This is a genomic window from Cronobacter sp. JZ38 (assembly GCF_008932145.1).
Classification (GTDB): domain Bacteria; phylum Pseudomonadota; class Gammaproteobacteria; order Enterobacterales; family Enterobacteriaceae; genus Cronobacter; species Cronobacter muytjensii.
This window is the reverse complement of the sequence record NZ_CP017662.1, coordinates 1,379,428-1,607,382: the sequence shown is the minus strand read 5'-3', so window position 1 is coordinate 1,607,382 and position 227,955 is coordinate 1,379,428. Positions and strand designations below refer to the sequence as shown.

Genomic DNA, 227,955 nt, shown 5'->3' with positions numbered 1-227,955 from the left:
ACGGTGCCAGCGAGCGATATCATTCACCAGCGCCAGCCCAAGCCCGGCGCCGGGATGCATGCCAGCGTTATCGAGACGGCGAAACGGCGTCAACGCCTGATCGCGCTGGGTCGCGTCGATACCGGGCCCGCTGTCTTCCACTTCAAGCATCGCCTCACCTGCCGCGACGCGCACGCGTACCGTCACCACGCCGTCCGCTGGCGTATATTTCAGCGCGTTATCGAGCAGATTGGCGCACAGCTCCGCCAGCAACAGCGGCTCCGCCAGCACATATACCGGCCCCTCTTCGCCTTCGTACCCCAGATCTACCGGTTTGCTGCGCGCCTGCGGCAGACGCGAGAAGCAGCTTTCACGCGCGGTCGCCACCAGATCGACTTCGCAGTGCGCGCGCGTCTCGCCCGGCTCTGGGCGGCGCAGCGTCGCCAGTTGCAACAGGCGTTCGGTCAGGTCAACGGTCTGATCGAGCGTCGCGCTCATGGCCTGTAAGCTCTCCCGCCACTGGGCCGGATCATCGCTTGCCAGCGCTACCGCGGCCTGGGTTTTCAGCACGGCAAGCGGCGTTTTTAACTGATGAGAGGCATCAGCGCTGAAGCGCTCCTGACGCGCAATCAGCGCGCGCAGACGGCTGATATAACGGTTAAAGGCGATAATCAGCAGCCGCGTTTCCGACCACGGCAGCAGATCCGGCAGTGGGGTCAGCTCGCCGGGCGAGCGTCTGACCATCAGGCGCGACAGCTTGCGCATCGGCTTTAATACCCGGCGCAGCAGCAGGCCAGCAAGCAACAGCGTCAACAGCACCAGTCCGCCCTGAGAGAGCGCGGATGAGATAAGCAACTGGCGCGCCAGCAGGTGACGCGACTGCAACGTCTCGGCGACGTAAATCTCCGCCATGCCGTTGATGCCGCCCTCGTTAACCGGCTGTAACAGCCGCGCCACGCGAAGTCGCTGACCCTGATAGGTGGCGTGATAAAACCACGCCAGCGCCGGGTAGAGATCGGTGCGCGCCACGCCGCGCGGCATCGCCGGGAGATCGTCATAGCCGGAGATAACCCGCCCGTGGGTGTCCTGCACTTTGTAATAGAGGCGGTCGTTCATGTTGCGCTCGACGCTGTCGAGCACCACCCAGGGCACATCCGCCTGCAGTTCGCCGTGATGCACATTCAGCCGCTCGGCCACGATACGCGCCGAGGCTAACAGCGTGCGATCATACGCCTGGGTCGCGGCGTTCAGCGCGCTGACATAACTGTTTAACGCGGAAAACGCCCACAGCAACAGAAGCGGCAGGCCGAGAAACAGCAGCAGCTTGCCGAGCAGCGATTCAGGGCGCAACCAGCTCATCGCTGCACTCCAGCACATAGCCCAGCCCGCGCAGCGTGGTGATTTGTACGTTGCTCGCCAGCAGCTTTTTGCGCAGCCGGTGAATATAAATCTCAATACTCTCAGGGCTGACGTCGTCGCTCAGGCTGAACACCTGTTCGAAGAGTTGCTGGCGCGACACCGGACGACGGCGACGGAACATCAGCACCGTCAGCAGCGCATGCTCGCGCGGCGTCAGCGCCAGCGGCTTGCCCTGTAATTCAAAATAGCCCGCGTCGTGGAATATCAGCTCGCCTAAGCGCTGCGCCTCCTGCACCTGCCCTTCGCTGCGTCGCACCAGCGCGCGCAACCGCGCCTCCAGTTCGCTCAGCTCAAAGGGCTTCGGCAAATAGTCGTCCGCGCCTTCGTTAAGCCCTTTTACCCGGTCGGCCACGCTTGCGTGGGCGGTGAGCAGCAGTACCGGCACCGCCTGGCCGCGACGGCGCAGGCGGGCCAGCACCTCCAGCCCGCTCAGACGCGGCATTTCGATATCCAGCACCGCCACGGCGTAATTTTCATTTTGCAGCAGATGGTCCGCCGCCAGCCCGTCGCCAACGCAATCCACGGCAAAGCCGGTATTCGTCAGCGCTTTCTCCAGCCAGTGAGCCAGCTCACGGTTATCTTCGGCAAGTAAGAGACGCATGTCACATCCAGTAAAGTTTCTGTCGCGATGAAAGGAAACTGAAAGGCTTTAGTTTTAACAATCATGCAACCGACACGCTACAAAGCAGTTCACATAATCAGAAACATCACGGCAGTCATGCATGAGGATGAAAATGAAAACATCGCTTCTCTCTACCCTGTTAGCAACGTCTCTGGCTTTCACCTTTGCCCCTGCGCACGCCGCAGAAGCCCCGTCGCGCCCGGAATGTATCGCGCCCGCGAAGCCCGGCGGCGGGTTTGATTTAACCTGCAAACTCATTCAGGTGAGCCTGCAGGAGACCGGCGCGCTGGAAAAACCGATGCGCGTGACATACATGCCCGGCGGCGTCGGTGCGGTAGCTTATAACGCTATCGTCGCCCAGCGCCCCGGTGAGCCGGGCACGGTGGTGGCCTTCTCCGGCGGCTCGCTGCTGAACCTTTCGCAGGGCAAATTTGGCCGTTACAACGTTGACGACGTGCGCTGGCTCGCAAGCGTCGGCACCGACTACGGGATGATTGCGGTGCGCGCCGACTCGCCCTGGAAAACGCTCGGCGACCTGATGAAAGCGCTGGAGAAAGATCCCAACAGCGTCGTGTTTGGCGCGGGCGCGTCCATCGGCAGCCAGGACTGGATGAAAACCGCGCTGCTGGCCCAGAAGGCAGGCGTGGATCCGCACAAAATGCGCTACGTGGCGTTTGAAGGCGGCGGCGAGCCGGTGACCGCGCTGATGGGGCACCACGTACAGGCGGTGTCGGGCGATCTGAGCGAAATGGTGCCCTACCTTACCGGCAATAAACTGCGCGTGCTGGCGGTCTTCGCCAATGAACGTCTGCCGGGTCAGCTCGCCCAGGTGCCGACGGCCAAAGAGCAAGGCTATGACCTGGTGTGGCCCATTATTCGCGGTTTCTACGTCGGCCCGAAAGTGAGCGACGCTGATTATCAGTGGTGGGTGCAGGCCTTCGAAAAACTCCAGCAAACTGAAGAATTCAAAAAGCAGCGCGACCTGCGCGGCCTGTTTGAGTTCAACATGACGGGCAAAGCGCTGGATGAATATGTGAAAAACCAGGTCAACGACTATCGCGAAAAAGCCAAAGCCTTTGGCCTTGCGAAATAGCGAAGGAGGCTGTGATGAGCGATCGCATTTTTGCCGGGATCTGGCTGCTGCTTTGCGTAGGTGGGCTGTTTGTCGCCTGGCAGATCCACAGCGAGTACGCCTATGAACCGGTCGGGCCGCGCCCGTTTCCGGTGGGCATTATCGCCCTGATGCTGCTCTGTTCGGCGCTGCTGCTGTTGCGCCGCCCCGATGTGGTGGAGTGGCCGCATAACGCGGTGCTGCAGCGGCTGGTGGTGATGGTGATTATTCTGCTGCTCTACGCCTGGGGCTTCGAATGGCTGGGTTTTCCGCTCGCAACCGCGCTGCTGACGGCGGTGATAGGCATGCTGTTCGGCGCACGGCTTCCGGCGGCACTGGCCTCCGGCGTGGTGATGGGCGGCGCGCTCTGGTTCGCTTTTGACAGGCTGCTTGACGTGACGCTGCCTCTCGGGGCCTGGCTTAATTAACGGGGGCTTTTATGGATACCTGGCTTTATCTTTCACAGGGCTTCGCCGTCGCGCTGACGCCCACCAATCTGCTGATCGCGCTTATCGGCTGCTTTGTCGGTACCATTGTCGGGCTGCTGCCGGGCCTCGGGCCGATTAACGGCGTCGCTATTTTGCTGCCGCTGGCTTTCGCCATTCATCTGCCGGCGGAGTCGGCGCTGATCCTGCTCGCGACCGTTTACATCGGCTGTGAATATGGCGGGCGTATCTCGTCGATTCTGCTCAACGTGCCAGGGGACGCCGCCGCGATCATGACCGCGCTGGATGGTTATCCGATGGCGCAGCAGGGACGCGGCGGCGTGGCGCTGTCAATCTCCGCGGTCAGCTCGTTTGTGGGCTCCTTCATCGCGATTTTCGGCATTATTCTGTTCGCGCCGGTGCTGGCCGAGTGGTCGCTGGCGTTCGGCCCGGCGGAATATTTCGCGCTGATGGTGTTCGCTATCGCCTGTCTCGGCAGCATGATGGCGCAAAACCCGCTGAAATCGTTCCTGGCGGCGCTGATTGGTCTCGGTCTTGCGACGGTGGGCGTTGACGCCAATACCGGCGTCTACCGCTTCACCTTTGACAGCGTGCATCTCTCGGACGGCGTGCAGTTTATCGTGGTGGTGATTGGCCTGTTCTCGGTGTCCGAGATCCTGCTGATGCTGGAGAGCACCAGCAGCGGCCAGACGCTGGTACGTAAAACCGGGCGTATGCTGTTTAACGCCAAAGAGGCCGCCGCCTGTACCGGCGCGACGCTGCGCTCGTCCGTGATCGGCTTTTTTGTCGGCATTCTGCCCGGCGCAGGCGCGACGATCGCGAGCGCCATCACTTATATGACCGAGAAAAAACTCGGCGATAAAGGCGGTTCATTTGGTAAGGGCGATATTCGCGGCGTGGCGGCGCCGGAGGCGGCGAACAACGCCTCGGCCTGCGGCTCGTTTATCCCGATGCTGACGCTGGGCGTGCCGGGCTCCGGCACCACGGCGGTGATGATGGGCGCGCTGACGCTCTATAACATCACGCCGGGGCCGGCGATGTTTACCGAACAGCCGGATATCGTCTGGGGGCTTATCGCCGCGCTGCTTATCGCAAACGTCATGCTGCTTATCATGAACATCCCGCTGATCGGCCTGTTCACCCGCATGCTGACGATTCCGCTGTGGTTCCTGGTGCCCGCCATTGCGGCGGTCTCGGCGGTAGGCGTGTACGCGGTGCACAGCACCACCTTTGATCTGCTGCTGATGGTGGCCCTCGGCGTGCTGGGCTATATTCTGCGCAAAATGCACTTCCCGATGTCGCCGCTCATTCTGGGCTTCGTGCTGGGCGAGATGCTGGAGCAGAACCTGCGACGCGCGCTCTCGATAAGCAACGGCGAGCTGGGGATCCTCTGGCAGAGCGGCGTGACTAAAACCCTGCTGATGATGGCGATACTGGTGATTGCCGTCCCGCCGGTCGTGAAGCGACTGCGCAGACGCCAGCTAAAAACGCAGACCGATCTTCCCTCCTGATGTAATACCTCGCGGGCGGCAACCTACCGCCGCCCGCGATGGCAGAAATTGTATTTTTGCCGCATCTGCCTGATAGTTATCGTTTTCACTTTCTGGTTACCGTTATGACCGCCGCATCATCCCGTTCGGGGTTAATCGTCGCAGCGCTGGCGCTGCTCCTCACCCTTGTTTACACCGGTATCAGCGCAGGCGACAAACTCACCTGGCTGATGGAAGTGACGCCGGTCATTATCATCGTTCCGCTTTTGCTGGCGACGCACGCGCGCTATCCGTTAACTCCGCTGCTTTATGTGCTGATTTTCTTCCATGCCATCATTTTGATGGTCGGCGGTATGTACACCTACGCGAAAGTGCCTGTCGGTTTTGACGTTCAGGCGTGGCTGGATTTGAGCCGCAACCCGTACGACAAGCTGGGGCATTTTTTTCAGGGGCTGGTGCCAGCGCTTGCGGCGCGGGAAATTTTGCTGCGCGGCGGCTACGTTCATGGGCGTAAAATGCTCGCCTTCGTGGTCTGCTGTATTGCGCTGGCGATTAGCGCGGTTTACGAGTTAATCGAATGGTGGTCGGCGCTGGCGCTGGGACAAGGCGCGGATGACTTTCTCGGCACCCAGGGCGACCCCTGGGATACCCAGTCGGATATGTTTTGCGCCCTGCTCGGCGCGCTGACCACGGTTTTCGCGCTGGGCCGCTGGCATACGAAGCAGTTACTGAACGTCCAGCGTACCTGAGTCAGTAACGGCCTGCTGGTTTACCCAGTCACGTAGCGCCCGGCGGGAAATTTTAATGCCGCCGGTTTTCAGCGTCTCAGGCAGCCGCAGCCAGCGCACCGGCTGCTGAAATCGCGCCAGTTTATCGGCGCACCAGCCTGCCAGCATGGACGGGTCGCACGCTTCGCCACACTCCACGACCGCCACCGGGCGCTGGCCATACTCCGCATCATCCTGCGGCACAATAAAAACTTGCTCAACCGACGGATGCGCGCTGATAACCCGCTCCACTTCCTCCGGCTGAATACCTTCTGCGCCGCAAAAAAAGAGATTGTCCTTTCTTCCAAGCAGAGTCAGCCTGCCGTCGTCGATGCGACCGCAATCGCGGGTGGCGAACCACCCCTGGTCATTGGTCAGCGGGATTATTTCTCCGTCGCGCCAGTAGCCTGCGGCCATGCTGTCCGCGCGCAGCCAGACTTCACCCTCGACTATTTGCAGCTCGCGCCCCGGCAGAGGCCGCCCGACAGCCGCGAGGCCATCCGCCTCTTTGGCGCATACCGTGGAGGCAAACTCGGTCAGTCCGTAGCCGCACCAGCAGCGGATACCGCGCTGGCGGGCCTGTTCGGTGAGTTCAACCGGGATCGCCGCGCCGCCCAGCAGCACCGCCCTGAGCGACACGTCAACACCACTATTGAGCAGACGCCAGAGCTGGGTCGGCACCAGGGAGGCATGCGTGCAGCCGCGTAAGGCCTGATCCAGCGGCTGCTTGTCGCGTACCGTCAGGCTTGCACCAGCAGAGAGCCAGCGCCAGAGAATGCCCTGGCCGGAAACGTGAAACAGCGGCAGCGAGAGCAGCCAGTCGTCCTGCGGGGCAAAAGGGATCGTCGCGAGTACCCCTTCCGCGCTGGCAAGATGCGCGCGAAAAGTATGCACTGCCGCTTTCGGCAGCCCCGTCGACCCCGAGGTCAGCGTCATGGACGCGAGACGGCGGTCGTGCCAGGGCGCCGCGTGTTCGCCCTGTCCTGGCTGCAACGACAGAGGGTTAAGCCGCACCGGCAGCTCGCCGCCGTTCAGCACCAGCGCATGGCGCAGGCTCAGCGTGGGCAGCAGTTCAGCCAGCAAAGGCGCAGGCAGTTGCGGATTCAGCGGCAGGACGCGCGCGCCGCACTGCAAGAGAGCAAGCCACGCCAGCAAAGCGTCGGGCTGATTATTAGCGCGCAGCAGCACGCCGTCGCCTTCGCGAACGCCCTGGGCGTGAAGCCCCGCAGCCTGCGCATCGATACGCGCGCAGAGTTCACGCCAGCTTAGCCGCCACGCGTTCAGGCGCAGCGCCTGCGCGTCCGCTCTCCGCTGCCGCCAGTGCCGCCAGGGCCAGTCGCTAAAGGTCACAGCAGCGGCTCCAGCGCATCCACGGACAGGCACGGCAGCGTGCTGTCAGGCCAACGGCGAACCAGCTGGGCGCGCATGAGGCTTAGCGTGTCCAGACCAGGGATCGTCCTGGGCGTCAGCCAGGCGGCTATTCGCGCCAGCTGCGTCAGGCCGAAGCTTGACTCAATGGATGAACTGATGACCGCCGTCAGGCCCAGCGCGTGAGCCTGCGCCACCTGCTGTTGTACTTTTTGCAGGCTGCCGGTCAACGTCGGCTTAATCACTACGGCGCGCAGACCCGGCCCGGCGGCGAACGTAAAATCCGCCTCGCGCAGGCTCTCGTCCCAGGCGATGGCAATCCCGGTTTCGGCGGCAAAAGCGCGCGAGTCGGCGCGGGTTTTGCACGGCTCTTCGATGAATTCGATGCGCGAGCGATACGCCGGATTAACGTATCTGGCGAACTGGCGCGCCTTCAGCGGCGTCCAGGCGCGGTTGGCATCCAGCCGCAGGCGCAAATCCGGGATGCCCTCCAGAAGCAGATTCACTACCATGCCGTCGCGTACGGCTTCATACAGCCCCACTTTCACCTTGGCAACCTTATCGCCGCGCAGCCCGGCGAAAAGTTCATCAGGATCGCCGGTGCACAATGGCGCGACGTGATAGTTCGCCGCCTGCGGCAGCGCGCTGTCAAGCTCCGCCTGCGCGCAGCTCAACCCGAACGCGACGCTGGCAATATCCGGCGGCGGCGGCGCGTTACCGCGTTCCCACGCCACAAGCCAGTCGCACGTAGCGGACTGCGCGGTATCCAGCGTCTCTTCGCTGAACCCCGGCAGCGGCGCTATCTCGCCCCACCCTTCGCGCCCGTCGTCTGACAGGCGCACCAGCAGGCCATCGCGGGTCTTAAGCCGCCGCTCGCGCAGTACCACGCCCGCATCCATCGGCAGCTGATAACGGTAAAGCTGTGCCGCGCGCATTATGGATTACGCTTGAATTTGCTGAAGTCCGGCTGGCGCTTCTGGTTGAACGCGTTGCGCCCTTCCTGGCCCTCTTCGGTCATGTAGAAAAGCATCGTGGCGTTGCCCGCGAGTTCCTGCAACCCGGCCTGACCGTCGCAGTCGGCGTTGAGCGCCGCTTTGAGGCAGCGCAGCGCCATCGGGCTGTTTTGCAGCATTTCACGACACCAGCGCACCGTTTCACGCTCCAGCTCCGCCAGCGGCACGACGGTATTAACCAGCCCCATATCGAGCGCCTGTTGAGCGTCATACTGGCGGCACAGGAACCAGATTTCGCGGGCCTTTTTCTGTCCGACAATGCGCGCCATATAGGACGCGCCCCAGCCGCCATCAAAAGAGCCGACTTTCGGGCCGGTCTGGCCGAACATGGCATTTTCTGCCGCGATAGTGAGATCGCACATCATATGCAGCACATGGCCGCCGCCTATCGCGTAGCCCGCCACCATCGCCACCACCGGTTTCGGGCAGGTGCGGATCTGACGCTGGAAGTCGAGCACATTGAGATGATGCACGCCGGAGTCGTCCTGATAGCCGCCATAGTCGCCGCGTACTTTCTGATCTCCCCCTGCGCAGAAGGCTTTTTCGCCTTCGCCGGTGAGGATAATGACGCCGATGTTGTCGTCGTAGCGCGCGTCGGCCAGCGCCTGGATCATCTCTTTCACCGTCAGCGGGCGAAACGCGTTGCGCACCTGCGGGCGGTTAATCGTGATTTTCGCGATGCCGTCGGTGGATTTCTGGTAGCGAATATCGGTATAGCCTTCTGAGCAGTCGAGCCATTCGACGGGGGCGTAAAGCATCGCTTCATCAGGATAAATCATGGGGGTTCTCCGTAGGGGTTCGCAAAATCGCGTTGAGGCTGCGGGCCGTTGCTTGCGGGTTTTCCCGGTGCGCATTGTGGCCTGCGCCAGTAATCAGATGCAGTGGGATCTGGAGCGTGGCGGCGAGCGCGCGAAACTTCGCGTCACGCTCGCCGCACAGGTAATGAAACGGCACGCGCAGCGCTTGCAGCGGTTCATGCAGCGGCGGCTGGCGGCCCGTTGACGTAGCCTCAAGCATGGCGGCAAGCGCGGCAGGGTTGTTGCGGGCGCGCAGCGCAATCAGCGCCTGACGCTGCGCGCCCGTGAGCGTGGCGAAAACCGGCTGGCGATACCAGGCATCCAGGACGGTGGCGAGCGGTTCAGTACGCAACCGCTGTGCCCAGCGCTGGTCGGCAAGCCAACGCGCCTCGCGTTCGTGCGCGTTGCATAATCCCGGATGCCCGCCTTCCACCACCAGCCCTTGCAGGCCGCGCGTCTCCCCCTGCGTGGCGTGAAACATCGCTATCCTCCCGCCAAGGGAATAACCCACCAGCCAGTAATTAAGTATGTTGTAACTATTGAGCGTCGCGGTCAGTAATTCGCTGACATGCGCGAAGCCTGACGCCAGACAGCGCGCCGAGCCGCCGTGGCCGGGCAGATCGATAAACAGATGATCGTACTGCGCGCACGCCTCTGCCACCTGCTGCCATTCACGCTGGTCGCCGAGAAAACCGTGCAGCCAGACTACCGCGCCGTGCGAGGCCGCATGCGCAGGCTGAAAGCGCGCCGCCAGGCACATCAGGCGCATACCTGTTGAATAAGCCGCTGAAAAACCTGTGCGCCCGCAGTGTCGGGTACGCGCAGTTCAATGACGGTCGCAACCGGCGAACCCCAGGCGCGCGTCATCGCCTCCTGCAGCGCCGCCAGGCTGTCGGGCGCCTCATAATGGAGCGAAAACAGGGCGGCTGCGGGCGCGAAACTGACGTTTTGCGGCATGCAGTAATACTTTTCCCGCTCGCGGGCCGGCGTCGGGAGCATCGAGAAAATCTGCCCGCCGTTGTTGTTAACGACCATCAACACAAAAGGCGCGGGCGCGTCGCGCAGAAGCGCCAGGGCATTGATGTCATAAAGCGTGGAGAGATCGCCCAGCACCGCAAGCGTTGACCGCCCGGTGGCGCGCTGTACGCCCGCGGCGGTAGAGATAAGCCCGTCAATGCCGCTCGCCCCGCGATTGCCATACACCGGATACCCGGCGGGCAACTGCGCCAGCGCGTCGACCAGCCGCACCGTCAGGCTGTTGCCGAGAAACAACTGGCCGTCATCCGCCAGCAGTTCCGGCAGCCTGTGCGCCACCTGCGCTTCGCCCCATTCGGTGAGTTCGCGCGCCACAATACGCTGTGTTCGCATAGCCAGCCTTTCAAGCGGCTCCGCCCACGGCACGGATGACGTTGTCGGGTGCTGTTCAAGCCAGGCGGGAATATCCGCCACCAGCCGACGCCCGCAGTGGTGCGCCGGATCGAGCCGCCCCGGCAGCGGGTCGACAATCCAGTACTCCTGCGGGCGACATTCGCTCTGCCATTGCAGAACGCGCTTGCCGGTAAGGCTGCCGCCGAACTGCACGACAAACTGTGCCTGCGCCAGCACGCCGACGGCATCCGGATGCGCGAGCCAGAGATCGGCGCATGGCAGCGGCTGCCCGGTTTGCGACAGCACATCGCCTATCAGCGGCCAGCCGAGGCGTTGCGCCCATTGCGCTACCGCTGCGCCTTCCTGCGCGTTGAGTCTGCCTGCCAGCACCACGCCGCGCTGTTCGCGCCAGAACGCCCAGTCCGGCTGTACGCTGGCTGCCCGTGCATCTTCGAGGCGCAGCCACGGCGTGGCCCTTTGCCACCATTCGCCGGGCGCCTGTTGCCATTCAAGCCCGGTATCATCCAGCTCGCCGTACAGCGGCTCCGCGAACGGACAATTGATATGCAGCGCGCCCGCCTTCAGTGCGCCCATCTTTTCATCGATAGCGCTGATAAGCCAGGCGGCGGGAATGGCCGGCGTGGGGCGGGGTAAATCAAGGGCGGCGGCAGGATGCGAGGCGAAAATCGCATGCTGGCGAATGGCTTGGTTCGCGCCGCAGTCAATCAGCTCAGGCGGTCGGTCGGCTGTGATCGCCACCAGCTTTTCGCCGGTCAGCCCGGCTTCTATCACCGCCGGGTAGAGATTCGCCACCGCCGTACCGGACGTGACAATCACCGCCACCGGCTCGCCGCTCGCTTTGGCAAGCCCCAGCGCCAGATGACCCAGGCCGCGTTCATCGAAATGCGTATGCAAGGTAAACGCCGGGTTCTGCGCCGCGGCAAGCGTGAGAGGCGTGGAGCGCGAACCGGGCGCAATGCACAGATGGCGCACGCCGTGGCGGCTAAGCGCTTCGAGGAGCACTGCGGCCCAGCGGCGGTTGAAGGTGCTTGTCGACATAAGCTTGTCCGGTATCAATTTAGCCGGATTATTATAAAGCGCTGTCGAAATCGAATTTTGATATGAGTCGGGATTGTGGTGCGGTTCAGCCTGTTAAGAGCATGAGCAGGCCCGCCGCTTTGTTCTCAATTTCCTGCCATTCCGGCCCCGCCTGCGAGCCTGCCACCAGCCCGGCGCCCGCGTAAATCCGTATCGTCTCGTCCTGAATCCATGCCGAACGCAGACTGACGCAAAATTCTGTTTTTTCAAGCGAAAGATACCCGGCGGAGCCTGCATACCACTGGCGATTGAAAGGTTCACGGGCGGCGATAAAGCGCTGCGCCGCCTCGCGCGGCAGCCCGGCCACCGCAGCGGTGGGTTGCAACTGGCGCAGACACGCGGTGTCATCAGGCGCGTGGAGCTGCGCGCGAATAACGCGCCTGAGATGTTGAACCCGGCGCAGCCGCACCACCTGCGGCGCCTCGGTATGAATATCATCCGCGATGGGCTTCAGACGCCCGCAGATATCGTCCACCACCAGCGCGTTTTCGCGTTGATTTTTATCATCCGCCAGGAGCCATGCGGCGCGCGCCTGCGCCTGCGCGTCATCCGCGTGATTTTCCACGGTGCCCGCCAGCGCTTCGGTGTCGAGGGTACGCCCTTGCCGCCGCCACAACCGCTCCGGCGTAGAGCCGAGAAACGCTTCGCGCGCGCTGAACGCCAGATAAAAGTGGTAGCAATCGCGGTTAACGCGGCGGCTCGCGGCCATCAGCGCCGCGGCGTCCACCGGCGCGGTAAAACGCAGATCGGTGGCGCGGGCCAGCACCACTTTCGCGAATTCTCCGCGCCCGATGGCCTGTAGCGCCTGCTCCACTATCTGCGCCCACTGGGCCGCATCGGGCGTGTCGCACCGGCTGACGCGACGCGGCTCGCGCCGGGTTAGCGCCACCGCCGGTTGTAGCGGCGCCATTCTGTCTGTTAACCCCCCAGCCTCGCCATCGCGGCAATGCGTGGCGATAAGCCAGCCGCGATCGCCTTCGCGACGCAGCTCAAGGCGCGGGATAAAAAGAGATCCGCGCTGCGGATCAAAGGCGTTTAGCCCCCATGCGCGCAAGTCCGGTTTATCGGCGTGCTGGCGTAAAAAGGTGTCGGCATTCTGAAGCGTGGTGAAGGTGCGCGCCGCACCGAGCGCCGCGGCTTCCTCGTGACCATCGCGCGAGCGCCAGTAGAACTGTGGATACGTGTTTTGCGCGCGCAGCCAGAAGAGAAAATCGACTTCGGCAGGAGAAAATTCAACAGCGTATCGGTAGAAATCAGGGGCACCCGGCACATGCGCCAGCGCCTCTTGCGCCAGCGCCAGCGCGGCGGCGAACGTCCTCACAGGTTCCATTCCTTTTGCGTAAAAACCATGCATTCTACGAGGTTTTAGCGGCAAAAAAAATGGCGCACCCGAAAGGATGCGCCTGCGTGCGTTCGACGGAATTAGCGGCGGGCTAACAGCAGGCCCAGCACCAGCCCTGCGGCTGCGCCAATTCCTACACCCTGCCACGGTTTTTCATGCACATAGTCATCGGCACGATAAACCGCCTGTTTGGCGCGGAAGTAGTAGTTGTCAGACGCAGAGCTGACGCGGTTTTTCACGTCATGCAGCGCCTGCTCGGCGCGCGCTTTCAGTTCAACATATTTTTGATCCGCCGGGTCGCCGGAGGAGCGCAGGATCTCTTCCAGCGTGTCGCTCAGCAGGGTCAGGTCATCGTCTACACGTGTTTCATAAGGTTGTGAAGATAAAGGCATAACTGGTCTCCGTGTTAACAAGTTACCGGTTTGCTAACTATAGACACACTCACGCTTTTTTGCCTGGAAGCGGTTCGCGTCGCATTCCGATGTGCGGGATGCCGTCTTCATCGTAGATGTCTGTCGCAGGTGTAAAGCCAAACTGCGCGTAAAACGCCTGGAGATGCGCCTGCGCGCTCAGGTATAGCGGGCTCTGCGGCCAGTTACGCTCGCAGCTCTCTACGGCGCGTTTCATCAGTTCAACGCCCAGTTTTTCGCCCCGCGCCTGCTCTGAAACGATGACCCGGCCTATTGCCACCGGGGCGTCAGGGTCGTTACTTTTCAGAATCCTCGCATAAGCGATCAGCTGATTATCACGCCAGGCAAGCAGATGACGGTTGTCGCCCACCAGATCTTCGCCATCCACATCCAGATAGGGACAGGTTTGTTCAACCACGAAAACTTCACAGCGTAGCTTCAGCAGCGCGTATAACGTCGGGACATCCAGCTCGGTGTGATGCTTATCCTGCCAGTCGATCATAATGGGCTCCAGAATGTGCGGCGATCCTCGTTATACTAAAAGCTTTCACTAAATCGTGCAGAGTAATTTCCTCATGGAACTGACATTTTTAGGCACCAGCGCCGGGTTGCCCTCTACCACTCGCAACGTAACGGCCATTGTGCTGAATCCGCAAAATAATCAGTCCGGGCTGTGGCTTTTTGACTGCGGCGAGGCCACCCAGCACCAGATGCTGCGCGCCAGCGCCAGCCCTGGCAAGATTGAAAAGATTTTTATCACGCATCTGCACGGCGACCATATCTTCGGGCTGCCGGGCCTGCTGTGTAGCCGCTCAATGGCAGGCTGTGAGACGCCGCTTGAGGTTTACGGCCCGAAAGGCATCGACGAGTTTATCGATACCACGCTGCGCCTGAGCGGCTCCTGGACCAGCTACCCGCTGCATGTGCATGAAATCACCGCAGGCGTTGTGCTTGATGACGCGTCGTTCACCGTTACCGCGTTTGCGCTGACACACCCGGTGGAGTGTTACGGCTACCGGATTGCGGAGCGCGACAGGCCCGGCGCGCTGGACGCCGCGCGCCTCAAAGCGGCCGGCGTTACGCCGGGGCCGCTGTTTCAGCAACTCAAACGCGGCGAGACGGTGACGCTCGCAGACGGACGCATGCTGTGCGGCGCGGATTATCTGAGCGCGCCGCGCCCCGGCAAAAAAATAGCGATTTTCGGCGATACCGGCCCGACACCGCAGGCGGACGCGCTCGCCCGCGATGTGGATCTGATGGTGCATGAAACCACGCTTGAGGCGGCGATGGCCGAGAAAGCCAACGGGCGCGGGCACTCGACCACGCAGCAGGCGGCAATGCTTGCCAGAGACGCCGGAGCGAAGCGTCTGGTGATGACCCATTTCAGCTCCCGGTACGATGCGGCGGACTGCCAGCGGCTGCTGGCAGAGTGCCAGGCTATTTTTCCGGCGAGCGAACTGGCGGAAGACTTCCTGACCATTGCAGTTTAGCGCCCATAAAAAAACCGCCGATAACCGGCGGTTTTTGTTAGCTCAGGCGTCACGCTTACATCAGCGGTTTCGCCATCTGCACCAGCGTAATCAGCGGTTGCGGCCAGACACCCAGCACCAGTACGAGCAGTGCGGAGATAAGCACTACGACGCCGCCTGCGCTGTAGGCCCAGTTCGACGGCACATCACGGTTAAGCTGCTGCGGTGCGTTGAGGTACAGGCTTACCGCTACGCGCAGGTAGTAGTAGAGACCAATCGCAGAGCCTACGACCACGGCGCCGGTCAGCCACCACAGGTCTGACTGCACACCGACTGCCAGCACGTAGAATTTACCGATAAAGCCGAGCGTCATCGGAATACCCGCGAGCGACAGCATCATCACGGTCATGACCGCTGACAGGATCGGACGGTGCCAGAACAGGCCGCGATAGGAGTAGAGCGAATCCGCGTCCGGGCCGCGATACGGGCTGGACATCAGGCTTACCACGCCAAACGCGCCGAGGCTGCTGAACAGATAGCCCGCCAGGTAAACCCCTACGGTTTCCATCGACATTCCGCCGCTTTGAACCCCATCGCCACTCTTCATCGCAATCAGCGCCACCAGCAGGTAACCGAGATGCGAGATAGAGGAGTAACCGAGCAGACGCTTAATGTTGGTCTGCGTCAGCGCCATCAGGTTACCGAAGATGATGGAAGCGAAAGCCAGCACGCCTAATACCACGCGTACCGCCTCGCTCTCGCCCACCGGGGCATAGAGGAACAGACGCATCACCACACCGAAGATAGCGATTTTGCTCGCGGTGGCGAGAAAAGTGGAAACCGGCGCAGGCGCGCCCTGGTAAACATCCGGCGTCCAGAGATGGAACGGCACCAGCGAGAGCTTAAAGCCGAGACCGACAATCATCAGGCCCAGACCCGCCAGCAGCAGCGGTTCGTGCAGCATGTTATCCGCGAGGCTCTTACCGAGCGCCACGAACGACAGGCTACCGGACTGCGCATAAACCAACGCCATACCGAACAGCAGGAATGACGAGGCGGCGGCAGACAGGATGGTGTATTTGATAGCAGCTTCCAGAGAACGCTTCTGGCGGAAGGCGTAGCCCACCAGGCCAAACAGCGGCAGCGAAATCAGCTCAATACCCAGGAACAGCGAGGCCAGATGGTTAGCGTTCGCCAGCAGAATGCCACCCAGCGCGGCGATGAGCACCAGCAGGTAGAACTCTTCCTTGTTGTCGTTGTAACCCTGCAGCCATGGATAGGCGAAGGTGCAGGTTGCGAGGCTCGCCAGCAGTACCAGCCCGGTATAGAGCATGGCGTAACCATCCACACGTATCAGCGGCGTGACATCCATCGCGCCCGCCTGACCGACGAACCACAGCGACAGCAGCGCGGCGTTAAGCCCGACGACTGACAGCGTGGCATTCAGGAAGTGGTTACGTCGCCACGCAATGGAGAGCATCACAACTACCACCGTCAATCCGACGATCAGCAGCGGTAGCAGCGCGATCAATTGTTGAGTAGTTATTGTCATGGCGAATTACGGCCTTGTAGTTGAAACAGAATCGGTAAACCACTGCTGAATATTGCTCATCGCCGAATGGGATGTATCCAGAATTGGCTGGGGATAGAAGCCCAGCAGTACCAGAAGCACCACCAGCAGCAGGATCATAAACAGCTCGCGCAGCGACAGGCCGCGGATCTCCTGACGCGCCGCGTCGCTCTTCGGCTGCCCGAAATACGCGCGATGCAGCATCGCCAGCGAGTAAACGGAAGCGAACACCAGGCCAAAGGTCGAGATGACGGTAATAACCGGGACCACCTGGAAGCTGCCGAACAGGATCATGAATTCGCCAACAAAGTTACCGGTGCCCGGCATACCGAGCGTCGCCACCGCAAAGAACATCGACAGCGCAGGAAGCCATTTGATTTTGCTCCACAGGCCGCCCATCTGGCGCATATCGCGGGTATGCAGACGCTCATAAAGCTGACCGCACAGAATAAACAGACCCGCCGCGGAAAGGCCGTGAGCGATCATCTGGATAACCGCGCCCTGATACGCAAGCTGGCTACCGGTGTAGATAGCGATCAGCACAAAGCCCATGTGGGAAACAGAGGTGTATGCGATAAGACGCTTGATGTCGTACTGGGTAAAAGCCATCCATGCGCCGTAGAAAATGCCGATGACACCAAGCCACATGGCGATTGGCGCGAACTCAGCGGAGGCGTTCGGGAACAGCGGCAGCGCAAAGCGCAGCAGACCGTAGGCAGCGGTTTTCAGCAGGATGCCTGCCAGGTCGACAGAGCCTGCGGTCGGCGCCTGCGAGTGCGCGTCCGGCAGCCAGCCGTGCAGTGGCACCACCGGCATTTTCACCGCGAACGCGATGAAGAAGCCGAGCATCAGCAGATATTCCACACCGTGAGACATCGGCGTTTTCAGCAGCTGTTCGTAGTTAAACGTCCACTCGCCGGTCGCGTTGTAGTGCACGAACACCAGCGCCAGAATGGCAATCAGCATCACCAGACCGCTCGCCTGGGTATAGATGAAGAACTTGGTGGCCGCCGTGATACGCGTTTTACCGTCCGATGCCTTATGGCCCCACAGGGCAATCAGGAAGTACATCGGCACCAGCATCATTTCCCAGAAGAAGAAGAACAGGAACATGTCGATGGCAAGGAATACGCCGATAACGCCGCCCAGGATCCACATCAGGTTGAGGTGGAAGAAGCCCTGATATTTTTCAATTTCATTCCACGAGCAGAGCACCGCCAGCACGCCAAGCAGGCCGGTCAGTACCACCATCAGCAGCGACAGGCCGTCGATGGCTAAGTGGATGGTGATGCCAAAGCGCGGGATCCAGTCGTGAATGTACTGGTCCTGCCACTTCGGAAACTCACCGGATTGCGTCAGTGAGTAGCCGCCCTGCAACCAGAGTTGCAGACCGAGCGCCAGCGTCAGCCCCATGGTAATCAGCGCAATCCAGCGCGGCACCTTAACGCCGAAGCGTTCGGTCTGCCAGCACAGGAAGCCGCCGATAAAGGGAATCAGTATTAGCCAGGGTAGTAACATGGCGATATTTGTTCCTTGTTTAAGTCCCGGAGGGACCGATTTTCAACGAATTCGACTACATCCACGTTTGAGTGCGGTTTGCGGTGTCGGGTGGCGCTAACGCTTACCCGACCTGCCGTCTCCCAGGCCCGGTAAGCGCAACGCCACCGGGCAATACCGTCATCTCAAATCAACGCAACACCATCAACAACACCAGCACAACCACCGCACCGATGCTCATTGAGGCCACATACCAGCGCAGATAGCCGTTCTCGCTTAGCAACAGACCACGGCCTGCGTAGCGGGAAAGAATGGCCGGAATGTTCATCAGCGCGTTAAGCGGATCGCGTTGCAGCAGCCAGGCAATACCCAGGAACGGCTTGACGAATACTTTGTCATACAGCCAGTCGAAGCCCCAGGCGTGATACCACCAGGTGCCGAAGAAACGGCCCGGCGCGCTTTTGGCAATGCTACTGACCAGCGTACGCTTGCCAAGCCACAGCCAGGCGGCGATCAGAATGCCCGCGATAGCGACCACACCGGAGGTAATTTCCAGCGTCAGAACGCGACCGTGCTCAAGCTCGGTGGTGTCTGGCAGTACGCCCTGCAACGGAGGCACAATCATCGCGCCAACGAAGGTGGACAGTCCCAGCAGCACAATCAGCGGCAGGTGGTGGGTAATTCCCTTCCCTGCGTGAGCGTGAATTTGTTCTTTACCGTGGAATACGATGAAAATCATACGGAAGGTATACAGGGAGGTCATGAACGCACCGACCAGACCCGCCACCATCAGATTGATATGTCCATTCGCCATGGCACCCGCCAGGATTTCGTCCTTACTGAAGAAGCCCGCGGTGATAAGCGGCAGTGCCGCCAGCGCCGCGCCGCCTACCAGGAAGCAGACATACACCAGCGGGATGGACTTACGCAGGCCGCCCATCTTGAAGATGTTCTGCTCGTGGTGGCACGCCAGAATGACGGAGCCGGACGAGAGGAACAGCAGCGCTTTAAAGAACGCGTGGGTCATCAGGTGGAAAATCGCCGCGTCCCACGCCTGAACGCCAAGCGCCAGGAACATGTAGCCAATCTGGCTCATGGTGGAGTAAGCGAGTACGCGTTTGATGTCGGTCTGCACCAGAGCGGCGAAGCCCGCCAGCACCAGCGTGACAGCACCGACGATGCCGACCAGATGCAGCACGTCCGGCGTCAGGAGGAACAGGCCGTGGGTACGCGCGATCAGGTAGACGCCCGCAGTCACCATGGTTGCCGCGTGGATCAGCGCGGAAACCGGGGTCGGGCCTGCCATTGCATCCGCAAGCCAGGTCTGGAGCGGAAGCTGAGCGGATTTACCGACCGCGCCGCCGAGCAGCATCAGCGTCGCCCAGCGCAGCATTTCGTTGCCGTTTGCAAAGTGCTGCGGAGCCAGCTCTACCATTTCGCGGAAGTTAAGGGTGCCCAGCTCGTTGTAGAGAATAAACAGCGCGAACGCGAGGAAGACGTCACCCACACGGGTTACGACAAACGCTTTCATCGCCGCGGCGCCATTCTTCGGATCGGTGTAGTAGAAACCGATCAGCAGATAGGAGCACAGGCCCACGCCTTCCCAGCCGAGGTACATCAACAGAAGGTTATCGGAGAGCACCAGCACGACCATGCTCGCGATAAACAGGTTGGTGTACGCGAAGAAGCGGGAGTAGCCCTCTTCGCCGCGCATATACCAGGACGCGAACATGTGGATCAGGAAACCTACACCCGTGACCACAGAGAGCATGGTCAGCGAAAGGCCATCCAGCACCAGGTTGACGCCGATGTTGAAATCGCCGACGGACATCCAGGTCCACAGCGGCAGCGAGAACGCCTGCTTGCCGTTATTAAAGAAATCAATGCCAGCGTAAGCGGTGACCAGCGCCGCCAGCCCTACTGAACCCACCCCGACCGTCGCGGCGAGGTTTTCCGACCAACGTCCGCGAGAGAAGGCGAGCAGTACGTAGCCAATCAATGGCAAAATAATGGTTAATGCGAGCAGGTTCATCCACGCATCTCACTTACTGAATCGATATTCAGGTTCTGGCGACGACGATGGAGTTGCAGCAACAGCGCGAGACCAATACTCGCTTCCGCCGCAGCTAAGCTAATCGCCAGGATATACATTATCTGGCCGTCGGTCTGGCCCCAGTAGCTGCCCGCGACCACGAAGGCGAGCGCGGCGGCGTTAATCATGATTTCCAGCCCAATCAGCATAAACAGCAGATTGCGGCGGATAACCAGACCGGTCAGGCCCAGGACGAACAGAATCGCCGCCAGGATCAGTCCATGTTGTAACGGGATCATGCGCGCTCCTCCGTTTTTCTTTTCGACGCGTCCGACGGAGCCCCGCCGCGCACGCTCACCACATCGCCCGCTTTCTCTTCACGGCCAAGATGGAAGGCGACGACCAGGCCCGCCAGCAGCAGCATAGACGCGAGTTCAACCGCCAGAACATACGTTTTGAACAGGTCGGTACCAACGGCTTTCGCGCTAATCGGGTTGCCTTCGATGCCCTGATCGTTAATGCCCAGAATGGCGTAGACAATCACCACCAGCAGAACCGCCGAGAGAATGCCAGGGCCAATCCAGATCTGCGGTTTGAGCCATTCGCGCTCCTGACGCACCACGGAATCCCCGAGATTGAGCATCATGACCACGAACACGAAGAGCACCATAATGGCGCCTGCGTAGACGATGATTTCCAGCGCACCGGCGAAATACGCGCCCAGCGAGAAAAAAACGCCCGCGATCGCCAGCAGCGAAATAATCAGGTACAGCAGCGCGTGTACCGGATTACTGTGGGTGATCACCCGGGCGGTGGTCAGGACCGCCACAAGGGCGCAGATATAAAAAGCGAATTCCATTCCTGACTCCTTAAGGTAACAGGCCTTTGACGTCGATAGGTTTGGCTTCGTTTTCCGCCTCGCCCTTATCTTTGCCGTCGATTGCCATACCCGCCATCCGGTAGAAGTTATATTCCGGGTATTTACCCGGACCGGAGATCAGCAGGTCCTCTTTTTCATACACCAGATCCTGGCGCTTAAACTCGCCCAGCTCGAAATCCGGCGTCAGCTGGATTGCGGTTGTCGGACAGGCCTCTTCACACATCCCGCAGAAAATGCAGCGCGAGAAGTTAATGCGGAAGAATTCCGGATACCAGCGGCCGTCTTTGGTCTCTGCTTTTTGCAGAGAGATACAGCCCACCGGACAGGCAACCGCGCACAGGTTACAGGCCACGCAGCGTTCCTGGCCGTCCGGATCGCGCGTCAGCACAATACGGCCACGGTAGCGCGGCGGCAGATAAACCGGCTCTTCCGGATACATGCGCGTTTCGCGTTTGGAAAACGCGTGCAGGCCAATCATCCAGATACTGCGTAGTTGGGTGCCGAAACCAACCACTAATTCTTTCAATGTCATGGTTTTCCCACCCCTTATGCTGCTGTCTGCCAGAGAATGACAGCCGCGGTTACCAGCAAATTGATAAGCGTCAGCGGCAGGCACACTTTCCAGCCGAAGGACATTACCTGGTCATAACGAGGACGCGGTAATGCAGCGCGAATCAAAATAAACATCATCATGAAGAACGCGGTTTTCAGCGCGAACCAGATGAAAGGCGGTAACCAGGGACCTTGCCAGCCGCCGAAAAACAGCGTCACGATCAGCGCGGAAACCGTCACAATCCCGATATATTCCCCCACGAAGAACAGACCGAACTTCATGCCGGAATATTCGATGTGGTAACCGTCAGCCAGCTCCTGCTCGGCTTCCGGCTGGTCAAACGGGTGACGGTGACACACCGCAACGCCCGCGATAGCGAAAGTCACAAAGCCGAAGAACTGCGGAATAACGTTCCAGATATCCGCCTGGTTGTTGACGATATCGGTCATGTTAAAGGAGCCCGCCTGCGCGACGACACCCATCAGGGAGAGCCCGAGGAACACTTCATAGCTCAGCGTCTGCGCGGAGGCGCGCATGGCACCCAGCAGAGAGTATTTATTGTTGCTCGACCAGCCCGCAAACAGCACCGCATACACGCCAAGCCCGGCCATCATAAGGAAGAACAGGATCCCGATGTTGAGATCTGCCACCACCCAGGTGGGGCTCACCGGTACGATGGCGAAGGCCAGCAGCAGCGAGGTGAACGCAATCATCGGCGCCAGCGTAAAGATGACGCGGTCAGAGAAGCGCGGAACCCAGTCTTCTTTGAAGAACATCTTGATCATGTCCGCGACCAGCTGGAGCGAACCGCCCCAGCCAACACGGTTTGGTCCGTAGCGGTTCTGGAAAAGGCCGAGCAGACGACGCTCGCCAAAACTCATGAACGCGCCGCAGCTCACGACCACCAGCAGAATGACCACCGCTTTAAGGATGCTGAGCAGGATCTCGATAACATCCGGTGTCAACCAACTCATTGCGCAGCCTCCTGCAGATTTTCAAGACGAGCGCCAGCCATGACAGGCGCGATGCCCGGCATACCCATCGGCAGACCGACCTGCCCCTCCGTCAGCCCTTCAGACAGTTGCAGCGGCAGCGTGATGGTCTGACCCTCATAGTTGAAGGAGACCTTCGCGCCCGCGTTAACGCCGAGCTTCGCGGCATCTGCCGGATTCAGGCGGATATACGGCTGCGGCATGCGGCTCTGGAAGACCGGCGAACGCTGCGACATTTCATCGCTGCCGAACAGGTGATAATAAGGCGCGATACGCCACTGGCCATCCTGCGGCGCGAAACGCTGCGGTACGGTCGTGAAGTAGTCGATAGCGCCCTCGCCCGCCTCGATGAGGCGCACGCCCGGATCGCCATGACGCAGATGACCGCCCACTTCGTCCTGGAATTTGTTCCAGGCCTGCGGGGAGTTCCAGCCCGGCGCCCAGGCGAACGGCACCTGCGAACGCGGTGCATCCGGATGGTTGTTCCCTTCCATCGAGAAGGAGAACATGGTGTCTTTATCCTGCGGCTGACGCGGTTCATGCACGCTGATGTTGGCGCGCATCGCGGTGCGACCACTGTAACGATGCGGTTCGCGCGCCAGTTTCTGTCCGCGGATGCGGAACGTTGCGTCCGGCGCTGCGTCTTTAATACCCGCCAGCTGCGGCAGCTTCTCAATACAGGCGTCAATCACATGATCGAGTTGCGTCCAGTCCGGATGACGCTCCTGGAGCGTACTGTGCAGCGAATGCAGCCAGCGCCAGCTTTCCAGCATGGTCACGGTGTTGTCGTAATAGGACGGATCGTAAACCTGGAAGAAACGCTGCGCGCGGCCTTCATTGTTAATGACCGTACCGTCGCTTTCGGCGAAGCTCGCGGTGGAAAGCACCAGATGCGCGTGATCCATAATCGCGGTGCGCTGATGATCAATGACCATGACCAGCGGCGCTTTGGCGAGCGCGGCGTCCACACGTGCGGCAGAGGCGTGACGATGCAGATCGTTTTCCAGCACGATAACCGCATCGGCGCTGCCGGTTTCCAGCTCATTCAGCGCGTCGTCAAGCGAACCGCCGCCAATCATGCCGAGACCGACGCTGTTCACTGCGCGGGCGATCATCGTGATGCCGACATCGGCACCGCGGCCTTTCAGCGCTTTCGCGACGTTCGCAGCCGCCTGAATCATCTCGACGCTACCGGCGTTGGTACCGGAGATAATCAGCGGTTTTTTGGCGCCAGCCAGCGCCTGAACAATCACGTCGACTTTATTTTGCAGGTCACGATCCAGTCCTTCGACCGCAGGCGAGGCCGCGTCCAGCGCGTTGGCGATGGCGAAGCCCAGGCGCGCCTGATCTTCAACCGGCGCGCGATAAGTCCACGCGGCGATATCGTCCAGACGTGTGCTGTCGACGTTGGTCACGAACAACGGATGTTTGGCGCGCTGGCCGATGTTCAGGATGGCCGCGATCTGCCAGTCAGCCACTTTTTGGGCCGCCGCCATTTCGCGCGCTTTGCCTTTCACCGCCTGACGCACCGCCAGCGCGACGCGCGCGCCGGTCTGGGTGATGTCTTCGCCAAGTACCAGCACGGCGTCGTAAGATTCAATCTCACGCAGCGCTGGCGTACGAATGCCGCTTTCACGCAGCACTTTAAGCATTAACTGCAGACGTTCCTGTTCGCCCGCCGCGATGCCGGTATAGAAGTTTTCAGCGCCGACCAGTTCGCGCAGCGCGAAGTTACTCTCAACGCTCGCGCGCGGAGAGCCAATGCCGATGACTTTCTTCGACTGACGCAGAATATCCGCCGCGCCCTGCATCGCCTGCTCGGCGTTCAGGGTGATAAGGTCATCGCCACGGCGCTGTACCGGACAACGCGGACGGTCTTTCAGGTTGACGTAGCCATAACCGAAACGACCGCGATCGCACAGGAAGTAGTGGTTAACGGTACCGTTATAACGGTTCTCGATACGACGCAGTTCGCCGTAGCGCTCGCCGGGGCTGGTGTTGCAGCCCAGTGAACACTGCTGGCAGATGCTCGGCGCGAACTGCATATCCCATTTACGGTTGTAGCGCTCGGAGTGCGTTTTATCAGTGAACACGCCGGTCGGGCAGATCTCCACCAGGTTGCCGGAGAATTCGCTCTCAAGCGTACCGTCTTCCGGACGTCCGAAATAGACGTTGTCATGCGCGCCGTAAACGCCGAGATCGGTGCCGTCAGCATAATCTTTGTAGTAACGCACGCAGCGGTAGCAGGCGATGCAGCGGTTCATCTCATGATTGATGAACGGCCCCAGATCCTGATTACGGTGAGTACGCTTGGTGAAACGATAGCGACGGAAGCTATGACCGGTCATTACGGTCATATCCTGCAGGTGGCAGTTACCGCCCTCTTCGCAGACCGGGCAGTCATGCGGGTGGTTGGTCATCAGCCACTCTACAACGCTTTCGCGGAACTGCTTCGCTTCATCGTCGTCAATAGAGATAAAGGTGCCATCGGATGCCGGCGTCATGCAGGACATCACCAGGCGACCACGGGTATCTTCCGCGTTCTGATATTGCTTCACCGCGCACTGGCGGCAGGCGCCGACGCTTCCCAGCGCCGGATGCCAGCAAAAATAAGGAATATCGAGGCCGAGCGACAGACATGCCTGCAGCAGGTTATCCGCGCCGTCTACCTCATATTCTTTGCCGTCTACATGAATCGTAGCCATAGTCAGCATGCTTCCAGTTGGCCTGGCGCGAGCCAGGCGTTAATCAAAATGCTTTTACCAGCGCGTCTTGAGCAGGTTCGGCTGAATACCATTAATGGCACGGGTGTTGCCGGGAGTCTGCTTAATGCCCGCTTCGAATTCGTCACGGAAATATTTAATCGCGCTCTGAAGTGGCTCTACGGCACCTGGCGCATGGGCGCAGAACGTTTTACCCGGGCCCAGGAATCGGCAGAGCTGCTCCAGGGTTTCGATATCCCCCGGTTGCCCTTCGCCGCGCTCCAGCGCACGCAGGATTTTTACGCTCCACGGCAGGCCGTCACGGCATGGCGTACACCAGCCGCAAGACTCACGCGCGAAGAATTCTTCCAGGTTGCGGACCAGCGACACCATGTTGATTTCATGATCAACAGCCATCGCAAGCGCAGTGCCGAGACGGCTGCCTGCTTTACCAATGCTGGCGAATTCCATCGGCAGATCGAGATGCGCGTCAGTCAGGAAGTCTGTCCCAGCGCCGCCCGGCTGCCAGGCTTTGAATTTCAGGCCGTCACGCATGCCGCCTGCGTACTCTTCGAGAATTTCACGCGCGGTGGTGCCGAATGGCAGCTCCCAGACGCCAGGATTTTTCACGCGTCCGGAGAAGCCCATCAGCTTCGTGCCTTTATCTTCGCTGGTCGACAGCCCCTGATACCACTCAACGCCATTGGCGAGAATGGCCGGCACGTTGCACAGGGTTTCCACGTTGTTCACGCAGGTTGGTTTACCCCATACGCCGCTTGAGGCCGGGAACGGCGGCTTGGAACGCGGGTTGGCGCGACGGCCTTCCAGCGAGTTGATAAGCGCCGTCTCTTCGCCGCAGATATAGCGGCCCGCACCGGTGTGCACGAAGAGTTCAAAATCGAACCCCGAACCAAGAATGTTTTTTCCGAGCAAACCCGCTTCGGTCGCTTCCGCGATAGCACGACGCAGACGCTCAGCTGCTTCAATGTATTCGCCGCGCAGGAAGATATAGCCACGGTACGCTTTCAGCGCGAACGCGGAGATCAGCATGCCTTCCACCAGCAGGTGCGGCAGCTGTTCCATCAACATGCGGTCTTTATAGGTGCCCGGCTCCATTTCATCGGCATTACACAGCAGGTAACGGATGTTCATGGATTCGTCTTTCGGCATCAGGCTCCACTTAAGGCCAGTGGAGAAACCTGCGCCGCCGCGCCCTTTGAGACCTGCGTCTTTCACTGCATTGACGATTTCATCCGGCGCCATGCCGGTGAGCGCCTTGCGCGCGCCTTCGTAGCCGTTTTTGCTGCGGTATTCTTCGAGCCACACCGGCTGCTTGTCGTCGCGCATGCGCCAGGTCAGCGGATGCGTTTCGGCAGTACGAATAATCTGTTTCATTTGTACTGCTCCAGAAGCTCAGGGATCCCTTCCGGCGTCAGATAACTGTGAGTATCCTCATCAATCATCATGGTCGGCCCTTTGTCGCAATTGCCAAGGCAGCAGGTCGGCAGCAGGGTGAAGCGTCCGTCAAACGTGGTCTGGCCCGGTTTGATGCTCAGATGTTTTTCAATCGCGGACTGGATCCCCTGATAGCCGGTGATATGGCATACCACGCTGTCGCAGTAGCGAATCACGTGACGGCCTACCGGCTGGCGGAAGATCTGGCTGTAAAAGGTCGCGACCCCTTCGACATCGCTCGCCGGGATACCGAGGACTTCCGCTATCGCATAAATAGCGCCGTCCGGCACCCAGCCACGCTGTTTCTGGACGATTTTCAGCGCTTCAATGGACGCCGCACGCGGGTCTTCATAGTGGTGCTTCTCGTGCTCAATCGCCTCACGCTCTGCCGCACTCAGCTCAAAAGCCTCGTTCTGTGGTTGTTGATTCTCGTGCATAGTTAGCGATCCACATCAGACATTACAAAATCGATACTACCCAGATAGACAATCAGGTCGGAAACCAGGCTGCCGCGGATCACCGAAGGAATCTGCTGAAGATGCGGGAAACTCGGCGTACGGATACGGGTACGGTAGCTCATGGTGCTGCCGTCGCTGGTCAGGTAGTAACTGTTAATCCCCTTGGTTGCCTCAATCATCTGCAGGGATTCGTTGGCCGGCATAACCGGGCCCCAGGAAACCTGCAGGAAGTGGGTAATCAGGGTTTCGATATGTTGCAGCGTGCGCTCTTTCGGCGGCGGCGTGGTGAGCGGGTGATCCGCCTTGAACGGGCCTTCCGGCATGTTTTTCAGACACTGCTCAAGAATACGCAGCGACTGGCGCACTTCTTCGACTTTCAGCATCACGCGGGTGTAGCAGTCGCTGACGCCGCCGCCGACTGGCACCTCGAACTCGAAGTTCTGGTAGCCGGAATACGGGCGCGCTTTACGCACGTCGAAATCGATACCGGTGGCGCGAAGGCCGGCGCCGGTGGTTCCCCATGCCAGCGCTTCTTTGGCGTCATAAGCCGCCACACCCTGAGAACGGCCTTTCAGGATAGTGTTTTTCAGCGCTGCTTTAACGTAAGAGTCGAGACGCTTTGGCATCCACTCAAGGAACTCTTTCAGCAGGCGATCCCAGCCGCGCGGCAGGTCGTGCGCGACGCCGCCAATACGGAACCAGGCCGGGTGCATACGGAAGCCGGTAATCGCTTCCACCAGATCGTAGATTTTCTGACGATCGGTAAAGGCGAAGAAGACCGGCGTCATGGCGCCGACGTCCTGAATAAAGGTAGAAATATAGAGCAGATGGCTGTTGATGCGGAACAGCTCAGAGAGCATGACGCGAATCACTTCCACGCGCTCCGGCACCTGAATCCCCGCCAGTTTTTCTACGGCCAGTACGTATGGCATTTCGTTCACGCAGCCGCCCAGGTATTCGACGCGGTCGGTATACGGAATGTAGCTGTGCCAGGACTGACGCTCGCCCATTTTCTCTGCACCACGGTGGTGGTAACCGATATCCGGCACACAGTCGACGATCTCTTCGCCGTCCAGTTGCAGGATGATACGGAACGCACCGTGCGCCGAAGGGTGGTTCGGGCCGAGGTTCAGGAACATGAAATCTTCAGTGTCGTTGCCGCGCTTCATGCCCCACTCTTCGGGCTTGAAGGTCAGCGCTTCCATTTCCAGCTCTTCTTTCTGCTTAGTGAGCGTAAACGGATCGAATTCGGTCGCGCGCGCCGGGTAGTCTTTACGCAGCGGGTGCCCTTCCCAGGTCGGCGGCATCATGATGCGGCGCAGGTTCGGGTGGCCGGTAAAGGTAATACCAAACATTTCCCAGGTTTCACGCTCATACCAGTTGGCGTTCGGGAAAAGGCGGGTAAAGCTCGGCACGTGGAGATCGTTTTCCGTGAGCGCCACTTTCAGCATGATGTCGCGGTTGCGATCGATGGAAAGCAGGTGGTAGAAAACGGAAAAATCCGCAGCCGGTAAACCGTTGCGGTGGGTGCGAAGGCGCTCATCCATGCCATGCAGGTCATACAGCATGACGTAGGGTTTAGGCAGCTTTCGTAAAAATTCGCCAACTTCCAGTAATTGTTCACGCTTGACCCAGACTACCGGCATACCGGTACGGGTGGCCTGAACAGTAAAGGCATCCGGCCCAAAACGGTTACGCAATTCGCCAATAACCGGGTCGTCGAGGTGATCCCTGGTTTGCCACACAGGCAAAATGGCGTCTTGCGCAGTTAAATCGGTCATATTGTTCACCATTGCCAATGGTCTGTGATGACTGTCGGACGGCGGCTTCTCGCTGTCGTTTATTGGTATACGTGAGAAGCGACCCCCCGCAGGCGCAAATTAAATTTCGTCCGGTGTACGCAGGTTGGTGACTGCGATACGTTCGCCGCGTTTACGCTCACGCTCTGACTGCATGTTGGCGCGATAAACGCCCTGATCGCCAACCACCCATGACAGCGGACGGCGCTCTTTGCCAATCGACTCCTGCAGCAGCATCAACGCCTGCATGTACGCTTCAGGGCGCGGCGGGCAGCCCGGGATGTAAACATCCACGGGCAGGAATTTATCCACACCCTGCACGACGGAATAAATATCGTACATACCGCCGGAGTTCGCACACGCGCCCATGGAAATGACCCATTTTGGCTCCAGCATCTGATCATACAAACGCTGGATAACCGGTGCCATTTTGGTAAACGGCGTACCGGCGACCACCATGAAATCGGCCTGACGCGGGGAAGCACGGAGTACTTCCGCGCCAAAACGCGCAACGTCATGGACGGCGGTGAACGACGTCACCATTTCCACGTAGCAGCAGGAAAGGCCAAAGTTATAAGGCCAAAGGGAGTTTTTACGCCCCCAGTTCACCATGTCATGCAGGGCATGTTCGAGCTTGCCCATGTAGACGCTGCGGTGTACATGCTGTTCCAGAGGATCAGTCACAATCTCCTGTTTTTGCAGGGGGTAACGGTCATTCTCACCGTCGGGATCTATGCGGGTGAGCGTATAGTCCATCTTATTGCCTCGCTGTTACTGCGTATGACGATTAGTGAGACTGCCAGCTTCTTCGGTGTTCACACGCTCGCGACGGGAACGCGAAGGCGTCCACTCCAGCGCGCCGATGCGCACCAGATAAACCAGACCAGCCAGTAGCACTAAAATGAAAATTGCGGCCTCGATAAAGCCGAGCCAGCCGACTTCACGGACTGATGTTGACCAGGCGAAGAGATAGAGGGCTTCGACGTCGAAGATGACGAAAAACATCGCTACCAGGTAGAACTTCGCGGAAAGTCGTAAGCGGGCGGTGCCAACCGAGTCGATCCCCGATTCGAACGGGGTGTTTTTGTACCTGGCGCGGGCGCGACCGCCGAGGAACCAGGCGCCGACCAGCATCAGACAACACAGGCCAATGGCAACAATAAGAAAGATACCGAACGCCCAGTGATGAGCGATAACTTCAGTGGATGTTGACATACTCATTGCTTACTCATCAAAAGTGGCGCTAAAGCCTCTGCTCTTGCTGGCAGATGAACGCCACATCGATTCAAGGGGAGGAACAATCAACCGTACAATAACTGCCGGAATTATTACTTAGGCAGCAAATTGATGGGGTTTTTTACTCCTTTCTATAACCTTTTGTCAACTTTAACAAAAGAAACCTAACATTAGTTTACATCTCCCCAAGCCCATTAACATTTGATGCTTTTAGCGTCCTGTGAGCCGCGTATCAGACCACGGAGCCCGGCGGGTGAATCGTGTCCGTTAACAGTGAGGGGACATAAACACCCCTTATTTTGGCAGGAAATCTCAACTATTCCTCCCCCTCGTCGGGAGTATTTTCTTGATCTGCGACACGCTTTTGTTAATTGACCAGAAAAAACAGCAACAAAATTGCTCACTTTTTAACATCAAAAGTGAAATTTTCTGCTGGTGAAAAGCGTATGGAATGGCTTGAAAGAGGGTGAAAAAGCGGTGAAATACAGTTTCAATTTTAGTTAATTACAGGCACTTAGCCTACAGAAATGTATAAAAAAAGCCTCTGATAACCTTACGATCATCAGAGGCTTTATTAACATCAATGAAACATTTGCAGCAAATATTATTCCAGATCGCCCTGCACCAGCAGCGTATCATCACCGCCTTCAAGCGTCGCAGTATAGCGCCACGGTTGATAGTGGCTCTCCATGGCCTGGAAGATAATCTCCGCCATGTCGTTCTTGCTGCTGGTGTTGCGACACAACATGTACTGCGTTTCCGGCAGCGCAGGCAGGCCGTCTGAAGTGCCCAGTACGCGCAGTTCCGGGCTCATCATCTCCACCGGGCGCGCGGTAATGCCAAGCCCCGCTTTCACGGCGGCGCGCACCGCAGGCAATGTGGATGCGACGTAAGAGATACGCCACGGCACATTTGCCGCGTTGAGCTGCTCGATAATCACGTCACGATACGGGCTCGGCTCATCCAGAACCACCAGCGGCACCGCTTCATTTTTATGCAGCGTATAATCCGCCGCGCAATACCACAGCGTAGGCGACGTGCGTAGCACCAGTGAATCCAGATTCTCTGGCTGATGCGTGGTGACGACCAGGTCTATCTCCTGCTGATTGAGCATTTCAATAATGTACGGATTGCGTTTAACACGCACATCAATCGCCAGTTTCGGATAGACCGAGCTGATACGATTGAGAAGATACGGCAGGATGGTATCCGCCGATTCGTCAGAAGCGCCAATGGTCAGGACGCCCTGCAGGTTGCTATACATTAGCGAAGTGCATGCTTCATCGTTGAAGCGCAAAATTTTTCGTGCGTAACCCAGCAACTGGATGCCATGTTCGGTTAACAGCTTATTACGCCCATGACGGGCAAACAGCTCTTTACCGACCAGCTGCTCCAGGCGCTGCATCTGCTGGCTGACGGCCGATTGCGTACGGCATACCGCTGCTGCCGCGGCGGCAAACGTATTCAGATCGGCGACTGCGACAAACGTTCTCAGCAGATCGAGGTCGAGGTTTAAGATCGGACGATTTGCGTTAATCATATTGTTATCACTTTCAGGTAACCGCACGCGGCGGATACCGTCTGTTGCTATGTGTAAAGGAAAGAAAGCAATTCCTTTTGAAGCATGCTTCCGGGCTAACACAACCCGCGTCGGAAGACCGCCATGCGCTTTTCTAATTCAAACCCCTGGTTATTAAAACAGTAAAAGGGCGTTTTTTTCTGCTGCCGCTGTGCCTTAACGTCAAATATTTTGCACATTGACCCCATGATTTGAATTAAAAATCTGGCTACGTTGGCTAAGGCGAAAAGTAACGGCTCTGCGACCTTAACATACTCTGACAAAAGAAAAAGAAGAGTATATAACTATGCCTGACTTGTGTCCTGAATGACTATAGAAACAACCACTTGCCGGGGAGGCGCTTTCCGGCCTGGCTGCGCTGGCGAAACGTCTTGCGCCAGGAGGCTTATAATATCGTAAATCTGTTCTTTTTTTAAGACTCAATACGATTTTACTTATACATGCCTGGGGGATTCTAAATTTTCGTAACTCTATTACAGACATCGGCAAAACCAATAATTAATATTATTTAATAATTCATTATTTCTCGCGCTGTTCATATAACAAGCTCGTTACAAGCTACGTTATCAACCCCGCATTTTTATCATCAGCAGTGTAGATAAAGCGTCTCTATTTTGGCGAGCAAAATTGATAGCGGCTGAATTAATTAACTGGCTAAGATTGCGCATTCGCGCCTGTGGTGACATCAACCATAGCCAAAACTTATACCAGCACAAAAAACACACCTCACTTCATTTTACAATATTTTATAAAAACCAAAGTCATTTATAAGAAACATAACACCAGAGACCGGGAAAGGCAGGGTTACCACTCTCTTACCCACGAGGCTTTAAAAGCGCGGACGGGAGGAGTAAATTGTCCGCCATCGGCTTCCATGGCAGGAAGCGCAAAACAAGTAAGGTTCTGACGTTATGTCGCCCATAGAAAAATCCAGCAAGCTCGACAATGTCTGTTACGACATCCGCGGCCCGGTGCTTAAAGAGGCCAAACGCATTGAAGAAGAAGGCCAAAAAGTTCTTAAGCTGAATATCGGCAATCCGGCCCCGTTTGGTTTTGACGCCCCCGATGAAATTCTGGTGGACGTTATCCGTAACCTGCCTACCGCGCAGGGCTATTGTGACTCCAAAGGGCTTTACACGGCACGTAAAGCTATCATGCAGCACTACCAGGCGCGCGACATGCGCGACGTCACGGTAGAAGATATCTATATCGGCAACGGCGTCTCGGAGCTTATCGTGCAGGCGATGCAGGCGCTGCTGAACACGGGCGACGAAATGCTGGTTCCTGCGCCCGACTACCCGCTCTGGACGGCAGCGGTGTCCCTCTCCGGCGGCAAAGCGGTGCATTATCTGTGCGACGAGTCCTCCGACTGGTTCCCGGATCTTGACGATATCCGCGCCAAAATCACTCCGCGCACCCGCGGGATTGTTATCATTAATCCGAACAACCCGACCGGCGCGGTCTATTCAAAAGAACTGCTGCTGGATATCGTTGAGATTGCGCGCCAGCATAATCTGATAATCTTTGCCGACGAAATTTACGACAAGATCCTCTATGACGACGCCGAGCATCACTCGATCGCGGCGCTGGCACCCGATCTTCTTACCGTCACGTTCAATGGCCTTTCCAAAACTTACCGCGTCGCGGGTTTCCGTCAGGGCTGGATGGTGTTGAACGGGCCGAAAAAACACGCGAAAGGCTATATCGAAGGGCTGGAGATGCTCGCCTCAATGCGTCTGTGCGCTAATGTGCCGGCGCAGCACGCCATTCAGACAGCGCTCGGCGGCTACCAGAGCATTAGCGAGTTTATCGTGCCCGGCGGTCGGCTCTATGAGCAGCGCAACCGCGCCTGGGAACTGATTAACGAGATCCCGGGCGTGAGCTGTGTAAAACCGCGCGGCGCCCTCTATATGTTCCCGAAAATTGACGCAAAGCGATTTAACATTCACGACGATCAGAAAATGGTGCTGGATTTCCTGCTCCAGGAAAAAGTGCTGCTGGTTCAGGGCACCGCCTTTAACTGGCCGTGGCCGGATCACGTTCGTATCGTGACTCTGCCACGTATTGATGAGCTCGATCTCGCCATTAACAAGCTGGGCCGCTTTCTTTCCGGCTATCATCAGTAATCCTTGCGGGGGGAGATTTGCATCTTCCCCCCTCTCCCCTCACAATGGTTTTTTGTCGCAGTCACAGACAAGGGATCTTTATGAGTCAGAGTCATTTTTTTGCCTACCTTTCCCGCCTGAAGTTAATTAATCGCTGGCCATTAATGCGCAATGTGCGCACTGAAAATGTCTCTGAACATAGTCTGCAGGTGGCGATGGTCGCTCATGCGCTTGCCGCGATCAAAAACCGTAAATTTCAGGGCAAAGTTAATCCAGAGCGTATTGCGCTGCTGGCGATGTACCACGATGCCAGCGAAGTGTTAACGGGCGATCTGCCGACACCAGTGAAATATTTCAATTCCCAGATAGCCCATGAATATAAAGCTATCGAGAAAATCGCCCAGCAGAAGCTGATTGAAATGGTGCCGGAAGAGTTACAGGACATCTTCGCGCCGCTGCTTGATGAGCACCACTATACCGAGGATGAGAAGTCGCTGGTTAAGCAGGCGGACGCCCTGTGCGCGTACCTGAAATGCCTGGAGGAACTTTCGGCGGGCAACAATGAATTTCTGCTCGCCAAAAGCCGCCTTGAGAAAACGCTGGCGCAGCGGCACAGCGCAGAGATGGATTATTTCATGCAGGTGTTTGTCCCAAGCTTTCATCTGTCATTAGATGAAATCAGTCAGGACTCCCCGCTCTGACGCGTCAGAACGGGAAGAGTACCGGAATTAAGAGCACGCAGACCACCATCACGATAAGCGTAAACGGCACGCCGGTTTTGACAAAATCGCTGAAGCGGTAATTCCCCGGCCCAAGCACCAGAGTGTTTACGGGCGACGACACTGGCGTCATAAACGCGGCCGATGCCGCCATCGCTACGCCCATCGCGAAGGGATACGGCGACACGCCCATCGTATTGGCGGCGGCCAGCGCGATGGGCGCCATCAGCACCGCCGTCGCGGTATTGGAAATGAACAGACCGATCGCGGCGCACATCACAAACAGACAGCCCAGCATCACATAGGGGCCATAACCGCCGCTGACGCGCATCAGCCCGTCAACGATAAGCGCAACCCCACCGGTTTTCTGTAATGCCTGCGCAAAGGGCATCATACCGACGATAAGAATAATGCTCGGCCAGTGGATCGCTTTCCAGGCACTGTCCGGGTTGATACAGCGAAATTTTCCCATCAGCAGACAGGCGATAATCGCGGCGACCGGGTTTGGGATCTCGTCGGTCAGCATCATCGCCACCATCAGCGCGAGGCAGAAAATCGCGTGCGGCGCCTGGCTGTGGGCGGGCGACGCGTCGCTCTCCTCTACCGGCAGATTCAGCACCACTACGTCGCGGCACTTCTGCCCGAGCTGGCTGATAAGCTTCCAGGGCCCTACCACCAGCAGCAGATCGCCAAGCTGTAATGGCTCGTTCACCACCGCCCCTGGCAGCGCTTTGCCCTCGCGTTTGATGCCGACGACATTGAGCCCGTAGCGGCTGCGAAAATGTATTTCGCGCACCGTTTTCCCCACCATCTCGCCTTCCGGCGTCAGCGACAGCTCCGCCATGCCCACATCTAACGCCTGATCGGAAAAATAGTCGCCGCGCAGGATCATCGGCTCCAGCTGCTGCTCGCTGCAAAACTGGCGCAAATCCATATCCGAGGCGGACATGTCTATCAGCAGGACATCCCGCGCGCGAAACTCCGTCACGCCGTTAACATCCACAATCACGCGGCGAAAGCGGCGCCAGCGTTCAACGCCAATCACGTTGGCGCCGTAATGCTCGCGCAGTTGTAAATCATCCAGCCGGTGGCCGATAAGGGGCGAGCCGGGGCGGATCGCCAGACGGCGCGCGCGGCCGGTAAGGTGATAATCGCGGATAAAATCACGAAACGTGCGACGGCTCCAGGCCTGCGGTTTGTCGCGGCCCTCGCCTGAGCCCAGCATAAAGCGCACCAGCAGCATATAGACAATGCCCAGCGCCAGAATGGCGAGCCCCACGGGCGTCACGCTGAAAAAGCCAAACCCGGCGTGCCCTTCGCGCAGCAGCTCGCTGTTGACGACCAGATTGGGCGGCGTCGCCACCAGCGTCATCATGCCGCTGATAAGTCCGGCGAAGCTTAACGGCATCATCAGGCGCGACGGCGCGATTTTCATCCGCGCGCAGACGCTTATCACGACGGGAATAAATATCGCCACCACGCCGGTGGAACTCATAAACGCGCCAAGACCGGCGACCGTTAACATTAACAGCACCAGCATCCGGGTTTCGCTGCTGCCCGCCATCTGCACCAGCCAGGCGCCCATCCTGGTGGCCACCCCGGTGCGCACCAGACCGTCGCCGATAACGAACAGCGCGGCGATAAGAATCACGTTCGGATCGCTGAAGCCCGCAAAGGCTTCATTAATGGTCAATGTGCCGCTCAGGATAAACGCGACAATGACCAAAAGCGCTACGGCATCCATGCGGATTTTCCCCGTGGCGAACAGCAACACCGCCGCGCCAAGCAGGGTCAACACCCAGATTAATTCACCATTCACAACGTATCCTTTTGTTGTTATCACGGCTTCGCCAATGAAAACGGCGGGAAACCCGCCGTATCAGAAAGGTGGCGCCGTCGCGCCAGAAACGGGGGCGTCGTTACGGCTTTTGCGTTACGCGCACCCAGCCGTCAGCGCCTTTTTCCAGCGCCAGTTCGTTAAGGGTTTTGGCGACCAGCGCCGCCTCGTCAAGACGCGGCGTGTTGGCAGGCGGGTTAGCGGCAATCACCGGACAGCCCGCCGCCAGGCCTGAAAGAATACCTGCCGGGGCATCTTCCACAACCGCACATTCATGAGGCGCCAGGCCCAGCAATTCAGCGCCGAGCAGATAGGCGTCCGGCTCCGGTTTGCCGCGCTTTACGCGCTCTGCGGTAACAAACACTTCTGGCTCCGGCAGGCCCGTTGCGCTCCGACGCGCAGAGGCGACCGGCATGGAGCCGGAGGTGACAATGGCCCAGGGAATGCGGGCGTCGTTCAGGTAATTAAGGAGCGCGAGCGCGCCCGGCAGCGCGACGATGCCCTCGGTATCGCTGGCCTCAATCTGCTCCAGGCGGCGAAACTCTGCCATGATCTCGTCTTCGCTGTGCCCGTCCATAAAATGGCGCAGCGAGGTGATCGCCTGTTTGCCATGAATAAAGCCCAGCACCTCGTCGTGCGCGATGCCGAAGCGATCCGCCCAGTGGCACCAGGCGCGCTCTACCGCAGGCAGAGAGTCCACCAGCGTACCGTCCAGATCGAACAAAAACCCTTTACATTCCACAGCCTTCTCCCGTCAGGCGTTAATAATCTGCATAATTTCGTTGGCGCACAGGTGGTACTGGCGCGGGCAGGCCTGCCACACTTTCAGCATCCGCAGGTATTTTTCCCACATTGGGGTTTGCGCGTTGAAGCCGTGCGTGCCGGCGTCGAAATGGGTATAGCGCCCTTCCGTGTTAACCAGGAACCGCACGTAGCCGAGGAAACGCGCTTCGGTAGCGGCATCAAAGCCCAGAAACGTCACGCGACGTTCATCAATCGTGTGGTTGTCTTTCATGTTGGCTCTGGAGACCTGGAGGGCGTGATACATCTCCATGATGTCGATAACGGTGCGGCAGGTCTCTTCGCTCAGCTCGCCGAAATCGCGGTCGAGTTCGCGCATCTGTAAACCGTAGCCGCGCTCGATGATGGTTTGCAGGCGGCGGTAGCGCTCGCCATTGTCCGGATCGAGCAGGGTCATCATTTTGTACTGGTTGGAGAGAATAAGACGCTGGGCATGGGTCATTTCCATGGTGTGCTCCTGTTACAGGCGAAGCCCGATCAAAGTGGGATACTGCTCCCTACTCTGCCTTCTTTTGCCCATACGTCTTTTGATCAATTACAAGTCATCAAGAAAAGTTTTATCAAGTTGCTTAAACGCACGTTTCAGGGTGTCAGCCAGCGCCTGGTAATCGGGCTTGCCTTCAACGGGTGCCAGCGCCTGCCCCGCCTCCTGTAATTTGGTGCGCACTTCATAAAACCAGCTCAACGTGCCTGGCGGCAGCGGCGTGACGGAGCGCTTGCCAAGCCACCACAGGCCCTGCATCGGCATACTCAGCGCGAACAGCGCAGTGGCGACGGCGGGCCCAAGCTGGCCGCCGAGCGCAATTTGCCAGCACAGGGTAAACACGGCGACGGGCGGCATCACACGGATAGCGAAGCGCGTGGCGCGGATCACCCGGTTTTCGACAAAGACCGGAGCCAGGCGCTTATCAATCGGCCAGGTCTTCGCATAGTGTTGCCCACGACGAAACAGGCTAAAAAAGCTCACGGGGCGATTTTCAGGTGTCGACATGGCCTTACCTCAACTTCATTAATAAAAAATAAAATTTTTCTGCAAGATAACAACTCTCTATGACAACGTTCAAAATATTTTGTCAATGCCAGCTGCAATCAGTTATCCTGTGCCCGCCTGCGATGGCGTAGAAGGCAAAGCCCGCGCTGTCAAATCTTTAAGGCCGTCATTCGCGCCGGAAATTTGCGCAGAATGGCGTAAACTCTGTTTATTTCTTCGTCACAGCAGAATCTCCCTTCGCTATGACGTTAATCATAAATGTCGGCGTCATCTTACGCTACGCTGAGAGACTCACTGACGTTTTTTTAGCCACGTATCACTAATAGGTACTTCCATGTCGAGTAAGTTAGTACTGGTTCTCAACTGCGGTAGCTCCTCACTGAAATTTGCCATCATCGATGCTCTCAACGGTGACGAGTACCTGTCCGGTCTGGCCGAATGTTTCCATCTTCCTGAAGCGCGTATCAAATGGAAAATGGACGGCGGCAAACAAGAAGCGGCGCTTGGCGCCGGTGCGGCTCACAGCGAAGCGCTGAACTTCATCGTTAATACTATTCTGGCACAAAAACCGGAGCTGTCTGCCCAACTGACCGCGATTGGTCATCGTATCGTGCATGGTGGCGAGAAGTATACCAGTTCCGTAGTCATTGATGAGTCTGTTATTCAGGGCATCAAAGATTCTGCCTCTTTTGCGCCGCTGCATAACCCGGCCCACCTGATCGGTATCGCTGAAGCGCTGAAATCCTTCCCGAACCTGGCAGATAAAAACGTGGCCGTGTTCGACACCGCGTTCCACCAGACCATGCCGGAAGAGTCTTACCTCTACGCCCTGCCGTACAAACTGTATAAAGAACACGGCATTCGTCGCTACGGCGCGCACGGCACCAGCCACTTCTATGTGACGCAGGAAGCCGCAAAAATGCTGAACAAGCCGGTGGACGAAGTGAACATCATCACGTGCCACCTGGGCAACGGCGGTTCTGTTTCCGCAATCCGCAACGGTAAATGCGTTGACACCTCTATGGGTCTCACCCCGCTGGAAGGTCTGGTAATGGGCACCCGCTCCGGCGACATCGACCCCGCCATCGTCTTCCACCTGCACGATGCTCTGGGCATGAGCGTTGATGACATCAACAAGCTGCTGACCAAAGAATCGGGCCTGCTGGGTCTGACTGAAGTCACCAGCGACTGCCGTTATGTTGAAGACAACTACGCAACCAAAGAAGACGCGAAGCGTGCAATGGACGTGTACTGCCATCGTCTGGCCAAATACATCGGCTCCTACACCGCGCTGATGGAAGGTCGTCTGGATGCGGTCGTCTTTACGGGCGGCATCGGCGAGAACGCCGCGATGGTTCGCGAACTCTCCCTCGGCAAGCTGGGCGTGCTGGGCTTCGAGGTTGACCACGAGCGCAACCTGGCCGCGCGTTTCGGCAAATCCGGCTTCATCAACAAAGAAGGCACCACCCTCGCGATGGTCATTCCGACCAACGAAGAACTGGTTATCGCGCAGGACGCCTGCCGCCTGACCGCCTGATCCCTCATCGCCAGCCTGCGCTGGCGGTGTTGTTTTATGTGGTGCCAGCCGCGCGGCTGGCTGCAACAAAAAGAGGATAAACCGTGTCCCGTATTATTATGCTTATTCCAACCGGAACCAGCGTCGGCCTGACCAGCGTCAGCCTCGGCGTGATCCGCGCTATGGAACGTAAAGGCGTTCGTCTGAGCGTCTTCAAACCTATCGCCCAACCGCGCGCCGGCGGCGATACTCCGGATCAGACTACGACTATCGTACGTGCCAACACCAACCTGCCGGCGGCCGAGCCGCTGCGCATGAGCCACGTCGAGTCACTGCTCTCCAGCAACCAGAAAGACGTGCTGATGGAAGAGATCATTGCTCGCTTCCATGAAAACACTAAAGACGCCGAAGTGGTGCTGGTGGAAGGCCTGGTGCCGACCCGCAAGCATCAGTTCGCCCAGTCGCTGAACTATGAAATCGCCAAGACTCTGAACGCGGAAATCGTGTTTGTAATGTCTCAGGGCACCGACACGCCGGAGCAGCTGAAAGAGCGTATCGAGCTGACCCGCAGCAGCTTCGGCGGTAGCAAAAACGCCAATATCACTGGCGTTATCGTCAACAAGCTGAACGCGCCGGTTGATGAACAGGGCCGTACGCGCCCGGATCTCTCCGAGATTTTCGACGACTCCACCAAAGCGAAAGTCGTCAACATCGACGCGCAGCATCTGCAAACTGTCAGCCCGCTCCCGGTGCTGGGCGCGGTGCCGTGGAGCTTTGATCTGATTGCCACCCGCGCTATCGATATGGCTCGCCACCTGAACGCGACCATCGTTAACGAAGGCGATATCAAAACCCGCCGCGTGAAGTCTGTCACCTTCTGCGCGCGCAGCATTCCGCACATGCTGGAACACTTCCGTCCGGGCTCCCTGCTGGTGACCTCCGCGGATCGTCCGGATGTGCTGGTCGCCGCCTGCCTCGCCGCCATGAACGGTGTGGAGATCGGCGCTATCCTGCTGACTGGCGGTTATGAAATGGACGAGCGCATCAACAAGCTGTGCGAGCGCGCTTTCGCCACCGGCCTGCCGGTATTTATGGTCAACACCAACACCTGGCAGACCTCGCTCAGCCTGCAGAGCTTCAACCTTGAAGTGCCGGCAGACGACCACGAGCGTATCGAAAAAGTGCAGGAATATGTGGCAAGTCACGTCAGCGCAGAGTGGATCGACTCACTGACCGCCACTTCCGAGCGCAGCCGTCGTCTCTCCCCGCCGGCGTTCCGCTACCAGCTGACCGAGCTTGCGCGCAAAGCAGGCAAACGCGTCGTGTTGCCGGAAGGCGACGAGCCGCGTACCGTCAAAGCGGCAGCAATCTGCGCCGAGCGCGGCATCGCGACCTGCGTACTGCTGGGCAACCCGGATGAGATTGCACGCGTTGCGGCAGCCCAGGGCGTAGAGCTGGGCGCAGGCATTGAAATCGTCGACCCGGAAGTGGTGCGTGAGAGCTACGTAGCGCGTCTGGTTGAGCTGCGTAAAAACAAAGGCATGACCGAAGCGGTCGCCCGCGAGCAGCTGGAAGACAACGTGGTGCTCGGCACGCTGATGCTGGAGCAGGACGAAGTCGACGGTCTGGTTTCCGGCGCGGTTCACACCACCGCCAACACCATTCGTCCGCCGCTGCAAATCATCAAAACCGCGCCGAACAGCTCGCTGGTGTCCTCCGTGTTCTTCATGCTGCTGCCTGAACAGGTTTACGTTTACGGCGACTGCGCGATCAACCCGGATCCGACCGCTGAACAGCTGGCCGAAATCGCGATTCAGTCCGCCGATTCCGCAGCCGCTTTCGGTATTGAGCCGCGCGTAGCGATGCTCTCCTACTCTACCGGCAACTCCGGTGCGGGCAGCGACGTGGAAAAAGTACGTGAAGCGACCAAACTGGCGCAGGAAAAACGCCCGGATCTGGTGATCGACGGCCCGCTGCAGTACGACGCTGCGGTCATGGCTGACGTCGCGAAATCCAAAGCGCCGAACTCCCCGGTTGCTGGCCGCGCCACCGTGTTCATCTTCCCGGATCTGAACACCGGCAACACCACGTACAAAGCGGTACAGCGCTCTGCCGACCTGATCTCCATCGGGCCGATGCTGCAGGGTATGCGCAAACCGGTTAACGACCTGTCCCGTGGCGCGCTGGTTGACGATATCGTCTACACCATCGCCCTGACCGCGATTCAGGCGACCCAGCAGTAATTCACCGCTGATAAGCAAAAGGCCGCGCGATGCGGCCTTTTTTATGGTTTAAACGCCCCGCTTCTTAGTGCTCCAGCGAAAACCAGCGCCGCCACACAAAGCGAATCACGTAATACTCCACCGTGCCGAGCAGTAAAAACCAGATGCAGAAAATAATGGTATAAAGCTGGTTAAGATCCACCAGATGAAATCTCGTCATCAGGCTCTGGGCCAGGGTCAGCGTAAGTCTCGGGGCCGGCAGCAGCAGGCAGGAGAGAAACGCCAGCAGCAGGATGCCGCCAGCGGTGATTAGCGTTTCAAGAGGATGCTTCATGAGAGGCTTTCGGTCTGTTCAAAAGCGCATTGTCGGGGAATTTCTTGCGCTATGCAAACCGCGGCTCAGCAATGGTTTACTGGCGTCCCGCCCTGTTTGCGCCAGGTGCCCGGCGACATCTGAAACTTACGGGTAAAAAGCCGGGTAAAGGTTTGCTGCGAGTCGAAACCGTATTTCATGGAAATATCCAGTACGCGGTCGTTGGTGGCACGCAAGTCCTGCGCCGCCAGCCGCAGCTTTTTCTCGCGAATATAGCGCCCGATACTCTCCCCTTTATGGTGATGGAACAGCCGTTGCAGATGCCATTTGGAATAGCCCGCGTGACGCGCGATATCGTCTATGCGCAATGGCTTGTGAAGGTTGTCATCAATCCAGTCAGTCAGCGTTTCAATAACCTGAGCGGGAAGTTCCATAGAATCCCTCCAGTCGTGGTGATAGCAATGATATTTCAGGCGTTCGCCTGCCCTGAAGCCCGGTTCGCGTAAGCGCCCCGCTCATTTTCCCGGCGCAAGAGACCGGCATGCGGCGCAGTGAAAAACTGGCCGGCGAAACTTGATAATGAGTGAGTAAACACTCATTATAGGAATGCGCGTTGATTCGTCAACCCCGTTTTTGCCGTGTGATCCGGGGCCTTGCAGCGGATCGGCGAGTCGTGATTCAATCTGCCCTTTTGACAGGAGAGAAAAGCCCGTGGCGCGTCCCCGCAGTGAAGATAAAAAAATGGCGATTCTGGAAGCCGCCACCGACGCTATCGCCGAGGCCGGCCTTGGCGCGTCCACCGCGCTAATAGCCCGCAAGGCAGGCGTGGCTGAAGGCACACTGTTTCGCTATTTCGCCTCGAAGGACGAACTGTACAACGCGCTCTATGTGCACCTGAAACAGGACTTCTGTCGTTCGATGATAGGCAAGCTGGATATCAATGGCGATCACAAAGAAAACACCCGTCACGTCTGGAACAGCTTTATCGACTGGGGCCTGACCAGGCCTGCGGCCAATCTGGCGGTGCGCAAGCTGGAAGTCAGCAGCCGCATTACCGAGGAGAGCGAAAAACGCGTGACGGATATCTACCCGGAGTTGCACGAACTCTGTGAGAAGTGTATTTCGCCGGTATTTCGCTCACCAGAGTTCCGCGCCTTCGGCGATGAGATCTTCTTCGCGCTGGCGCAGACGACGATGGATTTCGCCACACGCGAACCGGCGCGTTCCGCTGAATTTAAAGCTGTAGGGTTTGATACATTATGGCGGGCGCTTTGCGACAGCGGCTGCTGCGCCTGAAAAGCTGAATGAACCAGGCCGCCCCGCGCACGTGACTGAACGTCGCGGGGCTACGCCGTTAGCTGAGCGTGGTGTTTTTCTCTTCCTGCTCTCTCTCTTTGCTGCTCTCCTGGCCTGCGTTACGGCTCAGCCACAGCGACAGCGCTTTTAACGTATCCGGAGTGAACTCATCGCAGCGCGCGGTGATCTCCTCAGGCTCCATCCAGCACACTTCGCTGATTTCGCTCTCCTGTAGCGCGAATGGACCGTGAGAGACGCAGCTGAACAGCCCGCCCCAGACGCGGCAGTGTTCATCCTCGAAATAAAACTGGCCGTGCTCGGCGAAAGGTACGCCCGCGATGCCAAGTTCCTCCTCCGCCTCGCGACGCGCGCTCTCCAGCAGCGCTTCGCCCGCCTGCACCACGCCGCCTGCGGTGGCGTCGAGCATACCCGGCATAAAGTCTTTGATATCGGTACGGCGCTGCACCAGAATTTTGCCCATGCCATCATGCACCACGATGTAGGTCGCGCGATGACGCAGGCGCTCGGCGCGCATCTGCGCACGACTGGACTGCGCAATCACTTCATTGTCTTCGCTGACAATGTCCACCCACTCCATGCCTGCCAAATGATTTTGCTCCACCATCAGGAAACCTTCTTCAATAAGCGCTCTTACGGCGCGTTCTGGTTGTTCGGTAAATTAAGGGGAAATCGTTGTCTGTGCAATAACCTGCGAGGTCTCGAGGGTTATTACGCTCAGCGTGTCGCCGCCAAGGAACCCATAGCTCGCCGGATAGCCGCCTTTTGGCATGCTGACGGAGCCGGGATTAAAGTGAATGTGCTCGCCTTTGCGCGCCGCGACGGGAATATGCGTATGACCATAGACCAGCACGTCGCCTGCGGCCAGCGGCGGTAGATTTTCCGGGCTGTAAAGATGACCGTGCGTCAAAAAGAGCCGCTGTTTCGCCAGCAAGACCTGCTGCCAGGGGGCGGTTATCGGGAATTCCAGCAGCATCTGATCGACTTCGCTGTCGCAGTTGCCGCGCACCGCGATAATGCGGTCAGCCACCATATTGAGCCGTTTCGCCACTTCGCCAGGGTTATAGCCCTCTGGCAGCGGGTTGCGCGGCCCGTGATTTAAGAAATCACCCAGCAAAACCAGCCAGCGGGCGTCGCTGTCCGCAAAGCGCGCCAGCAGAAGCTCTGTGGCGGGCAGCGAGCCGTGAATATCCGAAGCGAACATCAGCTTCATTACTCACCTTCCGAATGAAAATTGTGGTGCACGCATGATAACGGATCGCGCAAGGCTTATCAGCCCGAACGCCTGGCAGAAAGTGCGATATAACGCTGCACCGAGGCGCGCTGCCACTGGAACGTCGCATACTCCGCCAGCGTCTCCGGCACCGGGTCGCCATGCATCACCAGGCGGTTAATCATAAGAGCCAGATCGGTATCCGCAAGCGACCATTCACCAAACAGATTTTGCTGTCCGTGCGTCAGCAGCGCCTGCGCGCAGTCGATAAGCTTATCCGCCGCCGCCTGACCATCAGCGCTCAGCGGCGCATAGCGAGCCCCGCCGAAAATCACATCGGTCGGACGTTCGGCCCTGAGCGCGCCCAGATCGCTTCGCAGCCACGCCTGCACCTGGCGGGCGCGGGCGCGTTTTTCGATGTCATGCGGATAGAGCCGCTCCCAGACCGGCGGCGCGAAACGCTCTTCCAGATACTCCGTAATCGCTGAGGATTCGCTTAGCACGACATCGTCAATCACCAGCACCGGTACCCGGCGCGTTAAGGCGAACCCCTGCCAGTCTGCCTGATGGTGTTCGCCGCGTGATAAATCACGGGTTTGCAACTGAAACTGTAACCCTTTTTCCTGCAACGCCACCCAGACGGACATGACGTAAGGGCTAAAAAACTGGGCATCTGACCAAAGCGTAATAGCGGGCTGGGACATCGTCATTCTCATCTCTGATGGAGGATAGCTAAAACTATACCGAAATCCCTTTTCTGTCATGCTGCCGAAAATCGGGGCTCGCCGCATTCTGTAGCAAACCGCCTATACTTTGAGCACGCCGCCCCCCTCATAAAGGACGCTGTCATGCTGGATCTCTACTACGCCCCGACGCCTAACGGCCATAAAGTCACGCTGTTTCTTGAAGAGGCCGGACTGGAGTATCGCCTCCACCGCGTTGACATCAGCAAGGGCGAGCAGTTTAAGCCAGAGTTTCTCGCCATCGCCCCGAACAATAAAATCCCGGCCATTATTGACCATGCCCCCGTCGACGGGGGCGCGCCGCTGAGCCTGTTTGAGTCGGGCGCGATTCTGCTCTACCTCGCGGAAAAGAGCGGCAAGCTCCTGAGCGGCGAACTGCGCGAGCGTCAGATTACATTGCAGTGGCTCTTCTGGCAGGTTGCCGGTTTCGGGCCGATGCTCGGCCAGAATCATCACTTCAACCACTTTGCGCCGCAGGCGGTGCCGTACGCTATTGAGCGCTATCAGGTGGAAACCCAGCGCCTCTACGGCGTACTCAATAAGCGTCTGGAAAAATGTCCGTGGCTGGGTGGCGAGCGCTACAGCATCGCGGATATCGCCACCTATCCCTGGGTGGTCTCCCATGAGCGCCAGCGCATCGATCTTGATAACTTCCCGGCGGTCAGTAACTGGTATGAGCGCATCAAAAACCGTCCGGCGACCGAACGCGCTTATCAGCTTGCCAGCACGCTCTGAGCTGATGCGCTGCTACCCTGCGCATGGGAAATAAGCGCTTCTCTTTACAGGAAAAATAAAGTAAGGATGCGCCCAGCGTCCCGGGCGTTCGCCGCCGGGTCGCCTATGCTGAAGGAGAAACCGACAAACTTCACGCGCTGCGCTTGCCGGTTCGGTAGTCATCCCCTTAAGCTGGCGGCGCTCAACGCACGCAGGAGGCACTTATGCAAATACTGGTAACCGGCGGCACCGGTCTGATTGGCCGCACGTTAACGTCGCGCCTGCTGGCGCTGGGCCATCATGTCACGGTCGTCACCCGCAATCCGGACCACGCCCGCGCGCGCCTCGACGCTGGCGTGGTGCTTGCACCGGGGCTGGATATCTTCAGCAACCTTGACGCTTTCGACGCGGTCATCAACCTGGCGGGCGAGCCCATCGCCGACAAACGCTGGACGGCAACGCAGAAAGAGCGTCTGTGCCAGAGCCGCTGGCAGATAACCCAACAGCTGGTGGCGCTGATGGCGGCGGGCAGTAAACCGCCCGCGGTGTTTCTTTCCGGCTCCGCCGTGGGTTATTACGGCGATCTCGGCGAGGTGGTGGTGAACGAAGATGAGCCGCCGCACAGCGAATTTACCCATAAACTGTGCGCCCGCTGGGAGCAGATAGCCGAAGGCGCGCAAAGCGAGCGCACGCGCGTGTGCCTGCTGCGTACCGGCGCGGTGCTGGCGCCCGATGGCGGCATGATGGGCAAACTGCTGCCGCTGTTTCGCTTCGGGCTGGGCGGGCCTGTAGGCAATGGCCGCCAGTATCTCGCCTGGATCCATATTGACGACATGGTGAATGCCATTATCTGGCTGCTGGATAACGACCTGCGCGGGCCGTTTAATATGGTGTCGCCCTACCCGGCGCGCAACGAGCGTTTCGCCCACACGCTGGGCCACGCGCTGCGGCGTCCGGCTTTTATGCGCGCGCCCGCGACCGCCGTGCGTCTGCTGATGGGCGAATCCGCCGTGCTGGTGCTGGGAGGCCAGCGCGCGCTACCCAAACGCCTTGAAGAATCTGGCTTCGGCTTTCGCTGGTTCGATTTAGAAGAGGCGTTAAAGGACATCGTCAGCCGGGCGCGTTAAGCGCCTTTTGCGGGCAGGCAGGCTGCCCGCAGAACGTTTCATCACGCCGCGCCACTCCCCACTGGCATTTCCCTTTCTGGTCAAGTTATAATCAATATCACGAATATCATTTATATCACGAGGGCGCTATGGTTTCCCGTACACGCCACGCCAGGCTAAAAGAGTACCCGCCGGAGGTCAGCGTCGAGTTTGTCGATGTCGGGCATCTGGTGACATCCCTTCAGGAATCACCCGCGCCGTGGGGGCGCATTCAGCTTTCCGATATTCCGGGCGAAGACGCCGGGCGCTATCTGATGCTGAAATTGCCGGACGAGGTTGACGAAGAGACGCTGGATAATGATATCCGGCTGGCTATCGTCAGCGCCGTCACGGCGGTGTCGCAGATGAAGCGCGCCGGTCAGGGCGCGGCTGAGATAGCGCCGCTACAGGCCCGTAACCGCGAGCGGCTCGACGCATTGCGACAGACCGTGCTTGAAGAAGGCCGCTGGCTCTCCGCAGGCGAAGTCAGCATGGCCGCGGGCGCCGCGCTGAAGAACCCGAGCGCGACGGCGAACCGCTGGAAGCAGGCGGGCAAAGTTTTCGCCCTGCCAGTGAACGGCAAAGACCGCTACCCCGCCTGGGCGTTTGATGAAGGCGGCCAGCCGCTGCCGTCGCTAAAACCTATTCTGGCGCGGTTTCGTGAGAAGACGCCCTGGGCCATCGCGCTCTGGTTCCACTCGCCCAACGCCTGGCTTGGAGGCGACAAGCCCAAAGACCGGCTGAAGACCGATCCGCAGGCGGTGCTGGACGCCGCCGACGTGGAGGCGAAGGGTCCGGTGCATGGTTGATATCACGGAAGAACGCCTGCCTGCGCCGCCTGCCGATATGCAGGTGCCGCGCGTCACGGTATGGCCCGCAGGGAAGCGGATAATTCGCGTCCACAGTGACCAGTTCGCGGGCGATGCCTTTAACCCTGGCATTGGCAATGCGCGCTTCAGCCCGCTGCGACGCGCCGACGGCAGCGCTATTCCCACGCTCTATGGCGGCGTGGGGGCGGAGGTCGCGATTATGGAGTCGCTGTTTCACGACGTGCCGACGGGCTCACTTGGCGTCAGCTTCGATCTCCGCAAGGCTGCGGGGCTCTGCATCAGCACGTTAACGCCGGGCGGCACGCTTTCTCTGGTAAGCCTTACCCCGACGCTTCTGCGCCGCTGGGGCGTTACCCAGGCGGCGCTTACTGCCAGTTCGCCGCTGCACTACCCGCAGACCCGCCAGTGGGCTGCCGCTATCTATTACGCGAATCCGCATCTGCATGGCATCAGCTGGCCGTCGCGCCAGCACGGCGGCAAAGCGCTGATGCTGTTTGGCGATCGCCTCTCCGCTGTGCCGCTCACACTCAATGAGAGCTTGCCGCTGCTGGAGGGCGCTCTGATTGAGATTTACCGGCTGGCGGATGAGATGGGGCTGGTGTTAACAGAGGCGTGAGCGTAAACCGGCCTCCCTGCCGGTGTGTGAAGGACTGTCGCGGTTACTTCAGCGATCCTTTCAGAAACTGTTGCAGGCGCGGGCTTTGCGGATTGTTGAAGAGCGCGTCCGGCGGCCCTTCTTCTTCGATTTTGCCCTGATGCAGGAAAATCACGTGTGACGAGACGTGACGGGCAAATTCCATTTCGTGCGTCACCACCACCATCGTTTTGCCCTCTTCCGCGAGCTTTTGCATGATGCGCAGCACTTCGCCCACCAGCTCCGGGTCGAGCGCGGAGGTTGGCTCGTCAAACAGCAGCACATCCGGCTCCATCGCCAGCGCGCGGGCAATGGACACACGCTGCTGCTGGCCGCCGGAGAGATGCACCGGATATTTCCCCTGCGCGCGCTCATCGATGCCGACTTTGGCGAGGTATTTCACCGCCCGTTCACGCGCATCCTGTTTGCTTAAGCCGAGCACCTGAACCGGCGCTTCCATGACGTTTTCCAGGACCGTCATATGGCTCCACAGGTTGAAATGCTGGAACACCATCGTCAGGCGCGTGCGCAACAGGCGCAGCTGGTTTTTATCCGCCACCTTGAGCTGGCCGTCTTTGTCGCGCACCAGCGTGATGTTCTGGTTATTCACCACGATAGTGCCTTCGCTCGGCTTTTCCAGAAAGTTAATGCAGCGCAGGAAAGTGCTTTTACCGGAGCCGGAGGAGCCGATAATGCTAATAACATCCCCGGCGTTCGCCTTCAGCGAGACGCCCTTGAGCACTTCATGTTCGCCGTAGCGCTTGTGCAGATCGGTAACGTTTAATTTATTTTCAGACATGCGTAGCCACTCAGTGCGTTGAAGCCGGTTTCAGGTGCCGTAGCCAGCGTTTTTCCGCCTTGCGGAACAGGCTTATGAGCACGTAAGAGATAATCAGGTAGAGCACCGCCGCGATGCCGAACGCCGTAAACGGCTGATAGGTGGCGGAGTTGATGTCGCGGGCGATTTTCAGCAGATCGGGCACGGTGGCGGTAAACGCCAGCGCCGTGGAGTGCAGCATCAGGATCACTTCGTTGCTGTATGCAGGCAGCGCGATACGCAGCGCCGACGGCAGAATAATGCAGCGATACATTTTAAAGCGCGAAAAGCCGTACGCGCGCGCCGCCTCAATCTCGCCATGCGGCACCGCGCGAATGGCGCCCGCGAAAATCTCGGTGGTGTAGGCGCAGGTGTTGAGCGTCAGCGCCAGCACGGTGCAGTTCAGCCCGCTGCGGAAAAACTCATTCAGCAGTTGTGTGCCTTTCACCACTTCCAGCGTGTACATGCCGGAGTAAAACACCAGCAGCTGCACGTAAAGCGGCGTGCCGCGAAACACGTACGTAAAGAGCCAGATGGGGAACCAGACCACTTTATTTTCCGACACGCGGCCAATCGCCAGGAACAGCGCCAGCACGCCGCCCATCACCACCGAGGCGATAAGCAGCCAGAGCGTAATCGCCACGCCCGTAAAGCGATAGCCGTCGGTCCAGAGCAGGGATTTCCAGTACTCCTGAATAATCTCAATCACAGGTCAGCCCTCTTCACACCGACGGAATAGCGGCGCTCAAGCAGCAACAGAACGCCGTTAGAGAGCGTGGTAAACCCCAGATAAATCAGCCCGCAGACGATCGCGAAGTAAAACGGCTGCCAGGTGCTTTTGCCGGCAAGCTGCGTCGCCTTGACCACATCTTCCAGCCCCAGCAGCGACACCAGCGCGGTGGCTTTTAAAATCACCTGCCAGTTATTGCCGATGCCCGGCAACGCGAAGCGCATCATTGACGGGAACAGAATACGGCGGAAGGTTTGCGCGCCGGTAAAGCCAAACGCGGTCGCCGCCTCGATATGGCCTCGCGGCACGGCGAGAAACGCCCCACGGAAGGTTTCAGTAAAATAAGCGCCATAGATAAAACCGAGCGTGATAATGCCTGCGACCATCGGGTCGATATCAAACTGGCTGAACCCCAGCGCGTCGGTCACGCTGTTGAGCGCGATCTGCAGGCCGTAGAAAATCAGCAGCATCAGCACCAGATCGGGCACGCCTCGAATCAGCGTGGTGTACGCTTCGAAAATCAGCGCCAGCGGACGGTGGCGTGAGAGCTTTGCCCCTGCGCCGACCAGACCAATCGCCACCGAGAGGACAACAGCGCTGAGCGCCAGCTCAAGGGTGACGAGCGCCCCCTGGAGTATTACCTGTGAAAACCCATACAGCATGGTGCCTTATCCTGTACTCAGCGTGCGCACGACCGACCGGCGCCCCGCAGGGCGCCGCGCTGACCCGTGCGGGTTAGCCGCCGTAAACGTTGAAATCAAAATACTTTTTGGCGAGTTTTTCGTAGGTGCCGTCGGCGCGCATCTCTGCAAACGCCTTGTTCAGCGCCAGGCGCAGCTCGTTATCATCTTTGCGGATGCCCATGCCGGTGCCGACGCCAAAGAGTTTTTCATCTTTAATCGACGGGCCGCCAAACTGGTAACCCTTGCCCACCGGCTGTTTCAGGAAGCCTTCGCTGGCGGCCACTTCATCCTGAAACGCGGCGTCGATGCGCCCGGCGGTCAGGTCAGAGTAAATATTGTCCTGTCCCTGGTAGGAGACAATCTCGACGCCCTTCGGCGCCCAGTGGACGTTGCCGTACGTTTCCTGCGTCGTACCCTGCAACACGCCTACGCGTTTGCCTTTTAACGCCTCAAGCGTCGGCTGGATAGCCGAGCCTTTAGCGACCACCAGGCGGGAGTCGGCAGCGTAGAGTTTGTCGGTGAACGCTATCTCCTGCTGGCGCTTTTCGGTAATCGACAGCGAGGACATGATCGCATCGATTTTCTTCGCTTTGAGAGACGGGATCAGCGCGTCGAGCGGCTGTTCAACGAAGGAACATTGCGTCTGGATGCGTTTGCACAGCTCTTTGGCCAGATCGATATCAAAACCGACCAGTTCGCCCTGCGCGTTTTTCGATTCAAAGGGCGCGTAGGTCGGATCGGTGCCGATACGTAAATGCTGCGGAATTGCTGCGAAAGCGCCAGAAATGCTGGAGAGAGCCAGCCCCAGAGAAAATGCTAACAGCCGTTTTTTCATAACTATCCTCATCAGACGCGCATAATAAAGTGTCAGGCGGAAAAACTGCACCTATCGTGCCATTACTGCCGCCTCGTAATCAAAACTTTATGCGTGCTGAGATAGATTTATTTTCATTATTCGTGCGTAGAAATGCGTCTTTGCCCTTTTATGGTGCATAAGTTGCACCATTTTGCGTCACGTCCGCTGACCGCGCACCACAATGGCCGCCAGCGGACGAACGCCTGACGGGCAATCAGTCGCCGTAAACGTTAAAGTCGAAATATTTCTTCGCCATCTTGTCGTAAGTGCCGTCTTTGCGGATCTCGTTGAAGGCTTTATCAAACGCGGCTTTCAGCTCGGCGTCATCTTTGCGCAGGCCCACGCCCGTGCCGTCGCCAAAATAATTTTTATCTTTAACTGACGGCCCCGCGAACGCGTACTCTTTGCCGGCAGGCTGTTTCAGAAACCCTTCACTTGCGGCCACTTCATCCTGCAAGGCGGCGTCAAGACGGCCCGCCGCCAGATCGGAGTAGATCAGATCCTGGTTCTGGTACGCCACCACATCCACGCCCTTCGCACGCCACTTCTCATTAGCGTAGGCTTCCTGCGTGGAGCCTTGCAGCACGCCCACATGTTTGCCTTTCAGCGAGTCGATGGTCGGCTGAATGGTCGCGCCTTTGGCGGCGATCAGGCGGGAATCCGCCGCGTAGAGTTTCTCGGAAAACGCAATTTCTTTCTGGCGCTTATCGGTGATAGAGAGCGAAGAGATAATCGCGTCGATTTTTTTCGCTTTCAGCGATGGGATCAGCGAGTCGAAATCGCTGCCGACCCAGGTGCATTTCACCTGCATGCGTTTACACATCTCGTTGCCGAGATCGATATCAAACCCGACAAACTCGCCTTTAGCGTCTTTTGAGGAGAACGGCGCGTAGGTGGCGTCAGTGCCAATGCGAACGGTCTGGGGAAGCGCGGCGAATACGCTGGCGCTGGTGGAAAGGCCAAGCAGCAAGGAGAACGCGAGCACCTTCTTCTTCATACATTACCCTCAAGTTTTCTGATTTTATTATCTGTTGCGTTGTGTGTTGCAATCAGGCTTTGCACTTCCCATGCCAGTTTTAGGCGCTGCCGGAACCGGCATGAATTGTTAAAAAATGGTTGCAATCAGGTTGTGTGAATGAAAGATAGCACTCCGCGCAGCAGACGCTGAGCGTGAAATCGTAAAAGGCGGGATTAAATGTCGAGGATATGATCGCGCTTGCAGAATTGCCCCATAATGAAGCGCAGCGCTCCGCTTTGCCTCATCGTGGCGCGCGTTACGCGCCAGGCCAGCGGGTAAAGAGATCGGCGGGCAGCGTGATATCAAGCTGATCGAGCGCGCGATTGACCGTCTGGTTAATCACCTCATCCAGCGTCTGCGGGCGATGATAAAACGCGGGCATCGGCGGCATGATCACAGCACCCAGCTCCGCCGCCTGGGTCATCAGGCGTAAGTGACCGAGATGCAGCGGCGTTTCGCGCACGCACAGCACCAGCCTGCGGCGCTCTTTCAGCACGACATCCGCCGCGCGCGTCAGCAGGCCGTCGGTATAGCTGTTCACAATGCCAGAAAGCGTTTTGATGGAGCACGGCAGGATAATCATCCCGTCGGTTTTGAACGAGCCGGAAGAGACGCTGGCGGCGATATCGCGCGCGTCGTGGTTCACATCGGCCAGCGCCTGAACATCGCGTACGGTCATGTCCGTCTCCAGCGCCAGCGTCTGACGCGCGGCCTGGCTCATGATGAGGTGGGTTTCCACCTCCGGCACCGTCTGCAGCGTTTGCAACAGCCGAATGCCATAAATCGCGCCGCTGGCGCCGGAAATGCCGACAATGATTTTTTTCATGGAGTTATCTGGACAAGAAGCACTGAGCGAGACTTTGCCGCAAGACGCGGCGAGATGCAAACGGGGATTTCGCCCCTCCCGGTACGGAAGGGGCGACGGCACGCGGGAAGAGTTAGCCTTCGTTATGCATCTCTAAATTTTCGACTTCGTTCTGACGCATCACCGCTTTGGCGTCGTCGTTACGCAGGGATTCGAGATATTCCAGATACTGGTGGTCGACATCTTTAGTGACGTAAACGCCGTTAAAGACCGAGCACTCGAACTGTTGAATATCCGGGTTTTCCGCGCGCACCGCTTCGATGAGATCGTCGAGATCCTGGAAAATTAAACCGTCGGCGCCGATGATCTGGCGGATCTCATCCACTTCGCGCCCGTGAGCGATAAGCTCGTTGGCGCTCGGCATATCGATGCCGTAGACGTTCGGGAAGCGAATTTCCGGCGCGGCGGAGGCCAGATAGACCTTCTTCGCCCCTGCTTCGCGAGCCATCTCGATAATCTGCTCGGACGTGGTGCCGCGCACGATAGAGTCATCCACCAGCAGCACGTTTTTATCGCGGAACTCAGCGCGGTTGGCGTTAAGCTTGCGGCGCACCGACTTACGGCGCAGGTGCTGGCCTGGCATGATAAAGGTACGGCCGACGTAGCGGTTCTTCACAAAGCCCTGACGGTAGGGTTTGTTAAGAATACGCGCGATTTCCAGCGCGATATCGCAGGAGGTTTCCGGAATCGGGATCACTACATCGATATCCAGATCTTCCCATTCGCGCGCGATTTTCTCGCCGAGCTTTTTGCCCATCTCAACGCGGGCGCTGTAGACAGAAATCTTGTCGATAAAGGAATCCGGGCGCGCGAAGTAGACATATTCGAACAGACACGGGTTGCTGACCGGGTTATCCGCGCACTGGCGGGTAAACAGCTGGCCTTTCTCGCTGATGTAAACCGCTTCGCCCGGCGCCACGTCGCGCAGGAATTCAAAGCCCAAAGTATCGAGCGCCACGCTCTCGGACGCCACCATGTACTCGGCGCGGCCGTTGCCGGCGTCACGTTTGCCAAGCACCAGCGGGCGGATACCGTTAGGGTCGCGAAACGCCACCATACCGTGCCCGATAATCATCGCCACACAGGCGTAGGCACCACGGATCAGGCGATTCATCGCCGCGATGGCCGCGAAAATGTTGTCCGCTTCCAGCGGGTAGTGGCGGAAGTTATCGAGCTCGCTCGCGAAGATGTTGAGCAGGATTTCAGAATCTGAGGTGGTATTGATATGACGGCGCTTCTCTTCAAAGAGCATTTTGCGCAGTTCATGGGCGTTCGTCAGGTTGCCGTTGTGGGCAAGCGTAATGCCGTAGGGCGAGTTAACATAGAACGGCTGGGCTTCAGAGGCGCTGGAGCTGCCCGCCGTCGGGTAGCGCACGTGACCAATTCCCATGTTGCCCTGCAAACGCTGCATGTGGCGGGCTTCGAACACATCATTCACCAGGCCGTTCGCTTTACGCAGACGGAAGCAATTATTCGCATCGATGGTGATGATGCCTGCGGCATCCTGCCCGCGGTGCTGAAGCACCGTTAACGCGTCATAAATCGACTGGTTTACCGGCATAACACCGGCGATCCCGACAATACCGCACATGTTGTCTTTTCCTCAATTCAAAGACCGCCCCCGGCACGATTACCGGGGCAGGAAACTTGACGAGCTTTGCAGATAGTCAAAGAACCATCTGATGATGAAACTGAACTGCGGGATAAGCTGCGACTTTTGCCAGTCCTCGCTTTTGGACAGGCCCGTGAAGGTATCAAGAAAGAACAGAATGGCGGCGACAATCAGCACGCCTCGCAAGGCGCCGAAACAGATCCCCAACACCCTGTCTGTACCCGACAGGCCGGTTTTCTCCACCAGCGCGCCAATCACATAGTTGACTATCGCACCGACGATAAGCGTCGCGATAAACAGCACCGCGATAGCAATCCCATTACGTACCAGTTCATCTTCAAAGCCGGTGAACCAGACTGCCAGGTAAGTGTAGTAATGACTGGCGACAAAGAAAGCGCAGCCCCAGGTGACAAGCGACAGCGCCTCTCTCACGAACCCGCGGATCAGGCTGACCAGGCACGAGAAACCCACTACTGCAATGATGGCGTAATCTATCCAGACCATGAATGTGTCCCACGATAAAACGCCCTGACATCCGGTTCGGGGCGCATTCTAACAGAAAAAGAAAACGTTTGCGTAGGGATTTCCTTTCCACGCGTTAATAAAAAATGGCGTTGAAAAAATCTTCAACGCCATCCGTCCGTTATGCCTGCAACCAGCCAAATTGCGCCGGTTGCGGGCCGTCTCTGGCGCGATGCGGTTTCTGGCGGCGCCTGTCAGTCAGGCGCCGGACCGCTTAATTCACGCTGTAATTCATTATCACGCCGTTCAACCCTGACAGGCTGTTCAGCTCGCCAAGCGACGATTTAAGCTTATCTTTCGAGGCTTCCGGCCCCACCAGAATACGGGTGATTTTCCCCTGTACCGGCGTGGAGGGCGACGTATACGCCCGGTAGCCCGCCGAGCGCAGCTTCCCGACGATCTCATTGACTTTGTCGGCGTTTTTCAGCGCGCCGAGCTGTACCACATACGCTTTGCCCGCAGGCGGCGTTTGCGGTTTTTCCGGCGGCGTGGGTTTCGCAGGCGCAGGCGCTTCGGCCTCGCTCACCATCGCCAGCTGCTCGTCGGTTTTATCGCGCTGCGGTTTGTTCTGCGGCTTGTCCGTAGCGCGCGTTCTGGCAGGCTCCGTTGTTTTCGGTTTCGCAGGCGTCACCGGCACTTCATCAAGCTCCGCGCCGGTATCGGCAGGCAGCCGCGTGGTGTCTATCGATGACGTCGCCGCGTTACCCGCCCTCACCTCTTCCGCCGCGCCTTCCGGCGGCTGAGACGGCAGCGCCTGCGTCGCGGCAGGCAGCATATCCGGCTCGTCGCGATCGCCAGGCTTCGGCACCAGCGGGATCGCGGCGAACTCATCCTGATAATGTTTTTTCTGGCCGTCCAGCAGCCCTGGCAGCACGATAACCCCCAGCGCCACCAGCACAATCGTGCCGACTAATCGGTTCTGAAACTTACTCGCCACCTCGTCTCCCCGCGTCCATCTCTTCCATTACCTGCGCGACGGTATGAAACGACCCGCACACCAGTACCGTATCGGCGGGCTGCGCGTCGGCCAGCGCCGCATGCCAGGCCTGCGCCACGCTGGTAAAGACCGCGCTTGCCTGCAGATGCTCCGCAAGCTCTTCAGCGCGGGCGCCGCGCGGCCCGTCCAGAGGGGCACAATACCAGCTATCCACGACCCTCTCCAGACAGGCGAGCGTGCCGGCGATATCTTTATCGTGCAACATGCCGATGACGCCCAGCACGCGCCCGGCCGATGGCGACTGCGCCAGCCGCTGCGCCAGATACCCTGCCGCGTGCGGGTTATGCGCCACATCGAGAATCACGCGCGGGGCGTCGCTCACTATCTGGAAACGCCCGGGCAGCGTGGCGCGGGCGATACCGTCGCGGATCGCCTGCTCGCTCACCTCAAGGCCGCTCGCGCGCAGCGCGGCAAGCGCCGTGGCGGCGTTAGGCTGCGGCACCTGGGGCAGCGGAAGGTCATTCAGTTCGCCGTGCTCGTCGCTAAAATTCCAGCCAGTGCCGGTGACCGCATAGCGCCAGGCGTCGTTAACGCGCAGCAGCCGCGCGCCTTTCTCCTGCGCGACCTGCGCGATGGTCTGCGGCATATCGGTCTCGCCCACCACCGCCGGTTTACCCTGACGGAAGATCCCGGCTTTCTCACGCCCGATGCTTTCGCGATCTGGCCCCAGCCAGTCGGTATGATCGAGCGCGATGCTGGTGACAACCGCCACATCGCAGTCCACCAGGTTGGTGGCGTCAAGGCGCCCGCCGAGGCCCACTTCAAGAATAACGACATCCAGTTGCGCCTGCTTAAACAGCCACAGCGCGGAAAGCGTGCCGTATTCGAAATAGGTCAGCGACGTCTCGCCGCGCGCGGCCTCGATCTCTGCGAACGCGGCGGTGTGCTGGCTTTCGGCAAGCTCCTCGCCCTGCACGCGCACGCGTTCGGTGTAGCGCACGAGGTGCGGCGAGCTATAGACGCCCACCCGGTAGCCTGCGGCAATCAGCACCGCTTCGAGCGTCCGGCATGTGGTGCCTTTACCGTTGGTGCCTGCGACGGTAAACACAAAGGGCGCGGGCTTCGCGACGTCCAGCGCCGCCGCCACGCGCGATACGCGCAGAAGGCCCATGTCGATGGTCTTGCCGTGCAGGTTTTCCAGATAAGAAAGCCACGTGGCCAGAGGCGACGTGGCTTGGGGAAGATGTTGCTTTTCCATGATACCCGTATCCTGGTTACGGTTCATAAACAAGAAGGGCAGCGCCTGGTGGCCCTGCCCTTCATGACTATCAGGCCTCTTGATCCTGTTCCGGGACCGGCGGCACGACGACCGCTTCACGCGGCGCGTCCGGGCTCGGAGCCGGGAGGTTCATCAGCTTCGCCAGAATGCTGGCGAGCTTGAGACGCAGCTCCGGACGACGCACGATCATATCGATAGCGCCTTTTTCAATCAGGAATTCGCTGCGCTGGAAGCCAGCCGGCAGTTTTTCACGCACGGTCTGCTCGATAACGCGCGGGCCGGCGAAGCCGATCAGCGCTTTCGGCTCAGCGATGTTGAGATCGCCAAGCATAGCGAAGCTTGCAGAAACGCCGCCCATGGTCGGGTCGGTCAGCACGGAGATGTACGGCAGACCGCGCTCCTGCATTTTCGCCAGCGCCGCAGAGGTTTTCGCCATCTGCATCAGCGACATCAGCGCTTCCTGCATACGCGCGCCACCGGAGGCGGAGAAGCAGATCAACGGACAATTGTCTTCAAGCGCCTGCTCGACCGCACGTACGAAGCGCGCGCCGACCACGGAGCCCATAGAGCCGCCCATAAAGGCGAATTCAAACGCCGCCGCAACGACCGGCATCCCGTGCAGGGTGCCTTTCATCACTACCAGCGCGTCTTTTTCGCCGGTTTCTTTCTGGGCGCTCGCCAGACGATCCTTGTACTTTTTGGAATCTCTGAACTTCAGCACATCTTTCGGCTCAAGCTCACTGCCCAGTTCCACCAGCGAGCCTTCGTCTAACAGGCTGTGCAGACGGTCGCGGGCCGCCATACGCATGTGGTGATCGCACTTCGGGCAAACCTCAAGGTTACGCTCCAGTTCGGCGCGGTAGAGTACCTGTCCGCAGCTGTCGCACTTGGTCCACACCCCTTCCGGGATGTTCGCTCGGCGAGTGGGAGTAATATTGCTTTTATTGAGAATTCGTTCAATCCAGCTCATTGATAACCTTTCTGCCTGAACCTGGTCGATGCCAGTTTTTCTGTGGGGGCGCATAATGCCATTATTGCCTTCCACAGACCATAAATGGTGCTCATTAAACCATAACGGCCCGCGACTTTGGATAAAAAAGTGGTCGAACCGCCAGAGGGCTTATTTTGCCTGGCGCGCCGCGGCGCGTTTGTGACGCACCACTTCAAAAATGCCCGGCAATACTGAGACGATAATAATCAAAACGATAAACAGCTTCAGATTGTCCTGAATGAACGGCATCGCCCCGAAGAAGTAGCCCGCGTAGGTAAACAGCAGGACCCACAACAGCGCGCCAATGACGTTAAACAGAGCAAAATGGCGGTAAGACATATGCCCCATCCCGGCGACGAACGGCGCGAAGGTGCGTACTATCGGCACGAAACGGGCGAGAATAATCGTTTTGCCGCCGTGGCGTTCATAAAACGCATGCGTTTTATCAAGATAGCTCTGCCGGAAGATTTTGGAATCCGGATTGCTGAAAAGTTTTGCGCCAAACAGCCGCCCGATGGTGTAGTTCACCGCATCGCCAAGGATAGCGGCAATGACCATCAGCGTGACCATCAGGTGCACGTTAAGATCGTTAGACGGCAGCGCGGAGAGCGCACCGGCCACGAACAACAGCGAATCGCCCGGCAAAAACGGCGTCACCACCAGACCCGTTTCGCAAAACAGGATCAGGAACAGAATCGCGTAAACCCAGATGCCGTACTGTGCCACCAGCTCCGCCAGATGCACGTCAATATGTAAAATAAAATCAATCAGAAAGCGAATAATGTCCATACAGGTTCATCTTCCCCGACTGCATTCAGTCAGCTAAAAAAAGTGGGCCCATCGGCGGCTTCGGGAGGTCAAACTGCGCCGGATAATCCACCGACACCAGATAAAGCCCTTCCGCTTTCGCCGTCGCTGCCGCAAGCGTTCTGTCCTTAGCCGCCAGCAGTTCTGCCATCCAGCTCTCCGGCTGGTTACCGCAGCCAATTTCCATCAGGCTGCCAACGATATTGCGCACCATATGGTGTACAAACGCGTTTGCCTTGATATCCACCACAATATAAGCCCCGAAGCGCTCAACGTTGATATGCATCAGGTTGCGCCACGGGGTGCGGGACTGGCACTGCACCGCGCGAAACGAGGTAAAGTCGTTTTCGCCGATCAGGCACTGCGCCGCCCGGTGCATTCGCTGTGCGTCCAGCGGCAGGTGGTAATGTGTGACTCCCTGCGAGAGCACCGCCGGCCGCAGACGATGATTATAGATAACGTAGCGGTAACGGCGGGCCGTGGCGCTGAACCGGGCATGGAATTCCGCGGGCACATCTTTGACCCAGCGCACCGCGATGTCACCAGGTAAATTCGCATTTACGCCGAGCGTCCATGCCGCGTCCTTGCGGATAGCCGTGGTTTCGAAATGCACGACCTGGCCGGTAGCGTGCACGCCTGCGTCGGTACGACCGGCGCAGAAAACGTTAATCGGCTCATTAGCGACCTGCGAGAGCGCTTTTTCAAGCTTCTCCTGGACGCTGCGTACTTCCTGCTGACGCTGCCAGCCATAATATTTGCTGCCGTCATACTCAATGCCGAGCGCGATTTTGACTGTCGGCTTTTCCAGACTCTCCGACATCAGTAGAGATACTCCTGCAGCAGCTTCTCAGCGGTTTTCACCGCCATCAGCGCGCCGCCGAAGCGCACGTTGTCGGCGACCGACCAGAACTGGATTTGCTCCGGCATGCCGTAGTCGTTACGCACGCAGCCAATGGAAAGATGCACGCTGCCGGAGGCATCGCCCACCTGCGTCGGATAATCGTTCTCTTCGGACAGCGCGATATCCGGATCGCGCTCCAGCGCGTCACGCGCCTCTTCCGCTGCAAGCGGGCGCAGCGCTTCGAAATTCACCATCTGCGCATGGCCGTAGAAAACCGGCGCCTGCACGCTGGTGACCGAAATCATCAGGCCTTCATCCTGGAGGATTTTGCGCGCTTCATCTACCAGACGACGGTCCTGACGCACGCTGCCTTCACGGTCCGGGAGCAATGGCAGCATGTTGAACGCTAACTGACGGCCAAAATGGTCGTCTTCATCAACCGGCATGCCGTTCAGCAGGCGCGCGCTCTGCCCTGCCAGCGCATCTACCGCCGTTTTGCCTTGTGCGGACACGGACAATAAATTTGTCACCTGAATGCGAGACAAGCCGCCAGCTTCCATCAGCGGGCGCAGCGCCGTCAGCAGCTGGCTGGTGAGACTGTCAGCCACCGCCACGACATTGCGGTTGCGGTAATCGGCAAGCACATACGGGTTTACATCCGGCACCACCAGCGGCACGTCCGGCTCCAGTGCGAACAGACCGCTGGAGTCGATAACCAGACAGCCGGCGTTGGTGGCGTCGTCTGTGTAGCGCGCGCTGGCCTCCTGGCCTGCGACGAAAAAGGCGAGCTGCGCCTGCGTCCAGTCAAACGCATCGGCATCCTGCACCTGCACGCTTTTGCCCGCGAAACGCAGCGTTTCGCCCGCGCTTTCGCTGCGCGCCAGCGCATAAAGTTCACCCACCGGGAACTGACGCTCGGCGAGTTGCTCAAGCAGGGCTTCTCCCACGGCGCCCGTCGCGCCCAGTATGGCGATATTCCAGCCTTCAGACATGGTGGTATTTACTCCAGAAAATAAAAATGCATCCCCCGCCCGGCGGGCGGGGAATAAGAGAACCTGTGATTAACGGATCGGATGATGGGTCGCGTTAAAACCCAGCTTTTGCAGCAGCTCGGCGGCGGCGGCGTCATCGCACTGCACGTACAGTGACGACCATTCGCGGCGCTCCTGATAATTTTTGCGCAGCTTGTCGAACTCACCCGGCACGCCCGCCACGCGTCGGAGCGGGGCGTCATCGCGGCGCACATCATACACCAGATGCACCAGCCGTTTCAGCGTGGCCTGATCGAGCGGCCCCTGAAACGTTACGCGGCCAAATTCTGGCGGCGGCAATAGCGTAGAGAGCGCGACCTGTTGCGGCTGGCCGAGGAACTGGCTGTAGGCCTCAAATACCTGCGTGGTGCCGCGCGCTTTGCCTTCCAGCGTATAGCCCGCGATGTGCGCGGTGCCGATATCCACGCGTTTTAACAGTTCCGTGTTGAGTTCCGGCTCTGGCTCCCAGACGTCCAGCACCACGCTCAGCGCCTGGCCCGCTTCAAGACGCGCCAGCAGCGCGGCGTTATCCACGACCGGGCCGCGGCAGGCGTTTATCAGAATAGCGCCGGGCTTGAGCCGCGCGATCAGCGCCTCGTCGGCAAGGTGCAGGGTTTTGTACGGGCCGTCTTTAAACAGCGGCGTGTGGAACGTCAGGATATCCGCCTCGCGCACCAGTTCATCCAGCGAGCGGAAATCGCCGCCCTCGCCACGATCGGCGCGCGGCGGATCGCACAGCAGCGTGCGCACGCCCAGCGCCTCAAGGCGAGCCTGTAACCGGGAGCCGACGTTGCCCACGCCGACGATCCCGACGGTGCGGTCAGTGAGCGCAAAACCGTCGCGCTCGGCGAGCATCAGCAGCGCGGAGAACACGTACTCCACCACGGCGATGGCGTTGCAGCCAGGGGCGGCGGAGAACGCGACGCCCGCCGCGCGTAAATCGTCTTCATTAACGTGGTCGGTGCCCGCCGTAGCGGTGCCGACAAACCTGACGTTTTTGCCTTCCAGCAGCGCGCGATTGACCGGCGTAACCGAGCGCACCATCAGCGCGTCGGCATCGTCCAGTTCCGCCTGCGGGATCGGGCGGCCCGGCACGGCTTTCACCTCGCCCAGACGGCTGAACAGCTCGCGTGCGTAAGGCATATTTTCATCAACGAGGATTTTCACGTTTCTCTACCTGTTTATGTGCGGGAGATAGCCGTTAAGTGTGCCATAATCTCGCCGCCAGGCATACTTAACAGCGTGGTTAGTTTCGCGGCACCGTCCGGTCAGGTTAAGGATTATTGATGATGCAACCCATTCATGGCGCCACGCCCCGCCCGGCGGGCGAGCCTCCCACCTCGCCCCACTCTGCGGGCGAGCAGCCGCTTTCCACCCAGCAGCGTACCGTGCTGGAGCGGCTTATTACCCGGCTGGTGGCGCTAACCCAGCAGCAAAGCGCCGAAGTCTGGGCCGGCATGAAGCACGATCTGGGCTTAAAAAGTGACGCGCCGCTGCTCTCGCGCCATTTCCCTGCCGCTGAGCAGAATCTCAATCAGCGGCTTGGCCAGGCGCAGCAGACCCACACTCAGCGTCAGGTGCTCTCGCAACTGACCGAGCTGTTAAGCGTGGGCAATAACCGCCAGGCGGTGAGCGACTATATTCGCCAGCAGTTCGGCCATACCGCGCTGAACCAGCTCTCCGGCGAGCAGTTAAAAAGCGTGCTGACGCTGCTGCAAAACGCGCAGCTCAATATTCCGCAGCCGCAGCAGCGCCCGGCCACCGACCGCCCGCTGCTGCCTGCGGAGCATAATACGCTTAACCAGCAGGTGACGAAGCTTGCCGCCGCGACCGGCGAATCGCCAAAGCTTATCTGGCAGTCGATGCTGGAACTCTCCGGCGTGAAAACCGGCGAGCTTATTCCGGCGAAGCATTTCGCGGCGCTCTCCACCTGGCTTGCCGCGCGCCAGACCCTTGCCGATCAACCCGCGCCGACGCTGCATACTATTCAGGCCGCGTTGCGCCAGCCGCTCGAATCGCGCGAATGGCAGGAGCTCAGCGACTACGCGCAGCAGCGCTTCCAGGCGACGCCACAAACGGTGCTGACCACAGCCCAGGTGCAGGATCTGCTGAATCAGGTGTTCGTGCGCCGTGCGGAGCGCTCGCCGGAAACGCTGGAAGTGCGTCATATCCAGCCGATTTACAACCCGCTGATCGCGTTTTTCACCCAGCCGGTGAAGACCATTTCCGCCCGCCCCGGCCTTGCGATGTTTCTGCTGGTGCTGGTTATCCTTCTGCTCTGGCTGGTTATCTGACAGACAGCAAAAAGGCGTCTTTCGACGCCTTTTCTTTTGACTCCCCGACACGTATCAGAAGCTTAACGACACGCCCGCAAACACGCTGCGGTTGCTGTCGCGTCCATCGCTGGTCTCCTGCTCGCCCGTGAGGTTGAGATTCAGCGCCGGGTTAACCTGCCAGCCCAGCGATACCGCGCTGGTCAGCGTTTTCGCAGGCGCCGTCACGCCGCTCAGCGGTACCGGCTGGTTCACGCCGGTAAAGCTCGCCTGATAATTCCCTTCGTCCTGGCTTAACGCGCGTTGCAGATGCGTCTGGAAACTCAGGTTGAGGCTGCCGCGCGCTTTCAGGTCGATATCATAACTCGCCCGCAGCCCTGCGCCCGCCTGCCAGCGCGTGGTGGTCTGGTTGTCGGCGCGCAGGCCAAAGCCGGAGCCGCTCTTCTCGGTGAAGGCGTCCTGCTTCAGCGTGATGTATTGCGTGTCGATAAACGGCGTCACCTGCAAGCCCTCCCTGCTGAAGCGATAGCCGGTTTCGCTGCCAAGCGACATCCAGCTGCCGCTCTGGCGGCTGCTGACGCGCTCGGTGCTACTGCCAAGCCACAGCATGCGATGCTGGCGACCGTCGTAGTAGCCGGAGGCCAGACGACCGGTCAGGTAGTAACTGCCGAAGATTTTACCGCCGTACAGCGCGGCTTCGCTCAGAGTGCCGGTATTACGCTCGCCGCCGCTGCTCAGGGCGCTGAACGTTTCGGTGCGCGACAGCGAAGTGCCGATGAACGTATGTTCGTCGATAAACCGATCCTGACCCGTCACCCACCCTTTCATTGAGTAGCTCACCGGCGAAAAGCCGGTGCGGCCGAGGCTGCCGTTCCACGAGAGCGTATCGCTCCAGCTTCGACTTTGCGGCGCGTCCAGCAGAGCGTCGATGCGCTTCGCGCTGCTACGCTGATTAACGTTGATCGCCTGCCAGGTGAGCGCCGCTGTCGCCGCCGGCAACTGACCGGAGAGGCTTTCCAGCGCCGCGCGAGCGGACTGGTTATTCGAGACGCGTTGCAGACTGCCCGCCGCCGAGGCAAACGAACTCGCACGCACCGTCACACCGCTCGCCACTTGTTTATCGAGCTGCGTGAACGCCTGCTCCAGACGCGCAGCGCCGGAGAGCGTGGCCGCCGAGGTGGTGGCGACTTTGGTCTGCGTCACCTGCAATCGTTTAATATTGAGCCACACCTGTTTGGTGCTGTAGCCCAGCGAGCCTGTCAGGAACACGCCTGCCGACTGCGTAAAACGGCTGAACTTACCGGATACCGCGCCTGCGTTAACGACTGGCTGGCGCGTCTGCGTCACGTAGCCTGCCGGCACGCCCAGCAGATGCAGGTTGCCCGCAAGCGCCGCCCGCCCGGTCACATCCAGCGTCGAGCCGAGCATAAACGCCAGGGTGCCGGTGGTGCGCTGCGTGTAGGCGCGCATAAACCGCGTTTTGCCGTCGCGCAGCAGCACATAGCCGCTGTTATCGACGTTCCCTTTCACGGTGCGCACATCAAGCGTTCCCGCGCGACCGATGGTAACGGCGGAGGCCAGACTCTTCGCCGACGACAGACTGCCGCCCAGCACCTGCGTGGTGCCGGTGTAGCTGGCGTCCTGGGTCAGTACCAGCTTGCCGGTGCCGCTTTTGATAAGCCCGCCGCTGCCGCTGATGGCATTGCTCCAGGTGGAGGTGTAGCTGTTAAACGCGACGCTTACGGTGCCCCAGTTAAACTTCGCCGGGCCGTTGATCGCCTTCCCGGCGTTCAGCATGCCGTAGCCGAAAACGGCGTCCACGCCTGGCGCGCCGATGTCAGTCGCAGTCCCAAGCACCGTCTGGCGTACCAGGTCATTGGTGAAATAAGGGTATTTCTGCCAGACCATCGCCGCCACGCCGGAAACCTGCGGCGCGGCGAACGATGTGCCGCTGACCATACGCAGAACGGCTTTGCCGGTGCTGTCGGTGCTCTGGATATAGACGCTGCCTGGCGCCGCCAGACAGTTATTTTTCATAACGCCGCAGCGGTTGGCATAGCTTGCGATATAACCCGGGTTAAAGGTATCCGTCGCGGTGACGACCAGCCAGCCTTTATCCAGCCCCGCTTTGGGCGCAAGCGACGGCAGTTTCGCCACGCCCACCGGGTTCGCTGCGCCGTTGTTGCCGCTCGCAAAAACGATAAGCCCGTTGTAAGACGAGACATACGGCTTCCAGGCGTTCACGTAATAGTTCGTGGTCGCGGTGCTGGCCGGGTTCCAGTCCGCAATGCCCCAGGAGTTATTGATAATTTTCGCGCCCGCGCGCGCCAGATCGTAGTTAATCTGACCGAAGTTAAGGCTCTGGCGGGTATTGGCGACGTCAGGAATGATACGCGCGCTGATAAGCGTCGCGCCCGGCGCGGTGCCGCCGCTAAACAGGCTGGTGGCGCGCCCGGCAAGCGTCTGGGCGACCATCGTGCCGTGGCCGCGTACATCGCCAACGCTCAGGTTGTTCGTTTTCGGATCGACATAGTTCAGCGACCCCTTAACCGCCCCTGCAACGCCGGATGCGTCGTAAGAATGCCGGTATCCGCTACGCCGACTTTCACGCCCGCGCCGTTGACGCCGGCCGCACGCGCGGTCGCCGCGCTGGTAATAAACAGCGGACGGTTCCAGTTGGTGCGCGTCACGACATTTGTCGCCGCAACAGAGGGCGCATCCGTGAATGGCTCATCCGCATCCGGTTTTTCGCTGGCGAAAGCGGCGCCTGAGCATGACAAAATAACGAGTGGGATCACTCTCCCTTTGGTTAATAAAATCCCTTTACCCAGAGATGACTCGATGGGCATGGTTGGTTTCCCCGGCTGGCAACGCCTTGTGAAAGGCAAAAAAACGTTTCCCTGAATTCCGCAAACGGGTTTCGGATTTCTTTTCTGCGGCGTCCTTCATTCTTATCTTTTTGAAAAGATTAGGAATGGCAGTATCAGCTTTGAATTTCCGGTACGAATGTCTGTCTCAATAAAGATGTCGTCGCCCGGATATATTCTGATATATCGGCAAAAATGGACTTAACTTTAACCAAATGGATAGTAAAGATGGTTTTATAAAAATAAGTTATATTTTTCAGCAGGTTGTTTTTAAGGTAAATTTATTTTTATTGACTTAAGTAAAATCAAATAAATTAAGAGATGGTTTAAGCATTGCTAAAATAACGTTTGCGGAAACAGCGCGGCATACCGCACCAATACCAGACTTTATTTATAAACAATAGCTTAGGTTTAAAAGAAACGCGCGAAAGTTGAAATGCGGCAGGGAGAATATCTTCTTACGAGGTGCAAATAAGGAAGCAGAAAAACGAAGGCGGGAGAATAAACATAAAAAAAGGAGCCTTGCGGCTCCATTTCTTTTAAAGAGACGTTATGCCTGATATTTACGCATAACCAGCGTGGCGTTAGTACCGCCGAAACCGAAGCTGTTAGACATCACAGTCGTCAGCTCACGTTCGACAGGCGCGGTGATGATATTCATACCGTTCGCCTGCTCGTCCAGCTCTTCAATATTGATGCTCGGCGCGATAAAGCCGTGTTCCAGCATCAGCAGCGAGTAGATAGCTTCCTGCACGCCTGCCGCACCCAGCGAGTGGCCAGTCATCGCTTTAGTCGCGGAGATAGCCGGCGTGTTGTCGCCGAACACTTCACGGATAGCGCCAAGCTCTTTCACGTCGCCCACCGGGGTGGAAGTGCCGTGGGAGTTCAGGTAATCAATGGGAGTATCCACGCCGTGCATCGCCATCTTCATGCAGCGCACCGCGCCTTCGCCAGACGGTGCGACCATGTCAGCGCCATCGGAGGTTGCACCGTAGCCGACGATTTCCGCATAGATGTGCGCGCCGCGAGCCAGCGCGTGCTCAAGCTCTTCCACCACAACCATACCGCCGCCGCCTGCGATAACGAAGCCGTCGCGGCTCGCGTCATAGGTACGGGAGGCTTTTTCTGGCGTCTCGTTATATTTGGTGGAGAGCGCGCCCATCGCATCGAACTCACACGCCATTTCCCAGCCCAGCTCTTCGCCGCCGCCCGCAAACACGATGTCCTGTTTGCCAAGCTGGATCTGCTCAACCGCGTTGCCGATGCAGTGCGCGGAAGTGGCGCAGGCGGAGCTGATGGAGTAGTTAACGCCGTGGATTTTAAACGGGGTGGCGAGGCATGCGGAAACCGCAGACGCCATCGCTTTGGTGACGACGTACGGGCCGACCGCTTTCAGGCCGCGCGGGCTGCGCATCGCGTCAGCGCCAAAAACCTGTGCTTTGGACGAACCGCCGGAGCCGGCAACAATACCGACGCGCGGGTTGTTCTGATACACCTCGTCGTTCAGGCCGGCATCTTTAATCGCTTCCTGCATGGAGAGGTAAGCATAAACAGAGGCATCGTTCATGAAACGCACCACTTTACGGTCGATAAGACCGGTGGTGTCCAGCTTCACGTTGCCCCAGACGTGGCTACGCATACCCGCGTCGAGAAATTCTTGAGAGAAAGTGATCCCCGAGCGTCCTTCACGCAGGGATGCCAGGACTTCCTGCTGGTTATTACCGATGCTGGAAACGATGCCCAGGCCAGTAATTACTGCACGTTTCATTCAATACCTCTTCGAGTACGCTAAGTAAGTGTCGTGTCGCAAGATAGCGTACAGTTGTACGCCGAACAAGTCCGATCAGCCAGATTGGCAAGAAATTTGCGATGTCCGACCGGGCTCGCTAAGATCGTGCGACTGCCTGTCATTCGAGCAATTTACGTGAAACCTATCGCCATACAGCCCGCCAGCCTGACGTTTAATAATGAGGGTACACCTGTTTCCCGAGATTTTGATGACGTTTATTTTTCCAATGACGACGGTCTGGAAGAGACCCGCTATGTCTTTCTGAACGGCAATCAGCTCCCGGAACGTTTTATGACACACCCGCGTGACAGCTTTATTGTCGCCGAGAGCGGCTTTGGCACCGGACTCAATTTCCTGACGCTCTGGCAGGCGTTTGCGGCGTTTCGCGCGGCGCATCCGGACGCTGCGCTACAGCGCCTGCATTTCATCAGTTTTGAGAAATTTCCGCTGACGCTCGCTGATTTACAAAGCGCGCACGCTCAATGGCCGGAGCTCGCCCCGTGGGCGGAGCCGCTACAGGCCCAGTGGCCGCTGGCGCTGCCGGGCTGTCAGCGGCTGGTGCTGGATGGCGGACGCGTCACGCTTGATTTATGGCTTGGCGATATTAACGAACTGGTCGATACGCTCGATGACTCCCATAACCGTCAGGTGGACGCCTGGTTCCTGGATGGCTTCGCGCCGTCGAAAAACCCGGATATGTGGACGCCCGGCCTGTTTGCCGCGATGGCGCGCCTCGCCCGTCCCGGCGGTACGCTCGCCACTTTTACCTCTGCGGGTTTTGTGCGCCGCGGGCTGATTGAAGCCGGTTTTCAGGTAGTGAAGCGCAAAGGGTTCGGGCGCAAGCGGGAAATGCTGGTTGGCATGCTTAGTCATGATGCCGCGCCCCCTGCCCGCGCGCCCTGGTATGCGCGCCGCCCGGCGAGCGGGGATAAAGACGCGGCGATTGTCGGCGGCGGTATCGCAAGCGCCCTGCTGGCCCTCGCGTTGCAGACGCGCGGCTGGCAGGTGACGCTCTACTGTCAGGACGACGCGCCCGCAAAGGGGGCCTCCGGCAACCGCCAGGGCGCGCTCTATCCTTTATTAAGCCATCACGACGCCGCGCTGGCCGTCTTTTTCCCGGCGGCGTTTACCTTTGCGCGCAGGCTGTACGACGCGTTGCCGGTGGATTTTGATAAAGACTGGTGCGGCGTGACGCAACTGGGCTGGGATGAAAAGAGCCAGACGAAAATCAGCCAGATGCTCGAACCCGGCCTGCCAGAAGCGCTGGCGCGCGCCGTTGACCGCGACGAAGTCGCCGCGCGCTGCGGCGTGGAGACCGGCTGCGGCGGCATTGAATACCCGCAGGGCGGCTGGCTCTGCCCGGCGCAGCTCACCGCCGGCGTGCTGGCGCTCGCGCAGGCGCGCGGCCTGCGGGTGCATTACGGGCATAACGCGAGCGCGCTGCGCCAGGAAAACGGCGGCTGGCGGCTCACTTTCGCCCACGGCGCGCAGGCGCGTCACGCCACGCTCGCGCTGGCAAGCGGTCATCAGCTCAGCGCGTTTTCGCAAACCGAAAAATTGCCGGTCTACTCCGTCGGCGGCCAGGTGAGCCATATCCCGACCACGCCGGGCCTCGGCGCGCTGCGCCAGGTATTGTGCTACGACGGCTACCTGACGCCGCAAAACCCGGCTCACGGCATGCATTGCATCGGCGCGAGTTATCACCGCGGCGTGAGCGAGATGCGCTATCAGGAGGAAGACCAGCAGCACAACCGCCAGCGGCTTCTCGACTGCCTGCCGCAGGCGCAGTGGGCGCATGAAGTGGACGTGAGCGCAGGTGATGCGCGTTGCGCAGTGCGCTGCGCAACGCGCGACCACTTGCCAATGGTCGGCAACGCGCCCGACTATGCCGCCACGCTCAGCGTATACGCCGACCTCTCCCGGCACGCTGACGCGCCAGACGCCGTCCCCCTCGCCCCGGCACTGGAAAATCTGTTTGTGCTCGGCGCGCTCGGCTCGCGTGGGCTGTGCAGCGCGCCGCTGGCGGCGGAAATTTTAGCCTCGCAAATGAGCGGCGAACCGCTGCCGCTGGATGGCGCGACGCTTGCGGCGCTCAACCCTAACCGGCTGTGGATACGTAAACTGCTGAAAGGCCGCGCCGCTGGCTAAACGCGCTGCGTACGCTTATGGCTGCGCTCCGCCATTCGGTGGAAACAGGGCGTGAAACCGCCGAAGCGCTCCGCGCATAGCGAACAGCAGTCAGCCGCGCTAATCAAAGCTACAGCCAGCACAGAGCAGCAGCGCGACATTGAGCAGATAAGTCTGGCGATTGCGGAGCTTGTAAAGTGGCGCAGAGCAACGCGTCGATGACGCAGACGGGGCCGGTGGATGTGATGTCGGAACAGGTCACCCGGCTGAACGCGGGTGTATCACCCGCAGGCGCAGGCGCCATAAGTTTACAGCCTGCGCGCCGTCACGACGCGCAGGCCATCAGGCTCAGTTGAGCTTCGCCTGCTGGAACAGATTGTCCCACATTCCCAGCACCAGCGCCTGATCGCGCGGCGAGAGTTCGCCCGCGTGGATGGCGGTTTCCAGGCTGTTTGTTACCTTCGTATACACGGCCTGCGGCGAGTGATCGTCGCCGTGCTCCAGCGCCGCGACGGCAAGGGTCAGGTGTCCGCGCAGATAGCCGCTGGCGAACAGTTCGTCATCGCTCGCGTGCTCTACCATCTCATCAATCAGCGCCAGAATACGTGCTTCAAATTCGGCAATCATCGTTTTTCCTCTGTTAATAACATGGCGATTAGCACAAGTCTTCCGGCCATGGGAACTGTTGCGCCGCAAGCGGCGGCGTCTGGTAATAATCCTGTAACGCGGCAATAAAGCGCGCCGGACGCTCGGGAATACCGTCTTTCAGATACTGCATTACCTGCGCATGCACACGGCGCTGAAACGCGATGCGATCCGGGTCGACGTCGCCGTTGAGGTTGTCGCAGCTGACGTTAAACGGAAAGCCCGCCGCCACGCAGAACAGCCACTCCAGCGCCTGGGGTTTGACTTCCACATCCTCGAACTTGCTCTGCGTCTGTGCATCGCGGCCGTCCGGGCAGTACCAATAGCCAAAGTCCACCAGCTCGCGCCGCGCTTTACCAGCGATGCACCAGTGCGAAATCTCGTGCAGGGCGCTGGCGTAAAAACCGTGGGCGAAGACCACGCGGTGGTACGGCGCCTCGTCATCGGCAGGAAGATAGATCGGTTCGTCATCGCCTTTAATCAGACGGGTATTAAAATCGCCGGCGAAGCAGCCGTCGAAAAGCGTTATTAATTCCTGATAGTGGTGTTCACGCATTACGCCATCCCCAGCCAGCGGAGGATCTCCTGACCGTGGCTGTCAAATAACAATTTGGCGCTCATGACCGCCGAGACGATAACAATCATCGGGCGGATCAGGCGCTGTCCTTTACTTAATACCAGGCGCGAGCCCAGGCGCGCGCCGAGAAACTGCCCGGCCAGCATTACGAAACCGGTGCCCCAGATAACCTTGCCGCCGATGATAAACAGCAGCAGCCCGCCGACGTTGGAGGTGGCGTTGAGCACCTTGGCGTGGGCGGTGGATTTGGCAAGGTTAAAGCCCGCGAGCGTGACGAACGCCAGCGCGTAAAACGAGCCCGCGCCGGGGCCGAAAAAACCGTCATAAAAGCCGACGCAGCCGCCTGCCACCAGCGCAAACGGCAGACCGTAGAGCCTGCGCTGGCGATCCTCTTCGCCAAGACGCGGCATCAGCAGGAAATAGAGCCCGATGGCGATCACCAGCACCGGCAGGATCTGGCGCAGAATATCGGACTGCACATGCTGCACCAGCAGCGCGCCGCTGGTGGACCCAATAAACGTCATCAGAATATTGAGTTTCTGGTCGCGAAGGCTGACCACGCCGCGACGGATAAAATAGAGCGAGGCGGAGAGCGAACCGCCGCATGCCTGGAGTTTATTGGTCGCCAGCGCCTGGGCGGGCGACATGCCTGCCGCCAGTAGCGCCGGCACCGTTAAAAGCCCGCCGCCGCCCGCCAGGGCGTCAATAAACCCCGCGAGCATCGCGACAAAAAAGAGCGCTGTCAGCAACAGCGGCGAAACCATAAACCAGTCCATCACGGCCATCCTTAGTTGTTAAAGCGCGTGTTCGTCCAGCAACGCCTGGCATGACGGCGGCGGTGGCGGCGGCGTTTTCTTCTCTGCCTTGCCGCTGCCCGGCGCCGCAGGTTTAAACCAGCTTTGCAGCTCTTCGCCGCAGCCGTCGCCCGGCGGCGGCGGCTCCTGCTCCACGCACTCCAGGCTGTCCGGCGGACAGCGCAGGCGCACATGCATATGGGCGCGATGGTGGAACCACGGGCGCACTTTACGCAGCCAGTCGCGATCCGGCCCGGCGTCCAGGCAGAGCTGCTGCTTGATAGCCGGGTTCACGAAAATACGCGTGACCTGATCATCGAGCGCGGCAAGCTTAATCAACCCGCCAATTTCCGGCTTCCAGAGCGACGGCACGACCGATTTCCCGTCGCGCGACACTAAATCGAGCGCCTGCGGGCGACGCAGTTGCGCCGCGCTCCAGCGCTGTTTCGGCAGTTGCAGGAAGATATCGACATCAAGGCCCGTCTGATGGCTGGCATGACCGCCGTTAAAACGACCGCCCGCCGGCATGCCCATATCGCCTATCAGCACCGTGCCGAGTTGCAACTCGTTCACCTGGTTACTGAGACGCTCAATAAAGCGCACCAGATCCGGGTGGCCAAAGTAGCGGCGCTGGTCAGTGCGCATTATCTGGTAATGCTCCGACTCCATCGGCAGCGGCTGGGCGCCGATGATGCAGCCATTGGAAAATGTGCCGATCGACTGAGCCGCGCCCGGGATCGGCTGGGTGATTTTCTGCCACGGCGTGGCGGCGCTTGCCGCGCTGCAAGCGAGCAGCGCCAGCAAGGCTAAGCAGAGTTTTTTCATGAGATTACCAGCGAGGAAGCGTAGTGGTAACGTCCGCGTTCTGACCGCGGTGGCGCAGCAGATGATCCATCAGCACGATCGCCAGCATCGCTTCGGCGATCGGCACCGCGCGGATACCGACGCACGGATCGTGGCGGCCACGAGTGATCATCTCGACTTCATCGCCCGCACGGTTAACGGTACGCCCCGGCACCGTGATGCTGGAGGTCGGCTTCAGCGCGATATTGGCGACGATCTGCTGGCCGCTGCTGATGCCGCCGAGAATACCGCCCGCATGGTTGCTCTGAAATCCGTCTTTAGTGATTTCGTCGCGGTTTTCGCTGCCTTTGAGCGCGATAACGCCAAAACCTTCACCGATCTCAACGCCTTTGACGGCATTAATGCTCATCAGCGCATGGGCGATATCGGCATCCAGCCTGTCGAACACCGGTTCGCCGAGGCCCGGCGGCACATTATCGGCGACAACCGTTACTTTCGCGCCAATAGAGTCGCCCTCTTTTTTCAGCGCGCGCATCAGCTCGTCGAGCGCGTCAAGTTTGTCCACGTCCGGCGAGAAGAACGGGTTCTGCTCCACCTGCGCCCAGTCTTTGATTTCCAGTGGAATATCGCCCATCTGGGTCAGGCAGGCGCGGATGACGATACCGAATTTCTGCGCCAGGTATTTTTTGGCGATCGCGCCTGCGGCGACGCGCATGGCGGTTTCGCGGGCGGAAGAGCGTCCGCCGCCGCGATAGTCGCGAACGCCATATTTCTGCTCGTAGGTGTAATCGGCGTGTCCCGGACGAAACACATCTTTAATAGCGCCGTAATCCTGGGAGCGCTGATCGGTGTTTTCAATCAGCAGGCCGATGCTGGTGCCGGTGGTCACGCCCTCAAATACGCCGGAGAGAATTTTCACCTGGTCCGGCTCGCGGCGCTGCGTGGTGTAACGGGAGGTGCCTGGGCGGCGGCGGTCAAGATCGTGCTGGAGGTCGGCTTCGCTTAACGCGATGCCCGGCGGTACGCCGTCAATAATGCAGCCGAGCGCCAGACCATGGGACTCGCCGAAAGTGGTGACGCGAAAGAGTTGTCCAAGAGTGTTGCCTGCCATCACGGCTCCGTTATCGTGTCGTTGTGGTGTTTTGCGTTATTCAGCGGGCCTGCGCCCGCCTGTTTTAATCTTTGTAGATGCTGAAGTGTTCGCGTGCGCTGATGAGCTGCGCTTTGGTCAGCATAAAGACGCCGTCGCCGCCGTTGTCGAATTCAAGCCAGGTGAACGGCACGTCCGGGTACTGCTCCATCAGATGTACCATGCTGTTACCGACTTCACAAATCAGAATACCGTTGTCGGTCAGGTAGTCCGGCGAGCAGGCGAGAATGCGGCGCGCGAGCTTCAGCCCGTCGCTGCCAGCCGCAAGGCCGAGTTCCGGCTCGTGGCGATATTCGTTCGGCAGGTCGGACATATCCTCTTCATCCACATACGGCGGATTGGTGACGATAATGTCGTACTGCACTTTCGGCAGGTCACGGAACAGATCGGAGCGGATCGGCGTGACGTGATGGATAAGCCCGTGCTCTTCGATATTGTGCTCGGTAACGGCCAGCGCGTCGCCGGAGATATCTACCGCGTCGACTTCCGCATTCGGGAAGGCGTACGCGCAGGCAATGGCGATACAGCCGCTGCCGGTACACATATCAAGGATATGCTGCGGTTCGTGGTCGATAAGCCCTGCGAAACGGTTATTAATAAGCTCGCCGATGGGCGAGCGCGGCACCAGCACGCGTTCGTCGACGTAAAATTCGTGACCGCAGAACCAGGCTTTATTGGTGAGATACGCCACCGGAATACGCTCGTTGACGCGGCGGATCACCCGTTCGACGATACGATGACGCTCGCTGGAGGTCAGACGCGCGGTGCGCATATCTTCCGGAATATCCAGCGGCAGGTAGAGCGACGGCAGCACCAGTTGCACCGCTTCATCCCAGGGGTTGTCCGTGCCGTGACCATACCAGATGCCCGCCGCGCTGAAACGGCTCACCGCCCAACGCAACATATCCTGAATGGTATGCAGTTCACTGACTGCCTCATCGACGAAAATTTTATCCACACTGCCCTCCGCATGACGCTCCGCGTTAAATTCGGCGGCTAGTTTGCCATGAAGGCGGCGATAAATCAGCAACCGGCGCGTCATCCCTGAAAAATGGCTTTTGTTTGGCGACGCGCCAATCTCGGGTAAACTGCCTGCGCAACGATAAAGAAGAGAAGAAGATGAAAAAGAAGCCATCGCTGAGTGAGGAAGAAAAGTCGCTGTTTCGCGCGCTGATGAGCGGAACGCGCGAGCTGAAACAGGACACCATCGTCCATCGCCCGGCGCGTAAAAAGCTGAGCGAGGTGCCGCCTAAGCGCCTGTTGCAGGAGCAGGTGGACGCCAGCCACTACTTTTCCGATGAGTTCCAGCCGCTTCTGAACAGCGACGGACCGATGCGCTACGTCCGCCCCGGCGTGGATCATTTCGAGCTGAAAAAACTGCGCCGCGGCGACTATTCGCCCGAGCTGTTTCTCGATCTCCACGGCTTAACCCAGATGCAGGCCAAGCAGGAACTGGGGGCGCTCATCGCCGCCTGTCGCCGCGAGCATGTCTTCTGCGCCTGCGTGATGCACGGCCACGGTAAACATATTCTGAAACAGCAGACGCCGCTGTGGCTGGCGCAGCATCCACATGTGATGGCCTTCCATCAGGCGCCGAAAGAGTATGGCGGCGACGCCGCGCTGCTGGTGCTGATTGAAGTTGAAGAGTGGCAGCCGCCCCAGTTGCCTTAAGCGCAGGCGCATTGCTCGCGTAAAAATGAAGACCACAGAAACAGAAAGAGCCGCATTAGCGGCTCTTTTTCTTCTTACGGCTCTGTGGCAGGCGTTAAATCGCTTTCGCCATTTTGAGATTGCAGGGGCTCATCTGCCAGTTAAAAACGCCCTTGTCGTTATCGCCTTCAACCGTCACGCAGGCGATAGCGGAGGTCGAAAACATCGGCGGCGTTTCGCCAGGGCAAAGCTCCGCGACCAGATAACCGACCAGCGGCAGGTGAGAGATAACCATTACCGCGCGAACGCCGTCACGGGCCAGAACGTGGAGGTAGTCGCTCACCAGGCCGACATCCCCGCAAGGCGTAAGCTCCGGCAGGACTTCGGTTTTGACAGGCAGGCTCATGGCCTCTTTCACGACGTCCAGTGTCTGTTCGGCTCGCAGGAATGGGCTCACCAGAACACGTTCGATATCCACCTTTTGACCTTTTAACCAGGTCGCCATTTGACGGGATTCATCACAACCGCACGCGGTCAGAGGACGAACCGAATCACTGGCGGCATCGAGTGCTGCGTCGCCGTGACGCATGATAAAAACTTGCATATTGCACCGCTTTTGTTGACCAGAAGCGCCAGCGCAACCCCGAAAAAGCAACGCGCTTTTTACGGGTATCGACTGGCGGTCGGGCATTGTGCCTGATCCGTACTTCGAATGAAACGCTGTTTTTTACCCTATTGACGTAAGTATAGTCAATCACTGTTTACAAATTAGCCAGCGCTACGTTTTCGAAGCCAGGAACTACGCTTTATCAGACCACGATGTCGGCCTGCGGGTTCCCCTCAGGCCAGAAAGTTTGCGCGGTCTGCGCCATGCGCAACAGCCTGTCGCACGGGGTAAAACGGTCTCCATAACGGGTGGAGAGACGGGTAAGCGTCGCTACCACCTGCGCTGCGCCGAGCGTGTCCATATAACGGAACGGGCCGCCCAGAAACGGCGGGAAACCGATGCCGAAAACGGCGCCGATATCGCCGTCACGCGCTGAACGCACCACACCTTCATCCAGACACCGCACCGCCTCGTTCAGCATCATCATGACGCACCGCTCGGCAATCTCATCGCCGCTCAGTTTACCGCCCGGTTTAACGCCAATAAGCCCGTAAACCGCAGGGTCAACCTGTTTTTTGCTTTTACGCCCTTTTGCCGGATAAAGATAGAAACCGCGGCCATTTTTTCTGCCTTTGCGATCGTCGTTCAACATTGCTGCAACGGCTTCACCAGGCGCGCTGAAACGTGGCCCGTAAGCGCGCTCCAGCACTGGCATAATTTTGGTGCCGACATCAATCCCTACTTCATCCAGCAGCTGGATCGGGCCGACCGGAAAACCTTTCTTCACCAGCGCGTCGTCGATTTTCTCAATGCTCTCCCCTTCCATCAGGCAGCGCATCGCCTCATTAATGTAAGGCGCCAGGATGCGGTTGACGTAAAACCCGGCGCAGTCAGCCACCACGATCGGCGTTTTGCCCTGCTTTTTCGCAAGCTGCACGGTCGTGGCAATGGTTTCCGGGCTGGTGCCGGCATGGGGAATCACTTCCACCAGCGGCATTTTGTCGACCGGGCTGAAATAATGCAGACCGATGATTTGTGCCGGGCGGGCGGCCCCTGCCGCGATATCGCCGATTGGCAGCGACGAGGTATTAGAAGCGAAAATCGTGTGCGGCGCGGTGTTCGCCTCGATCTCCGCCACCATGTTCTGCTTCAGGGTTAACTCTTCGAAAACGGCTTCCACAACGATATCGCGCTGGTGGAACCCGCGATAATCGGTTCCGCCAGAGATCAGCGCCATCTGAGCGTCGCGCTCGCCGGCGCGCAGGTGACGGCGGCGCACTTTTTTCTCCAGCAGATCCCAGCTGTATTTCAGCGCGTGATTGATGCCCTTTTCGCTGATGTCTTTAATACGCACCGGCAAACGGGCTTTGGTAGCGGTCACATACGCAATCCCGCCGCCCATCAGCCCGCCGCCCAGCACGCCGACCGAATGCAGCGCACGCGGCGCCACGCCGCTGCCGGTCTCTTTTTTAAGCTCAGTGGTGGCGAAAAAGAGGCCGCGCAGCGCCGCTGATTCCGGCGTCATCGCCAGTTCGCCAAAGGCGCGGGCTTCGGCCTGATAGCCGCTGGCGCTCCCCTGTTCAAGCCCGGTGCGCACCACATCGATAATGCGCTGCGCCGCCGGGTAGTTGCCCTGGGTTTTCTGATGCGTTTTCTGGCTGACCATACGAAACAGCAGCGCGCGGCCAAGCGGGCCTGCGAGCACGCGCTCGCGTACCGGCAAACGACGCGGCGCAGGGCGACTCTTTTTCGCCAGCGCCGCGGCGGCCTCCAGCAAAATGGTTTGCGGCACCACATCATCCACCAGCCCGGCTTTCAGCGCCTGACGCGGACGCAGTTGCTTGCCGGCCAGGATCATCTCAAGCGCGGCGCTGACGCCCACAAGGCGCGGCAGCCGCTGCGTGCCGCCGGAGCCCGGCAGCAGCCCTAACTGCACTTCCGGCAGCCCAAGCAGGGTTTTCGGGTCGTCGGTACAAATGCGGCTGTGGCAGGCGAGCGCCAGCTCAAGCCCGCCGCCGAGGCATGCGCCGTGAATAGCCGCGACCACATGCACCGGCAGCGCGCGGATCTCCGCCATGATCTGCTGGCCCTGACTCGCCAGCGCCTCGGCCTCCTGCGCGCTTTGGCAGTCGGCTATCATGTTGATATCCGCGCCCGCGATAAAGTTATCGGGCTTGGCGGAGATAAACACCACGCCCGCAAGATCGCGGTTTTCACGTAGCTGTTTTACGATGGCGCGCACGTCGCGGGCGAATGCCGCCTTGAGCGTGTTCATTTTTTCGCCCGGCACATCGATAGTGACTACCGCCACGTTGTCCGGGCGGATCTGTAAAGTAAATGCGGATGTCGATTCCATTATTCGGCCTCCAGTACCATTGCCGCGCCGAGTCCGCCTGCCGCGCAGGCGGTCACCAGCCCGAAACCGCCGCCGCGGCGACGCAGTTCATTGAGCGTCTGGGTTATCATCCGCGCGCCGGTGGCGGCGAACGGGTGCCCGTAAGCGATAGAGCCGCCGAGCACGTTAAATTTGCTGTCATCCACCTCGCCGGTCGCCTGGCTGCGGCCCAGCACTTCACGCGCGAAGCGGTCGCTTGCCAGCAGTTTGAGGTTGGTGAGCGTCTGCGAGGCGAACGCTTCATGCATGTCGAACAGCGTCAGATCGGCCATTGAAAGCCCGGCGCGCTCCAGCGCCAGCGGCGTCGACCAGGCCGGGCCCAGCAGCATATCCTGCCAGACGTCAATGGCGGTAAAGGCGTAACTGCGCAGGTAGCCGAGCGGCGTAAGACCCAGCTCGCGGGCGCGAGATTCGGTCATCAGAATCACCGCCGCCGCGCCGTCAGTGAGTGGCGTGCTGTTGGCGGCCGTCACGGTGCCGTGCTTACGGTCAAACGCCGGGCGCAATTTAGCGTAATCGGCAAGCGACGACGTTTTGCGGATATTGTTATCTTCACTGAGCGGCTCGCGGTACGGCGGCGTGTAGGCCGTCATGACTTCATCACGCAGCTTGCCTTCGGCCCACGCCTGCGCCGCCAGCTGGTGTGAGCGGTGCGCCAGCGCGTCCTGCTGTTCGCGCGTGATGCCGTGCGTTTTCGCCATCTGCTCGGCGGTGTCGCCCATGCGCAGCCCGGTGGAGTATTCCGCTACAGCAGGCGGCACCGGCAGCAGGTCGCGCAGCCGCAGGCGCGAAAAGAGCTTCAGGCGCTGCCCGGCGGTGCGGGCTTTATTGGCATCCACCAGCGTGCGCGCGAGTTTTTTGCTCACGCCGATGGGCAACACGGAAGAGGAGTCGGCGCCGCCAGCGATCCCGGCGCGAATGGTGCCCGCCATCAGGCTTTCGGCAACATTCGCCACCGCCTGGAAGCTGGTGGCGCAGGCGCGGCTGACGCTGTAGGCGTCGGTGCGCACGCTCATGCCAGTGCCAAGCACGATTTCACGCGCGATGTTAGGTGCCTCCGGCATTTGTACCACCTGGCCGAACACCAGTTGTTCAATGACTTCAGGCGGAATTTCGCTGCGGGCCAGCAGTTCGCCGACCACCATTTTACCGAGATCGACCGCCGGAACGCCGTGGTACGCCGTCGCCTGACGGGCGAAAGGGGTGCGCAACCCACTGACAATGGCAATACGATCCCCATGCCGGGTGACCAGCGGTAGTGCCTGACTCATAACTTTCCCCTGTAAAAGGCTAACTATGTATTAAGTGGTCTGACCTGATAACAGTTTTAACCATAATTTTACATTCAGCCAATCACATAAAGGAAAAAGTGCGAAGCAAAACACGAATTACGTAACAAGAAATATGCCCCGGCGGCACCGGGGCGTGAGAGGCAGGATTAACGCAGACTTAACTGGAAAATAACGGTTTCTGCCTGGCAGGCGAAAACAAAATCGATATCAAGGCGTACGCCGTCGGCCTCTTGCGTAAAGCGCGGGTTGATTTGGCACGGTTCGGACTCGACTTCACGCGCTCTGGCCGTTAATGCCGCGAGGGTTTCTTCGGCCTCGGCGCGGCTCGTAAAGACGCGGCTGTAGGACGCGACGCAGTCGGTATTATCAATAATGGTGCCGACATCAATACAGCAGCAAACCGGGGTTTCATCAGCACTGCATTTGGACATAGTGATTTCCTCTGTATTTCCTGAAAAGGGATATGCCTATTTTACGCCCGCCCCGCCCCCTCTCTACCTGTTCTTCCGGATTGCGTCCATAAGTGACCGAAATCACACTTAAAAATGATCTAACGCAATAATCACCAGATTTACGAATACTCTCATCGCAGAATTTTGCTAAACGGATCGCGTTTCTAAGATCACAATTGAAAAAACTTATAAACATACTTGCAACATATCTGCTGGTCGGACCTATACTCTCGCCACTGGTCTGATTTCCCTGCCGTACCTCAGACCCTACACTTCGCGCTCCTGTTACGTCACGTAACATTATTTAAATAAAAATAAATGGATGAGGTTATGGTCATGAGCCAGAAAACCCTGTTTACCAAATCTGCTTTGGCAGTCGCAGTGGCAATCGTCTCTTCTCAGGCCTGGTCTGCAGGTTTCCAGTTAAACGAATTCTCTTCCTCTGGTCTGGGCCGCGCCTACTCCGGGGAAGGCGCTATTGCGGATGACGCGGGCAACGTCAGCCGTAACCCGGCGCTGATTACCATGTTTGACCGTCCGACCTTCTCCGGCGGGGCGATTTTCGTCGACCCGGATGTGAATGTGTCTGGCCGCTCCCTTACTGGCCGCAGCCTGGACGCGGATAACATCGCGCCGACCGCCTGGGTGCCGAACCTGCACTTTGTGGCGCCGATTAACGAGCAGTTTGGCTGGGGCGCATCCGTAACCTCTAACTATGGCCTCGCGACCGAATATAACGACAGTTATGCGGCAGGCTCTGTGGGCGGTAAAACTGACCTCGAAACGCTGAACCTGAACCTGAGCGGCGCGTATCGTCTCGATAATCACTGGAGCTTCGGCCTGGGCTTCGACGCCGTCTATGCGCGCGCGAAGATTGAACGTAACGCGGGCGATCTTGGTCAACTGGTTGCCGGACAACTGAGTCAGAGACCTGAATTTACCCGTCCTGACCTGCAGGGCGCCACACTGCGTCAGATTGCGGGTTACGCTAACTCGCTGAGCAGCGATACCCAGATTGCACACCTGAAAGGCGACGAATGGGGCTTTGGCTGGAACGCAGGTATTCTGTATGAACTGGACAAAGATAACCGCTACTCACTGACCTACCGCTCTGAAGTAAAAATCGACTTTGACGGCGACTATAAAAGCAGTCTGAATCCGGCATTTAACGCCTTCCTGGCAAGCCAGCAACTCCCGCTCGGCACAGGCGGCCGCACCACGGGCGGCTCTCTGACCCTGAATCTGCCTGAAATGTGGGAAATCTCCGGTTATAACCGCGTTGCGCCGCAGTGGGCCGTGCACTATAGCCTGACCTACACCAGCTGGAGCCAGTTCCAGGAGCTGAAAGCCACCAACAGCAACGGCGACACCCTGTTCAAGAAAGAAGAGAAGTTTAAAGACGCGTACCGCATCGCGCTCGGCACCACCTATTATATGGACGACAACTGGACCTTCCGTACCGGTATCGCCTTTGATGACAGCCCGGTGCCCGCGCAGCAACGCTCCATCTCTATTCCGGACCAGGACCGTCTCTGGCTGAGCGCCGGTACGACCTACGCCTTCAATGAAGACGCCTCTGTGGATGCCGGCGTGTCTTATATGCACGGTCAGCACGTGGAATTCACCGAAGGCCCGTATACTTTCAAATCTGAAGGTAAAGCCTGGCTGTACGGTGTGAACTTCAACTATAAGTTCTGATAACCCTGTATATTGAAAAGGCGGGCTGCGGCTCGCCTTTTTTATTGTCGGTTTTAATGCCGCGATATTGCCGGTTTTAATGCCACGATAAATAAAGAAGGCGAGCCTGAATGCCCGCCTTCTTTATTTATTTGCCTTCAGGATTAACGCATCCGGCTATTTATTCCGAATCGATATCTTTCAGGTCACCCTCGATCGCCTGCGCGTTGGGGTTTTCATTTGGCTTGAGCTTGCCGCCATTGGCGATGAAATCGTGGCGCTGGAAATACGCCTCACGCACCATGATGTAAGGATCGGACGACTGGCGTAGCAGCCCGTCGGAATCCAGCAGTTGCGCACGGGTTTCCACACCTTCCACCGCCCATTTGCCGAGCGACAGCGGCCAGGTCAGCCAGGACAGCACCGGATAAGTGGTATCTGCCATATCGCCAACATCTTCACGCAGCGTGAAGCTGCCGTAGAACGGCAGTTGCAGATACGGGCCGTAACCCACGCCGTAACTGCCAAGCGTGCTGCCGAAACGGTGCGGCTCTTCGCGCTGCAATTTCGGGTTCGCCATCCCGGCCACATCGATAAAACCGCCCATCCCCAGCAGGGTATTCAGGAAGAAACGGGTGAAATGCACCATCCCCTGGTAGGGGTCGCCCTGCAGGAATTTATTGAGCATGGAGGCGGGTTCTTCAAGGTTGCTGGTGAAATTGCCCAGCCCGTTGCGCGCCGGTTGCGGCACATAGTCGCGCCAGGCGACAGCCACCGGGCGCAGCACATAAGGGTCCACCACTTCAAAGTTGAAGGTATACATGGTGCGGTTGAACCCTTCGAAGGGGTCGGAGCGCCCTTGCTGCGGGTCTGACGAGCTGGCGCAGCCCACCAGAAGCGTGGCCGCCAGCGCAAGCCCGGTAAGGCGAAAGTTCATAGCAGTCTCCCTGTAAATGATAACTAACCCGCTCCTGATGGCGAAGGCGCAACCAGGACGTCCACCGGCGAAGCCGGGTTGAGCGAGGTGAAGCGGCGCTCTCCTGTCCAGTCTCCGGGCTGCACAGCGGCGTTGCCGTCCCGGGAAATATGTACCTTCACGATGCCTTGCGACACCTGCCCAAGCCCCCGTTCCGGCAGCATGGCGTCAGCGTCATCCAGAGTTATTGTCAGCGGAAAATGGCCCAGCGGCAATTTTTTTACCACCACCGGCACGTTTGATACGCCATCCGTCACGCTGATAAAGAGTATCCCTTTATTCGGCAAGGCTTTTTTTGTTGCGGGTGAGAGCGTGATTTTAACAGCCAGTTTCGCATTGTCCATGCCGCTGTCCACCCGCGCCTGCTGAATGCCGCGCGCGACTGCCGCCCGACGCGGATCGCCCGTTGGCAGTTGTAAAAGCAGCGCCTGCCAGTACGCGATTGCCTCCGGATAGCGCTGCTGGCGAAATGCGCTTAAGGCCAGCAGCTCAGGCGCGCGCAGATTGCCGGGCGCCTGCGCCGCAACCTCTTTGAGCATCTGCTCGCCCGTCGCGTTATCCTCCGGCTGCGTTGAGCGCACCAGCACTTCAGCATAGTCGAGCCGCGCCTTTATGCTTTGCGAATCGAGCTGCCAGGCGCGTTTAAACGCGTCTGTCGCCGTATCGGCGTTATTCAGCACCATGCCGATACGCCCGAGCATCGCCCAGCCCGCGCGGTTGTGCGGCTCGTCCTGTAAACGCGTACGCAGCCCAAGCCCGAGGCGCGTCAGTTCGTCAACGCTCAGCGGCGCGGCGTGCGGGTCCATCACGCGCGCCACCAGCACGGGCGTCTCACGCGTCGCGGCCTGCCACTCGCCGACCGCCTTCAGGCTGTTGGTAGCGAGGAAAAGCCCGACGCTGACCGCGGCTACCAGCAGCGCGCCCGTCAGCAGCGTGCCGCGGCCGACGGCGGCGGGCGCCTGCGCGGGCCGCGCCGGGATATCCGCCAGCAGGCTGCGCTGCAGCTCAAGCGCCAGCGCCTGACGCGCTTCGGGCGGTTCGTCGTCAAGTTCGCGCAGACGTGAATGGTAAAGCGTCTGGTTGAGCGCGTCGCGGTCGGCAGCGCGCTGGTCGCGCCACGGCCAGAACACCAGCGCCGCGACGCTCAGCAGCAGGACGACGATGAGCAAGATTATCGCGGTCACGGACGTTTTCCTCTTTCATCGAGCAACGCGCGCAGCCGCTGCCGTTCGTCGTCATCAAGCGGCGCCGGTTCGCGCTGTTTACGTCGCGCACGGCTGATAATGACGCCCACTCCGCCTGCCGCAAACAGCGCGGGCAGCAGCCAGAGAATCAGCGTGCCAGGCGTCACGGGCGGCTCATAGGTGACGAAATTGCCGTAGCGCGCCACCATATACGCCACAATCTGCTCGCGGCTCTGCCCCTGCTGCATGAGCTCATAGACCTTCTGACGCATATCGGCGGCAATCATCGAGCCGGAATCGGCGATGCTGTTATTCTGGCATTTCGGGCAGCGCAGCTCGCTTATCAGCTCGCGGAACTGCTGCTCCTGCGCCTCGCTCTGAAAAGGATAAACGTCGCTGGCCGCCAGCGCCTGACACGCCAGCAGCAGGCCGGCAAGCAGAGTCAAAAAGGGTTTCACGATCCGCCCTCCCGGTTCAGCGCGTCCCACCGCGGCGCTATCTCCTCGCGCCAGACCTTATCGTTCAGTTCGCCCGCGTGGCGATAGCGGATAACGCCGCGCGCATCAATAACAAACGTCTCCGGCGCGCCATAAACGCCGAGATCCAGCCCCAGCATGCCGCTGCCGTCAAACAGGCTCAGCGCGTAAGGATTGCCAAGGTGATTGAGCCACGCCACGGCTTTAGCGCGATCGTCTTTATAATTGAGCCCCACCACCCGCACGCCACCGGCGGCGAGCCCGTTGAGAAACTGATGTTCAGCGCGGCAGGTCGGGCACCAGGTGGCCCAGACATTCAGCAGCAGCGGCTTGCCGTTTAAGAGCGCCGCGCGATCGTACGTGACGTTCGGATCGTCCAGCGCCGCGAGCCGGAAGGCGGGCAGCGGTTTGCCGATCAGCGCAGACTCCAGCTGCGACGGGTCATCGCCTGCGGCGTTGCGCGTCAGTTGCCAGAACAGCGCCGCCGCCAGCAGCAGAAACAGCGCCAGCGGGATCAGTAACAGACGGCGTTTCATGCGGCCTCCTGCCATTTTTTCAGGCGATAGCGTGGGTCGAGCATACACAGCAGCCCGCCAAGCGCCATCAGCAGCCCGCCGTACCAGACCCAGCGGACAAACGGTTTGTAATAGAGCCGTACCGCCCAGCTGCCGTCGCCGAGGGGTTCACCGAGCGCCGCGTAGAGATCGCGCGTCAGCCCGCCGTCAATGGCGGCTTCGGTCATTACCATCCGGTTGCTGTTATAGGCGCGCTTTTCGGCACGTAGCGTCGTCTCGGGTTTGCCGTCGCGCAGCACATCGATAATGCCCACTGTGCCGCGCCAGTTTGGCCCCTGCGCGTCGCGCACCTCGCGAAAAACAAACCGGTAGTGGTGAATTTCAACATGGTCGCCCGCCGTCATGCGCACGTCGCGCTCCACGCTGTAGTTCTGGCTGAAGGCGATGCCGATAGCAGTGACCGCCAACCCCACATGCCCGAGCGTCATACCCCAGTGGCTGCGGCCAAGTTTCAGCACTCCGCGCCAGAGGCTATGCCGGTGCGTGGCGCGCTCGTGCAGCTCCATCAGCGTTAATACCAGCACCCAGGCCGCCATCATTACCCCGGCCACCGCCATCCCTTTGACGCTGTCCTGTAACAGCCACGGCAGCAGCAGCGAGGCCGCCAGCGTCACCGCCAGCGCCGCCAGCAGGCGACGGCGAAGTTTCTGCGGCTCGTCGCGACGCCAGCGCACCAGCGGCCCGACGCCGAGCAGCAGCGCGAACGGCGCCATCAGCGCGCTAAAAAGCAGGTTAAAAAACGGCGCGCCGACGGAGACCGACCCCCGCCCAAGCGCTTTATGCACCAGCGGCAGCAGCGTGCCGAGAAGCACTACCAGCATGGCGGTAATCAACAGGATATTGTTGCCGAGCAGGAAGCTTTCGCGTGACCAGAGCGCATTGCCGATCCGCGCCCGGACGCTGCCGCCTTTAATGGCATAAAGCAGCAGCGAACCGCCGATGACGACAACCAGCAGCGCCAGAATAAACATGCCGCGCGCCGGGTCGGAGGCGAACGCGTGTACCGACACCAGCACGCCGGATCGCACCAGAAACGTGCCGAGCAGACAGAGCGAAAACGCGGTAATGGCAAGCAGCACGGTCCAGGCGCGGAAGCTGCCGCGCTTTTCGGTCACCGCCAGCGAATGCATCAGCGCAGTGCCCGCGAGCCATGGCATCAGCGACGCGTTTTCGACAGGGTCCCAGAACCACCAGCCGCCCCAGCCCAGCTCGTAATAGGCCCAGGCGGAGCCGAGCACGATACCGACAGTCAGAAACGCCCATGCCGCCTGCGTCCAGGGCCGCGACCAGCGCGCCCAGGCGGTATCGAGCCGCCCACTGAGCAGCGATGCCACAGCAAAGGCAAACGCGACCGAAAACCCGACATATCCCATATAAAGCAGCGGCGGATGGAAAATCAGCCCGATATCCTGGAGCAGCGGGTTAAGATCGCGCCCTTCAATCGGGTAATCCGGCAGCGTGCGGGCAAACGGATTTGAGGTCAGCAGAATAAACAGCAGAAAACCGACGTTAATACCGCCCATCACCGAGAGCACGCGCGCAATCGCCTCCTGCGGCATGTTGCGGCTAAAGAGCGCCACTGCAAACGTCCAGCCGCCCATCAGCAGTACCCACAACAGCAAAGAACCCTCATGCGCGCCCCAGGTCGCGGCCACGCGATACCAGACCGGCAGCTCGCTGTTGGAATTACTCGCCACATAGAGCACCGTGAAATCATTGACCACAAAGGCGTGAACCAGGATGAGAAACGCGCCGAGCAGGCAGGCAAAAAGCGCGCAGGCGAGCGGTCGGGCCAGCGCCATCAGCCGCGGCGCCTGACGTATCGCGCCCCACTGCGGCCAGAGCGTGAGCAGCAACGCCAGCCCCGCGGCGAGACAGAGCAGAAAGTTACCGATTTCCGGCATCATGGGCGAGTATCCTTATACGCCTGCGGCGAACGCGAGTGATTCGTCTCCATCGCCGCTTTCACCTCCGGCGGCGTGTAGTTTTCGTCGTGCTTCGCCAGCACTTCGCGGGCGTGAATGCGCCGGTCGTCGCCAAGCACGCCCTGCGCCACCACCCCCTGCCCCTCACGGAACAGATCGGGCAGAATGCCGTCGTAATCGACATCCACCACGCCGCGCGCGTCATAGAGCCGGAAGCTCACCTTCAGGCTGTGGCTGTCGCGCTTCACGCTGCCTGGCATCACCATACCGCCGACGCGCAGCCGCTGCCCCGGCTCGGGCTTCGCCTGCGTTTCACCTTTGCCGTAGAGGATTTCGCCCGGCGTGTAGAAGAGATCGATATTGGCGCGCAGCGCGTAGAGCACCAGCGCGAGCGTCAGTCCCAGGCCCGCCAGTACGGCGAGCGCCAGCCAGAGCCGGGTTTTACGGCGCGGCGTCATGGCGGCGTCTCCATATCCGCCTGCGCGTGCTGGCGTCTGCGCTCACGCGCCTCCCGTTTTGCTATCTCCCGGCGCAACGCGCGGCGCGCAAGGAGGGTATGCGCCACCAGCAGCGCCAGCGGCAAAATGGTCATCGCCACCGCCAGCCAGACGTAAAAGGCGTAGCCGCCCATCAGAAAAAATGCGGTTAACGCGGCGGACATGAGGGGCTCCCGGATCGATTCAACACGGCGGCGACCCACGGACGGCGGCGCTCCTGGAACAGCACCAGATTGCCGAGACGCATCAGCGTGAGAGTAATAAAGAGGCACAGAAAACCGGCGATATTCCAGCGCAGCGGCGCGCGCATGCTCGGGTCGATGCTCTGCTGCATATTGGTGGAGCCCTGATGCAGCGTGTTCCACCACTCCACCGAATAGTGAATGATGGGCAGGTTTACCACCCCCACCAGCACCAGCACGCCTGCGGCGCGTCCCGCCAGACGGCGATCATCGAACGCGTGCCAGAGCGCGATCACGCCTGCGTACAGAAACAGCAACACCAGTTCGGAGGTGAGCCGCGCGTCCCAAATCCACCAGGTGCCCCACATCGGTTTGCCCCAGGCCGAGCCGGTGACCAGCGCGATAAAGGTATAGACCGCGCCCACCGGCGCCATCGCCATCACGGCAAGATCGGCGGCTTTATGCTGCCACACCAACCCGATAAACGCCGCCACCGCCATCGACGCGTAAATGCCCATCGACCCCATCGCCGCCGGCACATGCAGATACATGATGCGGTAGCTGTCGCCCTGCTGATAATCAGGCGGCGCGAAGACAAATCCCCAGACGCAGCCGGTCGCAAGCGTCACGGCGCTCAGCCACGCGAAGCCGGGCGTCAGCCGTCGGCAAAGCCCGTAGAGCCGTTCAGGCCGGGTCCAGGGATGTAAGAATTTCCACATGTTGTCGCTCACAAAACGTTAACGCCCGCGCAGGCGGGCTTACTGAGTCGATATTCGTAGCGCCGCCGCGGTCGCGAACGGCGTCAGCGTGACGCTTCCCGTCAAAAACGCGCCGGACAGCGCGAAAAACCCGCCCACCGGCAGCCGCATCACGGCGGCGTCCACCGCGGCGGTAGAGAAAATCAGCAGCGGCACCGCCAGCGGCAGAATAATCAGGCTCAGTAGCATCCCGCCGCGGCGCAGCCCGACCGTCAGCGCCGCGCCGAGCGCGCCAAGTAAGCTTAGCGTCGGCGTGCCAAGAAGCAGCGTCAGCATCAGCGTCAGCGCCGCATGGCCGTTGAGCCCGAGCAGCAGCGCCGCCAGCGGCGACAGCGCCACCAGCGGCAGCCCGGTAACCACCCAGTGCGCGGTCACTTTCGCGAGAACCACCTGCGGCAGCGGTATCGGCAGCAGCATCAGTTGCTCAAGCGCGCCGTCGCGCCAGTCGTCGCGAAACAGCCGGTCCATCGCCATCAGCGCGGCGAGCAGCGCGGCCACCCACACCACGCCCGGCGCAATGCGCGCAAGCAGTTGCGGCTCAGGGCCGATGCCGAGCGCGAACAGCACAATCACGACCAGAAAAAACCACAGCGGGTTAAGCAGTTCGGCGACGTGACGCGCGGCCAGGCGCAGCTCGCGCCGGATAATACGCCCCATCATGCCGCGCGCTCCGCCGTCAGGCTCAGCGTGCGCAGCGGGCAATGTAACGCGCGCAGCGGCTGATGGGTGGTGAGGATTATCGCGCCGCCGCGCGCGGCGTGTTGTTCAAGACAGCGCGTAAAGGCTTCAACCCCTGCGGCATCAAGCGCCGTCAGCGGTTCATCAAGCACCCAGAGCGTCGCGTCGCTAAGCCACAGGCGCGCCAGCGCGACCCGGCGCTGCTGGCCTGCGGAGAGCTGCCCGACCGGCAAATCCTCATACCCGCCAAGCCCGATGGCCGCCAGCGCCTGCCAGCGCGCGTCGCGCGGCGCGGCGGGGTGATAAAACGCGAGATTTTCATCGGCGGTCAGCGCCGCGTTGATGCCCGGCAAGTGGCCGAGCCACAGGAGATCGCGGTGAAAGGCCTTACGATTGTGTGCAAGCGGCTCACCGCGCCAGTACACCTCGCCCTGCTCAGGACGCGCCAGCCCTGTCAGCAGCCGCAGAAGCGACGTCTTCCCCGCCCCGTTCGCCCCGACAAGGTGCACCACCTCGCCTGACGTCACGCGAAACGACAGCGCGCGAAACAGCAGGCGCTCGTCACGCAGGCAGGCAAGATTGCGGGCTTCTAACATGGGCAGCTCCTTTCAGGCGAGTCGGGAATAGTAACACAGGGGGATGACGCGGCCACCTTACGCGCCGCGCAGGCGGCGAAACCCTGTGCAATAGCGCGCGAATTCGTCACCATGCAGGCCGAATTGTCTGTTTTTGCGGATAACCGCCGCCGACGCGCTACGCTTAACGCAGCCCCCTATATCTGACAGGAGCCCCATATGGACAAGATTGGCGAGGAAAAGATCGACGCCTCGGATGAACTGGAAGTCGAGAGCGAAGAGAAAAAAAGCGGTAAAGAGATAGAAGTGGATGAAGAAGCCCTGCCGTCGCGCGCGATGGCCATTCATGAGCATATCCGTCAGGATGGCGAAAAAGAGATGGAGCGCGACGCGATGGCACTGTTCTGGTCGGCTATCGCCGCCGGGCTGTCGATGGGCGCCTCGCTGCTTGCGAAAGGGATTTTCCATGTGCATCTGGAAGGCATTCCGGGCGGCTTTTTGCTGGAAAACCTCGGCTATACCTTCGGCTTTATTATCGTCATCATGGCGCGCCAGCAGCTCTTTACCGAAAACACCGTGACCGCGGTCTTACCGGTGATGCATAACCCTACCGCCACTAACGTGATGCTGCTGTTGCGCCTCTGGGGCGTGGTGCTGCTCGGCAATATCGTTGGCACCGGCCTTGCGGCGCTGGCGTTTGAGTTTATGCCTATTTTTGATGAAGCCACGCGTGACGCTTTTGTGAAAATCGGCATGGAAGTGATGCACAACACGCCGGGCGAGATGTTCGCCAACGCGATTATCTCCGGGTGGATCATCGCGACAATGGTCTGGATGTTCCCTTCCGCGGGCGCGGCCAAAATCGTGGTGATTATCCTGATGACATGGCTTATCGCGCTTGGCAACACCACGCATATCGTGGTCGGCACCGTCGAAATTCTCTATCTGGTGTTTAACGGCACGATCCACTGGAGCGAGTTTTTCTGGCCGTTCGCCCTGCCGACGCTTGCGGGCAATATCATCGGCGGGACGTTTATCTTCGCGCTGCTGAGCCACGCGCAGATCCGTAACGATATGGCGGCGCAGAAAAAGGAACAGGCCACCGCGCAGGCGAAAAGCGAGAAAGTGATTGCGCAAAAAGAGGAAGAAGCACGACGCGCCGCGCGCTAAGTATGGCGAGGAATTGAACAAACAGGCGGTTAAGCCCTTAACGGCGGTGTAAAAATCGGTATACTGACGCCGCCTCGTCCCCTTAGTTAAATGGATATAACGAGCCCCTCCTAAGGGCTAGTTGCAGGTTCGATTCCTGCAGGGGACGCCATTTCTTAGTTCGCCCGCCGTTGAAACCGTTCGCAAATCTTATTAAAACCCAGTCTCCAGGCCGTTTCAGCGTTCGCGCTTGTTCACGTCAGTTCTTTGCAACCCTCATTTTTTCCTGGGTAAATTTTGGGTAATGATTTTTGCCCATCGAATTTACCCAATGGGATTTTACTTACGGCGTACCATTTATCAGACAGACGCCGCCAGACCAGCGAAAACCGCTACCGCCTCGGCGGGAAAATGAATGGTTGATACCTGTCAGTGCGCGGAAAACGGTGCGATGGATTCGTTACCGGTCTGGCGTTCCGTACTTCAAAAAGCCTCCGGGCGCAGTCTGCCAGCTTCAGGAGCAGGAGGTTTGAACTGAACGCGAGCGTGCGCCGGAGATGCGTTCTGTGGCCTCACGACATTGTGCTGACAACTTTTATTTCAGAAAGTGGTCATGATCAACAGCAATGATGAAGCCATCAGGTAGCGCTATGCTGAAGATTCATTGTTAACTGAAACGAAAGACGTTAAAGGAGCCGCACAACAAGATGTTTGAAGATAACCAGAAAAAGCTCTATATCATCGTTAACCGCAACATGGATGCTTCTGTGTTAATGAATGCGACAGGGCATCTGGCAGCCGGAATAATGCAAAAAGCCCAGGAGGGTATATTTCATGATTACCCCAATGACGCGACTGGCCTGAAGGCATATCTTAGCCACTACCCGGTTGTCATTCTGCAGGCTAAAAACAGTAATCAACTCAACTCAGCGATCCTCAAATGTAGGGATGCGGGTCTGGTATATAACTTTTTCACTTCAACCATGCTCGGGCAGTCGACGGAACAGCAAATTGAAGCAACCAAAAACGCTGCGCCGGAAGCGCTCGAATTTATTGCCATCGCCATCTTCGGTGATACTGAAGTTATGCAGCCGATCACCAAAAAATTTTCGGTTTACAAATAAAATAAATATTGTATTGAAGCCCTCGCAGAAGGGCTTCTTTCATACAGAACTGCCGTTGATCTGCACAGCGCATTCTTAATGTTTAAGCATGGGATACGTAAAAAATAAAAGATGCACGCAGTTCAGGCCAAAATGAAATAACGTTGCAACCCATAACCTGCCGCTCCACATCCATGCCAGGCCATAAATAATACCGGACAGGCATGCAAAATAAATTAAAAGAGGCCCACCCGCGTAGTGCATAAGACCAAAGGCGACAGCGGTGATCAGCAATGCTGCAAAGGGGTGAAGAAACCGGGTTAAACGCTGTTGCAAATAGCCTCTGAAAAACGCTTCCTCCGCTAAAGAAACAAAGAAAAGGTTTGCGAGAGCAAACTGAGTAAACCAGCCGGGTGCATGCAGTTCGACTTTCAGCCCACCCAGAATAACGGCCAGCATCAGTAAAGCCGGAATAGCCAGAATCAGACCGCACCACGCCAGCGCGCCGACTTTTACAACAGGCTGTGTGACGAACAGCGTTGAAATACCGATCAAAAGAACAAACGGTACTAATGCCTTATCGAAGTTAAAATACATACTGAATGGCACGCTTTGAGGCCCCACCGTGACCGCGTTCAGCATTTTCGGGTTATTGAAGCCGGGAATCAGGTGCAAAATCAGGGCGATCGCAATCAGTACACAAAATCCCTCAAGCCAGTACGCATATCTGGTACTCCTGTTACGAAACCGCTCAATGAATACTCCCGCAGCGACAAGAGCCCCGATAAGTATTAACGCCGGTATCTGGAGATGTTGCGCTTCCCAGCCCATAAAGGCCGTAATGACAAGAAAAAAATAAGCCAGATATCTGTTTACGGAAAGTGCCGCAAGCGAGGCTGCAAGGAGATACCACATAAATATCCTTAATTACAGGTATGCAATTCAGTTAAAAGATGCGGGGTTAAGTCCCTCCTCCCCGGGCCGTTATCGCGCGGCGCGTATAACACATGGATACGGCTTGCAACCGTCTCACAGCGCTGCTCAAAGATCCCGCCCGGGAGGTTTAACCCCGAGTAGGATTTTACCTAAGCCAAATTAGCCATTCAAATTGTAAGTGTTTAATTCTATGCGATTATTTCGCCGGGTATTATTTGTTGCTTAATCGGTTTGAGGCCAGCGCCCTTTCTGTCATTTCTGCATGCCGCTTTATGACAGGCGCGGAGTGATATTGATCAATAACAGAATTATCCGGCTGGAGAGGACGTTTAGCCAGTTTTCGTTGCAGTATTATGATCATTACCGGAAATCCAGATGCGGTTAATGCGCTTATTAACAGCAGTCGGTTTACGTTTTCCGTCGCCCCCCTTTTCAGGTAGTAATAAAGAAGACAAAAAGAATGCGAGAGTGGTTATCAGGTACATTATTGCGGTTTGCAATGAAGTAAAACTGGCCCGTTGCTCATCCTCTGGATAATGAATAGCCACCGACGAAGCGGAAACAAGCCGGCTATATGAGGCACCAAGAAATAACGTGACAGGTCGGTTTTGCCATTCTGTTGAAACACGCCTGCCAGCCGTACATTAACGATGGACGATTAATTGAGATTCAATCAGAACACCCGGCAGCCCCGTTGCAGTTGTTCGCCGTTTATTCAGACAGACGTTACTTGCCCGCCAAAACAAGGGCGCTTATTGATTTCATGCATCTGAGGTTGAGCAATCTCTCCTTAGCAACCTGAGACAGCAAGGTAGCCCTGGCGCGCTGAGCAGGCGCAACGCATCTCAGCTTCGCTGAGAACGTCAGCGGTTCGCGGGACGCGTCTCTTAAAGCTCTGCATTGTTCGCCCGCAACTCGCGCCCCCTGCCCTTCACTTAACCTTACTTACAGTGTGGTTAAACTTTTTTACAAATCCACGGCTACGCTTAAGGCGGCTTTAGTTCTACCCAATCCTTTTGTAACGATTATTGCTTCATCCCGGCAGAGTATCGCCGGGTTTTTTTATGCCTGCGCCACCGCGACCGGATAATGTTGACGAACAAAAATCAGCCCTCTTTTTTGTAAGGTCGTTTGTAAGAATCCGCATTGCCTCCTACACTTTTTTTACGTCACGAATTTTCAAAGACGGCCTGGCGCTCCACCTCTGGCGCGCTTTTCGCATAACTTAATAACAAGAAACATGATTTATGGATTGGAAAATAGTAGATACGTTAGCAAGCCCCGACACAGGCACCACATTCACGCTCGTAGAGACCCCTTACGGGCTGCGTTACATCCTCTGGTTTAAAGGCGATTATTTCCTGCGGCGAGGCCAGATCCTCTCAACATGTAATGAGGGTTTACGGGTAGATGGCCGACTGCGGGCGATCTCCATTATCCACGCCGCGCCTTACAGTGGGCGGCTTTGGCAAAACCTGGCCGAGAAAACAAACTGCCCCGGTAACGCTGGCGAAACCACCGGAGCATGCCCTGGCGGCAAACGCTGTCTGTTTAAGCTCTGCCCTTATGGATTAAGAGAATATCCGCTGGAGAGTTATTATATGGAAAAAAATAACTACCCCCAAAGCGGTGGGTTTGAGCGGTTACAGGCAGGCGACTGTGGGCCCGGTTACCAGCGTTAGGGGCGCAGGCATCACGATATCGTCAGTAAAGTAAACGCCGCGCCGGGCAAGCCCGTCGTCAGGCAAACAGGCCGTTATCCACTTTCAACCACCAAAAAGCCCACCCGGAAGCGGTGGGCTTTTCAGTTTACTTATGCATGAGCCGTTACAGGCGCGACTTGATTTTTTGTACCATCATGGCGGTCGAAATGCCGTAGCGATCATGCAGCGTCGGCAGCGCGCCAGCCAGAAGAAACTCATCGGGCAGGCCAACAGTATCGAGCTGAGCGCGCACGCCGCGACGCATCAGTAATGCGGCGACCGCCTCGCCAAGCCCGCCGACGGCGCTATGGTTTTCCGCCGTGATCACCAGCCGTCCAGGCTTTGACGCCTGTGCGACAATCGTCTCTTCATCGAGCGGTTTGATGGTCGGCGCATGGAGCACCGCGACGCCGATATTGTCCTTGCGCAGCTGCGCCGCAGCCTCCAGCGCGCGCATGGTCATGATGCCGGAGGAGATAATCAACACCTCGTTGCCCTCCTCCAGCAGCTTCGCCTTGCCCACCTCAAACTGGTAATCATATTTATCCAGCACCACCGGCACTTTACCGCGCAGCAGGCGCATATAGACTGGCCCCTGATGGTCAGCGATGGCGGTTACCGCCTGCGCGGTATCCAGCGCGTCGCAGGGGTCGATAATAGTCATGCCGGGGATGCCGCGCATAATAGCGAGATCTTCCGTCGCCTGGTGGCTCGGGCCATAGCCGGTCGTCAAACCCGGTAGCGCCGCGCAGATTTTCACATTCAGATTCTCTTCGGCAATGACCTGATGGATAAAATCATAGGCGCGCCGGGTAGCGAAGACGGCGTAAGTGGTCACAAACGGCGTAAAGCCCTCTTTCGCCATCCCGCCCGCCGCCCCCATCAGCAACTGTTCCGCCATACCCATCTGGAAAAAGCGTTGCGGAAACGCGTTAGCGAAAATATGCAGATCGGTGTATTTCGCCAGATCGGCGGTCATACCGACAATTTCCGGGCGCTGCTGCGCCAGGTCGACAAGCGCATGGCCGAACGGCGCGGCACGCGTCTCCTGGCCCTCGTCAGCGATGGAGGCGATCATGGCGGACGTCGTCAGACGCGGTTTGGATGTCAACGTATTGCTCATGGCATATTCCTCAGGGTTGGCTGGCGTCTAACACGGCGAGCGCTTTCTGCCATTCATCGGCATCCACGCGGATAAAATGGTTTTTGTCGCGCGCTTCAAGGAACGGCACACCTTTGCCCATCAGGGTGTCGCACAGGATAACGCGCGGCCGATCGCCCTGATGCTGCGTGGCGTTGTCAAACGCGGCGATGACCGCCGCCAGATTGTTGCCGTTCACCCGTTGCACATACCAGCCGAATGACGCCCACTTATCCTGCAACGGCTCGAAGCCGAGAATTTTCAACGAATTACCGTCCGCCTGCTGACGGTTGATATCCACAAGATTAATCAGGTTGCCGAGCCTATGGTGGGCTGCCGACATCGCGGCTTCCCAGGTGGAACCCTCGTCCAGCTCGCCATCAGACATTGAGTTAATGACCCACGCCGGGTTATTTTTCTGCCGCAGGCCGAGCGCCATCCCAACGGCGATACTGAGCCCCTGCCCGAGCGACCCACCGGAGATCTCCATACCTGGCGTATAGGTCGCCATACCGGACATCGGCAGGCGGCTCTCATCCGCACCGTAGGTTTCAAGCTCCTCCTGAGGAATAATTCCCGCCTCGATCAGCGCCGCGTAATATGCGATAGCATAATGCCCGTGCGAGAGCAGAAAACGGTCACGCCCTTCCCACTCCGGCTCCTGAGGGCGAAACGACATGGTATGCGCGAAGGCGACCGCCAGCACGTCGGCATAACCCAGCGCCTGGCCGATATACCCCTGGCCCTGAACTTCGCCCATTTGCAGGGCGTAGCGGCGAATGCGCCACGCCGCCTGGGCCACTTTTTGTAATTCTGTCTGTGACATCGTAAGGCTCCGCGCTTAATGAATTAACATGCCGCCGTTCACGTCGAGCGTGATGCCGGTGCAGTAAGAAGAGAGATCGCAGCCGAGGAACAGCGCGGCGCGGGCGATATCCTGCGCGTCGCCGAGGCGGTTAAGCGGAATACCCGAGAGGATATTCTGACGCATCTCGTCGGTAAGCTTGCCGGCGGTGATATCGGTCTGGATGAGGCCCGGCGTGATGGCGTTGACGCGCACATTATCCGGCCCCAGTTCACGCGCCATGGCACGTGAGAGCCCCAGCACGCCGGCTTTAGCGGCGCTGTAGTGCGGGCCGCCGAAAATCCCGCCGCCGCGCTGGGCGGAAACGGACGAAATACAGACGATGCTGCCGCTTTTTTGCCGACGCATGGTGGGGATCACCGCCTGAGACATTAATAATGTGCCGCGCAGGCTGACATCCAATACCGCGTCATAATTCTCGCGTTTAATATCCATCAGCCTGAGCGGCTGGGTAATACCCGCGTTATTCACCAGCACGTCCACGCGGCCATATTTCCCAAGGATCTGCTCAATGGCGGCATTGACCTGTAATTCGTCCGCCACGTCGGCGGCAAGGCCGAGATGCCGTTCGCCAAGCGAAGCGGCCGCATTCTGACTACGGGTAATATCGAGATCGATAATCACCACCGTGGCGCCCTGGTCGGCAAATAATTTTGCCGTGGCAAAACCCAGACCACGTGGGGAGGCCGCGCCGGTAATAACGGCGACTTTATCTGTTAACAGCATGTGTGACTCCTGGTTTTCTATGTCCGAGCCGGAATAAGACGTCGGGATTAATTAACGGGGTTCATCAAGCAGCGCGATAACTACTAATCCCACCGCCGCGCAGGCGCCGAAATAAGTAAATACCGCATTGAAATTGCCGGTGGTGTCGAGCAGAAACCCGGCCACCATCGGGGAAACAAAACCGCCCAGATTCCCGCCGGTATTGATTATCGAGGCGGCAATGGGGTAGGTTTTGGCGTCCGCCACAGCCATACCGTAAGCGGTGAAGGCAGGCCAGCCAATATTCAGACAGAGCCCAACCATAAATAAGCCAACACAGACCGCAGTGGTGCTCTGCGCAATATTAAGCATCACCAGCATCATTAACATGGTCGCGATCGCAGTAAACATCATGGTCGGTTTACGACGGCGGCCTAATAGCTTATCGGAAATATAACCACCGCCGATGGCGCCAATAAACCCACCGATGCAGGGCATACTGGCCACCAGCCCCATGCTTAAAAAGTTAAAGCCTTTCTCTTTAACCAGGTAGAGCGGGACCCAGGTTAATAAACCATATAACACGCTAACCATCATAAAATAGGCCAGGCAGTCGCCGAGAATATTACGCGAGGTAAACAGGCCTTTTACCGTGTTTATCGGCTCGCATGGCCGTACGCGGATAATTTTATCCAGCAGCGCGAATTTAGGATGTAAATCGATATTCTCGCGCGCCGTGTTATTTTCCTGACGGTCAGATTCGATAAATTCGCGCTCGTTTTGCGAGACAAAGCGGCTCTCCCCCGGTGATGATCGCACCAGCAGATACCAGGCGATAGCGATAACAATCCCCGGGATCGCGAAGGAATAAAACACCCAGCGCCAGCCCCAGGTCACGGCAATCCACACGGCGAGCGGGGGTACGATAATTGGCGCGAACATGGTGGCGGCGATATAGACTCCGGTGGCGGTCGCTTTTTCTTTTGCCGGGAACCATTTATTAATGGTAGAAGCGAGCCCCACCGGGCACGGCCCCTCCGCCACGCCAAGCCCGAGGCGAATAATCTTCAGTCCAAACACTGAACTGGCGGTGCCCATCAGCCAGGTAAAAAACGAAAAGCCGAATACCGACAGCGCCACCATCCCCCGAATACCGCGTTTCGCAATAAAAAAACCGGCGGGGATTTGCGTCAGGGCATAGCCAAGAAAAAACATGCTGGCAATCGCGCCGGCTTCGAAATTATTAATATGGAATTCATCAATAATAAAAGGCAGCACCGCGCCAATATTGGTGCGATCCGCATAATTAATGGCATAGACAACGAATATTAACGCCAGTACGACGAAGCGATAATTTGTCGACTTCCTCTTTACGTAACTTGCAGATTGTATTTGGCTCATATTTCGTCTCGTAATCGGTTAAACGGACATGTCGGCTTCTGTTTTTATTCTGTCTGGGGACTATAGCGGACACCAAAACAATGAGAATGCAATTCTCCTCAATAGCTGTTGAGAAAAATTTGCTTTGTGATATACCTGTCGAAATCCGCCGAGTGAAAATTTAAAAGGCGGGAAAAAAGGCTGCGCGGGATCACACTTTTGTTTTTTTGCGTCGCATGACGTTTTAACAGGAGGCCCTATGGCACCGGAAAGCAAAAAAATATTACCCGTCCCGTCGCTCAGGAATATCCAGACGTTTCTTGAGGTGGCAAACGCAGGCAGCATCAGCCAGGCAGCGGCGTTGCTGAACGTCACGCCGTCGGCGGTAAGCCACCAGCTCACCAGTCTTGAGCAATTTATCGGTAAGAAACTACTGATTCGCAACGGCAACGGCATTGTGCTCACGGCGGTGGGCAAAACCTATTATCAGGAGATCTCTGGCGCGATTAATACGATTGGCCGCGCGACAGATCTGGCGATTAACGATATTCACCACGACATTCTCCGGCTGCACTCATCACCGAGCCTCGGACTGCTGTGGCTGATGCGTCGCCTGAATAAATTCAACGCTGCCCATCCTGAGATTCACCTTAATCTCACCTGCTCTTATGAAAATCTTCAGTTCACGCGTGACAATATTGATATCGATATTCGTCACGGCTATCCCGACTGGCCGACGTTGCAGGTTCATTCGGTAAAAAATGAAAAAATGGTGGCGCTGGCGACGCCGGAATATCTGTCGCGCCACCCGGTGAGCACACCGGACGATCTGCTCAACCATACGTTAATCCACTCCTCCAGCACGCTGATTAACTGGAACGCGTGGTTCTCGTGGTTCAACATCCCCGCCAGAGAGAAGAACTATATGTTCAGCTTTGATCGCTCTTATATGAGCTTCGAGGCGGCGCGCATGGGCATCGGGGTGATTCTGGAGAGCAACCTGCTGGCGAAGCACTACCTTAACGAAGGGATTCTGGTACCGGTGTTCGGCGAAGCGTGGGCGCTGCCGCTTAGCGCGCACCATATCGTGCTGCCGCATGCCAGCCAGCGTAAGCAGAAAGTGAGCCTGTTTCTCGACTGGTTCAGCCGCGAACTGCAACAGGAAGGGTTCGCGCTCTGAGCGCTGCAAAAAGCGTCTGGTCTCACCGTCGTGACGATGGCCTGTGCTGTAGGGCATATTTCCGGTGGTTTTTTATATCGCGATGATTTTGCACCTGCGCGCGTTGTTAAACATTTCCCTTCGTCACCTGAAGGAAACGTAGCGTAGTGGGTTAAAGAAGGCCCGGCACTCACAGACGCGCGCCCTGGCAATAAAAAACGATGACCGTCAGCAACGATTATCTTTCCGCCTTCGAGAAGGGTTATCAGCCGCCGGGTAAAGAAGCTCGTCTCTGTTTTGCTGATATCAACGCGCCAGATACGTGTCTTAATAAACACATCCTGATGATTGTCCGTGAGCGCAAAGACAGCCATACGCAGTTCGATATGGATGATGACACCTGGTTCGCGGCGTCATCGTACAGCAGCAGTAATCCCCTTTTGCCCGTGCCATAAAAAAACCCACCGCATTAACGGTGGGTTTTCGGACATGCCGAAAAAGGTAGATGATAAGGATTAACTAAATACCATGCCGCCGTCGATAAGCAGCGACTGGCCGGTCATGTAGTCGGAATCGGGGCCGGCCAGGAACGAGACGCACGCGGCGACATCTTCCGGCTCGGAGAGGCGGCCCAATGTAATGCGTTTGGCGAATTCCTCCGTGCCGTAGCCGAGCGGTTTGCCTGCAGCTTCGGAGATCTGGCGATCGATTTCCGCCCACATCGGCGTTTTCACAATACCGGGGCAGAAGCCGTTGACGGTGATGCCGAGCGGGGCTAAATCGCGCGCGGCGGTCTGGGTCAGGCCGCGCACCGCGAATTTACTGGAGCTGTAGACCGCGAGTTCCGGGTTGCCGACGTGGCCCGCCTGCGAACAGGCGTTGATGATTTTCCCGCCGTGACCTTCCGCTTTGAAAGCCTCAATGGCCGCCTGCATACCCCAGATAACGCCTTTAACATTGATGTTATAGACCTTGTCGATAACCTCTTCGGTTATCGTCTCAATCGGCGTGGACGGCGCAATGCCCGCGTTGTTGACGATAACGTCAAAGCCGCCGAGCGCATGGCGGGTCTGTTCCACCGCCGCGAAAACCTGATCGCGTCGGGAGACATCCACCGTCACCGCTATCGCGCTGCCGCCCTGCTCGTTGATTTCCTGCGCCACGGCATTGGCGGTTTCGGCGTTGTAATCGGCAATCGCGACCGCAAAACCGTCTTTCACCAGGCGCAGCGCGATGGCTTTGCCTATGCCCTGCCCTGCGCCAGTCACCAGTGCAACTTTTTTCATAATCCGTTCCTTTTGGTAAGTCAGAGAATCTGGCTGAGATGGAGCTGTCCCATCAGCAGCGGGTTATCGCTGTAGTCGACCGGAACGGCGACCACCGCCGGCCCGTCGACATCCATCGCGGCGCGCAGCGTCGGCTCCAGCGCCTCGGCGCTTTCCACCGCGAACCCGGCGGCGCCGAAAGCCTCTGCATAGGCTTTGAAATCCACTGGCCCGAAGTTAACGCCGGAGAGCCGCTGATATTTTTTCTCTTCCTGGATAGCCACCATGTTGTAGGCGTTGTCCACCCAGATGATGTGCAGCACGTTGGCTTTGAGACGCACGGCGGTTTCAAGCTCCATGCTCGATTGCAGGAACCCGCCGTCGCCGGACACCGACACCACTTTACGGCCCGGCTCCACCAGCCAGGCGCCGATGGCCCAGGGCAGCGCCACGCCCATCGTCTGCTGACCGTTGGAGATCATCACCTGACGCGCACGGAAGCTGTAGAGATAGCGCGCAATCCAGATATGGAAACTGCCCATATCGACCGTCAGCGTCACGTCGCTGTTGATGATGTCCTGCATGGCGCGCACGATCCGCAGCGGATGCAGCGCGAACTGGTTAAGCTGCGCCCCCCGGCGCGCCAGCAGCTCGCGCTGGTTCTGGCGATCGATGAGAATTTCTGACGCCCGGTCGCTCAATACCAGCGGCTGCGCGATGCGCCCGGCAAGTTTTTCCAGCGTGCCGGCGATATCGCCCACCAGTTCGATTTCCGGCGAATAGTGGCTCTCTTCATAGGCAGGCAGCACATCGATATGCACCAGCGTCGCCTTGCCGCTGTTCCACATCGCGGGCTCATATTCCACCGGGCTGTAGCCGATACAGATAATAAGATCCGCCAGATGCAGCAGCCGGTCGCCCGCCTGGTTATTAAACAGCCCGACTCGGCCCGCAAAGCGGGTGAAGTGCTCCTGATTCACCGCGCCCGCCGCCTGGTAGGTGCTGGTGACCGGAATATGGCTTTTCTCCAGCAGACGGTGCAGCGCGCGGCTGTTCTCCGGCTGGCTCGCCATCAGCCCCAGCAGGATCACCGGGTTTTTGGCGTTACGAATAAGCCCGGCGACGTGGTCTATCGCCGCGTCCGGCGCCGGGCCGAACTGCGGCGCTTTGCCCGCGGGCAGAATGTTGCCTGTCGCAGGCAAGTCGACGATATCCTGCGGCAGGCTGACAAAAGCGCTGCCCGGACGGCCATGCTCCGCCACGCGAAAAGCGTTGGAAACCACTTCCGCGATGGCGTCGGAGGAGGAAACCTCGACCGCGTATTTGGTTACCGGGCTGAACATTGCCACGGTATCCATGCTCTGATGCACCTGGCGCGCTTTATCGGCGCGGCGCACGGCCCCGCCGAGCGCGACCACCGGGTCGCCTTCACTGTTGGCGGTCGCCATGCCGGTAATGAGATTGCTGCACCCCGGCCCCGAGGTGACCAGCGCCACGCCCGCTTTGCCCGTGATGCGCCCGACGGCAGCGGCCATAAACGCCGCATTGGCCTCGTGGCGCACCGGGATAATCTGGATAGTGGAATCCAGCAGGGAGTCGAAGACCTTATCGATTTTCGCGCCGGGAATGCCGAAGACCTGTTTTACGCCCTGGGCTTCAAGCTGGCCGACCACCATGTCGGCGCCGTGCGCCCACTGGCGCACCCGGTTTTCGTTGTCCATGATTTTTCCCCTTTCAGACTGTTAGTTTTCAACCGAACGGATGGCGGCATCGAGATTGTCGGGATGCAGATTGGCGTTAAGAAACGCCGGGTCTGACGGCAGGTCGATCATCAGCTTGTGGATCTCGCCAAAGGTGAGCACGCCGTGCTCAAGCTGGTAATCGAGCAGATGCCCGCCGCCCTGGCGGTCGTCCGTAATGAAGTGTTCGTGGTAACCCGCAACGTTGATGCCCTGCATATGCTGCGGCGTGCGAAAGCCCACCAGCACGCCGTCGCGCCCGTCGAAGCGGAACACCGGCTGGTCATCGAGCACATCGGTCATGGCGCGATACGGCGGCGTCTGGCGCGGCACAGTACGGGTGTGGGCATGGCGGAAATGCCCGTCGATGCGCAGCGCGCAGAAGACGTTGTCGGACGGCACCTGCCGGTCAATGACGTCATGAATTTGCTGGCGGCTCATCGGCCGGTCGAAACGCTGGCGATAGTGCGGCTTAAACCATGTCATGACGGCGAACGGCGTTTTCTGATCGGGCTGCGCCTCGCGGGCGCTGCCGTCGGCGCGCAGCTGATGCACTTCATGGCTGAAGGCGATCAGTTCGCCGTCGAGTTCGTTAAAGGTGCCGAGGCCAAAATCGCCTTTAGTCAGAAGATCCGCGATGGTGGTGTTTCCTTCGTAAACGCCGCTCAGTAAGGCGCTCATCATGGATGTTTGATATATCACACATTCTGTATCTTTATCCCGCAGCGCCCGCACAGTTTCCAGCAAGCTTTCCTCGCAAGAACAATCGGTTGCATGGCTCATTGCACTAATCCTCACTCATATTCCGTAAGAAAGATTAATCAAATGTTGACCCGATTCAGCGTGCGGTTCCAATATAGAAAGCATCCCGGTTTGAGACGTTTTTGATATGGAACTTCGTTATTTGCGTTATTTCGTGGCGGTAGCCCAGACGCGGCACTTTACGCGGGCCGCTGAATTACTGGGGATTTCCCAGCCACCGCTCAGCCAGCAGATCCAGCGACTCGAACGTGAAGTGGGCACGCCGCTGCTGCGTCGCCTGACGCGCGGCGTGGAGCTGACCGAAGCGGGGGAAGCCTTTTATCAGGACGCCTGTCAAATTCTGGCGCTAAGCGATGCGGCGCTGGAGAAAACGCGCGGCATCGCCCGCGGCGTTAATGGCTCGCTCTCCGTCGGCATCAGTAGCTCCAATGCCTTTCACTCGCGCGTGTTCTCGCTGCTGCGCGAGTTTCAGCAGCGCTATCCGGCTATTACGCTGCTGCAACAGGAGGCCAATATGGCCGCGCTGATGCATGACTTACAGGAGGGATTGCTGGATGCCGCGTTTGTCCGCCTGCCCTGCGAGAGCAGCAAAGCGTTTAACCTGCGCCTCATTGACGAAGAACCGATGGTGGCGGCGTTGCACCAAAACCATCCGCTGAGCGCGCGTGATGAGCTGGCGCTCAGTGAACTGGCCGGCACGCCGCTGGTGCTGTTTCCGCGCGAAGTGGCGCCGGGGCTGTATGAACTGGTATTTAACGCCTGCCTGCGCGCAGGCCTCGCGCCCGCCGACAGCCAGCAGGCATCGCAGCTCTCGTCGTCGCTTAGTATGGTCGCGGCAGGTTTCGGCTTTGCGCTGGTGCCGGTGTCAATGCAGTGCATCGCGCATCCGCAAGTGACGTTTCACCGCCTGAGCGACCAGACGCTGAAAACCGATATCGCGCTGGCGTGGCGTAAATTTGAACGTTCGCCCTCGGTACGTCGTCTGGTAGAGATGTTTTAGCGCGCCAGAATTGCCTGAATTCCCGCGAAAAAGAGGAAGCCTGCGCCCACGCTGTTTATAGTTACCCGATAAGCGATACCGCAGGGATGAGAAAAATGATTGTTAACAGCATGGTCTACCGCCGCGATAAGGCGCCGGAAGTGATTAACCTCGAAGATATCAGCGAGGCTATCGAAGATCCTGAGGCGTTTATCTGGCTTGGGCTGTGGCAGCCCGACGCGCCGTTCATGCACATTATTCAGCAGGAGTTCGGGCTGCACGAACTCGCCATCGAAGACGCCCTCACCGCGCATCAGCGCCCGAAAATCGAGCAGTACGGCGAGTCATTATTTATGGTGGTGAAAACCGCCTGGATGAACCCGCAAGAGCAGATTGAATTTGGTGAAACGCACCTGTTTATCGGTAAAAATTTCCTGATAACGGTACGTCACGGCGCCTCAGAAAGTTACGCGCCCATTCGCGCCCGAGCCGAAGAAAAGCCGGAAATGCTGGCGCTCGGGCCGGGTTATGCGCTCTACTGCCTGCTCGATTTTATCGTCGATAACTATCTGGAAATCACCTCTTCGCTCACCAGCCGCATCGGCGAGATGGAAAACACGATGTTCCGCACCGAGTTTGATAAGCAGGCGGTGCAACAGGTCTATACGCTGCGCCGCCAGTTGCTGGCTATCCGCAACGCCGCGCTGCCGGTGGATGAAATTTGCAACCAGCTCATCCGCCTGCATGAGGATATTGTGCCGAAGGCGCTGCGCCCGTACCTGCGTGACGTGCAGGATCACGCTCACCATGTGGTGATGGACGCCGAAGATATGCGCGAGATGCTCACCAGCGCCATGCACGTAAATCTTGCGCTGGTGACAGTGCAGCAGAACGAAGTGGTGAAAAAGCTCGCGGGCTGGGGGGCAATTCTGGTGGTGCCGACGGTGATTTTCAGTATGTACGGCATGAACTTCGAAAATATGCCGGAGATCCGCTCGGCGTTCGGCTATCCCGCGACGATAGGCGGCACCATCGCGGTCTGTTATCTGCTCTACTGGAAGCTTAAGCGCTCGGGCTGGTTGTAAGATTGACCCGGTCGCCCCGCGTGGTCGGCTGGGAGATAACCAGAAACTCCACCTCGTGCTGCGCGTCGTTGCGCGCCTGATGCGGCGCCAGCGGCGCAATCTCTATCGCTTCGCCAGGTAAAAGCGTTATGCGTTCGCCGTTCAGCTCCATCGTGAGTTCCCCGCGCAGCACGAAAAAACACTGTCGCGACTGCTCGTGATAGTGCCGCTGCTCGGCGCGCCCGCCGGGCATACGCTCGTGGATCACGCTAAGTCCCGGGCTTTTCACCAGATGCCAGCCGTCACAGTCGCCGCCCCACAGATAATGTTCCGCATTCGCCTTGCTGATTTTCATACGCGCTCCCGTTGTGATGAACCCTAAGCTTCCCGGTAAACGGCACGGCGGGCAACCACCTGGAATCTGGAATTAGTTACCGTCATTTATTTATTTTTAATTGTTTTTTAAGGAAAATTTCACCCTGAAAAAAATTCTTCCCGGGCTTTGGCGCGTCGCTTGTCACGCCTGAGAGAAAGGTTTACATTAGCGCCCGCTGGCGTGATTTACGCCACACGACTCCTGAGGAGCGGCAGCCAGAATGGGGAATAGTCCCAAAGTGCTCAGGCTGCGGCTTCATCTCTCTATACTGTGACCTTGCGTATTGATTCAGGCGTGCTTTCAGGCATGCGGAGCGATGTAACGTGAAATATTTCTTTATGGGCGTATCGGTGATTTTACTGTTGTGGGCCGGCACGTTTGCCCTGATGATTTAGTAAAACACCTGAGTAAAAAAACAGGAGCCAGCGGCTCCTGTTTTTTATTCGGCGTCCTGCGCCGTGGCGTGTTTTGTACCCGCCGGCAACAGTCCATCCGCCCTGAACATCGCTTTAATACCGCGAACCGCCTGGCGGATGCGATCGCGGTTTTCAATCAGGGCAAAACGCACATGGGTGTCGCCGTAGTCGCCGAACCCGATGCCTGGCGACACGCAGACTTTCGCGTCCTGCAGCAGCTTTTTCGCAAATTCCAGCGAGCCCATCGCGGCATACGGCTGCGGGATCTTCGCCCAGACATACATCGAGGCCTTGGGGCACTCCACCATCCATCCCGCCTCGTGCAACCCTTTTACCAGCACGTCACGACGGCGCTTGTACTGCTCTGCGATATCGCGCACGCACTGCTGATCCCCTTCCAGCGCGGCGATCGCCGCCACCTGTAACGGCGTGAACGTGCCGTAGTCGTGGTAGCTTTTGATCCGCGCCAGCGCGCTGACCAGCTCCTGATTACCCACCATAAAACCGATGCGCCAGCCCGCCATATTGTAACTTTTGGAGAGCGTGAAGAACTCCACCGCCACGTCGCGCGCGCCCGGCACCTGCATGATCGACGGCGCTTTCCAGCCGTCGTAGACGATATCGGCGTAGGCGAGATCGTGTACCACCAGCACGTCATAACGCTTCGCCAGCGCCACGACTTTCTCAAAAAACTCAAGCTCCACACACTGCGACGTCGGGTTAGACGGGAAACCGAGGATCATCATTTTCGGCTTCGGGTAGCTTTCGCGGATAGCGCGCTCCAGTTCATTGAAGAAATCGACGCCCTCAACCAGCGGCACTGAGCGCACCTGCGCGCCTGCAATGACCGCGCCGTAAATGTGAATCGGGTAACTCGGGTTTGGCACCAGCACCGTGTCGCCGTGATCGAGCGTGGCGAGCATCAGGTGCGCCAGCCCTTCTTTGGAGCCAATGGTGACGATGGCTTCAGTTTCCGGGTCGATATCCACCTCGTAGCGCTCCTGATACCAGCGCGAAATGGCGCGGCGCAGACGCGGAATGCCGCGGGAGGTGGAGTAGCCGTGCGTGTCCGGGCGCTGGGCCACGGTGCAGAGTTTTTCAACGATATGCGGCGGCGTCGGGCCGTCGGGGTTGCCCATACTGAAGTCGATAATATCTTCGCCGCGCCGACGCGCAGCCATCTTCAGTTCAGCAGTGATATTGAAAACGTAAGGGGGAAGACGTTCGATACGCGAAAAACGGCGTTTGGGACTGAAATCAGCCATAGGTTCCTCGAAGTGACGTAAGCGCCCGGACCGTCCGAGCGACGCTGCCGCTGTTGCGGCTCTAAGAACATAGCCTGGAAAATTTTCTGCTGTCGAGGGGCCAGGTGAAAAAAAGTGTACGGAATAAAAAACGGGAACTTTCATTTGAAAGACAACCCTGTTTTATTTGATGAAGCATGGTTATATTAACTTTGATGCAACAAAACAATAACCCCTGTTCCCGACAGCTGGAGTAAGCGAAATGACCCTGCAAATTACCGATATTCCCGCCGCTATCCGTGAAATGAAGCAGCAGTTGCGCCAGGCGCTGCCGAACTATCAGGCTGTGTTCGCTGAGCTTGAAGCGGATATTCAGCGCCAGATTGCAACCATCCAGAGCGAAACCGCGCGCGGCGAAAACCCGGTGCCGCAGATCCAGGCCGACGATATCCTGAATGGCCGCGTCAGCGAGGCGCAAAAAGCGCGCATCCGGGAGCGCGGCTGCTGCGTGATTAAAGGCGTATTCCCGGAATCGCAGGCGCGCGTCTGGAACCAGGAAGTGGGCGATTACCTGGAGCGCAACGATTTCGTTGAAAAACTCAAAAATGCGGCAGAAGACAACTATTTCGGCACGCTTGCCGACAGTAAGCCGCAAATTTACGGCATTTACTGGTCGAAGCCGCAGGTAGAGGCGCGCCAGGATGCGCGTATGAAAGCCGCCCAGGTGTTTCTTAACAATCTCTGGCAAACCGAAAGCCACGGCAAACAGCACTTCGACCCGGACCGCGTGGTGACCTACGCTGACCGCACTCGCCGTCGCCCGCCGCGCTCGTCGTCACTCGGGCTGTCGCCCCACGTCGATGGCGGCTCGGTGGAGCGCTGGCTTGATGAAAACTTCCGTCACGTCTACCGTCACGTGTTCAGCGGCGAGTGGCAGCGCTACAACCCCTTTGACGCCGAAGGGCGCGTCGAGGCGCGCGAAATTCCCTCGCCCGCCGTCTGCTCCATGTTCCGCACGTTTCAGGGCTGGACCGCGCTTTCCGAACAGCGCAAACACGGCGGCACGCTGACGCTGCTGCCGGTCGCCAATGCGATGGCCTATATTCTGCTGCGCGCCCTGCAGGATGATGTGCCGGAAGATTCGCTGTGCGACGCAAAGCCAGGCCGCGCGCTCTCCATTAACGAACGCTGGCATCCCCTTTTACTGACTGGGATTTCCTCAATTCCGGACATGGCCCCGGGCGACACCGTCTTCTGGCACTGCGATGTTATCCATGCGGTAGAAAATGAACATCAGGGCGAGTTCGACAGCAATGTGATGTATATCGCCGCCGCCCCGTGGTGTGAGAAGAACGACGCCTATCTGAAGCGCCAGTGGCCCGCGTTTGTGGAGGGCCGCTCCCCGCCAGACTTCGCCCCGGATGACTTTGAGGTAGATTTCAGCGGTCGCGCCACCGAGGCTGCGCTGACGCCTGCCGGGCGCGAACAACTCAAAGGCGCGTAACCGGCAAATCCTGGCGGCTGGTCAAGGGCCGCCAGGTTTTCTATCATGTTCTCTTTCCTGCCAGACATCCGGATTTTCCGTGCACGAGATTTTCGACATGCTGCTGGCGGTCTTCGACCGCGCGGCGCTAATGCTGATTTGCCTCTTTTTCCTGATTCGCCTGCGTCTGTTCCGGGAGCTGCTGCACAAAAGCGCGCACACGCCCAAAGAGCTGCTGGCGGTGACCGCGATCTTTTCACTGTTCGCGCTGTTCAGCACCTGGTCCGGCGTGCCGGTAGAGGGATCGCTGGTCAACGTACGCATTATCGCCGTGATGTCCGGCGGTATTCTCTTCGGCCCGTGGGTGGGGCTTATCACGGGGGTTATCGCCGGGCTGCACCGCTACCTGATTGATATTGGCGGCATTACCGCGATCCCTTGTTTTATCACCAGCATCGTCGCCGGCGGGCTGTCGGGCCTCATCAGCCGTCGCGTGCCGAAAGCGCAGCACTGGCGGGCCGGGATCATTGGCGGGATGCTGTGTGAAACGCTGACCATGATTCTGGTCGTCGTCTGGGCGCCAACCACGACGCTGGGGCTGGATATCGTATCGAAAATCGGCGTGCCGATGATTTTAGGCACCGTTTCTATCGGGCTTATCGTGCTGCTGGTGCGCAGCGTCGAGGGGGAAAAAGAGGCCAGCGCCGCGCGTCAGGCCAAGCTGGCGCTGGATATCGCCAACAAGACGCTGCCGCTGTTTCGCCATGTAAACAGCGAGTCGCTGCGCCAGGTGTGCGACATTATCCGCCGGGATATCAATGCCGACGCGGTCGCCATTACCAACACCGAGAGCGTGCAGGCCTATGTCGGCGTGGGCGAGCATAACTATCAGGACAACAACGACGCTCTGAGCCCGACCACCCAGCAGGCGATACACTACGGCAAGATAATCATCAAAAACAACGACGAGGCGCACCGCACGCCGGAGATCCATTCGATGCTCGTGATCCCCCTGTGGGAGAAAGGCGTCGTCACCGGAACGCTGAAAATCTACTACTGCCACGCGCACCAGATAACATCATCATTGCAGGAGATGGCCATTGGCCTGTCGCAGATTATCTCTACCCAGCTTGAAGTGTCGCGCGCCGAGCAGCTGCGCGAGATGGCGAACAAAGCCGAGCTGCGCGCCCTGCAGAGCAAAATCAACCCGCACTTCCTGTTTAACGCGCTGAATGCGATTTCCTCTTCCATTCGCCTTAATCCGGACACCGCGCGCCAGCTGATTTTTAATCTCTCGCGCTATCTGCGCTACAACATTGAACTGAAAGATGACGAGCAGATCGATATCAAGAAAGAGCTGTATCAGATTAAAGATTACATCGCGATTGAACAGGCGCGTTTCGGCGACAAGCTGACGGTGATTTATGATATTGACGAAGAGGTGAACTGCCGCGTCGCCAGCCTGCTTATCCAGCCGCTGGTGGAGAACGCCATCGTGCACGGTATTCAGCCGTGCCGCGGCAAAGGTGTGGTGACGATAAGTATCGCCCAGAGCGGCAGCCGGGTGCGGATAGCGGTGCGTGACACCGGCCACGGCATCGACCCGCAGATTGTCGATCAGCTGGATACTAACGACATGCCGGTTAATAAAATCGGGCTTATCAACGTGCATCACCGCGTGAAGCTGCTGTATGGCGAAGGGTTGCATATTCGTCGCCTTGAGCCCGGCACGGAGATAGCCTTTTACGTGCCGAACCAGCCGCCGCGCCCCAACGCCGCCGTACTGTTGTAGAGAGAAATTACGATGAAAGTCATTATCGTTGAGGATGAAATCCTCGCGCAGCAGGAGCTGAGCTGGCTGATTAAAACCCACAGCCAGATGGAGGTGGTCGCCACCTTTGAAGACGGACTGGATGTGCTGAAATATCTCCAGCAGCACGATGTGGACGCCATTTTTCTGGATATCAATATTCCGTCACTGGACGGCGTGCTACTGGCGCAGAACATCAGTAAATTCGCCCGTAAACCGTTTATCGTGTTTATCACCGCCTGGAAAGAACATGCGGTGGAGGCGTTTGAACTGGAAGCCTTTGACTATATTCTGAAACCGTATCAGGAATCGCGCATTATCGGCATGCTGCAAAAGCTGGAGGCCGCCTTTGCGCAGCAGAGCGCGCCGCATGCTGCCGTGCCGGCGGGTCGCGAAAACGCGACGATTAATCTCATCAAGGATGAGCGGATTATCGTGACCGATATCAACGATATCTATTATGCCGAAGCGCACGAGAAGATGACGTTTGTCTACACGCGCAAAGAAGCGTATGTGATGCCGATGAACATCACCGAGTTTTGCAGCCGTCTGCCGGAGGCGCATTTCTTCCGCTGCCACCGCTCGTACTGCGTTAACCTGAATAAAATCCGCGAAATCGAGCCGTGGTTTAATAACACCTACATTTTGCGCCTGCGCGATCTCGATTTTCAGGTGCCGGTGAGCCGCAGCCGGGTCAAAGAATTCCGCCAGCTGATGCGGTTGTGAGAGATAACAAAAAGGCGCCTTGCGGCGCCTTTTTCGTCAGAGGATCTGCCCCAGCGTCTGGCGCAGATGCGCGCCGGCGCCCAGCAGGCCCGGCTGGTCGTGAACGATGAGATAAACCGGGATATCCTGAACGTAAGCTTTAAAGCGGCCTTTGTCTTCAAACCCGCCGCGAAAACCGCTGGCCGTGAAGAAATCCAGGAAGCGCGGCACGATGCCGCCTGCGATATAGACGCCGCCAAAGGTGCCGAGCGTCAGCGCGAGGTTGCCGCCGAAACGCCCCATGATGACGCAGAAGAGCGACAGCGCGCGACGGCAGTCGGTGCAGCTGTCATCAAGCGCGCGTTCGGTGATGTCTTTCGGGCGCAGGTTGTCCGGCAGACGGCCGTCGGCTTTGACAATCGCGCGGTAGAGATTCACAAGCCCCGGACCGGAAAGCACGCGCTCGGCGGAGACATGGCCAACTTCAGCGCGCAACTGCTCAAGGATAATCGCTTCTTCTTCGCTGTTGGGCGCGAAATCGACGTGGCCCCCCTCGCCCGGCAGGCTCACCCAGCGCTTATCAACGTGCACGAGATGCGCGACGCCAAGGCCGGTTCCTGCGCCGTAGACGGCGATCGGTTTATTCGGCTGCGCCTCGCCGCCGCCGAACTGGATGAGGTGTTCGGTTTTGAGCATCGGGATAGCCATCGAAACGGCGGTAAAATCGTTAATAATTTCCAGATGATCGAAGCCGAGGTTTTTTTTCATTTCGGCGATAGAAAACGCCCAGACGTGGTTGGTCATCGCCACCCAGTCGCCGGTGATCGGGCAGGCAATGGCGATACAGCCATCCGTGACCGTGGCGTTATGTTCATCCAGATACACCCGCACCACCGCTTCCAGGCTCGGATAATCAAGGCCGGAATAGGTTTTGGCCTTGAGTATCTCGCCGCTGTCGACGTCGCACAGCGCTAAGCGTGCGTTGGTGCCGCCCACGTCTCCCACCAAAGCATATTTGGTCATTCTGTTGCTGCTCCGCTTAATTCAAAATAATCTCGGCACACTCTAAATTCCCGGCGCCAGAACAACAATGACCATAGCATAAGTGCCCCGGGTTTAGAGACTTACATCACAGATTACCTTGCACGTTTCAGCATCTTCTGTACCCGAAGGCGGTTATTCCTCCTTCGCGCCGTTACGCGCCTCCAGCGCCCGGCTGACCGCGCCGAGCAGCGGCGGCACATCGTCGCGCGGCAGCATGACCTCAATCAGCGACAACCTTTCGGGCCGCGCGAGACGCGCGAGCACGTCCCGCAGTTGCGCGGTGTCGCTCACCCGCCAGCTTTGCGCCTGGCTGTCGGCGTGCAGCGCGTGCGGCAGTTGCGTCCACTGCCACGGGGCGATGTCGTTATAGCGCTGCGTCGCGCCGTGAATGGCGCGCTCTACCGTATAGCCGTCGTTATTGAGCACGATAACGACCGGCGCCTGACCATCGCGCAGCATCGATCCGAGCTCCTGAATCGACAGCTGCGCCGCGCCGTCGCCCGTAATAAGCACCACGCGGCGGTTTGGGCAGGCGGTCTGCGCGCCGAACGCGGCGGGTAAGGCGTAGCCTATCGAACCCCAGAGTGGCTGTACCAGGAAATCACACCCGGCAGGCAGACGCAGCGCGGCGGCGCCGAACGCCGCGGTTCCCTGATCGACCACGAGGATATCGCCAGGTTGCAGAAACGCCTCAATCAGCGGCCAGAAGTTATTCTGATTGAGCATGCCGGAGACCGGCGGCGTGGCGGCAGATGGCCTGGCCTCCGGAAGCGGCAGGCGCGCGCTGCGGCGTTTTGCAATGTCATGCAGAATAGCGACCGCCTGGTCCATCGCGATACCGCTGAACCAGCGATCGCCGACTCTCGTCGCCCAGGGCTGTACGTCGATAGTCTGCTCGCGCGTCAGACGCTGGGTAAAACCGGCGGTAATGGTGTCGGAAAACTGCACGCCAACGCAGATAACCAAATCAGCGTCTTCAATCGCCCGGCAGACCGCCGGAGAGCTTGCCGCGCCGCTGTAGGTGCCGGTAAAGCCGGGTTTGGTTTCATCCAGCACGCCCTTGCCCATCAGCAGCGAACTGTGCGGCATCGGCGTGTCATCCAGCCACTGGTGTAGCGCCTTTTGCACACCAAAGCGCTGCGCCAGAAAATCCGCCAGCAGCGCCACGCGGTCGCTTCTCGCGAACCGCGCCTGCGCCGCCTCGCGAAACGCGGCGAGCTGGGCGTCGTCGGCCTGCGGCCTGGGCACAGTGAGAGCGTTTACAGGCGGGGTGGCAGGGGCGCTTGCCACATCGGTCGGTAAGACGAGATAACCCGGGCGGCGGGTTCGCAACATTTCCGCGATAACGCGGTCGATTTCGCTACAGGCGTTGGCGGGCGTGAGCCAGCCCTGGGCGGCGGTCACCTCTTTTGCGATACGCATAAAGTGGTGAAAATCGCCGTCGCCGAGCGTGTGGTGCAACACTTCGCCTTTACGCTGCGCCGACTGACAGGGCGCGCCAACCACATGGAGCACTGGCACCGCTTCGGCGTAACTGCCCGCGATGGCGTTGATCGCGCTGAGCTCGCCGACGCCGTAGGTGGTAAGCAGCGCACCGATGCCGTTACAGCGCGCGTAGCCATCGGCAGCATAGGCGCCGTTAAGTTCATTGGCGCAGCCCACCCAGGTGATATGCGGGTGGGCGATAACGTTATCGAGAAACAGCAGATTATAGTCGCCTGGCACGCCAAACAGGTGTTTAACGCCACACCCGGCGAGACGATCCAACAGATAGTCGGCAATACAGTATTGGTGTGGCATTTTCGCCATCCTTTTCAGGGAGCCTGTAGTGAGTATTAGGGAAGTGTGATCGCTGTCCAGGATGCGGCAGCAAAAAACGGTGGCAAGGAAGATTTACGCACGCCGGGCGTGTAGGCTGTCTGCTTTCACAATTTGTGTAACCGTATACACTGGCGATATCGCTTTCTGGCCCGACCCGATATCTCAAAGTGCAACAACCACGTACAGAGGTGAATAAGCATGGTTTATCAGGCAGATACTGCGCGCTACACCACGATGGAATATCGCCGCTGCGGACGCAGCGGCCTGAAGCTCCCGGCCATTTCGCTGGGCCTGTGGCATAACTTTGGCGACGCGACGCTGGTGGATACCAGCCGTCAGCTGCTGCGCCGGTCATTCGATCTCGGCATTACCCATTTCGATCTCGCCAATAACTACGGGCCGCCGCCAGGCTCGGCTGAAAGCCATTTTGGCCGCATCCTGAAAGAAGATTTTCTGCCGTATCGTGACGAGTTGATTATCTCGACTAAAGCGGGCTACACCATGTGGGACGGCCCTTACGGCGACTGGGGCTCGCGCAAGTACCTGATTTCGAGCCTCGACCAGAGCCTGAAACGTATGGGCCTTGAGTATGTCGATATTTTCTATCACCACCGCCCAGACCCGGACACGCCGCTTGAAGAGACTATGCGCGCGCTGGACCATATTGTGCGTCAGGGCAAAGCGCTGTACGTCGGTATTTCCAACTACCCGGCGGACCGCGCGCGCGAGGCGATTGACCTGCTGGCAGAACTCGGCACGCCGTGCGTTATCCACCAACCCAAATATTCGATGTTCGAGCGCTGGGTAGAAGACGGCCTGCTGGATCTTCTTCAGGAGAAAGGCGTGGGCAGCATCGCGTTTTCGCCGCTGGCAGGCGGGCAGCTGACCGACCGCTATCTGAACGGCATTCCGGCCGATTCCCGCGCCGCCAGCGGCAGCCGCTTCCTGAATCCGGATCAAATAACCGATGCGAAACTTGAAAAGGTTCGCAGGCTCAACGACCTGGCGGTACAGCGCGGGCAGAAGCTGTCGCAGATGGCGCTCGCCTGGGTGCTGCGCGATGAGAAGGTGACATCGGTGCTCATCGGCGCCAGCAAAACCAGCCAGATTGACGACGCGGTGGGCATGCTGGCGAAACGGGAATTTTCAGCAGAAGAACGTCAGGCGATCGAGGCGATTCTGTCATAGTGCATGAGGTCAGGCTGCTTTAGCAAAAAGTGCGGTCATACCTGTTTTCAGAGTCGGAGCGATGCTGCAGGGATTTACAGGTCCGTAATATTACTGCAACAGGCCACCAACGGCCCCGATCGTGAAGGAGATAAGTATGTTCAGGTCACTGATTCTTGCAGCAGCGTTACTCGTGGGTACCGCCCCGCTTGTCGCCAGCGCTGGCGAAATCACCCTGTTGCCATCCATCAAATTACAAATTGGCGATCGCGACAATTACGGTAACTACTGGGACGGCGGCCGCTGGCGCGACCGCGATTACTGGCACAACCATTACCGGTGGCGCGGCGACCGCTGGTGGCGTCATGACAATGGCCGCCATCGCGGCTGGGATAAGCATCGCGGCTGGGATAATCGCCGGGCGTATGAGCGCGGCTATCGCGAAGGCTGGCGAGATCGCGATGACCGTCGCGGCTGGGGTAAACATGGTCGCGGCCACGGCCACGGTCATCACCACTGATAATGTTCTGAGCGAACAAAAAAGGCAGGCTTCGCGCCTGCCTTTTTTACGTCGGTTATAACCCGAGCGCGGTGCCTACCAGCAGCCAGATGTTGAGTGCCACTACCAGCGCTACAATCGCCCATCCGGTTCGCTTGACCCACGGCGTGTTGACCAGTTCGCCCATCAGATTTTTATCGCTGGTAAAGAACAGTAGCGGCACCAGCGCCAGCGCGATACCAAAGCTCAGCAGCACCTGACTCATCACTAGAATGCGCGTAGGATCGAGGCCCATTAGGATGACGATAAACGACGGCGCCATCGTGACCGAGCGTCGCACCCAGAGCGGAATGCTGAAGCGCACGAATCCCTGCATCACCACCTGCCCCGCCAGCGTGCCGACGACCGTCGAGGAGAGCCCCGCCGCAACCAGACTCAAACCGAAAATTGTCGCCGCCGCATGGCTTAACAGCGGTTCGAGCGTCAGGTAAGCCTGATCGAGTTCGGCCACTTTGGTGTGTCCGCTGAAGTGAAACGCCGCCGCCGCCGTCGCCATCATGGCCAGATTGACAAAGCCCGCAATGGTCATGGCGATCGCCACATCCCATTTGGTCGCGGAGTAGCGCTCTTTGCGCGAGCCGTCATGCAGGTTTTGCGTCAGCGACGAGTGCAGATAGATAACATGCGGCATGATGGTAGCGCCGAGTACGCCCGCGGCCAGGAACACGGCTTCCGAGGTCGGCAGGCTTGGGATCAGCATTCCTTTGCCAAGCGCCGCGAGCTTAGGCTGCGAGAAGAAAAGCTCCACGATATATGCCGCCGCCACAAACAGCAGCAGCCCGCCGATCACTTTTTCGAGCGGCTTTTGTCCATGCTTTTGCAGCATCAGGATCAGGAATGTGGCGATGCCGGTCAGCACCGCGCCCTGCAACAGCGATACGCCGAGGATAAGCTTAAACCCTATCGCCGCGCCGATAAATTCCGCGAGATCGGTCGCCATAGCGATGATCTCCGCCTGCACCCAGTAAAACCAGACAACCGGACACGGATAGTGATCGCGGATCTGCTCCGCGAGGTTTTTACCGGTCGCGATCCCAAGCTTGGCGGAGAGCACCTGAATCAACATTGCCATCAGGTTGGCCCATACCACCACCCACAGTAGCTGGTAGCCGAAACTGGCTCCGGCCTGAATATTCGTAGCGAAGTTACCCGGATCGATGTAGCCAATGGCAGCGATGAAAGCAGGCCCCATGAGTGCCAGCCTTAACTTCCGCGCTGTACGGCCACGACGTTGCTCAACGCGACTGTGATTCATGTCTGCCCCTGAAATATAGCCTTTGCTATGTTTCATGCTACCAAAATGAGAATGATTATCAAGTTCATTAATCCGGATAATCTCTGATGGTTCTGATAGCTGAAATCAATGAAAGGCGGGTTAAGGTCGAGGTACGCGAGCAAAACACACTAAAATGCGCCCACGTGTGTTAAAAGTGTAGCAGCAAAAGATAACCTTTCACTGCTTTACGCAACATAACATTTTTGTATGTTCGATCACTCTTTTAGCGTTTCGTCACATGACGTAACTATAGTGTGTTGCAGATCTCGTTTTCTAAATGGTTGTTGCATAGAATGTGCACGGAAATTAAACCTGCCTCATATTTGGAGCAAATATGTCCCGCGTTCTTCATTTCGTTTTGGCGCTCGCCGTTGTAGCGCTGCTTGCTTTGCTGGTAAGTCACGACCGCAAAAAAATTCGTCTGCCTTATATTGGCCTGCTGCTGGTTATTGAAGTGCTGCTGGCCTGGTTCTTCCTTAATTCCAATATCGGTCTGGGCTTTGTTAAAGGCTTTGCCGATATGTTTGAAAAACTGCTCGGCTTTGCTAATGAAGGGACAAACTTCGTCTTTGGCAAAATGAATGATGAAGGCCTGGCATTTTTCTTCCTGAAAGTGCTTTGCCCTATCGTCTTTATCTCTGCGTTAATCGGCATTCTGCAGCACATTCGCGTACTGCCGATTGTTATCCGGGCTATCGGTACGGTTCTCTCGAAAGTGAACGGTATGGGTAAACTGGAATCCTTCAACGCGGTAAGCTCGCTGATTCTGGGACAGTCAGAAAACTTTATCGCCTATAAGGATATTCTCGGCAAAATGTCGCGTAACCGCATGTACACCATGGCCGCGACAGCGATGTCTACCGTGTCCATGTCGATTGTCGGCGCGTACATGACCATGCTGAAACCGCAGTACGTGGTGGCAGCGCTGATCCTGAACATGTTCAGCACCTTTATCGTCCTCTCCATCATCAACCCATATCGCGTTGAAAATGAAGAAGATTTGCAGATGTCTAACCTGCACGAAGGGCAAAGCTTCTTCGAAATGCTGGGCGAGTACATTCTGGCAGGCTTCAAAGTGGCGATTATCGTGGCCGCGATGCTGATTGGCTTTATCGCGCTGATTTCCGGTCTGAACGCGCTGTTCGCCGCCGTACTTGGCATCTCCTTCCAGGGCATTCTGGGTTACATCTTCTACCCGGTGGCCTGGGTGATGGGCGTGCCGGCAAACGAAGCGTTGCAGGTGGGCAGTATTATGGCGACCAAACTGGTGTCCAACGAATTCGTGGCGATGATGGATCTGCAGAAACTGGCAGGCACTATCTCTCCGCGCGCGGAAGGCATCCTGTCTGTGTTCCTGGTTTCCTTTGCTAACTTCTCATCTATCGGCATTATCGCTGGCGCTATCAAAGGCCTGAATGAAGAACAGGGCAACGTGGTATCCCGCTTCGGCCTGAAGCTGGTCTATGGCTCAACGCTTGTGAGCGTGCTCTCAGCCTCTATTGCCGCACTCGTGCTGTAATCGCCACCATCATCATGCGAAAACCGGAGCCAGGCTCCGGTTTTTTTATGCCTTGCGCTCCAGCGGCTCTGGCCTTCCCGGCAGGTAGCCCTGGATATACTCCACGCCCAGCGAAAACAGCAGATCCCGCTGCGCCGGGGTTTCGACAAATTCCGCCACGACGGTCAGCGAGCGGGCCTTCGCCAGATCGCAAATGGATTTCACCACCAGCGCGTCAAAGGGATTACTCACCACATTACGCACAAAGCAGCCGTCGATTTTGATGATATCGGCCTGTAAATTTTTAAGCCGCTCAAAATTGGCATAGCCGGTGCCGAAATCGTCAATCGCGATGCAAAACCCGCGCTCCTGCAGCAGTGCGATATTTTGTATGGTGTTTTCCGAGCCGGAGAGCGCCTGCTCTTCCGTCACCTCCAGAATAACCGCGCTGACTGGCACCCCATAACGTTCAAACAGTGCGATAGCCTGCTGCGCGATCCCCTGCTGTTGCAGCGTCAGCGGCATAAGGTTGACAGAGAAGCGCGCGCCGGGGCGCGTCTGTGGGTGCGCGTGAAGGTAACGGAGAAGTTTTTCCAGTACCTGCATATCAAAGCGCGCGCTGAGGTTAAAGCGGGCGATTAACGGAATGAATTTATCGGGCATGATGAGCTCACCGTCGCAATTCAGACGCGCCAGGATCTCGGCATAGCCCTCTCCCTGCGCGTTGCGTATCGGCTGCGCGAACAGCGTGACGCCGCCGCCGGCCAGCGCGCGCTTCACCTTTTGCAGCATCAGCACCGGCTCGCTGGTTTGCCCGGAAATCCCTTCGCCGCGGCTCTCCAGCGCCACTACAGGCTCACTGAGGCTGGCAAACTCCGCCAGATAGCTCAGTTGCCCGATAGTACGGTAAAGTTCCTCCGGGGCCTGATGCAGCGGCGCCCAGGCAGCGCTGTAGTCGAGCTCAAGCTGCGCGCCGTTCCACTGAATACGTTTGCTGTTAAGCAGATCCACCATGTGCCGCAGCCGGTCCTGCGGCTCCGGGCCGGTCAGATAGATCAGTAGATCGCTCTCCGGTAGCTGGAAAATCTTCTCGCCAGGGTTCAGCCAGGGCTGAAGCTGCGCCGTTACCTCTTTTTTGCACTGAATGCGCATCATCAGGCCGTAGTGGCGGCTGAGAAATTCAAGGTTCGCGACCCGCAGGCAGCATAACGCCCCGGCTGACGCGTTTTGCAGGTGCCGCTCCAGCGCGCGCAGGTTTGGCAGCCGGGTAAGCGGATCGGTAAAGGCGAGCATGCGGTACTGGCGTTTCATCCACTCATTCTTGTTAAAAATAACCGTCATGAAGCGCATGGAAACCGTAAAGGAAATAAAAATAGAGAGCATGAACGCCAGCAGAAAACCGGTTTTATCCGGGGGCAAAAAACTGTGATTGCTGGCGAGCAACAATAATAACGACACTGACCATAGCAATGTAATAAGGACCGGTCCGATAAGGAAAATCCCAGCGGTAAATAAAACGAAAATTACCGGGAGCGTATAGACCGAAATTAAGAATAACTTAAACGGCAGGGTGAATAAGGTCAGCAGCACGATAACCGTCGCGAACCAGCACATCACCAGCAGTTTCTTTTCAGGCGCCATGAGCGGAATAACGCAGCGGCGCCATAAGGCGCGGGCGAACGCCGGGCTTAACGCCATACGTAGCGGATAATAAAAGATATCAACGAAAATCGCCGAGGCCGCCATAAGCCCCTGCACCGTGACGATGCTGTAAAAAGAGGAGCTTTCGCCAAAATAAGACGCGATAGCTTCTGGATAATCAAGGTAATAGCCTGAAAAAATCATCAGCAGCTTAATCAGGCACGGCACGATGAGGCCCACCAGAAACAAGCGCAACCCGGTGCCTTTGCGGGCGACCGCAAAACGCCAGCGCGGCCCCTGCAACGCGCGGCCTATGCCGCAGACCAGAATTAACGGCCCGAGAAAACTAAATACAAACGCCAGCAGCTGGAGACTATTTAATGGAAAAAACCAGCCGTAGAAAAGTAATAAAGAGATCGCCTGCGGGATAAGCGCGTAGCGGCCGAAAAGATAAATCATCGCCAGCATCAGGCTGAGCGGTAAATACGTTAAATAGATGCCTTCGCCATCGACGATGGCTTTCGGCGATAACCCTCGCGCTAGCGGCAACAACAGGACGCACAGCAATAACGCGATGCCTGACTTACGCAAACCGTGGCGATAATTCATAAGGAGCTTCTTACAGGCATGGCGGCGTTTCTACAGGCTTTTATCATAAAAACCTTTCGCCAGGCTGGCAAGGAAATGCCCGGGCATGGCAAATAAAGCAGAGGATGCTGATAGCGCGGCGGCAATCAATTTCCCGGCAGCCGGAAAGCAAAAACCCCCGCCATTAGGCGAGGGTTTTAATTTTGGTGGAGCTAAGCGGGATCGAACCGCTGACCTCTTGCATGCCATGCAAGCGCTCTCCCAGCTGAGCTATAGCCCCACGAGATTCTGGTGTTACTGACCAAACCTGATGGGATAAAGGTTTGGTGGAGCTAAGCGGGATCGAACCGCTGACCTCTTGCATGCCATGCAAGCGCTCTCCCAGCTGAGCTATAGCCCCTTCGGAACACCTTGTCGTGTTGACGGGCGGGATAATAAGAATTCCACCGGACAGTGTCAACGCCAAATTCATTTTCGCCTTTCAAGTGCCGAAAAAGCCAGCAAAAAGGCTCTCAAAGATCTGTTCTCCCAATACGCTAGTTATTCTCGTCACAGTTTCCCGTAATATGATCTCGTAAGATGAACCCCTAACAGGCTTACATTTTGAAAAGGATTAGCCATGGTCAAGGACCGGATGACCCCGGACGAACTGGCGCATTACACCGGCTATAGTCGTCAGACGATCAATAAATGGGTACGTAAAGAAGGCTGGCACACCTCACCGAAACCCGGCGTACAGGGCGGCAAAGCGCGTGTCATTCATGTTGACGAGCAGGTGTTGACGTTTATCCGCAGCGCTCGTCGCGCCTCAGAAAATGCGGCGAGTTATACGGCGACCGTTGAAGCGCCGCTGGAGAATCTGCTGCTGAACTCCCTGCGAGAAATGAGCCAGTCTGAGCAGAAACAACTGACCTCACTCCTGCTGCGCGAAGGCATTGCCGGCATGTTGCAGCGTCTGGATATTCGCCATACGGATTAAGCCATGAATCGATTTACACGCTGGATGACGGCAGGCGAACTGGGCGAACTGAGCGGCTATACCGCACAGACCATTAGCGGCTGGGCGCGCAAATATGGCTGGAAGCGCATTCCGCTTAAAGGTCGTAAAGGCGGCGCCTTGTTAATCCTTATTACGCAGCAGGTGTATGACTATTTTCTCGCCACCGATAAACTGCGCTATTCAGCGCATCTCTATAGCCGCGTCGAAGAGAGCGAGACTCCTTACGTGACATGGGATAACGAAATGATGGCCCAGTTTATCCGTACGCTGGAGATGATGTCGCCGCAAGAGCAGGCGCGCTTAAGCGAACTGATTAATCAGGAAGGCAAGACCGGGCTGGTGAAACGGCTGGGACTTAACGACGAGAAGTAAAAGCCGGCTTGCGCCGGCTTTTTTTATTACTGCTGATTTTCGCGCTCGGCGATAAAGGCCAGCGCTTTGTTGATACGTTCCACACTTCGGGATTTACCGATCGCGTGAACGGTCACGTCCAGGCCCGGCGACTGCCCTGCCCCAGTGACCGCGACGCGCAGCGGCATACCCACTTTCCCCATGCCCACTTCCAGCTCATCGGCGGTGGCCTGAATGGCGTGATGCACGTTTTCGGCGGTCCAGTCGGTCAGAGCGGCAAGCTTATCGCGCACCACTTCCAGCGGCTGACGCGCCACCGGGCGCAGATGTTTTTTCGCCGCGTCGGCATCAAATTCGCTGAAGTCTTCATAGAAATAGCGGCAGGTCTGCGCCATCTCTTTAAGCGTTTTGCAGCGTTCGCCCAGCAGTTTCACCAAATCCGCCAACTGCGGGCCGTTGCGGGTGTCGATATTTTCCTGCTCGATATGCCACTGCAGGTGGGTGGCCACATATTCCGGCGCCAGCGTATTGATGTAGTGATGGTTCAGCCACTGCAGTTTATCGGTATTGAACGCGCTCGCCGACTTGCTGACCGCTCCCAGGGAGAAGAGTTTGATCATTTCTTCACGGGTGAAGATCTCCTGATCGCCATGGGACCAGCCCAGACGCACCAGATAGTTCAGCAGCGCCTCCGGCAGATAGCCGTCATCGCGATACTGCATTACGCTGACCGCGCCGTGACGTTTGGAGAGTTTTTTACCGTCATCGCCGTTGATCATAGAAACGTGCGCATACAGCGGCACCGGCGCGCCCAGCGCTTTCAGAATGTTGATCTGACGCGGCGTGTTGTTGATATGGTCTTCGCCGCGAATGACGTGCGTAATTTCCATATCCCAGTCGTCGACCACCACACAGAAGTTGTAGGTCGGAGAACCATCAGTACGGCGAATGATCAGATCGTCAAGCTCAAGGTTGCTGAACTCAATCGGGCCGCGGATCTGATCGTCAAATACCACAGAACCGTCCTGCGGGTTGGCAAAACGCACCACGCAAGGCTCATCGTCCGCGTGATGTTCATGACTGTGGCGGCAACGACCGTCGTAGCGCGGCTTCTCACCCTTCGCCATCTGCTCTTCGCGCAGCGCTTCAAGACGCTCTTTTGAGCAGTAACATTTATAGGCGGTACCCGCCGCCAGCATTTCATCAATAACCGCGTTATAGCGATCGAAACGTTTGGTCTGGAAATACGGACCCTCATCCCACTCCAGGCTCAGCCAGTTCATTCCATCCATAATGGCTTCAATAGCTTCCGGCGTGGAGCGCTCAAGATCGGTATCTTCAATACGCAACACGAATTCGCCGCCCTCATGGCGGGCGAAAAGCCAGGAATAAAGCGCGGTACGGGCGCCGCCGACATGCAGATAGCCTGTCGGGCTGGGCGCGAAGCGGGTTTTGATTTTCATTGATTGGCCTTAGTGTTTAACAATGCCATTAAGCGGCACATGCCAGGAAGTAACAAAGTGGGCAATATTCTACCACCGTGGGCTGATTCCTCAATCTTGATACCTTCCGTCCCCGCTATTCAGGCGTTATCTGTTGAGAAATCATACCTTAACGAGCATAAAACCAGCGCACTGTCTAATTTTACGACGAACAAACAAAAACTTTGGAAAAGGCGTTGACTCATTTTCAACTCTCCCTATAATGCGACTCCACACAGCGGGGGTGATTAGCTCAGCTGGGAGAGCACCTCCCTTACAAGGAGGGGGTCGGCGGTTCGATCCCGTCATCACCCACCACTCTAAACAAGTGGTTCCCGCAGTGTAGACAAGAAATGAGAAGTGGGTGATTAGCTCAGCTGGGAGAGCACCTCCCTTACAAGGAGGGGGTCGGCGGTTCGATCCCGTCATCACCCACCACTTTCTCACCAGCGAATCTCTTGTCATGCAGTAAAAGAAGTACCGAAGTGGGTGATTAGCTCAGCTGGGAGAGCACCTCCCTTACAAGGAGGGGGTCGGCGGTTCGATCCCGTCATCACCCACCACTTCGGGTCGTTAGCTCAGTTGGTAGAGCAGTTGACTTTTAATCAATTGGTCGCAGGTTCGAATCCTGCACGACCCACCAATGTAAAAAGGCGCCCTAAAGGCGCCTTTTTGCTTTCTGTACGTCAGGAAGATTCGCACCTGCAGCAGGTTCGGGTCGAGCCATTGATGGCGAGACACCGGAGCCGCGTGCGGCGACGGCCCGAAGGGCGAGCGAAGCGAGTCATCCTGCACGACCCACCAATGTAAAAAGGCGCCCTAAAGGCGCCTTTTTGCTTTCTGTACGACAGGAAGATTCGCACCTGCAGCAGGTTCGGGTCGAGCCATTGATGGCGAGACACCGGAGCCGCGTGCGGCGACGGCCCGAAGGGCGAGCGAAGCGAGTCATCCTGCACGACCCACCAATGTAAAAAGGCGCCCTAAAGGCGCCTTTTTGCTTTCTGCGTTTTACGTTATTCCACTTTTCGTCTTTCATCGTATCGCCCTCGCCTGTTACCGCTTTTCATATCGCTATTTCTTCTGCGCGCTCTCAGTTTTCCCGTCGCGCTGCCGATACCTTTTGCGGACCTATAACAAAGGAGGACATGATGTCGACTACCATTACCGCTTCCACCCCGTCTGTCCAGACAAGCAGTAGCAGTGCGTCAAGCGGCAACGATCTGGCTTCACAGATTGCTCGCCTGACACAGCAAATCAATAAGCTCACGACCAAGCTTAAAGATCTTGCTGCCAGCGAGGGCAGTGCGGAAGAAAAGCAAAAACAGCAGCAACTTATTCAAAATCAGATCAAAATGCTTCAGGCGCAGCTGGCACAGTTACAGCGCGAGCAGGCTGAGAAAGCGCAACAAAAGCAAGAAAGCAAACAGGTGGAATCCGTAAAACAGGCTTCCGGCAACCACCAGATTGATATTTACGTATAAGAAATGTCTCGCCTGCCCCGACGGGGCCAGGTGACCTGGCAGGAAGAGAAAAACCACGGCGCGAGTTTTCGCGCCGTTTTTTTACGGTTTTTTTAGCGGCTGAACGAGATGTGCCAGCCCTTCGGTTTTGATTAAAAGCGTCACCGCCATCAGTTCGCCCAGCTTACCGGCAGGAAATTCATCTTTGCGGGCAAACCACAGCAGATACTCTTCCGGCAAATCGATAAGCCGGCGGCCTTTATATTTGCCAAACGGCATGTCCGTGTTGGCGATAGCGACGAGCTGCTCTTTTTCCATTTTATTCACCCAGCAGGCGCAGCATTTCCGCCTCGTCGATGACCTCAATGCCCAGCTCCTGCGCCTTCGCAAGCTTGGAGCCTGCCGCTTCACCGGCGATAAGCAGATCGGTTTTCTTCGACACGCTGCCGCTTACCTTCGCGCCAAGCGCGGCGAGACGCGCTTTGGCGTCATCGCGCGACATCTGGCTCAGCGTTCCGGTCAGCACCACCGTTTTACCGGCGAAAGGACTGTCTATCTCTTCCGCTTTCACCACCTGCGGCGCAGGCCAGTGAATGCCTACCTCTTCCGTAAGATCGCGAATAACCGCGCGGTTGCTCTCTTCTTCAAAAAAGTTAAAGACGTGCGTCGCCACCACGATGCCGACATCCGGCACTTTCTGCAGATCGTCAATCGTAGCGTTGATCAGCGCCTCCAGCGTGCCGAAATGCGCGGCAAGCCCGGCCGCGGTCGCCTCGCCGACTTCACGAATCCCGAGCGCGTAGAGGAAGCGCGCAAAGGTCGTCTCTTTGGCTTTCTCCAGCGCATTTACCAGATTTTGCGCTGATTTCGGTCCCATACGTTCGAGCCCGGTCAGTTTACCGGCGGTCAGGCGGAACAGATCGGCAGGCGTATGCACATACTCTTTTTCCACCAGCTGGTCGATGATTTTATCGCCCATGCCGTCGACATCCATCGCGCGGCGCGAGACAAAATGCTTGAGCGCCTCTTTACGCTGCGCGCCGCAGATAAGCCCGCCGGTACAGCGCGTCACCGCCTCGCCCTCGACGCGCTCGACATCCGAACCACATACCGGGCACTGCGCCGGGAACACCACAGGCCGCGTCTCATCCGGGCGTTCAGAAAGCACGACGTTGACTACTTGCGGAATAACGTCGCCCGCACGGCGAATAACCACTTTATCGCCAATACGCAGCCCGAGGCGCGCGATCTCATCGGCGTTATGCAGCGTCGCGTTGCTGACCAGCACGCCCGCCACCTGGACCGGTTCCAGGCGAGCAACCGGTGTAATCGCGCCGGTACGCCCGACCTGGAACTCCACCTCGCGCACCGTCGTCATCTGCTCCTGCGCCGGGAACTTAAACGCCACAGCCCAGCGAGGCGCGCGCGCCACGAAGCCCAGCTGTTCCTGCAAATCCAGCGAGTCGACTTTGATAACGACGCCGTCGATATCGAACCCGAGCGTCGGCCTGTCTGCCTCGACCTGATGGTAAAATGCCAGCACCTCTTCCGGCGTTTCCACCAGACGAATGCGGTCGCTCACCGGCAGGCCCCAGGCTTTAAATTGCTGGAGACGACCCATGTGGCTGCGCGGCAGCTCGCCGCCTTCCAGAAGCCCAACGCCGTAGCAGAAAAAAGTCAGCGGACGCTTTGCGGTAACGCGCGGATCAAGCTGACGCAGCGAGCCCGCCGCCGCATTGCGCGGATTCGCGAACACTTTCCCGCCAGTACGTCTGGCCTCTTCGTTAATTTTTTCAAAGCCCGCCTGCGGCAGAAACACTTCGCCGCGCACTTCCAGACGTGCCGGAATATTGTCGCCGCGAAGCTTCAGCGGGATGGCGCGAATGGTGCGCACGTTAAGCGTGATATCTTCCCCGGTCGTGCCGTCGCCACGGGTGGCGGCGCGTACCAGCAAACCGTTTTCATACAGCAGGCTGACCGCCAGACCGTCCAGCTTCAGTTCGCAACAGTAGACCAGCGCATCGGTGCTTTTCAGCCTGTCCTGGACGCGCTTGTTGAACGCCAGAAAACTCGCCTCGTCAAAAACGTTATCCAGCGAGAGCATCGGCACCTCATGGCGCACCTGGCTGAATTCCGTCAGCGGCGCGGCGCCGACGCGTTGCGTCGGGGAATCCGGCGTCACCAGTTCCGGGTGCGCCTCTTCCAGCGCGCGCAGTTCGCGCATCAGGCGGTCATACTCCGCGTCCGGCACTTCCGGCGCATCCATAACGTGGTAGAGAAATTCATGATGGCGAAGCGTGGTTCGCAGTTGAGTCAGTTTTTCTTCGATTGAGTCCATAACGCACCATCAATGATAAAAAACCCCCGACAGGCGGGGGTTAGGGAGAGGAATTTTTGCGGCGGGCGGTTAGCCGTTCGCCTCTTTCACATCGCGAATTCTGTCCTGATATTCACGCAGCTTTTGTGGCGTCATCATACGACGCTGGTCGTCCAGCACCACGCCGCCGACTTCATCGGCGATATGCTGCGCCGACTGAAGCATCAGCTTGAAATTCTGCAGCTCGTCGCCAAACCCCGGCACCTGCATGAAGATGGTAATACCAGGCGTTGTAAAATCAGTCATGATTTCCGGGTCAAACGAACCGGGTTTTACCATATTCGCAAGGCTGAACAACACAGGGCCACTGCCGTCCGGGCTCAGGTGGCGATGGAAAATATTCATATCGCCGAACTTAAAGCCTGCCTGCTGAATACTGTTGAACAGCACGTCGCCGTTAAGCTGGCTACCCGCATGGGCCGCGACGTTCATAATAATCACAGTTTCTTTCGGCTGCGGTTTTTCCGGCGCGCTTACTGGCGCAGGCTCAGAAACCGGCTCTGGCTGCGGCGCAGGCTCAGCGATCGGCTGCGGCGCAGGCTGATGCATGGCGGGTTGCGCCGGTGCAGGTTGCTGCGGCTGCGGCGCGGTCTGGCGCACCGGCTGCGGCTGTTGCGGCTGATGTACCGGCGTCTCAGGCGCTTCGCCGTAAGGGGCCACAGGCTCCTGCTCCACAGGCTCGCGAACAGGCTGACGCATCTGCGACGGTGCGTAAGGCGGCTGATAGTTATGCTGAGGCTGACGGGCAGGCGCGCTTTCCGGCGCCGGCGCGCTGCGACGCACGCGAACTTCGCCCACGCCTTCGTCATCCAGCTCATCGACGTCGTCTTCGTCTTCATCCTCATCGCGCTTCGACTTCATGCGCTTCATCGGACGATCGCGGAACATAGAAGAACGTTCCTTACGGCTGGTCCATAAACCATGCACCAGTAAGGCGATTATGGCGATCGCGCCAACAATGATTAATATCAGACGCAAATCCTGCATCATTATATTCTCTGTTGTTCTAACACCTTGCCATGACGGCAAACATTTACTCACTAAGAGTATTTGCCCATTACGGCAAGTGCAAGTGCGCGCTCAGTTTTCCGGACAGAAAGATGAAAGAAATCGTGCTTTTTGCTGTTTTTTCGACCATTTCTCGGGTGGCGCAATTTTCCCTCTCGGTTAAGATAACCTGGCCCCGGTCCGGGCGGGTCTACAAGGAGCTTTGCAGGAATATGGTTTCGAACACAGGCGCGGGTTCGCGCAGCGGTCTGTACTACCTTTCTCAGGGATTCAAACTGATAAGCCAGCCGGGTATCCGGCGCTTCGTGATCCTCCCTCTGTTGGTCAATTTTCTGTTGATGGGCGGCGCATTCTGGTGGCTCTTTACCCGGCTGGATAACTGGATCCCGCAACTGATGACCCATGTGCCGGACTGGCTGCAATGGCTCAACTACCTGCTCTGGCCGCTGGCGGTCATCTCTGTCGTGCTTATCTTCGGCTACTTTTTCTCCACGCTCGCCAACTGGATTGCCGCGCCGTTCAACGGCCTGCTGGCGGAGCAGTTAGAAGCGCGCCTGACCGGCGCGACGCCGCCAGATACGGGCATTTTCGGCATCATGAAAGACGTGCCCCGCATCATGAAACGTGAATGGCAAAAGCTCGCCTGGTATCTGCCGCGCGCGCTGGTGCTGTTGTTGCTCTACTTTATTCCCGGCATCGGGCAGACCGTTGCGCCAGTGCTATGGTTCCTGTTCAGCGCCTGGATGCTCTCCATACAATATTGCGACTATCCGTTCGACAACCATAAAGTGCCGTTTAAAACCATGTGCGCGGCGCTGCGCGAACATAAAGGGTTGAACATGCAGTTCGGCGCGCTGGTGAGTCTTTTTACCCTGGTGCCGGTGCTGAATCTGGCGATTATGCCGGTCGCGGTCTGCGGCGCGACGGCCATGTGGGTTGACTGCTATCGCGGCAAACACGCCAGCTGGCGCTAGTCTTGGTGGCATATACGGATGCTTATTCCATACTCATAAGCATTATTTCGCACAGGCATAACGATATACGAAATCCTTACTTCCTCAGAGGCGGTGAGCGGGTATGCTGGTGCGGTTCCCAAATTTCATACAGTTAAGGACGGGCTATGAGCAAGATTTTTGAAGACAACTCGTTGACTATTGGCCATACGCCGCTGGTTCGACTGAACCGTATCGGTAACGGACGCATTCTGGCAAAGGTAGAGTCACGTAACCCAAGCTTCAGCGTTAAGTGCCGTATCGGTGCCAATATGATTTGGGATGCAGAAAAGCGCGGCGTTCTGAAGCCGGGCGTGGAGCTGGTCGAGCCGACCAGCGGCAACACCGGTATCGCGCTGGCCTATGTGGCCGCTGCGCGCGGCTATAAGCTGACGCTGACCATGCCTGAAACCATGAGCGTTGAGCGTCGCAAACTGCTGAAAGCGCTGGGCGCCAATCTGGTGCTGACCGAAGGCGCGAAAGGCATGAAAGGCGCGATTCAGAAAGCCGAAGAAATTGTGGCCAGCGACCCGTCTAAGTACCTGTTGCTGCAGCAGTTCAGCAACCCGGCGAACCCGGAAATTCATGAAAAGACCACCGGCCCGGAAATCTGGGAAGATACCGACGGTCAGGTTGATGTTTTCATCGCGGGCGTTGGTACCGGCGGTACGCTGACCGGCGTGAGCCGTTACATCAAGAACACCAAAGGGAAAACCGATCTTATTACGGTTGCGGTCGAGCCTACCGACTCTCCGGTGATCGCGCAGGCGATCGCAGGTCAGGAGCTGAAGCCTGGCCCGCACAAAATTCAGGGTATTGGCGCGGGCTTTATCCCGGGCAACCTCGATCTTAAACTGGTTGATAAAGTTATCGGCATCACCAATGAAGAGGCGATCTCTACTGCGCGCCGCCTGATGGAAGAAGAAGGTATTCTGGCGGGTATCTCTTCCGGCGCTGCCGTCGCCGCGGCACTGAAGCTTCAGGAAGATGAAACCTTTACCAATAAGAACATTGTGGTTATCCTGCCTTCTTCGGGTGAGCGTTATTTAAGCACCGCGCTGTTCGCCGATCTGTTCACTGAGAAAGAATTGCAACAGTGATGCCAGATTGTTAAATATGCGCAAAAAAGCACCCAAAGGGGTGCTTTTTTGTGGCATGCATCAAACTTTTGCCTTGTTTGGCATTGCCTGGATTGGTTGGGTCTGGTATTTAACCAGCAATTATTTCGATGCGTGAAATTAATCCTGAGGCGAATTGATGTGTGCTGAATCGATTTAACGATTTGGTCATGATACTTCGTTCGCGTCATAATGATTAATGACGAGCGAAACGCGAGCCGCATGGAACAATGATGCCATGCGTTTTTCGTGATTCTGGCATCCGTGCTGCGTTCCGTTACGCCGGCGCTAACTATACAGGCTAAAGTCTCGCCGCCAGGCTAGACTTTAGTTCCACAACACTAAACCTATAAGTTGGGGAAATACAATGTTCCAGCAAGAAGTTACTATTACCGCTCCGAACGGTCTGCATACCCGCCCTGCTGCTCAGTTTGTGAAAGAAGCGAAAGGCTTCACTTCCGAGATCACTGTGACTTCCAACGGCAAAAGCGCCAGCGCAAAAAGCCTGTTCAAACTGCAGACTCTGGGCCTGACTCAGGGCACCGTTGTGACCATCTCCGCAGAAGGCGAAGATGAGCAGAAAGCAGTAGAACATCTGGTAAAACTGATGGCTGAACTCGAGTAAGTTCCGGGTTCTTATTAAAATCAGTCACAAGTAAGGTAGGGTTATGATTTCAGGCATTTTAGCGTCTCCGGGTATCGCTTTCGGCAAAGCACTGTTGCTGAAAGAAGATGAGATTGTCATCGACCGGAAAAAAATTTCTGCCGATAAGGTTGATCAGGAAGTTGAACGTTTCCTGAGTGGTCGCGCCAAAGCCTCCGCTCAGCTCGAAGCTATCAAGATCAAAGCCGGCGAAACTTTCGGTGAAGAAAAGGAAGCTATCTTCGAAGGCCACATCATGTTGCTGGAAGATGAAGAGCTGGAGCAGGAAATCATAGCCCTGATTAAAGATAAGCACATCACTGCCGACGCGGCAGCGCATGAAGTTATCGAAGGTCAGGCGACCGCCCTGGAAGAGCTCGACGACGAATACCTGAAAGAGCGCGCTGCTGACGTGCGCGACATCGGTAAGCGTCTGCTGCGCAACATTCTGGGCCTGGCCATTATCGACCTGAGCTCCATTCAGGATGAAGTCATTCTGGTAGCAGCCGATCTCACCCCGTCGGAAACCGCACAGCTGAACCTGAAAAAGGTGCTGGGCTTTATCACCGATCTGGGCGGCCGCACCTCTCATACCTCTATCATGGCGCGCTCTCTTGAGCTGCCAGCGATTGTGGGCACCGGCAGCGTCACCACGCAGGTGAAAAACGACGACTATCTGATTCTCGATGCGGTTAATAACAAAGTTTACGTTAACCCGACCAACGAAGAGATCGAATCCCTGCGCGCGATTCAGACTCAGGTCGCTGAAGAAAAAGCGGAACTGGCGAAGCTCAAAGATCTGCCGGCTATCACGCTTGACGGCCATCAGGTTGAAGTCTGCGCGAACATCGGCACCGTGCGCGATGTCGCGGGTGCAGAGCGTAACGGCGCTGAAGGCGTAGGCCTCTATCGTACCGAATTCCTGTTCATGGATCGCGACTCCCTGCCGACCGAAGAAGAGCAGTTCCAGGCGTATAAAGCCGTGGCTGAAGCGTGTGGCTCGCAGGCGGTTATCGTACGCACCATGGACATCGGCGGCGACAAAGAGCTGCCGTACATGAACTTCCCGAAAGAAGAAAACCCGTTCCTCGGCTGGCGCGCGATTCGTATCGCCATGGATCGTAAAGAGATCCTGCGCGATCAGCTGCGTGCTATCCTGCGCGCCTCCGCGTTCGGCAAGCTGCGTATCATGTTCCCGATGATTATCTCGGTTGAAGAAGTACGCGCGCTGAAAAAAGAGATCGAGACTTTCAAACAAGAACTGCGTGACGAAGGCAAAGCTTTCGACGAAACGATTGAAATCGGCGTGATGGTGGAAACGCCGGCGGCCGCGACTATCGCGCGTCACCTCGCCAAAGAAGTTGATTTCTTTAGTATTGGTACCAACGATCTGACGCAGTACACCCTGGCGGTTGACCGCGGTAATGATATGATATCGCATCTTTACCAGCCGATGTCACCGTCTGTCCTGAACCTGATCAAGCAAGTTATTGATGCATCTCATGCTGAAGGTAAGTGGACTGGCATGTGTGGTGAGCTTGCTGGCGACGAACGTGCTACACTTCTGTTGCTGGGGATGGGTCTGGATGAATTCAGTATGAGTGCCATTTCTATCCCGCGCATTAAGAAGATTATCCGTAACACGAACTTCGAAGATGCGAAGGTTTTAGCAGAGCAGGCTCTTGCTCAACCGACAACGGACGAGTTAATGACGCTGGTTAACAAGTTCATTGAAGAAAAAACAATCTGCTAATCCACGAGATGCGGCCCAAATTACTGCTTAGGAGAGAAGGCTAATGGGGTTATTTAGTAAACTGTTCGGTGATAAAGGCAATAGCGACACCGGAACCATTGAGATCGTTGCTCCACTGTCTGGTGAAATCGTTAATATCGAAGACGTGCCGGATGTAGTGTTCGCAGAGAAAATCGTTGGTGATGGCATCGCTATCAAACCGACCGGTAACAAAATGGTTGCGCCGGTTGATGGCACCATCGGTAAAATTTTCGAAACTAACCACGCTTTCTCTATCGAATCGGACAGCGGCATCGAACTGTTCGTCCACTTCGGTATTGATACCGTTGAGCTGAAAGGCGAAGGCTTCAAACGCATCGCTGAAGAAGGCCAGCGCGTGAAGAAAGGCGACCCGGTTATCGAATTCGATCTGCCGCTGCTGGAAGAAAAAGCAAAATCCACGCTGACGCCGGTTGTCATTTCCAATATGGACGAAATCAAAGAGCTGACCAAGCTTTCTGGTAGCGTGACCGTCGGTGAAACGCCGGTTATCCGTATCAAGAAATAAGACTGACTCGTGTACAAAAATGGCGCCTTACGGCGCCATTTTTTTATCTGAACCTGAAATACCGGACACACACCATGCGCCGCTGGCGTTCACTCTGTCTCTTCTTCGCACTTCTGCTGCCTACCGCGCCGCTCTACGCGGGCTCACCCGGCCCATACGTGCTGGCGTTTATCGATATTTCCGCCTCGCCGCTCAACGACGGGCAAGCCCTCACCGCCGCTCTTCGCAACGCGCCCACCGTGCCTGGACGTGAACCGTGTTTTTTATGCGATGAAAGCGATCAGGTAGAAATGCTTTATCTTTATCGCCTGCCGCCCGGGCTGTCGGTCGACACGCTACGTCTTGCCGTTAACGGCGATAAAACCGCACGTAATCGGATGCAGCAAAAACTCGCGACGTTTGAAGATAAAGACGGCTATAAGATTGATGGCTTGCTTATCTATGAGCACAAGCCTGGCAACGTCAGCCTCTATGCGATGCCCGCTACACCCGGTAAGGCGCTGCACAAGGTGAGTAAACCGGTTAAGCGTTACCTGTCGCCGTCGAGCCTGGATAAATTGATGGAAGATGCGGCGGCTGAAATCCCCCGCGACATCTGAACGGCGGGCGAACGCCCGCCGCTCGCGTGCTAAATCCCCGCGCCCTGGCTGTAGATCTCTTCGCTAAACACGCCCGTTGAGAGATAGCGGTCGCCCCTGTCGCAGATAATCGCCACCACCACCGCGCCCGGATTCGCCTGCGCCACGCGCAGCGCGCCACAGACCGCCCCACCGGAGCTCACGCCGCAGAAAATGCCTTCTTTACGCGCAAGTTCCCGCATCGTGTTTTCCGCATCGCGATGGTGAATATCAAGCACCTCGTCCACCAGCGACGCGTCAAAAATTCCCGGCAGATATGCCGCGGGCCAGCGACGGATGCCCGGAATGCTGCTGCCCTCTTCCGGCTGTAGTCCGACCACGGTTACCGGTTTTTCCTGCTCGCGTAAAAAGCGGCTGACGCCGGTAATGGTGCCCGTCGTTCCCATGCTGGAGACGAAATGGGTAATGCGCCCGTCGGTCTGACGCCAGATCTCCGGCCCCGTTGTGGTGTAGTGCGCCCACGGGTTATCGGGGTTATTAAACTGGTCGAGGATAATGCCCTCGCCGCGCTGCGCCATCTGTGCGGCCAGATCGCGCGCGCCTTCCATACCCTGCTCGCGGCTCACCAGCACGAGCTTCGCGCCGTAAGCCTGCATCGCCGCCTTGCGCTCCATGCTCATGTTATCCGGCATCAGGAGCGTCATCTTATAGCCCTTCACGGCGGCGATCATCGCCAGCGCGATACCCGTATTGCCGCTGGTGGCTTCAATCAGCGTATCGCCAGGCTTAATCTCGCCGCGCGCCTCGGCCCGGGAGATCATCGCCAGCGCCGCTCTGTCTTTGACCGAGCCTGCCGGGTTATTACCTTCGAGTTTGACCCAGATTTCGCTGCCGTTATCCGGCCCCAGGCGCTGGAGTTTGACCAGCGGCGTATTGCCGATGGTGTGTTCGAGTGTATTCACGATATTTACTCAATAAAAAAGCCGGGTACGCTTCGCTTACCCGGCCTGAAAGACGCAGTGATGATGACAGGCCCGGCAGGCATCGCGCCACCGGGCGATAAACTACGCAATAAGCTATCAGGCGGACTTCGCCAGAGCAATATCTCCGCGCGTCTCGATGCGCTCGTTGCCGTGGTAAATGCGCGCATGCTGAAGGCCAACGAACAGCCGCTCGCCGCGGTGCGGCACGTAATCTTCGCGTAGCACCACCGTCAGCGGCTCGTCATACCAGCCCTGCGGCTGCACCACGAGCTGCATATAGTGGCCTTTCGGGCTCACTTCCAGCACGTGTACCGGCAGCGGCGAATCAAGGCTGGTGCGACGGCTCACGTCCACTTCCCACGGGCGCAGGAACAGATCAACCGGCCCCTGGTACGCAGGCGTAAAGCCGAGTGGCCAGCGATGCGCGCCGACGTGGAACTGCCCGCCGCGTACGGTGCCCTTGAGGCGGTTTACTTCGCCTAAAAACTCCAGCACGAAGCGGGTCGCCGGTTCGCGCCATACCTGTTCCGGCGCGTCAGCCTGTTCGATATCGCCCTGGCTCATCACCACCACGCGGTCGGCCACTTCCATCGCCTCTTCCTGGTCGTGCGTGACAAAAACGCTGGTGAATTTCAGCTCTTCATGCAGCTGACGCAGCCAGCGACGAAGCTCTTTACGCACCTGGGCGTCAAGCGCGCCGAACGGCTCATCCAGCAGCAGAATTTGCGGCTCCACCGCCAGCGCGCGGGCCAGCGCCACGCGCTGTTTCTGCCCGCCGGAAAGCTGCGCCGGGTAGCGGTCGGCGAGATGCGCCAGTTGCACCATCTCCAGCAGCTTCGTCACTTTTTGTTTAATCGCCGCCGCGTTCGGACGTTCGCGCTTAGGCAGCACGGTCAGGCCAAACGCGATATTGTCGAACACCGTCATATGGCGGAACAGCGCGTAATGCTGGAACACAAAGCCCACTTTTCGCTCGCGGGCGTGCAGGCGGCTTACATCGGTGCCGTGAAAGCGGATGTGGCCGCTGGTCTGGTGTTCGAGCCCGGCGATAATGCGCAGCAGCGTGGTTTTTCCGGAGCCGGATGGGCCCAGCAGCGCCACCATCTGGCCGGAAGGGATATCCAGAGAGATATCATTCAGCACCTGGGTGCGACCAAAAGATTTCTTAATATTGGCAATCTCAATGCTCATGATTTCCCTCCTGTTGCACGCGTTTCTCCTGATTATTCAGGCGCCATTGCAACGCACTCTTTAAAAACAGGGTCAGAATCGCCATCAGCGTCAGCAGCGCGGCGGCGGTAAACGCGCCGACGGTGTTGTAGTCCTGCTCCAGCAGCTCAATCTGCAACGGCAGCGAAAGCGTCTCGCCGCGAATCGAGCCGGAAACCACCGACACCGCGCCAAACTCGCCGATAGCGCGGGCGTTGGTCAGCACCACGCCATACAGCAGCGCCCAACGAATATTCGGTAGCGTCACGCGACGGAACATCTGCCAGCCGGATGCGCCAAGCAGAATCGCCGCCTCGTCCTCATGGCTGCCCTGGCTAAGCATTACCGGCACCAGTTCACGCACCACGAACGGACAGGTTACAAATACCGTCACCAGCACCATGCCCGGCCAGGCGAACATAATCTGCAGATCGTTCGCGTCCAGCCAGCCGCCAAGGGGACCGTTGGAGCCGTAAAACAGCAGATACACCAGCCCCGCCACCACTGGCGACACGGCGAAAGGAATATCCAGCAGCGTCAGCAGCAGCTGACGGCCAGGAAAATCAAAGCGCGTTACCAGCCAGGCAAGCAGCGTGCCGAACACCAGGTTTACCGGAACGGTGATCAGCGCAATCAGCACCGTCAGCCAGATAGCGTGCAGCATGTCGGGGTTGGCGATATTTTCCAGCACCGGCATCAGACCATCGGAAAAGGCTTTGGCGAAGATGTAAACCATCGGCACCACGAGAATAAACGCCGACAACAGCATCCCGATGGCGATAAGCGCCCATTTGCCCCAGTTTATGCGCGCGCCAGGGCGCGCCTGCGTCATCATCGTCATCAGTGTCCCACCACCCGGCGTCCAAAACGGCTTTGCAGCGTGTTAATGGCAAACAGCAGCAGCAGCGACGCGGCCAGAATAACGGAGGCTATCGCGCTCGCGGCCGGGTAATCGAACTCCTGCAAACGAACAAAAATCATCAGCGAGGCCACTTCGGTTTTCCAGGCAATATTGCCCGCGATAAAAATCACCGCGCCGAACTCGCCGAGGCTGCGGGTAAACGACAGCGCCACGCCCGCCATCAGCGCTGGCGACAGCTCCGGCAGCACCACTTTGCGAAAACTTTGCAGACGCGTGGCCCCTAACGTTTCCGCCGCTTCCTCATATTCCGGGCCAAGCTCTTCAAGCACCGGCTGTACGGTACGGACCACAAAAGGAATGCTGGTAAACGCCATCGCCACCGCGATGCCAAGCCAGGTGTAAGTCACCTTGATATCAAACTTCGCCAGCCACTCGCCGTAAAACCCGTTCACTGAGAACAGCGAGGCGAGCGTGAGGCCCGCAACAGCGGTCGGCAGCGCGAAGGGTAAATCCATCAGCGCGTCCAGCAGCGTACGGCCCGGAAAGCGGTAGCGGGTTAAAATCCAGGCCATCAGCAGGCCGAACGCGCCGTTAAACAGCGAGGCGACCGCCGCCGACAGCAGCGTCACTTTGTATGCCGCCACCACCTGCGGGTTGGAAATTACCTCCCAGTACTGCGCCCAGCTCATCTGGGAAAGCTGCATCACCAGCGCGCTCAGCGGCAGCAGCAGGATCAGGCAAACAAACAGCAAACTCGTGCCGAGGCTCAGGGTAAATCCCGGCAGTACGCGTTTAGAGACTGCAAACATCACTTACGCCCCGCCGCCACCAGCTTGTCGAACTCACCGCCGCTGGCAAAATGGGTTTTCATCACGTCCGGCCATTTGCCGAAGGCGTCTTCCACGCGGAACAGTTCAGTCTGCGGAAACTTATCTTTCAGCGAATCCATAACTTTCGGGTTATTCACGCGGTAATAGTAGCTGGTGATGATCTGCTGCGCCTGCGGGCTGTAGAGCCAGTTCAGGTAAGCTCTGGCCGCTTTTTCCGTGCCGTTAGCCTTCACGTTTTTGTCCACCCACGCCACCGGAAACTCCGCCAGGATGTTCACCTTCGGCACCACAACTTCATACCCTTCTTTGGCGTACTGATTACGGATGTTATTCACTTCCGACTCAAAGCTAATCAGCACATCGCCGAGGCCGCGCTCGACAAAGGTCGTGGTCGCGCCGCGACCGCCGGTGTCGAACACTTCAACGTTTTTCAGGAACTGAGTCATAAACTGCTGGGTTTTGGCTTTATCGCCGCCGTCAGCTTTATCCGCCGCGCCCCAGGCCGCCAGATAGGTATAACGCGCGTTGCCGGAAGTTTTCGGGTTCGGGAAAATCAGCTTCACGTCCGGGCGCACCAGATCATTCCAGTCGTGAATGTTTTTCGGGTTCCCTTTACGCACCAGGAACGCCATCGTGGAGTAAAACGGAGAGCTATTGTTCGGCAGACGCGCCTGCCAGTCAGCCGCGATAAGCTTACCTTTGTCATGCAGGATCTGAACGTCGGTCACCTGGTTATAAGTTACAACGTCTGCTTTTAAGCCCTGCAAAATCGCGAGCGCCTGCTTTGAGGAGCCCGCGTGAGACTGTTTGATCGTCAGCGTATCGCCGGGGTTATCCTTCGCCCACTGCTGTTCGAACGGCGGGTTGAGGGCCGCGAACAGCTCGCGCGAAACATCATAAGAGCTGTTAAGCAGTTCAGTCGCCTGCGCGGACCCCGCCATCAGCAGAGAAACCGCCAGCGCGCCCCATGCTTTTTTCACTGATTTCACGGCCATTTTGCACCTTATAAATGTGATAACGATCGAGCCATCAGTGTATTTATACAGGTGAGAAAGCTATACCGCTTTTATATACCGTTTAGTGATTTGCAAGCGCAAAAGGATATAAGACGAGAGGCGTGACGACGCGGCCCGCAAGGCCGCGCGCGTAGGGGATCAGAGGTTTAACAGGCGGGTCAGCGACGGCGCGAAATAGTAGCCGCCCGTCACCGGGCGCGTGAAGCGCAGCATCGCGTCACGCTTGCCATCGGCGTCGCCAAACATGCTCAGCAGTTGCTGTTCGATGTTATAGAGGCGCGCGCAGTAGGCGCAGAAGTACAGACCGTGCACGCCGCTCGCGGTGCCGTAAGGCAGGCTCTGGCGTACAATCTTCAGCCCTTTGCCGTCTTCTTTGAGATCAACGCGCGAGAGATGCGACGTCACCGGGCGCGCATCGCCGTCAATCTCTTCGTTGGCGACTTTCGTGCGGCCCATCATCATCTCCTGGTCCGGCACGCTCAGGCGATTAAGCTGTTTCAGGTTGTGCTCCCAGCGCTGCACGAAAACGTAGCTGCCGCCGGCGTCGATACCGTCCTGAATCACCGCCACGTCGCGACGTTTTTCTTCGCCCGCCGGGTTCTCGGTGCCGTCCACGAAGCCACTCAGATCGCGGTCTTCCACCCAGCGAAAACCGTGGGTCTCTTCCTCGATTTTCAGCGCGTCGCCGAAGGCTTCCAGCGCCGCCTGGGCCACAGAGAAGTTAACGTCGTGACGCAGCGACAGAATATGGATCAGCACATCGCGCTGCGTGGCGGGCGCGAGCCCTTTGCCGAGCGGCGCAAAATCTTTCAGTTCCGCCGCGCTGTCATCATGGCTGAGCGCGCGCCAGAGCGTGTGGCCGAACGCCACCACCACACCGAGATTCGCCTCGGGAAACTGCGCCTGAAAGGTCGCTACTTTATCGGCGAAAATTTTGCTCGCCGCGCGCAGCGCCTCGCGCTGGCTTTCATCAACGCTCGCTTCCAGCCAGATAGCCGCGCGACAATGCTCCGGCAGAATGCCGCTTTGAACCACAGACATCACTCCTCCTGATAAACCGCTGCCAACAGGTGGCAAAACCGGGCGTATTGTACCCGATTTATCGGCTCAGGCGTTGCGTTTACGCAAGGCTCAGCGGTGCCAGATTATCTTTTTCAGCGTCCAGCCTTTGAGCGTGTCATCCGGCGGCATCAGCTCCTGCGGGCCGCGCCAGTCGCCGCTAAAGACGTAGCTGATGTGTTCGCTGCCGGGCGCCTTACACTCCACCGCCGGGTCATCCGGCGCGCTGGCCTTCTGACACGCACCCTGGGCCTGTTTAAAGAGATCGCCAAACGGGGTGCCGATAGCCACACCGCTGTCGGTGGGAATCGCCTTATCCAGCACGTCGATGCGGCTCACCTGGCCGTTTTCGCCGTCAATGACCAGCGCCAGCTGGTTCTCTTTCATCGCTTCGAAATAGCGCACAATGGTGCCGCCATTCGCGCGCATTCCGCTGCGCAGGCGGTAATCGTCGCCCAGCGCCTCGTGAATCGCATCTTCCTGAAGCGGCGTAGCGGCGGTGATATCGCCGACGCCTTTGTCCGTCACTTCCAGCGACGAGCCCCACCAGTCAAACCAGTGCCACGGGGCTGCCGCCGACCAGTTCACGCTGGAGAGCGTCGAGCACCCGCCAAGCAGTAGCGACGTTCCACACAGCAGCAGAGGCAATTTCTTCATTACGGTTCCTTAATCAGTCGACAATGTCTCGTTGGAGCGCAAAGACGGCAAAAAGTGCCATTCAGGGCGTCGGCGTTTCAAAACAGGCGCGCAGGCGGCGATGCGAAGCCAGCAGCCACAGCGCCCAGGCGTCCAGCGCCAGCAAGGCCAGCGCAATGCCGCCCGGCGCGTCGCGCCACAGCAGGAGCGCCTGCGAGATCAGCATCAGCGCCTGCGTCAGCATCAATACATAACGGGCGTAGCGCCACAGGCGCGGATAATCGTGCCGTCGTCCGCTTAATAAAAACGTCAGCATCGCAGGCATTCCCGCTGCGAGGCCCATCCAGAAGCTCTGGCGGTCGGGGTAAAACAGCGCCAGCAGCGCCTCGCCCTGCCCGCGCGACGCGCCCGCCAGCACGAACAGCGCCCAGGTGCGCGCCTGCAGTAACAGCACCGCCCAGAACAGCGCCGGGAGCTTCAGCCAGCCCCGGTTATCATAATCAGAAGGTAAAAACATGTATAAATCCTGGACTACGCCCGCATCGGGTCCAGAATTATGTCACTGTATAACAAGACGAAGAAAGGTCTTCGTCGTGCACAACCCAAGGAGATGGAAATGAAAAAACAGCTTATCGCTCTGTGTATCGCCGCGTCCGCGCTGTCCGCTATGCCCGTCATGGCGCAGGAAGGCGGCTTCTCAGGCCCGGATAACAGCGCCAGCGCTAATGCCGCCAAAGGCGGTTTTCAGGGGCCGGACGCCGCCAGCACGACCGTTAACGAAGCGAAAAATCTGCGCGACGACGCGTGGGTGGTGCTGGAAGGCAATATTGTTCGCAAACTCGGCAAAGAGCTGTATGAGTTCCGCGACGCCAGCGGCAGCGTGAATGTCGATATCGACGATCACGTCTGGAACGGCGTCACCGTCACGCCGAAAGATAAAGTGCGCCTTGAAGGCGAAGTGGATAAAGACTGGAATTCCGTCGAAATCGACGTGAAGAAAATCACCAAAGGCTGACGCCTGGCTCACCCGGCTTTGGCCGGGTGACACGCTGTTTAGTATTCCTGATCCTCGATGAGCCGTTTGCCAAGGCTAATCACATCCTGATGTTCATAGCCAAGCCGCTCGTACATGCCGAGCACGACGTCATTCTCCTCGCGGATCTGGATATTGATTTTCGGGCAACCGCGTGCGATGAGCTTCTTCTCCAGCCGGTTAAGCAGCGCATTCGCAATGCCGCGCCCGCGAAATTCCGGGTGAACGCCCAGGTAATACGCCGAACCGCGATGGCCGTCATAGCCGCCCATGACGGAGCCGACGATTTCGCCGCTTACTTCCGCCACCAGGAAGAGATCCGGGTCATGGTTGAGTTTACGTTCGATATCCATTTCAGGATCGTTCCACGAACGCAGCAGATCGCAACGCTCCCACAGGGTGATGACTTCTTCAAAGTCGGCCTGACGAAAAACGCGTATCTCCATGGTATTCCCCGTGTTTTAAGGCGTAAAAAACGAGATTATGGCGCTATCGGCTTCAATAGCCAATATCTCCGGCAAAAGTTCGTTGAAAATGGCATACTGATGAATCATCACGCCCTGAAATGAATCGTAAAACTTTTGTTGCAACAGGGTGTCGTTCCACGCCATTACGCCAGGTTATAACACTCCAGGACAGTAAAATCAGAAGTCAGGACGCATGAGCACTTTCAAACCCCTAAAAAAACTCACCTCGCGCCGTCAGTTACTGCGCACCGGCCTTGCCGCGCTGGCGCTCACGGGTCTTAATCAGGCGCTGGCGAAGGAAGAAAGCCCGGCGCTGAAAACCCGCAACAGCCACAGTAAGCCGAAGGCGAAAAAAGCGGGCGCGCGTCGTCTCGTGATGCTCGATCCGGGCCACGGCGGCATCGACACCGGTGCTATCGGCCACAACGGCTCGAAAGAAAAGCATGTGGTGCTCGCCATCGCGAAAAACGTACGCGCCATCCTGCGTAAAAACGGTATCGATGCCAAACTGACCCGCAGCAACGACACTTTTATTCCGCTCTACGATCGCGTCGAAATCGCGCATCAGCACGGCGCGGATCTTTTTATGTCGATTCACGCCGACGGCTTTACCAGCCCCAGCGCCGCCGGTGCGTCGGTCTTCGCGCTCTCGAATCGCGGCGCCAGTAGCGCCATGGCGAAGTACCTCTCCGAGCGCGAAAACGCCGCCGATGACGTGGCGGGCAGCAAAGTGAAGAATAAAGATCACTATCTGCAACAGGTGCTGTTCGACCTGGTGCAGACCGACACTATTAAAAACAGCCTGACGCTCGGCTCGCATATTTTGCGCCAGATAAAACCGGTGCACCGCCTGCACAGCCGCAACACCGAGCAGGCGGCGTTCGTGGTGCTGAAATCGCCGTCGATCCCGTCCGTGCTGGTGGAAACCTCCTTTATCACCAACCCGCAGGAAGAGAAACTGCTCGGCACCGCGGCCTTTCGCCAGAAGATAGCGACGGCCATCGCCAACGGGGTGATAAGCTATTTCAACTGGTTTGATAACCATAAAGCCCACTCGAAACGAGGCTAACGATGGCACCGGATATTCAGCGCGTAAAAGCGTTTTTACTCGATTTACAGGACCGCATCTGCCAGCAACTGGCCGCCGTTGACGGCGACAGCTTCGTTGAGGACGCCTGGCAGCGTGAAGGCGGCGGCGGCGGACGCAGCCGTGTCCTGCGCGACGGCGCGGTGTTCGAACAGGCGGGCGTTAACTTCTCTCACGTGCATGGCGACGCGATGCCTGCCTCCGCCACGGCGCATCGCCCGGAGCTTGCAGGCCGCAGCTTTGAAGCGATGGGCGTCTCGCTGGTCGTGCATCCACGCAACCCCTATGTGCCGACAAGCCACGCCAACGTGCGCTTTTTTATCGCCGAAAAACCGGGCGCCGATCCGGTCTGGTGGTTTGGCGGCGGCTTTGACCTGACGCCGTTTTACGGCTTCGAAGAGGACGCCACCCACTGGCACCGCACCGCACGAGATCTCTGCGCGCCGTTCGGCGACGACGTCTATCCGCGCTATAAAAAGTGGTGCGACGATTACTTCTACCTGAAGCATCGCCAGGAGGCGCGCGGCATCGGCGGGCTGTTTTTTGACGATCTCAACACGCCCGATTTCGACACCTGCTTCGCGTTTATGCAGGCGGTAGGCGACGGCTATCTCAATGCCTATTTGCCCATCGTTGAGCGTCGTAAAGCCCTGCCCTGGGGCGAGCGCGAGCGCGAATTCCAGCTCTACCGCCGCGGGCGCTATGTGGAATTCAACCTGGTGTGGGATCGCGGCACGCTGTTCGGGCTGCAAACCGGCGGGCGTACCGAGTCGATTCTGATGTCGATGCCGCCGCTGGTGCGCTGGGAATATGGCTACCAGCCAGAGGAGAACAGCCCGGAAGCGGCCCTCTACAGCCATTTCCTGCCGGTACGCGACTGGGTGTAACGCACGGGCGTCCGCCTTGCGCGGACGCCGCTTTTACCCGGCGAAACGGCCGTTCGCCACCTCATCCGGCGTGACCACGCCGCCGTCCAGCACCCAGCCGCTAATCAGCGAGGCTGGCGTGACGTCAAACGCCGGGTTATAGACCCGCGCGTTTTCCGGCGCCCACTGCACCGCGCCGAAACTGCCCGCCACGCCGGTCACTTCCGCCGCCGCGCGCTGCTCAATCGGAATGGCCGCACCGTTCGGGCAGGCCGGATCGAGCGTGGTTTGCGGGGCCGCCACGTAAAACGGCACGTTATGATATTTCGCCAGCACGGCGAGCGAATAGGTGCCGATTTTGTTCGCCACATCGCCGTTCGCCGCAATTCTGTCCGCGCCGACCCAGACAGCGTCCACCTGCCCCTGGGCCATCAGGCTGGCGGCCATCGAATCGGTAATCAGCTGATACGGTACGCCGAGCTCGCCAAGCTCCCAGGCGGTTAAGCGCCCGCCCTGCAACAGGGGCCGGGTTTCATCCACCCAGACATTTGCCACTTTGCCCTCTTCATGCGCGCGCGCAATCACGCCGAGCGCCGTACCGACGCCCGCCGTCGCCAGCCCGCCGGTGTTGCAGTGGGTCAGCAGGCGGCTGCCGGGCGTCACCAGCGCGCTTCCGGCCCGCGCGATACGTTCGCATAGCTCGCGATCTTCCTGCACCAGCCGTAACGCCTCCGCGCCGAGCGCCGCCGCAAAATCCGCCTGCGCGAGCGCCTGTTTCATGCGGTCGAGATTATTCATCAGGTTTACCGCCGTGGGCCGCGCCGCGCGCAGCACGTCGAGCGCCTGGCCGAGCGCATCGCGCGTCATGCCCTTTTCCGCCAGCAGCGCCAGCAGCAGGCTTGCCGACAGGCCAATCAGCGGCGCGCCGCGCACCCTTAAGGCGTGAATATGACCGACCAGCGCGTCGACAGTATCGGCGGGTAGCCAGTTTTTCTGCTGCGGCAGCGCCTGCTGGTCGAGGATCCAGAGCTTGTTATCCACCACCCGCAGGCTGGTCGTCTGAAGTGTCTGCATGCGTTAAATCCTTGTTGCGTTATTGTGTTCTATTGTGTCAGGATGAAATCCAGATGTATAGACGTCTGTACGGCTTTATAACCAGATTGAATGAGGATATCAGCAATGTCGCAATACCGAACCTTTACGGCCAGCGATGCGGTGGCTTATGCGCAACAATTTGGCGGCCTCAGCGCGCCCGACGAACTGGTGAGCGCGCAGGAGGTCGGCGACGGCAATCTCAATCTGGTGTTTAAAATCTTTGATAATCAGGGCGTCAGCCGGGTTATCGTCAAACAGGCGCTGCCCTATGTGCGCTGCGTGGGCGAATCCTGGCCGCTGACGCCCGACCGCGCGCGCCTTGAGGCCCAGACGCTGGTGGCGCACTATCAGCACTGCCCGCAACATACCGTCAAAATTCACCACTACGATCCGGCGCTTGCCGTGATGGTGATGGAGGATCTCTCCGATCATCGCATCTGGCGCGGCGAGCTTATCAACGGCGCGCACTATCCGCAGGCGGCGCAGCAGCTTGGCGAATATCTGGCGCAGACGCTGTTTCATACCAGCGATTTTTACCTGCATCCGCATGAGAAAAAGGCTCAGGTGGCGCGCTTTATCAACCCGGCCATGTGCGAAATCACCGAAGATCTCTTCTTCAACGATCCGTATCAGATTCACGAGCGCAATAACTACCCGGCGGCGATTGAGGCTGACGCCGCTGCGCTGCGCGATGACGCGGCGCTGAAAACCGCCGTGGCGGCGCTCAAGCACCGCTTTTTCTCCCACGCCGAGGCGCTGCTGCACGGCGATATTCACAGCGGTTCGATTTTTGTCGCCGACGGTAGCCTGAAGGCGATTGACGCGGAGTTCGGTTATTTCGGCCCGGTGGGCTTCGATGTCGGTACGGCCATCGGCAACCTGCTGCTGAACTACTGCGGCGCGCCTGGCCATCTCGGCATCCGCGAAGCCGCTGACGCGCGCGAGCAGCGTCTTACCGATATCGCCACGCTATGGCACACCTTCGCCGAACGTTTCCAGACGCTGGCGCGCGAGAAAACCCGCGACGCGGCGCTGGCACAGCCCGGTTACGCCAGCGAGTTTTTGAAGAAAGTCTGGGCCGACGCCATCGGTTTCGCCGGGACGGAGCTGATTCGCCGAAGCGTCGGGCTGTCCCACGTGGCGGATATCGACACCATTCGTGATGAAGATATGAAGCATTCGTGCCTGCGCCACGCGATTGGGCTCGGCAAAGCGCTGATCCTGCTGGCCCCGCGTATTGAGAGCGCTGACGAGCTCATTGCCCGCGTGCGGCAGTACGGTTAACGCATTGCCAGCGGTGGGTGCGCTTCGCTTGCCCACCCTACGAAAATAACACCGTCCCCCCAACCTTCAGCGCCGACGCGGATGCGAGGGGTTATTGCGGCTGCCCTTTGGCCGCGAGCCGGGATTGTTAAGGGGGCGGCGGCGAGCCCCCTTAACACGTTCGCGTGAGGGAAGGCGACAGCGTCAGCGCGCGTCCTGGCGAACGTAACCGTTCACCGCGCTTACATAGTCGTCCTTCACGCAAGCCATCACCCGGCGGGGAGAGAGAGACCGGGCGCGGATGCCTGGCTTGCCGATGGCGGGCAAAACGTTTCCTCTGCCGGTACGGTGGGTGCGCTGCGCTTTACCCACCCTGGATGTTTCATCAGGCTGTAGGGCAGGTAAGCGAAGCCGCACCCGCCATCCCACCCCTACCCCAGATACTCAATGACCGATAACCCGCCGTTGTAATCGGTGCTGTAAATTATCCCCTGCGCATCCACAAACACATCGCACGACTGAATAACCCGCGGACGACCGGGGCGTGTATCCATCATCTTCGCAGGTGCGGCAGGCACCAGCGCGCCGGTCTCAACCGGACGATACGGGTTCGAAATGTCGTAAGCGCGCACGCCCGCGTTCTGGTACGTCGCGAATATCAGCGTCGAACTCACAAAACTGCCGGGGCGGTTCTCATGAAGGTTATGCGGGCCGAAATGCGCGCCTTTCGCCACGTAGTCCGTTTCATCCGGCTGCGGGAATGTCGAGATGCTCACCGGGTTAGACGGCTCGCGAATGTCAAACAGCCAGATAAGCTTCTCGCCATCTTCCTGGTTATCCAGCACCGCTTCATCAAGCACCACCAGCAGGGAGCGCTCCGGCAGCGGCAGCGCAGTATGCGTGCCGCCGCCAAACGGCGGGCTCCAGTTGCGGTGCGCGATAAGCTTTGGTTCGCGGCGGTCTTTCACATCCAGAATCGTCAGCCCGCCGTCACGCCAGCTGCCATACGCCGTATCGCCCGCGATAATCGCATGGTGCAACGCATAGCGTTTGCCTTCCGGCCACGTGGGCTGCTCGCCCGCCGCCACGTTCATGCCGGGCAACCACCAGCGCCCCGCCACTTCAGGCTTGCGCGGGTCGGCAAGATCGATGGTCAGGAAAATGTAATCGCTAAAGCCGTCGATAAGCGCTGAAACATACGCCCAGCGGCCGCCCACATACCAGATGCGGTGAATGCCAATGCCGTCGAGCGGCAGAAAACCGATTTCGCGCGGCTTATCGGGCGTTGCGATATCAAACACCCTAAGCCCCGCGCTCCAGCCTTTGTCCGCCACATCGCGCACCGTCTCGCCCACTGCGCGAGTGTAGTAAACCTTTTCATCGGCGAAGCGCGCGTCGGCGAACAGGTCGCGGGCGTTGATGACCAGCAGCAGATCGTCATGCGCCTGCAAATGGACATTCCAGGTGCCGGGCGGCGCGGGCACAAAACCCGCCGCTTTCGGACGCGTCGGGTCGCGTACATCCACGACAGAAAAGCCCTGCGACACCATATGGCCAATGTACGCAAAGCCGCGATGCACCATTAGCTGTACGCCGTCCGGACGACCGCCCTGATCGCTGTGACCAATCAGCCGCATATTGCGGCTGTAATCCGGGCGCGGTAAATCAGCCGCCATTATTTTTGCTTCGCTTCAAGCGTCGCAAACCACGGCGCGATGAAATCTTCCGTCTGGCCCCAGCCCGGAATGAGTTTGCCAAGCGCCGCCACGTTGACTGGCCCGGTCTGGCTTGCCAGCACAGCCTGCGGAATGGCGGCCGCTTTAAAGTCATAGGTGGCAGGCGTCGGCTCGCCCGCAAGCTTATTGGCGATAAGCCGCACGTTGGTGGCGCCAATCAGTTTCGGATCCACCGCCACGCTTACTTTCCACGGGCTGCCCGCTTCGCGCATCAGTTGCAAATCCTGGTTGGAGATATCGATGCTGTAGAGTTTTATCTCGGTGCGGCCATTCTCTTTCAGCGCCTTGTACGCGCCCTGGCTGAAGGCGTCCCAGGTGCCCCAGATAGCGTCAATCTTGCCCTTCGGGTATTTCGCCAGCACCGCGCCCACTTTATTAGCGGTGTCGCCCTGCACGTCGGAGGAGACCGCGCCGATAGACTCCAGCTCTTTAATGCCGGGGTTCTGCTTAAGGATCTCCTGGAACGCCGCCTGACGACGCTCCATCGGCGGGAAGCCTGCCACCCACAGCTTGATGATGTTCGCCTTGCCGTTGAAATCTTTTACCAGCTGGCCTGCGGAGAGTTGTGTGAGCGACGCGTCATCCTGCTGGGTTACCGTCACGCCCGGGATCTCGCCCTTCACGGCGGTATCGAACACCGAGACTTTGATCCCGGCATCAACGATGCGTTTTACCAGCGCCGTGGAATACGGATCGCGGCCCTGGGAGAGAATAATGCCGTCATATTTCTGGCTGATGGCCTGGTTAACGAAATCCTGGAATTTCGCGTCGTCGCCGTTGCTTAAAAACGTGCTGACCTTAAAGCCGAGCTTTTTGCCTTCCTGGATTGCGCCCGCCACAAACTGCGTGGTGTTATCGTCCGAGCCGAGGTTGCGGATAACGGCGATGCGCACCGGCCCGTTGTGGTTCGCGATGGCGTCCGGCACCGGCGCAGGCGTAGCGGCCTGGCCCGGCAGCGCGCAGAGTAAGCCCAGCGCCAGTAAAGAGAGCGTCAGTTTTTTCATTTTGTTATTTCCCTGTCTGTGATTAACGTCGCTGGATATAGGTGATGGCAAGCGCCCCAGCGAGCACCAGCCCTTTAATAATGTCCATCGCGTAGTACGGTACCGAGAGCATCACCAGCCCGTTGGAGAGCACGCCGAGGATAACTGCCCCTACCAGCGTGCCGAGCGCGTTCGGCTTGCCGGAGCCCGCCAGCGAAAAGCCGATCCAGGCCGCCGCGACGGCGTCCATCAGGTAGCCGCTGCCCGCATTCACCTGCGACGAGCCGATGCGCGAGGCGAGCAGAATGCCGCCGAGGCCCGCCAGCAGCGAGGCAATCACATACGCCGCCACCTTATAACGCGTGATGCGAATACCGGAGAGGCGCGCCGCCTCCGGGTTGCCGCCGATGGCGTACATACGCCGCCCGTGAGTGGTGAGCGACAGCGCGAGCTGCGCCACTACCGTCACCACCAGCATCACAATCACAATAACCGGCACCTGGCCCAGCAGGCTGAACGCATCAGGGATCACGCCCTCCGCCATCTCGCCGCTCGGCAGCACCATGTTTTGCGTAATAGAGCCGCCGTAGCTGTAAGTCATCGCCACGCCCTGGATGACAAACAGGCTGGCGAGCGTGGCGAGCATATCCGGGATTTTCAGCACCACGATAAGAAACGCGTTAAACAGCCCGACCAGTGTACAGAGAAGCAGCGTGACAATAATCGCCCCGGTCGTACCGAAGCCGTGCCAGACAAACAGCGAAATCACCAGCGCGTTGGCGAGCGACGCCGTCGAGCCCACGGAGAGATCGAACCCGCCGATAGTCAGCGACACCGATACGCCAATGGCTATCACCGTGACGATAGCGATAGAGCGCAGAATATTGATGATGTTGAACGGATCGAGAAAGTTGTCCGACGCGACGCCAAACAGCGCGACCAGCGCCACGACGGTCAGCAACATCCCCCATTTATAGAAAAACTCAAACAGCTGGTGGCGCGCCGACGGCGTGCTCTTCAGGGTTGCGGCCTTGCTCACGCGGGGGTTCCTCCGGTGGAATAGAGTAATAAAGTTTCTTCGCTGGCCTCGCGGCCATCCAGCTCCGCGACGATACGCCCGTCCCACAGCACGCAGATACGGTCGCACAGGCCCACCAGCTCGGCGAATTCGCCGGAGGCGTAAATAATGCCTTTGCCCTCGCGAGCGAGTCCGTCAATGAGATTGAACAGATCGGTTTTGGCTTTCACGTCCACGCCTTTGGTCGGCTCATCGAAAATCAGCACGTTGTTATCGCCGCGCAGCCATTTGCCGATGGCGACCTTTTGCTGATTGCCGCCGGAGAGCCTTCGAAGCGTCTGCCCCGGCCCGCTGGCGCGAATGCCCAGACGCTGAATCACCTCCTGCGCCCAGCGCCATGCGTCGCGCCGTCCAAACAGCCCCCAGCGGGTAAAACTGCCGTCGGCGCTGGCGGCGAGATTCATGGCGATCGGCTCATCGATGAAAATGCCCTCTTTGCGCCGCTCCTCCGGCACCAGCGCCACGCCACGCGCTACGGAATCGGCAGGATGGGTGGGCCGCCACGGACGGCCCGCCAGCTCCCCCTGGCGCAGCGTGCTTTTGCTCGCGCCAAACAGCGCCTTGCAGAGCTCGGTTTTACCGGCCCCCGCCAGCCCGGCGATGCCGAGAATTTCGCCGCGCTTAAGCCGCAGCGAAATATCCTGCAGCAGCGTCTCATCATGCAGCCCCTCCACTGCCAGTAACACCGCGTCGCCAGGCGTCGGGCGGCGCGGCGGATAGAGCGTTTCCAGCGCGTGGCCCAGCATTTTCTCTACGATCTGCTCGCCGGAGAGCGCCGCCATCGGCCCGCTCTCAATGAGCCTGCCATCGCGCAGTACCGTCAGGGTGTCGCAGATGGCTTTCAGCTCATGGATGCGGTGCGAGATAAACACCACGCCCATGCCCTGCGCCTGCAGGCGTCGCACAACCGCGAACAGACGCTCGCTCTCGTGCTGGTCGAGCGGCGCGGTGGGTTCGTCGAGGATCAGATAACGGCAGTGGTGAGAGAGCGCCCGCGCCAGCAGCACATGCTGTTTTTCGGCAAGCGTGCAGCTGTCGATACGGCGGTTGACGTCCATCACGACATCGAGCTGCGCCAGCGCCGCGCGGGCGCGGCGGCGGGTTTCGCCCCAGCGGTAGCGCAGGCCGCCTTCGCGCAGTCTGTCGAGCATAATGTTTTCCGCGATGCTCAGCCCCGGCACCAGCGCCGCGTCCACCTCCTGCTGCACCAGATGAATGCCGAGCGCTTTGGCATCACGCGGCGAGCGAAGGCTGACAAGCTCGCCGTCGAGCAGGATCTGGCCCTGGTAGTGATCCCAGGCGCCGGAGAGCACCGCCATCAGCGTCGATTTCCCGGCGCCGTTCGCGCCGGTCAGCGCATGCACGGAGCCCGCGCGCAGGGTGAAATCCACCTGCGTCAGCGCCGGAAAGCCGCTGAAGGCCAGGGATATCGCGCGCATTTCAAGGCGCTGGTTCAGGGACATAGCGGAACGTCTCCACAGGAATGAATAATCATTAAACGCAATCATTCACGCGGATATATTCGCTGGCAATGAATGAATCGGCATAAGATAAAGCAAAAAATTATTAGCCGTCCAGATGTCTGGACGTAACATTAATATTTTTCAGGTTGCCGTTGCGCTGACGGCCAACATGAAAAAATTGCATGCGTCGCCGCGCCGATAATCAGACGTCCGGACGGCTTTCTGTGGCAGGATGAGAAAAAACACAAGAAGGACAACACCCATGAGCGATACGCCTATCCGCGTGGTTCCAGGACCTGCAAATTACTACTCCCATCCGGGCGCGCTCGCGCGTCTGGGCGAACTTTACACCCCGGCGCAGCTCTCCCGCGCGGTGTGGGTCTACGGCGAGCGGGCCATCGCCGCCGCGCGGCCTTTCCTGCCGGAGGTCTTCGATGCGCCCGGCGCGGTGCGCATTCTGTTTCGCGGGCATTGCAGCGAGCGCGACGTCAGCACGCTGGCGGCACAGGCGGGCGACGATCGCGCCGTGGTGATTGGCGTGGGCGGCGGCGCGCTGCTTGATACCGCCAAGGCGCTGGCGCGCCGTCTCGGCCTGCCGGTGGTCGCCATTCCGACTATCGCCGCCACCTGCGCGGCCTGGACGCCGCTCTCCGTCTGGTATAACGACGCTGGTCAGGCGCTGCATTTTGAGATCTTCGACGACGCCAACCATCTGGTGCTGGTGGAGCCGGAAATACTCCTGCGCGCGCCGGCGGAATACCTGCTGGCGGGCATCGGCGATACGCTCGCCAAATGGTATGAGGCGGTCGTGCTGGCCCCGCAGCCGCAGACGCTGCCGCTCACCGTGCGGCTCGGACTCAACGCCGCGCTCGCCATACGCGACGTTTTGCTTACGCAGAGCGAAGCGGCGCTGGCCGACCAGCAGCGCGGCGCGCTGACGCAGGATTTTCGCGACGTTATCGACGCCATTATCGCGGGCGGCGGTATGGTCGGCGGCCTGGGCGAGCGTTATACGCGCGTCGCGGCGGCGCACGCGGTGCATAACGGCCTGACGGTGCTGCCGCAGACCGAAAAATTTCTGCATGGCACCAAAGTGGCTTACGGCATCCTGGTACAGAGCGCCCTGCTCGGCCAGGACGACGTGCTGGGAGAGCTGGTGAACGCTTACCAGCGCTTTAACCTGCCCACCACGCTTGCTGAACTGGACGTGGATATTCATAACGCCGACGAGCTCGACCGGGTTATCGCCCATACGCTGCGCCCGGTGGAATCCATTCATTATCTGCCGGTGACGTTGACGCCAGCTACCCTGCGCACGGCATTTGAAAAGGTAGAAACCTTCGCCCGCTAAGCAAAACGCACAGGGTGCGATGCCACTTTTTACGAAATGGCTGTAGGCTTACCTCTCTCTGACGCGGCGATAACAACACTTCCACGCCGCGTTTTTTACATTCGGGATGGTTTATGGCTTCTGTACACTCTGACGGCGATGCGTCTCTGCTGGCGCACCGCTCGTTCGTCGCGTTCTGGCTGGCGCGCACCTGCTCCGGCTTCGGTTTCCAGATGTTGTCTATCGTGGTGGGCTGGCAGATTTACGCCCTCACCCACAGCGCGTTTTACTTAGGGCTGATAGGCCTGGTGCAGTTTCTTCCTTCGGTCACGCTGGCGCTCTGGGCCGGGCATATCGCCGACCAGCGCGACCGCCGCCGGGTGGTGCTTATCGGACAACTGGTGGAGTGGCTCGCTATCGGCGCGCTGGCCGCCGCGACCGTCGCGCATCTCGCCGACGTGAAAATTATCCTCGGGCTGATCTTTATTATCTCTGTCGCCAAAGTGATGGAGGCGCCGTCGCTGCAGTCGATGCTGCCAGCGCTGGTGCCGCCCGCGCTGCTGGCCCGCGCGACGGCAGCAAGCGCCGTATCAAGCCAGGCGGCGATGATCATGGGCCCGGCGCTCGGCGGCCTGCTTTATGTTTTCGGCGCGCAGGTGGTGTACGCGCTCACCGCCGTGCTGTACCTGATTTCGGTGGTGATGGTCAGCCGCCTGCGCTACGAGCAGGCGCCGCCGGCGCGCCAGCCCGCGAGCCTTGCTACGCTGTTTGCGGGTGTGAAGTTTATCCGCGAGCGCCCGGACGTGCTGGGCGTGATTTCGCTCGATCTCTTCGCGGTGCTGCTGGGCGGGGCCACCGCGCTGCTGCCGATTTACGCGCACGATATTCTGCACACCGGGCCGTGGGGGCTGGGGCTGCTGCGCGCCGCGCCCGCCGTGGGCGCGCTGCTGGTCGGGTTCTGGTTAAGCCGCCGGTCGCTTGAGAAAAACGTCGGGATGATTATGTTTCTCTCGGTGGCGGGGTTTGGCGTGGCGACGCTGGTGTTCGCGCTTTCCAGCAACCTCTGGCTGTCACTTATCGCGCTCTTCGCGACAGGCGGGTTTGATATGGTGAGTATGGTTATCCGCGGCGCGCTGGTGCAGCTCGACACCCCCAACGAGATGCTGGGTCGTGTGAACGCCGTGAACTCGATTTTTATCAATACCTCGAATCAGCTCGGCGAATTTGAGTCTGGCATGCTGGCGGCGCTGCTCGGCACCGTGCCTGCGGCGGCCATCGGCGGCATCGGCACGCTGGTGGTGGTCGGGCTCTGGATGCGCCTGTTTCCGTCGCTGCGTAAACGTCAGCGGCTCGAAGAGCCAAAAACGCAGACTGCCTGAATACGCAACGCCTTCCGCCCGGAAGGCGTTTTTGCGAGACGTCACGAGAAACCTTTCGCTGCCGCTTTCCTCCCACCTTTTCCCCGTTTAGCGTGCTGCCTATAAGCAAATCATTTTCGGATAAAAGCTTATAATCTTATATTTTACTTATAGCATGGAAACGGATAAAGTGAGGGAACCGAATGGACATCAGATGGACGAAGCGGGCGTACAAGCAACTGAGCGCTGTACCGGAAGGCGACAGGCTCATGCTCTGTAAAAAGGTCTCCGCGCTCGCCGCCGAAGACGCCAGGCTGGATATCGTAAAGCTGGCGGGGCTGAAGCCACGCTACCGGCTGCGGGTGGGGAATTATCGGGTTATTTACGAGCGTGTGGCGGGCGTTCCGGTTATCTGCCTGATTCTGGAAGTCAAACGCAAAACTACAACCACTTACCTTAATTAACGGGGGTATCGATATGCTCAATGCACAAATTATTCATGATAAACAGGGCAAACCCGAGTATGCGGTCATCCCCTATGAACTTTACCTCTCAATGCTGGCACAACTGGAAGATGACGAGGCGCTGGCGTCATTGCCGTATGAATCCGATAGCGACGACGACGTCACGCTGCCGCATGAGGTGGTGGGTATTAGCGTTGAGCAGAACGTGAGTTTACAGGCCGCCTGGCGAATCTGGCGTGGCCTCTCTCAACAGGACGTGGCGGAAAAACTCGGCATCAGTCAGTCGGCGGTTTCACAACTCGAATCGCCTGATTCACGTCCGCAAAAGCGCACCCGCGAAAAGCTGGCGGCGCTCTATGGCTGTCAGCCGGAACAGCTTTTGCCGTACCGCTGACAGGCGATTAACAGCACTTCGCGCCGCCTTTCGCGCCGTAACGAGCGTCCTGGCGTTCACGGAAAAACGCTTCGTAAGTCATCGGCGTCTGGTCCGGGTGGTTGACGCGCATGTGTTCAACGTAATTGTCGTAATCCGGCACGCCGATCATCATTTTCGCGGCCTGGCCGAGGTATTTCCCGGCTTTAGCAAGGGTATCGAACATTTTTCGTCCTTATTCATTGGCCCCACTCCCGGCGGGGAGCGGGGGCCAGAGTGCGTCGTTAATGGCCTTCACTCAATGCGCGTTTTTCGCCTGCGTCACTATCTGCTCCGTACCGGCAGGCATAGGCTCATACGGCGTTTCGCTGGCGGTCGGTGTATCGTGCTTCAACGCCGCCAGCGCGGTTTTGATGGAAAACAGCGCCAGCACCACCACCACGACCATAAAGAAAATGGTCAGGCCCGCGTCGAGACGGTTATTAAACACCAGCTGGCTAAGCTGCGCCTCGGTGTACTGCGCCGGGATAGTGCCGCTGTCCAGAATCGCCTGGAATTTATTGGCGATAGCGAGGAAGCCTACTTTGTTATCCGGGCTGAACGCTTTTTGCCAGCCCGCGGTTAATGTGCAAACCAGTAACCACGCGGTCGGCACCAGCGCCACCCACGCATAACGCTGGCGTTTCATCTTAAACAGCACCACCGCGCAGAGCATTAGCGCCATGCCCGCCAGCATCTGGTTAGCGATACCGAACAGCGGCCACAGCGTATTGATGCCGCCGAGCGGATCCACCACGCCCTGATGCAGGAAATACCCCCACGCCAGTACGCACAGCGCCGTCGCCAGCAGGTTCGCGGGCAGCGAATCGGTGCGCTTCAGGCCGGGCGAGATAACGCCCAGCAAATCCTGAAGCATAAAGCGCGCGGCACGGGTTCCGGCGTCAACCGCCGTCAGGATAAACAGCGCTTCGAACAGGATAGCGAAGTGATACCAGAACGACACATCCATCAGGCCGCCAAGCGCGCCGTGAAGAATATACGCCATTCCCACCGCCAGGGTCGGCGCGCCGCCCGCGCGCGAGATAATCGTCTGCTCGCCCACTTCGTTCGCTATCTGGTTAAGCGTCTCCGGCGTTATCTGGAAGCCCCAACCACTCACCACCTGCGCGGCGGAAGCGACCACATCCGCCGTGCCGGCAGGGGCCAGCACCGCCATCGGGCTGTTCATCGCGAAGTAAACGCCGGGGTCAATCACGCACGCTGAGACCAGCGCCATGATCGCCACGAACGACTCCATGAGCATCCCGCCGTAGCCGATAAAGCAGGCCTGGTTTTCATTCGCGAGCATTTTCGGCGTGGTGCCGGAAGCAATCAGCGCGTGGAAGCCCGATACCGCGCCGCACGCGATGGTGATAAAGAGGAACGGGAATAGGTCGCCGGTCCAGACCGGGCCGGTGCTGTCGATAAACCGGGTCATCGCGGGCATGGTCAGCGTCGGGCGCATAATCAGAATGCCAATCGCGAGGCCCACGATGGTGCCGATTTTCAGGAAGGTAGAGAGGTAGTCACGCGGCGCCAGCAGCAGCCAGACCGGCAGCACCGCCGCCACAAAGCCGTAGCCCACCAGCATCCAGGTCAGCTGTACGCCCGTGAAGTCAAACCACGGCGCCCAGGTTTCGCTTTCGGCCACCCAGCCGCCGGAAATAATCGCAAACACCAGCATCACCAGGCCAATCACCGAGACCTCGCCGATGCGCCCAGGCCGCAGATAACGGATATAGATGCCCATAAAAATGGCGAGCGGAATGGTAAAGGCGACGGTGTAGGTGCCCCACGGGCTGTGGGTCAGCGCTTTCACAACGATCATCGCCAGCACCGCCAGGATGATGATCATTATCATAAAGCAGGCGACAAGCGCGATGACGCCCGCGGTATTGCCCATCTCCTCTTTCACCAGCTCGCCGAGCGAACGTCCGTCGCGACGGGTGGAGACAAACAGCACCATAAAATCCTGCACCGCGCCGGCCAGCACCACACCCGCGAGGATCCAGATCATGCCAGGCAGATATCCCATCTGCGCCGCCAGCACTGGCCCTACCAGCGGCCCGGCGCCCGCGATCGCCGCGAAATGGTGACCGAACAGCACTTTTTTATCGGTAGGTACATAGTCGAGCCCGTCGTTATGGCGCACCGCCGGCGTCATGCGCGTCGGGTCGACGGCGAGCACCTTTTTCGCGATAAACAGGCCATAAAACCGGTAAGCGATGAGATAAATACAGACGGCGGCGACAACGATCCACAACGCGTTGATCTGTTCGCCGCGGTTAAGGGCGATGTAGCCCAGCGCGAAAGCGCCCATCACGGAGAGCACCGCCCAGATAAGGTATTTCCCTGAGTTCGTCATAATTGTTATCCATTCAGTGAAACGATGAGTGAAACAGAGGTGTTACATTTTGTTTCTATATCACTAAAAAGAATTTAACAACGCAAGGCGCAGAGAAACGCAAGCCAGCGGTCAGGATTTACGTCAGTCTGTTAGCGGGATCACGGGATAATGATGCGCGGGGTGTAACGCAGCGGTGGCGGTTAAGCGGAGCACCCGCCTTATAAAACCCGCATAACCGTAGGGCAGATAAGCGAAGCCGCACCCGCCATCGGCAAGCCCGGCATCAGCCCCCGGTCTCTCTCCGCCGGGAAACGGCGTGCGTGAGGGGCGAACAGGTAAGCGCGGTGAACGGTTACGTTCGCCAGGGCGCGCGCTGACGCTGTCGCCTTCCCTCACGCGAACGTGTTAAGGGGGCTCGCCGCCGCCCCCTTAACAATCCCGGCTCGCGGCCAGAGGGCAGCCGCAATAACCCCCACGCATCCGCGTTCGGCGCTGAAGGTTGGAAAGATGAAAGTTTTATTTTCGTAGGGTGGGTGCGCTTACGCTTACCCACCCTACAACATCGACTTAACCGAAGTAACCGTAGGGCGGGTAAGCGAAGCCGCACCCGCCATCGGCAAGCCCGGCATCAGCCCCCGGTCTCTCTCCGCCGGGAGACGGCTTGCGTGAGGGGCGAACAGGTAAGCGCGGTGAACGGTTACGTTCGCCAGGGCGCGCGCTGACTCTGTCACCTTCCCTCACGCGAACGTGTTAAGGGGGCTCGCCGCCGCCCCCTTAACTATCCTGGCTCGCGGCCAGAGGGCAGCCGCAATAACCCCCTCGCATCCGCGTTCGGCGCTGAAGGTTGGGGGGAAGGTGTTATTTTCGTAGGGTGGGTGCGCTTACGCTTACCCACTCCACAACTACAGCATCGACAGACCGGACAATGACCGCTATCCCAGAATTGCCGTGCTCAGGCGGCTGGTGCAGCAGCGTCGTCCTTGTTCGTCATAGATGACAATTTCCCAGCACTGGCTTTGTCGCCCCAGATGCAGCGGCTGGCAGACGCCGCGCACCTGACCTTGCGATACCGCGCGGTGATGCGACGCGCTGATTTCGGTGCCCACCACGCACTGCCCGTCGCGCGTGGTCAGGTAACCCGCCATCGAGCCGAGCGTTTCGGCGAGCGCCGCTGAGGCCCCGCCGTGTAAAAGCCCGAATGGCTGATGGGTGCGGGCATCCACCGGCATGGTCGCCTCCAGTAAATCGTCGCCGATGCGGGTATAGACAATGCCGAGATGCTCCACCAGCGTGCCGACGCTGGTCGCATTAAGCGCTTCAAGCGTCATGTGACGTTTCCAGATCATCTATGCCCCCAGGGTGGAACCGCCATCAATAACGATATCCTGTAGCGTAATATGGCTGGCGAGATCGGACGCCAGGAACAAAATCGTGTTCGCCACTTCCTGCGGCTGGGCAATTTTCCCAAGCGGAATACCGAGCTTAAACTGCTCCGCGAACCCGCGAATGCGTTGCTGTTCGGCATCGTCGCTTTTCCACAGGGTGCGTTGCATGTCCGTGTCGGTGGAACCCGGCGATACCAGATTACAGCGCACGCCGCAGGCCGCCAGCTCAAGCCCCACGGTCAACGCCAGGCTCTTTAGCGCCGCCTTTGACGCGCCATAAGCTGACATTCCGATGCGTGGCGTGTGCGCGGCGTCCGAGGCGACCGTCACCACCGCCCCGCCCCGCTGCGCGCGGAATGTTGCCATCGTCTGCTGGAAAAAGTTAAACGCGCCGCCGACGTTAACCGCGAATGTCTGCTGCCAGTCGTCCAGCGCAAGCGCGTCCGTGGCGCCCATGCGCAGAATGCCCGCCGCATTCACCAGCACATCGAGACGCGTGTTGTCATGCAGCAGACGCTGACAAACCTTTGCCACCGCGGCGGCGTCCGCCACGTCGAGCGTCTCGCAGGAGAACGGATAGTCGGCATGCGGGAACGCGAGGTCGAAGCCGGTCACCGTCGCGCCCGCCTGCGCAAACGCCAGCGCAGTGGCGTAACCGATGCCCTTGCCCGCCCCGGTCACCCAGACTGTCTGGCCGCTGAAATCAAGCGTCATGCCTGCGGCTCCCGTGAAAGCAGCGTCCACCAGGCGTCGATGGTCGGGTTTTTCGCCAGCATAACAAAGTCGATATCGCCATGCGCTTTGCGCCAGCGCGCGGCGAGCGCCATCATGCGCACGGAATCGAGCCCGTAGTCGATGAGGTTCTCGTTATCTTCCGGCTCGTCGGATTCATCCAGCAGCGGCAACACCAGCGCGCGCAGCGCCGCTTTGCTGCCCGGCACGTCAGGCCCGGCGGCAGGCAGCAGATCGGCGGTCATCACCACGCGACCGGCGCGGCCCGCGACATAATTCAGCGCCATCAGATGTTCTTCACGGCTGAAGTCCGCCAGCGCGTCGGCCACCATAAACGGCTTAATGTCACGCATAAACGCGTCGGTTGCGGTAATCATGCAGCCAATATGCGCGTAAACGCCGCAAATAATTAGCTGGTCGCGCCCCGTCTCTTTCAGCGCCTGCTCCAGCGGCGAGCGGTGAAACGCGCTGTAGCGCCATTTCACCAGCACCGTGTCGTCGGCGTCCGGCGCAAGCGCCGCCGCCACGTTTTGTTTGTCAGGGTGATGATTAAGACCCGGCCCCCACATGTCGTTTAACAGCGCGCGGTCGGCGTCGCTCTGGTTATTCGGCTGCGCGGTGTAGTACACCGGGATACCCTGCGCTTTACAGAACTGGCGCAGCGCCGCGATATTCGCCACCACCTGCTCGATCATCGGGCAGTTCTCGCCCCAGAAATTAAGGAAATACTCCTGCATATCATGGATCAGCAGCGCCGCGCGCTGCGGCTCAAAGGCCCAGTTGACCTTATTTTGCGGGAGATCCGCCGCGGTCGGCAGCGCATAGGCGTTCAGTTTAGGGATAGCCATTTTCTTTCCTTACTCAGTTGCAGACTGGCGCGCCGCCAGCCAGAGACGCAGTTGTTTTTTATCTACTTTGCCGACCGGTGTGAGCGGCAGTTCATCGACGCACTCCACGCGATCCGGCAGTTTGAAATCGGCGACGCCCAGCTCGCGCAGATAACGACGGATCTCCACCGCTTTGACCGGGCGCTGCGTGACGATATACGCGCAGCTTTTCTCGCCCATCAGGCTGTCTTCCATCGAGACCAGGCCCGCGTGAATGATAGCCTCGTGACCGAGCAGCAGGTTTTCGATCTCTTCAGCGGCGATCTTCTCGCCGCCACGGTTGATTTGATCTTTCTCGCGGCCCTGAACGGTGATGTAGCCGTGTTCGTCAATCGCTATCAGATCGCCGGAGCTGTAAAAACCGTCCGCGTCAAAGGCGCTGGCGTTGTGCTCCGGGCTGTTGTAGTAGCCGCGGAAGGTGTACGGGCCACGCGTCATCAGGCGCCCCACCTGGCCGCGCGGCAGCGGATTGCCGTTTTCATCGGCCACCCAGACTTCGTCGTCCGGGCTCATCGGACGGCCCTGGGTTGTGAAAATACGCGCGTCCGGATCGGACAGACGGGTGTAGTTCACAAGCCCCTCGGCCATGCCGAACACCTGCTGAAGCTGGCAGCCGATCTCCGCCGGAATGCGCGCCGCGAGCGTGTCGGACAACCGCGCGCCGCCGACCTGCAGCAGCTTCAGCGAGGCCAGCTGGCGGTTATCGCCCCACTCGTTAATCGCCTGCAGCCAGAGGCTGACGGCAGGCGGCACCAGCGCGGTGACGTTGATCTGATGCTGTTCAATCAGCGGGAAGCAGAGCGTCGCGCTCGGATCGCGCGCCAGCACCACGCAGCCTTCGGTGAAAAACACGCCAAGCGCGCCGGGCGAGCTTAACGGGTAGTTATGCGCCGCGGGCAGCGCGCAGAGATAGCGCGTTTCACGGCTGAAGGCACAGATCTCTGCGCTACGGCGGATGCTGTAGTAGTAATCGTTATGGGTGCGCGGGATAAGCTTCGGTGTGCCGGTGCTGCCGCCGGAGAGCTGAAAAAACGCCACTTCATCGGCGGCGGAAGGCGCGGGTGAGAAACCGGCCTGCGGCTCTGCGATAAGCGGCTCCAGAGTATCACCGCGCAGCAGCGTCATGCGAAGCGATGGGGTTTTCGCGGCCAGCGCCTGCGCGTAAGCGTTATCGGCAAACAGCGCGTGCTCGCGGTCGGCAATCAGCAACGCAGGCGCAATCTGGCGTGCGTAGGCGTCAAGCTCGGTGCGCTGGTGGCTGAAGAGCGCATTGACCGGCGCGACGCCGATTTTCAGCAGCGCGAAGAAGACGATGTAAAACTCCGCCACGTTGCCAAGCTGCACCAGCGCGGTGTCGCCGGTTTTCAGACCGCGACGCGACAGCGCGCCCGCAAGCCGCGTGGCGGCCGCGTCCAGATCGCGGTAGCTGAAGCGGCGCTCGCCGTCGATAACCGCGGTGGCGGCGCTCTGCGCGTGGCGGCTGACGATATCGGTCAGCGGCAGGTCGAGCCAGTAGCCTTTGGCGCGGTAGCGCGCGGCGAAATCATCCGGCCAGCGGGTGTAAGGGATAGTCATGCGCAGAACCTCAGTGAAGACCTAAAACGTGAAGCATGGTGGAAAGTTTGGTGCCGGTTTCGCGCCACTCAGAGAGCGGATCGGAGGCAGGCACAATTCCGGCGCCCGCGAACAGACGTACCTGATTGCCGCGCAGCCGCGCGCAGCGGATGGTCACTACCCACTCGCCATTGCCTTCGGCGTCGCACCAGCCGACGATGCCGCCGAAGAGTTCGCGTTCGAACGGCTCCAGCTCGGCGATATACGCTTTCGCCGCCTCGTGCGGGAAGCCGCTTAATGCGGGCGTCGGGTGCAGCAGGCAGGCAAGCGACAGCGCGTTATCGTCTGCAAAGCGGGTCTCGCCCTCGACCGGCGTGGCGAGATGCCACAGCGTCGGCGTTGTAATGAGCTCCGGCGCGCCCGGCATCGCCAGATGCTGGCTGCGCGGCGCCAGCACGTCGCGCATCGCCTGAGTCACCAGTTCATGCTCATGCCGGTCTTTGGCGGAGCACAGCAGCGTCTGCCCGGCTGCTTTATCCTGCGCCGCATCAGCGTGGCGACGCGCGGAGCCGGCGAGCGGCAACGAGCTGAACGTATTGCCATCTTTGCGCAGCAGCAGTTCGGGGCTTGCGCCAAGCAGCGTGCCGCCATCGGGCAGCGGAACGTGGAAGTTAAAGCTCGCCGGGTTTTGCGCCACCAGACGCGCCAGCAGCGCCAGGCTGTCCGGCGTCTCTTCGGTGGTGATATCGATAAGCCGGGAGAGCACGATTTTGCGTACCGCCGGCGTGTCGGTCAGCGCAGCGGCGCGCGCCACCATCGCCATAAAGGCGTCCTGTTCCGGTATCGCCTCGCGGCTTTTCACGCGCGGCGCGGCAGCGGCGCGCTCAGGCAGCGTATAACCTGCGGGCGTAAAATCGCTGCGGCTTTCGGGGATAAACAGCGCGGAGGGCTGGCGCGTGTCGAACGGGATAGCGCCAACCACTATCGGGCGCGCGATGCCGCTGCGGCGGGCGCGGTCAAAGGCGTCGCGCAGCGCGGTCTGAAACGCGCCGTGGCGCGCTTCGCCATCGGCTGCCGGCGTGTCCAGCCGCGCGAAACAGCCGCGGGTGGTAAAACTGTGATAAGGCGACATGAAGAAAAAGCTGTCAGATGAAAGGGATGCGGTTGCCTTGCGGCTCTCCTCGACCAGTGACGTGTCCATGTGCTCCTCCTGTACCAAAAAAGAGAACTGATAATTGTTATCATTTGTATTTGGTGGCGTAACCTAAGGCGAAATGGCGGGCATGTCAACCGCAGAGGCAAATTCACGGCGTCGTCACCGCTTGCATCCTGTCGGCAAATCGTGAAAATGAGAAGCATTATTAACTCTTCTGACAGGATACGTTGCCGTGACGTTCATTTCCGCCCTGCGCTCCACGCTCGCCGCCAGCCTGCTGGTTTTAGGAATTTCCTCAGTTTCACAGGCGGCAGACTGGCCGCGCCAGATAACCGACAGCCGCGGCGTGCAGACGCTCGCAAAAGCGCCGCAGCGCATCGTCTCCACCAGCGTCACCCTGACCGGCTCGCTGCTGGCGATTGACGCGCCGGTCGTGGCGAGTGGCGCCACCTCGCCGGGCAACCGCGTCGCTGACGATCAGGGTTTCCTGCGCCAGTGGGGCGAGGTGGCGAAAGCGCGTCACGTCGGGAGGCTGTACATCGGCGAGCCGAACGCCGAAGCCGTGGCCGCGCAGATGCCGGATCTCATTCTGGTCAGCGCCACCGGCGGCGATTCCGCGCTGGCGCTGTACGAGCAATTTTCCGCCATCGCGCCGACGCTGGTGATTAATTACGACGACAAAAGCTGGCAGCAACTCCTGACCCAGCTCGGTGAAATCACCGGTCACGAGAAACAGGCGGCCGCGCGCATCGCGCAGTTTGATAAGCAGCTCGCGCAGGCGAAAACGCACATGGCGCTGCCGCCGCAGCCGGTAAGCGCGCTGGTTTATAACCCGGCGGCGCACGGCGCGAATCTCTGGACCGCCGACTCCGCGCAGGGGAAACTGCTCGGCCAGCTCGGCTTTACGCTCGCGCCGCCGCCCGCCACGCATGGCCTGACCAGCATGGGCAAACGCCACGATATTATTCAGCTCGGCGGAGAAACGCTGGCCGGGGGGCTTAACGGCGAGACGCTGCTGCTGTTCGCTGGCGATGAAAAAGACGCCGCCGCGCTGATGCGCGATCCGCTGCTGGCCCACCTTCCTGCGGTGCAACATAAACGGGTATACGCGCTTGGCACCGAAACCTTCCGTCTCGATTATTACAGTGCCAGCCTGCTGCTCAAGAGGCTGGAAATGCTGTTTAAAGCGTAAAAAAGGGGCCGCCGGGCCCCTTTTTATTATGCCTGCGCTGGTTGCTGCGGCGTCTGGCGCAGACGTCGCAGCTCGCCGAAGAGCATCGTCAGGACGATAGCAATCACCGCGAGCCCCAGGCCCCCCGCGCTCGCGGCACTGACTGGCGAGAGCAGCGCGCCAGCGCCGCCCAGCAGCGCCGCGCCGATGGCGTCGCCCGTGACGTTTTGCGCCGTCCACAGCCCGTTAATACGCCCGAGCATGTGATCCGGCGTCTGGGTCTGGATAAGCTGGTACTGGATCAGCGAGCTGATGCCGCTCAGGTAGCCGAACAGCGTCAGGCAGAAGAACGCCAGCGGCCACCAGGGCATCAGGCTGAACACGCCGACCGCCGCCAGCGCCAGCACCGAGGCGATAAGCATCGTGCGGCCGGGGTGCGGCGAATGCGCAAGCCCGCCGCTGGTAAGCGCGCCCAGCGCCGCGCCGAGCGGTACAGCAGCGTAAAGCACGCCGATTTCGCCGCTCGCCATCTGCCAGTGGTTCGCAAGCGACGGATAAAGCACGCGCACCGCGCTCGCCATCGTCAACAGCGCGCCAGTAAGCGCGACGCCGCCGACAATCGGGCTTGCAATAAGAAAACGCAGGCCGTCCGCCAGCGCGCGCAACGGGTGCTGGCGCTGCATCTGCGGCGCGGGCAGCGCCGGGAGCGTAAGCAGCGGCAGCAGTGTAAGAAATGTGCCGAGCGCGGCCAGCGCATAGTTCCACGCCACCCCGCCCCAGGCGAGCAGCATCCCGCCGAGCAGCGGCGAAATCACCGACCCGAGCCGCACTGTGAGCATCGTGATGGCCCCCGCCTGCATCAGGTTTTCACGTCCGACGATGGCGGGCGTCGCCGCCAGCAACGCCGTCACGCCGATCGCCCCAAAAAAGCCGTCCCACACCCCGAGCAGATAGATGGCAGCGACCGAGGGCGCGGGCAGCATGGCGTTTACCCACAACCCGATAAACCCGACCCCGCAGGTGGAGCGCGCCAGCAGAATGAGTTTTTTACGCTCGTGGCGGTCGGCCAGCACGCCGCCGGTCATCAGTCCGATAAACATCGCCGCCCCCGTGAGCGTCACTGCGAGACCAACCTGAAACGTCGAGCCGGTGAGCGTCTGGATCTGTACCGGCACCGCCACGCCGAGCAGGCCGAGACCGAGAATGGAGATAAAACGCGCCAGAAAAACGGCGCGATAAGCAGGATGCGTTTTCAATAACGAGAGATTAAGCAGCAGCGAATGTCGGTTCATTACAGGGCCTTAACGCGAATTTTCCTTACCGGATAACGGGGCGCTCATGCTAACATAGCCAGATAAGAGTGATAATAACTATCATTATCGGTTTCAGGATGTGCGTTATGTCGGCCTCGCGCTTTTCCACCAGGATAGCTGTCCTGTTGTGTCTCTTTTTGCTGCTGCTGATGATGGTCGCCCTCAGTCTTCTGGCGGGCGCCAAATCCCTGCCCTTCTCTCTCGTAATGAACGCGCTCACCGGCCCCTGCCGCGACGCGGACTGCACCATCGTGCTTGACGCGCGTCTGCCGCGCACCCTCGCGGGCCTGGTCGCCGGGCTGTCGCTCGGGCTCGCTGGCGCGCTGATGCAAACCCTGACCCGCAATCCGCTGGCTGACCCCGGCCTGCTCGGCGTGAATTCCGGCGCCAGTTTCGCCATTGTTCTCGGCGCGGCGTTGTGGGGGGTGAGCGATCCGCTGGAGATCCTGATGCTGGCGCTGTGCGGCGCGCTGCTGGCGACGCTGGTGGTGGCCTTTACCGGCAGCGCAGGCGGCGGCCAGCTAAGCCCGGTACGCCTGACGCTTGCGGGCGTGGCGCTGGCGGCGGTGCTGGAAGGGCTCTCAAACGGCATTGCGCTGTTAAACCCGGTCGTTTATGACCAGCTACGCTTCTGGCAGGCGGGCTCGCTCGATATCCGTACGCTGGTCACCCTGAAGGCCATCGCACCGGTTGTTGTGCTGGGGGCGATTATCGCGCTGCTGCTAAGCCGCGGTCTCAACAGCCTGAGCATGGGCAGCGACACCGCCACGGCGCTCGGCAGCCGGGTGGCGCGCACGCAGGTGCTCGGGCTTATCGCCATTACGCTGCTGTGCGCCAGCGCCACCGCCGTGGTCGGACCCATCGCCTTTATCGGTCTGATGATGCCGCATCTGGCGCGCTGGCTGGTGGGCGCGGATCACCGCTGGTCGCTACCGGTGACGCTGCTCGCCACCCCCTCGCTGCTGCTGCTGGCGGATATTATTGGCCGCCTGATTGTGCCGGGCGAACTGCGGGTGTCGGTGATGAGCGCGTTTATCGGCGCGCCGGCGCTGATTTATCTGGTGCGCCAGCGGCGCGGCGGGGTGTCGCTATGAGACCCGTTTCGCCCCGCTTATGGCTGTGTTGTCTGCTCGCGCTGAGCCTGTGCGCCGGGCTTGGCGTCTGGGCGCTGACGCAGGGCGCGGTGACGCTTACCGCTTCGCAGGTCGTCGGGGCGCTGACCGGCCATGCGCCGCGCAACGTCTCGCTTATTGTGACCGAATGGCGCCTGCCGCGCGTGACAATGGCGCTGCTGCTGGGCGCGGCGCTCGGCGTGAGCGGCGCGATTTTTCAGTCGCTGATGCGCAACCCCTTAGGCAGCCCCGACGTGATGGGCTTCAATACCGGCGCCTGGAGCGGCGTGCTGGTGGCGATGGTGCTGGCGGGCCAGCATCAGACGGCCATCGCGTTTTCCGCCGTCGCGGGCGGCATGGCGACCGCGTTTATCGTCTGGCTGCTCGCCTGGCGTAACGGCATTGATACCTTCCGCCTGATTATTATCGGCATCGGCGTGCGCGCGATGCTGGTGGCGTTTAATACCTGGCTTTTGTTGCAGGCGTCGCTTGAAACGGCGCTCTCGGCGGGCCTGTGGAACGCCGGTTCTCTGAATGGCATCACCTGGGGGAAAACCGTCCCCGCCGCCCCGCTGCTGCTGCTCACGCTGTTCGCGAGCGCGCTGCTGGTGCGCCGGATGCGGCTTTTAGAGATGGGTGATGACAGCGCCTGCGCGCTCGGGGTGTCGGTGGAGCGCTCGCGCCTGCTGCTGATGCTGACCGGCGTGATACTGACGGCAGGCGCGACGGCGATGGCCGGGCCGATCTCATTTATCGCGCTGGTGGCACCGCATATCGCCCGCCGCGTCAGCGGCACCGCGCGTTTCGGACTCACCCAGGCGGCGCTGTGCGGCGCGCTGCTGCTGCTGGGCGCCGATCTCTGCGCGCAGTATCTGTTTAAACCGTACCAGTTGCCGGTGGGAACCGTCACCGTCTGTCTGGGCGGGATTTACCTCATCGCCTTGTTGATACAGGAGTCACGCAAGAGATGACCACGACGTCGCGCTTAACCGGTGAAGCGCTCACCCTCGGATATGGCGATTTCCGCGTGGCGGAAGGGCTGAACGTGGCCATTCCCGACGGAAAATTCACCGCGATTATTGGCCCGAACGGCTGCGGCAAATCAACGCTGCTGCGTACGCTGAGCCGTCTGATGAAGCCTGTCGCCGGGCAGGTGCGCCTTGACGGCGACGCTATCCAGCGTTTCGCCACCAAAGAGGTGGCAAGACGTATCGGCCTGCTGTCGCAGAACGCCAGCGCGCCGGGGGATATCACCGTTCAGGAGCTGGTGGCGCGCGGTCGCTATCCGCATCAGCCGCTGTTTACCCGCTGGCGCGAAGAGGACGAGCGCGCGGTGCAACGCGCAATGGCCGCAACCGGCGTAACCGCGCTTGCCGACCAGAGCGTCGATACGCTCTCCGGCGGGCAGCGCCAGCGCGCGTGGATTGCGATGGTGCTGGCGCAGGAGACATCGATTCTGCTGCTCGACGAGCCGACCACCTGGCTTGATATCAGCCATCAGATAGAGTTGCTGGAGCTGCTGAGCGCGCTGAACCGCGAGCAAGGGTATACGCTTGCCGCAGTGCTGCATGACCTGAACCAGGCGTGCCGTTACGCAAACCACCTGATTGCGCTGCGGGACGGAAAAATCGTGGCGGAAGGCGCGCCGAAGGAGATAGTGACGCCAACGCTTATCGAGGCGATTTACGGGCTGCGCTGCATGATTATTGACGATCCGGTGGCCGGAACGCCGCTGGTGGTGCCGCTCGGGCGGCGGTGAGGCGGGATAGTGGGTGCGCCCAGGTAAACGGTGGGCGCGCGACGCTTACCCACCCCGCAAAAACCGTCGCGCCTTGTCGCTCCAGGGCGGGTAAGCGAAACGCCACCCGCCCTTCATCACCGGCGCAAACGGCTAAACGGTGGGCGCGCGGCGCTTACCCACCCTGCCCAACTCCTGGTGCCTCGTCGTTACAACGGGTTGGTTTGCGCCTCGACCACCGCGAGCGCGACCATATTCACGATACGGCGCACAGAGGCGATAGGCGTTAACACATGCACCGGCTTCGCCACGCCCATCAACACCGGCCCGACGGTCACGCCTTCTGAGCTGGAAACGCGCAGCAGGTTGTAACTGATACGCGCCGCTTCGACGTTCGGCATAATCAGGATATTCGCGGATCCTTTCAGCGGGCTGTCCGGCATACGGTCATTCCGAATGCTCTCCACCAGCGCGGCGTCGCCATGCATCTCGCCGTCTATCATCAGCTCCGGCGCGCGCTCGCGCACAAGCTGTAGCGTCTCGCGCATTTTGCTGGCGGCGGGCGAATCCGATGAACCAAAGTTCGAGTGCGACAGCAGCGCCACTTTCGGCTCGATCCCGAAACGACGCACGGTTTCCGCCGCCATCACGGTGATTTCGGCAAGCTGTTCAGGCGTCGGATCATCGTTGACATAGGTGTCGGCAATAAAGGTGTTGCCGCTCGGCAGCAGCAGCGCATTCATCGCGCCTGCGGCCTTCACGCCGTCACGGTAGCCGAAAATCTGCTGAACCACGCTGAAATGCTCATGATAATCACCGATTGTGCCGCAGATCATCGCATCCACTTCACCACGATGCACCATGATGGCCCCGATCACCGTACTGTTGCCGATGACCGCGCGCTGGGCCTGCTCCTGCGTAACGCCGCGACGCTTCATGATGGCGTAGTACTCATTCCAGTACTCCTTGTAGCGCGGGTCCGATTCGTTATTCACAATCTCGAAATCTTTTCCGGCTTCCATTTGCAGACCAAGTTTTTTCAGGCGCATTTCAATAACGCCTGGTCGGCCAATCAGCACCGGCTTCGCGAGACCCAGCGTGATCAGCTCCTGGGTGGCGTGCAGCACACGCGGCTCTTCGCCTTCGGTCAGCACCACGCGTTTCGGATCCTTACGCGCCTGGTTAAAGACCGGCTTCATAAACAGGTTGGTTTTGTAGACAAATTCCGTGAGTTTGTCTTTATACGCGTCGAAATCCGTAATCGGGCGGGTGGCCACGCCGGATTCCATCGCGGCTTTTGCCACTGCCGGCGCGATGGTGACGATAAGACGCGGGTCGAACGGTTTTGGAATGATGTAATCCGGGCCGAACGACAGCTCCTGGTCCTCATACGCCGAGGCGACCACCTCGCTCTGCTCGGCATGCGCCAGCTCGGCGATGGCGTGTACTGCCGCGAGCTTCATCTCTTCGTTAATGGCAGTCGCGCCCACGTCCAGCGCGCCGCGGAAGATGAACGGGAAGCAGAGCACGTTGTTGACCTGGTTCGGGAAATCCGAGCGGCCGGTACAGATGATCGCGTCCGGGCGCACTTCTTTGGCGAGCGGCGGCATAATTTCCGGCTCCGGATTGGCGAGCGCCAGAATCAGCGGCGACGCGGCCATCTGTTTGACCATCTCCTGCGTCAGCACTTTCGGGCCCGAGCAGCCGAGGAAAATATCCGCCCCTTCGATAACCTCGCCAAGCGTGCGCTTGCCATTGTCATCAATGGCATAGGCGGCTTTGGTTTCCGCCATATTCTCTTCGCGCCCTTTGTAGATAACGCCTTTCGAGTCGCACACCACAATGTTGTGCTTCTGCATGCCGAGCGCCACCAGCAGGTTCATACAGGCGATGGCGGACGCGCCCGCGCCGGAGACCACCAGCCGCACGTCAGAGATATTTTTCTGCACCACGCGCAGGCCGTTTAACACCGCGGCGGTACAGATAATGGCGGTGCCGTGCTGATCGTCATGGAACACCGGAATATTCATGCGCTCGCGCAGTTTCTGCTCGATGTAAAAGCATTCCGGCGCTTTGATATCTTCAAGGTTAATGCCGCCGAACGTTGGCTCCAGCGCCGCCACCACGTCGATCACTTTATCCGGATCGTGCTCGTCGATTTCGATATCAAACACATCGATACCCGCGAATTTCTTAAACAGCACGCCCTTGCCTTCCATCACCGGCTTACCGGCCAGCGCGCCGATATTGCCAAGCCCCAGCACCGCGGTGCCGTTGGAGATCACCGCCACCAGGTTGCCGCGCGCGGTGTATTTATGGGCAGCCAGCGGGTCGGCGGCGATTTCAAGACACGGCGCGGCGACGCCCGGCGAATAAGCGAGCGCCAGATCGCGCTGGGTCGCCAGCGGTTTGGTCGGGGAAACCTGAATTTTGCCTGGAACCGGAAACTCGTGAAAATCGAGGGCGCTTTGTTTTAGTTGTTCATCCATTGTGCTGATCCTTTTTCTTTGTGCAGGGTACGAAGCGGCAGGTCGCACGCTCGTTTAACCAGGCCGACAGTATCGCCCTTAACAGGCGGGCAAACTTTGAATACCGTTAAACTCTGCGTCATGCAACCCCTTGATGTTATCAATTTATAGCAGCGATGTTGCCGGTTCGGGAAAGCATTGCTATGTGCGTCTGCTATGCTTTTTTGTTATGTCCCTGATGAGATCCCGGCGGGCGACACTGACAGCGCCCCATAAAATCTTTGCTTTTCAAGGAGTAGCAAAATGAACCAACTCGAAGGCATTAAGCAGTTCACCACCGTAGTCGCCGACAGCGGCGATATTGAATCGATTCGTAGCTATCAGCCGGAAGACGCCACCACGAACCCCTCGCTGTTGCTGAAGGCCGCAAGCCTTGAGCACTACCAGCATCTGTTCGCCGACGCGCTGGAATACGGCAAAAAGCGCGGCAGCACTCAGAAAGAGAAAGTGGCAGAGGCCAGCGACAAACTGGCGGTCAATGTGGGTGCGAAAATTCTGAAAAGCATTCCGGGACGCGTCTCCACCGAAGTTGACGCCCGTCTCTCTTTCGATAAAGAAAAAAGCATCGCCAAAGCCCGCCGTCTGGTGGAGCTCTATCAGGACCAGGGCATCGATAAATCGCGCATTCTGATTAAGCTCGCCTCCACCTGGGAAGGCATCCGCGCGGCGGAAGAACTGGAAAAAGAAGGCATCCACTGCAACCTGACGCTCCTTTTCTCCTTTGCCCAGGCGCGCGCCTGCGCCGAAGCGGGCGTTTATCTCATCTCCCCGTTCGTCGGGCGTATCTACGACTGGTACAACACCCGCAAACCGATGGACCCGTATGTGGTGGATGAAGACCCGGGCGTGAAGTCGGTGCGTAACATTTACGACTACTACAAACAGCACAACTACCAGACCATTGTGATGGGCGCGAGCTTCCGCCGTACCGAGCAGATCCTGGCGCTCGCGGGCTGCGACCGTCTGACCATCTCCCCGAACCTGCTGAAAGAGCTTCAGGAGAGCGACGCGCCGGTCGCCCGCAAGCTGATCCCGGCGTCGCAGGGCTTCAACCGCCCGGCACCGATGACCGAAGCCGAATTCCGCTGGGAGCATAACCAGGACGCGATGGCGGTCGAGAAACTGGCGGAAGGCATTCGCCAGTTCGCCGTTGACCAGCGTTCACTTGAAGATCTGCTTGCCGCCAAACTTTAACTTTTGTCATGGAGAGAAACATGTCTCGTCAGCTTTTAGCCAACGCCATCCGCGCGCTCAGCATGGACGCGGTACAGAAAGCCAAATCCGGCCATCCCGGCGCCCCGATGGGCATGGCGGATATCGCCGAAGTGCTGTGGAACGATTTCCTCAAGCACAACCCGACTAACCCGACCTGGTATGACCGCGACCGCTTTATTCTTTCTAACGGCCACGCCTCGATGCTGCTCTACAGCCTGCTGCATCTGTCAGGCTACGACCTGCCGATGGAAGAGCTGAAAAACTTCCGCCAGTTGCACTCAAAAACGCCGGGGCATCCGGAAATCGGCTATACGCCGGGCGTGGAAACCACGACCGGGCCGCTCGGCCAGGGGCTGGCGAATGCGGTCGGCCTCGCCATCGCCGAGAAAACCCTGGCGGCGCAGTTTAACCGTCCGGGACATGAGATTGTCGACCACAACACCTATGTCTTTATGGGCGATGGCTGTCTGATGGAAGGCATTTCCCATGAAGTATGCTCGCTCGCGGGTACGCTGGGGCTGGGTAAGCTTATCGGGTTCTACGATCACAACGGCATCTCCATTGATGGCGAAACCGAAGGATGGTTTACCGACGACACCGCCAAACGCTTCGAAGCCTACAACTGGCACGTGGTGCATGAAATCGACGGCCACGATCCAGAAGCCATCAAGCGCGCCATCGAAGAGGCGAAGCAGGTCGCCGATAAACCATCGCTGATTATCTGTCGCACCGTTATCGGTTTCGGCTCGCCGAACAAAGCGGGCAAAGAGGAGTCGCACGGCGCGGCGCTCGGCGAAGAAGAAGTGGCGCTGACCCGCAAACAGCTCGGCTGGAACTACCCGCCGTTTGAAATTCCGGATGACGTTTACAAAGGCTGGGATGCGAAAGAAAAAGGCCAGCAGGTTGAAGCAAGCTGGAACGAGAAGTTCGCGGCGTATCAGCAGGCCCACCCGGAACTCGCGGCGGAGTTTAACCGCCGTATGGGCGGTGAAATGCCGGAAAACTGGCAGCAGGTGACGCAGGAGTACATCGAAAAACTCCAGGCAGAACCGGCGAAAATCGCCTCCCGTAAGGCATCCCAGAACGCGCTGAACGTCTATGGCCCGGTACTGCCGGAGCTGCTTGGCGGCTCGGCGGATCTGGCACCCAGCAACCTGACTATCTGGTCGGGCTCCACCTCGCTGAAAGAAGATCCGGCGGGCAACTACATTCACTACGGCGTGCGTGAGTTCGGCATGACGGCGATTGCGAACGGTATCGCCCACCACGGCGGGTTTGTGCCGTACACCGCGACCTTCCTGATGTTCGTCGAATACGCCCGCAACGCGGCGCGTATGGCGGCGCTAATGAAGGCGCGCCAGATTATGGTTTACACCCATGACTCTATCGGCCTCGGCGAAGACGGCCCGACCCACCAGGCGGTGGAACAGCTCGCAAGCCTGCGCCTGACGCCGAATTTCAGCACCTGGCGTCCGTGTGACCAGGTGGAAACCGCAGTGGCATGGAAAGCCGCTATTGAGCGCCATAACGGCCCGACGGCGCTGATCCTCTCCCGTCAGAACCTGGCACAAATTGAGCGCTCGCCGCAGCAACTGAAAGATGTGGCGCGCGGCGGCTACATTCTGAAAGACGCGGGCGGCAAACCGGATCTGATCCTGATTGCCACCGGGTCGGAAGTAGAGATTGCCGTTCAGGCAGCCGAAAAACTGCGCGGCGACGGCGTGGCGGTGCGTGTGGTGTCGCTGCCGTCAACCGATGTGTTTGACGCGCAGGATGAAGCCTACCGTGAATCGGTGCTGCCGTCTGACGTCAGCGCGCGCGTGGCGGTGGAAGCGGGCATCGCCGACTACTGGTACAAATATGTTGGCCTGAAAGGCGCTATCGTCGGCATGACCGGTTATGGCGAATCCGCGCCTGCGGAGAAACTCTTCCCGTACTTCGGCTTTACCGTCGAAAACGTGGTGGAAAAAGCCCGCAAAGTGCTTGGCAAATAAACCAGCCTTAACGGGCTGACGCCGATCGTTTAAGCGTACCTGAACGAGCCGGCCAGTAAGAAACCAGCCAGAGTCAGATCCCTGATTCTGGCTTTTTTATGTCTGAACACGATATGGATTTCGTTAACCGTTCAGCTTTAAATCACATAAAGCTTAAGTGAGCGGCATTACGGCAGACGCCAGGGGTGATTCTTTACAGGCCGCTTTCAGCAGCAGACTTCGCGCGAGTGATGGCTCCGGCGTTAAATATTGGATGTTCATAGTTATCGGTGACATCACGGACTCGGTATATCTTCCAGATGTCTGACTCCCGACGAACAAAAACTTCCAGCTCTACTTTTTTCCCGCCCTCCCTGCCAATCCATACCGGCATTACCTCGCCTCCATGAACGGTCTGGCGGCGCCGACAGTTAGCGCCGATACCCATGATGGATCATAGTCCTGTGCATAAGCGAAGTAATGCAGGCCGTAATCTTTTGCGTTTAGCGTTCTCTCCAGCCGTATGCCGCCAGCAGCTATAGCCTCCCTTGTAAAGGTCGCACATTCGTTATGTGAATGACCGAGCGCGCGGGACCGGAGATGCGAAATAGCAACGTCTTTATTCCAGTTCATTCTTAGTTCTTTTAAGCATGAAAATAGAATTATTGCGTTAACCATAAATATTTTGTGGGATAAAAAAGCTGAAATTATCCCACGTAAAATTATTATTTCCGGATTCGGCCCGGCAAAACTCGCCTGCAAGCAAACAGGATCGAACGGGTGCCACTCGTCCCTCGGCGCAGGGCTTTAAATTAGCCTTAACGGGCTGGCTTTTTTATTTCCGGCGCGGTGTTATTTCAGTACTTTCAGCGTCTCGGCGCTTTTGTTTATCACAATATCTTCCGTTTTCTCATCCCATTTCGCCTCAGCGACAATAACCTGCCCCGGATGCTGCGGATCGCGCGCCACCAGCGTTTTGCCCTCGGCATCTTCCTGCACGTTGAGATTCATCGAAAACGAAGGGATGGCCTCCACCCACTGCTGTTGCTGCACGTCATAGAGATAGGTCGCCCGCCAGGCGCTGCTCCACCACTGCGGATAAATAAGCACGCGGTCGCGCCCGCTGTCGTCAAGGTTTGAGAGCGCCTCCACGCCGCCGCCGATGCACGAAGCAATGGACGCTGGTTTCACCGTCGGATCGCTGTTCCAGAGCTGGCACTCGCAGTCGCCGCTCTCATTGCACACGCCGTTGGTTTTCGGATCGTGCGCCGTCAGCCAGGCGTAGCTTTTCGCCGTGCCGTTAAAGCGCCCGCCTGCCAGACGGTAATCGCGCGTTTTCTGCCGGTTCGCTTCGGTTATCCAGTCGGTTTCTTCGCTGATGCGCCAGCCGGCGGCCTGCTTCGTTAAGGTGAGCTGTGCCGGGTAATTGCGCGGCGTCTGCGGCTCCAGCCCCGCCTGCTTCACGAACGTGGCCTGCACGGCGAGCGGCTGCCCGTCCTGTTCGGTTAGCGTAATGTTGCTGACGACAGTCTGGGTGTAGTGCGGATGTTTTTGCAGGAAAGCGATATTTTCCCCAATGACCGCCTCCGGCGTGAGCGCTTTGCCGTACCAGCGGATCTTTTCGCCATAAAGCGACGCGCCGGCCTCGGCGGAGGGGTGATTTTTAAAGTCGTTCCAGCGGGCTATCAGCGCGCTGACGTCACGTTCGTCCTGCGACGACATCGCGGCGCTGGCGGAGAGCGTCAGCCCTGCCAGCGCAAGCGTGAATACCGCGCGCAGCCCCTGTATGAATGCCATAAATTCCCTGCCGTGTTATTTGGTTATGATAAGCCACAGGAATATACGCAAAAACGCAGGCGGCCAGAAGCGGGATTATTGGGTTACCCAGAGCGTCGGCCAGGCGTCGGGCCCGTGCCAGCCGTCGCAGCTCGGCTCTTCGGCGTAACGCACCAGGCGAAACCGCTGGCCGTCAAAGCGCCAGCGCGTCGCCACGCCGCAGTCGCCAAGGCCGCGCCCTTTGGAAAGCGTGGTGAGTTCTTTGGTTTTTTCGTCAAAGCTGGCGTTCATCAGTTCCAGCTCCTGCTCCTTATCGGCAGGCAGAAACGGCAGACGCAGACGCACCATGCGCGAGGCGAACGGCTTCTGGCGCGAGACCAGCCAGGCGAGATCGACCGTGTTATACGCGCCTGCTTCGCAGCTGATTATCATCAGCGCGGTGTCGTCGGTAAGCGCGGAGATGCGCACTTCGCGGCGCATCGGGTCGAGCGAGCACTGGCTGTTGGTCATGCGCCAGGTGCCGTAATCCAGAAGCGCGTTGAGCTCATCATGGGAGAGCGGCGTTGGCGTCGGGTTGGTTATCTTAATGCCTTTTATCGCGGGCGCGGGCGGCACGCTGAGCGGCGGATTGCTGCCTTTTTTAATCCAGGCGGTTTCGCTGCCGACGCGCTTTTGCTGGGCATCGATAAACAGCAGCGCGGCTTTCAGCCCGTCAAGCGACAGGCGGCCCGGCCCGTCTTTGAGCGTGATAACCGATGACTCTTTGATCTGATCGAGGAAATCGATGATGGTTGCCGGGTCGTCGGACAGCAGACGACGCGGGGCGTCACGCCATTTGTGCCCGGCGGGGATGAGCGTTTTGCCATCCAGCAGCAGGCGCGGCGCGAGCGGCGGCGCTTTACTGACGGCGGCTTCCGGCCTGCCCGCCTCGATACGCAGCGTGGCGTCGGTTTTCGCGCCCGCGCTGCGTGAGACCGTCATCACGAGATCCTGATGGTCGCCCACGTTGCGGGCAGAGCAGAAGTTCTGGTTATTGCAGGTCACCTGCCAGTCACTGAAGATCTTCTGCGCCGGCGCGGCCCACAGCGGCGAGGCGAACAGCAGATAACAGCTAAGCAGTGACAGCAGACGAAAAAGCATGGACGGCGCGTATCCCGGGCGTTAACAGCGGTGAGAAGAAACGCGCCTATCTTCGTTGCCCTTCACGGGCGGCTCAATCGGATTTATCGGATAGATTTATCTGAAATACCACTTCTGATTATTCAGCTAAATCAATCCATTATTCCGCGCAGCTGGAGATGCTGAAGCAGCAGCACGGTTTTCGCGTCGCGAATAACGCCCTGTTTCACCTGCTCAAGCGCCGCCTGAAACGGCATCTCCAGCACCTCAATCTCTTCATCCTCCACGCCGCCGCCCGCATTCGCCCGCGCGGCGTCGTCATACTCGGCGATAAAAAGATGAATGAGCTCGGTAACGCCGCCAGGCGAGGTATAAAGCTCAAACACTTTTTCCGCCGTGCCGACGCGATAGCCGGTCTCTTCGATCGCCTCTTTGCGAATGCAGACTTCCGGCTCATCGTCGTCCAGCAGTCCGGCGCAGGCTTCAATCAGCATGCCGTCCGGGTTGCCGTTCACCCAGGTCGCGACGCGAAACTGGCGAATCAGCACGACGCTCTTTTTCTCGCGGTTGTACAGCAGCACAGCCGCGCCGTTGCCGCGATCGTAGACTTCCCGCTTGTGGCGGACAACGTCGCCATTTTTACGCGTCAGATCGTAGGTGATGTTGCGCAGGACAAAATAGTTTTCCGAGAGAATTTTATCTTTAATCAGTTCGACATTTAACGACATAGCGACTCCATAAACGCCTGGTGTTGGGTGAATAGTACGACCCGAAACGCCGTTTGTCGCCCCCGACGGCGGCGAGCATGCAGGAACAGACGCGCAATGGACGATATTCCGCGGATTGCGCGCGGGCTGCAGGCGATACGCTTGTACAAAGCGCGGCTGCGCCGTGCGCGTGGCGAAAAAGCCGACGCGCAGGCTATGGTTTATGCAGGCGCAGGCACTAACAATAACGAGACCGGAGTGAGCATGTCGCAACCTGACCCCTGGCACGTATTGATCGTTGACGATCACCCATTGATGCGCCGCGGTATTCGCCAGCTTCTTGAGACCGACGCGCAGTTTCGGGTGGTGGGCGAAGCGAGCAACGGCGACGAGGCTGTCGCGCTGGCGAACCAGTTAACGCCGGACGTCATCCTGCTGGATCTCAATATGCGTGGCCTGAGCGGCCTTGATACGCTCAGGCTGCTGCGCCGCGACAGCGTGAGCGCGCGGATTATCGTGCTGACGGTCTCAGACGCGCGCAGCGACGTGTATGCGGTGATGGACGCGGGCGCTGATGGCTATCTGTTAAAAGACAGCGAGCCGGAAATATTGCTTGCGGCGATGCGCGACGGCGCGGCGGGCGGCGGCGTGTTCAGCGCGCAGGTGCAGACGTATCTGAACCAGCGCCTGCCGGGCGAAAAGCCCACCGCGCCGTTCGCGCAGCTGACCGAGCGGGAGCTTGACGTATTACAGGAAGTGGCGCGCGGTCTGTCGAATAAACAGATTGCATCTGTCCTGCACATCTCTGAAGAGACAGTAAAAGTGCATATTCGCAATTTACTGCGCAAACTTAACGTGCGCTCGCGCGTCGCGGCGACGGTTCTGTTTTTCGAATCCCGTGACGCGTAAGGTCTGCCGGGCGCGGTTTTGGCGAGATAATTTACATTATCTCCTTTTTTCTCCACGTTTGCCCCGTCGCCTGGGGCTACAGTGATTGCGGCTACCAATAATAACGACGCGAAGCATTTAAGAGGTCCTGACTCGCATGGCGAATTTTTTTATCGATCGCCCGATTTTTGCGTGGGTGCTGGCGATTCTCATCTGCCTGACCGGCACGATGGCGATTTTTTCACTGCCCGTTGAGCAATATCCCGAACTCGCGCCGCCTAATGTGCGCATAACCGCAAACTACCCTGGCGCCTCGGCCCAGACGCTGGAAAACACCGTCACTCAGGTTATCGAACAGAACATGACCGGCCTCGATAACCTGATGTATATGACCTCGCAGAGCAGCGCTACCGGCCAGGCGTCGGTCACGCTGAACTTTAAAGCCGGCACCGATCCGGATGAAGCGGTGCAGCAGGTGCAAAACCAGCTGCAATCCGCGCTGCGTAAACTGCCGCAGGCCGTACAGACGCAGGGCGTGACGGTACGCAAAACCGGCGACACCAATATCCTGACCATCGCGTTCGTCTCCACCGACGGTAGCATGGATAAACAGGACATCGCCGACTACGTAGCAAGTAACATTCAGGAGCCGCTAAGCCGCATCAATGGTGTGGGGGATATCGACGCCTACGGCTCGCAGTACGCGATGCGTATCTGGCTCAATCCCGACCGACTCACCAGCTATCAGCTGACCACCGCCGACGTGGTGGCGGCTATCAAATCCCAGAACAGCCAGATAGCGGTCGGCCAGCTTGGCGGCACGCCGTCGGTGGATGACCAGGCGCTGAACGCCACCATTAATGCGCAGTCGCTATTGCAGACGCCGGAACAGTTTCGCGCTATTACGCTTCGCGTGAATCAGGACGGCTCGACGGTAACGCTTGGCGATGTCGCGACCGTCGAGATGGGCGCGGAAAAGTATGACAATCTGAGCCGCTATAACGGCAAGGCGGCCTCGGGGCTCGGCGTAAAGCTCGCCTCCGGCGCCAACGAGATGGCGACCGCGCAGCTGGTGCTTAACCGGCTTGATGAGCTGTCGCACTATTTCCCGCACGGACTGGAATATAAGGTGGCGTATGAAACCACCTCGTTTGTGAAAGCCTCGATTACCGACGTCGTCAAAACCCTGCTCGAAGCGATCGCGCTGGTGTTTCTGGTGATGTATCTCTTTTTGCAGAACTTCCGCGCGACGCTTATCCCGACTATCGCGGTACCGGTCGTGCTGCTCGGCACGTTCGTGGTGCTTTACAGCTTCGGTTACAGCATTAACACGCTCACGATGTTCGCGATGGTGCTGGCGATAGGCCTGCTGGTGGATGACGCCATCGTGGTGGTGGAGAACGTCGAGCGCATCATGAGCGAAGAAGGGCTCTCGCCGCGCGCCGCCACGCGTAAATCGATGGGACAGATCCAGGGCGCGCTGGTGGGCATCGCGATGGTGCTGTCAGCGGTGTTTATCCCGATGGCGTTTTTCGGCGGCACCACCGGCGCGATTTACCGCCAGTTCTCTGTCACGATTGTTTCATCGATGGTGCTGTCAGTGCTGGTGGCGATGATCCTCACCCCTGCCCTGTGCGCCACGCTGCTTAAGCCGCTTAAAAAAGGCGAGCATCACGGTACACGCGGTTTTTTCGGCTGGTTTAACCGCACCTTTGAGCGCAGCGCGCTGCGCTATGAATCAGCCGTCGGAAAAATCGTGCATCGCAGTCTGCGCTGGATTTTGGTCTATGCGCTGCTGCTGGGCGGTATGGTGTTTCTGTTTCTGCGCCTGCCGACGTCATTTCTGCCGCAGGAAGACCGCGGTATGTTTATTACCTCCGTACAACTGCCGCCCGGCGCGACCCAGCAACAGACGCTGAAAGTGGTGCAAAAGGTGGAGCGTTATTTCTTCGAGAAAGAAAAAGCCAATGTCGCCTCGGTGTTCGCAACGGTCGGCTCCGGCCCCGGAGGCAATGGTCAGAACGTGGCGCGGATGTTTGTGCGCCTGAAACCGTGGGAGGATCGCGACGCAGACCGCGGCAGCGCGGACGCGATTATCGAGCGCGCCACTCGCGCCTTCCGCCACATTAACGAGGCGCGCGTGTTCGCCAGCAGCCCACCCGCCATTAGCGGCCTCGGCAGCTCCGCCGGTTTTGATATGGAATTACAGGATCACGCCGGGCTCGGACATGACGCGCTGATGCAGGCGCGCGACCGTCTGCTTGATATGGCGAGCAAAGACCCGGCGCTGACCCGCGTGCGCCACAACGGCCTTGATGACAGCCCGCAGTTGCAGATTGATATCGACCAGCGCAAGGCCCAGGCGCTCGGCGTTTCTGTCGATGATATTAACGACACGCTGCAAACCGCATGGGGCTCAAGCTATGTGAATGACTTTATGGATCGCGGCCGCGTAAAAAAGGTTTATGTGCAGGCTTCCGCGAAATACCGGATGCTGCCGGAGGATATTAATCGCTGGTATGTGCGCAATCAGGCAGGCGAAATGGTGCCGTTCTCCGCCTTCGCCACCTCGCGCTGGGAGACCGGTTCGCCACGCCTTGAGCGCTACAACGGCTATTCGGCGCTGGAGATTGTCGGCGAGGCGGCGCCGGGCGTCAGTACCGGCACCGCGATGGACGTGATGGAAAAACTGGTGAGCCAGCTGCCGACAGGCTTTGGCCTTGAGTGGACCGCGATGTCGTATCAGGAACGGCTCTCCGGCTCGCAGGCGCCTGCGCTCTACGCGCTGTCGCTGCTGGTGGTGTTCCTGTGTCTCGCGGCGCTGTATGAGAGCTGGACGGTACCGTTCTCGGTAATGCTGGTGGTGCCGCTTGGTGTAATCGGGGCGCTGCTCGCGACCTGGCTGCGCGGGCTGGAGAACGACGTCTATTTCCAGGTGGGGTTGCTCACCGTCATCGGGCTGTCGGCCAAGAACGCGATACTGATTGTTGAATTCGCTAATGAGATGAACAGCAAAGGCCACGAGCTGGTTGCCTCCACGCTCGACGCGTGCCGCCAGCGTCTGCGTCCGATTCTGATGACCTCGCTCGCGTTTATCTTTGGCGTCCTGCCGATGGCGACCAGTAGCGGCGCGGGCTCCGCCAGCCAACACGCGGTGGGCACCGGCGTCATGGGCGGTATGATCTCGGCGACGCTGCTGGCGATTTTCTTCGTGCCGTTGTTCTTTGTATTGATCCGCAGACGATTTCCGCTGCGACCGGCGCCTGAAGAGTGAGAGTCATAAAGAAAAAGGCGACCTGTGAAGGCCGCCTTTTGATTGTTTTAGTGAGTGAAATCACTGCTGTGTGTCTATAAAAGCGATGTGCTCTTGCTTATTGCTGGATTTATTTACGAAGCATCGCTTCAATAAAGTCTTTCCAGTTCCCCAGTTCATGTTCAATCATAACGACCTCTCTTTATTATTGTTTGCATGATACAAAAATAACGGCCCGGAGTGAAGATACTTTAACCAATCGAATTGATAAGCTCCCTTCATGTATTTGTTATCGGCACTGAGTTCAATATGACGAGGATAAGTTGTCGGTAATGTGACGCCTGGCAATATTCGATAAATTTTTATAACAAGAGGAATAACTAAGCATGCTTATTATGACCCGGCAAGATATTGAAAATCCCGACTGGCAGGCACTCGCTACGCTCATTGAGCGCGCGGGACTTGGCGCACGCGCAGCACGGGATGTCGAGCGTTGCTACACCCATAGTACGTTTTGCTGGTACGGGTTTTACGACGGAAAACTGGTGGCGACGGCGCATGCGATTAGCGATTTGACCTGGTCGAGTTATGTCGCGGATATTGTTGTCGATCCCGATTATCAGGGACGGGGTTTTGGCAATCAGTTAATGGACCACATTCTCGAAACACTTTTACCTTTTGGTAAAGTTTTTATCTACGCAGTTTTAGATAAAGTCGCTTTTTATAAAAAATATCAATTCCGGGAATTGACCAGCGGAATGGTCTGCGCCAGTGATGAAAAATTATTCAAAATGTATCAACAGGGTTATATACGTTAAGCATAATTGTGAATGATAGGTTATATTAGCAGGCTACTGTTTCTCCTGTTATCTATTCTAATAATTTGTTTAAGCCACCGGATTTCAGACAAAAGGATTCAAATATGGTCGTGATGTACGGCATAAAAAACTGCGACACCATCAAAAAAGCGCGCCGCTGGTTAGAAAGCCAGCAGATAGCGTATCAGTTTCACGACTACCGCGCCGACGGCCTTGATGCACAACTGCTGCATAAACTCATCGCAGAGCTGGGATGGGAGGCGCTGCTGAACACACGCGGCACCACCTGGCGTAAGCTCGACGAAGCGCGTCGCGCGACAATCACTGACGCTGACCGCGCAGCGGCGCTGATGCTGGAAATGCCGGCCATCATTAAACGACCATTGCTCTGCGCGCCGGGTAAGCCTATGCTGCTTGGTTTTAGCGAATCCACTTACCAGCACTATTTTAACGAGGTCTAGTGTTATGTCTTGCCCGGTTATTGAGCTGACGCAGCAGCTTATTCGTCGCCCTTCTCTTAGCCCCGATGATGCGGGCTGCCAGGCGCTGTTGATTGAGCGGCTACGCGCGGCAGGGTTCACGGTAGAGCCGATGAATATTGGCGACACGCAGAACTTCTGGGCATGGCGCGGCAATGGCGAAACGCTGGCGTTCGCGGGGCATACCGATGTGGTGCCCGCAGGCGATGCCGAGCGCTGGATCAACCCGCCATTTGAACCGACCATCCGCGACGGCATGCTGTTTGGCCGCGGCGCGGCGGACATGAAAGGCTCACTGGCGGCAATGGTCGTGGCGGCGGAACGCTTTGTCGCGCAACATCCGCACCATCGCGGACGCCTGGCGTTTCTTATCACCTCTGATGAAGAGGCCAGCGCCGTGAACGGCACCGTCAAAGTCGTGGAAGCGCTGATGGCGCGCGGCGAACGCCTTGATTACTGCCTGGTGGGCGAGCCGTCCAGCAGCGAAGTGGTGGGCGACGTGGTGAAAAACGGCCGTCGCGGCTCGCTGACGTGCAATCTGACCGTGCATGGCGTGCAGGGGCACGTGGCGTATCCGCATCTCGCGGATAATCCGGTGCACCGCGCCGCGCCGATGCTCAACGAGCTGGTGGCTATCGAGTGGGATCGCGGCAACGAGTTTTTCCCGCCGACCAGCATGCAGATAGCCAATATTCAGGCGGGCACCGGCAGTAACAACGTGATCCCAGGCGATCTCCACGTGCAGTTTAACTTCCGCTTTAGCACCGAGCTGACGGATGAGATGATTAAACAGCGCGTCGTGGCGCTGCTGGACAAATACCAGCTGCGCTACACGCTGGACTGGTGGCTCTCCGGCCAGCCGTTTTTAACCGCGCGCGGCAAACTGGTGGATGCGGTCGTCAACGCCGTTCACCACTATAATGAAATTAAACCGCAGCTGCTGACGACCGGCGGCACGTCCGACGGGCGCTTTATCGCGCGCATGGGCGCGCAGGTGGTCGAGCTCGGGCCGGTCAACGCGACGATTCACAAAATCAACGAATGCGTGAAAGCGTCCGACCTGCAGCTGCTGGCCCGTATGTATCAACGCATTATGGAGCAGCTCGTCGCCTGATGAGCGCTCTGCAGACGAGGATAACGTCATGGAATGGCTTGGAAAATATTGGTGGGTGCTGGTGCTGGTGTTTCTGCTCGGCGTCCTGCTGAACGTGATTAAAGATTTAAAACGGGTGGATCATAAGAAATTTATGGATAACCGCCCGGAACTGCCGCCCCACCGCGATTTTAACGATAAGTGGGACGACGAAGACGACTGGCCGAAGAAGAAGTAAGCGCCTGCTTACTTTCCTCTTCTCCTCCGTCAGGCGCGACGCCTGACGGAGCGCCGGTCGCGTTCTCCCGCCCTACATCATCTGGATAACATCGTCATCGCCCGGTTTACCGCCGCTTAACGCCTCATCGAAATAGTGCTTTGGCACGGTATAACGCAGGTGATCGAGCGCCAGCTGCATGCTGCGGTTATCGATCGCATGGCCCAGATCCTCAACGATATCCAGCGTCACGTCGCCGCCCGCGCGCAGCAGCGCATCCGCCGCCGCCTGAGCGTAACGGGCGTCGATCACCTCATCATCTTCGCCGTGGATCAGGTGTACGGTAGTGGCAGTGGTGGCGGCCACGGGCAGCTCGGCAAATCGCCCGTTAAAGGCGATAACGCGCGAGGCAAGGCCCGGCTCGGCTTTCACGCCTTCCAGCACCATAATCGCGCCCTGCGAAAACCCGATCAGCGCCGTGGCCGCCGGGCTGACGCCGCTTTCGCGCTGCCACTGGCGTACGGTGTCGATAAACGTGGGCATGATGTCATCCACGCGCTGCTGGCGGTTCGCCTCCGTCACGCCCTGCACGGAAAACCACTCGCGGCCAGGCGCCGGGCCGCTCGGCGCTGGCCCGCCGACGCTCACCACCAGCGCATCCGGAAACAGCGGCGCGAAATAGCTGCCTATCTCGCCCATCGCCACCGGGTTATCCCCGACGCCGTGGAACAGCAGCAGCAGTTGTCTGGCAGGCAGTTCAGGGCTCTGAACCACAAAATGATCATGTCTCATGGCACTCTCCTTCATGGGTTACAGCCAGTTTACGCCGGCCTGAACGGATGACCATCGCAATCTATTGATGGACTTAGTGGAAAAATTGCCATTGCAATATTTGCGCGTTAAGCGCTGCGGCGCGCGCGTCGTCCAGCGACTGCAACGCCAGAGCCGTTTCTTGCCGCTGCGCCGCCAGTAGCGCTTTGCGCCCCGTAAGGCCGAGCTGGCGGCACAGCGCGTCCACCGGCGTTTGCAGCTCAAGCCGCCCGCGCAGCGCCTGTAACGCCTGCGGGCTTGCCTCCAGCAGCCGGTACAGCGGGCCGAGGGAGGTTTCCAGCGGCCGATGGGCGAAGGCGAACCCCGCAAGCGCTAACCAGTCATCCTCATTAAGGGTAGCCTGGTGCGCGGGTGTCAGCGGCAGCGGCTCATCCATCCAGCGCTGGAGCGCGTCTGCGTCACGTGTGAGGCGCTGATGTTCGGCGCGGGCGAGCCGTGCGCCTGCGTCTGTCAGCGGCAGCAGCGCCATTGCGTTATAACAGCCGCTGCTGGCCTCGCGATGGCTGCCCACGCGCACCAGCATAAAACCGCAGCGCTGCCAGAAGCGCCACAGCGCGGGCGTGTACCCGAAGCTGACAGAAAGATAATCCGCGCGGCCTGCGGCCTGTTCACGCGCCTGCGCGATGAGCCGCTGCCCGATGCCTTCGCGCTGACGGCCTGGGTGAACCGCCACGCGGCTGATGCGCTGTCCACGCAGGGTGGCGGCGAGCGGGTCGCCGCCGTGCGCCGCGAGCGACTGCGCCACCAGGTTGCCGCGCGGACGGCGGTAACCGGCCCACACCGCCTGGCTCAGCGCCGCGTCAAGCCCGCCTTCGTCCACCAGCCACAGCGCGCCGACCGTGTCGGCGCCCGCGCCCGCCGCAAGAAACGACTGGCCAGGCGCATCCATCATACGGCGCAAATCAAGTGGCGATGTACGGTAGTGCGCGCCCGCGAGCAGCCGGTAAAGCGCCGCCGCGCGCCCGGGCGCAGCCTCCCAGTCGGCTTGCTGAACGCGATAAAAGCTGACCGGCCCGGCGGGCGTCACGGAGAAATCATCATCCTCAAACAGCAGCGCTTCGCCCACCAGCCGTTCCAGCGGATCGTCCTGCGCCCAGCGCACCGGCGCGTTCAGGCTGCGGTAACGCAGGCCGTTAAGACCGGCGCAGAATTTCAGCAAAAAGCCGCGCCCGGTGCCTTCGTAACCCTGAACAGTGCTGGTCATAAGCGTTGCGGGAAAGGCGCGAATGAGCCTTTGCAACAGCGGCCCGGGCAACGCGGCGGCTTCGTCAATCACCAGCCAGTCGGCGGGCGCGAGCGTAGCCGCTTCCTGCGCCGCCAGCAGCGCGTCCGGAGCCATAAACTGGAATTTCTCGCCCGCGTGGGCGGCTATCACATCCGCTGACGCCCGGGTGGGCGCGGTGACGAGCGCCCTGCCCGGCAGCGCGCGAATAAACATACCGGCCAGCGCCGATTTTCCGCGCCCGCGCGCGGCGGTAATCACCGTCACGCCGTCACGCGTGGCTAACAGTTCTTCCAGCAGCTGCGCCTGCTCCTGCTGCGGTTCGCCGCTGGCGGGACGCCATAACGGGCGCGCGCCCGGCGCAGTGATAGCTAACGGCTGTTCCTGCCGCCAGCAGACCACGTCCGGGTCGCGCGCGAAAAGACGCTGGAGATGATAAATAAAATGGGGGGTAGCGATGGGTTCCCGGCTGTCGCTCCAGCGACAGGCGTCATTATCCACGCGCATAGGCCAGGCCTGCCACGGCGGCGTCAGCAACACCAGCCAACTGCCCGCTTTTAGCGTGCCTGCAAGCGCGGCGAAGGCAGCGGCGTCAAAACCGCTGCGGGCGTCGAATACCGCATGCAGATATTCGCGCCCCAGTAAGGAGTTGATGGCGTTCGGCGCGCCGTTGAGCGCCATTTCCGGCGCGCTCCCCACCCAGAGCCAGTCGCCCGGCAGGCTGCCCGCCAGCAGCTGTGCCTGCTGCGAGCTCCACGCCTCATCGCCGCTTAACACCAGCAGGCGGCGAATACCCGCCGCATCCATCTGCGCCGTCAGCGTGGCGATACTCTCTTTCACAAAAACCGCCTCGCGTTACAGCGCGTTACCGAAGGTGTTGCACTGGGCAGGGTCGCCGCTGTCAAAACCGCGTTTAAACCAGCTATAGCGCTGATCGGACGTGCCGTGCGTGAAGCTGTCCGGCACCACGTGGCCCTGGCTCTGTTGCTGAAGACGATCGTCGCCGATGGCCTGGGCGGCGTTGAGCGCCTCCTGCAGGTCGCCGGTGTCCAGCACGCCCTCTTTCTGCATGGCGTTGCCCCAGACCCCCGCGAAGCAATCCGCCTGCAATTCCAGACGCACCGACAGGCGGTTCACTTCGGTCTGCGACGCGTTTTGTTGAAGCTGGCGCACTTTTGGCTCAATGCCGAGCAGTTTCTGAACGTGATGCCCTACTTCATGGGCGATGACGTAGCCCTGGGCGAAATCGCCATCCGCGCCGAGTTTCTCTTTCATTTCGTCATAGAATGAGAGATCGATATAGACCGTGCTGTCGGCCGGGCAGTAGAACGGCCCCATGACCGACTGGCCGGTGCCGCACCCGGTGCGGGTCGCGCCGCGATACATCACCAGTTTCGGATCCTGATAGGTGCGGCCCATTTTCTGAAACTGCTGAGCCCAGGTCTCTTCGGTGGTGGCGAGAATGACCGAGGTGAATTTCGCCGCCTCGTCCTCGTTCGGGCTGATGGATCGCGACGCCTGCTGGCTCACCGGCGCGCCGCCGGAGATAAGCCCGGTGAGATCGACGCCGTAATAACTGGCGACCACCACAATGACCAACAACACCAGCCCGCCTTTACCGGCTGGCAGCCGCAAGCCGCGTCCGCCCGTCATTGGCGAACTGCTGTTTCGTCTGTCTTCTACGTTGTCGCTTTCGCGACGTCCTTGCCAACGCATACTCTGACCTCATCATTATCAATCGCTATGATATTGATCGTAGGTGGTTCAGGCGCGCTTTACCATAAGAAAACCGGGAAGGCGCAGGGTATGAGAGCCACACCCTGCGAAAGAGACAAGCAAAACGGGGATCAGTCGAGATTTACGCCAAGACGGCGCGCGACTTCTTCATAAGCTTCGATAAGGCCGCCGAGGCTCTGGCGGAAACGGTCTTTGTCCATTTTATCCATGGTCTGCTTGTCCCACAGACGGGCGCCGTCCGGCGAGAATTCATCGCCCAGCGTCACTTCGCCTTTAAACAGACCAAACTCCAGCTTAAAGTCGACCAGGATGAGACCCGCGTCGTCAAAGAGTTTTTTCAGCACGTCGTTGGCTTTGTAGGTCAGTTCTTTCATACGCGCGAGGTTTTCCTGGCTTACCCAGCCAAAGGTTTCGCAGTAGGATTCGTTAACCATCGGATCGTGCATGGCGTCGTTTTTCAGGAACAGATCGAACAGCGGCGGGTTAAGCTCGATGCCCTCTTCAATACCAAGACGTTTCACCAGCGAGCCTGCGGCGCGGTTGCGGATAACGCACTCCACCGGCACCATGTCGAGCTTTTTCACCAGCGCTTCGGTATCGGAAAGCAGCTGTTCCATTTGCGTCGGAATGCCCGCTTCGGCCAGTTTGCTCATGATGAAATAGTTAAACTTGTTGTTCACCATTCCCTTGCGGTCAAACTGCTCAATGCGGGCGCCGTCGCCTGCTGATGTATCATTGCGGAATTCGAGTACCAACAGATCCGGATTTTCGGTGCTGTAGACGGTTTTCGCTTTGCCACGATACAACTCAGCTTGCTTTTGCATCTTTATTACTCCAGGTATGGTGACCGCTCGCGCGGCCTGATGATTTATCACAAAATTTGTCAGTTTCCGGCGACGCACACGTTTGCGTCAACGTCAGAAAAAAAGGCCGGAGCGATCCGGCCTTGGGTATTACTTGCTGAATGCGGCCTGGAAGGCGGCGACCAGCGCGTCGTTCTGCGACTGGGTCAGCGTATGGCCTTTCGGGTCGATAAACTGCAGGCTGGTGCGGTTGTCTAAATCGCCGACCTGGAGTTTGTAATCGCCGTTGGAGAGACCAGGATCGCGTGCACCCAGCGCCTGCCAGTCGCTGTCAGACAGCGCTTTGTAGGTCACGGCGACGCTGCCGGTAGAGCGCGTGGAGTCGGTCACTTTCATACCGACTTTTGCGAGCGTATCCGGCAGGCGGTTCCATACGGCGTTAAACGGCGCGCGAACCACCAGCACCGGCAGGCCGACATCGTCGGCGCCGCTGGTCACGTCGATTTGCGACGCGGAGCGGTTATCGGCAGCGTTCTGACGCGCGGCATCGTTTTTATCCAGCCCGGACGCAATGGCGTTGAGCATTTCAGCGCTGTAGCGTTGCAGCGACGCGGTATCGGCGACCGGTTTGCCATCCTGCTCCAGATTCACCAGCTTCACGACCAGCGCCTGCTGATAACCCTGCGGCTTCACGCTGACCTGATAACGACCGCGATACTGCTGGTCTTCATCGGCGCGGTTCCACTGTACCCAGTCGGTGCTAAGCGTTTGGGAGGCGTCGTCGCGTTTCTCGATAGTGTAATTCAGCGACTGCACGACGCTCACGACCTGTGGCCAGAGCGAACCGTTGCGACCGCTTTCCAGCAGCAGCGTGGCGGTATCGCCAGTAAACTGAGTGCGCGCGCCGCTCACCAGCGCCAGCGGCTGCGTCGGCGGGCGAATATCCAGCTGTTTGCCAACCGGGCCGTTGGTACGGGTGGCCGGAATGTTGTAGTCGCCGTTCTGCACCGGCAGGATCATCCCGGCAGGTGCATGCAGTTCTGCCAGCGGAGCCGCGTCCAGATAGGACTCGTCGCCGCTCACCTGACGCTTGTAGCGCGAATCGGAACTACAGGCGGCGAGCAGCATCACCAGTGATACGGTTGCTACTTTCGCCACACGCGACTTCTGTACTGAGTAAGCCATCAAATCTCCCTAAACTTTACAGCAGGCCGGCATGCTTAAGCGCGGAACCAACGGCGTCACGCCCTATATCGGTGATCGGCGTCATTGGCAGGCGCAGCGTATCGGTCGCCACAAGTCCCAACTCCTTACAGGCCCATTTCACCGGGATCGGATTGGGTTCGACAAATAATTTATGGTGCAAAGGCATCAGACGACGGTTGATGATGCGCGCATCGTCAAACTTCCCTTCTGCCGCGAGACGGCACATATCGGCCATGTCGCGCGCCGCAACGTTGGTAGTGACCGAAATCACCCCGTGACCGCCAAGCTGCATGAAATCCATCGCCGTGGCGTCATCGCCGCTTAACAGCGCGAAATCATCAGCGACCAGCTCTTTGATCAGGTGAACGCGACTTAAGTTCCCGGTCGCCTCTTTGATACCGACAATATTTTTAATCTTCGCCAGACGGCCAACGGTCTCCGGCAGCATATCGCAACCGGTACGGGACGGCACATTATAGAGGATCTGCGGCAGGTCGGTATGCTCCGCGATAGCTTTAAAATGCTGGAACAGCCCTTCCTGAGTCGGACGGTTGTAATACGGCGTCACGGTCAGGCAGCCTGCGATGCCGCTATCGTTAAAGCGCTGGGTGAGGCTGATGGCCTCGGAAGTGGCGTTCGCGCCCGTGCCTGCGATAACCGGAATACGCCCATCAGCGAGCTCCAGCGTCATCATCACCACATCAGCGTGTTCGTCATGGCTCAGCGTGGCGGATTCTCCGGTAGTCCCTACCGATACAATCGCCGACGTTCCGTTAGCGACATGGTAATCAATCAGTTTTTTCAGGCTCGACCGGCAGACATTACCTTTTTCATCCATCGGCGTGATAAGCGCGACAATACTTCCCGTGAACATTGGCCATCCTCAGTGCAAACTTGTGGCTCAATGGTACGTTTGGTGCCGTAATAAAAGCAAGCGGCCCGGGCGTGCTATGCGGTTGTATGGCGGATTTTTTTATGGTTTCCTAAGGATTAATTCACCGTTTCAACAGGAAGCACAGGTTTGACATCCTCATCCCCCCATTATCTGGTTATTACCGCGCTGGGAGCCGACCGCTCGGGTATCGTTAACACTATCACCCGCCATGTCAGCAGTTGCGGCTGCAATATCGAAGATAGCCGTCTGGCGATGCTGGGGGAGGAGTTCACATTCATCATGCTGCTGTCCGGCAGCTGGAACGCCATTACCCTGATTGAATCCACGCTGCCGCTCAAGGGCGCTGAGCTGGATTTGCTGATTGTGATGAAACGCACCACAGCCCGTCCGCGCCAGGCGATGCCGGCGTCCGTCTGGGTACAGGTGGAGGTTGAAGACTCGCCGCATCTGATTGAGCGCTTCACTGAACTGTTCCACTCTCACGACATGAATATCGCCGAGCTTATCTCGCGCACGCAGCCCGCGCAGGAAAATAAATCCGCGCAGCTCTATATTCAAATAACGGCGCACAGTCCGGCTTCTCAGGATGCGACGATTATCGAACAGCCCTTCCGTCAACTCTGTACAGACCTGGGCGCACAAGGCACTATTAGCGTGGTGAATTATCCACAGCAAGATGAACAGGATGGAGTGTAGTGATGAATCCACTGAAAGCCGGTGATATCGCACCGAAATTTAGCTTGCCCGATCAGGACGGTGAACAAGTAAATTTAACCGACTTCCAGGGACAGCGTGTTCTGGTTTATTTCTATCCCAAAGCCATGACGCCGGGCTGCACCGTCCAGGCGTGTGGGCTGCGCGATAACATGGATGACCTGAAAAAAGCGGGCGTTGAAGTGCTGGGCATCAGCACCGATAAACCCGAAAAGCTCTCGCGTTTCGCTGAAAAAGAGCTGCTTAACTTCACGCTGCTCTCGGATGAAGATCATCAGGTGAGCGACCAGTTTGGCGTCTGGGGCGAAAAAACCTTTATGGGGAAAACCTACGACGGCATTCATCGCATCAGTTTTCTTATCGACGCCGAGGGCAAAGTCGAACATGTGTTCAACGACTTCAAAACCAGCAACCACCACGATGTTGTGCTGGCCTGGCTGAAAGAGAACGCCTGAGCGATTAATCACGTTCGCAGACTTCAGACCGGGTAAGCACAAGATGTAAGCCGGGTAAGCGCAGCGCCACCCGGCATTTTACCCCTGTCGCGCTGTTACTCTTCCACTGCTGGCGATGTCTCAGGCCAGGCGTGTACCACCGCTTTAACGAGCGTCGCAAGCGGGATCGCGAAGAAAACGCCCCAGAATCCCCACAGCCCGCCGAAAATCACCACTGACAGAATAATCACCAGCGGATGCAGATTTACCGCTTCGGAAAACAGCACCGGCACCAGCACGTTCCCGTCGAGCCCCTGAATAATCAGATAGACCGCAAAACAGCTCCAGAACTCCGTTCCCATGCCGAACTGAAACAGCGCCACGCACACCACCGGAATGGTCGCCACAAAGGCGCCGATATACGGGATCAGCACTGAAATGCCCACCAGCACCGCCAGCAACAGCGAATAGTTAAGCCCGAAAATCAAAAACCCAATCCAGGTCGCGACGCCGACCACAATCATTTCCAGCACTTTGCCGCGAATATAGTTAGTTATCTGCTGGTTCATCTCAACCCACACTTGGCCTGCGAGACCACGGTTGCGCGGCAGCACGCGGCGCACCGCGTTCAGCAGTTGCTCTTTGTCTTTCACGAGGAAAAACACCATCAGCGGCACCAGGATCAAATAGATGGCAAGCGTCAGCAGCCCTACCAGCGACGCGAGCGAATATTTCACGACGGAATCGCCCAGCGTGATGATACGGGTGCGCATGTTTTCGGCGATGGCGTCGATAATGCCGGCATCCATCAGCGCGGGAAAACGCTTCGGCAACGTCGCCGCGAAATCAGAAAGCTTGTTAAGCATGCCGGGAATATCACGGATCAGGTAAATCCCCTGCTGCCAGGCCACCGGCACGACCACAAACGCCATCACCAGTACAATGCCGATAAACAGCACCAGCACCAGCGTCGCGGCGAGCCCGCGCGAGCAGCCGATGCGCTGTAACCGCGAAGTGGGCCACTCCAGCAGATAGGCGAGTACGATGGCGACCAGCAACGGCGCCAGCAAACCGTGCAGGAAAAAGAGAATACAAAAACCGGCGACCAGAATCGCCAGCAGCGCTATCGCCTCGGGGTCGCTGAAGCGACGGCGATACCACTGCGCAAACATTTCAAGCATAAAATACCTTCCCTGACGGGTGACGACGGAGGCGCGAGGGCGAATTGTATCGAAATGTCACAAAAAAGACCGTGATTTTTACGCCCCCTGCAAGACAACCTGTCGGTGGATGCATATGATTTCCCGACGTATTGGTAAAATGGACTTCCGATCCGGGCGCACGTAATGAACAAAGCGGTGCCGGGCGGGTCAAAAAAGACTCTATACAGACGGGAAAGAGGCTATGTTCAGGCAGTTGAAAACGACACTGGTTGCGACGCTTATCGGCGTCACGCTGGCAGGCCAGCTTGCGCCCGCCTTTGCAGCCGACCCGGCGGACGGTTTGCCGGATATGGGCACCTCGGCAGGCAGCACGCTCTCTATCGGTCAGGAACTCCAGATGGGCGACTATTACGTGCGGCAGCTGCGCGGCAGCGCGCCCCTGATTAACGACCCGCTGCTGGTGCAATATATCAACGGGCTGGGCATGCGTCTGGTCGCGCACGCCGATTCGGTAAAAACCCCTTTCCACTTCTATCTCATCAATAATGACGAGATTAACGCCTTCGCCTTTTTCGGCGGCAATGTCGTGCTGCACTCGGCGCTGTTCCGCTACGCCGACAACGAAAGCCAGCTCGCCTCAGTCATGGCGCACGAAATCTCCCACGTGACCCAGCGCCATCTGGCGCGCGCGATGGAAGATCAGAAGCGCAGCGCCCCGCTCACTTGGGTGGGCGCGCTCGGCTCGATTCTGCTGGCGATGGCAAGCCCGCAGGCGGGCATGGCGGCGCTGACCGGCACGCTCGCCGGAACTCAACAGGGCGTTATCAGTTTTACCCAGCAGAATGAACAGGAAGCCGACCGCATCGGCATTCAGGTACTGCAACGCTCCGGTTTTGATCCGCAGGCGATGCCGACATTTCTTGAAAAACTGCTGGACCAGGCGCGCTACTCCACGCGTCCGCCGGAAATCCTGCTCACCCACCCGCTGCCGGAAAGCCGTTTATCGGATGCGCGTAACCGTGCGAACCAGATGCGCCCGGTTGTGTCGCAATCATCTGAAGCGTTTTATATGGCGAAAGTGCGCGCGCTCGGCATGTATAACTCGGGACGTAATCAGCTCACCAGCGATATTCTGGATTCGCTCGCCAAAGGCAATCAGCGCGAACAGCATGCCGCGCAGTATGGTCGGGCGTTGCAGGCCATGCAGGATAAACGCTTCGCCGAGGCGCGCCAGCAGTTGGAGCCGCTGTTGCGGGCGCAGCCGGGCAACGCCTGGTACCTTGACCTCGCCACCGATATTTCGCTGGGCGAGCACAAAGCGCAGGAGGCGATCAACCGTCTGAAAAGCGCGCCGGAGCTGAAAACCAATCCGGTGTTGCAGCTCAACCTTGCCAACGCGTATCTGGAGGGGGGCCAGCCGGCGCAGGCAGTGACCATCCTCAACCGTTATACCTTCAGCTGGCCTGACGACACTAACGGCTGGGATCTGCTCGCCCAGGCGCAGGCGGCGCTTGGCAACCGCGATCAGGAGCTGGCGGCGCGCGCCGAAGTGATGGCGCTTTTGGGCAAGCTGGATCAGGCCATTACGCTGCTCAGCAGCGCCAGCTCGCAGGTCAAGCTCGGCAGCCTGCAACAGGCGCGCTATGACGCGCGTATTGATCAGATCCGCCAGTTGCAGCAACGCTTCCGCCCTTACGAAAAAATGTAACAGGAGAAACCATGTCCCGGGACGTGACGATTTACCATAACCCGCGTTGCTCAAAAAGCCGCGAAACGCTGAACCTGCTCACCGAACGCGGTATCGAGCCTGAAGTCGTGCTCTATCTGGAGACGCCGCCGGACGCGGCGACGATCAAAATGCTGTTGCAGCAATTGGGGTTCAGCCATCCGCGCGAGCTGATGCGCACCAAGGACGATCTCTACAAAACACTCAATCTGGGCGACGGGTCGCTTCGCGAAGAAGCGCTGATTCAGGCGATGGTCGACAATCCGAAGCTGATCGAGCGTCCGATCGTGGTCAGCCACGGCAAAGCCCGCCTGGGCCGTCCGCCGGAGCAGGTCTTAGACATCCTTCCATAAAAAAACGCCGCGGGTTGCTCCTGCGGCGTTTTTTCTGAAGCGGCGATTACAGCCCGAGCGTATCTTTTACAAACGGGATCGTCAGCTTGCGCTGCGCGCTTATCGACGCGCGATCGAGCTGATCGAGCGTCAGGAACAGCGTGCGCATTTCGCGATCGAGGCGTTTTAACAGAAAGCGCCCCACATCTTCCGGCAGCTCAAACCCGCGTAACCGCGCGCGCAGCTGCAACGCCTGGAGTTTATCGTCGTCGGAGAGCGGCTGCAGTCGGTAGATTTGTCCCCAGTCGAGACGCGAGGCGAGATCGGGCAGCCTGAGGTTCAGCTGACGCGGCGGCCGGTCGCCGGTTATCAGCAGCCGGGTATTGCCCGACTCCAGAATGCGGTTGTAGAGATTGAAAATCGCCATTTCCCAGAGCTCATCGCCTGCAATGCACTCAATATTATCGATGCATACCAGCGAAAGTTGCTCCATGCCTTCCAGCACTTCCGGCACAAACCAGGTGCGTTTATCTAGCGGTACGTAGCCGACCGCGTCTCCGCGTTGCGACAGCTCGGCGCAGGCGGCATGCAGCAGATGGCTGCGCCCGCCCCCCTCCCGGGACCAGAAATAGATGTAGCCGCTGCGGTCGTGACGCAGCATCGTCTGGAGTGCGGCTAATAAAGAGGGGTTGTCGCCCGGCCAGAAGCTGGCAAACGTTTCGTCATCGGGCAGCCAGAGCGGCAAGGAGAGCTGTGCCGGTGTGTTCAGAAGGACCTCTTCAAGGACTTACGAAAAAACGCATTGAGTCTATCACACAATCGCTTCGCTGTTGAACCGGGCGGACACCGCCGCCCGGCAGGAGGATCAGTGGGCAGATTTTTCTTGCTCATCCGCGTCCAGCACGGTTTCTTCCGGGCGCAACACGCTGATAAGTTTGAAAATAAGGCTTAACGCCACGCCGACGATCGTTGCCAGCGCCATGCCTTTCAGCTCGGCTGCGCCGATGTGCACTTTCGCGCCGCTGACGCCGATTATCAGGATAACCGAGGTCAGGATCAGGTTTTGCGCTTTGCTGTAATCCACTTTGGATTCAATCAGCACGCGGATACCTGAAGCGCCAATGACGCCGTAAAGCAGCAGCGACACGCCGCCCATGACCGGCACCGGGATAATCTGGATCGCCGCCGCCAGCTTGCCGACGCAGGAGAGCAGGATCGCGATAATCGCCGCGCCGCCGATAACCCAGGTGCTGTAAACGCGGGTGATCGCCATAACGCCGATGTTTTCGCCGTAGGTGGTGTTCGGCGTGGAGCCGAAGAAACCGGAGATGATGGTCGAAAAACCGTTGGCGAACATGGAACGGTGCAGGCCTGGATCGCGGATCAGATCTTTTTTCACGATATTCGCCGTCACCACCAGGTGGCCGACGTGCTCGGCAATCACTACCAGCGCCGCGGGCAGAATGGTAAAGATGGCGAACCACTCAAAACGCGGCGTGTAGAACGTCGGCAGCGCGAACCAGTGGGCGTTGGCGATAGCCGTGGTGTCCACGACGCCCATCGCAAATGACAGCGCATAGCCCGCCAGTACGCCGATAAGAATCGGGATAATCGCCAGAAAACCGCGAAACAGTACCGACCCGAACACCGTGACCGCGAGCGTCACCAGCGAGATGGTAATCGTCGTGCCGTCCGCCTTCTGCCCATCGGCTGGCAGCAGACCCGCCATGTTGGCCGCAACACCCGCGAGCTCAAGCCCGATGACCGCGACGATAGCGCCCATCGCGGCGGGCGGAAACATCACGTCCAGCCAGCCGGTGCCGGCTTTTTTCACAATCAGCGCCACGACGCAAAACAGCGCGCCGCAGACGATAAACCCGCCGAGCGCCATCTCATAGCCGAGCGGCAGCAGCAACAATACCGGGGAGATAAACGCAAAACTTGAGCCCAGATAAGCCGGGATTTTGCCTTTACAGATAAAGAGATAGAGCAGCGTTCCGATGCCGTTAAACAGCAGCACGGTGGCCGGGTTGATATGAAACAGGATGGGCACCAGCACGGTTGCGCCAAACATGGCGAACAGGTGCTGCAAACTAAGCGGGATAGTCTGTAAGAGCGGCGGTCGTTCACTTACCCCGATAGCACGGCGCGTCATAGCGTTTTCCTCAAGAGTGTTGATGTGTGATGTTTAAGTGTGGAACCAAAAAAAAGCCGACTATAAAGTCGGCTTAATGTTTATTTCGTACCAAATATCTTGTCGCCCGCATCGCCGAGGCCCGGGATAATGTACCCGTGCTCGTTGAGCCCCTTATCAATAGACGCAGTGTAAAGCTCGATATCGGGATGCGCGTTTTCCAGCGCTTTGATGCCTTCCGGCGCAGCGACCAGCACCAGAACTTTAATGCTCGTGCAGCCCGCTTTTTTCAGCAGGTCGATGGTAGCGATCATGGAGCCGCCGGTCGCCAGCATCGGGTCGACGACCAGCGCCATGCGCTCGTCGATATTGGAAACCAGCTTCTGGAAATAGGGCACCGGCTCCAGCGTTTCTTCATCGCGGTAAACGCCAACAACGCTGATGCGCGCGCTCGGCACATTTTCCAGCACGCCTTCCATCATGCCAAGACCGGCGCGCAGGATAGGCACGACGGTAATTTTCTTCCCTTTAATCTGCTCGATTTCCACCGGGCCGTTCCAGCCTTCGATGGTCACTTTTTCCGTCAGCAGATCGGCCGTGGCTTCATAGGTCAGCAGGCTGCCGACTTCGGAGGCGAGTTCACGAAAACGCTTGGTGCTGATGTCATGCTCACGCATCAGGCCCAGCTTGTGTTTAACCAGCGGGTGTTTCACTTCGACGATCTTCATTCTCTTTCTCCCCAGCGAGGTGGCAGCCACAAAAAAAATCGCCGGATTATACCGCTTTTTGCCTGTCGCGCCATATGTAATGGCCTTGATCGCGATCAACCGAACAGAAGACCGTCATCGGGCAGCCGTCTGTTTTTCACCGCAACAAGCGCTCGCAAACGTTTGCCTGGACTGTTAGAATTGCCGCGATTTCTCTACTACCACCAACCGCAACCGCGTGGGGACTTTAGCAGTGACCGACAAAACCTCTCTCAGCTATAAAGATGCCGGTGTTGATATTGATGCTGGTAACGCTCTGGTCGACCGCATCAAAGGCGTCGTGAAAAAAACCCGTCGTCCGGAAGTGATGGGCGGCCTGGGCGGCTTCGGCGCCCTCTGCGCACTGCCGCAGAAATACCGCGAGCCGGTGCTGGTCTCCGGTACCGACGGCGTCGGCACCAAGCTGCGTCTGGCGATGGATCTGAAGCGTCACGACACGATCGGCATCGACCTGGTGGCCATGTGCGTCAACGATCTGGTCGTACAGGGCGCGGAGCCGCTGTTCTTTCTCGACTACTACGCGACCGGCAAACTGGACGTTGATACCGCGTCAAGCGTGATCAGCGGGATTGCGGAAGGCTGTTTACAGTCCGGCTGCGCGCTGGTTGGCGGTGAAACGGCGGAAATGCCGGGCATGTATCACGGCGAGGATTACGACGTGGCCGGTTTCTGCGTCGGCGTGGTGGAAAAATCAGAGATTATCGACGGCACGAAAGTCGCCGACGGCGATGTGCTGGTGGCGCTGGCGTCCAGCGGCCCGCACTCCAACGGCTACTCGCTGGTGCGTAAAATTCTGGAAGTGAGCGGCGCAGACCCGCAGGCCACCGAGCTTGACGGCAAACCGCTCGCCGATCACCTGCTGGCGCCGACCCGCATCTATGTGAAGCCGGTGCTGGAACTGATTGAAAAAGTTGATGTTCACGCTATCGCCCACCTGACCGGCGGCGGTTTCTGGGAAAACATTCCGCGCGTGCTGCCGGACAACACCCAGGCCGTGATTGATGAAGCCTCGTGGCAGTGGCCTGCCGTCTTCAACTGGCTGCAACAGGCCGGCAACGTCAGCCGTCATGAAATGTACCGCACCTTCAACTGTGGCGTCGGCATGCTCATCGCCCTGCCTGCCGCTGAAGCCGATAACGCCGTGGAACTGCTTAACAGCCTTGGCGAAACCGCGTGGAAAATCGGCGCTATCAAAGCATCGGATTCCCAGGAACGCGTGGTTATTGCGTAATGAAGCGCATCGTAGTGCTGATTTCCGGCAGCGGCAGTAACCTGCAGGCCATCATCGATGCCTGCGCGCAGAAGAAAATCAATGGCGTCATCAGCGCCGTCTTCAGCAATAAGGCCGACGCGTTCGGCCTTGAGCGCGCGCGCGAGGCGAATATTCCCGCCCATGCGTTAAGCGCGGGCGCGTTCGCCAGCCGCGACGCCTTTGACCGCGAGCTGATGCAGGAGATAGATGCTTACGCGCCGGATCTGGTCGTGCTGGCAGGCTATATGCGCATTCTTAGCCCGGCGTTCGTGGCGCACTATGAAGGACGGCTGCTGAATATCCACCCTTCCCTGCTGCCAAAATATCCGGGGCTGCATACGCACCGCCAGGCGCTGGCCAATGGCGACGACGAACACGGCACGTCGGTGCACTTTGTGACGGACGAGCTGGACGGCGGCCCGGTGATTTTGCAGGCTCGCGTTCCGGTATTCGCGGGCGACACGGAAGAAGACATTACCGCACGCGTTCAGGCGCAGGAGCATGCCATCTACCCGCTGGTCGTCAGCTGGTTTGTCGATGGCCGCCTCGCGATGCGCGAGGGTCGCGCCTGGCTGGACGGACAGCCGCTCCCGCCGCAGGGTTACGCTTCTGATGACTAAAGGGCCGCATGGCCCTTTATTTTTTTCTGTCCTGTGCCGATAAAGCGTAAAACCAGGCCAGAATCTGTCCGGCAACCTCCCGGTTTTACAGGCTTTTTTACGACATTCTCGAAAGCTCGCGGATAACTGTCATACTTTTCTGGCACAGTTGGACAGAGCATGACAAAGCTCGCCATAATAACCCCGAGACGGATTTGCCACGTCCCGAGTTAATCAACCGGAGTGTGAGTAGTAATGGGTCAGGATAAGCTTTATATCGAAAAAGAACTGAGCTGGTTATCGTTCAACGAACGCGTCTTGCAGGAGGCGGCGGATAAAACCAATCCGCTGATCGAGCGCATGCGCTTTCTGGGCATCTACTCCAATAACCTTGATGAATTTTATAAGGTCCGGTTCGCCGAGCTTAAGCGGCGCATTATCATCAGCGAAGAACAGGGTTCGAACTCTCATTCGCGGCATCTGCTGGGCAAGATCCAGTCGCGGGTGCTGAAGGCGGATCAGGAGTTCGACGGCCTGTACAACGATCTTCTGCTGGAGATGGCGCGCAACCAGATCTTCCTTATCAACGAGCGCCAGCTCTCTGAAAATCAGCAGGTGTGGCTGCGCCACTACTTTAAACATTACCTGCGCCAGCACGTCACCCCGACGCTGATAAATCGTGATACCGATCTGGTGCAGTTCCTGAAAGACGATTACACCTATCTGGCAGTCGAGATCATCCGCGGCGAATCGATTCGTTATGCGCTGCTGGAGATCCCGGCCGATAAAGTGCCGCGCTTCGTCAACCTGCCGCCGGAAACCCCGCGCCGCCGCAAGCCGATGATTCTGCTGGATAACATTCTGCGCTTCTGCCTTGATGATATTTTTAAAGGCTTTTTCGATTACGACGCGCTGAACGCCTACTCGATGAAGATGACGCGCGACGCGGAATACGACCTTGTGCACGAAATGGAATCGAGCCTGCTGGAGTTGATGTCCTCCAGCCTCAAACAGCGCCTCACCGCCGAGCCCGTGCGCTTTGTCTATCAGCGCGATATGCCGGATGCGATGGTCCAGATGCTGCGCGAAAAGCTCTCGATTTCGCGCTACGACTCCATCGTGCCGGGCGGTCGTTACCATAATTTCAAAGATTTCATCAGCTTTCCGAATGTTGGCAAAGCGAATTTAATCAATAAACCGCTGCCGCGCCTGCGCCATATCTGGTTTGATAAATTCCGCAACGGCTTTGACGCTATCCGTGAACGCGATGTGCTGCTCTACTACCCATATCACACGTTCGAACATGTGCTGGAGTTGCTGCGTCAGGCGTCGTTCGACCCAAGCGTGCTGGCGATTAAAATTAACATCTACCGCGTGGCGAAAGACTCGCGCATCATCGATTCGATGATCCATGCCGCTCACAATGGCAAAAAAGTCACCGTAGTGGTGGAGTTGCAGGCGCGCTTTGATGAAGAAGCGAACATCCACTGGGCGAAGCGCCTGACCGAAGCCGGCGTGCATGTGATTTTCTCCGCGCCCGGCCTTAAGATCCACGCCAAGCTGTTTCTTATCTCGCGCAAAGAAGGTGACGATGTGGTGCGCTACGCGCATATCGGCACCGGTAACTTTAACGAGAAAACCGCGCGGCTTTACACCGATTACTCGCTGCTGACTGCCGATGCGCGCATCACCAACGAAGTGCGCCGGGTGTTTAACTTTATCGAAAACCCTTACCGGCCGGTGAGCTTCGACTATCTGCTGGTGTCGCCGCAAAACTCGCGTCGTCTGATGTATGAGATGATCGACCAGGAGATCGCCAACGCACAGCAGGGGCTGCCGTCGGGGATCACGCTTAAGCTCAATAACCTCGTCGATAAAGGTCTGGTGGACCGGCTCTATGCGGCTTCCGGCTCCGGCGTGCAGGTCAATCTGCTGATCCGCGGCATGTGCTCGCTTATCCCGCAACTTGAGGGGATCAGTGAAAATATCCAGGTCATCAGCATCGTCGATCGCTATCTTGAACATGACAGGGTTTATATTTTCGAAAACGGCGGCGATAAACGGGTTTATCTGTCGTCTGCCGACTGGATGACGCGTAATATCGACTACCGCATTGAAGTTGCCGCGCCGTTGCTGGATCCGCGCCTTAAACAGCGCATTCTGGATATTATTGATATCCTGTTCAGTGATACGGTTAAGGCCCGTTATGTGGATAAAGAACTGAGCAATCGCTATGTGCCGCGTGGCAATCGCCGTAAAGTTCGCGCACAATTGGCGATTTACGATTACATCAAATCTCTTGAACAGCCTGAATAATCTATGCCGATAACTTCTGATGCTCCACGACCGGAGGAATTTGCTGCGGTCGATCTCGGCTCTAACAGCTTCCATATGGTGATAGCCCGTGTGGTGGATGGCGCCATGCAAATCATTGGCCGCCTGAAACAGCGCGTCCATCTGGCCGATGGGCTGGATGAGAATAATATGCTGAGTGAAGAGGCCATGGAGCGCGGCCTCGCTTGCCTCTCCCTGTTCGCCGAGCGCCTGCAGGGCTTTTCCGCAGCCAACGTTTGCATCGTTGGCACGCATACGCTGCGCCAGGCGTCTAACGCCACGGATTTCCTGCGTCGCGCGGAAAAGGTCATCCCCTACCCGATTGAAATTATCTCCGGCAATGAAGAAGCGCGCCTGATTTTTATGGGCGTGGAACACACTCAGCCGGAGCGCGGGCGCAAGCTGGTGATCGATATCGGCGGCGGCTCGACGGAACTTGTAATTGGCGAAGATTTCGAGCCGCAGCTGGTGGAAAGCCGCCGTATGGGCTGCGTCAGCTTCGGGCAGCATTTCTTCCCGAATGGCGAAATCACGCCGGATAATTTCCGTCGCGCGCGTCTCGCCGCGGTGCAAAAGCTCGAAAGCCTCGCCTGGCAATATCGCCTGAAGGGCTGGACCGTGGCGCTTGGCGCCTCGGGCACGATCAAAGCCGCCCATGAAGTGCTGGTTGAGATGGGCGAAAAGGACGGCTTTATCACGCCGGATCGCCTGGATATGCTGCGCGACGAAGTGCTGAAATTCGGCCAGTTCTCCGCGCTGACCCTGCCGGGGCTGTCAGACGAGCGCAAAGCGGTGTTCGTGCCAGGGCTCGCGATTCTCTGCGGCGTCTTTGACGCGCTGGCTATTCGCGAGCTGCGGCTCTCCGACGGCGCGCTGCGCGAAGGCGTGCTGTATGAGATGGAAGGCCGTTTCCGTCATCAGGATATTCGCATTCGCACCGCGCAGAGCCTCGCCAATCAGTACCATATCGACAGAGAACAGGCGCACCGGGTGCTGGACACTACCATGCTGATGTATCAGCAGTGGGAACAGCAGAATGCGAAGCTCGCCAACCCGTCGCTGGCGGCGTTGCTGAAGTGGGCGGCGATGCTGCATGAGGTCGGGCTTGGCATCAACCACAGCGGCCTGCACCGCCACTCAGCGTATATTCTTCAGCACAGCGATCTACCGGGCTTTAACCAGGAACAGCAGATGATGATGGCCACGCTGGTGCGCTATCATCGCAAGGCGATTAAACTCGACGAGCTGCCGCGCTTTACGCTGTACAAGAAAAAACAGTTTCTGCCGCTTATCCAGCTGCTGCGCCTCGGCGTGCTGCTGAATAATCAGCGTCAGGCGACCACTACGCCGCCGACGCTGGTGCTGCATACCGACGAGAACCACTGGACGCTGCGCTTCCCGCACGACTGGTTCAGCCAGAATGCGCTGGTACTGCTGGATCTCGAACGCGAACAGCAGTACTGGGAAGGCGTCACGGGCTGGAAGCTGAATATCGAAGAAGAAGCGAGCCCGGAAGTGGCCGCCTGAAACGCAAAACGGTGAGCCAGGCTCACCGTTTTTCTTTACTCAACCGGCCTGTTGCGCCGCCGTGTCGGTTTTCTCAGCCACCAGCGATTCCAGCGGCTGCGGCTTGCCAATCACATACCCCTGCAGATAGTCGATGCCGAGCGAACAGGCGACGTTCTTGATCTCTTCGCTTTCGACATATTCCGCCACTACCTGCATATTTTTCATGCGCGCCAGGCGGCACATCGATTCGACAATCTGATAATCCAGACTGCTGATGACGATATTGCGAATAAAGCTGCCGTCGATTTTGAGGATATCGGCGTTAATGCTTTTCAGGCGCGCATAGCTGGCGTAGCCGGTGCCGAAATCGTCAATGGCAATGCGACACCCCATGGCGCGCAGGCGCGAGAGGGTTATCTGGGTCTGCTCCACATTGGTAAACGACTGGCTTTCAGTGATTTCGAAAATCAGTTGCCAGGGCTCGATATGGTAACGCTCCAGCAGCCGCTGCACTTCGCCGGGAAACGGCACGCGGCAGACAGTGGCGGGCGTCAGGTTGATGGAGAACCGGCTGGCGGGCAGCGCGTCACGGGCGGCGTCCATAAATTTCAGCGTGCTTTCCAGCACCATCAGGTCGATACGCGACGACAGGCCAAATTCGTGCGCCACCGGCAGGAAAATTTCCGGCGCGATAAGCTCACCGTCCTCGCCGCGCATACGCAGCAGGATTTCGTAATAGCTGTCGCCGCGCATGCCTTCGATACGCTGCGCCATCAGCCGGAAGTGATGGTTATCCAACGCCTGCTGCAGACGGTTCAGCATATCCACTTTGAGCTTCACGCCTTTCTGAACATGGTTCGCGCCGCGACACTGCAAGCTTTCAGGCTGGTTAGTGGCGAGCGACAGATCCGCCATCGTGCTCATTTCGCCCAGCAGCAGATGCAGATGCGTGACCGGCGATCGCACAAAACTGTAGCTGATGCCGACCTGCGGCTGTAACGGCATGCCATCCCACATAAAGCGGAACTGGCGCACGCGTTTATCCAGCGCGTCGATGCGCTCCAGATAAGATTCTGTGTGAATGCGCAGCACTAAATCGTGCCCGGAGAGCTGATATGCCAGCTCGTCAGGCAGCAGACTCTGACGCAGCCACGCCGCCAGTTGCTGCTTATAAAGAATGCGCAACATCACGCCGTAGTTACGCCCGAGCAGCTCAAGCTCCGGAATACGCATAAAACAGAGCACCGACCACGGCGCTTTGCCAAGATCGCGATTCAGCGCCCGCAAATTCGGCATATGGCTGAGAGGGTCGATAAGCGCCAGGCGTCTGCCGCGCAAATGCATCGCCCGCTGGCGAGTGGCGGTGAGCGCCATAAAGACGATCACCAGCGAAAACACCCCATAGCTGGACGTGTTAATCACCATCTGGGTTTCGTAGCCAGGCACCGAGGGGAAATAGAGATAGTAGTAGTGGCACAGTAGCGCCAGTACTGGCGTCCAGGCCGTGGTAATAAAGAAATACCCGAAGCGCATCGCGCCCCACAGCATCACTGGCAGTAACAGCGAGAGCGTATAGGTGGTGCTGAACAGCGAGCTGCTGTCGCCCGTCGGCTGCATCAGGCAGCCGAGCAGAAACAGAATAATGGCCGTCCAGACCACCACCTCCGTTTTGCTGACCTTTTTATCGCGCTGCGCCCGCGCCTGGGAGAGAAAGCTTTTCAGATAGCGAGGATGACGCAGCATGCGAATAACGAGGTAAAAAAAGGGCGTGCCCGTCAGGCACCCGACCAGTACCGCCTGATAGCTGATAAGCGTCAGTACGGTAAACGGGTTATCGCCAGTGAGCGAGGTAGGCCGTTCATACAGGCCGAGAAAAGCGGCTATCTGATAAAAGAGAATAAAGACGGTGGCGTTGAAAAACACCAGCCAGAACATGCGCTGCGCGCCGCTTCGCGTGTGCCACCAGGAGACCGCATGATGACCGGGCGCGAAAATGCGGTAACCCGCCCAACTAAGCGCCGTCGCCACGAAAAAATTCACCAGCGTCACGCTTAAATCCAGCAGGCCCACGTTGCGGTGATAATAGACGAGGACGCCCAACACAATACCGGGCAGCGCGCTGCGCCCATACATCATCACTAAGGCGCTGAATAACGCCAGCGGCAAGTAATAAAGCACGACGAGGCCGCCATCAATATGCGCATAGGTATTTCCGGCGCGGGCAAGGGGTAATAACAGCAGCGGTAAAACCAGCGGCAGCGCCCACCATTTGTCTTTATTTTTCTTGAGTGTTTCAACCAATAACATAGATGCTCGATACCAGGCCCCACATTCCCGGGCAAGAATTTCAGGCAGGCATCCGACCTGGCTGTTGAAGACCGCGGCAGACCTGGGCCGGACGCGGCGCGGTTAGCCAATTTTAGTCAGAGGAAACCGCTTTCAATTGATATACATCAAGTGACGCGGACGTACCAGATGAGACCGCACACTTAAGGAAAAAGACTTATATCGCTTTATTAATCAAGTTGTTAAATCTATTAATAAAAAGTATGTTTTGCGGTTCTGTACGCAATTTTACATGATGAATAATTGACCTCTTCGCCTCGCTATGCCTTAATATTTACGTCGCCCGCAGATGACGGGTAAATTTAAAGGGTAAAGGCGTGTCACAGGCCACCAGCATACGAAGACGGCATCGATTCAACAGTCGAATGACCCGCATTGTACTGCTTATCAGTTTTCTTTTCTTCTTTGGTCGCTTTATCTACTCCGCCGTCGGCGCGTGGTATCACCACCAGGATAAAGTCCAGGCCCAGCAAATCAGCATGACTCTCGACTCCTCTTCGCAGCAACAGCCGCGCTAGTGTCTTAAAGCCCCCTTGCGATGCCATAAAAAACGCCCGCAATCCACGAGTTACGGGCGTTTTTGTTAGATAACCGCCATTCACTGTCTGGTCTGTGCGCGCTGAAGGTATTCAATTGTGCCTGCCTGAACAGTGAACATGGCATTGCACTAACGGTTTCTGGCAATACCGCCCCAGAGAAAAACCGGGCCAGAAGATAAAAGAAAACCCTCTGTAAAACAGAGGGTTTGGCTATTTACTGGACAATAATCAGAGGATTACCGCTCTGCTTATTCCCACTCAATCGTTGCAGGCGGCTTACCGCTGATGTCATACACCACGCGGGAAATGCCGTTCACTTCGTTGATGATGCGGTTGGAGACGCGTCCCAGAAAATCGTACGGCAGATGCGCCCAGTGGGCGGTCATGAAGTCGATAGTTTCTACGGCGCGCAGAGAGACGACCCAGTCATATTTACGGCCATCGCCCATCACGCCGACGGAGCGCACCGGCAGGAACACGGCGAACGCCTGGCTTACTTTGTCGTAGAGATCGGCGCGACGCAGTTCTTCGATGAAGATAGCGTCAGCGCGACGCAGCAGGTCGCAATACTCTTTCTTCACTTCGCCCAGCACGCGAACGCCGAGACCCGGCCCCGGGAACGGATGACGGTACAGCATGTCGTACGGCAGGCCCAGTTCCAGACCAATCTTGCGCACTTCGTCTTTAAATAGCTCTTTGAGCGGTTCGACGAGGCCCATTTTCATCTCTTTCGGCAGGCCGCCTACATTGTGGTGCGATTTGATGACATGCGCTTTGCCGGTGGCGGACGCCGCAGATTCAATCACATCAGGATAGATAGTGCCCTGCGCCAGCCATTTTACGTCTTCGAGCTTCAGCGCTTCTTCATCGAACACTTCCACGAACACGCGCCCAATCGTTTTACGCTTGGCTTCCGGCTCGTCGATGCCCGCCAGCGCGTCAAGGAAGCGCGCTTCCGCCGGAACATGGACGATATTAAGACCGAAATGGTCGCCGAACATATCCATCACCTGCTCGGCTTCGTTCAGGCGCAGCAGGCCGTTATCCACGAAAACACAGGTTAAACGGTCGCCAATCGCGCGATGCAGCAGCATCGCGGTGACGGAAGAATCCACGCCGCCGGAAAGACCGAGGATCACGCGATCATTGCCCACCTGCTGACGAATGCGCTCAACGGCATCGTCGATGATTTTCGCGGGCGTCCACAGCGCCTCACACTGGCAGATGTCGCGCACAAAGCGCTCCAGCATACGCAGGCCCTGACGGGTATGGGTCACTTCCGGGTGGAACTGCACGCCGTAAAAGCGTTTTTCTTCGTTCGCCATAATCGCGAACGGGCAGGTTTCGGTGCTGGCGACGGTGACGAAATCAGACGGAATGGCGGTCACTTTATCGCCGTGGCTCATCCAGACATCCAGCAGCGGATTGCCGTCGGCGCTCAGCGCATCTTCAATGCCGCGCACCAGCGCGCTGTCGGTTTTCACTTCTACCTGCGCATAGCCGAATTCACGCTCGTTAGAGCCTTCAACGTGGCCGCCGAGCTGCATCGCCATAGTCTGCATGCCGTAGCAGACGCCCAGCACAGGCACACCGGCATTAAAGACATATTCCGGCGCGCGCGGGCTGTTTTCTTCGGTGGTGCTTTCCGGGCCGCCAGAGAGAATAATCCCGTTAGGGTTAAAGCCGCGGATCTGCTCTTCTGTCACGTCCCAGGCCCACAGTTCGCAGTAAACGCCCAGCTCGCGCACGCGGCGGGCCACCAGTTGGGTGTACTGAGAACCGAAGTCGAGGATAAGGATACGATGCTTATGAATGTTGTCCGTCATTGACGCTTTTTCCAGAAAGTAGCTGACAAAAAGTAAACGCCCGACGCGAACGCCGGGCGAGGAAAATTAAGAACCCATACGGTAGTTCGGAGACTCTTTGGTAATGGTCACATCGTGAACGTGGCTTTCCTGAATGCCCGCGCCGCTGATACGCACAAATTCCGCCTTAGTGCGCAGCTCGTCAATCGTGGCGCAACCGGTCAGTCCCATGCAGGAGCGCAGGCCGCCCATCTGCTGGTGAATAATCTCTTTAAGACGGCCTTTATACGCCACACGGCCTTCGATGCCTTCCGGCACCAGCTTGTCTGCGGCGTTATCGGTCTGGAAGTAGCGGTCGGAAGAGCCTTTGGACATCGCGCCAAGCGACCCCATACCGCGATAGGATTTATAAGCGCGGCCCTGATAGAGTTCAATTTCACCCGGGGATTCATCGGTGCCTGCCAGCATAGAGCCCACCATCACGACGCTTGCGCCTGCCGCGATCGCTTTGGCGATATCGCCGGAGAAACGGATGCCGCCATCGGCGATAACCGGAATGCCGGTGCCCTCCAGCGCTTCAACCGCGTCTGCCACCGCAGTGATCTGCGGTACGCCGACGCCAGTGACGATACGAGTGGTGCAGATGGAGCCTGGGCCGATGCCCACTTTTACCGCGCTGACGCCGGCGTCCGCCAGGGCTTTCGCGCCAGCGGCGGTGGCGACGTTGCCGCCGATGATTTGCAGATCCGGGTATTTGGCGCGGGTTTCACGAATGCGCTGCAGCACGCCTTCGGAATGGCCATGAGAGGAGTCAATCAGCAGCACGTCAACGCCTGCGGCAACCAGCGCGTCGACGCGCTCTTCGTTACCGGCGCCCGCGCCCACCGCAGCGCCTACGCGCAGACGGCCCTGCTCGTCTTTACAGGCGTTCGGCTTACGTTCGGCTTTCTGAAAATCTTTTACGGTGATCATGCCGCGCAGATGGAAGCTGTCGTCCACGACCAGCGCTTTCTCAACGCGTTTTTCGTGCATCTTCGCCAGCACGACATCGCGGGACTCGCCTTCGCGCACCGTCACCAGACGCGCTTTAGGCGTCATGTAGACGCTGACCGGCTGGTTCAGATCGGTCACAAAACGCACGTCACGCCCGGTGATAATGCCCACCAGTTCGTTATCTTCGGTCACTACCGGGTAGCCGGCGAAACCGTTGCGTTCGGTCAGCTCTTTCACTTCGCGAAGCGTCGTGGTCGGCAGCACGGTTTGCGGGTCAGTCACCACACCGGACTCATGTTTTTTCACGCGCTTGACTTCTTCCGCCTGGCGCTCGATGGACATGTTTTTGTGGATAAAGCCGATGCCGCCTTCCTGCGCCAGGGCAATCGCCAGACGCGCTTCCGTTACGGTGTCCATCGCCGCTGAAAGCATCGGGATGTTCAGGCGGATAGTTTTGGTCAGCTGCGTGCTGAGATCCGCAGTATTCGGCAGAACGGTAGAGTGAGCGGGAACGAGGAGGACGTCGTCAAACGTCAGTGCTTCTTTAGCGATACGTAGCATGGGCAATATCTCAACCTGGGGTGAATGAGAACAGATAAAATATTGCCGCGGCATTATACAGAGCGTAACCGATTGCTTCTACATTTTTTTGCGAAAAATGGTTGCGATACTCAGCGCGCGGGTTACTATCGATTGAATAACCCGCTGATTTAAAATTTGATCCAGCTCACATGCCGCTTACTCAGACCCCCTCAATTTTTACCGTCAGTCGTCTTAACCAGAGCGTTCGTCTGCTGCTTGAGCAGGAGATGGGCCAGGTCTGGATCAGCGGCGAAATCTCTAATTTCAGCCAGCCCGCGTCCGGGCACTGGTACTTCACGCTTAAAGATGACACCGCCCAGGTGCGTTGCGCGATGTTTCGCAACAGCAACCGCCGCGTCACTTTCCGGCCCCAGCACGGTCAGCAGGTGCTGGTGCGCGCGAATATCACGCTCTACGAGCCGCGCGGCGACTATCAAATCATCGTTGAAAGCATGCAGCCCGCGGGTGAAGGTCTCTTGCAACAGCGCTATGAACAGCTCAAGCAGCAGCTCGCCGCCGAAGGGTTGTTCGATCCGGCGCTGAAAAAACCGCTGCCCTCTCCGGCGCGCCAGGTCGGGGTTATCACCTCGAAAACCGGCGCGGCGCTGCATGATGTGCTAAACGTGCTGCGCCGCCGCGATCCGTCGCTGCCGGTCATTATCTACCCCACCGCCGTGCAGGGCGACGATGCGCCCGCGCAGATTGTGCGCGCCATTGAGCTTGCCAACCGCCGCGACGAGTGCGATGTGTTAATTGTCGGGCGTGGCGGTGGCTCGCTGGAAGATTTATGGAGTTTTAACGACGAGCGCGTGGCGCGCGCGATTTTTGCAAGCCGCATTCCGGTGGTGAGCGCGGTCGGGCATGAAACCGACGTCACTATCGCCGACTTCGTCGCGGATTTGCGCGCGCCGACGCCGTCTGCCGCTGCGGAAATCGTCAGCCGCAATCAGCTCGAGCTGCTGCGTCAGGTGCAGGGGCTGCAACAGCGCCTTGAAATGGCGATGGATTATTCGCTGGCTAACCGCCAGCAGCGCTTTACGCGCCTGCATCACCGGCTGGAACAACAGCATCCGCAACTGCGTCTCGCCCGTCAGCAGACTCTGCTGATGCGCCTGCGCCAGAGAATGGACAATGCGCTCGACAGCCGGTTGCGTCAGGCGACGCAACGTCAGAGTCGTCTGACGCAACGCCTTAACCAGCAGCAGCCGTTGCCGCGTCTGCACCGCGCCTCGGCTCGTATTCAGCAACTGGAGTATCGGCTCGCCCAGACGGTCTCAGCGCGCCTCAGCCACACGCGGGAGCGCTTTGGCAACGCCATCACGCACCTGGAGGCCGTCAGCCCGCTGGCGACGCTGGCGCGCGGCTACAGCGTCACCACGGCTGGCGATGGCAACGTGCTGAAAGCGACGAAACAGGTGCAGCCCGGCGACACCCTGACCACGCGGCTGGCGGACGGCTGGGTGGAAAGCGAGGTGCGCCAGATTACGCCCGCAAAAAAAACGCGCAAAAAGAAAACCGGATAAGCCTCAGGGGCAATCAGCGGGTCACGAACTATACTGCAAGTGTTGGTTTTTTCAACGGCACTTGCCGAGTAAGGAGACCCCATGAACGATTCACGTTATCCGACCGTTATTCCCCCCTACCTTCTGCGCCGTATTATCGATAACGGCTCAGCGCCACAGCAGCAGAAAGCGCGCCAGACCCTCACCCATGTCCAGACGCTGATGGCGCATCAGCATGCGAAGCCCGCCGCGCCGCACGTCTCCGCTAAGGGCGAGCTGGAGCGCGATATCTACGATGCTCAGAACCGTGAAGAGCTGCCCGGGAAGCCAGTACGCCGCGAAGGCGAACCGTCGGCAGGCGATGTGGCGGTAGATGAAGCTTATGACTATCTGGGCGTTACCCACGATTTCTTCTGGAAAGCGTATAAGCGCGATTCGCTGGACAATAAAGGGCTTATCCTCAGCGGCACGGTGCACTATGGGCGCGAATACCAGAACGCCTTCTGGAACGGCCAGCAGATGGTGTTCGGCGATGGCGACGGTGAAATCTTCAACCGCTTTACCATCGCTATTGACGTCGTGGCGCACGAGCTGAGTCACGGCGTGACGGAAACTGAAGCCGGGCTTATCTACTTCGAGCAGGCGGGCGCGCTCAATGAATCGCTTTCCGATGTCTTCGGCGCGCTGGTGAAGCAATACTATCGGCAGCAGACGGCGGATCAGGCGGACTGGATAATCGGCGAAGGGTTGCTGGCGGAAGGCATTAATGGCACCGGCCTGCGTTCGATGTCAGCGCCTGGCACAGCGTACGATGACCCGCTACTGGGTAAAGATCCGCAGCCCGGTCATATGGATGACTTCGTTAAAACCCGCGAGGATAACGGCGGCGTGCATATCAACTCCGGCATTCCCAACCGCGCGTTTTACCTGGCGGCGACGGCGATTGGCGGCTATGCGTGGGAAAAAGCGGGTTATGCCTGGTACGACACCGTGTGTGACCGCTCACTTTCGCAGAATGCCGATTTCGCGAGTTTCGCGAAACTGACGATTGAGCATGGCCGTAAACGCTCCGGCGACAGCGTGGCGCAGGCTATCGAACAGGCGTGGAAAACCACAGGAGTATTGTAATGGACTTGCCAGATCTGACGGATGACGCCGTCGTAGAGCTGGCGCGTGAAGGCGGCGTGGCGTATATGCCACGCCTTGCCGGTCAGCGGCGCATCGCCGTCGCCGAGCTGAACGCCGAACAGCGCCAGCGGCTTATTGATATTCTGCACCAGGCGCTGCCCCAGGCGTTTGCGCCAGGGCAGCCCGATTCGCCGGGGCGCGGCGATCAGCGCTATTTCCGCATCCAAATCCTCTGGACGCAGCATAACCAGGCCGGTTATGCCGATATCGTACTTCTGGTGCCGGAAAACGCGGCGCCGGAAGGGCTGCGCGAGCTCTGGAAGCGTGGCGAGGGCTGTATCTGCGATTAGTGCGCCCGAAGCGTGAACTCGACGCGTTTTTTCGAAATCAGCCCGTGGCCGTTACGGCAGAAATAGTCCACCGCGCCGCACGCTTTCAGCACTTCCAGCGGCTGCTGGCAGTCGGGACAGCGCGCTTCAACCTGATAATCCTGATGGCAGGTGGAGCAATGCGCGCCGCGCTCGCTCGGCTCTAGCGGGTTTTGACAGTTCGGACAACGTAATTCCACGCGATACCTCCTTAAAAACACAGCGGGAGTCATCATGACTCCCGCTCCGGTTATTTACTTTTCTTGATGTGCTTAATCAGGCGTTTACGCTTACGCAGCTGGTTTGGCGTCAGCGTGTTTCGCTTGTTGGCAAACGGGTTCGCCCCTTCCTTGAACTGAATGCGAATCGGCGTGCCCATCACGTCCAGCGATTTGCGGAAGTAGTTCATCAGATAACGCTTGTAGGAATCCGGCAGGTCTTTTACCTGAGTACCATGGATAACCACAATTGGCGGGTTATAACCGCCCGCGTGCGCATATTTCAGCTTCACGCGGCGACCGCGCACCATTGGCGGCTGATGATCTTCTTCCGCCATTTTCATGATTCGGGTCAGCAGCGCGGTGCTGACGCGGCGCGTGGAGCTGTCATACGCTTCGCGTACCGATTCAAACAGGTTGCCGACGCCGCTGCCGTGCAGAGCAGAGATAAAGTGAACGCGGGCGAAATCGATAAAGCCGAGGCGGTAATCCAGCGTCTCTTTGACTTCGTCCTTCACTTCCTGGCTCAGGCCATCCCACTTGTTGACGACAATCACCAGCGAGCGACCGCTGTTGAGAATAAAGCCCAGCAGCGAGAGGTCCTGATCGGAAATCCCTTCACGCGCGTCAATCACCAACAGCACCACGTTGGCGTCTTCTATCGCCTGGAGCGTTTTGATGACCGAGAATTTCTCTACCACGTCAGTGATTTTGCCGCGTTTACGCACACCCGCCGTATCGATAAGCACGAACTCGCGCCCGTCGCGTTCCATCGGAATGTAGATGCTGTCACGCGTAGTGCCAGGCATGTCGAAAACCACAACACGGTCTTCGCCGAGAATGCGGTTGGTAAGCGTTGACTTACCTACGTTCGGACGCCCGACGATAGCCAGTTTGATCGGCAGATCCTGCGGGTTGAAGTCGTCCTCTTCTTCTTCCACAACTTCGCCATTTTGCTCGGCCTCAAATTGCGCCCAGTATTCGGCTTCTTCGTCCACTTCTTCCGGCGGATCGACATCGTCCATCCACGGCACCAGTACATGTTCCAGCAGCGAGGTGACACCACGGCCATGAGACGCCGCAATCGGGTGAATTTCACCGAGACCGAGCGAGTAGAAATCCGCGACCGCCTGATCCGGGTCGAGACCGTCGGTCTTGTTGGCGACCAGGAACGTCGGTTTCTGGCGGCTGCGCAGATGCTGGGCGATAGCCTCATCCGCCGGCATCAGACCTGAGCGGGCATCAACCATGAAAAGCACCACGTCGGCTTCTTCAATCGCCAGCAGCGACTGTTCCGCCATGCGGGTTTCCACCCCTTCTTCCGAACCATCGATACCGCCGGTATCGATGCAGATAAATTCACGTCCTTCCACTTCGGCACGACCATATTTGCGGTCACGCGTCAGCCCCGGGAAATCCGCTACCAGCGCATCCCGGGTGCGGGTTAAACGGTTGAACAACGTGGATTTTCCGACGTTAGGGCGCCCGACCAGCGCGACCACAGGTATCATTCTTAAAGCCTCATTACTGATAAATCATTGTTAAACCCGCATCAAAGCGCGGGCTTCAGAAAACAGGAAACGGCCCCTGCAGTGATCAGGAGCCGTTTTAGCTGTGCTACGCCTGTCTGTTAACGCGTAATCGCGTAGAGCGTGCCGTCTTTAGCCTGGATAAGGATCTTGTTATCCGCTACGACAGGCTCGGTCTGGAAGCCGGAGCTGTCCACTTTTTGCTGTGCCACGAAGCGGCCATTATCCGTATCCATCCAGTGCAGGTAGCCTTCGCTGTCGCCCACCACCAGCGATCCATTATAGAGCACCGGCGTGGTGAGGTTACGGTGCAGCAGCTGCGTCTGGGTCCAGAGCGTGACGCCGCCTTCCACATTCAGCGCCAGCACGTTATCGCTCTGGTCTACCAGGTAGATACGTCCGCCGTCAACGATGAAATCATTCACCGAGCCCAGCTCGCGTTTCCACATAATCTGACCGGAGCGCAGATCCAGCGCGGTCAGATTACCGTTATACGCCAGCGCGTAAACCACGCCGTTAACGATAACCGGCGTCGTATCGACGTCGCTCAGACGATCGATTTCGGTCGCGCCCGTCGCCTGCGAAATGCGCTGCTGCCAGATCATCTGGCCGCGCTGCATCAGCACTGCACTGACGCGGCCGTTATCGCCGCCGACAATCGCGGCGCCAAAGGCGGACGCCGGTGCGGATTCACCACGCAACGAGAGCGACGGCATATCCAGATTCACGGTCCATTTGATAGCGCCGTCGCTTTCGTTCAGCGCCTGCAACATGCCGTTGCTGGTATGAATCAGCACCATGCCGTCACTGACGACCGGGCGGGAGAGCGCTTCGCCCGCCACTTTGGTCTGCCAGGCGACAGAGCCGTCAGAGGTATTGAGCGCATAAACCTGCGCCTTTTCGCTGCCGACATACACATGCGCGCCAACGGCGGTCACGCCGCCGGAGAGCAGCGCCGGACGGTTACGGGAGAAAAAGCCGGTTTTCTCTGAGAGATCGACGCTCCAGATTTCTTTGCCATCCTGCGAATTCACTGCTTTTACGGTGCCACGACGGTCCGCCGCGTAGACGTTGCCATCAAGAAACGCCGGGTGCAGGTTAGAGTAAAAATCGCCAATCCCGCTCCCTACGGAGGTGTCCCAGGCGACTTCCGGTGCAAACTGGTTTTCAACGGTCGGCAGCGGCGACATTTTCACCACATCTTCTTCACCGCTAAACAGTGAGCAACCGCTTAACAGCGTGACGGAAAGCATCGCTGGCAGAACTAATTTACGCAATTGCATCGGGTCCCTCTCAGATGGACAAGTTATTAATTTTCATCTGCATCATATCGCCAAGCGCCGGGGAATTTTTATCATTCGCTCCTTTGCTCCAGGCATCACGCGCGCCCTGTTTATCGCCTTTACTCAGCAGCGCGTCGCCGCGCAAATCGGCTACCATCGCCGACCAGTTTTCGCCTTTCACGCTATCCAAGGTTTTCAGCGCGGCATCCGCCTGTTTCTGCTGGATCTGAATGCGCGCTAAGCGCAGGTTCATCAGCGAGCGCAGATTCTCGTCCTTCGCGTTCTCAATGCCCTGCTGCAATTGCTGCGCGGCTTTGTTGAGATCGTTTTTATCGACATAGCGCTGCGCCAGTTCTAGCGAGGCCAGCGCGCCGTAGCTGTTTTTGTTCTGGGCGACGAACTGCTCCGCCGCGCTCAGGGTTTTCGGATCGTCCGCGCGGACGTCAGTCATGACATTCTGATAGTTCAGCGACGCTTCGCGAGCGGTATCGACCTGCGAGCCGTTCCAGAAACGCCAGCCAACCAGCGCGCCAATCCCTAATACCACACCCACCGCCAGCGCTTTGCCATTTTCGGCAAAAAAACGCTTTACCGCGTCGAGCTGCTCGTTTTCGTTCTCGTAAATTTCCACGCAGTCCTTCTCCTTAACGATATGTCGCCGGGAAATCAGCCCAGCAGCGTCTGCAGATGCGCGGCCAGTTCGCTTTGCGCGAGCGCCTGTTGCTCACCTGAACGCAAATCTTTCACCACAACCTGACGATTGGCGACTTCGTCCTCGCCCAGAACCAGCGCGATGCGCGCGCCCCATTTGTCTGCGCGGGCGAACTGCTTCTTGAAGTTGCCACCGCCGTAGTTGGTCATCAGCTTGCAGCCCGGCAGCGCGTCACGAACCCGCTCGGCCAGCTGCATTGCTGCCGACTGCGCGCCGTTACCGGACGCAATCAGGTATATATCGACAACAGGATCCGCCGTAAATTCCGGATTTACCGCCTGAACCAGTAAAACGAGGCGTTCAAGGCCCATCGCGAAACCCACTGCCGGGGTCGCGCGGCCGCCTAACTGCTCGACCAGGCCGTCGTAACGGCCGCCCGCACAGACGGTGCCCTGCGAGCCGAGGCTCGTGGTGACCCACTCAAAGACGGTGCGGTTGTAATAGTCGAGGCCGCGTACGAGGCGCTGGTTGACGGTGTAAGCGATACCCGCGTCGTCGAGGAAAGCGCACAGGCCGGCGAAGTGCTCACGGGACGCTTCATCGAGATAATCGCCGAGCATCGGCGCGTCGTTTAACAGCGCCTGCACGTCCGGATTTTTGGAATCCAGCACGCGCAGCGGGTTTGAATACATGCGGCGTTTGCAGTCTTCATCGAGTTTATCGATGTGCTTCTCAAGAAACGCGATTAACGCATCGCGGTAATTCGCACGCGCTTCCAGCGAGCCGATAGAGTTCAGCTCCAGCGAAACGTGCTCGGCGATACCCAGCGCGCGCCACCAGCGCGCGGTCAGCATAATCAGTTCCGCGTCGATATCCGGGCCCTGCAGGCCAAACACTTCGGCACCGAGCTGATGGAACTGGCGGTAGCGTCCTTTCTGTGGACGCTCATGACGGAACATCGGGCCGATGTACCACAAGCGTTGTTCCTGATTGTACAGCAGACCATGTTCGATGCCGGCGCGCACGCAGCCCGCGGTGCCTTCGGGGCGCAGAGTCAGGCTGTCGCCGTTGCGGTCCTCAAAGGTATACATCTCTTTTTCAACCACGTCGGTCACTTCACCAATAGCGCGTTTGAACAACGGGGTCTGCTCTACAATCGGCAAACGGATTTCGCTGTAACCGTAGCTGCCGAGCACCTGCTTGAGTGTGCCTTCAATGCGCTGCCAGATGGCGGTATCGCCCGGCAGGTAATCGTTCATGCCGCGGATGGCTTGAATGTTTTTTGCCACGTTTATTCTCTTTTTCTATACAAAAAATGAACCCGAAACAGACCGCTCCGGTGTGGCTGGGGCGGTTTGCGGGTTCAATCATACACGGGAAGCACGCCGCTTCCCACGTTTGCGTTATTTTTCCAGCTGCTGCACGCTGATGCGGCGGTTCTCATCCAGCATCGATGCCTTGGCGCGAATGCGGGCTTCCAGCTGTGCGATCATATCGTCGTTATCCAGACGATCTTTGCGCACGCCTTCTTCGTAAAAGCCGCTTTTCTTGTTGCCGCCAGTGACGCCAAGTGTTGATACCAGCGCTTCGCCAGGGCCATTCACCACGCAGCCGATAATCGAAACATCCATCGGCGTAATGATATCTTCCAGACGCTGCTCCAGCGCATTCACCGTACCTATAACGTCGAACTCCTGACGGGAACAGGTCGGGCAGGCGATGAAGTTAATGCCGCGGGAGCGAATACGCAGTGATTTCAGAATATCGAAACCGACTTTGATCTCCTCGACAGGATCGGCCGCGAGCGAAATACGCAGCGTGTCGCCGATCCCTTCGGAAAGCAGGAGCCCAAGGCCGATCGCGGATTTTACCGCGCCCGCGCGAGCGCCGCCCGCTTCGGTGATCCCGAGATGCAGCGGCTGATCGATCTGCTTCGCCAGCAGACGATAGGACTCTACCGCCAGGAATACGTCAGAGGCTTTCACGCTCACTTTAAATTGATCGAAGTTGAGGCGATCTAAATGATCGACGTGACGCATGGCGGATTCCAGCAACGCCTGCGGCGTCGGCTCGCCATATTTTTCCTGGAGATCTTTTTCAAGGGATCCGGCGTTAACGCCGATGCGGATCGGAATGTTTTTATCGCGCGCGCAGTCTACTACCGAGCGAATACGCTCTTCGTTACCGATATTGCCGGGATTAATGCGCAGGCAGTCGACGCCATATTCGGCGACTTTCAACGCGATGCGGTAGTCGAAGTGAATATCCGCGACCAGCGGAACGTTGACCTGCTGCTTGATGAGACGAAACGCCTCAGCGGCATCCATCGTCGGCACCGAGACGCGAACGATATCCGCGCCCACGCGCTCCAGTGCTTTAATTTGATTGACCGTCGCCTCGACATCCGTCGTGCGCGTATTGGTCATCGACTGTACGGCGATGGGCGCGCCATCGCCGATGGGGACGTTACCGACGTATATCCGTTTAGATTTTCTACGCTGAATGGGCGCTTCAATATGCATGACAAATCTCCCTCATTGCCCGTCTGTTACTGCGTTACTGATTGTTCGGCATTGAGGGTCAGACGTGCAACCTGGTTAGTTCTGATAAAACGGCTCAAATCCACCGGTTTGCCCTGGTACTGAATCTGCACTGCCGACGGCGCGCCGATTTTGAGACGGTACGGCGCCTCACCGGTCAGATTCAGATTAGTATCTTTACGTTGCAGACCGCTGAACAATTTTTTACCGGTCGCGTCTGTCACTTCAAGCCAGCAATCGGCGGTGAAATTCATCACCAGCGCGTTGGCGTCTGCGGCAGGTGCGGTAGAGGCCTGGCCGACAGGCAGCTGGCTTTGCGCGGCGTTTTGCTGCGCGGCGGTGTCGGTGGTCGCCTGACTCGGCGGTACCACGACCGGCTGCTGGCTTGCCGTATTCGGCGAAGGCATCGGCGTCGGCTGCGGGCTCGCAGAAGCGGTATTCTGAGTATCACCGGCTGGCAGATCCGCTGGCGGCGTCGCCTGATCCTGCGACGCGTCAGCGGTGGTATCGGTATTCAACGGAACAGACTGCGGGCTATTGGCCGCGTTCTGGCTCAGCTCTGCGCTGGACTGATCAGCCATCGTGCTGATCTCTTCCTGCTGCGCTTTGTGGTTTTGCCACCACCAGGCGCCCGTCAGGCCGACCACAACAAAAAGCACAAGCCAGGTAAAGCTCATCAGCCAGCCGTCGCGTTTTTTACGGCTTTTGCCGAGCGCGTAGGTTTGCATCGGCGCGACCTGCGCGGTTCTCACCGGCGCCTGTTTGGCAAGCATCGGCAGCAGTTCTTCTTCCGGAACGTGCACCAGGCGCGCGTAGGAGCGGATATAGCCGCGCAGGAACGTGGAGGCCAGGTCCGCAGGCGCGTTGTCCTCTTCAATGTCACGGACAGTCGAAACCTTCAGGCATAAACGTTCCGCCACAACCTGTTGGCTGAGACCCAGTTGTTCACGGGCAAGGCGCAGACGCTCACCCGTGGTGTGTGGTGCATTTTCTTCGTGAGTGGCTTCAGTATTCATTAGCTACAACTGCTGGTACTGTTTTCATTGAGGAACCTGGCACCGGCAGGAATAAGACAACGTTTCGCTGTCCTGTCTGCCCATACCGCGAAATCATTCTCATCGGACACACGCACTGCGCGTCATCCGTTACCCGTTCCCGTATCTTAACGCCTCAGACGGCGCGCTGCCGCAGGCGATAATCAGAAACGTTAGTTAACCATAGCCAGCTTTTTATCCGGTGTCTGTTAAGTCGCGCCAGATAAGCCAGAAAGCCCCAGCTAACATGTTGTTGCGACGCTACATACTGCCTTAAAGCGCAGAGAAACGCACCGTAATTATTCACCACGGGCGCTTCTTTACGCAGCAATCGCTGCGCCTGCGCCAGAACTGGTCACGCGATAGCCTGCCCGCGTGACCTTACAGGCTTTTTATTGCCTGTCAGACTGCTTTGACAGCGATAGGTTCACCCTGCATGCGCTTGCGCAGGGTGCGTTTGGTACGGTCGATAACATCGCCCGCCAGCTGCCCGCAGGCCGCGTCGATATCATCGCCGCGCGTTTTACGCACGATAGTCGTAAAACCGTAGCTCATCAGCACCTTAGAGAAGCGATCGATACGGCTGTTGGAGCTGCGGCCATACGGCGCGCCCGGGAACGGGTTCCACGGGATCAGGTTGATTTTGCACGGCGTATCTTTCAGCAGTTCAGCCAGCTGATGCGCGTGTTCGGTACCGTCGTTCACGTGATCCAGCATCACATACTCGATGGTCACGCGGCCCTGGTTGGCGTTAGATTTTCCAATATAACGACGTACGGCGGCGAGGAACGTTTCGATGTTGTACTTCTTGTTGATAGGTACGATTTCATCGCGGATTTCATCGTTCGGAGCGTGCAGCGAAATAGCCAGCGCCACGTCTATCATATCGCCAAGCTTGTCTAACGCAGGCACCACGCCCGAGGTGGAGAGCGTCACGCGGCGTTTGGAAAGTCCAAAGCCAAAATCGTCGAGCATGATTTCCATCGCCGGCACCACGTTGGTGAGGTTCAGCAGCGGTTCGCCCATCCCCATCATCACCACGTTGGTGATAGGACGCTGGCCGGTCACTTTGGCCGCGCCGATAATTTTCGCTGCGCGCCACACCTGACCGATAATTTCCGACACGCGCAGATTGCGGTTAAAGCCCTGCTGCGCAGTCGAGCAGAATTTGCACTCCAGCGCGCAGCCCACCTGCGAAGAAACGCACAGCGTGGCGCGATCGTCTTCAGGGATATAGACCGTCTCAACGCGCTGATCGCCGACCGCAATCGCCCATTTGATGGTGCCATCGGAAGAGCGCTGCTCTTCGACCACTTCCGGCGCCCGGATTTCCGCCACTTCCTTGAGCTTTCCGCGCAGCACTTTGTTGATGTCGGTCATCTCATCGAAATCATCGCTGCAATAGTGATACATCCATTTCATCACCTGATCGGCGCGAAACGGCTTTTCACCCAGCGTTTTGAAGAACTCGCGCATTTCCTGGCGGTTCAGATCGAGGAGGTTAATTTTTTCAGATTTAATAGCAGGCGCTGCTGAGTCAGTCTCAGGCGTGACAATGTGTTCAGACATATTCGATCCTGGCCTCGTTGTTACACGTTACGGCCTCTGGAGGGTTGATAAAAAAAGACGCCCCGGTAAGAGCAAGCTCATCCGGGGCGCAGCATTGTACAAATTCTATGGCAGTGACGCCACGGCTTAAAGCGACATCATGAAAATAAAATGTAAATGTCGCTTTGCCGTTTCGCTACATTAGCGAGTGCGCGGGCAGATTTCGCCTTCGCCGAAGAAATAAGCGATTTCGCGGTTAGCGGACTCAACGGAATCGGAACCGTGGGTGCCGTTTTCGGTAAAGCTGTCCGCGTAATCAGCGCGCAGGGTGCCTGCCAGCGCGTTAGCCGGGTTAGTCGCGCCCAGCAGATCGCGATGACGCTGTACCGCGTTTTCGCTTTCCAGAACGGAAACCACGATAGGGCCAGAGGTCATGAATTCCACCAGGCCGTCGAAGAACGGTTTGCCTTCGTGCTCAGCGTAGAAGCCACGCGCCTGCTCAACGGACAGGTGCAGCATTTTGGTGCCGATGATTTTGAAGCCAGCGGATTCAAAACGCGCGAAAATGCTGCCGATAACGTTTTTAGCGACTGCGTTCGGCTTGATGATGGAAAAAGTGCGCTCAATTGCCATGATTACCTCTGTAAGTTGTTCTGTTTGCCCGACAGGCCAGTTTAGAATTGGCGCCGATTATAATGAGCAACGTTATCCTTGCCTACGGTTAGGGGTAACATTTTTTTAAAATAATATTACCTTCGGCAACACTTAATGTCGAAAGCGCAGTTTTTACCCCTCTTCGGTTATTCCACGCGGAACTGCGCGGCGGCAATCTGTCCGGCCTCATCCATCAGCAATACCTGATAGTCGCCGCTCCCGGTAAATGTCAGCGTCACGCTGTCGCCCTCTTTTTCCAGCGGTTCGCCGTTCAAAAACCACCAGTGACGCCCGCCGCCGCCCTGACTGCGTAGCGGTAAGGAGAGCGAGGCTTGCCCTGGCAGTCGCTTCAGAACGGCGCCTTCGCGCACGCCGGTCAGCAGCAGCGGCGCCAGATCCTGCTGATGTACAGGCGGACACTGCGCGGAGACCGGCGGCAGGCGCGCGGCCCGCCGTTCGCCCGGCGGCAGCCACGGTTCAAGCGGCAGCGGCCAGAGCAGCAGCCGGCTTTCAGCGACGTGTGGACAATCCGCCGCCACCCGCTCGCCTTTCTCGTTCAGCCACAGCGGGAACTGAATGCCGCGGCTGCCCTCCTGCCCGTCGGCAAGCAGCGTCGGTGGCTCGCTGTTATCCAGCAGCCACGTCGATAACCGGCGGCGACAGTTAGTGTCGCCTGGGGGCAGATGCTGCCCGCCCGGCCAGCAGATAGTTCCTGAAGACACCGATGCCGGGCGCGGATCGACCGGCTCCCGGGCCTGCTGCACCGCCGAGGCGGCGCCCGCCTGCAGCAAATTATTGACCTGGTTAAGCACCGGTACGGCGCTGGCAAAGCCGAACTGCCCGGCGACAGGCGTCGCATCCGGGCGTCCCGTCCAGACGCCAATCAGGTAGCGCGACGTGACGCCCACCGCCCAGGCGTCGCGGTAGCCGTAGCTGGTGCCGGTTTTCCAGGCAAGCGGTACCACCTGCGGCAGCGAGCCGTCCGGCAGCGGTTGCGCCTCGTTAGCAAGAATACGGCGGATAATCCATGCAGCGCCCGGCGACATTAGCGGCCGCTCCAGCAGCGGATCACCCTTCACCACGCGCAGGCGCGCCGCCTGACCGTGACGGGCGAATGCGCTGTACGCCGCCACAATTTCATCAAGACGGGCACCCGCGCCGCCCAGAATGACCGCCAGGCTCGGCTGCGCCGTCGGCGGGAAGCGCAGCGCCAGCCCGACGTTACGCAACCGGGCCGTAAAGCGCTTCGGCCCGTAGGCTTCCAGCACCTGCACCGCCGGCAGATTAAGCGATCGCACCAGCGCCTCGCTCATGCTGACCGGGCCGTTAAAGCCGCTGTCAAAGTTGCCGGGACGATAGTCGCCGAAACGGCGCGGCACATCCTGCAACAGCGACGCTGGATGGATCAGCCCTTCATCGAGCGCGAGCCCGTAAACGAACGGCTTTAACACCGAGCCCGGCGAGCGGATGGCCGTCACCATATCGACATGCCCGAAGCGAGCGTCGTCGTTGATATCCGCCGAGCCGACCCAGCCGCGTACTTCCATTGTGGTGTGGTCGACCACGAGAATGGCAAGTGAGGTACGGGCCGGGAGACGGCCCTTCCAGTTGAGCGCGAGATCTTCCAGCTGGCGCTGTAGCCCTGCGTCGAGCGTGGTGGTGATTTTGGTTTCACGCCGCTGGGTGACAAGGCGGCGTGAGAGCAATGGCGCAAGCTGCGGCATCTGTCGTGGCGCAAGCCACACGGGCTCCTCCAGCGACTCCCGCACCTGTTTCTCGCTCCAGACGCCTTGCGTCGCCATACGGCGCAGGACTTTATCGCGTGCCGCCTGGGCGCGATCCGGCCAGCGGTCCGGACGCAGACGGCTCGGCGCCTGCGGCAGCACCGCCAGCAGCGCGGCGTCGGAATAGCTCAGCCGCGAAGGCGGCTTGCCGAGATAGACCCAGCTCGCGGCACCGATGCCCTGCAGCGTGCCGCCAAACGGCGCGCGATTCAGATACAGCGTGAGAATGTCCGCTTTCGAGAGATGCCATTCAAGCTGCATCGCCCGCCACACCTGGCGCAGCTTGCCGCCGAAGGTGCGCGGATGCGGATCCAGGAGGCGCGCAACCTGCATCGTCAGCGTGCTGCCGCCTGAGACGACCGAGCCGGAGCGGAGATCCTGCCAGGCCGCGCGGGCGATGGCGAGCGGGTTGATGCCGGGGTGACGCCAGAACCAGCGGTCTTCATAGTTCAGCAGCGCCTCAAGATAGCGCGGCGACACATCCTCAATGGTGACGGGGTAGCGCCAGATACCGTTTTTATCGGCGAAGCGCCACAGCGGCGTACCGTCCTGCGCCACCACCACGCGTGCGGGCTGCACCTCATACAGCGGCAGCGGCCAGAGTTTATCGGCAAGCCACAGCGCGGCGCACAATAAAAGCGGCGCCGCCGCCAGAATCATCCAGCGGCGGCGCCTTTTCAACAGGCTTTTAATCACAGCTCACCTGTCAGGGGTAGATAGTCAGCGCAGGGATAGTCGCACCAGTCGCGCGCCATTGCGGCACGTACATCGACTCCACCTGTGGTGCCGGCACTTTATAAGTGCCCGGCGTGACCGCGCGCGCCATATAAACCAGCGTGGCGTTCATGCCCTCATTCACAGGCAGTGCGGCGACGAAGCGATCATCGCGGAACTCCATATGTTGAATATCCATCTGCTGCATGCGGCTGATAAGTTCACCCGCCTCGCCACTGGCGCTGCTCAGGCTGGCGCTGGCGTTAGCGAGGTTCTGGTTTTCCAGTTCAAGCCCGGCAGGCAGCAGATCAACTACCAGCGCGTCAGGCACCGTTTTTTCCGCCCAGACGTTCAGCCACACCATCACCAGTTCGCCGCTCTTCAGGCTCGATAGCGACACCGACTCGCCCTTGCTGTTGAGGTAATGGCGCTCAATATGCAGTACGTTGCCGGCAGGCTGTGGCGCGGCGTCCGGATACCCCTGGCTGTCGAGACGCAACCAGAGCGGAGTCTGGGCCGTGTTGGTCACCTGCAATGCACTGAGCTTGTCGGCGTCCAGCGCCACGCTCTGCGCTTTGTCGCCGCTCATGAACTGTCCGGCAAGCGTGGTTTGCGCCTGCCAGTCGCCCGGCTGGTTCACCAGGTTGCGGCCCGCCAGGAACAGCGCGTTGCTTTCCTGCGTAGAGAGCCAGCGCTCGCCGTACGCCTCATCAGAGAGCGCAGACAGCAGCGTGCTCTGCTGGTCGGGCTGCAGGTTATATTCCTGCAGCAGGCTCAGCTTCAGCGCGTCGTCACGCAGGTCGCTGCCGTAGTCGCCAAGCCAGCCGAGGTTGCGTGGACGCTCGGTTTTCACACCCAGATCCAGCGCGGCTTTGCTGCGCGGCGCATCGCCCATCAGTTTCAGCGCGACGCCAAGCTGCACCAGCGGCAGACCGCCGCCCGCTTGCGCGCGATGCTCCCAGGCGTCACGCAACGCGCCGAGCGGCGCTTTCTGCTGACGCGCCAGCACCAGTCCGGCATAAGCCTGCACCGCAAAGC

At 58.7% G+C, this 227,955-nt stretch carries 214 protein-coding genes, 7 tRNA genes, 1 other RNA gene and 2 pseudogenes (2 of these 224 cut by a window edge); 80 read left to right on the top strand and 144 right to left on the bottom strand.

What is annotated here, in order from left to right; genetic code table 11:
- Positions 1-1,338, bottom strand: the 5' portion of a protein-coding gene (locus BJP61_RS07620) for a sensor histidine kinase (RefSeq protein WP_038861668.1). The gene continues 99 nt to the left of window position 1, outside the view; the window shows 1,338 of its 1,437 coding nt (coding positions 1-1,338); it begins with the start codon at positions 1,336-1,338; its stop codon lies off the left edge, out of view.
- The gene (tctD, locus tag BJP61_RS07615; protein ID WP_171998085.1) at positions 1,319-1,999 is read right to left on the bottom strand and encodes a transcriptional regulator TctD; all 681 of its coding nucleotides are present in this window, start codon (positions 1,997-1,999) and stop codon (positions 1,319-1,321) included. The genes BJP61_RS07620 and tctD overlap by 20 nt, the downstream gene beginning before the upstream one ends.
- Before the next feature lie 133 nt (positions 2,000-2,132).
- On the opposite strand from tctD, the gene BJP61_RS07610 reads away from it, so the two are divergent.
- The 4 genes from BJP61_RS07610 (at position 2,133) to BJP61_RS07595 (ending at position 5,816) form a co-directional block, all read left to right on the top strand.
- Positions 2,133-3,113, top strand: a complete 981-nt coding sequence (locus BJP61_RS07610; protein WP_038861656.1) for a tripartite tricarboxylate transporter substrate binding protein — start codon at positions 2,133-2,135, stop codon at positions 3,111-3,113.
- A gap of 14 nt (positions 3,114-3,127) precedes the next feature.
- Positions 3,128-3,559, top strand: coding sequence for a tripartite tricarboxylate transporter TctB family protein (locus BJP61_RS07605; protein WP_171998084.1), 432 nt, complete (start codon positions 3,128-3,130; stop codon positions 3,557-3,559).
- 11 nt (positions 3,560-3,570) lie between these two features.
- The gene (locus tag BJP61_RS07600) at positions 3,571-5,088 is read left to right on the top strand and encodes a tripartite tricarboxylate transporter permease (RefSeq protein ID WP_171998083.1); all 1,518 of its coding nucleotides are present in this window, start codon (positions 3,571-3,573) and stop codon (positions 5,086-5,088) included.
- Positions 5,089-5,192: 104 nt separating this feature from the next.
- Complete coding sequence (locus tag BJP61_RS07595) at positions 5,193-5,816, top strand: DUF2238 domain-containing protein (RefSeq protein ID WP_038862329.1); 624 nt, start codon at positions 5,193-5,195, stop codon at positions 5,814-5,816.
- Here BJP61_RS07595 and menE read toward each other — a convergent pair.
- From menE to BJP61_RS07555, 8 genes are all read right to left on the bottom strand, one after another.
- Complete coding sequence (gene menE / locus BJP61_RS07590; RefSeq protein WP_171998082.1) at positions 5,793-7,184, bottom strand: o-succinylbenzoate--CoA ligase; 1,392 nt, start codon at positions 7,182-7,184, stop codon at positions 5,793-5,795. The genes BJP61_RS07595 and menE overlap by 24 nt on opposite strands.
- A complete protein-coding gene (gene menC / locus BJP61_RS07585) occupies positions 7,181-8,137 on the bottom strand; it encodes an o-succinylbenzoate synthase (protein ID WP_171998081.1) in 957 nt (318 codons plus the stop codon). Before menC ends, menE begins: the two co-directional genes overlap by 4 nt.
- Positions 8,137-8,994, bottom strand: coding sequence for a 1,4-dihydroxy-2-naphthoyl-CoA synthase (menB, locus tag BJP61_RS07580; protein ID WP_038861618.1), 858 nt, complete (start codon positions 8,992-8,994; stop codon positions 8,137-8,139). Before menB ends, menC begins: the two co-directional genes overlap by 1 nt.
- Complete coding sequence (menH, locus tag BJP61_RS07575) at positions 8,981-9,772, bottom strand: 2-succinyl-6-hydroxy-2,4-cyclohexadiene-1-carboxylate synthase (protein WP_171999271.1); 792 nt, start codon at positions 9,770-9,772, stop codon at positions 8,981-8,983. Before menH ends, menB begins: the two co-directional genes overlap by 14 nt.
- Positions 9,772-11,439, bottom strand: a complete 1,668-nt coding sequence (gene menD, locus BJP61_RS07570) for a 2-succinyl-5-enolpyruvyl-6-hydroxy-3-cyclohexene-1-carboxylic-acid synthase (RefSeq protein WP_171998080.1) — start codon at positions 11,437-11,439, stop codon at positions 9,772-9,774. The genes menH and menD overlap by 1 nt, the downstream gene beginning before the upstream one ends.
- Positions 11,440-11,524: 85 nt before the next feature.
- On the bottom strand, positions 11,525-12,799 hold the full coding sequence (gene menF, locus BJP61_RS07565) for an isochorismate synthase MenF (RefSeq protein WP_171998079.1): 1,275 nt from the start codon (positions 12,797-12,799) through the stop codon (positions 11,525-11,527).
- A 101-nt stretch (positions 12,800-12,900) separates the two neighbouring features.
- The gene (gene elaB / locus BJP61_RS07560) at positions 12,901-13,212 is read right to left on the bottom strand and encodes a stress response protein ElaB (RefSeq protein WP_038861609.1); all 312 of its coding nucleotides are present in this window, start codon (positions 13,210-13,212) and stop codon (positions 12,901-12,903) included.
- 49 nt (positions 13,213-13,261) lie between these two features.
- Positions 13,262-13,732, bottom strand: a complete 471-nt coding sequence (locus BJP61_RS07555) for a GNAT family N-acetyltransferase (RefSeq protein ID WP_161581393.1) — start codon at positions 13,730-13,732, stop codon at positions 13,262-13,264.
- A gap of 73 nt (positions 13,733-13,805) precedes the next feature.
- On the opposite strand from BJP61_RS07555, the gene rnz reads away from it, so the two are divergent.
- Entirely contained in the window at positions 13,806-14,720 is a 915-nt protein-coding gene (gene rnz / locus BJP61_RS07550) for a ribonuclease Z (RefSeq protein WP_161579829.1), read from the top strand.
- A gap of 55 nt (positions 14,721-14,775) precedes the next feature.
- Here the strand turns inward: rnz and nuoN are convergent, their stop codons facing one another.
- The 14 genes from nuoN to lrhA all read right to left on the bottom strand — a co-directional run bounded on the left by nuoN (position 14,776) and on the right by lrhA (position 31,413).
- A complete protein-coding gene (nuoN, locus tag BJP61_RS07545) occupies positions 14,776-16,251 on the bottom strand; it encodes an NADH-quinone oxidoreductase subunit NuoN (RefSeq protein ID WP_171998078.1) in 1,476 nt (491 codons plus the stop codon).
- Positions 16,252-16,257: 6 nt separating this feature from the next.
- Positions 16,258-17,787: an NADH-quinone oxidoreductase subunit M gene (gene nuoM / locus BJP61_RS07540; protein WP_038887085.1), complete on the bottom strand. Its 1,530-nt coding sequence runs from the start codon at positions 17,785-17,787 to the stop codon at positions 16,258-16,260.
- A 169-nt stretch (positions 17,788-17,956) separates the two neighbouring features.
- Entirely contained in the window at positions 17,957-19,798 is a 1,842-nt protein-coding gene (gene nuoL / locus BJP61_RS07535; protein ID WP_171998077.1) for an NADH-quinone oxidoreductase subunit L, read from the bottom strand.
- Positions 19,795-20,097 (bottom strand): NADH-quinone oxidoreductase subunit NuoK, encoded by a 303-nt coding sequence (nuoK, locus tag BJP61_RS07530; protein WP_004388260.1) that lies wholly within the window; start codon positions 20,095-20,097, stop codon positions 19,795-19,797. The genes nuoL and nuoK overlap by 4 nt, the downstream gene beginning before the upstream one ends.
- Entirely contained in the window at positions 20,094-20,657 is a 564-nt protein-coding gene (gene nuoJ, locus BJP61_RS07525) for an NADH-quinone oxidoreductase subunit J (RefSeq protein ID WP_075193700.1), read from the bottom strand. Before nuoJ ends, nuoK begins: the two co-directional genes overlap by 4 nt.
- 10 nt (positions 20,658-20,667) lie before the next feature.
- The gene (nuoI, locus tag BJP61_RS07520) at positions 20,668-21,210 is read right to left on the bottom strand and encodes an NADH-quinone oxidoreductase subunit NuoI (protein WP_007665668.1); all 543 of its coding nucleotides are present in this window, start codon (positions 21,208-21,210) and stop codon (positions 20,668-20,670) included.
- Positions 21,211-21,224: 14 nt separating this feature from the next.
- A complete protein-coding gene (nuoH, locus tag BJP61_RS07515) occupies positions 21,225-22,205 on the bottom strand; it encodes an NADH-quinone oxidoreductase subunit NuoH (protein ID WP_038861583.1) in 981 nt (326 codons plus the stop codon).
- The gene (gene nuoG, locus BJP61_RS07510; RefSeq protein WP_171998076.1) at positions 22,202-24,928 is read right to left on the bottom strand and encodes an NADH-quinone oxidoreductase subunit NuoG; all 2,727 of its coding nucleotides are present in this window, start codon (positions 24,926-24,928) and stop codon (positions 22,202-22,204) included. Before nuoG ends, nuoH begins: the two co-directional genes overlap by 4 nt.
- A 54-nt stretch (positions 24,929-24,982) precedes the next feature.
- Positions 24,983-26,320: an NADH-quinone oxidoreductase subunit NuoF gene (gene nuoF, locus BJP61_RS07505; protein ID WP_038861582.1), complete on the bottom strand. Its 1,338-nt coding sequence runs from the start codon at positions 26,318-26,320 to the stop codon at positions 24,983-24,985.
- Positions 26,317-26,817 (bottom strand): NADH-quinone oxidoreductase subunit NuoE, encoded by a 501-nt coding sequence (nuoE, locus tag BJP61_RS07500; RefSeq protein ID WP_004388650.1) that lies wholly within the window; start codon positions 26,815-26,817, stop codon positions 26,317-26,319. Before nuoE ends, nuoF begins: the two co-directional genes overlap by 4 nt.
- Before the next feature lie 2 nt (positions 26,818-26,819).
- The gene (gene nuoC / locus BJP61_RS07495; protein ID WP_161581397.1) at positions 26,820-28,631 is read right to left on the bottom strand and encodes an NADH-quinone oxidoreductase subunit C/D; all 1,812 of its coding nucleotides are present in this window, start codon (positions 28,629-28,631) and stop codon (positions 26,820-26,822) included.
- A gap of 87 nt (positions 28,632-28,718) precedes the next feature.
- Positions 28,719-29,393, bottom strand: coding sequence for an NADH-quinone oxidoreductase subunit B (locus BJP61_RS07490; RefSeq protein ID WP_004388648.1), 675 nt, complete (start codon positions 29,391-29,393; stop codon positions 28,719-28,721).
- A gap of 15 nt (positions 29,394-29,408) precedes the next feature.
- Entirely contained in the window at positions 29,409-29,858 is a 450-nt protein-coding gene (gene nuoA / locus BJP61_RS07485) for an NADH-quinone oxidoreductase subunit NuoA (protein ID WP_007716026.1), read from the bottom strand.
- Between the two features lie 619 nt (positions 29,859-30,477).
- Entirely contained in the window at positions 30,478-31,413 is a 936-nt protein-coding gene (lrhA, locus tag BJP61_RS07480) for a transcriptional regulator LrhA (RefSeq protein WP_038861581.1), read from the bottom strand.
- Between the two features lie 950 nt (positions 31,414-32,363).
- On the opposite strand from lrhA, the gene alaA reads away from it, so the two are divergent.
- Both alaA and yfbR read left to right on the top strand, forming a co-directional pair.
- On the top strand, positions 32,364-33,578 hold the full coding sequence (alaA, locus tag BJP61_RS07475) for an alanine transaminase AlaA (protein WP_038861580.1): 1,215 nt from the start codon (positions 32,364-32,366) through the stop codon (positions 33,576-33,578).
- 80 nt (positions 33,579-33,658) lie between these two features.
- Positions 33,659-34,258 (top strand): 5'-deoxynucleotidase, encoded by a 600-nt coding sequence (yfbR, locus tag BJP61_RS07470; RefSeq protein WP_038861578.1) that lies wholly within the window; start codon positions 33,659-33,661, stop codon positions 34,256-34,258.
- A gap of 4 nt (positions 34,259-34,262) precedes the next feature.
- On the opposite strand, the gene BJP61_RS07465 is transcribed toward yfbR, so the two are convergent.
- From BJP61_RS07465 to yfbV, 4 genes are all read right to left on the bottom strand, one after another.
- Positions 34,263-36,095 (bottom strand): SLC13 family permease, encoded by a 1,833-nt coding sequence (locus BJP61_RS07465; protein ID WP_171998075.1) that lies wholly within the window; start codon positions 36,093-36,095, stop codon positions 34,263-34,265.
- A gap of 100 nt (positions 36,096-36,195) precedes the next feature.
- Positions 36,196-36,855 carry a sugar phosphatase gene (locus BJP61_RS07460; RefSeq protein ID WP_171998074.1) on the bottom strand — a complete coding sequence of 220 codons (660 nt, stop codon included), beginning with the start codon at positions 36,853-36,855 and terminating at the stop codon, positions 36,196-36,198.
- A gap of 12 nt (positions 36,856-36,867) precedes the next feature.
- Complete coding sequence (locus BJP61_RS07455) at positions 36,868-37,362, bottom strand: YfbU family protein (protein ID WP_038861573.1); 495 nt, start codon at positions 37,360-37,362, stop codon at positions 36,868-36,870.
- A gap of 87 nt (positions 37,363-37,449) precedes the next feature.
- Positions 37,450-37,905: a terminus macrodomain insulation protein YfbV gene (gene yfbV / locus BJP61_RS07450; RefSeq protein WP_038861571.1), complete on the bottom strand. Its 456-nt coding sequence runs from the start codon at positions 37,903-37,905 to the stop codon at positions 37,450-37,452.
- A gap of 334 nt (positions 37,906-38,239) precedes the next feature.
- Here yfbV and ackA point away from each other — a divergent pair, with 334 nt between their 5' ends.
- Entirely contained in the window at positions 38,240-39,442 is a 1,203-nt protein-coding gene (ackA, locus tag BJP61_RS07445; protein ID WP_038861566.1) for an acetate kinase, read from the top strand.
- An 83-nt stretch (positions 39,443-39,525) separates the two neighbouring features.
- The gene (gene pta, locus BJP61_RS07440; protein WP_038861563.1) at positions 39,526-41,664 is read left to right on the top strand and encodes a phosphate acetyltransferase; all 2,139 of its coding nucleotides are present in this window, start codon (positions 39,526-39,528) and stop codon (positions 41,662-41,664) included.
- 64 nt (positions 41,665-41,728) lie between these two features.
- Here pta and BJP61_RS07435 read toward each other — a convergent pair whose 3' ends face one another.
- Entirely contained in the window at positions 41,729-41,977 is a 249-nt protein-coding gene (locus BJP61_RS07435) for a DUF1158 domain-containing protein (protein ID WP_171998073.1), read from the bottom strand.
- A gap of 65 nt (positions 41,978-42,042) precedes the next feature.
- The gene (locus tag BJP61_RS07430) at positions 42,043-42,390 is read right to left on the bottom strand and encodes a RamA family antibiotic efflux transcriptional regulator (RefSeq protein ID WP_038861555.1); all 348 of its coding nucleotides are present in this window, start codon (positions 42,388-42,390) and stop codon (positions 42,043-42,045) included.
- 277 nt (positions 42,391-42,667) lie between these two features.
- On the opposite strand from BJP61_RS07430, the gene BJP61_RS07425 reads away from it, so the two are divergent.
- Positions 42,668-43,252 carry a TetR/AcrR family transcriptional regulator gene (locus tag BJP61_RS07425; protein ID WP_038861553.1) on the top strand — a complete coding sequence of 195 codons (585 nt, stop codon included), beginning with the start codon at positions 42,668-42,670 and terminating at the stop codon, positions 43,250-43,252.
- A 58-nt stretch (positions 43,253-43,310) separates the two neighbouring features.
- On the opposite strand, the gene yfcD is transcribed toward BJP61_RS07425, so the two are convergent.
- Genes yfcD through yfcF form a run of 3 tightly spaced genes read right to left on the bottom strand, consistent with a single transcriptional unit; the run spans position 43,311 to position 45,187 of the window.
- A complete protein-coding gene (yfcD, locus tag BJP61_RS07420) occupies positions 43,311-43,877 on the bottom strand; it encodes an NUDIX hydrolase YfcD (RefSeq protein WP_038861552.1) in 567 nt (188 codons plus the stop codon).
- Between the two features lie 54 nt (positions 43,878-43,931).
- Positions 43,932-44,483 (bottom strand): phosphodiesterase, encoded by a 552-nt coding sequence (gene yfcE, locus BJP61_RS07415; protein ID WP_171998072.1) that lies wholly within the window; start codon positions 44,481-44,483, stop codon positions 43,932-43,934.
- Between the two features lie 59 nt (positions 44,484-44,542).
- Positions 44,543-45,187, bottom strand: coding sequence for a glutathione transferase (yfcF, locus tag BJP61_RS07410; RefSeq protein ID WP_038861546.1), 645 nt, complete (start codon positions 45,185-45,187; stop codon positions 44,543-44,545).
- A 144-nt stretch (positions 45,188-45,331) separates the two neighbouring features.
- Here yfcF and yfcG point away from each other — a divergent pair, with 144 nt between their 5' ends.
- The 4 genes from yfcG to BJP61_RS07390 all read left to right on the top strand — a co-directional run bounded on the left by yfcG (position 45,332) and on the right by BJP61_RS07390 (position 48,531).
- Positions 45,332-45,961, top strand: coding sequence for a GSH-dependent disulfide bond oxidoreductase (yfcG, locus tag BJP61_RS07405; RefSeq protein ID WP_161579824.1), 630 nt, complete (start codon positions 45,332-45,334; stop codon positions 45,959-45,961).
- Between the two features lie 203 nt (positions 45,962-46,164).
- Complete coding sequence (locus BJP61_RS07400) at positions 46,165-47,067, top strand: TIGR01777 family oxidoreductase (RefSeq protein WP_038861542.1); 903 nt, start codon at positions 46,165-46,167, stop codon at positions 47,065-47,067.
- A gap of 128 nt (positions 47,068-47,195) precedes the next feature.
- Positions 47,196-47,894, top strand: a complete 699-nt coding sequence (locus BJP61_RS07395; RefSeq protein ID WP_171998071.1) for an antitoxin Xre/MbcA/ParS toxin-binding domain-containing protein — start codon at positions 47,196-47,198, stop codon at positions 47,892-47,894.
- Positions 47,887-48,531, top strand: coding sequence for an RES family NAD+ phosphorylase (locus tag BJP61_RS07390; RefSeq protein WP_171998070.1), 645 nt, complete (start codon positions 47,887-47,889; stop codon positions 48,529-48,531). Before BJP61_RS07395 ends, BJP61_RS07390 begins: the two co-directional genes overlap by 8 nt.
- 43 nt (positions 48,532-48,574) lie before the next feature.
- Here BJP61_RS07390 and hisP read toward each other — a convergent pair whose 3' ends face one another.
- From hisP to pdxB, 15 genes are all read right to left on the bottom strand, one after another.
- Positions 48,575-49,348, bottom strand: a complete 774-nt coding sequence (hisP, locus tag BJP61_RS07385) for a histidine ABC transporter ATP-binding protein HisP (protein WP_004386652.1) — start codon at positions 49,346-49,348, stop codon at positions 48,575-48,577.
- Positions 49,349-49,358: 10 nt separating this feature from the next.
- Entirely contained in the window at positions 49,359-50,075 is a 717-nt protein-coding gene (locus BJP61_RS07380) for an ABC transporter permease (protein WP_038861539.1), read from the bottom strand.
- On the bottom strand, positions 50,072-50,758 hold the full coding sequence (locus tag BJP61_RS07375; RefSeq protein WP_171998069.1) for a histidine ABC transporter permease HisQ: 687 nt from the start codon (positions 50,756-50,758) through the stop codon (positions 50,072-50,074). Before BJP61_RS07375 ends, BJP61_RS07380 begins: the two co-directional genes overlap by 4 nt.
- A 73-nt stretch (positions 50,759-50,831) precedes the next feature.
- Positions 50,832-51,614 carry a histidine ABC transporter substrate-binding protein HisJ gene (gene hisJ / locus BJP61_RS07370; protein ID WP_075194098.1) on the bottom strand — a complete coding sequence of 261 codons (783 nt, stop codon included), beginning with the start codon at positions 51,612-51,614 and terminating at the stop codon, positions 50,832-50,834.
- A 235-nt stretch (positions 51,615-51,849) separates the two neighbouring features.
- On the bottom strand, positions 51,850-52,632 hold the full coding sequence (gene argT / locus BJP61_RS07365; RefSeq protein WP_038861535.1) for a lysine/arginine/ornithine ABC transporter substrate-binding protein ArgT: 783 nt from the start codon (positions 52,630-52,632) through the stop codon (positions 51,850-51,852).
- 277 nt (positions 52,633-52,909) lie between these two features.
- Positions 52,910-53,479: a UbiX family flavin prenyltransferase gene (locus BJP61_RS07360; RefSeq protein WP_038861534.1), complete on the bottom strand. Its 570-nt coding sequence runs from the start codon at positions 53,477-53,479 to the stop codon at positions 52,910-52,912.
- 112 nt (positions 53,480-53,591) lie between these two features.
- Entirely contained in the window at positions 53,592-55,109 is a 1,518-nt protein-coding gene (purF, locus tag BJP61_RS07355; RefSeq protein ID WP_004386646.1) for an amidophosphoribosyltransferase, read from the bottom strand.
- Positions 55,110-55,148: 39 nt separating this feature from the next.
- A complete protein-coding gene (gene cvpA, locus BJP61_RS07350) occupies positions 55,149-55,634 on the bottom strand; it encodes a colicin V production protein (protein WP_004386645.1) in 486 nt (161 codons plus the stop codon).
- A 232-nt stretch (positions 55,635-55,866) separates the two neighbouring features.
- The gene (dedD, locus tag BJP61_RS07345; protein ID WP_038861532.1) at positions 55,867-56,589 is read right to left on the bottom strand and encodes a cell division protein DedD; all 723 of its coding nucleotides are present in this window, start codon (positions 56,587-56,589) and stop codon (positions 55,867-55,869) included.
- Positions 56,579-57,847, bottom strand: a complete 1,269-nt coding sequence (gene folC, locus BJP61_RS07340) for a bifunctional tetrahydrofolate synthase/dihydrofolate synthase (protein WP_171998068.1) — start codon at positions 57,845-57,847, stop codon at positions 56,579-56,581. Before folC ends, dedD begins: the two co-directional genes overlap by 11 nt.
- A gap of 70 nt (positions 57,848-57,917) precedes the next feature.
- Positions 57,918-58,838, bottom strand: coding sequence for an acetyl-CoA carboxylase, carboxyltransferase subunit beta (accD, locus tag BJP61_RS07335; RefSeq protein WP_038861531.1), 921 nt, complete (start codon positions 58,836-58,838; stop codon positions 57,918-57,920).
- 150 nt (positions 58,839-58,988) lie between these two features.
- Entirely contained in the window at positions 58,989-59,648 is a 660-nt protein-coding gene (locus BJP61_RS07330; RefSeq protein WP_038861530.1) for a DedA family protein, read from the bottom strand.
- Positions 59,649-59,673: 25 nt separating this feature from the next.
- On the bottom strand, positions 59,674-60,486 hold the full coding sequence (gene truA, locus BJP61_RS07325) for a tRNA pseudouridine(38-40) synthase TruA (protein ID WP_038861528.1): 813 nt from the start codon (positions 60,484-60,486) through the stop codon (positions 59,674-59,676).
- Entirely contained in the window at positions 60,486-61,499 is a 1,014-nt protein-coding gene (locus tag BJP61_RS07320) for an aspartate-semialdehyde dehydrogenase (protein WP_038861526.1), read from the bottom strand. The genes truA and BJP61_RS07320 overlap by 1 nt, the downstream gene beginning before the upstream one ends.
- Positions 61,500-61,568: 69 nt before the next feature.
- The gene (gene pdxB, locus BJP61_RS07315) at positions 61,569-62,705 is read right to left on the bottom strand and encodes a 4-phosphoerythronate dehydrogenase PdxB (protein WP_038861525.1); all 1,137 of its coding nucleotides are present in this window, start codon (positions 62,703-62,705) and stop codon (positions 61,569-61,571) included.
- A 119-nt stretch (positions 62,706-62,824) separates the two neighbouring features.
- On the opposite strand from pdxB, the gene flk reads away from it, so the two are divergent.
- Positions 62,825-63,832 carry a flagella biosynthesis regulator Flk gene (flk, locus tag BJP61_RS07310; RefSeq protein WP_171998067.1) on the top strand — a complete coding sequence of 336 codons (1,008 nt, stop codon included), beginning with the start codon at positions 62,825-62,827 and terminating at the stop codon, positions 63,830-63,832.
- A 54-nt stretch (positions 63,833-63,886) separates the two neighbouring features.
- On the opposite strand, the gene BJP61_RS07305 is transcribed toward flk, so the two are convergent.
- From BJP61_RS07305 to fabB, 3 genes are all read right to left on the bottom strand, one after another.
- Positions 63,887-66,286: an autotransporter serine protease gene (locus BJP61_RS07305; protein WP_255485512.1), complete on the bottom strand. Its 2,400-nt coding sequence runs from the start codon at positions 66,284-66,286 to the stop codon at positions 63,887-63,889.
- A 59-nt stretch (positions 66,287-66,345) separates the two neighbouring features.
- Complete coding sequence (locus BJP61_RS21670) at positions 66,346-66,660, bottom strand: hypothetical protein (protein ID WP_255485511.1); 315 nt, start codon at positions 66,658-66,660, stop codon at positions 66,346-66,348.
- Positions 66,661-67,228: 568 nt separating this feature from the next.
- Positions 67,229-68,446, bottom strand: coding sequence for a beta-ketoacyl-ACP synthase I (gene fabB, locus BJP61_RS07300; protein ID WP_171998066.1), 1,218 nt, complete (start codon positions 68,444-68,446; stop codon positions 67,229-67,231).
- Positions 68,447-68,602: 156 nt separating this feature from the next.
- Between fabB and mnmC the strand changes: the two genes are divergently transcribed.
- Both mnmC and BJP61_RS21665 read left to right on the top strand, forming a co-directional pair.
- Complete coding sequence (gene mnmC, locus BJP61_RS07295) at positions 68,603-70,615, top strand: bifunctional tRNA (5-methylaminomethyl-2-thiouridine)(34)-methyltransferase MnmD/FAD-dependent 5-carboxymethylaminomethyl-2-thiouridine(34) oxidoreductase MnmC (protein ID WP_171998065.1); 2,013 nt, start codon at positions 68,603-68,605, stop codon at positions 70,613-70,615.
- A 176-nt stretch (positions 70,616-70,791) separates the two neighbouring features.
- Complete coding sequence (locus tag BJP61_RS21665; RefSeq protein ID WP_236613095.1) at positions 70,792-70,950, top strand: hypothetical protein; 159 nt, start codon at positions 70,792-70,794, stop codon at positions 70,948-70,950.
- On the opposite strand, the gene BJP61_RS07285 is transcribed toward BJP61_RS21665, so the two are convergent.
- The 6 genes from BJP61_RS07285 to prmB all read right to left on the bottom strand — a co-directional run bounded on the left by BJP61_RS07285 (position 70,943) and on the right by prmB (position 75,522).
- Positions 70,943-71,221: a YfcL family protein gene (locus BJP61_RS07285; protein WP_007715625.1), complete on the bottom strand. Its 279-nt coding sequence runs from the start codon at positions 71,219-71,221 to the stop codon at positions 70,943-70,945. The genes BJP61_RS21665 and BJP61_RS07285 overlap by 8 nt on opposite strands.
- A gap of 28 nt (positions 71,222-71,249) precedes the next feature.
- On the bottom strand, positions 71,250-71,795 hold the full coding sequence (locus BJP61_RS07280) for an elongation factor P hydroxylase (protein WP_038861500.1): 546 nt from the start codon (positions 71,793-71,795) through the stop codon (positions 71,250-71,252).
- Positions 71,795-72,592, bottom strand: coding sequence for a sulfite exporter TauE/SafE family protein (locus BJP61_RS07275; RefSeq protein ID WP_038861498.1), 798 nt, complete (start codon positions 72,590-72,592; stop codon positions 71,795-71,797). The genes BJP61_RS07280 and BJP61_RS07275 overlap by 1 nt, the downstream gene beginning before the upstream one ends.
- 18 nt (positions 72,593-72,610) lie before the next feature.
- Entirely contained in the window at positions 72,611-73,435 is an 825-nt protein-coding gene (mepA, locus tag BJP61_RS07270; RefSeq protein WP_171998064.1) for a penicillin-insensitive murein endopeptidase, read from the bottom strand.
- 4 nt (positions 73,436-73,439) lie between these two features.
- On the bottom strand, positions 73,440-74,525 hold the full coding sequence (aroC, locus tag BJP61_RS07265) for a chorismate synthase (RefSeq protein ID WP_075193046.1): 1,086 nt from the start codon (positions 74,523-74,525) through the stop codon (positions 73,440-73,442).
- Between the two features lie 64 nt (positions 74,526-74,589).
- Positions 74,590-75,522, bottom strand: a complete 933-nt coding sequence (gene prmB / locus BJP61_RS07260; RefSeq protein ID WP_007750650.1) for a 50S ribosomal protein L3 N(5)-glutamine methyltransferase — start codon at positions 75,520-75,522, stop codon at positions 74,590-74,592.
- A 161-nt stretch (positions 75,523-75,683) separates the two neighbouring features.
- Between prmB and smrB the strand changes: the two genes are divergently transcribed.
- Complete coding sequence (smrB, locus tag BJP61_RS07255) at positions 75,684-76,235, top strand: endonuclease SmrB (RefSeq protein WP_038861484.1); 552 nt, start codon at positions 75,684-75,686, stop codon at positions 76,233-76,235.
- 94 nt (positions 76,236-76,329) lie between these two features.
- Here the strand turns inward: smrB and sixA are convergent, their stop codons facing one another.
- The 4 genes from sixA to BJP61_RS07235 form a co-directional block, all read right to left on the bottom strand.
- Positions 76,330-76,818 (bottom strand): phosphohistidine phosphatase SixA, encoded by a 489-nt coding sequence (sixA, locus tag BJP61_RS07250; protein ID WP_038861482.1) that lies wholly within the window; start codon positions 76,816-76,818, stop codon positions 76,330-76,332.
- A gap of 205 nt (positions 76,819-77,023) precedes the next feature.
- Positions 77,024-79,177 carry a fatty acid oxidation complex subunit alpha FadJ gene (gene fadJ, locus BJP61_RS07245; RefSeq protein ID WP_161579815.1) on the bottom strand — a complete coding sequence of 718 codons (2,154 nt, stop codon included), beginning with the start codon at positions 79,175-79,177 and terminating at the stop codon, positions 77,024-77,026.
- On the bottom strand, positions 79,177-80,487 hold the full coding sequence (fadI, locus tag BJP61_RS07240; protein ID WP_171998063.1) for an acetyl-CoA C-acyltransferase FadI: 1,311 nt from the start codon (positions 80,485-80,487) through the stop codon (positions 79,177-79,179). Before fadI ends, fadJ begins: the two co-directional genes overlap by 1 nt.
- Before the next feature lie 167 nt (positions 80,488-80,654).
- A complete protein-coding gene (locus tag BJP61_RS07235; protein ID WP_075193043.1) occupies positions 80,655-80,939 on the bottom strand; it encodes a YfcZ/YiiS family protein in 285 nt (94 codons plus the stop codon).
- Positions 80,940-81,296: 357 nt separating this feature from the next.
- Between BJP61_RS07235 and fadL the strand changes: the two genes are divergently transcribed.
- The gene (gene fadL, locus BJP61_RS07230; RefSeq protein ID WP_171998062.1) at positions 81,297-82,658 is read left to right on the top strand and encodes a long-chain fatty acid transporter FadL; all 1,362 of its coding nucleotides are present in this window, start codon (positions 81,297-81,299) and stop codon (positions 82,656-82,658) included.
- Positions 82,659-82,818: 160 nt separating this feature from the next.
- On the opposite strand, the gene mlaA is transcribed toward fadL, so the two are convergent.
- From mlaA to ccmA, 10 genes are read right to left on the bottom strand one after another with little or no spacing between them, the layout of a single operon-like run.
- Positions 82,819-83,574, bottom strand: a complete 756-nt coding sequence (gene mlaA, locus BJP61_RS07225) for a phospholipid-binding lipoprotein MlaA (RefSeq protein ID WP_038861470.1) — start codon at positions 83,572-83,574, stop codon at positions 82,819-82,821.
- A 23-nt stretch (positions 83,575-83,597) separates the two neighbouring features.
- Positions 83,598-84,797: a c-type cytochrome biogenesis protein CcmI gene (gene ccmI, locus BJP61_RS07220; protein WP_171998061.1), complete on the bottom strand. Its 1,200-nt coding sequence runs from the start codon at positions 84,795-84,797 to the stop codon at positions 83,598-83,600.
- A complete protein-coding gene (locus BJP61_RS07215; protein WP_038861464.1) occupies positions 84,794-85,255 on the bottom strand; it encodes a cytochrome c-type biogenesis protein in 462 nt (153 codons plus the stop codon). Before BJP61_RS07215 ends, ccmI begins: the two co-directional genes overlap by 4 nt.
- Positions 85,252-85,809: a DsbE family thiol:disulfide interchange protein gene (locus BJP61_RS07210; protein WP_038861462.1), complete on the bottom strand. Its 558-nt coding sequence runs from the start codon at positions 85,807-85,809 to the stop codon at positions 85,252-85,254. Before BJP61_RS07210 ends, BJP61_RS07215 begins: the two co-directional genes overlap by 4 nt.
- Positions 85,806-87,755, bottom strand: a complete 1,950-nt coding sequence (locus BJP61_RS07205) for a heme lyase CcmF/NrfE family subunit (RefSeq protein ID WP_171998060.1) — start codon at positions 87,753-87,755, stop codon at positions 85,806-85,808. Before BJP61_RS07205 ends, BJP61_RS07210 begins: the two co-directional genes overlap by 4 nt.
- A complete protein-coding gene (ccmE, locus tag BJP61_RS07200; protein ID WP_038861459.1) occupies positions 87,752-88,231 on the bottom strand; it encodes a cytochrome c maturation protein CcmE in 480 nt (159 codons plus the stop codon). Before ccmE ends, BJP61_RS07205 begins: the two co-directional genes overlap by 4 nt.
- On the bottom strand, positions 88,228-88,434 hold the full coding sequence (gene ccmD, locus BJP61_RS07195; protein WP_038861458.1) for a heme exporter protein CcmD: 207 nt from the start codon (positions 88,432-88,434) through the stop codon (positions 88,228-88,230). Before ccmD ends, ccmE begins: the two co-directional genes overlap by 4 nt.
- Positions 88,419-89,171 carry a heme ABC transporter permease gene (locus BJP61_RS07190; RefSeq protein WP_171999270.1) on the bottom strand — a complete coding sequence of 251 codons (753 nt, stop codon included), beginning with the start codon at positions 89,169-89,171 and terminating at the stop codon, positions 88,419-88,421. Before BJP61_RS07190 ends, ccmD begins: the two co-directional genes overlap by 16 nt.
- A gap of 39 nt (positions 89,172-89,210) precedes the next feature.
- Positions 89,211-89,870: a heme exporter protein CcmB gene (ccmB, locus tag BJP61_RS07185; RefSeq protein WP_038861456.1), complete on the bottom strand. Its 660-nt coding sequence runs from the start codon at positions 89,868-89,870 to the stop codon at positions 89,211-89,213.
- On the bottom strand, positions 89,867-90,484 hold the full coding sequence (ccmA, locus tag BJP61_RS07180) for a cytochrome c biogenesis heme-transporting ATPase CcmA (RefSeq protein ID WP_161578910.1): 618 nt from the start codon (positions 90,482-90,484) through the stop codon (positions 89,867-89,869). The genes ccmB and ccmA overlap by 4 nt, the downstream gene beginning before the upstream one ends.
- A 198-nt stretch (positions 90,485-90,682) precedes the next feature.
- Here ccmA and BJP61_RS07175 point away from each other — a divergent pair, with 198 nt between their 5' ends.
- The 3 genes from BJP61_RS07175 to BJP61_RS07165 all read left to right on the top strand — a co-directional run bounded on the left by BJP61_RS07175 (position 90,683) and on the right by BJP61_RS07165 (position 92,736).
- Positions 90,683-91,633: a formate/nitrite transporter family protein gene (locus BJP61_RS07175; RefSeq protein ID WP_038861454.1), complete on the top strand. Its 951-nt coding sequence runs from the start codon at positions 90,683-90,685 to the stop codon at positions 91,631-91,633.
- 76 nt (positions 91,634-91,709) lie between these two features.
- Positions 91,710-91,784 (top strand) — tRNA-Arg (locus tag BJP61_RS07170).
- A gap of 535 nt (positions 91,785-92,319) precedes the next feature.
- A complete protein-coding gene (locus tag BJP61_RS07165) occupies positions 92,320-92,736 on the top strand; it encodes a DUF2000 domain-containing protein (RefSeq protein ID WP_038861452.1) in 417 nt (138 codons plus the stop codon).
- Positions 92,737-92,811: 75 nt separating this feature from the next.
- On the opposite strand, the gene BJP61_RS07160 is transcribed toward BJP61_RS07165, so the two are convergent.
- Both BJP61_RS07160 and BJP61_RS21660 read right to left on the bottom strand, forming a co-directional pair.
- A complete protein-coding gene (locus BJP61_RS07160) occupies positions 92,812-93,630 on the bottom strand; it encodes a CPBP family intramembrane glutamic endopeptidase (protein WP_171998059.1) in 819 nt (272 codons plus the stop codon).
- A 331-nt stretch (positions 93,631-93,961) separates the two neighbouring features.
- Positions 93,962-94,250, bottom strand: a pseudogene (locus BJP61_RS21660) (MFS transporter); the annotation flags it as partial.
- 2 nt (positions 94,251-94,252) lie between these two features.
- Between BJP61_RS21660 and BJP61_RS07155 the strand changes: the two are divergent.
- Positions 94,253-94,453 (top strand): annotated as a pseudogene (locus tag BJP61_RS07155) (LysR substrate-binding domain-containing protein); the annotation flags it as partial.
- 445 nt (positions 94,454-94,898) lie between these two features.
- The gene (locus BJP61_RS07150; RefSeq protein WP_171998058.1) at positions 94,899-95,333 is read left to right on the top strand and encodes an anti-adapter protein iraM; all 435 of its coding nucleotides are present in this window, start codon (positions 94,899-94,901) and stop codon (positions 95,331-95,333) included.
- Positions 95,334-95,478: 145 nt separating this feature from the next.
- On the opposite strand, the gene BJP61_RS07145 is transcribed toward BJP61_RS07150, so the two are convergent.
- From BJP61_RS07145 to BJP61_RS07130, 4 genes are read right to left on the bottom strand one after another with little or no spacing between them, the layout of a single operon-like run.
- Positions 95,479-96,477, bottom strand: a complete 999-nt coding sequence (locus BJP61_RS07145; RefSeq protein WP_171998057.1) for a transketolase family protein — start codon at positions 96,475-96,477, stop codon at positions 95,479-95,481.
- A gap of 10 nt (positions 96,478-96,487) precedes the next feature.
- Positions 96,488-97,321 carry a transketolase gene (locus tag BJP61_RS07140; RefSeq protein ID WP_171998056.1) on the bottom strand — a complete coding sequence of 278 codons (834 nt, stop codon included), beginning with the start codon at positions 97,319-97,321 and terminating at the stop codon, positions 96,488-96,490.
- Positions 97,322-97,336: 15 nt separating this feature from the next.
- Positions 97,337-98,086 (bottom strand): glucose 1-dehydrogenase, encoded by a 750-nt coding sequence (locus BJP61_RS07135; protein ID WP_038861441.1) that lies wholly within the window; start codon positions 98,084-98,086, stop codon positions 97,337-97,339.
- Positions 98,087-98,137: 51 nt separating this feature from the next.
- On the bottom strand, positions 98,138-99,466 hold the full coding sequence (locus BJP61_RS07130) for an MFS transporter (RefSeq protein ID WP_171998055.1): 1,329 nt from the start codon (positions 99,464-99,466) through the stop codon (positions 98,138-98,140).
- A 238-nt stretch (positions 99,467-99,704) separates the two neighbouring features.
- Here BJP61_RS07130 and BJP61_RS07125 point away from each other — a divergent pair, with 238 nt between their 5' ends.
- Both BJP61_RS07125 and BJP61_RS21655 read left to right on the top strand, forming a co-directional pair.
- Positions 99,705-100,625, top strand: a complete 921-nt coding sequence (locus BJP61_RS07125; protein ID WP_038861436.1) for a LysR substrate-binding domain-containing protein — start codon at positions 99,705-99,707, stop codon at positions 100,623-100,625.
- A 200-nt stretch (positions 100,626-100,825) separates the two neighbouring features.
- A complete protein-coding gene (locus BJP61_RS21655) occupies positions 100,826-101,059 on the top strand; it encodes a DUF943 family protein (protein WP_255485510.1) in 234 nt (77 codons plus the stop codon).
- Positions 101,060-101,119: 60 nt separating this feature from the next.
- Here BJP61_RS21655 and BJP61_RS07115 read toward each other — a convergent pair whose 3' ends face one another.
- Genes BJP61_RS07115 through budA form a run of 3 tightly spaced genes read right to left on the bottom strand, consistent with a single transcriptional unit; the run spans position 101,120 to position 104,391 of the window.
- A complete protein-coding gene (locus tag BJP61_RS07115; protein WP_171998054.1) occupies positions 101,120-101,890 on the bottom strand; it encodes a (S)-acetoin forming diacetyl reductase in 771 nt (256 codons plus the stop codon).
- A 20-nt stretch (positions 101,891-101,910) separates the two neighbouring features.
- Positions 101,911-103,590, bottom strand: coding sequence for an acetolactate synthase AlsS (alsS, locus tag BJP61_RS07110; protein WP_161578902.1), 1,680 nt, complete (start codon positions 103,588-103,590; stop codon positions 101,911-101,913).
- 21 nt (positions 103,591-103,611) lie between these two features.
- A complete protein-coding gene (gene budA / locus BJP61_RS07105) occupies positions 103,612-104,391 on the bottom strand; it encodes an acetolactate decarboxylase (RefSeq protein WP_032968336.1) in 780 nt (259 codons plus the stop codon).
- A gap of 106 nt (positions 104,392-104,497) precedes the next feature.
- Between budA and BJP61_RS07100 the strand changes: the two genes are divergently transcribed.
- Positions 104,498-105,370 carry a LysR family transcriptional regulator gene (locus BJP61_RS07100; RefSeq protein ID WP_038861418.1) on the top strand — a complete coding sequence of 291 codons (873 nt, stop codon included), beginning with the start codon at positions 104,498-104,500 and terminating at the stop codon, positions 105,368-105,370.
- 95 nt (positions 105,371-105,465) lie between these two features.
- On the top strand, positions 105,466-106,434 hold the full coding sequence (locus BJP61_RS07095) for a magnesium and cobalt transport protein CorA (RefSeq protein WP_075193027.1): 969 nt from the start codon (positions 105,466-105,468) through the stop codon (positions 106,432-106,434).
- Here BJP61_RS07095 and BJP61_RS07090 read toward each other — a convergent pair.
- Positions 106,412-106,768 (bottom strand): cupin domain-containing protein, encoded by a 357-nt coding sequence (locus BJP61_RS07090; RefSeq protein WP_038861413.1) that lies wholly within the window; start codon positions 106,766-106,768, stop codon positions 106,412-106,414. The genes BJP61_RS07095 and BJP61_RS07090 overlap by 23 nt on opposite strands.
- Positions 106,769-107,228: 460 nt before the next feature.
- Complete coding sequence (alaC, locus tag BJP61_RS07080; protein ID WP_038861411.1) at positions 107,229-108,470, bottom strand: alanine transaminase; 1,242 nt, start codon at positions 108,468-108,470, stop codon at positions 107,229-107,231.
- Positions 108,471-108,711: 241 nt separating this feature from the next.
- Between alaC and BJP61_RS07075 the strand changes: the two genes are divergently transcribed.
- The 3 genes from BJP61_RS07075 (at position 108,712) to BJP61_RS07065 (ending at position 112,468) form a co-directional block, all read left to right on the top strand.
- Positions 108,712-109,953, top strand: coding sequence for a DUF1479 domain-containing protein (locus tag BJP61_RS07075; RefSeq protein WP_171998053.1), 1,242 nt, complete (start codon positions 108,712-108,714; stop codon positions 109,951-109,953).
- A gap of 79 nt (positions 109,954-110,032) precedes the next feature.
- On the top strand, positions 110,033-111,724 hold the full coding sequence (locus tag BJP61_RS07070; protein ID WP_038861406.1) for a sensor histidine kinase: 1,692 nt from the start codon (positions 110,033-110,035) through the stop codon (positions 111,722-111,724).
- A gap of 12 nt (positions 111,725-111,736) precedes the next feature.
- Positions 111,737-112,468, top strand: a complete 732-nt coding sequence (locus BJP61_RS07065) for a LytTR family DNA-binding domain-containing protein (RefSeq protein WP_171998052.1) — start codon at positions 111,737-111,739, stop codon at positions 112,466-112,468.
- 36 nt (positions 112,469-112,504) lie between these two features.
- Here BJP61_RS07065 and glk read toward each other — a convergent pair whose 3' ends face one another.
- Together glk and BJP61_RS07055 are read right to left on the bottom strand one after the other, a co-directional pair.
- Positions 112,505-113,470, bottom strand: a complete 966-nt coding sequence (gene glk / locus BJP61_RS07060; RefSeq protein ID WP_007715738.1) for a glucokinase — start codon at positions 113,468-113,470, stop codon at positions 112,505-112,507.
- 153 nt (positions 113,471-113,623) lie between these two features.
- Positions 113,624-115,291, bottom strand: coding sequence for a thiamine pyrophosphate-binding protein (locus BJP61_RS07055; protein WP_171998051.1), 1,668 nt, complete (start codon positions 115,289-115,291; stop codon positions 113,624-113,626).
- 219 nt (positions 115,292-115,510) lie between these two features.
- On the opposite strand from BJP61_RS07055, the gene mgrA reads away from it, so the two are divergent.
- Positions 115,511-116,500 (top strand): L-glyceraldehyde 3-phosphate reductase, encoded by a 990-nt coding sequence (gene mgrA / locus BJP61_RS07050; RefSeq protein WP_038861401.1) that lies wholly within the window; start codon positions 115,511-115,513, stop codon positions 116,498-116,500.
- A 136-nt stretch (positions 116,501-116,636) separates the two neighbouring features.
- Positions 116,637-116,999 (top strand): DUF2502 domain-containing protein, encoded by a 363-nt coding sequence (locus tag BJP61_RS07045; RefSeq protein WP_171998050.1) that lies wholly within the window; start codon positions 116,637-116,639, stop codon positions 116,997-116,999.
- A 55-nt stretch (positions 117,000-117,054) separates the two neighbouring features.
- Here BJP61_RS07045 and BJP61_RS07040 read toward each other — a convergent pair whose 3' ends face one another.
- Positions 117,055-118,293: an Nramp family divalent metal transporter gene (locus BJP61_RS07040; protein ID WP_171998049.1), complete on the bottom strand. Its 1,239-nt coding sequence runs from the start codon at positions 118,291-118,293 to the stop codon at positions 117,055-117,057.
- 355 nt (positions 118,294-118,648) lie between these two features.
- Here BJP61_RS07040 and BJP61_RS07035 point away from each other — a divergent pair, with 355 nt between their 5' ends.
- Complete coding sequence (locus BJP61_RS07035; RefSeq protein WP_012124105.1) at positions 118,649-119,833, top strand: NupC/NupG family nucleoside CNT transporter; 1,185 nt, start codon at positions 118,649-118,651, stop codon at positions 119,831-119,833.
- A 45-nt stretch (positions 119,834-119,878) separates the two neighbouring features.
- On the opposite strand, the gene BJP61_RS07030 is transcribed toward BJP61_RS07035, so the two are convergent.
- From BJP61_RS07030 to BJP61_RS07020, 3 genes are all read right to left on the bottom strand, one after another.
- The gene (locus BJP61_RS07030; protein WP_171998048.1) at positions 119,879-122,062 is read right to left on the bottom strand and encodes an EAL domain-containing protein; all 2,184 of its coding nucleotides are present in this window, start codon (positions 122,060-122,062) and stop codon (positions 119,879-119,881) included.
- A 183-nt stretch (positions 122,063-122,245) separates the two neighbouring features.
- Positions 122,246-122,321: transfer RNA gene (locus tag BJP61_RS07025), tRNA-Ala, on the bottom strand.
- A gap of 44 nt (positions 122,322-122,365) precedes the next feature.
- Positions 122,366-122,441 (bottom strand) — tRNA-Ala (locus tag BJP61_RS07020).
- A gap of 219 nt (positions 122,442-122,660) precedes the next feature.
- Between BJP61_RS07020 and BJP61_RS07015 the strand changes: the two genes are divergently transcribed.
- Both BJP61_RS07015 and BJP61_RS07010 read left to right on the top strand, forming a co-directional pair.
- A complete protein-coding gene (locus BJP61_RS07015; protein ID WP_038861391.1) occupies positions 122,661-123,020 on the top strand; it encodes a YfeC-like transcriptional regulator in 360 nt (119 codons plus the stop codon).
- Positions 123,021-123,023: 3 nt separating this feature from the next.
- Positions 123,024-123,413 carry a YfeC-like transcriptional regulator gene (locus tag BJP61_RS07010; RefSeq protein ID WP_038861389.1) on the top strand — a complete coding sequence of 130 codons (390 nt, stop codon included), beginning with the start codon at positions 123,024-123,026 and terminating at the stop codon, positions 123,411-123,413.
- A gap of 26 nt (positions 123,414-123,439) precedes the next feature.
- On the opposite strand, the gene gltX is transcribed toward BJP61_RS07010, so the two are convergent.
- Positions 123,440-124,855: a glutamate--tRNA ligase gene (gltX, locus tag BJP61_RS07005; RefSeq protein ID WP_038861386.1), complete on the bottom strand. Its 1,416-nt coding sequence runs from the start codon at positions 124,853-124,855 to the stop codon at positions 123,440-123,442.
- Positions 124,856-125,115: 260 nt separating this feature from the next.
- Between gltX and BJP61_RS07000 the strand changes: the two genes are divergently transcribed.
- From BJP61_RS07000 to BJP61_RS06975, 6 genes are all read left to right on the top strand, one after another.
- Positions 125,116-125,191, top strand: a tRNA-Val gene (locus BJP61_RS07000).
- 44 nt (positions 125,192-125,235) lie between these two features.
- A tRNA-Val gene (locus BJP61_RS06995) sits at positions 125,236-125,311 on the top strand.
- Positions 125,312-125,360: 49 nt separating this feature from the next.
- A tRNA-Val gene (locus tag BJP61_RS06990) sits at positions 125,361-125,436 on the top strand.
- Positions 125,437-125,440: 4 nt separating this feature from the next.
- A tRNA-Lys gene (locus BJP61_RS06985) sits at positions 125,441-125,516 on the top strand.
- 28 nt (positions 125,517-125,544) lie between these two features.
- A non-coding RNA gene (locus BJP61_RS06980) (RtT sRNA) lies at positions 125,545-125,677 on the top strand.
- Positions 125,678-126,021: 344 nt separating this feature from the next.
- Positions 126,022-126,354 (top strand): FlxA-like family protein, encoded by a 333-nt coding sequence (locus BJP61_RS06975; protein WP_038861384.1) that lies wholly within the window; start codon positions 126,022-126,024, stop codon positions 126,352-126,354.
- A gap of 81 nt (positions 126,355-126,435) precedes the next feature.
- On the opposite strand, the gene BJP61_RS06970 is transcribed toward BJP61_RS06975, so the two are convergent.
- From BJP61_RS06970 to zipA, 3 genes are all read right to left on the bottom strand, one after another.
- Positions 126,436-126,651: a DUF3820 family protein gene (locus BJP61_RS06970; RefSeq protein ID WP_038861381.1), complete on the bottom strand. Its 216-nt coding sequence runs from the start codon at positions 126,649-126,651 to the stop codon at positions 126,436-126,438.
- 1 nt (position 126,652) lies between these two features.
- Positions 126,653-128,671 carry an NAD-dependent DNA ligase LigA gene (gene ligA / locus BJP61_RS06965; RefSeq protein ID WP_171998047.1) on the bottom strand — a complete coding sequence of 673 codons (2,019 nt, stop codon included), beginning with the start codon at positions 128,669-128,671 and terminating at the stop codon, positions 126,653-126,655.
- A gap of 69 nt (positions 128,672-128,740) precedes the next feature.
- Positions 128,741-129,700: a cell division protein ZipA gene (gene zipA / locus BJP61_RS06960; protein WP_171998046.1), complete on the bottom strand. Its 960-nt coding sequence runs from the start codon at positions 129,698-129,700 to the stop codon at positions 128,741-128,743.
- Between the two features lie 230 nt (positions 129,701-129,930).
- On the opposite strand from zipA, the gene cysZ reads away from it, so the two are divergent.
- The 6 genes from cysZ to BJP61_RS06930 all read left to right on the top strand — a co-directional run bounded on the left by cysZ (position 129,931) and on the right by BJP61_RS06930 (position 135,370).
- Positions 129,931-130,692 carry a sulfate transporter CysZ gene (cysZ, locus tag BJP61_RS06955; protein WP_171998045.1) on the top strand — a complete coding sequence of 254 codons (762 nt, stop codon included), beginning with the start codon at positions 129,931-129,933 and terminating at the stop codon, positions 130,690-130,692.
- Positions 130,693-130,838: 146 nt separating this feature from the next.
- On the top strand, positions 130,839-131,810 hold the full coding sequence (gene cysK / locus BJP61_RS06950) for a cysteine synthase A (RefSeq protein WP_038861373.1): 972 nt from the start codon (positions 130,839-130,841) through the stop codon (positions 131,808-131,810).
- A gap of 385 nt (positions 131,811-132,195) precedes the next feature.
- A complete protein-coding gene (ptsH, locus tag BJP61_RS06945) occupies positions 132,196-132,453 on the top strand; it encodes a phosphocarrier protein Hpr (RefSeq protein ID WP_000487600.1) in 258 nt (85 codons plus the stop codon).
- 43 nt (positions 132,454-132,496) lie between these two features.
- Positions 132,497-134,224 carry a phosphoenolpyruvate-protein phosphotransferase PtsI gene (ptsI, locus tag BJP61_RS06940; RefSeq protein WP_161579805.1) on the top strand — a complete coding sequence of 576 codons (1,728 nt, stop codon included), beginning with the start codon at positions 132,497-132,499 and terminating at the stop codon, positions 134,222-134,224.
- Between the two features lie 43 nt (positions 134,225-134,267).
- Positions 134,268-134,771, top strand: coding sequence for a PTS glucose transporter subunit IIA (gene crr / locus BJP61_RS06935; RefSeq protein ID WP_004385842.1), 504 nt, complete (start codon positions 134,268-134,270; stop codon positions 134,769-134,771).
- 74 nt (positions 134,772-134,845) lie between these two features.
- Positions 134,846-135,370, top strand: a complete 525-nt coding sequence (locus BJP61_RS06930; RefSeq protein WP_038861370.1) for a hypothetical protein — start codon at positions 134,846-134,848, stop codon at positions 135,368-135,370.
- Positions 135,371-135,399: 29 nt separating this feature from the next.
- Here BJP61_RS06930 and cysM read toward each other — a convergent pair whose 3' ends face one another.
- The 8 genes from cysM to BJP61_RS06890 all read right to left on the bottom strand — a co-directional run bounded on the left by cysM (position 135,400) and on the right by BJP61_RS06890 (position 142,461).
- Positions 135,400-136,311, bottom strand: coding sequence for a cysteine synthase CysM (cysM, locus tag BJP61_RS06925; RefSeq protein ID WP_161579803.1), 912 nt, complete (start codon positions 136,309-136,311; stop codon positions 135,400-135,402).
- Positions 136,312-136,428: 117 nt separating this feature from the next.
- Positions 136,429-137,523 (bottom strand): sulfate/thiosulfate ABC transporter ATP-binding protein CysA, encoded by a 1,095-nt coding sequence (gene cysA / locus BJP61_RS06920; protein ID WP_038861367.1) that lies wholly within the window; start codon positions 137,521-137,523, stop codon positions 136,429-136,431.
- Positions 137,513-138,382 carry a sulfate/thiosulfate ABC transporter permease CysW gene (gene cysW, locus BJP61_RS06915; RefSeq protein WP_038861366.1) on the bottom strand — a complete coding sequence of 290 codons (870 nt, stop codon included), beginning with the start codon at positions 138,380-138,382 and terminating at the stop codon, positions 137,513-137,515. Before cysW ends, cysA begins: the two co-directional genes overlap by 11 nt.
- Positions 138,382-139,212: a sulfate/thiosulfate ABC transporter permease CysT gene (gene cysT, locus BJP61_RS06910; protein WP_038861365.1), complete on the bottom strand. Its 831-nt coding sequence runs from the start codon at positions 139,210-139,212 to the stop codon at positions 138,382-138,384. The genes cysW and cysT overlap by 1 nt, the downstream gene beginning before the upstream one ends.
- On the bottom strand, positions 139,212-140,228 hold the full coding sequence (locus tag BJP61_RS06905; RefSeq protein ID WP_171998044.1) for a sulfate ABC transporter substrate-binding protein: 1,017 nt from the start codon (positions 140,226-140,228) through the stop codon (positions 139,212-139,214). Before BJP61_RS06905 ends, cysT begins: the two co-directional genes overlap by 1 nt.
- Positions 140,229-140,387: 159 nt before the next feature.
- Positions 140,388-141,290 (bottom strand): Dyp-type peroxidase, encoded by a 903-nt coding sequence (locus BJP61_RS06900; RefSeq protein WP_038861363.1) that lies wholly within the window; start codon positions 141,288-141,290, stop codon positions 140,388-140,390.
- A 90-nt stretch (positions 141,291-141,380) separates the two neighbouring features.
- Positions 141,381-141,965 carry an RpoE-regulated lipoprotein gene (locus BJP61_RS06895; protein ID WP_161579801.1) on the bottom strand — a complete coding sequence of 195 codons (585 nt, stop codon included), beginning with the start codon at positions 141,963-141,965 and terminating at the stop codon, positions 141,381-141,383.
- A gap of 61 nt (positions 141,966-142,026) precedes the next feature.
- Positions 142,027-142,461 (bottom strand): DUF2919 domain-containing protein, encoded by a 435-nt coding sequence (locus BJP61_RS06890; protein ID WP_038861361.1) that lies wholly within the window; start codon positions 142,459-142,461, stop codon positions 142,027-142,029.
- 99 nt (positions 142,462-142,560) lie between these two features.
- On the opposite strand from BJP61_RS06890, the gene BJP61_RS06885 reads away from it, so the two are divergent.
- Complete coding sequence (locus BJP61_RS06885; protein ID WP_171998043.1) at positions 142,561-142,959, top strand: YgiW/YdeI family stress tolerance OB fold protein; 399 nt, start codon at positions 142,561-142,563, stop codon at positions 142,957-142,959.
- A 38-nt stretch (positions 142,960-142,997) separates the two neighbouring features.
- On the opposite strand, the gene BJP61_RS06880 is transcribed toward BJP61_RS06885, so the two are convergent.
- On the bottom strand, positions 142,998-143,423 hold the full coding sequence (locus tag BJP61_RS06880) for a GNAT family acetyltransferase (RefSeq protein ID WP_032984393.1): 426 nt from the start codon (positions 143,421-143,423) through the stop codon (positions 142,998-143,000).
- Between the two features lie 214 nt (positions 143,424-143,637).
- Here BJP61_RS06880 and amiA point away from each other — a divergent pair, with 214 nt between their 5' ends.
- Together amiA and hemF are read left to right on the top strand one after the other, a co-directional pair.
- Complete coding sequence (gene amiA / locus BJP61_RS06875; protein WP_038861359.1) at positions 143,638-144,513, top strand: N-acetylmuramoyl-L-alanine amidase AmiA; 876 nt, start codon at positions 143,638-143,640, stop codon at positions 144,511-144,513.
- 2 nt (positions 144,514-144,515) lie between these two features.
- A complete protein-coding gene (hemF, locus tag BJP61_RS06870; RefSeq protein ID WP_038861358.1) occupies positions 144,516-145,418 on the top strand; it encodes an oxygen-dependent coproporphyrinogen oxidase in 903 nt (300 codons plus the stop codon).
- Positions 145,419-145,451: 33 nt separating this feature from the next.
- Here the strand turns inward: hemF and mtnA are convergent, their stop codons facing one another.
- Positions 145,452-146,471 (bottom strand): S-methyl-5-thioribose-1-phosphate isomerase, encoded by a 1,020-nt coding sequence (gene mtnA, locus BJP61_RS06865; protein ID WP_171998042.1) that lies wholly within the window; start codon positions 146,469-146,471, stop codon positions 145,452-145,454.
- Positions 146,472-146,576: 105 nt separating this feature from the next.
- Between mtnA and mtnK the strand changes: the two genes are divergently transcribed.
- On the top strand, positions 146,577-147,776 hold the full coding sequence (gene mtnK, locus BJP61_RS06860; protein ID WP_171998041.1) for an S-methyl-5-thioribose kinase: 1,200 nt from the start codon (positions 146,577-146,579) through the stop codon (positions 147,774-147,776).
- 410 nt (positions 147,777-148,186) lie between these two features.
- Here the strand turns inward: mtnK and BJP61_RS06855 are convergent, their stop codons facing one another.
- Genes BJP61_RS06855 through BJP61_RS06840 form a run of 4 tightly spaced genes read right to left on the bottom strand, consistent with a single transcriptional unit; the run spans position 148,187 to position 153,015 of the window.
- Complete coding sequence (locus BJP61_RS06855; protein ID WP_075193009.1) at positions 148,187-149,431, bottom strand: LVIVD repeat-containing protein; 1,245 nt, start codon at positions 149,429-149,431, stop codon at positions 148,187-148,189.
- Positions 149,431-150,495: a sugar ABC transporter substrate-binding protein gene (locus tag BJP61_RS06850; protein WP_161579797.1), complete on the bottom strand. Its 1,065-nt coding sequence runs from the start codon at positions 150,493-150,495 to the stop codon at positions 149,431-149,433. Before BJP61_RS06850 ends, BJP61_RS06855 begins: the two co-directional genes overlap by 1 nt.
- A 22-nt stretch (positions 150,496-150,517) precedes the next feature.
- Complete coding sequence (locus BJP61_RS06845; RefSeq protein WP_038861351.1) at positions 150,518-151,513, bottom strand: ABC transporter permease; 996 nt, start codon at positions 151,511-151,513, stop codon at positions 150,518-150,520.
- Positions 151,510-153,015, bottom strand: a complete 1,506-nt coding sequence (locus BJP61_RS06840) for a sugar ABC transporter ATP-binding protein (RefSeq protein ID WP_171998040.1) — start codon at positions 153,013-153,015, stop codon at positions 151,510-151,512. Before BJP61_RS06840 ends, BJP61_RS06845 begins: the two co-directional genes overlap by 4 nt.
- Before the next feature lie 262 nt (positions 153,016-153,277).
- On the opposite strand from BJP61_RS06840, the gene BJP61_RS06835 reads away from it, so the two are divergent.
- The 4 genes from BJP61_RS06835 to BJP61_RS06820 all read left to right on the top strand — a co-directional run bounded on the left by BJP61_RS06835 (position 153,278) and on the right by BJP61_RS06820 (position 156,561).
- Positions 153,278-154,366 (top strand): oxidoreductase, encoded by a 1,089-nt coding sequence (locus tag BJP61_RS06835; RefSeq protein WP_171998039.1) that lies wholly within the window; start codon positions 153,278-153,280, stop codon positions 154,364-154,366.
- A 113-nt stretch (positions 154,367-154,479) separates the two neighbouring features.
- A complete protein-coding gene (locus BJP61_RS06830) occupies positions 154,480-155,724 on the top strand; it encodes an MFS transporter (protein ID WP_038861348.1) in 1,245 nt (414 codons plus the stop codon).
- Between the two features lie 182 nt (positions 155,725-155,906).
- Positions 155,907-156,167 carry a hypothetical protein gene (locus BJP61_RS06825; protein WP_171998038.1) on the top strand — a complete coding sequence of 87 codons (261 nt, stop codon included), beginning with the start codon at positions 155,907-155,909 and terminating at the stop codon, positions 156,165-156,167.
- A 13-nt stretch (positions 156,168-156,180) separates the two neighbouring features.
- Positions 156,181-156,561: a helix-turn-helix transcriptional regulator gene (locus BJP61_RS06820; RefSeq protein ID WP_038861346.1), complete on the top strand. Its 381-nt coding sequence runs from the start codon at positions 156,181-156,183 to the stop codon at positions 156,559-156,561.
- Positions 156,562-156,568: 7 nt separating this feature from the next.
- Here BJP61_RS06820 and BJP61_RS06815 read toward each other — a convergent pair whose 3' ends face one another.
- The 7 genes from BJP61_RS06815 to entC all read right to left on the bottom strand — a co-directional run bounded on the left by BJP61_RS06815 (position 156,569) and on the right by entC (position 164,685).
- Positions 156,569-156,766 (bottom strand): YbdD/YjiX family protein, encoded by a 198-nt coding sequence (locus BJP61_RS06815; protein ID WP_038861345.1) that lies wholly within the window; start codon positions 156,764-156,766, stop codon positions 156,569-156,571.
- A gap of 72 nt (positions 156,767-156,838) precedes the next feature.
- Complete coding sequence (cstA, locus tag BJP61_RS06810; protein ID WP_171998037.1) at positions 156,839-158,944, bottom strand: pyruvate/proton symporter CstA; 2,106 nt, start codon at positions 158,942-158,944, stop codon at positions 156,839-156,841.
- A gap of 914 nt (positions 158,945-159,858) precedes the next feature.
- Positions 159,859-160,272, bottom strand: a complete 414-nt coding sequence (entH, locus tag BJP61_RS06805; RefSeq protein ID WP_038861343.1) for a proofreading thioesterase EntH — start codon at positions 160,270-160,272, stop codon at positions 159,859-159,861.
- Positions 160,273-161,025, bottom strand: coding sequence for a 2,3-dihydro-2,3-dihydroxybenzoate dehydrogenase EntA (gene entA, locus BJP61_RS06800; RefSeq protein WP_171998036.1), 753 nt, complete (start codon positions 161,023-161,025; stop codon positions 160,273-160,275). It abuts the gene before it with no gap.
- The gene (locus BJP61_RS06795; RefSeq protein WP_171998035.1) at positions 161,022-161,891 is read right to left on the bottom strand and encodes an isochorismatase; all 870 of its coding nucleotides are present in this window, start codon (positions 161,889-161,891) and stop codon (positions 161,022-161,024) included. Before BJP61_RS06795 ends, entA begins: the two co-directional genes overlap by 4 nt.
- Before the next feature lie 9 nt (positions 161,892-161,900).
- A complete protein-coding gene (locus tag BJP61_RS06790) occupies positions 161,901-163,505 on the bottom strand; it encodes a (2,3-dihydroxybenzoyl)adenylate synthase (protein ID WP_075193001.1) in 1,605 nt (534 codons plus the stop codon).
- A gap of 10 nt (positions 163,506-163,515) precedes the next feature.
- Positions 163,516-164,685 carry an isochorismate synthase EntC gene (gene entC / locus BJP61_RS06785; protein ID WP_038861339.1) on the bottom strand — a complete coding sequence of 390 codons (1,170 nt, stop codon included), beginning with the start codon at positions 164,683-164,685 and terminating at the stop codon, positions 163,516-163,518.
- 205 nt (positions 164,686-164,890) lie between these two features.
- On the opposite strand from entC, the gene fepB reads away from it, so the two are divergent.
- Positions 164,891-165,832 carry a Fe2+-enterobactin ABC transporter substrate-binding protein gene (gene fepB / locus BJP61_RS06780; RefSeq protein ID WP_171999266.1) on the top strand — a complete coding sequence of 314 codons (942 nt, stop codon included), beginning with the start codon at positions 164,891-164,893 and terminating at the stop codon, positions 165,830-165,832.
- 26 nt (positions 165,833-165,858) lie between these two features.
- On the opposite strand, the gene entS is transcribed toward fepB, so the two are convergent.
- Positions 165,859-167,103, bottom strand: coding sequence for an enterobactin transporter EntS (gene entS / locus BJP61_RS06775; RefSeq protein WP_171998034.1), 1,245 nt, complete (start codon positions 167,101-167,103; stop codon positions 165,859-165,861).
- A 107-nt stretch (positions 167,104-167,210) separates the two neighbouring features.
- Here entS and fepD point away from each other — a divergent pair, with 107 nt between their 5' ends.
- The 3 genes from fepD to fepC are packed head-to-tail and all read left to right on the top strand — an operon-like array spanning position 167,211 to position 169,995.
- A complete protein-coding gene (gene fepD / locus BJP61_RS06770; RefSeq protein WP_038861336.1) occupies positions 167,211-168,218 on the top strand; it encodes a Fe(3+)-siderophore ABC transporter permease in 1,008 nt (335 codons plus the stop codon).
- The gene (fepG, locus tag BJP61_RS06765; RefSeq protein WP_038861335.1) at positions 168,215-169,207 is read left to right on the top strand and encodes an iron-enterobactin ABC transporter permease; all 993 of its coding nucleotides are present in this window, start codon (positions 168,215-168,217) and stop codon (positions 169,205-169,207) included. Before fepD ends, fepG begins: the two co-directional genes overlap by 4 nt.
- A complete protein-coding gene (fepC, locus tag BJP61_RS06760) occupies positions 169,204-169,995 on the top strand; it encodes an iron-enterobactin ABC transporter ATP-binding protein (protein WP_038861334.1) in 792 nt (263 codons plus the stop codon). The genes fepG and fepC overlap by 4 nt, the downstream gene beginning before the upstream one ends.
- Positions 169,996-170,183: 188 nt before the next feature.
- Here fepC and maeB read toward each other — a convergent pair whose 3' ends face one another.
- Positions 170,184-172,463, bottom strand: a complete 2,280-nt coding sequence (gene maeB / locus BJP61_RS06755; RefSeq protein ID WP_038861333.1) for an NADP-dependent oxaloacetate-decarboxylating malate dehydrogenase — start codon at positions 172,461-172,463, stop codon at positions 170,184-170,186.
- Positions 172,464-172,745: 282 nt separating this feature from the next.
- Between maeB and tal the strand changes: the two genes are divergently transcribed.
- The gene (gene tal, locus BJP61_RS06750; protein WP_171998033.1) at positions 172,746-173,696 is read left to right on the top strand and encodes a transaldolase; all 951 of its coding nucleotides are present in this window, start codon (positions 172,746-172,748) and stop codon (positions 173,694-173,696) included.
- Between the two features lie 20 nt (positions 173,697-173,716).
- Complete coding sequence (gene tkt, locus BJP61_RS06745; protein ID WP_171998032.1) at positions 173,717-175,711, top strand: transketolase; 1,995 nt, start codon at positions 173,717-173,719, stop codon at positions 175,709-175,711.
- A gap of 193 nt (positions 175,712-175,904) precedes the next feature.
- On the opposite strand, the gene BJP61_RS21650 is transcribed toward tkt, so the two are convergent.
- The 4 genes from BJP61_RS21650 to nudK all read right to left on the bottom strand — a co-directional run bounded on the left by BJP61_RS21650 (position 175,905) and on the right by nudK (position 179,313).
- On the bottom strand, positions 175,905-176,138 hold the full coding sequence (locus BJP61_RS21650; RefSeq protein ID WP_255485506.1) for a DUF3828 domain-containing protein: 234 nt from the start codon (positions 176,136-176,138) through the stop codon (positions 175,905-175,907).
- A 404-nt stretch (positions 176,139-176,542) separates the two neighbouring features.
- The gene (locus BJP61_RS06735; protein ID WP_171998031.1) at positions 176,543-177,487 is read right to left on the bottom strand and encodes a hypothetical protein; all 945 of its coding nucleotides are present in this window, start codon (positions 177,485-177,487) and stop codon (positions 176,543-176,545) included.
- 75 nt (positions 177,488-177,562) lie between these two features.
- Positions 177,563-178,606 carry a DUF1176 domain-containing protein gene (locus BJP61_RS06730; RefSeq protein WP_038861329.1) on the bottom strand — a complete coding sequence of 348 codons (1,044 nt, stop codon included), beginning with the start codon at positions 178,604-178,606 and terminating at the stop codon, positions 177,563-177,565.
- A gap of 131 nt (positions 178,607-178,737) precedes the next feature.
- Positions 178,738-179,313 carry a GDP-mannose pyrophosphatase NudK gene (gene nudK / locus BJP61_RS06725; RefSeq protein WP_038861328.1) on the bottom strand — a complete coding sequence of 192 codons (576 nt, stop codon included), beginning with the start codon at positions 179,311-179,313 and terminating at the stop codon, positions 178,738-178,740.
- A 243-nt stretch (positions 179,314-179,556) separates the two neighbouring features.
- Between nudK and narP the strand changes: the two genes are divergently transcribed.
- Complete coding sequence (gene narP / locus BJP61_RS06720) at positions 179,557-180,201, top strand: nitrate/nitrite response regulator protein NarP (protein WP_171999264.1); 645 nt, start codon at positions 179,557-179,559, stop codon at positions 180,199-180,201.
- A 136-nt stretch (positions 180,202-180,337) separates the two neighbouring features.
- Positions 180,338-183,454, top strand: coding sequence for a multidrug efflux RND transporter permease AcrD (gene acrD / locus BJP61_RS06715; RefSeq protein ID WP_171998030.1), 3,117 nt, complete (start codon positions 180,338-180,340; stop codon positions 183,452-183,454).
- A gap of 109 nt (positions 183,455-183,563) precedes the next feature.
- Here acrD and ypfM read toward each other — a convergent pair whose 3' ends face one another.
- On the bottom strand, positions 183,564-183,623 hold the full coding sequence (gene ypfM, locus BJP61_RS06710; RefSeq protein WP_100207200.1) for a protein YpfM: 60 nt from the start codon (positions 183,621-183,623) through the stop codon (positions 183,564-183,566).
- Positions 183,624-183,819: 196 nt separating this feature from the next.
- Here ypfM and BJP61_RS06705 point away from each other — a divergent pair, with 196 nt between their 5' ends.
- The 4 genes from BJP61_RS06705 to BJP61_RS06690 all read left to right on the top strand — a co-directional run bounded on the left by BJP61_RS06705 (position 183,820) and on the right by BJP61_RS06690 (position 186,061).
- Positions 183,820-184,251 (top strand): GNAT family N-acetyltransferase, encoded by a 432-nt coding sequence (locus BJP61_RS06705; protein ID WP_075192710.1) that lies wholly within the window; start codon positions 183,820-183,822, stop codon positions 184,249-184,251.
- Positions 184,252-184,355: 104 nt separating this feature from the next.
- Positions 184,356-184,712, top strand: a complete 357-nt coding sequence (locus BJP61_RS06700) for an ArsC family reductase (RefSeq protein WP_171998029.1) — start codon at positions 184,356-184,358, stop codon at positions 184,710-184,712.
- A 4-nt stretch (positions 184,713-184,716) separates the two neighbouring features.
- Complete coding sequence (gene dapE / locus BJP61_RS06695; protein WP_038861324.1) at positions 184,717-185,844, top strand: succinyl-diaminopimelate desuccinylase; 1,128 nt, start codon at positions 184,717-184,719, stop codon at positions 185,842-185,844.
- 28 nt (positions 185,845-185,872) lie between these two features.
- Positions 185,873-186,061, top strand: a complete 189-nt coding sequence (locus BJP61_RS06690; protein WP_007700459.1) for a YpfN family protein — start codon at positions 185,873-185,875, stop codon at positions 186,059-186,061.
- 72 nt (positions 186,062-186,133) lie between these two features.
- Here BJP61_RS06690 and ypfH read toward each other — a convergent pair whose 3' ends face one another.
- The 6 genes from ypfH to dapA all read right to left on the bottom strand — a co-directional run bounded on the left by ypfH (position 186,134) and on the right by dapA (position 192,713).
- On the bottom strand, positions 186,134-186,832 hold the full coding sequence (gene ypfH, locus BJP61_RS06685; protein ID WP_075192712.1) for an esterase: 699 nt from the start codon (positions 186,830-186,832) through the stop codon (positions 186,134-186,136).
- Positions 186,833-186,905: 73 nt separating this feature from the next.
- The gene (locus tag BJP61_RS06680; protein ID WP_171999262.1) at positions 186,906-188,900 is read right to left on the bottom strand and encodes a GNAT family N-acetyltransferase; all 1,995 of its coding nucleotides are present in this window, start codon (positions 188,898-188,900) and stop codon (positions 186,906-186,908) included.
- Positions 188,901-188,948: 48 nt separating this feature from the next.
- Entirely contained in the window at positions 188,949-189,809 is an 861-nt protein-coding gene (locus BJP61_RS06675; protein ID WP_038861320.1) for a neutral zinc metallopeptidase, read from the bottom strand.
- A 131-nt stretch (positions 189,810-189,940) separates the two neighbouring features.
- Positions 189,941-190,654 carry a phosphoribosylaminoimidazolesuccinocarboxamide synthase gene (purC, locus tag BJP61_RS06670; protein WP_007721240.1) on the bottom strand — a complete coding sequence of 238 codons (714 nt, stop codon included), beginning with the start codon at positions 190,652-190,654 and terminating at the stop codon, positions 189,941-189,943.
- A 129-nt stretch (positions 190,655-190,783) separates the two neighbouring features.
- Complete coding sequence (gene bamC / locus BJP61_RS06665; RefSeq protein WP_038861318.1) at positions 190,784-191,818, bottom strand: outer membrane protein assembly factor BamC; 1,035 nt, start codon at positions 191,816-191,818, stop codon at positions 190,784-190,786.
- 16 nt (positions 191,819-191,834) lie between these two features.
- Positions 191,835-192,713 carry a 4-hydroxy-tetrahydrodipicolinate synthase gene (gene dapA / locus BJP61_RS06660; RefSeq protein WP_038861317.1) on the bottom strand — a complete coding sequence of 293 codons (879 nt, stop codon included), beginning with the start codon at positions 192,711-192,713 and terminating at the stop codon, positions 191,835-191,837.
- Positions 192,714-192,860: 147 nt separating this feature from the next.
- On the opposite strand from dapA, the gene BJP61_RS06655 reads away from it, so the two are divergent.
- Both BJP61_RS06655 and bcp read left to right on the top strand, forming a co-directional pair.
- The gene (locus BJP61_RS06655) at positions 192,861-193,430 is read left to right on the top strand and encodes a glycine cleavage system transcriptional repressor (RefSeq protein ID WP_007721234.1); all 570 of its coding nucleotides are present in this window, start codon (positions 192,861-192,863) and stop codon (positions 193,428-193,430) included.
- A gap of 2 nt (positions 193,431-193,432) precedes the next feature.
- Positions 193,433-193,903 (top strand): thioredoxin-dependent thiol peroxidase, encoded by a 471-nt coding sequence (gene bcp / locus BJP61_RS06650; protein ID WP_075192714.1) that lies wholly within the window; start codon positions 193,433-193,435, stop codon positions 193,901-193,903.
- Positions 193,904-193,998: 95 nt separating this feature from the next.
- Here the strand turns inward: bcp and BJP61_RS06645 are convergent, their stop codons facing one another.
- A complete protein-coding gene (locus tag BJP61_RS06645) occupies positions 193,999-195,063 on the bottom strand; it encodes an AI-2E family transporter (RefSeq protein WP_075192715.1) in 1,065 nt (354 codons plus the stop codon).
- Positions 195,064-195,286: 223 nt separating this feature from the next.
- Between BJP61_RS06645 and bepA the strand changes: the two genes are divergently transcribed.
- Positions 195,287-196,753: a beta-barrel assembly-enhancing protease gene (bepA, locus tag BJP61_RS06640; protein ID WP_161581246.1), complete on the top strand. Its 1,467-nt coding sequence runs from the start codon at positions 195,287-195,289 to the stop codon at positions 196,751-196,753.
- Positions 196,754-196,764: 11 nt separating this feature from the next.
- Positions 196,765-197,124, top strand: a complete 360-nt coding sequence (gene arsC, locus BJP61_RS06635) for an arsenate reductase (glutaredoxin) (protein WP_038861313.1) — start codon at positions 196,765-196,767, stop codon at positions 197,122-197,124.
- Positions 197,125-197,170: 46 nt separating this feature from the next.
- On the opposite strand, the gene BJP61_RS06630 is transcribed toward arsC, so the two are convergent.
- From BJP61_RS06630 to upp, 3 genes are all read right to left on the bottom strand, one after another.
- On the bottom strand, positions 197,171-197,872 hold the full coding sequence (locus BJP61_RS06630) for a DnaA inactivator Hda (protein WP_038861312.1): 702 nt from the start codon (positions 197,870-197,872) through the stop codon (positions 197,171-197,173).
- Between the two features lie 96 nt (positions 197,873-197,968).
- Entirely contained in the window at positions 197,969-199,258 is a 1,290-nt protein-coding gene (gene uraA, locus BJP61_RS06625; RefSeq protein ID WP_038861311.1) for a uracil permease, read from the bottom strand.
- Positions 199,259-199,338: 80 nt separating this feature from the next.
- Positions 199,339-199,965, bottom strand: coding sequence for a uracil phosphoribosyltransferase (gene upp, locus BJP61_RS06620; protein WP_015742074.1), 627 nt, complete (start codon positions 199,963-199,965; stop codon positions 199,339-199,341).
- Positions 199,966-200,197: 232 nt separating this feature from the next.
- On the opposite strand from upp, the gene purM reads away from it, so the two are divergent.
- The 4 genes from purM (at position 200,198) to ppx (ending at position 205,716) form a co-directional block, all read left to right on the top strand.
- Positions 200,198-201,235, top strand: coding sequence for a phosphoribosylformylglycinamidine cyclo-ligase (gene purM / locus BJP61_RS06615; protein ID WP_171998028.1), 1,038 nt, complete (start codon positions 200,198-200,200; stop codon positions 201,233-201,235).
- Positions 201,235-201,876 (top strand): phosphoribosylglycinamide formyltransferase, encoded by a 642-nt coding sequence (purN, locus tag BJP61_RS06610; RefSeq protein WP_038861309.1) that lies wholly within the window; start codon positions 201,235-201,237, stop codon positions 201,874-201,876. Before purM ends, purN begins: the two co-directional genes overlap by 1 nt.
- Before the next feature lie 234 nt (positions 201,877-202,110).
- The gene (gene ppk1, locus BJP61_RS06605; protein ID WP_038861308.1) at positions 202,111-204,171 is read left to right on the top strand and encodes a polyphosphate kinase 1; all 2,061 of its coding nucleotides are present in this window, start codon (positions 202,111-202,113) and stop codon (positions 204,169-204,171) included.
- 3 nt (positions 204,172-204,174) lie between these two features.
- Positions 204,175-205,716 (top strand): exopolyphosphatase, encoded by a 1,542-nt coding sequence (gene ppx / locus BJP61_RS06600; RefSeq protein ID WP_161579776.1) that lies wholly within the window; start codon positions 204,175-204,177, stop codon positions 205,714-205,716.
- Between the two features lie 39 nt (positions 205,717-205,755).
- Here the strand turns inward: ppx and BJP61_RS06595 are convergent, their stop codons facing one another.
- A complete protein-coding gene (locus BJP61_RS06595) occupies positions 205,756-208,005 on the bottom strand; it encodes an EAL domain-containing protein (protein ID WP_171998027.1) in 2,250 nt (749 codons plus the stop codon).
- A gap of 356 nt (positions 208,006-208,361) precedes the next feature.
- On the opposite strand from BJP61_RS06595, the gene BJP61_RS06590 reads away from it, so the two are divergent.
- Positions 208,362-208,562 (top strand): YfgG family protein, encoded by a 201-nt coding sequence (locus BJP61_RS06590; RefSeq protein WP_071603644.1) that lies wholly within the window; start codon positions 208,362-208,364, stop codon positions 208,560-208,562.
- A gap of 269 nt (positions 208,563-208,831) precedes the next feature.
- On the opposite strand, the gene guaA is transcribed toward BJP61_RS06590, so the two are convergent.
- Together guaA and guaB are read right to left on the bottom strand one after the other, a co-directional pair.
- Positions 208,832-210,409, bottom strand: coding sequence for a glutamine-hydrolyzing GMP synthase (guaA, locus tag BJP61_RS06585; protein ID WP_038861296.1), 1,578 nt, complete (start codon positions 210,407-210,409; stop codon positions 208,832-208,834).
- A gap of 66 nt (positions 210,410-210,475) precedes the next feature.
- Positions 210,476-211,942 (bottom strand): IMP dehydrogenase, encoded by a 1,467-nt coding sequence (gene guaB, locus BJP61_RS06580; protein ID WP_038861295.1) that lies wholly within the window; start codon positions 211,940-211,942, stop codon positions 210,476-210,478.
- Between the two features lie 170 nt (positions 211,943-212,112).
- On the opposite strand from guaB, the gene xseA reads away from it, so the two are divergent.
- From xseA to BJP61_RS06565, 3 genes are all read left to right on the top strand, one after another.
- Positions 212,113-213,486 carry an exodeoxyribonuclease VII large subunit gene (gene xseA, locus BJP61_RS06575; protein ID WP_038861294.1) on the top strand — a complete coding sequence of 458 codons (1,374 nt, stop codon included), beginning with the start codon at positions 212,113-212,115 and terminating at the stop codon, positions 213,484-213,486.
- An 81-nt stretch (positions 213,487-213,567) separates the two neighbouring features.
- The gene (locus BJP61_RS06570; protein WP_075193682.1) at positions 213,568-214,593 is read left to right on the top strand and encodes a M4 family metallopeptidase; all 1,026 of its coding nucleotides are present in this window, start codon (positions 213,568-213,570) and stop codon (positions 214,591-214,593) included.
- Entirely contained in the window at positions 214,593-214,943 is a 351-nt protein-coding gene (locus tag BJP61_RS06565; protein WP_038861292.1) for a protealysin inhibitor emfourin, read from the top strand. Before BJP61_RS06570 ends, BJP61_RS06565 begins: the two co-directional genes overlap by 1 nt.
- On the opposite strand, the gene BJP61_RS06560 is transcribed toward BJP61_RS06565, so the two are convergent.
- The 11 genes from BJP61_RS06560 to BJP61_RS06510 form a co-directional block, all read right to left on the bottom strand.
- On the bottom strand, positions 214,940-215,161 hold the full coding sequence (locus BJP61_RS06560; protein ID WP_171998026.1) for a zinc ribbon domain-containing protein: 222 nt from the start codon (positions 215,159-215,161) through the stop codon (positions 214,940-214,942). The genes BJP61_RS06565 and BJP61_RS06560 overlap by 4 nt on opposite strands.
- A gap of 50 nt (positions 215,162-215,211) precedes the next feature.
- Entirely contained in the window at positions 215,212-216,690 is a 1,479-nt protein-coding gene (gene der, locus BJP61_RS06555) for a ribosome biogenesis GTPase Der (protein ID WP_038861290.1), read from the bottom strand.
- A 119-nt stretch (positions 216,691-216,809) separates the two neighbouring features.
- Entirely contained in the window at positions 216,810-217,991 is a 1,182-nt protein-coding gene (gene bamB / locus BJP61_RS06550) for an outer membrane protein assembly factor BamB (protein ID WP_161581240.1), read from the bottom strand.
- A 10-nt stretch (positions 217,992-218,001) separates the two neighbouring features.
- On the bottom strand, positions 218,002-218,622 hold the full coding sequence (locus tag BJP61_RS06545) for a YfgM family protein (RefSeq protein ID WP_161579772.1): 621 nt from the start codon (positions 218,620-218,622) through the stop codon (positions 218,002-218,004).
- A 35-nt stretch (positions 218,623-218,657) separates the two neighbouring features.
- Positions 218,658-219,932 carry a histidine--tRNA ligase gene (gene hisS / locus BJP61_RS06540; protein ID WP_075193679.1) on the bottom strand — a complete coding sequence of 425 codons (1,275 nt, stop codon included), beginning with the start codon at positions 219,930-219,932 and terminating at the stop codon, positions 218,658-218,660.
- Between the two features lie 114 nt (positions 219,933-220,046).
- Positions 220,047-221,165, bottom strand: coding sequence for a flavodoxin-dependent (E)-4-hydroxy-3-methylbut-2-enyl-diphosphate synthase (ispG, locus tag BJP61_RS06535; RefSeq protein WP_171998025.1), 1,119 nt, complete (start codon positions 221,163-221,165; stop codon positions 220,047-220,049).
- Positions 221,166-221,191: 26 nt separating this feature from the next.
- The gene (rodZ, locus tag BJP61_RS06530; protein ID WP_038861285.1) at positions 221,192-222,199 is read right to left on the bottom strand and encodes a cytoskeleton protein RodZ; all 1,008 of its coding nucleotides are present in this window, start codon (positions 222,197-222,199) and stop codon (positions 221,192-221,194) included.
- A 420-nt stretch (positions 222,200-222,619) separates the two neighbouring features.
- Entirely contained in the window at positions 222,620-223,786 is a 1,167-nt protein-coding gene (locus tag BJP61_RS06525; RefSeq protein WP_038861284.1) for a bifunctional tRNA (adenosine(37)-C2)-methyltransferase TrmG/ribosomal RNA large subunit methyltransferase RlmN, read from the bottom strand.
- Positions 223,787-223,966: 180 nt separating this feature from the next.
- The gene (gene ndk / locus BJP61_RS06520; RefSeq protein ID WP_007712751.1) at positions 223,967-224,398 is read right to left on the bottom strand and encodes a nucleoside-diphosphate kinase; all 432 of its coding nucleotides are present in this window, start codon (positions 224,396-224,398) and stop codon (positions 223,967-223,969) included.
- 167 nt (positions 224,399-224,565) lie between these two features.
- The gene (gene pbpC / locus BJP61_RS06515; RefSeq protein ID WP_053531597.1) at positions 224,566-226,896 is read right to left on the bottom strand and encodes a peptidoglycan glycosyltransferase PbpC; all 2,331 of its coding nucleotides are present in this window, start codon (positions 226,894-226,896) and stop codon (positions 224,566-224,568) included.
- 13 nt (positions 226,897-226,909) lie between these two features.
- Positions 226,910-227,955 carry the final stretch of an alpha-2-macroglobulin gene (locus BJP61_RS06510; protein ID WP_171998024.1) on the bottom strand. It continues 3,904 nt past the right edge of the window, so the window shows 1,046 of its 4,950 coding nt (coding positions 3,905-4,950); its start codon lies off the right edge, out of view; its stop codon occupies positions 226,910-226,912.

What these genes read in the sequence shown, in the direction of transcription:
- tctD (WP_171998085.1), bottom strand. Translation starts at nt 1,999, where the DNA reads ATGCGTCTCTTACTTGCCGAAGATAACCGTGAGCTGGCTCACTGGCTG.
- BJP61_RS07610 (WP_038861656.1), top strand. Translation starts at nt 2,133, where the DNA reads ATGAAAACATCGCTTCTCTCTACCCTGTTAGCAACGTCTCTGGCTTTC.
- BJP61_RS07605 (WP_171998084.1), top strand. Translation starts at nt 3,128, where the DNA reads ATGAGCGATCGCATTTTTGCCGGGATCTGGCTGCTGCTTTGCGTAGGT.
- BJP61_RS07600 (WP_171998083.1), top strand. Translation starts at nt 3,571, where the DNA reads ATGGATACCTGGCTTTATCTTTCACAGGGCTTCGCCGTCGCGCTGACG.
- BJP61_RS07595 (WP_038862329.1), top strand. Translation starts at nt 5,193, where the DNA reads ATGACCGCCGCATCATCCCGTTCGGGGTTAATCGTCGCAGCGCTGGCG.
- menC (WP_171998081.1), bottom strand. Translation starts at nt 8,137, where the DNA reads ATGCGCGCGGCACAGCTTTACCGTTATCAGCTGCCGATGGATGCGGGC.
- menB (WP_038861618.1), bottom strand. Translation starts at nt 8,994, where the DNA reads ATGATTTATCCTGATGAAGCGATGCTTTACGCCCCCGTCGAATGGCTC.
- menH (WP_171999271.1), bottom strand. Translation starts at nt 9,772, where the DNA reads ATGTGCCTGGCGGCGCGCTTTCAGCCTGCGCATGCGGCCTCGCACGGC.
- menD (WP_171998080.1), bottom strand. Translation starts at nt 11,439, where the DNA reads ATGTCGACAAGCACCTTCAACCGCCGCTGGGCCGCAGTGCTCCTCGAA.
- elaB (WP_038861609.1), bottom strand. Translation starts at nt 13,212, where the DNA reads ATGCCTTTATCTTCACAACCTTATGAAACACGTGTAGACGATGACCTG.
- BJP61_RS07555 (WP_161581393.1), bottom strand. Translation starts at nt 13,732, where the DNA reads ATGATCGACTGGCAGGATAAGCATCACACCGAGCTGGATGTCCCGACG.
- rnz (WP_161579829.1), top strand. Translation starts at nt 13,806, where the DNA reads ATGGAACTGACATTTTTAGGCACCAGCGCCGGGTTGCCCTCTACCACT.
- nuoN (WP_171998078.1), bottom strand. Translation starts at nt 16,251, where the DNA reads ATGACAATAACTACTCAACAATTGATCGCGCTGCTACCGCTGCTGATC.
- nuoM (WP_038887085.1), bottom strand. Translation starts at nt 17,787, where the DNA reads ATGTTACTACCCTGGCTAATACTGATTCCCTTTATCGGCGGCTTCCTG.
- nuoL (WP_171998077.1), bottom strand. Translation starts at nt 19,798, where the DNA reads ATGAACCTGCTCGCATTAACCATTATTTTGCCATTGATTGGCTACGTA.
- nuoK (WP_004388260.1), bottom strand. Translation starts at nt 20,097, where the DNA reads ATGATCCCGTTACAACATGGACTGATCCTGGCGGCGATTCTGTTCGTC.
- nuoJ (WP_075193700.1), bottom strand. Translation starts at nt 20,657, where the DNA reads ATGGAATTCGCTTTTTATATCTGCGCCCTTGTGGCGGTCCTGACCACC.
- nuoI (WP_007665668.1), bottom strand. Translation starts at nt 21,210, where the DNA reads ATGACATTGAAAGAATTAGTGGTTGGTTTCGGCACCCAACTACGCAGT.
- nuoH (WP_038861583.1), bottom strand. Translation starts at nt 22,205, where the DNA reads ATGAGTTGGTTGACACCGGATGTTATCGAGATCCTGCTCAGCATCCTT.
- nuoG (WP_171998076.1), bottom strand. Translation starts at nt 24,928, where the DNA reads ATGGCTACGATTCATGTAGACGGCAAAGAATATGAGGTAGACGGCGCG.
- nuoF (WP_038861582.1), bottom strand. Translation starts at nt 26,320, where the DNA reads ATGAAACAGATTATTCGTACTGCCGAAACGCATCCGCTGACCTGGCGC.
- nuoE (WP_004388650.1), bottom strand. Translation starts at nt 26,817, where the DNA reads ATGCACGAGAATCAACAACCACAGAACGAGGCTTTTGAGCTGAGTGCG.
- nuoC (WP_161581397.1), bottom strand. Translation starts at nt 28,631, where the DNA reads ATGGTGAACAATATGACCGATTTAACTGCGCAAGACGCCATTTTGCCT.
- BJP61_RS07490 (WP_004388648.1), bottom strand. Translation starts at nt 29,393, where the DNA reads ATGGACTATACGCTCACCCGCATAGATCCCGACGGTGAGAATGACCGT.
- nuoA (WP_007716026.1), bottom strand. Translation starts at nt 29,858, where the DNA reads ATGAGTATGTCAACATCCACTGAAGTTATCGCTCATCACTGGGCGTTC.
- lrhA (WP_038861581.1), bottom strand. Translation starts at nt 31,413, where the DNA reads ATGATTAACGCAAATCGTCCGATCTTAAACCTCGACCTCGATCTGCTG.
- alaA (WP_038861580.1), top strand. Translation starts at nt 32,364, where the DNA reads ATGTCGCCCATAGAAAAATCCAGCAAGCTCGACAATGTCTGTTACGAC.
- yfbR (WP_038861578.1), top strand. Translation starts at nt 33,659, where the DNA reads ATGAGTCAGAGTCATTTTTTTGCCTACCTTTCCCGCCTGAAGTTAATT.
- BJP61_RS07455 (WP_038861573.1), bottom strand. Translation starts at nt 37,362, where the DNA reads ATGGAAATGACCCATGCCCAGCGTCTTATTCTCTCCAACCAGTACAAA.
- yfbV (WP_038861571.1), bottom strand. Translation starts at nt 37,905, where the DNA reads ATGTCGACACCTGAAAATCGCCCCGTGAGCTTTTTTAGCCTGTTTCGT.
- ackA (WP_038861566.1), top strand. Translation starts at nt 38,240, where the DNA reads ATGTCGAGTAAGTTAGTACTGGTTCTCAACTGCGGTAGCTCCTCACTG.
- BJP61_RS07435 (WP_171998073.1), bottom strand. Translation starts at nt 41,977, where the DNA reads ATGAAGCATCCTCTTGAAACGCTAATCACCGCTGGCGGCATCCTGCTG.
- BJP61_RS07430 (WP_038861555.1), bottom strand. Translation starts at nt 42,390, where the DNA reads ATGGAACTTCCCGCTCAGGTTATTGAAACGCTGACTGACTGGATTGAT.
- yfcD (WP_038861552.1), bottom strand. Translation starts at nt 43,877, where the DNA reads ATGGTGGAGCAAAATCATTTGGCAGGCATGGAGTGGGTGGACATTGTC.
- yfcE (WP_171998072.1), bottom strand. Translation starts at nt 44,483, where the DNA reads ATGAAGCTGATGTTCGCTTCGGATATTCACGGCTCGCTGCCCGCCACA.
- yfcF (WP_038861546.1), bottom strand. Translation starts at nt 45,187, where the DNA reads ATGTCCCAGCCCGCTATTACGCTTTGGTCAGATGCCCAGTTTTTTAGC.
- yfcG (WP_161579824.1), top strand. Translation starts at nt 45,332, where the DNA reads ATGCTGGATCTCTACTACGCCCCGACGCCTAACGGCCATAAAGTCACG.
- BJP61_RS07400 (WP_038861542.1), top strand. Translation starts at nt 46,165, where the DNA reads ATGCAAATACTGGTAACCGGCGGCACCGGTCTGATTGGCCGCACGTTA.
- BJP61_RS07395 (WP_171998071.1), top strand. Translation starts at nt 47,196, where the DNA reads ATGGTTTCCCGTACACGCCACGCCAGGCTAAAAGAGTACCCGCCGGAG.
- BJP61_RS07390 (WP_171998070.1), top strand. Translation starts at nt 47,887, where the DNA reads ATGGTTGATATCACGGAAGAACGCCTGCCTGCGCCGCCTGCCGATATG.
- hisP (WP_004386652.1), bottom strand. Translation starts at nt 49,348, where the DNA reads ATGTCTGAAAATAAATTAAACGTTACCGATCTGCACAAGCGCTACGGC.
- BJP61_RS07375 (WP_171998069.1), bottom strand. Translation starts at nt 50,758, where the DNA reads ATGCTGTATGGGTTTTCACAGGTAATACTCCAGGGGGCGCTCGTCACC.
- hisJ (WP_075194098.1), bottom strand. Translation starts at nt 51,614, where the DNA reads ATGAAAAAACGGCTGTTAGCATTTTCTCTGGGGCTGGCTCTCTCCAGC.
- argT (WP_038861535.1), bottom strand. Translation starts at nt 52,632, where the DNA reads ATGAAGAAGAAGGTGCTCGCGTTCTCCTTGCTGCTTGGCCTTTCCACC.
- BJP61_RS07360 (WP_038861534.1), bottom strand. Translation starts at nt 53,479, where the DNA reads ATGAAAAAAATCATTGTCGGCATTTCCGGCGCCAGCGGCGCGATTTAT.
- purF (WP_004386646.1), bottom strand. Translation starts at nt 55,109, where the DNA reads ATGTGCGGTATTGTCGGGATCGCCGGTGTTATGCCGGTAAACCAGTCG.
- cvpA (WP_004386645.1), bottom strand. Translation starts at nt 55,634, where the DNA reads ATGGTCTGGATAGATTACGCCATCATTGCAGTAGTGGGTTTCTCGTGC.
- folC (WP_171998068.1), bottom strand. Translation starts at nt 57,847, where the DNA reads ATGGAAAAGCAACATCTTCCCCAAGCCACGTCGCCTCTGGCCACGTGG.
- accD (WP_038861531.1), bottom strand. Translation starts at nt 58,838, where the DNA reads ATGAGCTGGATTGAACGAATTCTCAATAAAAGCAATATTACTCCCACT.
- BJP61_RS07330 (WP_038861530.1), bottom strand. Translation starts at nt 59,648, where the DNA reads ATGGACATTATTCGCTTTCTGATTGATTTTATTTTACATATTGACGTG.
- truA (WP_038861528.1), bottom strand. Translation starts at nt 60,486, where the DNA reads ATGTCGGAGAGTCTGGAAAAGCCGACAGTCAAAATCGCGCTCGGCATT.
- BJP61_RS07320 (WP_038861526.1), bottom strand. Translation starts at nt 61,499, where the DNA reads ATGTCTGAAGGCTGGAATATCGCCATACTGGGCGCGACGGGCGCCGTG.
- flk (WP_171998067.1), top strand. Translation starts at nt 62,825, where the DNA reads ATGATGCAACCCATTCATGGCGCCACGCCCCGCCCGGCGGGCGAGCCT.
- BJP61_RS07305 (WP_255485512.1), bottom strand. Translation starts at nt 66,286, where the DNA reads ATGGTCGCCCAGACGCTTGCCGGGCGCGCCACCAGCCTGTTTAGCGGC.
- BJP61_RS21670 (WP_255485511.1), bottom strand. Translation starts at nt 66,660, where the DNA reads ATGCCCATCGAGTCATCTCTGGGTAAAGGGATTTTATTAACCAAAGGG.
- fabB (WP_171998066.1), bottom strand. Translation starts at nt 68,446, where the DNA reads ATGAAACGTGCAGTAATTACTGGCCTGGGCATCGTTTCCAGCATCGGT.
- BJP61_RS07285 (WP_007715625.1), bottom strand. Translation starts at nt 71,221, where the DNA reads ATGATTGCCGAATTTGAAGCACGTATTCTGGCGCTGATTGATGAGATG.
- BJP61_RS07280 (WP_038861500.1), bottom strand. Translation starts at nt 71,795, where the DNA reads ATGCGTGAACACCACTATCAGGAATTAATAACGCTTTTCGACGGCTGC.
- BJP61_RS07275 (WP_038861498.1), bottom strand. Translation starts at nt 72,592, where the DNA reads ATGGACTGGTTTATGGTTTCGCCGCTGTTGCTGACAGCGCTCTTTTTT.
- mepA (WP_171998064.1), bottom strand. Translation starts at nt 73,435, where the DNA reads ATGAAAAAACTCTGCTTAGCCTTGCTGGCGCTGCTCGCTTGCAGCGCG.
- aroC (WP_075193046.1), bottom strand. Translation starts at nt 74,525, where the DNA reads ATGGCAGGCAACACTCTTGGACAACTCTTTCGCGTCACCACTTTCGGC.
- smrB (WP_038861484.1), top strand. Translation starts at nt 75,684, where the DNA reads ATGAAAAAGAAGCCATCGCTGAGTGAGGAAGAAAAGTCGCTGTTTCGC.
- sixA (WP_038861482.1), bottom strand. Translation starts at nt 76,818, where the DNA reads ATGCAAGTTTTTATCATGCGTCACGGCGACGCAGCACTCGATGCCGCC.
- fadJ (WP_161579815.1), bottom strand. Translation starts at nt 79,177, where the DNA reads ATGGAATCGACATCCGCATTTACTTTACAGATCCGCCCGGACAACGTG.
- fadI (WP_171998063.1), bottom strand. Translation starts at nt 80,487, where the DNA reads ATGAGTCAGGCACTACCGCTGGTCACCCGGCATGGGGATCGTATTGCC.
- BJP61_RS07235 (WP_075193043.1), bottom strand. Translation starts at nt 80,939, where the DNA reads ATGTCCAAATGCAGTGCTGATGAAACCCCGGTTTGCTGCTGTATTGAT.
- fadL (WP_171998062.1), top strand. Translation starts at nt 81,297, where the DNA reads ATGAGCCAGAAAACCCTGTTTACCAAATCTGCTTTGGCAGTCGCAGTG.
- mlaA (WP_038861470.1), bottom strand. Translation starts at nt 83,574, where the DNA reads ATGAACTTTCGCCTTACCGGGCTTGCGCTGGCGGCCACGCTTCTGGTG.
- BJP61_RS07210 (WP_038861462.1), bottom strand. Translation starts at nt 85,809, where the DNA reads ATGAAACGCCGTCTGTTACTGATCCCGCTGGCGCTGTTTCTGCTGCTG.
- BJP61_RS07205 (WP_171998060.1), bottom strand. Translation starts at nt 87,755, where the DNA reads ATGATGCCGGAAATCGGTAACTTTCTGCTCTGTCTCGCCGCGGGGCTG.
- ccmE (WP_038861459.1), bottom strand. Translation starts at nt 88,231, where the DNA reads ATGACGCCGCGCCGTAAAACCCGGCTCTGGCTGGCGCTCGCCGTACTG.
- ccmD (WP_038861458.1), bottom strand. Translation starts at nt 88,434, where the DNA reads ATGTCCGCCGCGTTAACCGCATTTTTTCTGATGGGCGGCTACGCCTTT.
- BJP61_RS07190 (WP_171999270.1), bottom strand. Translation starts at nt 89,171, where the DNA reads ATGTGGAAATTCTTACATCCCTGGACCCGGCCTGAACGGCTCTACGGG.
- ccmB (WP_038861456.1), bottom strand. Translation starts at nt 89,870, where the DNA reads ATGATGGGGCGTATTATCCGGCGCGAGCTGCGCCTGGCCGCGCGTCAC.
- ccmA (WP_161578910.1), bottom strand. Translation starts at nt 90,484, where the DNA reads ATGTTAGAAGCCCGCAATCTTGCCTGCCTGCGTGACGAGCGCCTGCTG.
- BJP61_RS07175 (WP_038861454.1), top strand. Translation starts at nt 90,683, where the DNA reads ATGGACAAGATTGGCGAGGAAAAGATCGACGCCTCGGATGAACTGGAA.
- BJP61_RS07165 (WP_038861452.1), top strand. Translation starts at nt 92,320, where the DNA reads ATGTTTGAAGATAACCAGAAAAAGCTCTATATCATCGTTAACCGCAAC.
- BJP61_RS07160 (WP_171998059.1), bottom strand. Translation starts at nt 93,630, where the DNA reads ATGTGGTATCTCCTTGCAGCCTCGCTTGCGGCACTTTCCGTAAACAGA.
- BJP61_RS07150 (WP_171998058.1), top strand. Translation starts at nt 94,899, where the DNA reads ATGGATTGGAAAATAGTAGATACGTTAGCAAGCCCCGACACAGGCACC.
- BJP61_RS07145 (WP_171998057.1), bottom strand. Translation starts at nt 96,477, where the DNA reads ATGAGCAATACGTTGACATCCAAACCGCGTCTGACGACGTCCGCCATG.
- BJP61_RS07140 (WP_171998056.1), bottom strand. Translation starts at nt 97,321, where the DNA reads ATGTCACAGACAGAATTACAAAAAGTGGCCCAGGCGGCGTGGCGCATT.
- BJP61_RS07135 (WP_038861441.1), bottom strand. Translation starts at nt 98,086, where the DNA reads ATGCTGTTAACAGATAAAGTCGCCGTTATTACCGGCGCGGCCTCCCCA.
- BJP61_RS07130 (WP_171998055.1), bottom strand. Translation starts at nt 99,466, where the DNA reads ATGAGCCAAATACAATCTGCAAGTTACGTAAAGAGGAAGTCGACAAAT.
- BJP61_RS07125 (WP_038861436.1), top strand. Translation starts at nt 99,705, where the DNA reads ATGGCACCGGAAAGCAAAAAAATATTACCCGTCCCGTCGCTCAGGAAT.
- BJP61_RS21655 (WP_255485510.1), top strand. Translation starts at nt 100,826, where the DNA reads ATGACCGTCAGCAACGATTATCTTTCCGCCTTCGAGAAGGGTTATCAG.
- BJP61_RS07115 (WP_171998054.1), bottom strand. Translation starts at nt 101,890, where the DNA reads ATGAAAAAAGTTGCACTGGTGACTGGCGCAGGGCAGGGCATAGGCAAA.
- alsS (WP_161578902.1), bottom strand. Translation starts at nt 103,590, where the DNA reads ATGGACAACGAAAACCGGGTGCGCCAGTGGGCGCACGGCGCCGACATG.
- budA (WP_032968336.1), bottom strand. Translation starts at nt 104,391, where the DNA reads ATGAGCCATGCAACCGATTGTTCTTGCGAGGAAAGCTTGCTGGAAACT.
- BJP61_RS07100 (WP_038861418.1), top strand. Translation starts at nt 104,498, where the DNA reads ATGGAACTTCGTTATTTGCGTTATTTCGTGGCGGTAGCCCAGACGCGG.
- BJP61_RS07095 (WP_075193027.1), top strand. Translation starts at nt 105,466, where the DNA reads ATGATTGTTAACAGCATGGTCTACCGCCGCGATAAGGCGCCGGAAGTG.
- BJP61_RS07090 (WP_038861413.1), bottom strand. Translation starts at nt 106,768, where the DNA reads ATGAAAATCAGCAAGGCGAATGCGGAACATTATCTGTGGGGCGGCGAC.
- alaC (WP_038861411.1), bottom strand. Translation starts at nt 108,470, where the DNA reads ATGGCTGATTTCAGTCCCAAACGCCGTTTTTCGCGTATCGAACGTCTT.
- BJP61_RS07075 (WP_171998053.1), top strand. Translation starts at nt 108,712, where the DNA reads ATGACCCTGCAAATTACCGATATTCCCGCCGCTATCCGTGAAATGAAG.
- BJP61_RS07065 (WP_171998052.1), top strand. Translation starts at nt 111,737, where the DNA reads ATGAAAGTCATTATCGTTGAGGATGAAATCCTCGCGCAGCAGGAGCTG.
- glk (WP_007715738.1), bottom strand. Translation starts at nt 113,470, where the DNA reads ATGACCAAATATGCTTTGGTGGGAGACGTGGGCGGCACCAACGCACGC.
- BJP61_RS07055 (WP_171998051.1), bottom strand. Translation starts at nt 115,291, where the DNA reads ATGCCACACCAATACTGTATTGCCGACTATCTGTTGGATCGTCTCGCC.
- mgrA (WP_038861401.1), top strand. Translation starts at nt 115,511, where the DNA reads ATGGTTTATCAGGCAGATACTGCGCGCTACACCACGATGGAATATCGC.
- BJP61_RS07045 (WP_171998050.1), top strand. Translation starts at nt 116,637, where the DNA reads ATGTTCAGGTCACTGATTCTTGCAGCAGCGTTACTCGTGGGTACCGCC.
- BJP61_RS07040 (WP_171998049.1), bottom strand. Translation starts at nt 118,293, where the DNA reads ATGAATCACAGTCGCGTTGAGCAACGTCGTGGCCGTACAGCGCGGAAG.
- BJP61_RS07035 (WP_012124105.1), top strand. Translation starts at nt 118,649, where the DNA reads ATGTCCCGCGTTCTTCATTTCGTTTTGGCGCTCGCCGTTGTAGCGCTG.
- BJP61_RS07030 (WP_171998048.1), bottom strand. Translation starts at nt 122,062, where the DNA reads ATGAATTATCGCCACGGTTTGCGTAAGTCAGGCATCGCGTTATTGCTG.
- BJP61_RS07015 (WP_038861391.1), top strand. Translation starts at nt 122,661, where the DNA reads ATGGTCAAGGACCGGATGACCCCGGACGAACTGGCGCATTACACCGGC.
- BJP61_RS07010 (WP_038861389.1), top strand. Translation starts at nt 123,024, where the DNA reads ATGAATCGATTTACACGCTGGATGACGGCAGGCGAACTGGGCGAACTG.
- gltX (WP_038861386.1), bottom strand. Translation starts at nt 124,855, where the DNA reads ATGAAAATCAAAACCCGCTTCGCGCCCAGCCCGACAGGCTATCTGCAT.
- BJP61_RS06975 (WP_038861384.1), top strand. Translation starts at nt 126,022, where the DNA reads ATGTCGACTACCATTACCGCTTCCACCCCGTCTGTCCAGACAAGCAGT.
- BJP61_RS06970 (WP_038861381.1), bottom strand. Translation starts at nt 126,651, where the DNA reads ATGGAAAAAGAGCAGCTCGTCGCTATCGCCAACACGGACATGCCGTTT.
- ligA (WP_171998047.1), bottom strand. Translation starts at nt 128,671, where the DNA reads ATGGACTCAATCGAAGAAAAACTGACTCAACTGCGAACCACGCTTCGC.
- zipA (WP_171998046.1), bottom strand. Translation starts at nt 129,700, where the DNA reads ATGATGCAGGATTTGCGTCTGATATTAATCATTGTTGGCGCGATCGCC.
- cysZ (WP_171998045.1), top strand. Translation starts at nt 129,931, where the DNA reads ATGGTTTCGAACACAGGCGCGGGTTCGCGCAGCGGTCTGTACTACCTT.
- cysK (WP_038861373.1), top strand. Translation starts at nt 130,839, where the DNA reads ATGAGCAAGATTTTTGAAGACAACTCGTTGACTATTGGCCATACGCCG.
- ptsH (WP_000487600.1), top strand. Translation starts at nt 132,196, where the DNA reads ATGTTCCAGCAAGAAGTTACTATTACCGCTCCGAACGGTCTGCATACC.
- ptsI (WP_161579805.1), top strand. Translation starts at nt 132,497, where the DNA reads ATGATTTCAGGCATTTTAGCGTCTCCGGGTATCGCTTTCGGCAAAGCA.
- crr (WP_004385842.1), top strand. Translation starts at nt 134,268, where the DNA reads ATGGGGTTATTTAGTAAACTGTTCGGTGATAAAGGCAATAGCGACACC.
- BJP61_RS06930 (WP_038861370.1), top strand. Translation starts at nt 134,846, where the DNA reads ATGCGCCGCTGGCGTTCACTCTGTCTCTTCTTCGCACTTCTGCTGCCT.
- cysA (WP_038861367.1), bottom strand. Translation starts at nt 137,523, where the DNA reads ATGAGCATTGAGATTGCCAATATTAAGAAATCTTTTGGTCGCACCCAG.
- cysW (WP_038861366.1), bottom strand. Translation starts at nt 138,382, where the DNA reads ATGACGATGATGACGCAGGCGCGCCCTGGCGCGCGCATAAACTGGGGC.
- cysT (WP_038861365.1), bottom strand. Translation starts at nt 139,212, where the DNA reads ATGTTTGCAGTCTCTAAACGCGTACTGCCGGGATTTACCCTGAGCCTC.
- BJP61_RS06905 (WP_171998044.1), bottom strand. Translation starts at nt 140,228, where the DNA reads ATGGCCGTGAAATCAGTGAAAAAAGCATGGGGCGCGCTGGCGGTTTCT.
- BJP61_RS06900 (WP_038861363.1), bottom strand. Translation starts at nt 141,290, where the DNA reads ATGTCTGTGGTTCAAAGCGGCATTCTGCCGGAGCATTGTCGCGCGGCT.
- BJP61_RS06895 (WP_161579801.1), bottom strand. Translation starts at nt 141,965, where the DNA reads ATGAAGAAATTGCCTCTGCTGCTGTGTGGAACGTCGCTACTGCTTGGC.
- BJP61_RS06890 (WP_038861361.1), bottom strand. Translation starts at nt 142,461, where the DNA reads ATGTTTTTACCTTCTGATTATGATAACCGGGGCTGGCTGAAGCTCCCG.
- BJP61_RS06885 (WP_171998043.1), top strand. Translation starts at nt 142,561, where the DNA reads ATGAAAAAACAGCTTATCGCTCTGTGTATCGCCGCGTCCGCGCTGTCC.
- BJP61_RS06880 (WP_032984393.1), bottom strand. Translation starts at nt 143,423, where the DNA reads ATGGAGATACGCGTTTTTCGTCAGGCCGACTTTGAAGAAGTCATCACC.
- amiA (WP_038861359.1), top strand. Translation starts at nt 143,638, where the DNA reads ATGAGCACTTTCAAACCCCTAAAAAAACTCACCTCGCGCCGTCAGTTA.
- hemF (WP_038861358.1), top strand. Translation starts at nt 144,516, where the DNA reads ATGGCACCGGATATTCAGCGCGTAAAAGCGTTTTTACTCGATTTACAG.
- mtnA (WP_171998042.1), bottom strand. Translation starts at nt 146,471, where the DNA reads ATGCAGACACTTCAGACGACCAGCCTGCGGGTGGTGGATAACAAGCTC.
- mtnK (WP_171998041.1), top strand. Translation starts at nt 146,577, where the DNA reads ATGTCGCAATACCGAACCTTTACGGCCAGCGATGCGGTGGCTTATGCG.
- BJP61_RS06855 (WP_075193009.1), bottom strand. Translation starts at nt 149,431, where the DNA reads ATGGCGGCTGATTTACCGCGCCCGGATTACAGCCGCAATATGCGGCTG.
- BJP61_RS06850 (WP_161579797.1), bottom strand. Translation starts at nt 150,495, where the DNA reads ATGAAAAAACTGACGCTCTCTTTACTGGCGCTGGGCTTACTCTGCGCG.
- BJP61_RS06840 (WP_171998040.1), bottom strand. Translation starts at nt 153,015, where the DNA reads ATGTCCCTGAACCAGCGCCTTGAAATGCGCGCGATATCCCTGGCCTTC.
- BJP61_RS06835 (WP_171998039.1), top strand. Translation starts at nt 153,278, where the DNA reads ATGAGCGATACGCCTATCCGCGTGGTTCCAGGACCTGCAAATTACTAC.
- BJP61_RS06830 (WP_038861348.1), top strand. Translation starts at nt 154,480, where the DNA reads ATGGCTTCTGTACACTCTGACGGCGATGCGTCTCTGCTGGCGCACCGC.
- BJP61_RS06825 (WP_171998038.1), top strand. Translation starts at nt 155,907, where the DNA reads ATGGACATCAGATGGACGAAGCGGGCGTACAAGCAACTGAGCGCTGTA.
- BJP61_RS06820 (WP_038861346.1), top strand. Translation starts at nt 156,181, where the DNA reads ATGCTCAATGCACAAATTATTCATGATAAACAGGGCAAACCCGAGTAT.
- BJP61_RS06815 (WP_038861345.1), bottom strand. Translation starts at nt 156,766, where the DNA reads ATGTTCGATACCCTTGCTAAAGCCGGGAAATACCTCGGCCAGGCCGCG.
- cstA (WP_171998037.1), bottom strand. Translation starts at nt 158,944, where the DNA reads ATGACGAACTCAGGGAAATACCTTATCTGGGCGGTGCTCTCCGTGATG.
- entH (WP_038861343.1), bottom strand. Translation starts at nt 160,272, where the DNA reads ATGATCTGGAAACGTCACATGACGCTTGAAGCGCTTAATGCGACCAGC.
- entA (WP_171998036.1), bottom strand. Translation starts at nt 161,025, where the DNA reads ATGACGCTTGATTTCAGCGGCCAGACAGTCTGGGTGACCGGGGCGGGC.
- BJP61_RS06795 (WP_171998035.1), bottom strand. Translation starts at nt 161,891, where the DNA reads ATGGCTATCCCTAAACTGAACGCCTATGCGCTGCCGACCGCGGCGGAT.
- BJP61_RS06790 (WP_075193001.1), bottom strand. Translation starts at nt 163,505, where the DNA reads ATGACTATCCCTTACACCCGCTGGCCGGATGATTTCGCCGCGCGCTAC.
- entC (WP_038861339.1), bottom strand. Translation starts at nt 164,685, where the DNA reads ATGGACACGTCACTGGTCGAGGAGAGCCGCAAGGCAACCGCATCCCTT.
- entS (WP_171998034.1), bottom strand. Translation starts at nt 167,103, where the DNA reads ATGAACCGACATTCGCTGCTGCTTAATCTCTCGTTATTGAAAACGCAT.
- fepD (WP_038861336.1), top strand. Translation starts at nt 167,211, where the DNA reads ATGTCGGCCTCGCGCTTTTCCACCAGGATAGCTGTCCTGTTGTGTCTC.
- fepG (WP_038861335.1), top strand. Translation starts at nt 168,215, where the DNA reads ATGAGACCCGTTTCGCCCCGCTTATGGCTGTGTTGTCTGCTCGCGCTG.
- fepC (WP_038861334.1), top strand. Translation starts at nt 169,204, where the DNA reads ATGACCACGACGTCGCGCTTAACCGGTGAAGCGCTCACCCTCGGATAT.
- maeB (WP_038861333.1), bottom strand. Translation starts at nt 172,463, where the DNA reads ATGGATGAACAACTAAAACAAAGCGCCCTCGATTTTCACGAGTTTCCG.
- tal (WP_171998033.1), top strand. Translation starts at nt 172,746, where the DNA reads ATGAACCAACTCGAAGGCATTAAGCAGTTCACCACCGTAGTCGCCGAC.
- tkt (WP_171998032.1), top strand. Translation starts at nt 173,717, where the DNA reads ATGTCTCGTCAGCTTTTAGCCAACGCCATCCGCGCGCTCAGCATGGAC.
- BJP61_RS21650 (WP_255485506.1), bottom strand. Translation starts at nt 176,138, where the DNA reads ATGGGTATCGGCGCTAACTGTCGGCGCCGCCAGACCGTTCATGGAGGC.
- BJP61_RS06735 (WP_171998031.1), bottom strand. Translation starts at nt 177,487, where the DNA reads ATGGCATTCATACAGGGGCTGCGCGCGGTATTCACGCTTGCGCTGGCA.
- BJP61_RS06730 (WP_038861329.1), bottom strand. Translation starts at nt 178,606, where the DNA reads ATGCTTTTTCGTCTGCTGTCACTGCTTAGCTGTTATCTGCTGTTCGCC.
- nudK (WP_038861328.1), bottom strand. Translation starts at nt 179,313, where the DNA reads ATGTCGTTAAATGTCGAACTGATTAAAGATAAAATTCTCTCGGAAAAC.
- narP (WP_171999264.1), top strand. Translation starts at nt 179,557, where the DNA reads ATGTCGCAACCTGACCCCTGGCACGTATTGATCGTTGACGATCACCCA.
- acrD (WP_171998030.1), top strand. Translation starts at nt 180,338, where the DNA reads ATGGCGAATTTTTTTATCGATCGCCCGATTTTTGCGTGGGTGCTGGCG.
- BJP61_RS06705 (WP_075192710.1), top strand. Translation starts at nt 183,820, where the DNA reads ATGCTTATTATGACCCGGCAAGATATTGAAAATCCCGACTGGCAGGCA.
- BJP61_RS06700 (WP_171998029.1), top strand. Translation starts at nt 184,356, where the DNA reads ATGGTCGTGATGTACGGCATAAAAAACTGCGACACCATCAAAAAAGCG.
- dapE (WP_038861324.1), top strand. Translation starts at nt 184,717, where the DNA reads ATGTCTTGCCCGGTTATTGAGCTGACGCAGCAGCTTATTCGTCGCCCT.
- BJP61_RS06690 (WP_007700459.1), top strand. Translation starts at nt 185,873, where the DNA reads ATGGAATGGCTTGGAAAATATTGGTGGGTGCTGGTGCTGGTGTTTCTG.
- ypfH (WP_075192712.1), bottom strand. Translation starts at nt 186,832, where the DNA reads ATGAGACATGATCATTTTGTGGTTCAGAGCCCTGAACTGCCTGCCAGA.
- BJP61_RS06680 (WP_171999262.1), bottom strand. Translation starts at nt 188,900, where the DNA reads ATGGATGCGGCGGGTATTCGCCGCCTGCTGGTGTTAAGCGGCGATGAG.
- BJP61_RS06675 (WP_038861320.1), bottom strand. Translation starts at nt 189,809, where the DNA reads ATGCGTTGGCAAGGACGTCGCGAAAGCGACAACGTAGAAGACAGACGA.
- purC (WP_007721240.1), bottom strand. Translation starts at nt 190,654, where the DNA reads ATGCAAAAGCAAGCTGAGTTGTATCGTGGCAAAGCGAAAACCGTCTAC.
- bamC (WP_038861318.1), bottom strand. Translation starts at nt 191,818, where the DNA reads ATGGCTTACTCAGTACAGAAGTCGCGTGTGGCGAAAGTAGCAACCGTA.
- dapA (WP_038861317.1), bottom strand. Translation starts at nt 192,713, where the DNA reads ATGTTCACGGGAAGTATTGTCGCGCTTATCACGCCGATGGATGAAAAA.
- bcp (WP_075192714.1), top strand. Translation starts at nt 193,433, where the DNA reads ATGAATCCACTGAAAGCCGGTGATATCGCACCGAAATTTAGCTTGCCC.
- BJP61_RS06645 (WP_075192715.1), bottom strand. Translation starts at nt 195,063, where the DNA reads ATGCTTGAAATGTTTGCGCAGTGGTATCGCCGTCGCTTCAGCGACCCC.
- bepA (WP_161581246.1), top strand. Translation starts at nt 195,287, where the DNA reads ATGTTCAGGCAGTTGAAAACGACACTGGTTGCGACGCTTATCGGCGTC.
- arsC (WP_038861313.1), top strand. Translation starts at nt 196,765, where the DNA reads ATGTCCCGGGACGTGACGATTTACCATAACCCGCGTTGCTCAAAAAGC.
- uraA (WP_038861311.1), bottom strand. Translation starts at nt 199,258, where the DNA reads ATGACGCGCCGTGCTATCGGGGTAAGTGAACGACCGCCGCTCTTACAG.
- upp (WP_015742074.1), bottom strand. Translation starts at nt 199,965, where the DNA reads ATGAAGATCGTCGAAGTGAAACACCCGCTGGTTAAACACAAGCTGGGC.
- purN (WP_038861309.1), top strand. Translation starts at nt 201,235, where the DNA reads ATGAAGCGCATCGTAGTGCTGATTTCCGGCAGCGGCAGTAACCTGCAG.
- ppk1 (WP_038861308.1), top strand. Translation starts at nt 202,111, where the DNA reads ATGGGTCAGGATAAGCTTTATATCGAAAAAGAACTGAGCTGGTTATCG.
- ppx (WP_161579776.1), top strand. Translation starts at nt 204,175, where the DNA reads ATGCCGATAACTTCTGATGCTCCACGACCGGAGGAATTTGCTGCGGTC.
- BJP61_RS06595 (WP_171998027.1), bottom strand. Translation starts at nt 208,005, where the DNA reads ATGTTATTGGTTGAAACACTCAAGAAAAATAAAGACAAATGGTGGGCG.
- guaA (WP_038861296.1), bottom strand. Translation starts at nt 210,409, where the DNA reads ATGACGGACAACATTCATAAGCATCGTATCCTTATCCTCGACTTCGGT.
- guaB (WP_038861295.1), bottom strand. Translation starts at nt 211,942, where the DNA reads ATGCTACGTATCGCTAAAGAAGCACTGACGTTTGACGACGTCCTCCTC.
- xseA (WP_038861294.1), top strand. Translation starts at nt 212,113, where the DNA reads ATGCCGCTTACTCAGACCCCCTCAATTTTTACCGTCAGTCGTCTTAAC.
- BJP61_RS06570 (WP_075193682.1), top strand. Translation starts at nt 213,568, where the DNA reads ATGAACGATTCACGTTATCCGACCGTTATTCCCCCCTACCTTCTGCGC.
- BJP61_RS06565 (WP_038861292.1), top strand. Translation starts at nt 214,593, where the DNA reads ATGGACTTGCCAGATCTGACGGATGACGCCGTCGTAGAGCTGGCGCGT.
- der (WP_038861290.1), bottom strand. Translation starts at nt 216,690, where the DNA reads ATGATACCTGTGGTCGCGCTGGTCGGGCGCCCTAACGTCGGAAAATCC.
- bamB (WP_161581240.1), bottom strand. Translation starts at nt 217,991, where the DNA reads ATGCAATTGCGTAAATTAGTTCTGCCAGCGATGCTTTCCGTCACGCTG.
- ispG (WP_171998025.1), bottom strand. Translation starts at nt 221,165, where the DNA reads ATGCATATTGAAGCGCCCATTCAGCGTAGAAAATCTAAACGGATATAC.
- rodZ (WP_038861285.1), bottom strand. Translation starts at nt 222,199, where the DNA reads ATGAATACTGAAGCCACTCACGAAGAAAATGCACCACACACCACGGGT.
- BJP61_RS06525 (WP_038861284.1), bottom strand. Translation starts at nt 223,786, where the DNA reads ATGTCTGAACACATTGTCACGCCTGAGACTGACTCAGCAGCGCCTGCT.
- ndk (WP_007712751.1), bottom strand. Translation starts at nt 224,398, where the DNA reads ATGGCAATTGAGCGCACTTTTTCCATCATCAAGCCGAACGCAGTCGCT.